The following is a 226,737-nucleotide window of genomic DNA, read 5'->3' as shown; positions in this document are numbered from 1 at the left end:
GACATGATGCAGGTCCACGAAATAGCGCTTCGGGATGGTCAGCAGGTTGCCCCAGCCATAAGCGCCCGCTGCGGTCGCGCGTCCTTCGCGCCAGTATGCTGCGCGCCTCATGACGGCGAAGGCGAGGCCCGCCACCGAGGCCCACAGCAAGACGGTGATGACAAACACGGGATTCATCGCGCAATGCCCCTTCAAAAGTCCTTGCAGAGACGCAGCGCGTCGTAGATCGCGCCGTGAATGTTGTGCATCGAGATACAGTCGCCGACCCGGAACAGCAGGAATCGCCCGTTGCCGAGCTCCTCCGACAGGCACGGTTGCGCCTCCGATGCGAAGAGCTTGTGCACGTCCACTTGCCCGCGATTGAGCGACTCGGGCTTGAGCTTCCAGTAGAGCGCATCGTTGGGCGTGCTGCCGTTCTCGATCACGACCTGGTCAACCACGCGTTCTTCCTGCTCTTCGGTGTACTCGTTGCGCAGCACGGCGACCTTCTTGCCGTCTTCCTCGTACACCTTGTCGAGCCAGTAATTCGGCGTGTGAATGACGCCTTGCGCATAGAGGCGCCGATAGAAAATGGGGAACGTGGTGCCGCCGACGTCATCGGCCACTTTCACATCGGGCGTGACGATCTCGACATTCGATCCGCGCGACGAGATGAAGTCCGCGACGCCTGCGCCTGCATGCGTGCTCACGCCGTCATAGACGAGCACGTTCTTGCCCGGCTCGACCTTGCCCGAGAGAACGTCCCATGCACTGACCGCGAGCCCCTGATCGACGCCCCATGCAGGCACCTGATCCGTGAACGATGAACCGCCCGTCGCCAGCACGATGATGTCCGGCTTCTCGGCCATGATCGCCTTGTCGTCCGCAGCGACGCCGAGACGGCGATCCACGCCGAGCCGCTTCGTTTCCATGTCGAACCAGCGCACGATGCCCGCCATCTGCTCGCGCTGCGGCGCTTTCGCAGCGAGCATGATCTGCCCGCCGACGTAGTCATTCTTCTCGAAGAGCACGACATCGTGACCGCGCGACCGCGCCACGCGCGCCGCTTCGAGTCCGGCCGGGCCCGCGCCCACGACGACGACCTTGCGCTTCTGCCCGCGCGATTTCTCGATGACATGCGGCATCGTCGCTTCACGCGATGTCGCCGCGTTCTGCACGCAGAGCACATCGAGCCCGTTGTACTGGCGGTCGATGCAATAGTTCGCGCCGACGCATTGCTTGATCTCGTCCTCGCGGCCATCGCGAACCTTGATGACCATGTGCGGGTCCGCGATCTGCGCGCGCGTCATGCCGACGAGATCGACCATGCCGTTCGCGAGCAGGCGCTCGGCCTGGCCCGCGTCGCGGATGCTTTGCGCATGCATGATCGGCAGCTTCACCACGGACTTGATGCCGGCCGCGAGATGCACGAACGGTTCGGGCGGGAGCGCCATCGGCGGCATGCAGTTGGCGAGCGTGTTGTGCGTATCCGCGCCCGAACCAATCACGCCGATGTAATCGATGAGACCCGTTTCGGCCATCGCCTGCGCGATTTCCTTCAGTTGCTCGTGGTTGAGACCGTCTTCATGGAACTCGTCGCCGCACATGCGCAGGCCCACGCAGAAGTCCGCGCCGACCGCTTCGCGCACGGCCTTCAACACTTCCACGCCGAAGCGCAGGCGGTTTTCGAGTGAACCGCCCCATTCGTCGGTACGAAAGTTCGTGCGCGGGCTCCAGAACTGATCGATCAGATGCTGGTGCGCCGCCGATATCTCGATGCCGTCCATGCCCGCATCCTTCACGCGCTTCGCGGCAGCCGCGAAGTCTTCGATGATGCGGCGAATCTCTTCGATCTCGATGATCTTCGCGTTGCCGCGATGCACGGGCTCGCGCACGCCCGACGGCGACATCAGATGCGGCCAGCTTTCGCCGTGCCATGCGGAGCGCCGGCCCATGTGCGTCGCCTGGATCATGATCTTCGCGCCATGACGATGCATCGCTTCGGCGAGGCGCGCGAGCGGATCGATGATCTTGTCGGTCAACAGGTTCACCGACTTCCACCAGCCCTGGGGGCTATCGATGGACACCGGGCTCGATCCGCCGCACACGGCGAGTCCCACGCCGCCCTTCGCCTTTTCCTCGTAATAGCGGATGTAGCGATCGCCGGGCAGGCCGCCCGGCTCGGCATAAACCTCCGCATGCGCGGTGCTGACGATGCGGTTACGCAAGGTCAGCTTGTTCAGCGTGAGTGGCTTGAAAAGGTTCGGGTAACGCATGACGGAGACCTCGATTTGAATGCGTTGATGCGTGCTATGCGTGAAGCTGGATCGGCGAGACTTCGAACACGCAGTGATCGTGGCCTTCCGCCGCGCATTGCGTTTCGATGGAACGCGAGCGCGGTCCCTTCTTCGTGCTGTCGGGTGCGGTGTCGTTCACCCAGTCCATCGCGCCCGCGAACCATCCGGCGAACATGTAGCAGAGCTTGCCCTGCTTGCCCGGCTGCGCGAGCACGAACGACGAATGATGCAGATGGATGCGCGCCATCGCGCTTTGCGGGTCGGACTCGACGATGTCGAAGAGACCCCAGCCTCGCTGTGAAAGACGCTTCAGGTAATGCTCGAACACCGCCATGCCGGCGATGCCGTGCTTCGCGGCTTCCTTGTCGCACCAGTGATAAGCGGACTTGTAGCCGGCCTTGTAGAGAATCTCGGCATAGGTCTCGCGGCCGAGCGCTTCTTCCACGGCTACGTGGTTGTTCGTGAAGAAATGGCGCGGCACGTAGAGCATCGGCAGCGCGTCGGTGGTCCAGACGCCGGTTTGCGCGTCCACGTCGATAGGCAGTTGCGGTTGCATCGCGGGTTCCCCTGATTTAGTTAGACATGCCACACTTCGCCGAACACGCGCAGCCAGTTCTCGCCCATCACCTTCTTGATGCGCGATTCGCTCCACCCTGCGCGCTGCATCGCGGCGGTCAGGTTCGGAAACTCGCCGATGGTGCGGATGCCTTCCGGATTCACGACCTTGCCGAAGTTCGTCAGCCGGCGATAACGGCCCTTGTCGTGCGTGATCCAGTCGAAGAACTCGGTGCTGTAGCCCTGCGTGAAGTCGGTGCCGATACCGACCTTGTCTTCGCCGATCACGTCGATCACGTATTCGATGGCTTCGAGATAGTCGTCAACATTCGCTTCCGCGCCGCGCTTGAGGAACGGCGCGAACATCGTCACGCCGACGAAGCCGTTGGCATCGGCGATTTCGCGAAGCTGCTCGTCGGTCTTGTTGCGCGGATGCTCCTTCAATCCCGACGGGCAGCAGTGGGAATACGTGACCGGCTTCTTCGAACACGCGATCGCATCGGATGACGTCTTCGCGCCGACGTGCGAGAGATCGACCAGGATGCCCACGCGGTTCATCTCCTGAATCACTTCGCGGCCATAGCCCGAGAGACCGCCATCGGCTTCATAGCAGCCGGTGCCGACGAGATTCTGCGTGTTGTAGCAAAGCTGAACGACGTTGACGCCCAGTTCCTTGAAGACTTCGATGTAGCCGAGGTTGTCCTCGAACGCATACGAGTTCTGGAAGCCGAAGATGATCCCGGTCTTGTTCTCCTTCTTCGCGCGCAGGATGTCGTCGGTCGTACGCACCAGCGTGAGAATTTCGCTGTATTCGCGGATCTGCTGCTTCATCTCCGCGATGTTGTCGATGGTCTTCTGGAAGTCTTCCCACACCGAGACCGTACAGTTGACGGCTGTGACGCCGCCCTTGCGCATGTCTTCGAACACGGAGCGTTCGAACTTCGAGATGTTGAGACCATCGATGATGATGCTGTCGTCGTGCAGAGTGCTCATCGCTTGTTGCTCCGTGCTCAGTAAATGGGGAAGCGCTCGCACAGCGCGAAGATTTCGCGGCGCACGCGTTGCTCGGTTTGCGGGTCGCCGTCGGGACGATCGCGCAGCGAATCGAATACTTCGAGAATGAGGCGGCCCGTTTCGCGGAACTCGTTCACGCCGAAACCGCGCGTCGTGCCGGCGGGCGTGCCCAGGCGAATGCCCGACGTCACCGTGGGCTTCTCGGTATCGAACGGAATGCCGTTCTTGTTGCAGGTGATGCCCGCACGCTCCAGCGCCTGCTCCACCTGATTGCCCTTCAGTCCCTTCGGACGAAGATCGACGAGCAGCAAGTGGTTGTCCGTGCCGCCCGTGACGAGATCGACGCCGCCGGCCTTCAGCACTTCACCGAGCGCCTGTGCATTCGCGAGCACATTGTCGATGTACGTCTTGAACTCCGGCTGCAGCGCTTCGCCGAACGCGACGGCCTTGCCCGCGATCACATGCATCAGCGGACCGCCCTGCAGCCCCGGAAACACCGCCGAATTGATCTTCTTCGCGATGTCCTCGTCGTTGGTCAGGACGAAGCCGCCGCGCGGGCCGCGCAGTGTCTTGTGCGTCGTAGACGTCACGACGTGCGCGTGATCGACCGGGTTGTCGTGACGGCCCGCCGCGATGATGCCCGCGATATGCGCCATGTCAACCATCAGCTTCGCGCCGGCTGCATCCGCGATGGCGCGCAGGCGCTTGAAATCCAGCTTGCGCGGATAGGCCGAGAAGCCGGCGATGATGAGCGACGGCTTGTGCTGCTGCGCAAGCTCCTCGATCTGCTCGTAGTCGATCAGCATGGTGTCGCGATTCACGCCGTACTGCACCGCGTTGAACCACTTTCCCGAGAGCGCCGGCTTCGCGCCGTGCGTGAGGTGGCCGCCCGCATCGAGCGACATGCCGAGCACGGTATCGCCCGGCTTGGTGAGCGCGAGCATCACCGCGCCGTTCGCCTGCGCGCCCGAATGGGGCTGCACGTTCGCGAACTTCGCGTTGAAGAGTTCCTTGATGCGCTCGATGGCAAGGGTCTCCACTTCATCGACGAATTCGCAGCCGCCGTAATAGCGCTTGCCCGGATACCCTTCCGCGTACTTGTTCGTGAGCACCGAACCTTGCGCTTCGAGCACGGCGCGCGAGACGATGTTTTCCGACGCGATCAGCTCGATTTGCGATTGCTGGCGTTCCAGCTCGCGAAGAATGGCGCCGCGCACCGAGGCATCGCGCGTGGCGAGCGGCGCTTCGAAGAAGGGATTCGAGTTCGACATTGGGGAGGTCCGTGGTCAGGAAAGAACGGTCACTGGATGAAGCCCGCTCAGCGCTCTTCTGGGCCGCTCGCGCTTGCATCGTTGCGTCTATTCTTGACCTTCGCCTGGCCGGTCAATTTACGAATTCAGACGTGTTCTTTTCCTTTTCCGACATGCGCGTCTGTTTTCGACAAGTGGCGAATTCGCTTTGGGTGTAATGCGTTTTCCTATCACTCCGCCGTGCACTGCGGCGGCACGGTCGTGCGCCTTGCGTGTGCTTTTGCACGACCGTTCGCGCCGTGTTTGTGCGTCGTTTAGCGGCAAGCGCACGCAGTGTCGCGCTATTCAGGGTTTAGCCCGATGGCATGCTAGTTGCACTCGTTATCACAATGCAGGAGTGGCACAACGCCGCAGCCACGGCGTTAAACAATAGATTCCAAGGAATCAATTCTCCCCATGTCTTCCGATCGCACGGCATCGCTGGCGCACTTCGCGTTCATGCCGCTTCCCAACTTCACGATGATGGCGTTCACGAACGCGATCGAAGTGCTTCGCATGGCGAACTATCTGACGGGGCAGCCGCTGTATCGATGGTCCATCGTCAGTCCCGACGGCGGGCCGGTTACGGCAAGCAACGGGCTGTCCGTCGATACCGGGCCGGTGGAATGCCTGGGACAGCCGGATATCGTGTTCGTGGTCGGCGGCATCGACGTGCAGCGTGCGACGACGCCCGCGCATCTGTCCGCATTGCGCCGCTTCGCGCGCACGGGCAGCGTGCTCGGCAGCCTGTGCACCGGGACGTATGCGCTTGCGCGCGCCGGCTTGCTGGCGGGCTATGCATGCGCGATTCACTGGGAGAACATGTCGGCGCTGAAGGAGGAGTTTCCGGACACGCGGTTTCTCAAGGAGTTGTTCGTCATCGACCGTGATCGCGTGACGTGTACGGGCGGCGTCGCTCCGCTCGACATGATGCTGAATCTGATTGCCGCGCGCGTGGGCACGGCGCGCGTGACGCAGATTGCCGAGCAGTTCATCGTCGAGCATGTGCGGGATACGAGCGCGCAGCAACGCATGCCGCTCGTCGCGCGGCTCGGATCGGCGAACAAGTCCTTGTTCGAAGTCATTTCGCTGATGGAGAACAACATTGAAGAGCCGCTGTCGCGTGAAGAACTCGCGAGACTGGCGGGCATGTCGCAACGGCAATTGCAGCGGCTTTTTCGCGAGCATCTCGGCATGACGCCGACGCATTACTATCTGACGTTGCGGCTGCGGCGCGCGCGCGAGTTGCTGCTGCAGACGGACATGTCGATCATGCACATCACGATGGCTTGCGGATTCCAGTCCGCTTGTCATTTCTCGAAGAGTTATCGCGATGCGTTCGGCACGGCGCCGACGCGTGAGCGCAGAAAGCAGGCGCCGTCCCTGAGCGCGGTTCCGGTGATGGCCGCCTGAGTACTTCTCCGGCTCAACAAAAAAGCGCCTCTTTTCAGAGGCGCTTTCGTTTTGTCAGGCCGCTTTGAGCAGGCCGTGCGGATCGATCACGAACTTGCGTGGCGCGCCGCCGTCGAACTTGCGGTATCCATCCGGCGCTTCATTGAGCGAAATCACCGACACGTTCACGATATCCGCGATCGGCAGGCGGTCCCACAAGATCGCCTGCATCAGGTTGCGGTTGTACTTCGTCACCGGCGTCTGGCCGGTGTGGAACGAGTGCGACTTGGCCCAGCCGAGACCGAAGCGGATGCTCAGGCTGCCTTTTCTGGCGGCGGCGTCGGTGGCGCCGGGGTCGTCGGTGACGTAGAGGCCCGGAATGCCGATCGCTCCTGCTGCCTGCGTGATTTCCATCAGGGAATTGAGGACGGTGGCGGGTGCTTCCTCGTTGTGCTCGTTGCCATGTCCGTGGGCTTCGAAGCCGACGCAATCGACGGCGCAATCCACTTCGGGCTTGCCGAGAATCTGCTCGATCTGTTGGGCGAGCGTTGCGTCTTTCGACAGGTCGATGGTCTCGAAGCCCATCTTGCGTGCGTGTGCGAGCCGTTCCTCGTTCATGTCGCCGACGATGGTGCATGCCGCGCCCAACAGACGCGCCGATGCAGCCGCCGCCATGCCGACCGGTCCCGCGCCCGCGATATAGACGGTTGCGCCCGGTTTCACGCCCGCCATGACTGCGCCGTGGTAGCCGGTCGGGAGGATGTCGGAGAGGCACGTGAGGTCGCGGATTCTGGACATCGCCTGCGCCTTGTCGGGGAACTTGAGCAGGTTGAAGTCGGCGTAGGGGACCATCACGTACTCGGCCTGTCCGCCGATCCAGCCGCCCATGTCAACATAGCCATATGCGCCGCCTGCGCGGGACGGATTGACGTTGAGGCACACGCCTGTGTGTTGCGCCTTGCAAGTGGGGCAGCGTCCGCATGCGACGTTGAACGGGACGGACACGAGGTCGCCGATGGACAGCGTCTCCACGTCCCGCCCGATTTCGATGACTTCGCCGGTGATTTCGTGTCCGAGCACGAGGCCGACTTCGGCGGTGGTGCGGCCGCGGACCATGTGCTGGTCGGAGCCGCAGATGTTGGTGCTGACGACTTTGAGAATGACGCCGTGGCCGATGTCGCGGCCGCGAGGATCGACCATTCTCGGGTAGTCGATGGACTGGACTTCGACTTTGCCCTGACCGAGATATACGACGCCGCGATTGGTGCTCATGGGTGATGTCTCCTTGGGTTTTGGACGGCGGGCGCGGGTGTGTCGCTCGATGCGAATGCTCGCGGCCTTGGGGGAGAGTAGGGGGTTTTGCGAGGCGTCGATGGGGGGAATGCGACGTGGGGTTGGTTGGGAGCGACTTTTTCCTGGGTACTGGGTTTCTTGTTGGCGGTGTGGGGGTGCGTGGGTCTAGCTCCGCGTGAACGGGGAGGCTTAGTGATGATGTTGTCGGTTCTCGTCTGCGGGGGGGTTCCGCGGAGGCGGAGGGACCGCATGAACGCGCGCGCCGGTGATCGTGACTGTGGGTCTATCTCCGCGCACGCGGAGGAACCTGCGCCGTCTTCAATCCACGAATAGCCGAACGGCGTCTATCTCCGCGCACGCGGAGGAACCGCCTGCGGGGACGTGCAGCGTCGTCTCCACATGGGTCTATCTCCGCGCACGCGGAGGAACCGCCTGCGCACGTCTCGCACCGTGTCTCGCGTCGGGTCTATCTCCGCGCACGCGGAGGAACCATTGCTGGGCTCGTCGAAGGCGCGAACGTCATGGGTCTATCTCCGCGCACGCGGAGGAACCTCTGAGATGGCCAAGATCTATGTGCACACGCCGGGTCCATCTCCGCGCACGCGGAGGAACCGCATTACCGCTAAAGAGGCGCTCGCCTGCTTGGGGTCTTTCTCCGCGCACGCGGAGGAACCCCAGCCATTCTTGACTTACCAGCGGTATCCGACGGTCTATCTCCGCGCACGCGGAGGAACCTGTTCCTTTACACTCGCGACTTGCTCGCGTGCGGGTCTATCTCCGCGCACGCGGAGGAACCACTCAACAAATTGATCAAAGCGAATACATTACGGGTCTATCTCCGCGCACGCGGAGGAACCCCTGGACAGAAGCCGAAGTCCTTCCGTGTCGCGGGTCTATCTCCGCGCACGCGGAGGAACCCACGCGAAGCAGCAGGGCGAAGTCGTGAATACGGGTCTATCTCCGCGCACGCGGAGGAACCCCGATCCGCTTCGTCGGTTGTTTGCCGATGTAGGGTCTATCTCCGCGCACGCGGAGGAACCGCTCGACCTTCGTCCAGATGCGAGCCAACTCAGGGTCTATCTCCGCGCACGCGGAGGAACCCCCTCGTTGCTATCCCGTGTAACCCCGAGGCGGGGTCTATCTCCGCGCACGCGGAGGAACCTTGTAGCTCGCAAAATTTGTCGAACCGTCGCTGGGTCTATCTCCGCGCACGCGGAGGAACCGCCTGCTCAGGAGGCTGCATGCCGAGGATCGCGGGTCTATCTCCGCGCACGCGGAGGAACCGCGCAGCGTGTCCTCAGGCGTCCAGTCTTCGAGGGTCTATCTCCGCGCACGCGGAGGAACCGGTACCGTAACACCAACTCCCTTACGTCCATAGGGTCTATCTCCGCGCACGCGGAGGAACCTGGGGCGATGGCGAGGACTGGGGCGGCGGTGAGGGTCTATCTCCGCGCACGCGGAGGAACCGCGAGTAAGTCGTCGCGGCTCACATTCTTAATGGGTCTATCTCCGCGCACGCGGAGGAACCGCCGATCCGTCCGGATTGCGCTGCTGCGCGATGGGTCTATCTCCGCGCACGCGGAGGAACCTTCGGGCGCGCGGTGATGATTCCGATCATCCTCGGTCTATCTCCGCGCACGCGGAGGAACCCGCAGGAGTCGGACCCGACGAAGAATGCCCTCGGGTCTATCTCCGCGCACGCGGAGGAACCCCAGATGACACGCGGTTAATGAGTTCGGCGTTGGGTCTATCTCCGCGCACGCGGAGGAACCGCAGGCCTCCTCGACGACGAGCAAACCGCGACGGGTCTATCTCCGCGCACGCGGAGGAACCGCCCAATGCTCACTTCTCGGGGACTCGGACGAGGGTCTATCTCCGCGCACGCGGAGGAACCCAAAATCGGTACATAACGATAGGACGCAGATAAGGTCTATCTCCGCGCACGCGGAGGAACCGCATATGGCGCGTTCGCCACGGCCAATGACGAGGGTCTATCTCCGCGCACGCGGAGGAACCCGACTGCAATGGCTTTGGCGCAACAGGCCGACGGGTCTATCTCCGCACACGCGGAGGAACCACACTGGGGAAAATCGGACAGCACCTTGGCATGGGTCTATCTCCGCGCACGCGGAGGAACCTTGGCAGCACCTTCCGCCACCTGAATCGCGGCGGGTCTATCTCCGCGCACGCGGAGGAACCTGGTCGGCGCGCTTGAGGAAGCTGTCCGTCCACGGTCTATCTCCGCGCACGCGGAGGAACCTCTCGCCGCGCGCTTTCGGTGCGCGGGCCGGCAGGTCTATCTCCGCGCACGCGGAGGAACCGGTAAGGCAGCGGGAGGTACCACGCGCCCCTCGGGTCTATCTCCGCGCACGCGGAGGAACCACAGCGAAGCGGCTCCGGCCTCTACTGCACCGGGGTCTATCTCCGCGCACGCGGAGGAACCTTCTTGTGGTCGGTGGGACGATCATCGGAGCGGGGTCTATCTCCGCGCACGCGGAGGAACCTTCGCGACTGACTGTCTGCTCGATGGCCGTCCGGGTCTATCTCCGCGCACGCGGAGGAACCATTTGCCTGTTTGTTCATCCACGGATTAAGACGGGTCTATCTCCGCGCACGCGGAGGAACCTACGAAGAGATGGAGGAAAGGGACGCGCACCTGGGTCTATCTCCGCGCACGCGGAGGAACCGCCGTTCCTGCTAAAAAACTATTCGACGCGGGAGGTCTATCTCCGCGCACGCGGAGGAACCCCCCATTCCCACCCACAGCCCTACCGCATCGAGGGTCTATCTCCGCGCACGCGGAGGAACCTACCGCTCGCGTGCCTGACACGGGAAACGATGGGGTCTATCTCCGCGCACGCGGAGGAACCGAGCTACGGTCCTACCTCCCCGAGGGCCTCCCGGGTCTATCTCCGCGCACGCGGAGGAACCGCGAAGGGCAGCGTGAGCTTTCGTGGCGACTGAGGTCTATCTCCGCGCACGCGGAGGAACCAACTGCGTCACGTGTGCGGGAAGCCCGGGGAGGGGTCTATCTCCGCGCACGCGGAGGAACCTTGGCTAGCTGCCCTTGAAAGATAAGGCGCGTGGGTCTATCTCCGCGCACGCGGAGGAACCATCATGAAATTCGTCGTGAACAGCGCCGATCCGGGTCTATCTCCGCGCACGCGGAGGAACCGAACCTTCGATCGGTCCTCGCCGGATATTACGCGGTCTATCTCCGCGCACGCGGAGGAACCTCTACCCTCTAACCCCATGATCCCAAACAAGAAACCGCCGAACCCATCCCACCAGGATCACCAAATTTTCAAAGAACACCAACCGCCTACGCCTGCCCCACCGCCCGCCTCACCAGATACATCCCATCAACGTCCACCAACTCCCTCACCGGCGCCCCCAACTGCGCGATCCCGATACCCCCGACCGCGTCCAGCTCCCGCCACACCATCGCGACGCTGCCCCTCGGCTCGCACCGGTGCCACTCAGCAAGCACCGACCACGTCCGCTCGCGCACGCCCTTGTTCATCCGCGGCGCGACATACACGCCCGTCGAGACCTCCAGCATCACCGACGCCAGGTACCCCCGGAACCTGTCGGCCACGTCACGCGTCACCACCACGACCAGCGCCATCCGCCTCCTCCAGCTTTTCGTCGAGCCGCAACACCTGCTTAATGCGATCGATCATCGCGGGAATCACCTGCTGTTTTCGAAATACGCGCGCCGCCTCACGCCGGACAAGCCGGTCGAGCGTTTCGTCGCTGCGCTGCGCCTCCTTGACTGCGGCGAAGGCAATCGAAAGTGTCACGTCATCGCGGAACAGATCGGCGATGTCGAGCACGAATGCCTGGCCGGAATCCTCGTGAATGAAGCCGAGCTGAGGCACGGCCGCAAGCGCGTGCACGGCGATCGCCGCCGCCGCTTGCACCGCCGTCGCCGCATGATTGATGGCTTGATTGGCGAGGTCGGCGGCCTCGGGGTTCGCGCGATCGTATCGGCGCCCCTGCCACTCGATGCCGAACTGCTGCGCCCGCAACCGATAGATCGCCTTGACACGCGACCCTTCGATGCCTCGCAGCGTGTCCAGATCGCGATGCGGCAACACTTCCCCGAGGCGCAGCGCATACATGTGCCGCGCGACGGCCACCCGGCGTCGCGCACTGCCCCACAGTTCGGCCTGCCGCCGGGCGACATCCGAACGATCCGGCATCAACGGCGGCGCGGTGTAACTGCGCACGCCGTCCGCGCCGACCGCGGCGAGCAAGGTGCCGTGCCGCGCGAGCAGCCGCAGCGCATCATGCGTCACGCTGCCGCCCGGGCCGAGCAGGATCATCGATACCGATTGATGCGGAATCTGATCGACGTACTGGCCGCTCGTGAAGTGCAGGCATCCGTCAACGACACTCAGTTCGCCACGTTCCAGCCACAGGAGACCATGACGATCCGCATGAGGCACGCGGGAAGTGTCGAGTCCCAGCCGCCCCTTGAGCACGCGCGCGCCCCGGCGATCAAGCGTCGATGGATGCGGGCTTCAGCAACAGCATGCCGAACCCGAACGCCCGATGCCTTCCGATTCCGCGCATGAGCAGCCGCGCGAACGCATCCGAATCTTCGACGCGCAGATGGCCGCTGAACACCGCGTCCGGGCCGTTGATCACACGCGACTGCCTCTTGTTGCCGTCATCCGAGCCAGCTTGCGTGCGGCGAATCACAGGTGTGAGTTGGAACCGCGTCATGCGCGCTTCGACCAGACTCGCCGCTCCGCTCCATCGAAGCCGCTCGTCGAGCCATTCGATATAGACGGCTTCGCGCCCTGGCGCATCGGCATCGGCTTCCTGCTCGATCGGAGGCTTGTAGGCATCCCGCTCGCGGCCGTATTTGTGGCCGGCGTCCTTGCTGCGGCGCATGGGCCGCACGCGTACGTCGAAACCCAGCACGCGCCCCGCCTGCCATTGCGCCGGGAACGGGCGAACGTTAAGACCGGGACTGTGCGGGCCTGCATCGAGACCGAGCGCATCCGCCAGGTCCGGCGCGGCGCAAAGCGCGCACGCCTCGCGCATCGCGTCGGCGGAGTGCGCCGTATAGGCAAGCAGTCCGGCGCGCTCGTCGCGATAGTAAAAAGGCTTCGGCGCGAGCGATCCGAACACCGCACTGAGCGCGGCGTGGAACGCGTAGCCGAGGTCGCCGCCGGGCGGCACCAGACCATGCCGCGACGCCCACGAAACGAACTTGTGCGGATCGGGCTGGCAGTGAATCAGATTAAGCGCGGTCATAGGGGAATTCCGGACAAGTCGATGGATACGCAAACGATGTCCGCTTCGCGCTCACTTCGAGAACAGGACGCGATCCGCCGTGCACGCCGCTCGTCCAGTTGCGCTCGTCGCAGATGTCGTGCGCCTGTGCGGTCGCATCCGGCATCGCGCCCTCGTTCGTTGGCCACTGCATGCTAAACGCGTCATCGTCCAGGCCTTCAGGCAACGGCGCGCGGCGCAACGCATCGAGAACGTCGCCGGCGTCGATGAAGCCGGCGAACACCCGCGCCGATGGCAGGCACGGCTTGCGTCCGATGAACAGCGGACGCATCGGGCGATCCAGCGCGCGCGCAATGTCATCGAGCGTCGGAGCTTCGTTTGCGGGGTCGAGCCGCAGAGCGATGAGCGCGTCGAGGCCGGCGTGATAGTCGCGGTAGCGCAGATGCGGGCTCTTGTACGTATCCGCGCCGCCTTGGCGCGACTCCGAATGCCCGAGCGTTGTCCAGCCGCTATCTTTCGCTCCGAGTTGCGCCGTCTGAAAGTCGGGAAGGCGCTCGCCGGAACGATCGAGCCGCGCGCCCATCACGAGACGCGCCTGCAGGCGGTCGTGCCGCTCGCTATCGCCGCGATCCCAGCCGAGCGCATTCGCGATAAGTCCGGTGATCATCGACATTGCCGGGAAATCGCGGATCACGCCGTAGTTATCGATTGACTCGCCGCCGAACGCGACGAGCGGCGCGCGCAGGCGCATCAGCAAGTGACGCCGCATGTCACGCGCCCTTGACGATGCGTGTCTGCACCCAGTTCGCGAGCTTGTCGAGCGAGAAGTGCTCCGCGTTCGGGATATCGGCTTGGTCGAGCGCCAGATAAGCGCGATCCAGCGCGCCATAGGCGGCGTCGTGCTTCTTCAGTTCGCCCGCGATACGCTTGATGGCTTCGCTGCGCATGCCACCATCCGCCGGCTTCAAGGCCGACTCGAAAGCGGCGCTGAGGCTGCGTGGCTGCCAGTCGCCCGATTCGACCAACATGAGACTCGCGTGGCCGAACGGCGCGGTGGAACCGCGCTTGGCGCCGGGACTGACCGTTGCGATCGGATGCAACAGGTGATGCACGACTTGAGCCGCGAGCTCCCGCCGTTCGGACGGCGCCTGGAAGCATTCCTCGGCCGCGATGCCTTCGAGATTCGCGACCAGTTGCGGCACGTCCACCACGACGTATCCGTAGTAGAGGCCCGAAGCGAGTTCGGTATCGAAGATGCCGGCGGAGCCATGCTCGCCCGCTTCGCGCAAGAGATCGTCGACGACGGTGAAGTAGTCGTTCTCGACCTGCGCCTCGTGCACCGTGAAGGCATGCGCGACATAGACGGCGGCATCGCGTTGCGCGAGCACATCCGACGTGACCATGCGCCCGAACAGCGCCGATTCGAGCCCGCTTCCGTGCTTGAGCGCCCGGATGTTGTCCGGCTCTTCCTTGAGGAACGCCGCGACTGCCGTCTTCAGCGCGTCTGCGTCCTTGTAGTCGCGGGCAAGCGCCGCACAGCGCTTCACGAGATAGTCGATCTCCGCCTTGCCCAGCAGCACCGCCTGACCCGTCTCGAGCGCTTCCTTACCCTTGCGATCCTTGCCCGCCTTGTCCAGCAATCCACCGTGACGCAGCGCTTCGACAGCCGCTTGCGCAAGCTCCTCGGAGACACCATGCCCGACGATCTCGTCGCGAATGCGGGCCAACGTGGTGCGGGAGCGAATTGCCATCGGCACGCCGAGCGTGGACAGCGCGTGATGATCCTCCGCAACGCGCCAGTGCCGCTTGAGACATTGCGATGAAATGCGCGTGCGCATGGCGTTGCCCATCGGCAAGCGCTTGGCCGAACCGGAGTCGTCGCGATTGAGCAGCGCCGCCGAGTAACTGTGCAGCGTATGAATCTGAATGAAACGCGGATGCGTCATGTTAAGCCTTCCTGATCTTTGTCGTGCTTTCTATTGCCGATGTAGCGTTCACTGTTCCCGCGATGCGCTCGCGTTCGCGTTCGCCGAGAAGAATCCATACGCGATGTCCAGACGCATCTTCTCCGCGATGTCCTGGCGTTTCCCTTCTCGTGCGCCTTCGTACAGCACCAGCCTGCCGAGCTGATTCCAACTGGGCGCGACGTTTCGGCTATTCATCAAGCGAAGCATGCGCCGCAGTAACTCGAAGAACGCAGCGCCTCGTGCATCGAGCAGCCGCGTCACGCGGGCCTCCGATACACCAGCCAGGTGCAGTTGCCGGCCCAGGGTGCTGCGGGTGTTGTCCGCGCGGTCATGTCCGGCCAGCGCGATGCCGTATGCGATGAACGCCCAGCGCCGCCATTCATCGGGAGTCCACTTCGCGCAATCGAGCCTGGCGCGGGCGGCGACGTTCATCAGGGCGGCAATCTGCGCGGTCGCGAGCGTCTGCGCGTCCGGATCGAGTCGCTTCAGCGCGACATAGTCGTTCTTCGAAGCCTTGATCCCCTCCTTCGCGTCTTTCAGAAAAGCAGCGATGGCTTCGATCTGGTAGCTGAAGCCTGAAACTCCGGATGGCGCTGGCGTGTCCGTCGTCGAGTTCATTCGGACCTCGTTGAGTGTTTTGTTAGATTGGAGGCGACATCACCTTGTACTTTCAGCACGCGCGCCAGTGTCTTAAGGTGGCCCTTGCCCGCATGGAGTCCACCGAACAATCGGGCGCGTGCCGCGCTCTGCGCGCGATATCGGCGCATACTTGCACGCGGGCCGGCCACGAAAGCGCGGTTCAGTACAAGCTCGGCGCGCCCGGCGAGTTCGGCAAGCCATGTCTCATGCGCGAGTTCCTTCGCATCTTTCGTCGGCGCTTCGATCTCTACGACCAGATCATTGAAGAAGCGCCGGTCCTCGTCGTGCTCGAACGGGCCAGCGAACCGGCTAGCCTTCTCTTTTATGTCGTCGGACGCCGTGTTCTCGCCGTTGCCGAACAAGCCGCACAGTGCGCTCCACAGGACCTTGCGTACGTCTCCGATGACGGCGATACGCCTTTCGGCAGCCTCTGCAAGTTCATCGGTATTGCCGCTGAGAAATTTCTCGCGCATCGCGCGGGATACCGGAATGCGTCTCTCGTGATAGCCCTCGGTCTTTCCCTTTCCACGCGTGATCGCTTGCGCGAGCAGCACGATGCCCTCGTCGCCATCGTCGTCGCCGATGTTGCGCGTAATCGTCGGGGAAAACTCGCCGGTGAACGCGAGCTTGGTCAGCAGCTTGTAGTCGAAACCTCCCGCCCTGATGGACAATGCGTTGCCGCCGGCCACGGCGACGGGGGTCCAGGCATCGCCGGTTGCGCCCAGACGTTCCTTCGCGGCGATGCGTGTGGTCTTGCTCGTGGTGGTGAGCGCCCGCAATTTTCCGTCGATGACGTCGAGCCGGACACGCCGGCAAATTTCGATATAGAACGGATCCAGTTCACTGAACGCGAGGCTGGTTGCGCCGTCCCACGGCCGCACCCAGACGAGCGCGACTCCGTCGTTCTCCTTGAACCCTTTGTCGTCAACGATTTGCTGACGATGCTGGAGCAGCCGCCGCGTATCTCTTTGCCAGCGTTTGCCCCACAGCCCTTTCGGCACTGCGCCGAACGCCGGCCGGCTGGCGAAGCCGCCGTTCATGCGGGAAACACCGTAGTTGCCGGCACCGAGAAAACCTTCTTGCGTCTGCAAACTGACGAGTGCGTATAGCCAGTCTTCCGGACGCGCGTTGATCATGCGTGCGGCCTTCAGATCATGATTCTTGGACGTGACCAGCATGTCGAGCGCATCCGGCGTGAGAACCGGTTTCTTGTTCGATGTCCGTGACTCGCCGCGCTCGGAAGGCGGTTGAAGCAGCGCAGGACGATCGTCAGGCGCGACGAGCGCGAACGCGGCGCCGTCGGGATCGTTCGGCGTCAGTGCGAGAAGCGCCGCGCGCCATTCATCGGCAGTTTCGAACGGTTCGGTGTGCTCGACAGCATGCAACGTTATCGCCGCGAGCTGCGTCAGGAACGCGTGCCACGAATGCCGCTGATGCGGCCTCAGCGCCGGGAAGTCGCGCACGACGTCACTGGTCAGAGCGGCGAACAATTCGGGCAACGTGGCATTGTGGGGCTGTCCAGCCGCGTCGCGATAGCGCAGTACCGGATCGTCCAGCAAGCGATAGTGGAGGCTCATGATCAGCCTGCTCCCTTGTCTGACGGTTTCCGCTTCTCTACGCCGTATCGGCCGTAATGGAAGCGGTCGCCATCGAGCGAAAATTCGAAGCCGTCCTCGTCGTGCGTGATGCAGGAAGGTTGCGCGTCGGCGCTGACGTCATTACCTAGCAGGTGGTGACGCATCGCGATCTGCCTGACATCGGCGCCGAACGGACCGGGCACGGGTGGATCGAACGTGACGAGGCGGTCAGCTGTACCGAGCCGAGTTGCGATACGTTGTTCCCCATCCGGGAACTGAAGCTCGAAGAACGGCTTGTTGCAATCCAGCGCCTGCATTCGCGCGAGAGACCGCTCCGCGCCTTGCCCGCCTTCGAGCGCCTGACCGAGCTTCTCCCATTCCGGCCCGAGTTCCGTCTGAATTGCGAGCAGGCAGTCGGGATGCGTCGCGCGTTCGACCAGCAGACGGTTATCGCGCGGAATCACGCGGGATGGCGCTTCGTCGATGAGTCGCCGCGTCGCTTCGATCATGCGCAGATCGGTGTAGACGCCGCCGCCGTTGCTGAACCGCCCGAGCCCGATGCGCGGCGCTTTGATGTATTCCGCGAGCGACTTGCCGACGGGCGTCAGCACCCAGGCGTGGGCATCGCGGAAGCCTTCCGGGCGCTCGCTCGCATCGCGCTTATGCCGATGCAAACGCCCGATGCGTTGCAAGAGCACGTCCATCGGGCAGAGGTCGGTGATCAGCAGATCGGCGTCGATATCGAGGCTCTGCTCCAGCGTCTGAGTGCCGACGACAATGCATCCCTCGAGCGCTTTACGGGTCTTGCCGAGCCGCGCCTCAACAGCGGCGTCCAGCAGCGGCCGATCCTGACGGCTGAAGCGACTGTGATGAAGTGCCGGGACGCCACCGACCTTGAACAGCAGCGTGCGGTTGCCAAGCTCGTCAATCAGGCGCTCGATTGCCTTCTGTGTGGCGACTGCTGTCGGAACGGTGTTGCGAACGATGAGCACGCGTGCGCCCTGGTTCGCCGCGTCGATTGCAAGGCGCGCGATGCGCTCGTGGTCGTTGATTGCATCGAGCGTCGACCAACGAATCATCTTTGACGCGCCGTTGTCAGGTAACGCGTGGATGACGGCGCCGTCCGTCAGCGCGGGATACGGCGACGCGCAAGCCTCCTCGACCGTGAGCGATACGATGGGCGCCGAAGGCTTCGGCGTGAGTCCCTGGAAACGCGTTCGCTGTCGCGAGCCGAGCGTCGCGGACAGCAGCAGCGCGTGGCCGCCCGTGTTGAGGTGCGCGCTCAACACCTGCTCCAGCAATTGCGACATGTAGGTATCCGACGCATGCACTTCGTCCACGACCAGCAGCGAACGGCTCAGCAACGCGTGGCGCATATGTGCATGGCGGACCTGCAAGCCTGCGAGCAGGACCTGATCGATGGTCCCGATCGCGATGGTTGCCGCGAGAAAGCGCTTCGGCGATTCGGCGGCCCAACGCGTAGCGGCTCTGGCGTCGTCGGGATTGTCGGACCACTGCACGTTGAAGCCGGGCATTGCGATCTTGTCGCTGCCATCGGCGCTTTCATAGCCAGGAAGCGCGCGAACGACCACCGGTGCATTCGACGGCCAAAGGCGGTCAACAAACTTTCGCACGCGTTCGTACACCTGTGCCGCTGCAACGCGCGTTGGCAGAGCGAAGTAGAGCGAATCTACCTTGCGCTGGCTGAACAGGCGCGCGAAGCGCCATAGCGCGGCCTCGGTCTTGCCGCTGCCCGTTTCTGCTTCAAGGATGAGTAAAGGTCCGAGTTCATCGTCGCCGAGCATGCGTTGCATGGGCCGGGGCGCTGCGACATTGAATGCGGCTTCGAAGGAGAACGGCCGTTGCGCGAGTTCCGTGCGCGCGGTGAAAGCATCGAGGTCAATGGTGGCGATGGCGCGCGCCGCCAGTTCGGCCGCCTGATGCCGGCTTCGATGTGTGCCGGGTTCGCTGAACGGAAAGTGCCGTCGATGCGATCCCAGCCAGTCCGCGAACTGGACGACGCCCGCAAATAGATGAACGAACGCAGGACTCGACGGGAGCGGTTCGCCGCCAGGCTCGAAGGCAAGCGGGAAGGCCTGCTGTAGCTGTTCGCCGATGTTTGCCAACGCATCTTTGGGGCTGTAGATGGCGGCGCCCTCACGGTCGCGCACCGGCTTCCAGATGATCGCGTCATGCCCAAGGGGCGCTGACAGCGGGCGGCCATGATGCGCGAGACTCGCTAACAGAAGCGCATCGACGCCATTGCCCCAGGTCTTGATGGACTCGAACGGCAAGCTGGATGCGATGTCATCGTCGCGAAACAGCAGGAGGGCTTCTGGACCGTGTCCCGCGCGAAGCGGCCAGCCTTCGGGGGCGGGGCCTTGCCAGCGCTTTCTCTGGAAGCCACTGTTTGCTTTGCCGAAGTCGTGGAGATAGGCGAGGACCGCGAGACGCTCGATGTCTTTCCCGCTCAACGTGCGACCGGCAAGCATGTGGAAGGCATTGCGCAAGCGCGTGTGTTCTTTGACAGCTTCGATGAAACAGGCGGCGACGTCCAGCATGTGGTCGCAGAGGGGATGCGTGCCGGGCTCGCTAACACCTTCGCCGGTGTCCAGCTTTCCCCAAGCCTGTAGTTGATGCGCTGCCGTTTTCATCGTTGCGTCTTGTGGTCTTGATGCCGTGTTCTTTGCCCGTGACATTTACTTCGTGATGCTTAGATTAGCACCGGGAGTCATCGTTATATAAGTGTTCAAATGTCAAAGTTGATCGGTGACAAGAAGCAGCTTGATGGCGCGCGGGGTATTGATGTTTGCTTTGCGATAGTTGCTTGCAGGCTGCGTTACCGTCGCTTCATCTTTTCGCTGTCAGACGGCAGCAGTTGACGAGGAAACATCCGCTCACCATACTCGCCACTTGCTCCGGATTCGCAACATCGAAACCGACGTTTGTTCTTTCACAACATGAAGTTAGGAGGTAGAGGTTCCTCCGCATGCGCGGAGATAGACCCTCGTGCACGCGATAGCCGCTGAAGATCGATGCGGTTCCTCCGCATGCGCGGAGATAGACCCACAGTCTTCGCACACGAAGGCGTGCGTGACGCGGTTCCTCCGCATGCGCGGAGATAGACCCCTTGAATCCGGCCAGCATCAGGAGTACGTTTTGGTTCCTCCGCATGCGCGGAGATAGACCCAGGCCCGTCCAGCCACGCAACACCGCTTCATCGGTTCCTCCGCATGCGCGGAGATAGACCCAGGAATCTCGGGATAAAGATCGGCGCGGCCGAGGTTCCTCCGCATGCGCGGAGATAGACCTTCTAGGCTACGTATTCGGCAAAAGCGAGGGTTCCTCCGCATGCGCGGAGATAGACCCCGGTGGTGTGGATCGACGCAAAGACGCTTCAAGGTTCCTCCGCATGCGCGGAGATAGACCCTCCACAGCAGATGCCTCGTCGATCGTCATCTCGGTTCCTCCGCATGCGCGGAGATAGACCCCTCAGTCAATTCGGATCAATGGGCGGCAGCGCGGTTCCTCCGCATGCGCGGAGATAGACCTCCCGAGGGATGCTACGGGACGGACCGCAGGACGGTTCCTCCGCATGCGCGGAGATAGACCGCGTCGGATGTCGACACCGAGGCTCTTCGAAAGGGTTCCTCCGCATGCGCGGAGATAGACCCGCGACCTTCCCGAACCGCCAAAGCTATGGCTAGGTTCCTCCGCATGCGCGGAGATAGACCGCTTCAGAATGCATGGCTCGATCTCCGCGACAAGGTTCCTCCGCATGCGCGGAGATGGACCCAGAGCACCCTCACCATCACCACCGAAGGCCGCGGTTCCTCCGCATGCGCGGAGATAGACCGCATGATGAATAGTGCCACCTTCCTCGACCTCAGGTTCCTCCGCATGCGCGGAGATAGACCGCCGTACAGCGCATGGCGCGAGCGGCAGGCAGAGGTTCCTCCGCATGCGCGGAGATAGACCGCTCACGGACGAACACCGCAAAATCATTGACGAGGTTCCTCCGCATGCGCGGAGATAGACCCCCGAATATCGGCATCTCGGTCTATCAGGACTAGGTTCCTCCGCATGCGCGGAGATAGACCGTACTCCAGGTGACGACCGGCGAGCCGTCACCGGGTTCCTCCGCATGCGCGGAGATAGACCTTACATTCGTGTCGCCGATCCTGCGCACGGCGCGGTTCCTCCGCATGCGCGGAGATAGACCGTACGCACAAGGTGGAACGGCGCTATCAACATGGTTCCTCCGCATGCGCGGAGATAGACCCGAGGCAGCATTTCCAAGGAACGCCCACATCCAGGTTCCTCCGCATGCGCGGAGATAGACCTTCTGCTGATTCTCGGCAAGCTCTACGCGTATCGGTTCCTCCGCATGCGCGGAGATAGACCCCCGTCCTCACGAAGCTGTCGCGCCAGTTCTCCGGTTCCTCCGCATGCGCGGAGATAGACACGCGGCAAGCGGCGCTTTGTTGCAGATCGTCGCGGTTCCTCCGCATGCGCGGAGATAGACCCGCTTGCTGCGGTCAGCGTGGCAGGGATGGCGAGGTTTCTCCGCATGCGCGGAGATAGACCCGGCACCGACGATCGACGAGAGCGGCATCAGTGGGTTCCTCCGCATGCGCGGAGATAGACCGTTTCATCGTTGCCCCCGAATGGGAAGTGCGGGTTCCTCGGCATGCGCGGAGATAGACCGTCGACGCGCTTCAGGCTCGAGAGAGGCATTTTGGTTCCTCCGCATGCGCGGAGATAGACCCGCGCCCCTCGACCACTTCATAGCATGGCTGGAGGTTCCTCCGCATGCGCGGAGATAGACCTTTGTGCCGCCCGAATACGCAGCATTGCCGATCGGTTCCTCCGCATGCGCGGAGATAGACCCCAACGGCAGATCTCTTCGACGTTGAACGCCTTGGTTCCTACGCATGCGCGGAGATAGACCCACTTGGAATCCGGGCGAAGGTTGGTCACTTAAGGTTCCTCCGCATGCGCGGAGATAGACCCGGTCGGATTTTGAAAATCCCCGCCGACGAGTTGGTTCCTCCGCATGCGCGGAGATAGACCCTCGCTCGCGCTGGCGTTGCTGCACGTCTTCACGGTTCCTCCGCATGCGCGGAGATAGACCCTCGATTTTGTTGTTTCTGTGGGCATGAATTCCGGTTCCTCCGCATGCGCGGAGATAGACCGCGTCGCTCGAAGCGCGACTAATGGTGTTGATCGGGTTCCTCCGCATGCGCGGAGATAGACCCAGACCTTGAATCGCTACTGGACGATGTTACGGGGTTCATCCGCATGCGCGGAGATAGACCCACGCCGCTGGGGCACGCGTATCTGATCCCCTTGGCTCCTCCGCATGCGCGGAGATAGACCCGAACTCATGGCGATATTTGATCGCTTCATGCGGGTTCCTCCGCATGCGCGGAGATAGACCCAGCGTTTGAAGGCCCATATACGCACGCTGCGCGGTTCCTCCGCGTGCGCGGAGATAGACCGAATCCGCAGCGTCTCGGGCCGCTGACCTTCGAGGTTCCTCCGCATGCGCGGAGATAGACCCATCGCGGCGGTTAAGCCAGGCAAGGCGGAGAAGGTTCCTCCGCATGCGCGGAGATAGACCCAATCGCAAGGTCCAAGCGTTCGGCACGACCAAGGTTCCTCCGCACACGCGGAGACTGCCCCCAACCGGCAAGACAAAGCACACACCTCAACAACGAATACCCCCCTCGAACCTCCCCCGCGCCGCCTGCGCCACCCTCATCAACGCATCGACACTCAACCTCGCTGCAATCCCCTTCACATACTCATGATGCCGCGCCTCCAGCGGCGCATCGAGATACTGCGCGTGCAAATACCGAATGAGCGCGATCCGCCTGTGCTTCAGCGCAATGCTCCGCTCCAGCAACGCAAGCGCAGCACGCGCGTCGCGGTCCCTGAATGCGCGCTCCGACAAACGCGCCGCCGTATCGCGCGATCCGTTCATGCCGTCACCGCATCCACAGCACGATGCGCCCGCCATGCATCGAAATCCGCCCGCCGCCAATCGAGTTCGAGGGCAAGCCGTCGCGTGCCTTCGCGAATCTTCGGCTTATGCAGCGTCAGCGTGAGCGCATCGAGCGCGGGCCATTCATCGAACGACAACGCGGCAATCTCCACCGCAAGCGTTTCGAGCAGGCGCGTATGCGGCTTGTCCTGCAGATACGCCGTGACGCGATTGCACCACGCCTCATAATCGATAAGCCCGTCCTCACGCGGCGTATCACGATACCGCAGGCTCGCATCGACACATAAGGCCTGCGGCGCACGATGCTCATGCTCGTGCAGCCCGATACGCGTCATCACCACAAGTTCATCGACGACGACGCGCCAGCCCTGCCCGCCCGCGTTCAAAGGCTCGAACGGCTTCACGACAACAACGGCTCGGCGGCATCGAGCATGATCTTCACGAAGTAATCCGCAAAGCTGCGACGCACGATGAGTTCGAAGCGATCGCCACCCAGCGGCGCCAGCGTCAGCGAGGCCTTGAAATAATGGCTCTGCGCACACTGTCCCTCGCCGAATACTTTGGGATGCAGATCGAGGGGACAGCCACGCGACAGCACATCGCGGGTACGCGGGCCATCGATGTCGAGCACCGTGTATCCGCTGCCGATATCCACCGCCGATGCAAACGCGCCGCCGAACGCCTCGCGCAATCGCGCTTCCAGCGGCGCCGCGCGCGATGCGTCGTGCGCCGCCTCCGATACCACGAGCCACTCGTCAGGACCGAGCCACAGCAAGTCATAGCCGTTGCCCTTCGCCACCGTGTTCGGCTTCTCCGGCGGCGCGCAGCCGATCACGCCCTGCACCGCGCGCACGAAGGCGGCGTCGCGCGTATCGCCACGCACGTTCACCAGCTGAAGGAACGGCCGCTCCGTCAAGCGAAACGCCTTCGATGCACCCGCCTGATGCGCCTTCAACAACGCATCGGCGCCCACGAGCGGCGACTCCTGCCACACGCCCTGCCCGACCGTCATGCGATCGACGACAGTCGAGGAACCCTTGATCTCATTCAACATGCTGACGTGCTCCTTCGCTGTCGTAAAACACAGAACTGGTGATCTTCGCGTTGATCTGCTTGCCGTTCGCAAGCGGGATCATGACCGATTCGCCGATCTTCTCGAGACCGCCCTTCACCACGGCCAACGCAATCGAACGCTTCAAAACAGGGCTGAAATAGCTCGATGTGACATGACCGAGCATCGGCGCCGTATCGCCCTGGAACGGACCCGCCACGATCTGCGCGCCTTCCGGCAGCACAACCGAAGGATCGTCCGTCAACAGTCCGACGAACTGCTTGCGCCCGACCTTCGCCGTATCCGAACGCGTCAGCGACCGCTTGCCGATAAAGTCCTTCGACTTCGCGACGAGCCCGCCCATGCCGAGGTCGTACGGCGTCATCGAGCCATCGGTATCCTGGCCGACGATGATGTAGCCCTTCTCCGCACGCAGCACGTGCATCGTCTCCGTGCCGTACGGCGTGATGTCGAACTCCGCGCCCGCTTCCATCAACGCTTCCCATACCGCGCGGCCCACGTTCGCCGGCACGTTCACTTCATAGGCGAGCTCGCCCGAGAAGCTGATACGCATCACGCGCGCCGATGCGCCCGCCACCGTGCCATCGCGATAGCTCATGAACGGGAACGCGGCGTTCGCGAAGTCGATGTCCTGACACACCTTCTGCAGCACCTTGCGGCTGTTCGGGCCGACGACCGCGAACGTCGCCCAGTGATCCGTCACCGATGCGAGCCGCACCCGCATGTCGGGCCATTCCGTCTGCAACCAGCGTTCGAGCCAAGTCAGCACGCGCGCCGCGCCGCCTGTCGTCGTCGTCATCATGTAGTGATGTTCGGCGAGGCGCACCGTCACGCCATCGTCGAAAATCATGCCGTTCTCGTCGAGCATGAGGCCATAGCGGCACTTGCCCACTTCCAGCTTGCTCCACGGATTCGTGTACATCCAGTTGAGCAGCTTCGCGCTGTCCGGGCCTTGAATGTCGATCTTGCCGAGCGTCGATGCATCGAGAATGCCGACGCTCTGACGCACCGCCAGCGATTCGCGCGCGACCGCCGCATGCATGTCCTCGTTGCCGCGCGGGTAATACCACGGGCGCTTCCAGTTGCCGACATCCTCGAACATTGCGCCGCTCTGCACATGCCATTCGTGAATCGCGGTCTTGCGCACCGGATCGAGAAATTCGCCAAGCTCACGGCCCGCGAACGTGCCGAACGTCACAGGCGTGTAATTCGGGCGGAACGTGGTCGTCCCGGTCTCGGGAATGGTCTTGCCGAGCGCCTGCGCCAGAATCGCCATGCCGTTGATGTTGCCGAGCTTGCCCTGATCCGTGCCGAAGCCCATCGCCGTATAACGCTTCACGTGCTCGACCGATTCGAAGCCCTCACGCGCCGCGAGATAGATGTCGGCGGCGGAGACGTCGTTCTGGAAGTCGATGAATTGCTTAGGACCCCGAGTCGCCAGTTCGCGCCCGCCGACGAGCCACAGCGGCATGAGCGGCGCTTCCGCGATTTCCGCGACCTTCACCGCAGGCGGCCGCGCCACGATATGACCGGCTGCGCGCGCCGCTTCCGCGCCCGCATCGAGACCGAAACGAATGCCGCGCGCCAGCGTGAATTCGCCCGCACATGCGCCGACGCTGCTTTCCGCCTGCATCGCCTTGCCGGGAACGAAGCACGCCTTCTCGTCGTGCCAGTGCGCCTTGCCGCCCGATTGCGCGAAAAGATGCAGCACCGGGCTCCAGCCGCCCGACATCGCGACCAGGTCGCAAGGCAGGTCGGTCTGCTTCGCGCCGACCTGTCCCTTCGCATACGCAGCGACTTCCACCGACGACACCCGCAGCTTGCCGTGCGCCGCCGTGATCACCGCGTCGTTCAGCACGCGCACGCCGTAGCGTCGCGCGGCGGCGGGCAACGCGCCTTTCGATTCCATCGGACGCGGATCCACGACCGTCACGTTCGCGCCCGCCGCCTTCAGGTCGAGCGCGCACTGATAGGCGTCGTCGTTGTTGGTGAAAACGACCGCGTTGCGGCCCGGCAGCACCGCATAGCGATGCAGATAAGTCGATACCGCCGACGCCAGCATCACGCCCGGCAGATCGTTGTTGCCGAACACGATGGGACGCTCGTGCGCGCCGGTCGCGAGCACCACGCGTTTCGCCCGCACCTTCCACATCAGTTCGCGCGTACCCTTGCGCATCGAAACGGGCAGATGTTCGGTCAGCCGCTGCGTCACGGTGACGAGGTTGTGATCCTGATAGCCGAACGCCGTGCTGCGCGACAAGATCTTCACGTCGGGCATCTTGCGGAGTTCGCCTTCGATCCGCTGAACCCATTGCGAGGCAGGCTTGCCGTCGATCTCTGCACGGCACGACAGCAGCGAGCCGCCGAGTTCGGGCTGATCGTCGATCAGAAACACGCGCGCACCGGACAAACCCGCTGCATAGGCCGCAGCAAGACCCGACGGTCCGCCGCCGACCACCAGCACGTCGCAATGCGCGAAGCACTTGTCGTAGCGATCGGCATCGCGTTCTTCGGGCGCTTTGCCGAGACCGGCTGCATCGCGAATCACTTCTTCGTACTTCGGCCACAGCTTGCGCGGCCACATGAACGTCTTGTAGTAGAAGCCCGCGGGAATGAAGCGCGCGATCTTCTGATTCACCGCCATGCGATCCTTCTCGATGTTCGGCTTCGCATTCACGCTCGATGCAACGAGGCCCTGATACAGCTCCACTTCTGTGGCGCGCGCGTTCGGCACCGTGTATGCGCCGGTTTCGAGTTGCACGACCGCATTCGGCTCCTCGACACCCGCCGTGACGATGCCGCGCGGGCGGTGATACTTCCAGCTACGCGCGACGAAGTGCTGTCCGTTCGCGAGCAGCGCGGAAGCTAGCGTATCGCCCTGATAGCCCTGGTACGTCCTGCCATTGAACGTGAACGTCAGCGCAATCGCGCGATTGATGCGCCCACCCGTGGCGAGTCGGTCTTTCTGGCTCATTTCGACGCTCCCTCCTTGTTGTCCATCGCAGCCAGCGGACGGTCGAACGTCTCGTAGCCCTGAATCTCGTATGTCACCGTGTCACGCTGCGCCTTGAACCAGCGGCGGCAGCCCTGCGCGTGCATCCATTGCTCGCGATGCACGCCGCGCGGATTGCGTCGCATGAAGAGGTAGTCGCCCCATTCCTTGTCGGAGAGCTTGTCGGTATCCAGCGGACGCGCGATATCCGCTTCGCCGCCGCAGGAGAATTCGGTTTCGGCGCGCGGCCCGCACCAGGGGCATTCGATCAGCAACATGTTTGCAACTCCCTTTAGTGCGCGACGGCGGCAGCGCCGTGTTCGTCGATCAGATGACCCGTATAGAAACGATCCAGCGAGAACGGCGCGTTCAGCGCATCCGGCTCGTCGTTCGCAATGGTGTGCGCGTACGCCCAGCCCGAACCGGGCGTCGCCTTGAAGCCGCCCGTGCCCCAGCCGCAGTTGAAGTAGAGGCCCTTGACGTCGGTCTTGCTGATGATCGGGCACGCATCCGGCGACACGTCCACGATGCCGCCCCACTGCCGGTTCATCCGAACGCGCGAGAACACGGGGAACATCTCGACGATCGCTTCCAGCGTGCCTTCGATGATGTGAAAACTGCCGCGCTGGCCGAAGCCCGTGTACTGATCGACACCCGCGCCGATCACGAGGTCGCCCTTGTCGGACTGGCTGATGTACGCGTGCACCGCGTTCGACATCACGACCGTGTTGACCACCGGCTTAATCGGCTCCGACACCAGCGCCTGCAAGGGATGGCTTTCGATCGGCAGACGCACGCCCGCCATGTCGGCGAGCGTCGTCGTGTTGCCCGCTGCGACGACCGCGACCTTCTTCGCCTTGATATGGCCTTTCGTCGTATCGACGCCCGTCACCCGATTGCCGTCGCGGCGGATGCCCACGACCTGACAGTTCTGAATGATGTCGACGCCCGCCTGATCCGCGCCGCGCGCATACCCCCACGCGACCGCATCGTGACGCGCAACGCCGCCGCGACGCTGGATCGACGCGCCCAGCACCGGATAACGGCTGTTGAGGTTGATCGTCGGCTCGATCTCCTTGATCTGCGCGGGCGTGAGGAACTCCGCATCGACGCCGTTGAGACGGTTTGCGTTCACGCGGCGCTCGGTATCGCGCACGTCTTGCAGCGTATGCGCGAGGTTCATCACGCCGCGCTGGCTGAACATCACGTTGTAATTGAGGTCCTGCGAGAGCCCTTCCCACAGCTTCATGGCTTTCTCGTACAGCGCAGCGGACTCGTCCCACAGATAATTCGAGCGGACGATGGTCGTGTTGCGCGCCGTGTTGCCGCCGCCGATCCATCCCTTCTCGAGGATCGCGACGTTCGTGATGCCGTGTTCCTTCGCGAGATAGTAGGCAGTCGCGAGACCGTGCCCGCCGCCGCCGACGATCACCACGTCGTATTCGCGCTTCGGCTCGGGACTGCGCCACTGACGCTCCCAGTTCTCGTGATACGACATGCCGTTGCGCAGCAGGCTGAATATCGAATAGCGGCTCATGGTGTTTCCCTTGTTTCGTAGCGGTGTTTCAGCACTCGATGACGTTCACGGCCAGCCCGCCGCGCGACGTCTCCTTGTATTTCGTCTTCATGTCGGCGCCGGTTTCGCGCATCGTCTTGATGACCGAATCGAGCGACACGTAATGCGTGCCGTCGCCCTTCATCGCCATGCGCGCGGCGTTGATCGCCTTGATCGCGCCCATTGCGTTGCGCTCGATGCACGGAATCTGCACGAGGCCGCCGACGGGATCGCACGTCATGCCGAGGTTGTGTTCCATGCCGATTTCAGCGGCGTTTTCGACTTGCGTGGGCGTGCCGCCCATCACGGCCGCGAGCGCGGCGGCGGCCATCGAGCACGCGACGCCCACTTCGCCCTGGCAGCCCACTTCCGCACCGGAAATGGACGCCGTCTCCTTGTAGATGATGCCGATGGCCGCGGCCGTCAGCAGAAAGCGCACGATGCCCTCATCGTTTGCGCCGTGCATGAACTTGACGTAGTAGTGCAGCACGGCGGGAATCACGCCGGCCGCGCCATTGGTCGGCGCAGTCACGACCCGCCCGCCCGATGCGTTCTCTTCGTTGACGGCCATCGCGTAAAGATTGACCCAGTCGAGCATCGAAAGCGGATCGCGCAGCGATTCTTCGGAGCGCGAACGAAGCTGCGCGCACAGATCGGCGGCGCGGCGCTTTACGTGCATCGGGCCGGGCAGTTCGCCGCGTTCCTTGCAGCCGCGCTCGACGCATGCGGCCATCACGCGCCACACCGCCAGCATCCCTTCGCGCACTTCGGTTTCGCTGCGATTCGCGCACTCGTTCTTCATCGCGATATCGGCGATAGACAGACCTGTCTCCCGGCAGATACGCATGATGTCGTCGCCGGTGCGAAACGGATAGGGCACGTTGCCGCCGGCGCGCACGCCGTTCACGCGATCGCCTTCGCGGTTCACCACGAAGCCGCCGCCGATCGAGTAATACTCCTTCTCGACGAGCAACTGGCCATGTTCGTCGAACGCCTGGAAGCGCATGCCGTTCGGATGCACGATGCTGGTGCCCGCCGCGCCCGGCATCAGCTTGCGATAAAAGCCGATGTGCTCGCGCTCCTCGAACGCGACGGCGTGCTTGCCGAGCAGCATCAGGCGCCGCGTTTCGCGAATCTCTTTCAGGCGGGGCGCGATCACGTCCGGATCGATCAGATCGGGCAGATTGCCCTCGAGGCCGAGCAGCACGGCCTTGTCCGTGCCGTGGCCCTTGCCGGTCGCGCCGAGCGAGCCGAACAACTCGGCCCGCACACGCGTGACGAAGCCCAGCAGGTTCGCGTCTTCGATATGCGATGCGAAGCGGCATGCCGCGATCATCGGGCCGACCGTATGCGAACTGGAAGGACCGATGCCGATCTTGAACAGATCGAAAACGCTGACATTCATGGCGTGCCCTCAGGGTTGGCGGTTCGGTTGCGTGGCCGGGCGATGACCCGTTCACGGCATGGGCACATTGCACCAAACCGCAATTGCGGCAGATAGAACAAAAACGGCATCGAAATGGGATGGCGGCGTCAGCGCTTTTCGGCGCGCGCCGAACGTGACGGATTTCCGATGCTTCGCGACGTTCCGACGAAAGTCGGCCCGTAACACGGCACTTCGCTCGCAACACGTTTCTGCGCGGTTTCGTTGCAAATCCGGATGTTTTTGAGATTGCTCTGAAAGGCTGGAAAGGCGTGCCTCGGTATATTCCCTAGGTCCCGGAGGCCGCCAGAACATGGCTCCCAAGCCTCTCTTCTTCGATCTTCCTCGTTCACCGGTTCACAGCAATGGAAAGTCACGCCCTTCCCGATCAGTTCTTCAAATCCTGGGTTCTCGCGTTCGTGATCGGCGCTGGTATCGTCGGCGCGCTTCAGGCAGTAGGCCTGCTCTCTCCGGATCGCATCCTCACGCGCTATGCGCCGCTCTGGGCCGCGCTCATGTTCGCCTGCTCCGTCGATCCCGTCCTGCGCTACTTCGGCATATTGAAGGCCGAAGTCGAGCAACGCTGGGGGGACTACACCATCGCCAGTCTTCTCGGCCGCTCCACCGGCGCGCTGATCGGCGGCGTCTTCGCGTGGGCCTTCGCGGTTCTCGGCGGCTGATATCCCCCGCGCCACGCGTCCTGCGTGGCGCTTTCCCGTTTCCGATCATGCGTGCACGGCGCGCGCCCGGTGTTATGCTCGCTGCATAACGTCCAGCCGCCGCACGTCACGCGCATGAACCCCGCTGAAGTCCTCCCGCCGCTCTCCATCGACGGCCAGTCGAAATCACGTATTCGCTTTGGCATCGTGCTGTTGCCGAACTTCACGCTGACTGCGTTCTCCGGTTTCGTCGACCTCCTGCGTCTCTCCGCCGACGAAGGCGATTTCAGCCGTCCTGTGCGCTGCTCGTGGAGCGTGATCGGCGAAACGCTCGCGCCCGTGCGCGCAAGCTGCGGCATTCAGATCACGCCGTGGGAAACGTTCGATAGCGCCGAGCGGTTCGACTACGTCGTCGTCGTCGGCGGCCTGCTGCACTCGGGGCCATCCGCGAGCGAAGCCACGCTGCAGTTCATCCGCCGCGCCGCCGCAGCGGAAGCGACGATCGTCGGCATGTGTACCGGCGTGTTCACGCTGATGCGCGCGGGCGTGCTCGACGGCCATCGCGTATGCGTGAGCTGGTTCCACTATTGGGACTTCGTCGAACGCTTTCCGCATGCGGACGAACAGATGCTGGTCGCGGACCGGCTTTTCGTCATCGACAGAAGGCGCATCACCTGTTCGGGCGGACGCGCGTCCATCGACGTCGCCGCCGCCATCCTGCTGCGTCACTTCGAGACCGCGACCGTGCAGAAGGCGCTGCGCATCCTGCTCGTCGACGACATGCAGAAGGGCAACGCGCCGCAACCGCATCCGCCGGGCCTCGCGCCCGCGACGCATCCGAAGGTCAAACGCGCCATTCTGCTGATGGAACAGCATGTCGGCCGCACGCTGACGCTCGACGAGCTCGCGCACAAGCTCGACATGTCCACGCGCCAGCTCGAGCGCCTCTTCAAGGCGGAGACCGGCAAGGCGCCGCAGGCATACGCGAAGCAGGTGCGGCTGCGCACGGCCGCGTGGCTGCTGACGAGTTCAGACAAGACCGTGGCCGATATCGCGTCGAGTTGCGGCTTCTCGGATGCATCGCATCTCGGCCGCGAGTTCCGCAAGCAATTCGGCCTTCCGCCGATGATGTATCGCGAGCAGCGCGGCGCACAGGACGCTGAGGAAACGACGCATCACGCAATGGACTACGACGAGACTTTCCCCGGCCGCGCGCAGGCGATCTAGCGCATCGATCGAAATGCTCCGCGGCCCTCAAACCCAGGAGAAGCGGCATGGAGACTCACGGTTATTCGCAGGAAGAATGGGCGTTGCGTTGCGATCTGGCGGCGCTGTATCGCGTGATTGCGCATTTCCGCTGGACCGACATGATCTTCACGCATATCAGCGCGCGCGTGCCGGGACCGGAGCATCACTTCCTCATCAACCGATACGGCGTGCTCTTCGATGAAATGCGCGCGTCGGATCTCGTACGCATCGACAGTGAAGGCCGGCCGGTGAATGCGGACGCCGCGCATCCCGAGCGATATCTCGTCAATCCTGCCGGCTTCACGATCCACTCGGCCATACACATGGCGCGGCCCGATGTGGTGTGCGTCGTGCATACGCATACGCCCGCCGGCGCGGCGGTGTCGGCGCAAAAGCACGGCCTGCTGCCGATCAGCCAGCACGCGCTCAAGTACTACGGGCATATCGCGTATCACGACTACGAGGGCATCGCGCTCGATCTCGCGGAGCGCGACCGTCTCGTCAACGATCTCGGGCCGCACAACGCGATGATCCTGCGCAATCACGGCCTGCTCGCGTGCGGCAACTCCGTTCCGACCGCCTTTCAGGAGATGTACTTTCTGGAGCGCGCATGTGAGATCCAGTTGCGGGCGCTCGCGGGCGGCGTCGAACTGAACATGCCGTCGGCCAGGGTCTGCGAGATCACCGCCGCGCAATATCGGAGCGATGAAATCGAAGGCGTGACCGCGCTGCAATGGCAGGCCGCGCTGCGCATGATCGAAGGCGGGAAGACGGACTATCGAACGTAGCGTTGAACGGGATGCCAGGCGTCACGCGGAAAGACGCCGCTCCATGCTCGGCGCATGGCCGTATTGCGCGCGATACGCCTTGCTGAAGTGGCAAGGCGAATGGAATCCGCAGATGCTCGTTACGCGCGCAATCGATGCGTCGGTGTTGCGCAACAGATCGCGGGCGCGTCGCAGGCGCAGCGTCAGGTAGTAGTGCGTCGGCGACACATTGAGGAACATCTTGAACATGCGCTGCAAGTGCCGTTGCGACAGATGCACGAGCCGCGCGAGTTCATCGAGCGATAGCGGTTCTTCGATGTTCGCTTCCATCAGCCGAACGACCTCGACCAGCTCGGCGCGGGAGAAACCGACGCGCGCATCGACGGGGATGTGCTGGTAGTCGCTCGAACCGCGTATGCGCTCGACGATGAATTGTTCGGATACCTGAGCAGCAACCGACTGACCGAGCCGCAAGCCGACGAGGTTGAGCATCAGGTCGAGCGGCGCGGTGCCGCCCGTGCACGTTACGCGATCGCGATCGATCACGAAAAGTTCATCTGCGAAACGGACGTGCGGGAAGCGCTTGTTGAGCGGCGACATGTCTTCCCAATGCACGGTGCAACGATAACCATCCAGCAGCTTGGCCGCGAGCAACGCATAAGGACCGGTGCAGATGCCGCCGAGCGGAACGCCCGCGTCATGCACGCGCTGCAGCAGGCTGATGACCGTATCGTCGACATAATCGGCGACGTGCCAGCCCGCGCAGACGATCAGCACATCGGGCATGCCGGTTTCATCGAGCGTGGCCGCCGGCTTGACGGTGATGCCGTTGCTCGCTCGCGCCGGCTCGCCGTCCGGCGTGATGACCGACCACGTGTAGTGCTGCGCGCGGCCCACGTAGTTGGCCATGCGCAGCACTTCGACCGCGCTCGTGAATGCGATCATCGAGAAGTTCGGCAGCGTCAGGAAGCCGAAGTGCGCGAGATTCGCAAGCGGCGATTCGGAAGCAGCCGGGACGATCGCATCGCGCTTCATGACCGCATCAACCCTGTTGCGCGGCCGGCGCGCGGCGCACGCGCATCACGTTGCGCAGGCCCGAGAACAGCGGAGCGCGCGCCATGCCGGGCGAACGGCCGAAGCTCTCCGTGATGCGATCCAGGATGATCGCCAGCAGCACCACGGACAAGCCGCTCTCGAAGCCGAGACCGATATCGAGCCGCTGAATGCTCGCGAGCACGTCGTTGCCGAGACCGCCTGCACCGACCATCGACGCGATGATGACCATCGACAGCGCCATCATGATCGTCTGGTTCACGCCCGTCATGATCGACGGCAGCGCGTTCGGAATCTGCACCTTGTAGAGCAACTGCCAAGGCGTGCAGCCGAACGCCTGACCCGCTTCCACGATCTCGCGATTCACGTGCTTGATGCCGAGCGACGTGAGGCGCACCGCGGGCGGCATCGCGAAGATCACGGTCGAGAGAATGCCCGGCACGCGGCCAAGACCGAACAGCATCGCGGCGGGAATGAGGTAGACGAAGGCGGGCATCGTCTGCATCAGGTCGAGCACGGGACGCACGATCATCTCGACAACCTTGCTCTTCGCGGTCCAGATGCCGAGCGGGATGCCGACCAGCAGGCTGATAAACGTTGAGGATAGCGTAAGACCCAGCGTAATGACCATCTGGTCGTAGAAGCCGGTCGCATAGATCAGCAGGAGCGACAACAGCGTGAACGCCGCGAAGCGCCAGCCGACCCGCCACAAGCCGATGCCGACGAAGAACGCCATGAGCGCCCACATCGGAACGGCCTGCAAGACATGTTCGATGACCGCGGCGAAACTCTCGATGACCTTGCCGATGGAATCGAACGTTTTCGCGTCGTGGTCGAGCAGATAGTGGACGCCCTGATCGACCCAGCTACCGAGCGGAATGATTTCAGACATGGGAACCTCGATGGCGCGTTAGAACCTGCAGCACGTTCGTCTTGTTGACCGAACCGCAATACGAACCGTCCGCATCGACGACGGGCAGCGGCGCCCGGCTCGCAACGACACGGTTCACGACGTCGTCGAGCGTCATGCTGCGCTCGATGCATTCGATGTGATTGATGTGCGGCGCGACGTTGCCGTTCGCATCGCGGCCGACGAAACCGCGAATGCGGCGCTGGGCGTCGAGCACGAACGCGTAGTCGGCGCTGCCGTTGAGCGTCGCCGCGACGCTCGATGCGTCGATCTGCGGGGAGTGCTTCATGAGCGGGACGGCGTCGGTCTGCATGAGATCGCCGGCCGTGAGATAGCGGCTCGTGTCGATGCCGTCGAAGAAGGCCTGCACGTAGTCGTCCGCCGGATTCGTGATGATTTCCTGCGGCGTGCCGATCTGCACGACGCGCCCGCCTTCCATGATCGCGATGCGCGTGCCGATGCGCATCGCTTCTTCGAGATCGTGCGAGACGAAGAGAATCGTGCGGCGCTGCTCGCGTTGCAGATCGAGCAGCACGTTTTGCATTTCCTTGCGCTTGAGCGGATCGAGCGCGGAGAACGCTTCGTCCATGATCATCAGCGAGGGATTGACGGCAAGCGCCCGCGCCAGTCCGACGCGCTGCTGCATGCCGCCCGACAATTGCGAGGGCAGCTTCTGCGCGAACGGCGCGAGACCGACCTGTTCGAGCACGGTCATCGCACGCTTCTCGCGTTCCTTGCGTCCGACGCCGGCGACTTCGAGCCCGAACGCGGCGTTCGAAAGCACGGTGCGTTGCGGCATCAGCGCGAACGACTGGAACACCATGCTCATGTCCTTGCGGCGCAGCGCGGTCAGTTCAGAGCGCGGCACGGCGGCGACATCGCGTCCGTCGATCAGCACCTTGCCGGCGGTCGGATCGACGAGCCGGTTAATGAGCCGGATCAGCGTCGACTTGCCCGAGCCGGACAGGCCCATCAGCACGAAAATCTCGCCTTCCTGGACATCGAACGAGACGTTGTGAACGCCGACGATCTGCCCGGTGCGCGCGAAGACTTCTTCCTTCGTCGCGCCGCCGGCCAGCATGTCGATCGCCTGTTTGGGGCTATTGCCGAACACCTTGCACAGCCCTTCGACTACCACCTTGGGGGAATTCATTGAAGTCTCCATGAAGCGTGGCGGACGCCGTCCGCGCTGTGCATACATAGTTGCCAGAAAAAAGTGCTCGGAGCCGACTATTTGCGACAGCTACATGAAGAAATACGACAAGGGAATAACGCGGAGCGGCGCGCGCGACGGCCGGACCCTTGCGGGACAAGGGTTTGCCGGAAGGAGGGAGAAAAGGCGGGAAGTTTGCGGCGTGTCGCACCGGGACAAGTCCCGGCGCGTTTTCCGATACTCAGGCGCCCGGGCGCAGCATTTGGAACATTTCGCCGATCTCCGCATAGTCGGCGCGATAGCCCGCGCGCATGACCGGCCGGGCGGCGGCGGTATCGAAGAGACCGTCTTTCAGGAATTCGCTGCGAATATGCACACCGACGACCTGCCCGAGCGCGAGCCAGTTGTTCATCGGCTGGCCGTCCAGATCGTGCAGGCGGACGACTTGCAGCAGCCGGCATTCGAGCGCCGCCGGCGATTCGGCGACGTGCGGGACGCCGACCTTGCGCCCCGGCGCTTTCGTCAGGCCCGCGAGTTCGAACTCGTCGACGCCGCGCGCGACCGGCGCCGACGTGCGGTTCATGCGCTCGGCGAGCGGGCGCGTGGACATGTTCCAGACGAATTCGCCGGTTGCCTCGATGTTGCTGATGCTGTCCTTGCGACCTTCGCTCGAAAATCCGATGACGTACGGAAAGGTCGCGAACGCGCCGAAGAAGCTGTACGGCGCGAGATTCACGCTGCCGTCGGCGTCACGGCTCGATATCCAGCCGATGACGCGTGGCGCGACGATCGCCTTGAACGGGTCGTGCGGGAGGCGGTGGCCTTCGTTGGGGTCGTAGAAATGGACGTCGCCGGTCATAGGGGCGCTCGATGCGTCGGAGTGGGAGAGACGAAAGAATACCGCGTCGGGTGACGGGGCACCGGGACGGGAGAAGCGGAAGTCTGACGCGCTGCGGAGCGCAGGGCGGGGTTCGTCGAATAACGACGAAGGATGGTGCTAGAAAAACTACAAATCCAGCAGAAGCTGGCGGGCGGGATAGTCGACGTCTTGCCGTCGGATTTTGCTAACTTGGTATGACCCGCGCCGCCCTCAACGACGCATTACAGACGGAAGCCGAATGCGGTGCCGCGTGCCTTGCGCTGACGCTCTGCTTCGCGGAAACGCGCTTGATACGAGTAATCCGAGTCCATCGGCAGGTGCGGCGATTCGAAGATCGAAGCAAATTTTTGCAGCAGGGCGAAGAGGTAGCTCATGTCTGACTCCGGTTGGTGATTGAGGGTTTTCCCTTAGCGATGATTATAGGGATACCCCCTCCGGATTTCTAGTGCAATGCAACATTTCCTGCCGAGAAATGTGGTAGTTTTTCTACATCGTCGGTCGAAACGACCTGTTCGACGGCATCGACGGGGCGCGCTCAGTGCTCGCGAGCGGGCGTTGCGTGCGGATCGGTATTGGACGGGAAGGCGGACGCCTCGTGGCCGGCACGCAGCAACACGACGGTCTGCGCGATGCCCGCTGCAAGCGTCGTAAGCATGGCGCAAAGCGTTAGGGTCAGCATCGTCTTCGTGTGGCGCGCGTGCGCTGCGGCCGTCGCGCGCTGCCCGTCGATCACCGTGCGCAGCGCATCGACGGAATGTGAAAAAGCGCTTGCACGAAACGGATCGGCTTCGTCGCTCAGGCGCGAAGGTGACAGCCAGCCGGCCGGCTCGGACGCGGCGATCCAGGCCACGCTCGCGCGCCGTGTGACCGCGGCTTTGCTTCGCGTCGACGACGCAGGTGTGAGCGCGTCCGCGATCAGGTCGCCCTGCCCGGGCGCGTCGTCCGCCTCGCGCGCGACTGCCACGGGCCGCGCCACGCGCCGCTTCGCCGACGACTCCACCGCAGCCAAGAACACTTCAGGCAACTCGAAACCCTCGAACGTGCCCTGACGGATATCCGTGTTCATCGCCTGAAGCGTGGCGCGTTCGGCGTCCTCGGCAAAGAGGTCGAGCGTCTCGCCGTAGCGCGGGGCATCGCTCGGCTCGCCGAGGCGTTGCGCCGGCCGCGCGGCGCGAGCGATTTTCTTCTGCGCATCGGCGTCTGCCTCGGCGCGTCGCCGGGCTTTAGCCGACGACGCGTTGACATCGGGCTTTCGAGGTACAGCGGGATCTGGCATAGGTCGAAAAGCTGCGGCGGCACTAAAGACGCGCGGCAGTCATGCGGTCTGGCGATATTTTTCGAGAGGCCGCATTGTCGCACGGCTGCGGGCCTTATCCAGCGGGCTTTGGCAAGAGATCGCCGCGCCGCCGCTCAATTCGCGTCTTCCTCGCGAAACTCACGCACGACCGGCAGTTGCCGCAGGCGCTCGCAGATGGCCCGGTATTCCTGCGACGACACGCGCGAAAGCTCGACCTGCACTTCGTCGAGTTCGGGCGTGTCCTCGCTTTGCTGCACGACGAATTGCTTGACGCGCACGCTGCCCGGACCGAGCGCTTCGTGCAGGCCGTGGAACGAAAGCGAGCCGCGATCGACCAGCATCGTGAGTTGCCGGCGCTGCCTGACGGCGATGAAGCGGCGTTCCAGCGGCTTCAGTCCCGCGAGAATGACGAGGATGATCGCCGTCGCCGCGATCGACGCCGTGTACAGACCGCCGCCGACCGCAAGCCCGATCGCCGCGACGGACCAGAGACTCGCGGCGGTCGTCAGGCCCCGCACGATTTCGCCGCGCAGCAGAATGGATCCCGCGCCCAGAAAGCCTATGCCCGACACGACCTGCGCCGCCACGCGCGACGGATCGAGAACGACGTGATCGCCTTTCAGCGCATCCGCGAAACCGAACGCGGACACCATCATGATGAGCGCCGATCCGACGCACACGAGCATATGCGTGCGCAGTCCCGCCGCCCAGGAAAGACGCTCGCGCTCGAAGCCGATCACACTGCCGAGCGCCGCGGCCATGACGAGCCGCGAAACGAGTTCGACGTTGCTCAACATCTTCTTCACCTCCTGTCGTTGTGAGTGAATGCGCGCCGGGCGGCGTTTGCTATGCTTCAGCGGCTACTGGTAGCTTTCCAGAACATTCTCACAGAGTTGTCGTATGCAAGATCGACCTACGCATGCCGCACCGGCGGCGCCATCGACGAATCCGGAATCCGGCGCGGCGCTGCGCGCGCATTACGCGAACGTCGTGCTGCCGATATGGCGCGGCCCCGGCTTCAACGCGGCGCTGCGGCTGCCCTTGGAAGCTGTCGCGCCCGACGACCACGCGCCGCTGCCGCCGAAGCGTTATCGCGCGATGGCGTGCGCGCGTCAGCTGTTCGTTTTCGCCGATGCGGGCGAACTCGAACACGCGAAGACGCTGTTCGAATCGTTGCGGCACTACTTTCGGGACACGCGGCACGGCGGTTGGTTCTACAGCGTCGATGCAAACGGCGCACCGCTCGAGCGACAGAAAGACTTGTACACGCACGCGTTCGTCGTTTTCGCGTGCGCGCACTACGCGCGGAAAAGCGGTTCGGCCGATGCACTGGCGCTGCTCGCCGAAACGTCGAATCTTGTCGAAACTCGCTTCGCGAAACCTGGCGCGGTTCTGAACGCCGCGTTATCCGACGATTTCACGGCGGCGCTTGAAGGACCGCTGCAAAATCCGCTGATGCATCTTGCGGAAGCGTGGCTCGCAGCGCGCGAGGCCACCGGCGACGCCGCCTACGACACGCGTCTCGCGACGCTCGCGGAATGGATCGCGCATACGTTCGTGCACGAGCCGACCGGCTGCATCGCCGAATTGCCGATCGGCGCTGCGAACAACCGGCTCGAGCCGGGGCATCAGTTCGAATGGTATTTTCTGGCGATCGGCAGCGGGCATGCGGCGTTCGCATCGGCGGGGCTCGACGAACGGCTCGAACGCGCGTTCCTGTTCGCGCAGAAGCACGGCATCGACGATGAAACGGGCGGCGTGTGCGCCGCACTGGACGAAACCGGCGCCGTGATCGACGGCACCCAGCGAATCTGGGCGCAGACCGAATACCTGCGCGCGCTGGCCACGCGCGGCGATCCGGTCGGCGAGCAGATCGGGCGCTTTCGCGCGCGGTTCTTGCACGAGCGGGGCTGGGTCGAATGCCGCGCGGCCGGCGGTGACATCAGCCGCGCGGACATGCCTTCGACCACGCCGTACCACCTGGCCACGGCGTACGCATCGTTGCCGCTCTAGGCGATCTGAAACACCGAAACGGCCGCCTTGAGTTGCCGCGTCTGCTCGTGCAATGACGAGGCGGCAGCCGCGGCCTGCTCGACGAGCGCCGCGTTCTGTTGCGTCATCTCGTCCATCTGCGTGACGGCCTGATTCACCTGCTCGATGCCGACGCTCTGCTCCAGCGACGACGCGCTGATTTCCGCCATCATCTGCGTGACGCGCGAAATCGAAGAGGACACGTCACGCATCGCCGCGCCGGCGCGTTCCACGAGCACGGAGCCGTCGCTGACCTGCGCGACCGATTCCCCGATCAATTCCTTGATTTCCTTTGCCGATTGCGCCGAGCGTTGCGCCAGTCCGCGCACTTCACCCGCGACGACCGCAAAGCCACGTCCTTGCTCGCCCGCGCGTGCGGCTTCGACGGCCGCGTTCAGCGCGAGAATGTTGGTCTGGAACGCGATGCCGTCGATCACCGAAATGATCTCCGCGATCTTGTCGGAGCTCTGCGCGATCCCGCGCATTTTCTCGACCACGTCGTCGACCACGCTGGAGCCGCGCGACGTGGCTTCGAGCGCATCGCCGGCGAGCGCGTTGGCTTCGCGTGCGTGATCGGCGTTCTGTCGCACGGTCGCCGTGAGTTCTTCCATGCTGGATGCAGTTTCTTCCAGCGATGCCGCCTGATTCTCCGTCCGCGCCGACAAATCGGCGTTGCCGCTCGCGATTTCATCCGCGCCGAAGTTGATCGACTCCGACGTTTCGCGCACCGTCTTCACCGTGCTGGCGACGCTCGCCTGCATCGCGGCGAGACCCGCGAAGAGACGGCCGATTTCGTTGGTGCCGCGCTCCGCGATGCGCTCGTCCAGACGCCCTTGCGCGATGCGTTCGAAGTGACGGCCCGCTTCCTCCAGCGGCGCGATCACGCCACGGCGCAACGTCAGATGGACGAGGACGACGCCCGCCAGAAGGGCCACGGCGATCGCGAAACCCACGGCGCGGAACAAGGCGTAGCGCGCATCGATCGATTCGAGATACGCATTGCTCGACGCATTGCCGAAATCGACGAACTTCTGCTGCTCGGCGAGATAGCGGTCCTGGAAGCCTTGCGTCGGCTGATCGAGGAACGCCTGGAGATTATTGGAATCGAGATATTGCACGAGCTCGGAGAGCGCCTTTGCGTACTCCGCGTATTTCGCCTTTAACGCGGTCATGCGCGCGACGTTCTCTTCGCCGGTCTTCGGCGCATCGAGGAACGCGGAAAACGACTTGTCGGCGAGCGCGATCTCTTCACGCGCATGCTGCACGATCTCGACCGGCTCGGTGCCGCCGCGCACCATGCGCGTTCCCGCGCGCGACAGGTTGATGCGCGCGTCCATCAGATGCTGCGTGGTCTTGTTGACCGCGTTGACCTGCTTGAGCGCGATATCGGACAGGCTGCCGACATCGCCGTGCGTGCGCGAAAGCGACCAGAACCCGAGCCCTTCGGTCACGAGCTGGAACAGGCAGAACACGACCAATACCGCGAGCAAACCCGATGACACCTTGATCTTTCCCAACATCACTCTCACCCGACTAACGAATTGAGCCGTTTCAACTCACGGCGATAGTGCGGGTTTACGGCAGCGGGCGCCGCAAGCTTGAATCGTTCGCCCGAAAGTCTGTCTATGCGACTGGATTGCACCGAAACGCACCATTGCACGAATTCCGCCGAACGTGCTTGCGCCGCACGCGTTCGCTGCCTATTGTCTTTGCAGGACGGCGCTGAACCCACCAAGGAGTGTCCGAATGGCCGAAATCGTCGATATCGCCCGCGGTGCGCTGAATGCGCAACCGTTCAGCGCCTTGCTCGGAACCAAGCTGATGCAGGTCGATTCAGCAAGCCTCACGCTGTGTCTGCCGATCCGCGACGAGCTGAGGCAGCAGCACGGCTTCGTACACGGCGGCGTGGTGAGCTATCTCGTCGACAACGCGCTGACCTTCGCGGGCGCGCTGCGGCTCGGTCCGAAGGTGGTCACGGGGGAATACAAGATCAATCATCTGCGCCCGGCGGTCAGTGGCACGCTGATGGCCCGCGCGCGCGTCGTCCACGCGGGGATGACGCAGGCGACGTGTCAGTGCGATGTCTTCGTCACCGATGGTAATGCCGAACGGCTCGTCGCGGTCGCGCAAGGGACGGTCGCGCGCATCGGCGACAGCGCGATCGAGGCGTTTTATCACGCCTGACGCGTTTTTCGTCGCTCCATACGTGCGAAAGCCTCGCCACGGCATGTGGCGAGGCTTTTCGTTCACCTGACGCTTACTGCGCGGCTACGGTCTTCTGCTGCTGCTCGCCGAGGCCCTCTATGCCGAGGCGCATCGTCTGGCCGGCTTTCAGATACACCGCGCTCGGCTTCACGCCCATGCCGACGCCCGGCGGCGTGCCGGTCGAGATGATGTCGCCGGGCTGCAGGCTCATCACTTTCGACAGGTACGCGACGAGTTGCGCGACGGTGAACACCATCGTCTTCGTGTTGCCGTTCTGATAGCGATGGCCGTCCACTTCCAGCCACAGATCGAGCTTCTGCGGATCGGCGACTTCGTCCTTCGTGACGAGCCACGGACCGATCGGGCCGAACGTGTCGAAGCCCTTGCCCTTGTCCCACTGCGTGCCGTGCTCGAGCTGCCACTCGCGCTCGGAGACGTCGTTGATCACGCAGTAGCCCGCGACGTAATCGAGCGCGCTGGCTTCATCGACGTACTTGGCTTCCTTGCCGATCACGACGCCCAGTTCGACTTCCCAGTCGGTCTTCTTCGACTCGCGCGGAATTTCGACGTCGTCGTTCGGGCCGCAAATCGCGCTCGTCCACTTGCCGAAGATCACCGGCTCGGTCGGCACCGGCAGGTTGGATTCGGCGGCGTGATCCGCATAGTTCAGGCCGATGCACACGAATTTGCCGACGCGTCCGACACACGGCCCGATGCGCGGATTGCCCTCGACCACCGGCAGCGACGCCGGATCGGCGGCACGCACTTTCGCCAGGCCCGCTTCGGTCAGCGTCGCGCCGGCGATGTCGTCCACGACTGCCGACAGGTCACGAATTTGCCCATCCGCGTCGAGAAGACCCGGCTTTTCCTGACCCTTCGGGCCGTAACGAAGCAGCTTCATCTGGTTTGATCCTCGTATTTCTGCAGCAAGTTGAAAAGGAATGCGCGGCGAGCCTGTTAGTTCGACCAGCCGCCATCGATGATGTGAATCTGACCCGTCGTGAACGACGACTCATCGGAACCGAGGTACAGCGCGAGCGCGGCGATTTCCTCGGCGCGGCCGACGCGGCCCATCGGCTGGCGCGCGACGAACGCGGCCTGCACCTGATCGACGCTCGCGCCTTGCGCCTGCGCCTGCTCCGCAATGCGCTCCTTGAGCGACGGCGATTCGACCGTGCCCGGACAGATTGCATTGCAGCGGATGCCGCGCGTGACGAAATCCGCCGCGACCGACTTCGTGAGTCCGATGACCGCCGCCTTCGACGCGCCGTACACGAAGCGGTTCGCGACACCCTTTACGCTCGACGCCGCCGACGACATGTTGATGATCGAGCCGCCGCCCTTCTCCAGCATCGCCGGCAAGAACGCGCGAATCGTGCGGTACATCGCCTTCGCGTTCAGGTCGAAGGCGAAGTCCCAGTCGGCTTCGCTCGCTTCGAGAATCGAGCCGGCGTGGACATAGCCCGCGCAGTTGAACAGCACGTCGACCGGGCCGACTTCCTTCGCGAGATCGTCGATGGCCTGGGTGTCGCGCACATCGAGCTTGCGCACTTCAAAAGGCTTGCCGTCCAGCGATTCGATGCGGATGTCCGTTGCGATCACGCGCGCGCCTTGCGCCGCGAACATTTCCGCCGTCGCGAGGCCGATGCCCTGTGCCGCCGCCGTGATCAACGCGGTCTTGCCTGCCAGTCTTTGTACCATCCACTGCTCCAGTCGAAATTGATTTTGAGACATGCCCGGTATAGAGGGATTTCAAAGGCGGTAGAACGCGCGGGCGTTTGCGCCGAAAATCGCCTCCTGGCCGGTTTTATCGAGATGCGCGGTGAGTCGCGTGGCGACGGCGTGCCAGTCAGTGTATCCGCCGTTGAGATTCAGCACCGGCCAATCGCTACCCCACATCAGCCGTTCGGGGCCGAAATGCGCGAGCAGATGCGCGATAAAGGGTTGAAGCGTCGCGTCGGTCCAGCCCTTGGCTGCTTCAGTGGCGAGGCCCGAGAGCTTGCAGGACGGTTTCTGCGGCAACGCGGCGAGCTGCGCGATGCCGTCGGCCCACGGTTGCCAGGCCGCATCGACGCCATCGCGAATCGGCGGCTTCGCCCCATGATCGATGACGATGCGCAACGCCGGGTAACGGCGCGCGAACTCGATCAGCGACGGGACATGCCGCGCGAAGATCAGCGCATCGAAGGCGAGATCGCGTTCGATGAGGCATTCGATCGCTTCGGCGCGCGGCGCGTGGGCGATCCACGTGTCGTCGGGCAAGTCCTGCAACATCGGGCGGACGCCTTTGAATTTCGGGTCGCGCGAAAATTCGTCGATGAAATCGACGGCGTCGACAGAATCAAGCGGAATCCAGCCGACGACGCCCGCGATGGAATCGTCGCCACGCGCGATATCGAGCAGATAACGCGTTTCTTCGACGGTCGGCGCGGCTTGCACCGTCACCGTGCGCGCAATGCCCGAAGCCACGCGGAGCGGTTCGAGATCTGACGGCCCGAACACCCGATATAACGGCTCTAGTGCCGGCGTGAGCCAGCCGTAGTCGCCGCGCGCCGGGTCCCAATAGTGCTGATGCGCGTCGATTCTCAGGGCCATGTTCACTCCGGCACGGGTGCGTTCGGGTGCAGCAAGCCTTCCGCCCGCAACGCTTTCCACAGCGACGAAGGAATCGGCGCTCCGAACGATGCAGCGTTCTCACGGACTTCACCGGGATTGCGCGCGCCCATGAGCACCGTCGCCACAACTTTGTGCGCATAAGGAAACTGGAGGGCGGCGCTCGATAGCGCGACGCCATGCTCGCGACACACGCGTTCGAGCTTGCCTACCCGTTCGATAATTTCCTTCGGTGCGTCGCCGTAGTTGAACTTGAGATCGCCATGCGCGTTCGTGTCGAGACCGCGTGCCAGAATCCCGGAGTTGAATGCGCCGCCGAGCAGGATGCTCACACCGCGCTTCTCGCATTGGGGCAATAGGTCGTCGAGCGGATTTTGTTCGAGCAGCGTGTAGCGACCGGCAAGCAGCGCGCAGTCGATCTCGTATTCGGCCATCGCTTCCATGACCGCCGCGCTTTCGTTCACGCCGAGGCCGACCGCTTTCACCCCGCGCGACTGCTTGAGTTCATCGAGCGCGCGGAAGCCGCCTTCGTCCGTGAGTTGCCGCCAGTACTGCGCGTTCATTTCGCAGTGCGTGTATCGACCGATATCGTGAATCAGCACGATATCGATGTCGATCATGCCGAGCCGCTGCTGGCTGTCCTCGAAGGATCGCAGGATGCCGCCGTAGGTGTAATCGTAGATGGCCTGGAAGGGCAGCGGATTCGCCCAGCCTTCGCTGCCATCGTCGGGCGTCGTTCTCGGGACGAAGCGGCGGCCGACCTTCGTCGAGATCACGAAGTCTTCGCGCGGATAACGCCGCAACGCATCGCCCAGACGATGCTCGGCCTTCGTGTGGCCGTAGTGCGGAGCGGTATCGAAAAAACGGATGCCCGCGCCCCACGCGGCGTCGACGGTGTCGCGCGCTTCTTCTTCCGTCAGCTCGTGGTAGAGACCGCCGAGCGGCGCCGTGCCGAGCGACAACGCCGTTACTTCTAGCGGCGTGCGTCCAATTGGGCGTCGGCGTAGGACGACATCCTGCGTTTCTGCGCTCATCTGCAAACCTCGATCAATCGATGCGGGTGGCTGCGGCGGAGCCGCTGATCGCGGCTGGCGGAATTTCAGGCGGGCAAGTTCGACGTCAGCAGCAAGGAAAAACCCTCGATGTGACGATTCACCAATGAACGTATTATTCATATTCGCACAACGCCAAGTCAAGAAATGCGGCCGGCAGCCTCGTCGGTGATTTCCCTTAGCGCTCCGGGACCCATGAATCGACGCACGCCATCTTCGCTGGACCTAGCCGACCTCGATGCTGACCGCTATCGAGCGCCCGCGCTCGACAAAGGGCTCGACATTCTCGAACTGCTGTCGGAACAAAAGTCGGGGCTTACGCGCGCTGAGATCACGAAGATGCTGGGGCGCAATGCGAGCGAGATGTATCGAATGCTCGAGCGCCTCGTTGCGCGGCAATATGTCGTGCGCTCTCCGGAAGGCGACCGTTACTCGCTGGGGCTGAAGTTGTATGCACTTGCGCATCGGCATCCGCCGACGCACCGGCTCATTGCGGAAGCGTTGCCTGTGATGCAGCGTTTCACCGATGCCGCCGAGCAATCGGTTCATCTGGCCGTCTACGATCGAGGTAATCTCCTCGTCATCGCTCAAGTAGACGGGCCGGGCACGTGGGGCATTTCCGTTCGGCTCGGCTCGCGCGTCGGCCTGATCGACACCGGATCGGGGCGCGTCATGCTCGCGTTTCAGACGGACGAACAGCGCGCGCACATGCTGGCCGAGCACACGAAAGTCAAAGGCGAACTCCCGGTCAACGACGCCGTGCTGGACGCCGAGCATCGACGCATCCGCGAACTCGGCTACTGGAAGAAGGACAGTCAGCAGACTTTCGGCGTCACCGACGTAGCGTTCCCGCTGCTCGGCCCCTCCGGTCAGGCGATCGCGGCGCTGACGTGTCCGTATATGCGGCGCATCGACGAATATGTGGCGCCCTCCGTCAACGATGTGACCGCACTTCTACACCACGCCGCGCGCGCCCTCTCGATGACGCGCGACTGAGCGGCGGCATCGCGCGTTAGAATGGCGGCCCTCTCAAAAAGGCGGCCTTCGTATCGACGGGCCGCTGACCTTCATCCAGCGCATTACTCATGGCGAAACTTCTCTCCGATTCAGAATTTCAGCGTTTTTCCGAACTACAGCAAAAGCAGGCGAGCTTCACGATCACAACGGATGAAGCGGACGAGTTGCGCGATATCGTCGCGCGCGCACAGAAGAAGCGTGACGACCGTGCCGCCGCGATGCAGTCCATCGAAACGCATATCGCGCAGTTCGACATCAGCCCTGACGAGCTTTTCTCGCCCGAGCAGATTGGCGAAGCGGCGCGCACCTACGGGCTCATTCCTGCTGCGAAGAAAGAGCGCACACTTCCGCCGCAACTGATCTACAACGGCAAGCCGTATCAGTGGACGTCGCGCGCGCTGCCGGATGAAATCCGCGAACCGCTTTTCGAAGCGTTCACTTCGGGGCAGTCGGTGAAAACGTTCATCGCGACGCCGAAGGACGCCGCGCGCTGCGCATTGACCATCGCCCGGCTGGAACGTGAAACGGGAAGTTCGTATGCCGAATCATTGCTGAGCGAGTTGTCGCTCACGCGCGCGCAAGTCAACGACGCGGTCGCCAGGCTCGCAGCCTAAGCTCGTATCGTTTCGGGCGGATGCGCCGGCGCGTCGCAAAGGCGCATCCTGAAACCCACGACGCCCGGATCCTCGGTCCTGATCAGTTCGAATCCCGCTTTTTGCGCCAGCGCGATCATGCCCGCGTTCTCGCGCAGCGCCTCGCCGATGATCCATCGCGTACCGCGCTTGCGCTCGTAGTCGATGATTCTCGATAGCAGCAACCACCCCAAGCCCTGCCCTTTCATGTCCGAGCGCGCGGCCAGCGCGAACTCGGCGGTTTCATTGTCGGGATCGGCAATCGCTCGCGCCACGCCGAGCGTCTCGTGCGCGCCGTCGTCTTTCTTGCGCGTCACGATGAGCGCCATCTCGCGGTCGTAATCGATCTGCGTCATTCGCGCGAGCTGCGAATGATCGAAGCTGCGCACTGCGCCGAAGAAGCGCAGGCGCAGATCTTCGGCAGTGTTCGCGGCGACGAACGCACGATGCGCGTCTTCGTCTTCCGGTCGAATCGGCCGCACCGTCAGGCGCATGCCGCGCCAGTCGAGCGTCTCTTCCATCGCGCGCGGATACGGCACGATCGCGAGCGGCTTCCGATGCGAACCGAGCGTCAGTTGCGGCTCAAGGACGGTTACGGAATCGCGCTTCACGCGAAACGTCAGCTTCAGCGCGACGATCTCCTCGAGATAGCAGACCAGTTGCGATAGCGCAGTCAGCGCGTTGAGAAGAAGCTCGGCGGGTAATTCACGCGCGCGCGGCGAGGTGGCGATCAGGTCGCGGGCGAGCACGGGATTGAGCGGCGGGAGCGCAAACTCGTGGAGCGAATCTGCCAGTCCCAGCGCGCCGGCAGCCCGGAATTCGAACGCCGGGCCGAATATACGGTGGTTGATGAGCCGCGTTTCGATATCGATGGCATCCGGCGGCGTCGGATCGGTCGCGCCCGGCTTCACAACGAAGCCGAAGCGTGCGCACATGCGGGCGGCCGGTTCGCCAGATAACTCCGCGACGCCGTTCGCCAACCCGGCGCGGACTTCGCGCTGTGCGTCGTCGATGTCTTTCGGGACGTCTGCGGGAACGCCGTCTGGCGTCTGCATCAGCAGCTCGCGCCCTTGCCGGAAATCCACGAGACGGGCGAAGCCGCGCGCGAGGCGATGCGGCGTCGTGTGCACCGGGATGCCGTTAGCGTGCAGTTCGTCGCGCGTTTCCGAATCGACGCAGCCGAAGAAGCACGCGAGCAGGCCACGATAAGCGTGCCGCCGTTGTGCAATTAAAGTGCGCGCTACATCGGCGACGGGCGCGCTGTGCGTCGGCGCATGAACGACGAACACGGTGCCGGTTTCGCGATGCGGCGCGAGCGCTTCGAGCGCGACGCCAAAGTCGGCGGGCGATGCGTCATCGCCGAGCAGTAGCGGATTGCCGGTTCGCGCTCGGGGCAGCGCGGCAGTTACCGCATCGCGAGCGGCAACTGGCCAAGGCGCGAGGTCACCGCCCGCACCGCCGAACGCGTCCATCGCCAAGGCGGCGACACCGCGGTCGCTGGTTATGACGGTCGCTGTGTCGCTCGTTGCCACCCTGCCGACGCCGAGCGTTTCGATTTCATCAAGCAGGTCGTCGAGCGAATCGACGCGGACAAGTCCGGCGCGACGGAAAGCGGCGTTGTAGAGGCGATCGAACGGATCGTCGCGACCCGTGCGTAACACCAGAACGGGTTTGTTTCGTGCTGCGGCGCGTGCCGCCGACATGAATTTGCGCGCCGAGCTGACGTGCTCGATCGCGAGCAGAATTGCGCGCGTCGATGGGTCGCTCGCCAAGAAGTCGAGCATATCGCCGGAGTCGACATCGGCTTCATCGCCGAGAGCGACAATTCGAGAGAAACCCAGGCCGCGCGCAAGTGCCCAGCCGAGGACGCCGTTCGTTAGCGCGTTCGAGCCCGAAACCCACGCGACACCGCCCGGCTTGACCGTACAGGCGGGCGCGCCGATGCATGCGCCCATCGACGGCGTCACGACACCGATGCTCGCTGGCCCGACGACGCGGATAAGAAAAGGCCGTGCAGCCGCCAGTGTTCGCGTGGTCCATTCGCTTGCCTCGTCGGACGCGATGCCCCCTGCGCGGTGCACGCTGTCCGAGCGCGGTCGTGTCTCGCCGACGATGACCACCGCTTTCGTTCCTCGCCGCCCCAATGCTTCGACAAGCGATGGCCAAGTCTGCGGACGCGTGCATAGAACAGCGACTGACGGCGCATCCGGCAAGTCTTGAACATCTTTGTACACCCGTACGCCGTTCAGCGACTCGTGCCGCGGATTCACCGGCCAGATCGGGCCTTCGAAACCGGCACATCGGGCCCGCTCCCAAACCATTTCGCCGATCGTCCCCACACGCGGCGACGCACCGATAACGGCAATGGACTTAGGCGCAAAGAGGATGTCGAGGTTGCGAACTGTCATGGGCGGCTCTCCGATGTGCGGCACGGATAAGCATAGGCGATGTTGATCGGTCGATCGCTGCCCGACGGTCGCGGCAGTGCTTTATGCGCATAAAGTTGCCCCGCGCGCCAACAGCGCTGGCTGCTTTATGCGCATAAACCTTGTCCGAATGGCTATCCGCTGCAACGTTTGACGAATCCGGCTGGAAAAACATTGACCACAATGTAGAATTCAAACGCGATCAAATTTCGGAGTTAATTGTGGCGGCGGAAATCATAGCGATCACGCAGCAGAAGGGCGGTGTGGGCAAGAGCACTATCGCCATGCACCTCGGCGCTGCTTTTCATGAAAAGAAGAAGCGGGTGCTCGTGGTTGACGCGGATGGCCAAAACACCTTGATCCATTGGTCCAGCGCCGCATCTGAAGACAATAGCGGCATCCCGTTCCCCGTCGTCAATCTCTCGGAAGCGGGCGGGCAGATTCATCGGGAAATCAAGAAGTTCGTCAACGACTACGACATCATCGTCGTGGATTGCCCACCCTCCATCACCGAGAAAGTTTCGGGCGTCGTGCTTCTGGCTGCGAGTATTGCGGTCATACCGACGTCGTCTTCGCCGGCCGACTATTGGTCGAGCGTGGGATTGGTGAAGCTCGTGCAGCAGGCACAGGTCATGAACGAGGACTTGCGCGCCGTCTTCCTGCTGAACAAGACCGAAGAGAAGCGGATGCTGACGCGCGAACTCAAGGTTGCGCTGGAAGAACTTGGCTTTCCCCTGTTGAAGACGCAGATACCCACGCGGGAGTGCTACAAGCAGGCGATGGCCCTCGGCCAGACGGTGCTTCAAATGAGCGATCGCGGGGCGCGCCTCGCCGCTGCCGAGATTCGCGCCTGTGCCGACGAGATCGTCGCCATGCTCCCCTGACTTTATGCGCATAAAGGACACTGAATGAAACCGTCGCAGTTTGCCAAGGGCTTCAAGGCTCGCCCGGACACGACCAGCAGCGAGAAACGAACCGCGCTCGACAGGCTGAATGCGATCGACGGCATCGTCGACATCCAGCACGTCTCACAGACCGCCGCCAATGGCCGCTCCAGCGCGTTCGTCGCGGATGAACAAATGGAAGCGGTTGCCGGCGCCGAATCGGATGAATATCGCGCGTGGCGCCGGGCGAATCGCTATACGGCAGGGCAGGTCATCGACTTGCCTTTGAAGGCGATAAAACCGAGCCCTTTCAATCCACGCCACTTCTATCTGAAGGCGTCGATTGCTGAACTGGCCGTGAATCTCGCCAAGCAGGGTCAGCAGCAGGCGATCCACGTCATTCCCGACTACGAGAATCCGGGCACCTTCTTCGTCAGCGATGGCGGCCGGCGCGTGCGTGCGCTCAAGGAAGCGAACAAAGAGACGGTGAAAGCGGTGGTCGTCGATCTGCCGATCGGCATCGAGAGCTACAAGCTGGGTTACGACCTCAACGTTCAGCGCGATTCGCAGACCGTCTTCGACAACGCTGTCGTCTGGAGGCGCTTCCTCGACGAGCAGCACTTCCAGAGTCAACGTGAGCTGGCGGATCATCTCGGACTCGACGAATCGACGATTGCCGTAGCTTTATCGATCGCCAAGCTACCCGAGAACGTGATGCAAGAGATGGTCGCACGGCCCGATCGATTTGGCTCGAACATGGCCTATCAGATCTCGCGGTATCACACGGCGCGTGGAAGCGATGCGACGCTGCGGCTCATCAACAAGATCACGTCGGACGATCTGAGCACGCGCCAGGTTGCGGATATCGTCAAGGGACGTGCAAGCCCGCAGGAGACGCCGAAGCCCGCAGGACGGCAGCGGTATGCGCAACGCCTGGAGATCAAACTCGACGGCGTTTCCGTGGGCGACCTCAAATCTTACGGCGAAGACCGGCTTGAATTGAGACTGCGCGGACTATCGCGGGAGCGACGCGACGAGTTGCTTCATCAAATCGAGGCGATGCTTCAGTCCGACCAGACCAAGGACTGAATGCTTGAGTGACGGCGCGGCTCAGGCCGCGCGCGACTGGCTCAGCGTGAAAGCCAGCAGGTCGCCATCGGTAGGCTCGCCCCAGGTCTCGCGGGCGAGCCAATCAAAGAACGACGTCTCCGCCAGCTTCGAATCGAGACCACGCTTGCGCCAGTCATCGCGCATGTGCGAGCCCAACTCCGGCAGGACTGTTTCCTCGAAGCTCTGGCGTGCGAGCTCCCGTTCTTTCTCACCTTGCTCGTCGTACAGCGCACGAGCCTCTTTTCGCCGATAAGCCGAGAACTCGCTCAGCAACCGAGCCTTGAGATCGTCGGCAGCGGACGCGCCCGCTGCACCACCGCGCGTCGGAGTTCCGTTTGCGGCGGTGGGCAACGCTTCGACGGGCGGCGCGTAGCCCTTCTTGAGCGCATCCTTGAACAAAGCGGCGGCGCTGCGCACCGGCGGCAGCGTCGTGCTGCGCATGCGCTGCTCGGTCATCTGCAGGGCCGCACGGATGCGGTTTTCCTCGCTATCGGCATACAGCGTCTGCGCTTCCTTTAGCGGAATGCCGATCTTCACCATGCGGTCGACGAGCGTGCTGTCAAAGACGTTCGGATGTTCATCGAGCGCGAGCATCGGCTGCTTGCGCTCCGTGACGCGAAACTGAATCTCAGCAACGCGACGCCCCTCTCGATGCTCCACGAGCTCAACGAAGATGTTCGTCACCGCATTCACTTCAGCGATGGCGGGACGCAAGTAGTCGCGCTTGAAGTATTTGTACTCGCGCTTCGCTTCGTCGCCTGCTTCGGTGTCCGGCGTGCCGGAAAGGATCGGCCGCCACCACTCCCACGTTTCGCGCATGGTCAGATGGCTGGGATTGGTCAAATACCGGACGCAAATCTCATAAAGCGCGAGGCCGGCACTGCTGCGCAATTGACTCTGGAACTGCAGGCTCAGCCGGGCATACTGCACCGGGTCGAGCAGCTTCTTCTTGATCTTCGGCGCGAACGAGAATTCAACCCATACACGCCGCGTCGTCGGGTCTTCGAGAATTTCCGCATCCGCGATCAGCGTCGAGATGCCCCACTTGCGCCCCGGCTTTTGACTCGATGTGCCGGTGCTCCACTCGACCTGCACGGACACCATCCGGCGCAAATGCTCCTTGACGAGGGCGGTGTCGTTGGAATCGAACGCCGAATTCGCAACGATGTCCGACAGCAGCGCGCGATAGGTATCGCCCGACTCGTCCGCCTGTTGCGCAACAGCAAGCAGCACGTTGAAGAGTTTGCGAGTCAGCAGCGTAATCTTCCCGCTCTTGGGCTGAATGGCGATGGCTTCGACAGCTTTGCGCAATTCGGCCGAGCTAGGGCTGACGACGTCGGTTTTCTTGGCGCGCTTGGTAGCCATGCGTCTGGGAGGAACGAGATTGCGAGAAAGGATACCGGGTGTGGTGAAGTGAGTAAACGGGCGCGGTTTCACCATGACAGGGTGACGGCAGCGACGGCGCCCAAACTCACTGCAGTGCGTTCCCGTAAAGCCTCACCACTCACCGAAACGTGCTGGCTGAAAGAGCTAGAAGCCATGGGGGTTAACGGTTGGCAACGTTTTCCGGGGCTTGTTTCTACGTGATCGGTAGCTCCCGAAAAGCCTCACCCGAAATTTTTTTGGCGGCAATACCGGTGTTGTCTGGCAAAGACACCGGCCCGCGCGCCATTTTTTGCCGGGACTGTGGCTATGAATGCGTGCTGCCACACATTTGGAGTGGCCTCAGAGAGATCGTCCGCCTTGTTAAGCTCCCGCAAAGTCTCACCCTTGCCTGCGTGGCTTATTGATAGCGCGTGCATACTGTCCTTGCGCCGACTAGATGCTACCGCGAAGGCCTCCCGCAAATGCTCACCTGCCATCAATAACGCGCCTTTCACGCTGCTCCTGAAACTGCTCACCCTACAGCCCCTGAAAATCCTCACCTTTAGCGACTCCAGCCAAAAAAGCTCCGTCCGTACAATCACTTACGTGCTTCGGATGGCCTTGCTGATCAATATTCGACTTCCCGAAAAGACTCACCGTTGGCGAACGGATGTCGTCCACCTCCCGTATTAGCTCACGTTTGGGTAGCCGGGCGCACTAAATGAAGCTTCCAAGGTGCCCGCCAACGGCCTGAGGGTAGCCACGCAATCGGCCGTCTTGGACGTACGCTCCCGAAAATCCTCACCGATCGCATGGAGCCAGAGCGGTTTGTCGCCCGTTGTCACAAACTAGCTCCCGCAAACACTCACCTTTGCGGTCGGAAAGGCGTTCAGCGACGGTCATCAACTCGAGTTCAGTCGATGCTCTCCCGAATAAGCTCACCGGACGCATTAAACGCTAGCGGAAACGCTCCAAATCCCGTACTAGCTCACCGCATGTTTGCTTCTTCGCCCGAAAAGCCTCACCTTATGGAAAAAATGGCTCCGACCTAGGGCCAATCGAGCGTTAATTGGCCATCCCGTAGAACCTCACCTTTCATTAACCAATTGCTTCGCAACGAGCCAGAACTGGCGAGGCGCCTTGCGCGATGTCTTCCTGCATGCCCTCACCGATCGACTCAGGCAGCGCCCCGAACCCGCTCACCATCTTTCCCGGTTGTCCTCACGCATTGTCCCGAAGGCCGCCACCGTTGCATCCCGTAACGCCTCACCATACATCCCGGAGCCTCTCACCCAATAGGCTGGAATCCCTTGTCGTATAAGGCTTTGGCGAGGCGTTAACGGTTTTAACTTGGTTCAAAGGTGTTAACTTTTACTACTCTCTAGAGCCCCGCGAGTAGCTCTCAGCAACGTCAACCAACATCCCGGAAAGAAGCGCAAGCCTCTATGTCACCGACGTGGAACACCAGGGGACACGCCCAGTGCTCAAAAAGCCTTGCGTTTTCAGTGCGTTACCGGCACAAGCTGAACACGTTTCACGACGTTAGCCTATAACTATCCCGGAGAAACCACTGCTTCGGCACAGTCGACGTCCAACTGCATTCTCCTCCCTTACAATCGAGCCACCTTGTTTCTCCCGAAACGTAAAGCGTTATGAACGTTACGCTTCACCACACCGACAGTCTATGGATACACAACTTCGCGACACGCTTCGCCAGGAACTCGACGCCATGCGCAGCACCGGCGCACGTCGGCAAGACCTCTCGCACCACGCCTGCAAGCGCTTGTTCTTTGATCTGGGCGTGCGTCCCTCGGTCACGACCGTCCGCGATTTGACGCAAACCGGCAGCGCAAGCGACATCCCCCGCGATATAGAGTCGTTTTGGGAAATGGTCCGCTCGACACTACGTGTTCGCGTCGAAGCGGGCGCAATTCCGGAACCGCTGCAACAGCGCGCCGGCGAATTGCTTGCGGAGCTTTTCGCCGAGGCGCGTCGACACGCCGATACCGCGTTGGCCGCGGACCGCGCCAAGGTCGACGCAAGCGTACTTTCCGCCCAAGCCGCCACCCGCGACGCCGAGGTGCGCTGCCAGGCCATCGAGCAGGCGCAACGGCGCGCCGAAATGCGAGCGGAAGCCGCTGCGGCACAGGTTGCGTCGCTGGAGGCGGAGTTAAGGGCGTCGCGCGCTCGCGAATCGCACGCGCAGAGCGATCTGCGCGACCTGGTCACGCGTCTCGAGGGGGAAAACAGGGCGCTTTCTGAACGCATCGCGCGCGAGCAGGCCGATGCCGCGCGCCTTCGTGATCGTATCGACGAGCTACAGAGCGAACTGCGCCACAACACCGAGCATTACGCGCAGCAGATCAAGGATGCAGTGAAGGACGCTGAACGACGAGTCAAGCCGATGCTCGTCGAACTCGACGCATTGCGCGGCATGGCGGCGACGTATCAGACCAAAGTACGCGAAGCCGGGCAGAAGGAATTCGATTTCCTTCAACAACTTAGCGCGGCGCGAACGCGCGCTGACCGGCTGGAATCGCAAGTGCGGGAGCAATCCGACGAAATCGATGCACTGACACGCGAACGCGACGCCCATCGCGTGCGGGCCGGCATGAGCGCCGAGGTGGGCGGGTTGATCGCATCGCTCGCGGCAGAGGGCCGCCTGACATCAGCCGAAATCGCCGCGCTCGGCACGCAAGTCGATGCGTACATCGCCGCGCCGGCAGACTGTCCGGCGTGCGAGAGCGCCGAACCGGAATTGCAGCGGCACGAAGACGAATTCGAACTGTCGTGCCCCCACTGCGAGCGTAGTTCGGGCGCGGTCGCGTCCAAGCTGGCGGCGGTGCAGGCGTTTCTCCGCCCCACTTCGGCGCGCGTGTGACAGCCGTTGCGGCGACGGTCAGTCCTAAAGGTGAGCGTTTTCGGGACCGGTGCTGTCGTCCGCGCCGGCGCGCGCTCGGGCGACATCGCGCTCCCGTATCTGCTCACCCATCCACTCCTGCCAGGCCCGATGCAGCCGATGAACCGAGATCGACTGCTGAAAGCCCAGCCATTGGCCGACGCGCTCGGGGTCGGTGCCATCGTCGAATAGTTCGGCTGCGTAGGTATTGCGCAGCGTCTGCGGACTCGCTCGCGCGGCCCGCGATGCCCCGATGCCGGACGCCGCGACGACGGCATCGATGGCGCGCAGCATCGTCGCCTTGTGCATCGGACGGCCGGACGGCGCCGCAGGAAACAGCAACGTACCCGCGAGCCCGACCGCCTTCCGTTCCGCGATCCAGCCGTCGAGCAACTCGACGGCGAACGGCGCAAGCCGCGCCTGCCGGATTTGCAGCGGATTCGATGCGTCGACGGTGACGTACGGCGCACCGGGCGCGTAGCAGTTGACGGTCAATTGCGCCGCCTCACCCGTCTTGACGCCCGCGCCGAGAAACGCGGCGACGAGCGCACGGTCGCGCCGCTCCCGCCAGCGCTGGCCCGTCGCAAGCTCGCCGAGCGGGGAAAAGAGATGCGTGATCAGCGCCGCCCGCTCGTCGTGGGTCAGGAATCCGGTCGGTTCGTTGTCGCGCGCCTTGCGCCAGGCGGCATCACCGTCCTGGGCGATGAACCGTGCGGGATTGGTCGCCGCCGATTCCACCTCGCGCACGTGATCGAGCACACGCTCGATCAGTCGCAGATAACGCATGCGTTGCGGCCGCCGGATATCGAGTTGAGAAATGAATTGCTCGATGACCGGCCGCTGCACCGTATGCAGCGTCGTCCGCTTGGCGGTCAGCCATTCGAGGAAGTTTCCCCATTGCGCGCGATACACATCGGCCGATGACGCCCGGAATTCCTGTTGGGCGAGCCAGGCGTCGAAGGCTGCGTGCGGGTCTGCCTGCCAGTCGGCGCGGTGTTGGTCGAAGAGATCGGAAGTGTTCGGCATGGTGTTCGAAAGGCGTCTGACAGCGCCATATTGCGTTCCGGAAAGAGTCAGGCTTGGAGCCGCTGACGTCAAGAGCACAGTGGCGCTCAAATGTGTCGAAGTGTCAGAAGGATTGTCTTGCCCCGTCCGCAGCCGATCGTCTACTGTCTTGTGCGAGGCCTTGCGTCCGACACGAGACGAAGGCAAGGAGGGGCGATCGATGGCGCAAACGCAGCGCGTGCAGTCGTGGCAGGAGCGGCGTGCCAACGGGCGGGCCGCACGGCAACGCACGTCCCGCGGCGCCCAAGCGATGATCGGAGACGTCGATCGGGACCCCATCCAATTGCTGCGCATTAGCAGCGAAAGACGCGTCGCGACGCTGGTGCCGCTGCGCTACGGCCGGATGCTCGCTTCGCCGTTCGCGTTCTATCGCGGCAGCGCGATCGTGCAGGCGCACGATCTGGCCGGCACGCCCGATAGCGGTATCCCGATCCAGATCTGCGGAGATTGTCACCTCGCGAACTTTGGCGGCTTTGCGACGCCCGAGCGCACGCTTATCTTCGATCTCAACGATTTCGACGAGACCGCGCGCGGACCGTGGGAGTGGGATCTTAAGCGCCTGACCGCGAGCTTCACCGTTGCGGGCCGGCATTTAGGCATGGGCGGTCTGGCTGCCGACGAGCTCGCGTATCGCACCGTTGAAAGCTATCAGCGACACATGCGCGAATACGCCGAGATGGGCGTGCTCGATCTATGGTACGAGCGAATCAGCTTCGCGCGACTGTACGATCTTGTTCAGACCGACGCTGCCCGGCGCCGCATCCGGCGAAGTTTCGAACGCGCGTCGCGGCGCACGCACGACACTGTGCTGCCGAAGCTCGCGGACAAGGACGGCGACGGCTGGCGCATCCGCGATGCCCCGCCCGCCGTGTTCCACATCCGCAGCGAGAGCACGCTCATCGATCAGGCGGACGAATGGATGACGCTGTCGGGCGATCGTGCAACGCTTCTGGGATCGCTGATGCAGGATTACACGAGATCGCTGACGCCGGAGCGGGCGGCGCTGCTCTTGCAGTTTCACCTCGAGGACGTCGCGTTCAAGGTGGTGGGCGTTGGAAGCGTGGGCACGCGCTGTGTCGTGCTGCTCTTCACCGACCATCACGGCAGGCCGTTGTTTCTACAACTGAAGGAGGCGTCGACGTCGGTCGTCGCGCGATACCTGCCCCAACACTCCGCGAAAAGCCAACACGAGGGTCAACGAGTCGTTCACGGACAACGCCTGATGCAGGCGGCGAGCGATCCGTTCCTCGGCTTCGCGACCGGTGCGCTCGGACGCACCTTCTACGTGCGCCAACTGCGCGACATGAAGATTTCCGTTCAGATCGAAACATTCGACGACGAAGCGCTCCGCAACTACGCCGCACTCTGCGGCTGGGCGCTCGCCCGGGCGCACGCGAAGGCTAGCGGCCTCGCGCTGGAGATATCGGGCTACATCGGCAGCGGCTCGCGGCTGGTCGACGCGCTCGTGAGCTATGGCCGCGCCTATGCCGACCAGGTCGAGAAAGACTATGAGCGATTTCGCCGCGCCTGCCGTAGCGGCGAGTTGCAGGCGCGCACCGACGCTGACATGGCCGCCGACTTCGCACTCTGATGGCGTCGACTTCTGCGGATGGTCGCGCGACCAGGTCCCACGACGTGTCAGTGGGCAGCGACGGAAAGTTGCGGCCTGCCTTGCCGGGCGGCGCACTCGTAGGCATCCACTACGAACGCAAACACGGCAGGCAACGCGTTGGACGATGCGAGGTCGACGACGTCATCGGTCTCCGGGAAATGAAAGCCGTCCGGGCGCGCGAACAATTCGCGCAACGCGGCTTCGTGGCGTCCGGCGAAACCGAGATCCGCAACGGCTTCGGCTTCGATCGCATGCAGCAGGCGCCAGGTAAGCGGCACACTTTTCTCGATATAACGCCCTGCGATTTGTCTCGTGATGCGTTCGAGGTCACGAACCGCGCGCTCGAACTGCTTTCTGCTGAGATGTTCGCCGTTCGACTCCATATTCACCTCCTCTAGCGGTCTCCAGTACTGTATAAATATACAGTACTCGCATCGATGAAAATAGCGTCGCGCTGTTCCGTTGCGCTGTATGTGCGATTCCGCCTACGTGCGATTCAGACATGCGCCGCTATGAGCTTGCGCTCGGGAAGCGCATCGTAGAGCCGTGCTTACGCGGCATCCCGCGTTGAACTCGCGGGCGTCACAACGAAGCATGCGCGCACTCTGAGCGCGAAACCAAAGGAGAGCCAGAATGAACAAGGACCAGATTGAAGGCGTTGGCAAGCAGGTGAAGGGGAAGGTCAACGAAGTGGTCGGTAACGCAACCGATGACCCGGCGCAGGAAGCCAAGGGCGACATGCAGCAAGCAGCCGGGAAGATTCAGAAGGGCGCGGGAGATGTCCGCGAAGACGTGAAGGACACTCTGAAGAAGCCGTAACACATACTGGCGGCGATGGCCGCTGGACTTTGAGCGGGACGCCGGGTCGGCGTCCCGTTTTTACTTGACGGCGGGCCGCTGCCCAACTTGATGCGCATAAAGTTCCGCTCGCACTGACGCCCGCAGCACGCCGGCTCATCCGTGAATCACCACCAGCAGTGCCTTCGCTTCCGATCTTCCTGCATTTCGAATGGAATGGCCATCGTCGGCAGCGTACCGGGCTGTCTCGCCCGCCTTCAGACGTCGCGTCGTGCCTGCCGCTTCTACCTGTATCGTTCCGTTGAGCACGGTCATGTGCTCCCGCGTCCCCGGCTCGTGCGCGTTCGATCGGAGCGCCGCCCCCGGCTGCAGCGTGAGTTCGTACCACTCGAACTTGCCTGCCAGTTCGATCGGCCCCCACACCCGCAGCTGATATCCACCGTTGTCACCGCTTAGCGTCGGTATCTCGTGCGGGCCGGCCACGCGAATCGCTTCGAGCGGCCGTTGCTGCGCGAACAATTGATCGAGGCTGATTCCGAGCGCGTTCGTCAGCCTCCATGCGACGGCTATCGTCGGATTCGCCTTGTCGCGCTCGATCTCCGACAACATCGACTTGGAAACCCCTGCTGCACGGGATAAGTCATCGAGCGTCAACTTTCTCTCGTTGCGCAACCGTTGAATCTGTTCCCCGACGCGCGGCGGCGACGATGCGGACGGTGCCGGTTCCCCGGCTGCCTGCGTGGAGCGAGCGCTTGCCATGACTTCTTCGATCCTTTACAGTGTTCGGCATATCGGAAGGTTGTTCGAAATATCGAACTCGTCCGATGCGATGCATGGACTATAACAGGGCTATGGGCCACGCGCCGAGCGCCCGCATTCACAGGATGCTGCTGATGAACGACCGATATTTGACCCATCTGCGCCAAACCATCGATGAAATTCGCGCGGCCGGTTTCTACAAGACCGAACGAGTCATCGCCAGTCCGCAGTCGTCGGATATTCGGCTCGACAGCGGGGCGGAAGTACTCAACTTCTGCGCGAACAACTATTTAGGCCTCGCCGACGACCCGCGTTTGATCGCCGCCGCGAAAGCGGGTCTCGATGCAGACGGCTTCGGCATGGCGTCGGTGCGTTTCATCTGCGGGACGCAGACCGTGCATAAGCAGTTGGAGCGTGCGATCGCGGAGTTCCTTCAGACCGATGACGCCATCCTCTATTCAAGCTGCTTCGACGCGAACGGTGGCCTGTTCGAAACGCTGTTGACCGATGAAGACGCGATCATCAGCGACGAACTGAACCATGCGAGCATCATCGACGGCGTGCGTCTGTCGAAGGCGCGACGACTGCGCTACAAGAACAACGACCTCGCCGACCTGGAAGCGCGTCTGAAAGAAGCCGATGAAGCCGGCGCGCGCTTCAAGCTGATCGCGACCGATGGCGTGTTTTCAATGGACGGCATTATCGCGGACCTCGCCGGCATCTGCGATCTTGCGGATCGCTACGACGCGCTGGTGATGGTCGACGACTCCCACGCCGTCGGTTTCATTGGCGAGCACGGACGGGGCACGCCGGAGCGTTGCGGCGTGCTGGACCGCGTTGACATCATTACCGGGACGCTTGGGAAAGCGCTCGGCGGTGCATCGGGAGGATATGTCGCCGCTCGCAAAGAGGTCGTCGAGTTGCTGCGGCAACGAAGCCGGCCGTATCTTTTTTCGAATACGCTTGCGCCGAGCATCGCTTCGGCTTCCTTGAAAGTGCTTGAGTTGCTTGCGAGCAACGAAGGCGCCGACTTGCGCGAGCGCGTCCGGCAAAACGGCGCACATTTCCGCCAAGCCATGACCGCGCTCGGCTTCGACCTCGTGCCCGGTGAACATCCGATCATTCCCGTCATGCTCGGCGATGCGCAACTCGCATCCCGAATGGCGGAAGCATTGCTCGGGGAAGGTGTGTACGTGATCGGCTTCTGTTACCCAGTCGTGCCGAAAGGCCGCGCACGCATTCGAACGCAAATGAGCGCGGCGCACACGCCGGAGCAGATCGATCGGGCGGTAGACGCGTTTGCCCGAGTGGGGCGGCGGCTGGGCGTCATCCGCTGAGCCTTTATGCGCATAAACTCGGCCGAGCATCGTGCGGCCACAGCACCCAAAGCAATCCACAGGACCAACGCATGAAAGCCCTTGCTAAACTCGAACGCGCTCCCGGTCTCACATTGACAGACGTCGAGCGTCCCGAGGTCGGTCACAACGATGTCCTCATCCGCATCCGGAAGACCGCCATCTGCGGCACCGACATTCATATCTGGAAGTGGGACGACTGGGCTCAAAAGACGATTCCCGTGCCGATGCATGTCGGGCATGAGTACGTTGGGGAGATCGTCGAGATCGGACAGGAAGTGCGCGGGTTCGCTGTCGGCGACCGCGTTTCCGGTGAAGGGCACATCACGTGCGGCTTCTGCCGCAATTGCCGCGCGGGCCGGCGGCATCTTTGCCGCAACACGGTCGGAGTCGGCGTGAATCGCGAAGGCGCTTTCGCCGAATACCTCGCAATCCCCGCCTTCAACGCGTTCAAGATTCCGCCCGATATCTCCGATGACCTCGCCGCAATCTTCGATCCCTTCGGCAATGCAACGCACACGGCGCTTTCATTCAATCTCGTCGGTGAGGACGTGCTCATTACCGGAGCGGGTCCGATCGGCGTGATGGCGGCGGCTATCGCGCGGCACGTGGGCGCGCGCAACGTTGTCATCACCGATGTCAACGATTATCGGCTGGACCTTGCTCACAAGATGGGCGCGACGCGCGCCGTCAACGTGACGCGCGAGGATCTGCGCGACGTCATGCATGAACTCGGCATGACCGAGGGCTTCGACGTCGGCCTCGAAATGTCGGGCGTTCCGAGCGCCTTCACTTCAATGCTGGAGTCGATGAATCATGGCGGCAAGGTTGCTTTACTGGGCATTCCGCCCGCGCAGACTGCCATCGACTGGAATCAGGTCATATTCAAGGGGCTCGAAATCAAAGGCATTTACGGCCGCGAAATGTTTGAGACCTGGTACAAAATGGTCGCCATGTTGCAGAGCGGTCTGGACCTGTCGCCGATCCTGACGCACACGTTCCCGGTCGATGACTATCAGCGCGCGTTCGAGACAATGCTCTCCGGTAACAGCGGCAAGGTCGTTCTCGACTGGACGGGCGCTTGACCATCCCTTTAGCATGATGCTCGGCGGTATCCCGCGCCAACAACGCTGATGCGCAGAGCATCTGACTGGCTCTCAAGTAGCGTCGTCAACGGCGAGCGCCCGCGCTAACAGTAGCGCTCCAACAGACGTGCAAAGCCGAGCTCAGCCTTCGGGATCGCCTTAATCACCCGTCTTCTCGAACTCCGCCTGAATCGCGACGTGAACATCGTCGCCGACGGCCGGATACCACGTCGCCAGACCGAACTGCGCGCGGCTGAAATGCCCATCGGCCGAAAAGCCCAACGTTTCCTGCTTGATGAGCGGGTTCACCGCGTGGCCGTTGAAGATCACATTCAACGTGACGGGATGCGTCGTGCCGCGAATCGTCAGATTGCCGGTGAGCGCCCCGCGATCGTTCCCGGTGCGCACGAACTCTGTGCTGACAAAATCGATGTCCGGATACCGGGCCACGTCGAACATATCCTGCCCTTTCAGCATCCGGTCCAGTAGAGGCACGTTCGTATTGACGCTTGCTGCATCGATCGTCGCGCGTACGGTGCTGTCTTCCATGCCGCGAGCGTTCCATTGGAGTTGCGCCGTCGCCCTGTCGAAGCGAATGACAAAGCGCGAATAATGCAAATGGTTGACGTCGAAACTGATGTGCCAGTGATGTGGATCGAGGGCATAGCGCCCGACCGGCACGGTCGATTCGCTGGCGGACACGCGATGGGTGACCACCTGCAACGGCGTGCAGCCTGCAAGAAGCAGCGCGACCGACGCCAGAAGACGCGCCCAATAGACATTCGATTTCATCGTGCAATACCCCAAGGAAATGCGACACATTGCCAGCCAATATGCGACGGTCACATCGTTTTCGTAAGCGCACACGAAAATGACGCGATCAGGTAGAGTTCGCCTCGACCTCCATCTCAAAAAAGGCGCCACGGCATTTGCGCGATGGCGGACAACACTATGCGCTTGTGGCCGTCCTTTTTCTCTCCCCGACCGCTTCGCCTCGCGTCCTTGGTGGCCGCGCTGCTCGTTTGCGGCGCCTTGTCGTGGGCGCCATCCGCCAGGGCCGCCTTGTGCGCCGATGGCCTATGGGTCGACGCGATGATCGGATCGCATCACTTTCACCCGGACAAGCATTTCGAGCAATTCAATCCGGGCATCGGCGCAGAATGCTGGGTCGCGCCCGAGTGGGCACTGACAGCGGGCTATTTCCGCAACTCATTGTCGAAGCCTTCGTTCTATGGGGGCGGCGTTTGGGCGCCCGAATTCCTCCATTGGGGCTTCTTCCGGCTTGCCGCGATGGGCGGACTCATCTCCGGTTATGACTATGGCCGCTGGGGCATCGGACACGACAACATGGTCGGCCCGGTGGCGGCGCCGCTCGTCATGTTCGAGTACAAGCGTGTCGGAGCCAACCTGATTTTGATTCCGCCGATTCCTTCAAGCGACCTTCCGTTCACGATCGGCTTTCAGGTCAAGATGAAGTTCTGAGAATTAGTTAGTAAGACGAACTGTAGCGTTCATGCACGCACGCGCTCACGCAACAGTTCGATGAACCGCTCCGCCATCGGTGACAGCACGCCGCTTCGTCGCGTCACGACGCCGAACGTCTGCGAAGGCGATCGAAGGCTTACCGGAAGTATGCGCAGCATCTTGTGTTGCGCGAACATATCGGCGATATCAGTCGGCAATAGCGATGCAAGGTCCTTGCTCTGGTTCAGCAACGCGACCGTAACGAAGGTCGAAGCCGTCGAAATGGTGTTGGGCGGCATGTTCATGCCCGCGAGGTCCATCTCGCGCTCGAGCAGTTCACGCAACGGCATCTGACTGGGATACGTCACCCATCGGCAATGAGCGAGGTCGCGCATCTCGATGGTGCCTTTCGACTTCGCCGAATGCCGATACCCCACAACCACCGAGAGCGGTTCGTCCGCGAGCGTCACATAACGATACTTCGAAGGCTGGGCGCTCACCGCGGATCTTCCGATCACGAGATCGAGATGACCGTCATCGAGTTGCAGCAGCATGCGTGCGCTCGTGTCCTCGACGATTTCGATCGATACGTTCGGCAGTTCCGCATGCAGTGATTCCAGCACGGGCACGACGACCGCCGGTATCGCACCCATGATCGCGCCGATTGCAAGACGGCCGCCGCGTCCCGACTGAATCTCGCTGATGTCCTGACAAAGCAGCGTCAGATCGGTTGTCAGCAGACGCGCATATTGAATGACGCGCCGGCCATACTGATTCGGGATCATGCCGCTAGCCGACCGCTCGAAAAGCTCGGCATCGAACATAGTCTCCAGTTCATGCAGCGCCTTGCTCGCCGCCGATTGCGTGACCGCCATGACCGCCGCCGCCTTGTGGAGCGACTTGTGCTCGTCGAGCGCGATCAGCAATTGCAGCTGCTTCATTCTGAGCCGCGACAGCAGCGTCTGGACGGTGTTCATCGGCGAGTAGAAAAAGTGATCGGGGGATGGAAACAATTCAATATACAGGCTGCGGACTGCAAACGTATAGTCGGCCTCGGAGACAACAAACGATCGGCCCGAACACGGGTGACAACATGCAGAACGCAAGCCAGATCAACACCGGCCAGCCCGACGCGGCGCGGCCACGCCCCTTGGTAATCCGCCTTCACCGCGACGACGACGTCGTCATTGCACGCGAGCAGCTCGTCGGGGGAACCACATTGCCCGATGAGGGCGTCACCGTATCCGGCCTTATCCCTCCTGGCCACAAGATCGCGACGCGAGCGATCGAACAGGGACAGGCGGTGCGGCGCTATGGCCAGATCATCGGCTTCGCAAACAAACAGATTGCGCCGGGCGAACACGTCCACATTCATAACATCGCGATGGGCGAGTTCGATCGCGATTACGCCTATTGCGAGAGCGCACGCCCCACGCAATACGCGGATACGCCCGCCACATTCGATGGAATCGTCCGCGCCGACGGCCGTGTCGCCACGCGCAATTACATCGGCATCCTAACGTCTGTGAACTGCTCGGCGACGGTGGCCCGTGCGATCGCCGATCACTTCCGACGCGACACGAACTCTTCGAGCCTCGAAGCGTATCCGAACGTCGACGGTGTCGTTGCATTGACGCACGGCGTCGGCTGCGCGGTCGATCCCGAAGGCGAAGGGCTCGCGCTGCTGCAACGCACGCTCGGCGGCTATGCGGTGCATCCGAATTTCGCGGGCGTGCTGGTCATCGGGCTCGGCTGCGAGACGAACCAGATCGCCCGCATGATGGAAACGCAAGGTCTCACGGAAGCATCGTTTCTGAAGACGTTCAACATCCAGGAGACGGGCGGCACGGCGAAGACGGTCGCGCACGGCATCGAACTGGTGAAGGGCATGCTGGCGGCGGCGAACCGCGTCGAGCGTCAGCCGGTGCCGGCTTCGCATCTGATCGTCGGACTGCAGTGCGGCGGCTCCGATGGCTACTCGGGCATCTCCGCCAACCCTGCGCTGGGCGCTGCCGTCGATCTGCTCGTGAAGCACGGCGGGACCGCGATTCTTTCCGAAACCCCTGAAATCTACGGTGCGGAACACCTGCTCACACGACGCGCGGTGAGCCGCGAAGTCGGCGAAAAGCTGGTCGCGCGCATTCACTGGTGGGAAGACTACTGCGCGCGCAACCGCGCTGCGATGAACAACAATCCGTCGGCGGGCAACAAGGCGGGCGGCTTGACGACCGTGCTCGAGAAATCGCTCGGCGGCATCGCGAAAGCGGGTAACAGCGATCTCGTCGAAGTGTACGAATATGCGCAACCGGTGACGGCCAAGGGCCTCGTCTTCATGGACACCCCCGGCTACGATCCGATCTCCGCCACCGGACAGGTAGCGGGCGGCGCGAATCTGATCTGCTTCACGACAGGGCGCGGATCGGCATACGGCTGCGCGCCGACGCCATCGCTCAAGATCGCCACTAACGACGCGCTGTGGAACCGCCAGCAGGAAGACATGGACCTCAACTGCGGTCCGATCCTGAGCGGGCAGCGGTCCATCGAAGAGATGGGCGCCGAGCTGTTCCAACTGATGCTCGACACGGCATCGGGCAAGCGCAGCCGCAGCGAAATTCACGGCTATGGGCAGAACGAGTTCGTGCCCTGGCAGATCGGCGCGATCACCTGAACCTGCGTCAGGCCTCGACGCTGCTTCGAACTCCCAACCATTGCGACCAACCATCATGCCAAACAGCGTCCCATATCGCGGCGTATTTCCCGTCGTGCCGACGATCTTCGATGAAGACGGCAAGCTCGATCTTGAAGGACAAAAACGCTGCGTCGACTTCATGATCGATGCAGGTTCCAACGGCCTCTGCATTCTCGCCAACTTCTCCGAGCAGTTCGCACTGTCCGACGAAGAACGCGATTCCGTCATGCATGTCGTGCTCGAACACGTCGCGGGCCGCGTGCCCGTCATCGTGACGACGACGCACTTCAGTTCGGAAGTCTGCGCACGCCGCAGCGCCGCCGCGCAAGCCGCCGGCGCCGCAATGGTGATGATCATGCCGCCGTATCACGGCGCGACCATTCGCGTGACGGAAAAGGGCATCTACGAGTTTTTCGGCAAGGTGTCGGATGCCATCGGCATTCCGATCATGATCCAGGATGCGCCCGTCGCCGGCACGCCGCTGTCCGCGCCATTCCTCGCCCGCATGGCGCGCGAGATCGAGAACGTCGCCTACTTCAAGATCGAGACGGCGCAGGCGGCATCGAAGCTGCGCGAGCTGATCGAACTGGGCGGCGAGAGCATCGTCGGTCCGTGGGACGGCGAAGAGGCGATCACGCTGTATCCCGATCTCGAAGCGGGCGCGACCGGCTCGATGACGGGCGGCGGCTATCCCGACGGCATCCGCAAGATCGTCGATGCCTACATGCGCGGCGACAAGGAAAGCGCGGCGTCGCTCTATCAGCAATGGCTTCCGCTCATCAACTATGAGAATCGCCAGTGCGGGCTCGCCGCGTGCAAGGTGCTAATGAAGGAAGGCGGCGTCATCGCATCCGATGCAGTGCGTCATCCGCTTGCGCCCGTGCATCCGAAAACCCGCGAAGGCCTGCTCGAAGTCGCGCGCCGACTCGACCCGCTCGTGCTGCGCTGGGGCCGATAAGCCTCGCATCGCGGATGGCGACATCCGCGCCTTTCATATAAAAGCATTTAGGAGACCGGACGATGAGTGTGTCCAGCGTGCAATCCGTACGAATGACCAACGTCCGATGGAAGACATTTCTTCTGTTGCTGGCGCTGGTCTCGATCAACTATATCGACCGCGCGGCGCTTTCCGTCGCCATGCCGGCCATCGCGCAGGAATTCGATCTGTCGCCGGAGCGCCAGGGGCTGATCCTGAGCTCATTTTTCTGGACGTATCTGTTCATGCAGGTGCCGTCAGGCATGCTGGCCGACAAGCTGAAACCGCGCGCACTCATCGCGATCGCGACGGTCGGCTGGGGCTTCTTTCAGGCGCTCGGCGCGTTCAGCACGGGCTGGGTCCTGCTGTTGCTGACGCGCCTCGGGCTCGGCGTCACCGAAGCGCCGATCTATCCGGGCGGCGGCAAGCTCAACGCGCTGTGGCTCACCAAGAACGAAAAGACGCGCGGCGCAGCACTGCTCGATGGCGGCAGCGCGCTCGGTTCGGGCGTGGGCGCGATCGTCGTCGCGACGCTGATGGCGGTGCTCGGCTCGTGGCGCGCCGCGTTCGTCGTCGCGGGTGTCGGCACGATTCTCTGCGGCATCTGGGCATGGTGGTACATCCGCAATACGCCGCGCGAGCATCCGGCGATCAACGAAGAGGAAATCGCGTACATCGAGCGTGCTCACGCAGAAGAAGACGCGGCTGAACCGACGGTCGCGCCGGGCGGATCGCTCTTTCGCTTCTTCTCGTTCCGCTCGGTGTGGGGCATGTGCCTGAGCCACACCTGCACGAACCTGATTTTCTTCGGCCTGATGACCTGGCTGCCGACGTACCTGTACAAGGTCCACGGCTTCGATCTGAAGTCGCTGGGCGGCGCGACGTTCCTGATCTTCTTCTGCGGATTCGTCGGCGAAGTGATCGGCGGCAATCTCGCCGACAAGTGGAAGTCGTCGGGCGCGGGTGCGAATGTCGTGTATCGCACGATGATGATCATCGGGGCAGTGGCGGTCGGTCTCTCGATGCTCGGTGTCGCCTACGTCCGCGCGCCGGTCATGGTGGTCGCCCTGCTGTGCGTCGCGCTGTTCTTCCTGCGCTGGTGCGGCGGCTGCAACTGGGCGACGCCGGCGATGCTGGCAACCCGTGCACGCACCGGCACGCTCAACGGCATCATGAACTTCGTCGGCAACATCGCGGGTATCTTCGTGCCTATCTTCATCGGTTACATCGTGCAGACGACGGGCTCGTACTTCCTCGCGCTGATGTTCTTCGTCGCGGTGGCGGGCTTCCAGGCGCTGTGCGTGCTTGGCATCGACTATCAACGCAAGCTGCCGGTCTGACCGGGCATGTGACCGGAGCGAAGTGTCGAAGGCTTCGTTCCGGTCGACAGGAGAAGTGAAGTGCAACGTCGTCTTTATACGGGTAACGATCCGCGCCGCGCTCACAGCATCGAGGAGCTTCGCGGGATGGCGCGGCGGCGCGTGCCCAATTTCTGTTTTGAGTACGTGGAAGGCGGTTCGGAGGATGAGTCCACGTTGCGCCGCAATCGCGATGTTTTTGCGGAAATCGCCTTTCGCCCGCGCTCGCTAGTCGATGTATCGAAGCGCGATATCGGCATCGATCTATTCGGACGACGAAGCAATGCGCCGTTCATGATCGGGCCGACGGGCTTCAGCGGATTGCTCTCCCACGAGGGCGATATTGCGCTCGCGAGCGCCGCGGCTGCGGCGGGCATCCCGTACATTCTCAGCAACGCGTCGACGGTTGCGCTGGAGCATGTCGTCGAGCGCGCGGGCGGGCGCATCTGGATGCAGGTCTACATGTATCGCACCCGGGACTTCGTCGCGAAGCTGGCTGAACGCGCGAAGAAGGCCGACGTGGAAGCGCTGGTCGTGACGACCGACAGCGCGATCTACGGCAAGCGCGAGTGGGACTTGCGCAACTACGCAAGGCCGCTGAAGCTCGATATGCGCAACACGTTCGACGTGCTGACGCATCCGCGCTGGATGATGGACGTGCTCTGGCCGCACGGCATGCCGCGCTTCGCCAATCTCGGCGATCTGCTGCCGCCGGGCCAGGACAGCGTGCGTGGCGCCGCGTCGGCGCTTGCGAAGGAACTCGATCCGTCGCTGTCGTGGGACGACATCCGCTGGCTGCGCGATCGCTGGCCGGGCAAGCTCATCGTCAAGGGACTGATTCACCCGGACGACGCGGCGCGCGCCGTGTCGCTCGGCGCCGACGGCATCGTGTTATCGAATCACGGCGGCCGGCAGCTCGACGGCTCGGTATCGGCGATGGAAGTCCTGCCCGAAGTCGTCGACGCCGTGAAGGGCCGTCTCGCCATCATGCTCGATGGCGGATTCCGCCGCGGCTCGGACATCGTCAAGGCGATGGCGCTCGGCGCCGATGCCGTGCTGCTCGGCCGCGCGACGACGTGGGGTCTGGGCGCGGGCGGCAGGGCCGGCGTGGATCGCGCGATCGAGATTCTCAAGACCGAGGTCGACCGCGTGATCGGACTATTGGGCGTCGGGAGCATCGCGGAACTGGACGCGCGATATATCGAGTGGTCGCGTATTGCGCCGCGCAGCGCAGCGCGGACTCGTCAGGATGCGCCGGTCGAACTCGAACTTCAATGAACGGGACAGGGGCCATGGAAAACAACAACGGAATACGCCTTCCGAAGCGCGTCGAACGCGTCGGCATGATCGGGCTCGGCCTCATGGGCAGCGCGATCGCAGGGCAATTGCTCAAGAAGGGCTTCGAGCTGCACGTGCTTGGCCATCGCAGCCGCGAGGCGCTGGAAGCGCTCGTATCGCACGGTGCAAAAGAGGTGAGCAGTGCGGCCGAACTCGCGCGTGACGTCGATGCCGTCATCATCTGCGTGACCGGGACGCCGCAAGTTCGCGATGTCGTCTTCAGAGAGAACGGCTTGCTGGCGGGGGCGCATGAAGGCCTGGTCGTCGTCGACAGTACGACCGCCGATCCCGAATTCGCCGACGAAGCGGCCAGCGCGTTGGCCGCAAAAGGCGCGGCGTTCCTCGATGCGCCAGTCAATCGGACTCCGAAGGAAGCGCGGGAAGGGCGGCTGAACGTGCTGGTCGGCGGCGATGCGCAAGTGCTCGAGTTGCTGCGTCCCGTGATGGCTGCGTACGCGGAGACGGTGCATCATCTCGGCGCGCACGGATCCGGGTATCGCGCCAAGCTGATCCACAACTTCATCGCGCAGGCTAACGGCGCGATTCTTGCCGAAGCGTTCGGCACGGCGGCGAAGGCGAAGCTCGATCTGCACGAGTTCGCGGCCGTCTGCCGTTTAAGCGGCGCGCATAGCAAGACGTTCGATCGGATCATCCCGTACCTTCTCGAAGGCGACGATAGCGGCCAGCAGTTCGCCATCCGCAACGCCGCGAAGGACATGCGGTCGTATGCGCAACTGGCGTCGGCGCAGTCGTCGACGGCCATCATCGCGGAAGCCGTGCGGCAGATTTACGTGCTGGCGACGAATCTCGGACATGGCGACAAATACGTGCCGCATATGTTCGATGCCGTCGCGCAGTTCAATGGCATGGCGCCGTCGCGCGAGCCAAAGGACGAACTCAGCTGATTGCGCAGCGCTTCCCTATAATCCGTCGCTTTGCTTCGCACTCGACGGAATCTCAATGGACGTATTGTGGAAGGGCATCGTCGGCGGGCTGGTCACTGCGTTGATCGTCACCGCTTCCAGGCGCGGCAACGTGCTGCCGGGCATCCTGCCGCTCGCGCCGACGTTCGCAATCATCGCGCTGCTGGCCGTCGGCGCGAAGGGTGAGCCGGGCGGCTTCAAGACCGCGTGCCTCTCCGGCGCGCGAACCATTCCCGCCTATCTCGTGTTTCTCGGCACGTGCTATGTGCTGATCCACTATGTCGATTACCGCGTCGCCATTCTCGGCGGACTGGCGGCGTGGCTGATCGCGGCGCTCGCGATCTTTCTGGCGCCGCGCTTCATGTAGTCACACTTTGCGCCGATGGCCGCGCGCAAGCCACATCGCACCGAGCACCGCGCCCGCGCCCAGCATCAGTCCGCGATGCGTCCCGAGCCAAAGCGACGGGCACGCATCCGACGCCTCGTCATCGAACCGCCCGTGCGTGCGATGCAACGCCGTCACCGGTTCCCACAAGTTGTCAGGACGGCCCGCGCCCGGAAGGCTTTCGTCCTGTTGCGCGTCGTAGCCGGTGCGGCCGAGATAGGCATCGAGCAGGCCGGGAAACAGATGGTTCGCCACAATGGCCTTCACCGACGACGACCCGACCCAAACCTCCCGCCGCCGATGCGTCGCCGCCCAGTAAATCGCGCGCGCCGCGACTTCCGGCTGGAATACCGGCGCAACCGGACGTGGCGCATAAGGCGTCGCGGTCTTCGCCCAGTCGAATTGCGGCGTGTTGATCGCGGGCATCTGCACCATCGTCACGTGAATGCGGCGCTTGTCGTGACGCAGTTCGCAACGCAACGAGTCGGTGAAGCCGCGTATCGCGTGCTTCGCGCCGCAATAGGCCGCCTGCAGCGGAATCGAGCGATACGCGAGCGCCGATCCCACTTGCACGATCACACCGCGATTGCGCGGCTTCATGCGTCGGAGCGCGGCCATCGAGCCCCATACATAGCCGAGATACGTGACTTCGGTGATGCGCGCGAAATCGCGTTCGGGCATGTCGGCGATCGCGGCGAGAGACGTGAGCATCGCGTTGTTGACCCAGACATCGATCGGGCCGAGCGTTGCTTCGATCTGCGATGCCGCCCGATCGACGGCATCGGCGTGACTCACGTCGAGCGCGATCGGCAACGCGCGCACGCCGTATGCGCGCACTTCGGCGGCGGTATCGGCGAGAGCGGCTTCGTCCCGGGCGATGAGCGCGATGTCCGCGCCGCGTCGCGCGAACTCGAGCGCCGCCGCACGTCCGACGCCCGCCGTCGCGCCGGTGATGACCACGATGCGAGGTTTCCTCATTGCGTACGATCGCTCCCGGTTGACTGTGCGAGCGTGACATGCAACCGTCGTGCCGCGCAAAGCGAAGTCCCGAAAACGCTCACCTTTAGGACGGTGCGAAGGCTTTGGCGGGGCGGGCGCAATGCGCAGGTCCCGAAAACGCTCACCTCAAGGGGTAAGATCGATGGTTCGCGGACCGACCGATGTTTCCCTCGATGAGCATCTTCGAAACGATTCGAACATGGGCAAGACGCATCAAGCGTGATGCGATGACGCTTTGGTTTGCGTATCGAAATCCGGCAACGCCGCTATTCGTCAAGCTGCTATGCGTGTTCGTGGTCGGTTATGCGCTGAGTCCTGTCAACCTGATTCCGGACTTCATACCGGTTCTGGGCTATCTCGACGATGCGCTGCTGCTGCCCGGCCTCATCTGGCTCGCGATCCGGCTACTGCCTGCGGGTATCGTTCAAGAGAGCCGGCTGCGCGCCGATGCGTGGATGGCCGAACGACGCGCGAAGCCGAAGAGCTACACGGGAGCCGCGGTCATCGTGATCGTCTGGCTGGCGGTGGCGTATGCGGCGTGGGCGTGGCTGGGACGCTGAAAAAAAGCCCGGCCGAAGCCGGGCCCAAACCGGACCGGGCGCGTTCCGAGTCACGCCCGACCGCGTGGATGCATCGCAGGAAGAAGCGGCGTTCATCACGACACGCTCGCCTCAACGCAAAGCAACGGCCTTGGCGGTATAGTGCGGCCTGAAAACTTATGCAACGCTTAAGCGCCCATGCAGCGGCACGCGAAACGAGGACGCGAAACGAGGACGCGAAACGTCGAACCCGATTCCGCGTTAAGCCGCGCTTAAGCAAGCGTCAAGGACAATCGGCGGCGACACGCAAGCCCTGGAGACGTGCATGCGCCTGCTTCTGGTAGAGGACGACGAGATGATCGCGGAGACCGTGCTGGCCGCGCTGCGTCGCGCGAGCTATACGGTGGACTGGGCGCAGGACGGCCGGGCCGCCGAGCTTTCGCTTGCGAACGGTGTGTACGATCTCGTGCTGCTCGATCTCACTTTGCCGAAGCGCGACGGCCTCGACGTGCTCGGCGTCTACCGCAAGAACGGCGGCGATGCGCCGGTGATGATTCTGACCGCGCGCGACGCCATCGACGATCGCATTCGCGGTCTCGATGCCGGCGCCGACGATTACCTGATGAAGCCCTTCGATCTCGATGAACTCGCCGCCCGCGTGCGCGCGCTGCTCAGACGTCGCACGGGCCACAAGCAACTCGTCTTTGCGCATGGCGAACTGACGCTCGATCCCGCCGCGCACGAAGCCGCCAAGAACGGCGCGCCGCTCAACCTCGTGCCCCGCGAATTTGCGTTGCTGCAGGCGCTGATCGAAGAACCGTCGCGCGTTTTTCGCCGCCGCGAGCTCGAAGAGAAACTCTATGGCTGGGGCGAAGAAGTCGGCAGCAACGCCATCGAAGTCCATGTGCACAGCTTGCGGCGCAAGATCGGCGCGGATGAGATCGTGACGGTGCGCGGCGTCGGTTACCGGCTGAAGAGGATCGGATGAACTCCATCCGCCGCTGGCTGCTCGGCTGGCTCATTTGCGGGCTTGCGCTGGCGTGCCTCATTGCGGGCTACGGCATCTTCCGCGCGGCGCGGCTCGAAGCGGGCGAGCTTTTCGATTACGAATTGCGCACGGTCGCGCTCTCGCTGCCCGACAACATCACCGCCGCCGATGCCGCCGAGGGACGCACACACGAACTGCACGGCATCGCGGACGATCAGCTTGTCATCGACATCTGGGACAAGTCGGGGCGCCTCGTCTATCACTCACCGCACGAACCCGCGTTGCCGCGCTTCGGCGACGGCTTCCAGTCGGCGGAACGCGAAGGCTATCGCTGGCGCGCGTTCGGCGTCGCGCTGCCGGACCGCTATGTGCAGGTCGCGCAGCCGTACTTCGTTCGCGACGACATGGCCGTCATGCTCGCGCTGCGCATCATCTGGCCGCTTGCCTTGCTCATACCGGTGATCGTCGTGATCGTGCTCGTGGTGGTGGCGCGTGGGCTCGCGCCGGTCCGGTGGCTCTCTTCGTCGATCGCCGCGCGCTCACCGGAATCGCGCGAACCGGTAGCGGTCGCCACGCCGATGCCCGATGAACTTCGTCCGCTCGTCGATGAACTGAACGGCCTGCTCGCGCGGCTCAACGATGCATCGGAGGCGCAGCGCATCTTCGTCGCCGATGCGGCGCACGAACTCCGCACGCCGCTGACCGCGCTGAAGCTGCAGATTCAAGGCGCAATCGGCGATGGATCGCTGAAGGTCGACAGCACGACGCTTGCGAAGATCGATGGCCGGCTGAACCGGCTGATCCATCTTGCGCAGCAGTTGCTCAGCATGGCGCGGGAGGATGCGGCGCGCGAGGCGGCCATCGCGCCGATGAGCCTGCGCACGCTGTGCGAAACGCGCGTCGCGGATTTCTCGCTGATCGCAGAGGCCAAGTCGATCGACCTCGGCCTCGTGCTCGAAGAAGCGCGCGACGAGCACGATGCATTCACGATATGCGGCGACATGCACGCGCTTGCCGTGCTCGTGAACAATCTGCTCGACAACGCTATTCGTCATACGCCGCATGGCGGACGCGTCGATGTGACGTTGCGACGCGAGAACGACGGCATCGCGCTGACGGTGCTCGATACCGGGCCCGGCATTCCGGCGGATGAAATCGATCGTGCGTGCGACCGGTTCTATCGATGCGTGGGTACGCAAGGGCAGGGCAGCGGGCTGGGACTTGCGATCGCGCTGCGTGTGGCGCAACGGCATCACGCAGCGTTTACGGTGACGAATCGCGATGCGGGCGGGCTCGCGGTTTCGCTGCGTGGATTGCGCGCGGTGGAGATGGAAGCGCAAGAAGCGGGAAGTGCGGTTGCGGCTATGCGGTGATGATCGATGCCATGAAACTCATTGTTTATTGTTTCGCCATCCTTACGTTATCGACAAATCCCGCACGAGCCGACGATGCCGCGAGCGCGCCGGCATTGTCGGAAGCGAAGACGCTGAAAGAGCGCCTGGGCGACAAGGCCAGCGACGAACAGCGCGTCGACAACTGCAAGGTGCCGCCGGATCGCCGGGGCGCGAAGGCGCGGCCCGACGCGTGCGCCCGCTAACGCAAGCGTTACCGCTCGCTGGTCAGCGCGATCACGAGATCGAGAAAAGCCCTTGTTTTAGCGGGCGGATGATGCCGCGACGGATGAAACGCATAGAGCGGAAAGCGTTCGTCCGGCCAGTCGGGGAAGAGATCGACGAGCTTTCCTTCGGCCATCAGATGCTCGTGACCGAGCGCGAGTATCTGCGCGACACCATAGCCGGACAGACACGCGCTCAGCAGCGTGCCGGGATCGTTCAGCGTGAGATGTCCGCGCGTCTCCACGGTCAGCCGCTTCTTCTTGCGATGAAACTCCCACGCGAACGGCCGTCCCGTCTCGGGATCGCGGAACTCGATGCAGGTGTGGGCATCGGTGGCGAGCGCCTGCGGCGTCGCGGGCCGGCCGCATCGCGCGATGTAGGACGGCGCGGCGACGGTGTGCACGGGCGTGTCGAGCAGCTTGCGCGCGACGAGGCTCGAACTGCGCGGCTCACCGAAGCGAACGGCGAGATCGAAGCCATCGGCGATCATGTCCCCGAGCCGGTCGCGCGTGATGAGTTCGAGATCGAGTTCCGGATGCGTCTGCATGAACGCTTCGAGCTGCGGGCCGAGCACGAGCCGCGAGAAGATGGGATCGACGTTGACGCGCAAGCGCCCGCGCACGGCGGTCGTGCTGCTGGAGGCGGTGGCGGCGGCTTCTTCAATGCCGAGCAGATGCGGCATGACCTGGTCGTAGAAGCGCCGTCCGTCGTCGGTGAGGGAAACGGTGCGCGTGGTTCGATCGAAGAGGCGGATTTTGAGCTTCGCCTCCAGACGCGTGATCGCGCGGCTCACGCCGGGCGCGGACATGCCGAGCTTGTCCGCGGCGGCGGAGAAGGCGCCGGTATCGACGATTGCGGTGAAGATGGTCAGCGCGGGAAGGAGAGGCGTGGTGGGGGCGGGCATGCGCGCCTTGTCGTCATCGATGGGATGACAGCGATGGTAGCCGCGAACCCCGATGTGTTGCAGCGGCCGGTGCGGTCGACGTTCGTGTTACAGCAAATGAAAGTCCGCTTCGGGAACGACGACCGCCACGGGAAACGGAACTTCGGTTCCCTCGGTTCGTACTGCGCCGCTTCCATCGAGGCCGACCACCCAGCCATCTTCCGTGCCGAACACCTGATCGCTCGAGATTATCGCGGCCCAGCCTGCGAGTTCAGCCAGCGACGACACTCTCAGTCCGGTTCTTTGCCCGCTCTGAAACTGAAGCACGACCAGGCCTTCGTTCTTCGACTGATTCCAGGCAATCTCACTCCTGACAAGTCTGACGGGCATGACGCGTCTCCCTGAGTTGAGCGCTGAAACACGAATTGCCGGCTATTTGCGGGACCGGCTGGATCATGAGTCGATATTAGTTCCTCGTCGAATATCGTCAATGCGAAGTTGATTCGATAACGGAGCGAGTGCATTGGGGATAGGCGCGTGACCTAAAAAAAACGGGCCCCGAAGGGCCCGTTCCTCGTGACGCCCGGTTATCGGCGCGCGTCACGCATGCGCCTTCGCTCCGCGGCTATCCGCCATCGAATTCGCGCGCATCCGCTCGTACTCCTGCTCGGTCATCGGCACTGCATCCTTCTTGCCGAGATCTTCCAGACGCACGCGATACGTTTCGCGCGCAGACCAGGCCGCAATCGCCGCGATGATGGTCACGCTGAAAGCCAGCGCCCCGATCGTCAGCGGAATATTCGTCGATCCCGGCGGCGCGACGGTGGCGAACAGCGCCGGCAGCAGAGCCGTGATCGTCGTGCCGATGTTCTGCGCAATCGCCATCGCCGAAACACGCGAGCGCGTCGGGAACAGCTCAGGGAAAAAGCTCGGGAAAATCGCGTTGTATCCCTGGTAGACCACGCCCCACATCAGCAGCGACATCACGATCGCGAGCGGCACGTTGCGAATGCTGATCGCGTAGAGATAGGCGAACGAGAGCAGACCCGCGAGCAGCGAACCGGTGATCATCGGAATGCGGCGTCCGATGCGATCGGACAGATTGCCGACAAACGGAATCACCAGCACCGCCAGAATGTTGCCGACGACCGGAATCCACAGATACACGCTCTTGTGAAAGCCGATGCCATACGAAGCCTGCACCGCATACGCCGCCCCGAAGATCGTCGCGACGACCGGAATCACGTTCATCAGCGCCATGCAGACCACGCGGATCATGTCCGGCGTGCTGTTGGCGAACGCTTCCTTGATCGGCGATTTCGGCAGTTCGCCCTGCGCGCCTTCGGCGGTGAACGCCGGCGTCTCATGCACTTCGCGACGGATGATGTAGCCCGCGACCAGCACGAACGCCGACAGCAGGAACGGCACGCGCCAGCCCCACGAATTGAACATGTCCTCGGGCATGAACGCCGCGAGCGGCAGGAACACGGCGGCGGCCAGAATCTGGCCGGCCTGCACGCCCTGCAGCGTGAAGCTGGCGTAATAGCCACGCCGGCCGGACGGTGCATGTTCGAGAATCATCGAGCTGGCGCCCGAGATTTCCCCCGCTACCGCGAAGCCCTGAATCAGACGCAGCACGACGAGCATCGCGGGCGCGGCCATGCCGATTTGATGGTACGTCGGCAGAAGACCGACCGCCATCGTCGAGAAGCCCATCAGGAACATGCAGATCAGCAGGACGTTCTTGCGGCCGTGCGTATCGCCGAGATGGCCGAGCACGAACGCGCCGATAGGACGCGCCACATAACCGACGCCATACGTGGCGAGCGACGCGACGATCGCCACCTTCGGATTGCCCGACGGGAAGAACAACTGTGGAAAGATCAGCGCGGCCGCCTGCGCGTAAATGAAGAAGTCGTAATACTCCAGCGCCGAGCCGATCCAGCCGCTCGCCGTTGCTTTCTTCGCCTGGCGGCCGCCGTGCGCTTCTTCCTTGAGGCTAGCCATGTGTGTCTCCGAACAATGGGTTTATCGATTGAACTCGCGTGCCGCCTGTCGTTCTTCTGATTCGTCGTCCCGCCGATGCATGACGCATGACAGCGGTGGCGAGCGCGTGGCTCCGGGTGATTGGAGAATAGGGGCGCGGACCTTTGGCGGCAACGATTTGTGATAGATTATGCGCGATTATCGCACGCGCGTGTCCGATAATCGACCGCTTTGGGGGTTAGCACTAGCAAATGCAAGGTTTGACGATGAACAAGCCCGCACTCGACAAGCGCGACTGGATCGCCGGGCTGGAAAAGGGCCTCGCGATCCTCGAAGCGTTCGACGATCAGCACGCGCGCATGACGCCGACGCAGGCGGCGGCGCGTACCGGCATGACGCGCACGGCGGCGCGTCGGTATTTGTTGACGCTCGCGCATCTCGGTTATGTGCAGACCGACGGCAAGCTCTTTAATCTGACGCCGCGCGTGCTGCGCGTCGGCTGGTCGTACTTCGATTCGGCGCGGCTGCCGCGCATCGTGCAGCCGTATCTCCAGCAACTGAGCGCCACGATTCACGAATCCGTCTATGTGAGCGTGCTGGATGACTGGGACCTCGTGATCATCGCGCGTAACGGCTCCACGCGTGTGATGACCACCGGGTTCGTGCTTGGCGCACGGGTGCCGGCTGCGCTGATGTCCGGCGGGCTCGTGATGCTCGCCTACAAGCCGGATGAAGATGCGGTCCGCCAGTGGCTCGATGCGACCGAGTTCAAGCCGTTCACGCCGCTGACGCTGACCAACAAGGAGAAGCTGTACGAGAAGATCCGCCAGGCGCGCGCAGATGGCTTCGTCGCGATCGAGCAGCAGTTGCAGGTAGGCGTGCGCGGCGTCGCGGTGCCGATCAAGAATCGGCATGGGCAAGTGGTCGCGGCGTTATCGGTGAACATGCCGATCGGAAAGGAAACGCACGAGGCGGCGCTTGCCCGCGTGCTGCAGCCCTTGCAGGAGACGGCGCTTGCGATGTTGAACGTGATATGAGGCGGACGGCGCGACGGTGAGGACTTTCGGGAGCGAGGCGAGGTGAGCGTTTTCGGGAGGCCGCCGTTCGGCGCTAACATGTATCGCAACTGCGATGCATCCGGAGGTAAGTATGAAAACGGCCACTATTCCTGCGCTGCGAGTCGAGCCGGAACTGCGTAAGGCTCTCGAGGACGTGCTGAACGAAGGGGAATCGCTGTCTTCATTCATGGAATCGGCGTTGCGCGCGAGTCTTGCACGGCGGCGCCTTCAGCGGGAATTCATTGCGCGGGGGCTGGCAGCGCGTCTTGAAGCGAGACGAACCGGCGAGTACTTCGATGCAGAGGACGTACACGCCGAACTCGAAACCATGCTGAAAGCGGCAAAGGCAAGACAGGCAGGTCATTGAGCTACGCAGTCCGATACACGCGAGGCGCACGCGATGACTTATTGCACCTATATCAGTTCCAGCTCGAACGGGACATCGACGTTGCCGAGCGCGCCCTCGAGGCGATTCGCGAAGGGACACGTGTGCTGAAATCGTTTCCCTTCACGTGCCGAAAGGCCGATGAGCAGGATCCTTTCCTGCGCGAGTTGCTGGTCTCGTTCGGCTCGTCAGGGTACGTCGTGCTGTTCGAAGTGGAAGACGACACCACGGTGAGCATTCTCGCCAGTCGACCTCAGATCGAAGAGGACTATCACTGAATATCACGCTACAACGGCAGTCGAGTTGGAATTGATTAGTCTCCCGAACTACCGCCAGCACGACAAGAAACGGACCGGCGCACGAGGCAGCCGGTCCGGTCACATCCTTCAGTGACAGGGCTGTCGGAAAGTGACGCTGTTACCCATGCAGCGACCATGCCAGCGAAACGCAAACGGCCAGACGAGCGCCGGCGCGGTCGATAGTCGGCGCAATGCCGACGCGAGGCGCCTATCTGTTCGCTCGGCCGATACAACCGCCATCACCCCGCGATCTTCACCGCAAGCTCCGCCACATGCTTGCCCTGATACCGCGCGATCTCCAGTTCGTTGTGCGTCGGCTGCCGCTTGCCGTCCGGACCGACGATCGTCGTCGCGCCGTAGGGCGTGCCGCCGGTGATCTCTTCCATGTTCGTGAGCGCCGGACACGCATACGGCACGCCGACGACCACCATCCCGTGATGCAGCAGCGTCGTATGAAACGACGTGATCGTGGTTTCCTGGCCACCGTGCTGCGATGCCGTCGACGTGAACACGCTGCCGATCTTGCCGATCAGCGCGCCTTTCACCCATAGCCCGCCAGTCTGATCGAGGAAGGTTCGCATCTGGCCCGCCATGTTGCCGAAGCGCGTCGGCGTGCCGAAGACGATGGCGTCGTAATCGGCGAGTTCGTCGATGCTCGCAACCTGCGCCTGCTGATCCAGCTTCACGCCGATGACCGCGGCCTGATCGGCGGCGATCGTTTCGGGCACGCGCTTCACCGTCACCTCGACGCCCGCCACGCCGCTTGCTCCTTCGGCGACGGCTTGCGCCATCGTCTCGACGTGGCCATACATCGAGTAGTAGAGAACCAGAACTTTCGCCATGAGATGTCCTTGTAGGTCGAACGATGCCGGGATCGGGCGGGAGCGCACACGATAGCATCGGTTCGGCAGTCGCGCAGACCGCGCCCCATGCGATTCTTTGCGTCATCGCCGATACGCGTCTACGCTCCGATGAGACGCACGACAACCGCACGCACGATGCCCGACGATCCATCCATCCATAGCAGCGCCCGACATGCCGTTGCCGGCTTTCATGCGCTCGCCGGCATTCTGCGCGATGCATTCGGCGCGCTCGGCCGCGAGCTCGTCGCGATCAGGCCGTCGTCGTCACGCGCGCGCTTCGGGACTCAGGCGATGCTGTCGGTCGCGCTTGCCGTCGCACTGGCGCATGTGTTCGATCTGACGCACGTCTGGTGGGCCGCGATCAGCGGATTCGCGGTGATGCATTCGAAGTTCTCGGCGTGCGCGCAACGCGGCGCGCATCGCGTGCTCGGGACGGTCGCGGGCGCGCTGCTCGGCGCGACGGCGGGGCCGCTCATCGGCGACATGCCGTGGCTCTTCGTGCCCTTGCTCGGCGCGATTGCGGGCGTTTCGGTGTATCGGGCGCTCGTGTCCGATGCGGGCTATGCGTGGGTGCTCGGCGCGGTCACATCGCTGATGGTGACGTTCGAGGCGCACCGGCTCGCGTCGGCATCGGCGACCGCATCGTTCGCGCTGCTGCGCGTGGCCGAAGTGATCGTCGGGACACTCGCGTGCGTGGCCGTCTCCGCGCTTTTTCACGCGGGCGTGCAGCACTATCGCAAGTCACGCGGCGTCACGCCGATGCCCGGTGCGCTGGCCGCATCGGCGGTGGATCGCGTGGACGGGGCAAGCGTCAGGACTGCGGCCGCGGCATCCGCAGAGGCGCGGCATAAGCGCATCGCGTGGCACGCGGCGTGGTCCGTCATGATCCTTTCTGCGATGGCCTACGCGTGGAACCTGCCGGGCTTCCCTCAGGCGATGGTGACGGCCATCGCCGTGTTGATTCTTCCGGCATCCGCGCTCGGTCAGCCGACGCACAGGCCGATCGCCGCGCGCATGGTCCAGCGCTTCGCCGGCTGCCTGCTCGCGGGCGCGGTCAGTCTCGCGGTCCTGCCGCTGATCGGCGACAACGCCCTCGCGTGCATGGTCGCGCTATGCGCGGGCGTGTGGATCGGCTGTCACGTGCAGACGGGCTCGCAAGGTGCGAGCTATGTCGGACGGCAGTTCACCATCGCGTTCATCATGGTGTTCGTGCAGGACCGCGACTGGTCATCCGACCCGATGCCTGCGCTGATGCGGCTTGCGGGCATCGTCGGCGGAATCGCGGTGCTGGCTGCGGTGATGGCGACCGGAACCGCGATAACCCGCCGGCGCGCGGCGCGCCGGACGTTGCAATAGGTCAGGCCTCTTCCGCCCAGGCGAGATTTTCCCGCGCCATGAGCGCCGACGAAGCCGCCGGCCCGAATGTGCCGGCTGTGTAACCACGCGGCTTGTCGCCCAGTTCCTTCCAGCCGTTCAGAATCGGCTCGACCCACGCCCACGCCGCTTCGAGTTCGTCGCGGCGCATGAAATGCGTGAGACGCCCGCGAATGACATCGATCAGCAGGCGCTCGTACGCTTCGGCGCGGCGCTGCGTCATCGCCTGCTGCAAGTCGAGGTTGAGGTTCACGGGCAGCATCTGCATGCCGCTGCCGGGTTCCTTCGCGAGCATCTGCAGCTGGATGGACTCTTCCGGCTGCAGCGTGATGATGAGACGGTTGCCATAGTTGCGCGGCCCGCTCGGGATGATCGAGAACGGCAGGTCCGCGAAGTCGATCACGATTTCCGACTTGCGCGTCTGCATGCGCTTGCCGGTGCGCAGGAAGAACGGCACGTTGGCCCAGCGCCAGTTGTTGATATGCGCGCGTAACGCGACGAAGGTCTCGGCCCGGCTGTCGGCGGGCACGTTGTCTTCCTGCAGATAGCCCTTCACCGGCTCGCCGCCGACCGCGCCGGCCGCGTACTGGCCGCGCACGGTATCGCGTGCGATGTCCGATACGGTCATCGGGCGCAGCGACTTCAGCACTTTCAGCTTTTCGTCGCGCACCGCGTCCGGGTCGAGCGAGACCGGCGGCTCCATCGCCACGATGCACAGCAGTTGCAGCAAGTGGTTCTGCACCATGTCGCGCAGCGCGCCGGTGTGATCGTAGAAGCCCGCGCGGCTGCCGACGCCCACCGTCTCCGACACCGTGATCTGCACGCTCTTGATGTACGGGGCCTGCCACAGCGGTCCGAAGATGGCGTTGCCGAAGCGCAGCACCATCAGGTTCTGCACCGTTTCCTTGCCGAGATAGTGGTCGATGCGATAAATCTGCTCTTCCCTGAAGCGCTTGCCGACCGCATCGTTGATGGCGCGCGCCGAGGCCAGATCGTGACCGAGCGGCTTCTCCAGCACGACGCGCGCATGATCGTCGACGATACCCGCCGCCGCGAGGTTGTCGCAGATGGTCGTGAAAAGCTCCGGCGAAGTAGACAGGTAGAACACGCGCTGCGCGCCGTCACGCGAGGCTTCCGCGAGCCTGCGGAAGTCCTCGGCGTTCTCGACATCGACGCGGACGTAGTCGAATAGCGCGAGAAACTTGTCCCACGACTGGGCATCGAAAGCCTTCTCGTCGATGAACGGACGCGACTGCTTTTCCATGAAGTTCTTCAGATAATCTTCGCGCGTCCAGTCCTTGCGGCCGATGGCGAGAATGCGCGTATCGGCGGGCAGGTTGCAGTGCGTGTGCGCCATGTAAAGCGCGGGCAGCAGCTTGCGTGCGGCCAGGTCTCCGCCGCCGCCGAAGATGATCATGTCGAGCGGGCGTTCGTTCGAAGGAGAAGTCGAATTCGTCATGGTGCGTGAGCCGTTGAGGTTCGAAGAGGCGGTTGCAACGAGCGGAAAATGGAACCCGCTGCAACGCTTAAGAGAGCTATGTTGCATGGTTTGCCGCCATTTTGCACGGCCCGCGGCCTAACGCCCGTTCGATTAGCGCAAAGATTCACGAAGCAACGCGCCGCTGCGTCTGTTTAGCGCGCTTTAGCGCAACGATTCATCCGCGCGCAGCGTCGCGACCGCGAGATCGAGGAACGCACGCACCTTCTGCGTGACGTGGCGTCCTTCGCGATGCACGAGATGAATCGGCAGCGGCGGCGGCTGATACTCGGGCAGCACCACGACGAGCCGTCCTTCGCTCAACTGCTGCGCGATCTGATACGACAGCAGTCGCGCGATGCCGAAGTCCGCGAGCGCGGCGTCGATGGCGGAATCGTTCGTCGTGGTCATGAAGCGCGGGTGGGTACGCACGAGAATCTGGCGATCGCCGTCGTGAAGCCGCCATTCGGGCGGCGTCGACGATCCGGTTGATGCGATGATCGTATGCCGTTCGAGATCATCCGGATGCGTCGGCGTGCCGTGGTGCGCGAGATAGCCGGGCGAGGCGCACAGCACGCGTCGCACGCGCCCGACCGGAATCGCCTGCAACGACGAGTCGGGCAGTTGCGCGATTCGCACAGCCACGTCGATGCCCTCGTCGACCAGATTCACCACGCGGTCGATGAACCAGCAATTCGCATCGGCTTCAGGATAGCGCGAGAGATAGTCGAGCACGATCGGCGTCACGTGCAGCCTGCCGAACAGCACGGGCGCGGTCAGCGAGAGCACGCCGCGCGGCGCCGCGTGCGTGCCGCGCGCGGCGAGTTCGGCGCCGTCCACTTCGCCGAGAATGCGCCGGCAGTCTTCGAAGAAGCCGTTGCCGGCATCGGTGAGACGGACGACGCGCGTCGTGCGCGTCAAGAGCCGCACGCCGAGCCGTTCCTCCAGCTCGGTGACGACGCGGCTCACGACCGAAGGCGATACATCGAGCTTGCGGGCGGCGGACGCGAAGCCGCCGGTTTCGACCACCGTGACGAAGGTCGACATTGCCTGAAAGCGGTCCATGTCGGATGCGGAAAGCGGGCGAATGAGTTGCCGTGCATTCTCGGGCATGCGGGCATCCGTCGCAATCGCGGACCGTGTTTCAGAGATCGAGTTCGAGTGCGTCGTTGGTGTCGGCGGCGGGAATCGCGCAGCAGATCAGCGCTTCGTTGCCGGCAGCATGGAACTCGGGCGCTTTCCCGTAACTCACTGCGCCCTTGACGATGCGCGTCCTGCATGTGCCGCACGTGCCGCCACGACAGTCCGATTCCGCCTCGACGCCCGATGCTTCCGCGAGTTCGAGCAGGCTGCCGCTTTCGGGCTTCCATTCGGCCGCGCGGTTCGACTTCGTGAAGCGCACCGCGACGGCTTGCGTTGCGGGCGGACGAGTCGGCCGTTGCCCGACATCGCGGTTCAGCGACGCCGGACCGAACGCTTCGGCGTGAATGCGTGCATCGGCCACGTTCAGCGCGCGCAGGCCGTCGTAGAGGGACTGCATGAACGCGCCCGGCCCGCACAGATAGAAGTCGTAGTCGTCGAAGGGCAGACGGCCCTTCAGCAGATCGATATCGATGCGCCCCGACACGTCGTAATCGCGCGCCGAGTCCGCGCCTTGCGTGTCGCTCAACACGCGGATCACGTGCACCGCGCCGCCCGCGCTTTGTGAGAGCGCGTCGATTTCGGCGGCGAACGCGCGGCTCGCGAGCGTGCGCGCCGATGCGATGAGCCATGTCGGACGGACGCGCCGCGTGCGCAGTCCCTCGTAGACGATGTGGCGCAGCATCGCGAGCATCGGCGTGATGCCGACGCCGGCCGCCAGCAGCACCGCCGGGCGCGCTTCGAACGGATCGATCGTGAAGCTGCCCGCAGGCGCGCGCGCCTCGATGATGTCGCCGACCTTCAGCGTATCGTGCAGATGCGCCGACACGCGGCCTTCACGCTTCACGCTGATCCGCACGACGCCATCGCCCGGCGCGACCGACAGCGTGTAGGTTCGCACCACCGGCTTCGCGATGCCCGGCAGCGTGACGCGCACCGGAAGATGCTGGCCGGCCGCGTGGGGCACGATGCCCGCGCCGTCGGCGGGTTCGAGCCAGAACGAGCGGATCACATCGCTTTCATCGACGATCCGGCTCACGCGGTACGGCCGCCACGCATCCGCGAGCGCCGCCGCCTTCGAGCGTTGCGCCGCCTGGTTCCAGTCGCCGGTCATGAGCGAGTTGGGCGACCAGCCTCCGTCGCGAAAGCTCCAGCGCAGCGGCAGCGCATCCTCGCGCAGCACGACACGGCGCGGCGTGAAGCGCCACAGGCGTTCCGCGCCCTGGAACGCGGCGGTTTCCGGCGACTCGGTCAGCACTTCAGCGTCGCCCGTGAGCTGCAGCACGTCGCCCGTCGCGAAGTCCGCGAACACGAGGCCCGCCTTGCCGTTCACCGCAATGTTGCCGAGCGTGTTGAAGAAGAGGTTGCCCGCGAAGTCGGGAATGGTGAGCGCGCCGTCATCGGATACGCGCACGAAGCCCGCCTTTCCTCCGCGATGCGACACATCCACCTGACGATGCCCGTCCTCGCGATCGAAGTACGAGGCGACGAAGAACGTATCGGCGCGCTCGATCATCGACCGCACGCGAGGCGAAGTTGCGTCGAGCGCGATGGGCTGCGCACGCAGCGGCTCGTCGCGCACGAAAACAAAGTCGCGCAGTTGAATGTACTGCGGGCAATTGCCGAAACTGTGTTCGACGCTCAACTCAAAGGCATCGCCGCGACGATGGACCACGCCATTGACGCGATTACGGCGGCGCGTATGCAGCTCGATGCCGAGCATGCCGATCGACGCGCCATCGCGCAGACCGGCATCGGCGGGATGGAGCGGGTCGCGGGTATGCGCGACGGAGAGCGTCGTTGCATCCGGCGTGCGCAGAAAGCCGGGGCGGCCGGTCAGGAATGTGGCCCAGGCGTCGCCGTGGTCATCGACCGTACCGGCGACGATGAACGGCAACTGCGCGAAGAACTGCCGGTGCTGCTCCGGCATGTAGTCGCGCACGACGCGCTGGCCGAGCGCGCGCATGCGGTCGTAAGCGCCCGCGGCTCTTTGCAGCGCGATTTCGCCGCGATGCCAGGGCGTCGCCGTGATCGTTGACGGTGCGGACATGATGGTGAGCTCCGGGCGCGGTTTCAGGCGGACAGTCCGGCGGCCGTTTTCTGGAACGGCACGAAGCCGGGCAACGCTTCGATGCGCCGCAGCCACGCGTTCACATTGCGATAGGACGACAGATCGACGTTGCCTTCCGGCGCGCTCGAGATGTAGCTGTAGAGCGCCACGTCCGCGATCGTCGGATGCGCGCCGCCGGTGTCCGCAATCCACTCGCGGTCCTGCAATTCGCTGTCGATGACCTTGAGCACCGCATGGGCGCGGGCGATCACTTCGTTCGCGTCGAACTTGCTGCCGAACACGGTGATCAGGCGCGCCGCAGCGGGGCCGAACGCAATCTGTCCGGCCGCGACCGACAGCCAGCGCTGCACGGCGGCGGCGCCTTCGGGCGTCTCGGGGAGCCATTGCGTCGCGCCGGCGCGCTTCGCGAGATAGACGAGGATCGCGTTCGAATCGGCGATGGAGCGATCGCCGTCGACCAGCACCGGCACCTGGCCGAAGCGGTTGATGCGCAGGAACTCGGGCGACTTGTGCGCGCCCGCGGCGAGGTCGACCGGTTCCTCGTCATGCTCGATGTTGAGCAGATGCAGGAAGAGGCGCGCGCGATGCGAATGCCCCGACAGCGGATGGTGATAGAGCTTCATGGCAATTCCCCGGATACGGCCGGGAGACGTCCCGGCCTCTGAGAATCAGTATCGGTTCTTGCCGTTAGAAGGTGAATGCCAGCGAAATTCAAATGACTGTTCTCGTTGCGAGAACAGTGCGGCGCGTTCAGTCACCGCGTGGCGGCACGTTCGCTTTGCTGCCCGCGAGCGGCGATCCGTATCCGCCGCTATTGGCGTTGTTCGGCAGGCCGTTGGACAACTGCGCGCGCGGATCGGACGGATTGAGATTCAGCTCGCCGGCTTGCGCGTTGCCGTGGGTCGGGTATTCGCTGCCGAGCGGGGCGTTGGGCATGAGACGCGTGCTGTTGTGCGGCGCGTTCATGTCCGTTTCCGGACTCGGATGCAACTGCGCATGAACCGGCGAGGCGGCTGCCAGTAATGCGCCGCATAGATAGGCCATTGCTCGCATGATCGACTCCTTCGATGGCTACTTCTTGTGCTTCTTCAGCTTCGCCTTGCGCGCCGGACGTTCATCGATGATCCGCACGCGATGCTTGTCCTTCATCTTCTTCCACTTCCTGCACTCTTCCTTCGTGCGCAGGCAGCCGATGCAAAAGCCGGTCTTTTCATCGAACTTGCAGATGCTGATGCACGGTGAATCGACGCCCATGTTTTTTCTTGCCTCGGCTTTGAACGAACGGGATGACTGTCCCACGCGGATGCGCGCGCATCCAACTGATTGTCTCGATGGCCGCGATAGACGCCGCTCGCTCCGGAGAAAGCTGACCGGCACGTGCCTTGCTTCCACGCATGACTACCTCGAAGAGCGCAATCTCCATGCCCCAGCTTCCCGGTCCGCGCCGGCCACCTGCCAAAGTCCTGCCGCCCGATGCGCCGGGCCTGCGCGCGCTGGCGTCGCTGGTGACGGGCGTGGTCGTCATTTGCGCGCTGTACTTCGGGCGCGCGGTGATGATTCCGATCATCCTCGCCATCCTGTTGAGCTTCCTGCTCGCGCCGTTCGTCGATTTCCTGCGACGCCTGCGCTTCGGCCAGGTGCCGTCCGTGATCGTCGCGGTCGTGGTCGCGCTCTCCGTGCTGACGGCGGTGGGCGCGCTGATCGGTGCGCAGGTCGCGCAGCTTGCAGGCGATCTGCCCAAGTATCAGGTGGCCGTCGAGCGCAAGGTCGACAACATCCAGCGTCTCACCGTGGGCCGCGCCGATGAGTTCCTCGGGCGCGCGTCGCGGGCGCTCAAGCGGCTGTCGCCCGCGCGCGAGCAGGAGGCGCGCACCGCCGAGAACAATCCCGCCGCGTCGCCCATCGACCAGCCGATGCCCGTCGAGGTCCACGAGCCGACGCCGACGCCGCTCGAGCTTGCGCAGCGTTTCCTGTCGCCGGTGATCAGTCCGCTTGAAACGACGGGCATCGTGCTCGTGGTCGCGGTGTTCATCCTGTTGCAGCGGGAGGATTTGCGCGACCGCCTGATTCGCCTGTTCGGCTCCCGCGACCTGCATCGCGCGACTACCGCGATGGACGAAGCCGCGCGCCGCCTTTCGCGCTATTTCCTCGCGCAACTGGGCATTAACGTGGGCGTGGGGACCGTCATTTCGATCGGGCTCGCGGTCATCGGCGTGCCGGGCGCGCTGCTCTTCGGCGTGATGACGACGCTGCTGCGCTTCGTGCCGTACGTCGGGACGTGGATCGCGGCGATCGTGGCGGTGGTGTTCGCGGCGGCCGTCGGCCCCGGATGGACGATGCTGATATGGACCGTCGTGCTCTTCGCCATCACCGACATCACGGCGGGGCAGATCGTCGAGCCGCTGCTGTACGGGCACAGCACCGGGCTGTCGCCGTTCGCGGTGATCGTCGCGGCGATTTTCTGGAGCTGGATCTGGGGGCCGATCGGCCTCGTGCTGTCGACGCCGCTGACGCTTTGCCTCGTGATTCTCGGGCGACATGTGGATCGCCTCGAATTTCTCGACGTGCTGTTCGGCGATCGACCCGCGCTCACGCCCGCCGAGAACTTCTATCAGCGCCTGCTGGCGAACGATCCCGACGAGGCGCTCGTTCAGGCGGAATCGCTGCTGAAGGAGCGGTCGCTGATCGCCTATTACGATGAAGTCGCGCTCGAGGGCTTGCGCCTCGCGCACAACGACGTGCAGCGCGGCGTGGTGACGGCGGATCAGTTGAAGCGCATCAACGAATCGGCGCTCGACATCATCGAGGGGCTGGAGGACACGGAGGATATCGCGCCGCCTGCGCCGCGCAAGGAAGAGCCGCCCGCGAGCCCGCTGTTGTCGGACGAGGCCGCCAAGATCACGTCGGAAACGCCGCCCGAGCGCTTCGATGCCGAAGCGGAAGGGCATACGGCGTCGGTGCTGTGCATCGCGGGAAGAAGCGAGCTCGACGATCTCGCCGCGACCATCGCCGTGCAGCTTTTTCGCAAGCACGGGCTGGGCGCCGATCTGGCGGGTTACGAGGGATTCTCGCGCGGACGCTTCGGCGAAGTCGACTTGTCGGGCGTGACGATCATTTGCGTCGTGTCGTTCGACGCCGCCGAGTCGCCGCCGTATCTGCGCAACCTGCTGCGCCGGCTGCATCAGCGGGCGCCGTCGGCGGAGCTGATCGTCGGGCTGGTGTTTCCGGAGAGTCCGCTGCAAGGCGAGGTGCTGGTACGCACGAGTTCGGCGGCGGTGTCGTTCAAGGAACTGGTCGATGCGTGCGTGGCCGCCGCGCGTCGGCAGTCCACGGACGCGGTATCGTGGTCGGCGGCGGCCGCGTTGCCCGCCGATGCCGCGCAGAGCGACGTGCGGGCGGATGTCGCGGCGTTGCGCAATGCGTGAGCGGCGCGCCGGACAACGCGCAGGAGAGAGCGCCGTTTAGCCGTGCGGTTTCATGGCCGGACTGACGCAGTAGCGAGAGCGGAAGCGCGGCGAACCCGGCTGATCCCGCCAGGAGCGTCGGAGTGTTCTCAACGATTTCCGTCGAAGAGATCGTTGAGCATGGTATCGAAGGCGGCCTGCGCGTCTTCGAGTTCCTGCAGCGCGGCGTCGAAGGTCTGCAGCGCCATCTGCGACGGGCGGCCGTCGCCTTCGGGCGGGAACTGCTTCTGCAAGCCGAGGAACGCGGTCTGCACCTGCTTCGTCGCATTGACGATACGTTCCATCGCTTGCGCTTCTTCCACGCGATTGTTTTCAGCGGTCATCGGGCGCTCCTCGTTGGCAAATGCTCCGATAGTACCAAGCGCCGCGCCGTTGCACGCTACGCCGTCGCCGGATCGCGCGCCGGCTCGACGGTGAAAAGCCGCACCGCTTCGTCCAGCACGACCGCGCGTTCGGCCAGCCGCTTGGCCGTGGCCGCCGCCTGCTCGACGAGCGCGGCGTTCTGCTGCGTCGAATCGTCCAGATGCGCGACCGCCTGATTCACCTGCGCGATGCCGTCGGCCTGTTCGCCGCTCGCCTTCGCCACTTCCATGATGATCGCCGATACGCGGTGCACCGCCTCGTCGATCGCACGCATCTGGCTCGTCGTGCGCGACACGAGGCTCGTGCCTTCCGCGATCTGCGCGACGCTCGTAGCGACCACGCTCTCGATTTCCTTCGCCGATGCCGCGCACCGCTGCGCCAGCCCGCGCACTTCGGTCGCGACGACCGCGAACGAGCGGCCCGCCTCGCCCGCGCGCGCCGCTTCCACGGCCGCGTTGAGCGCGAGGATGTTGGTCTGGAAAGCGATGCCGTCGATCACGTCGGTGATGTCCGCGATACGGCGTGACGCCGCCGTGATCCGCTCCATCGTCTGCTCGACCTGGCTCGCGATGCGGCCGCCGTCGTCGGCAGCGGCCTGCGCTTCCCTGACGAGTTCGAGCGCGCGCACGGTGGCGTCGGCGTTGCCCTGAACGGTCGTGGTGAGCTGGTCCATCGTCGCGGCTGTCTGTTCGAGCGATGCCGCCTGAAGCTCGGTGCGGCGCGAGAGATCCGTGTTGCCGCTGGAGATTTCGCGGGCGGCGTCGAGCATCCCGCCGATCTGGCCGCGCACGTCAAACACGATCGCCGCGAGATTCGCCTTGAGCTGGCCGAGCGCGCGCTGCACTTCGCCGAGATCGTCGTGGCGTGCGTCGGGCATGTCGACGGTGAGATCACCGGCGGCCATGCGTGCAGCGAAGCCGGACATCGTGCGCACGGGGGTATCGAGCTGACGCGACAGCGCGAGCCATCCCGCGATGCTCACCGCCGCGCCCGCGCCGAACGCGAACCAGAACGGCATCGGCGGCGCGCCTCGCCAGGCGGATAGCGCCACGACCAGCGTGACGGCGGGCATCGCGGCGAAGCCCATGGCGACGCGTGCGCTGACCGGCATGCGGGCGATGGCGGCGAGCTTGCCCGCGATGCCGCGCCGCACGAGCGCGCCGCGGACGAGACGATGCTGCGAGTTGCCGCTGCGCATGGTCGCGTAGAGGGCTTCGGCTTCGTCGATTTCGGCGCGGCTCGGCTTGACGCGCACGCTCAGATAGCCGACGGCCTTGCCGTGCTCCATCACGGGCGTGACGTTGGCGCGCACCCAGTAGTGATCGCCGTTCTTGCGGCGGTTCTTGACGAGCGCGGTCCAGGCGCGGCCGGCGCGGATGGTCGACCAGAGATCGGCGAATGCTTCGCGCGGCATGTCCGGATGGCGGATCGTGTTGTGCGGCTGGCCGATGAGTTCGTCGCGCGAAAAGCCCGAGACCGAGACGAAGGCCGGATTGCAGTATTGGATGTTGCCCGACAGATCGGTGGCGGAGACGAGCATCTCCGAGGCGGGGTAATCGAACTCGTGCTGGGTGACGGGCTGGTTGTTACGCATGATGTCCTTTCGCTTTTTGTTTCTTGCGCCGCTTGAGGGCGCGCTTTCGCTTTCAAGGACTTAACGGCAGATTCCCCTACGAGCTTTAGGGGCATGCGGCGGAACGACTCGGGGAACGTTGCCGTTCAGCGGTGGGTTTCGACGAATAGCAGTCAGCCGGCGATGGGTTACAGCGCCCTCCGTCCGCGATGTGCCTTCCAAGTTCGGGAGAATCGCGCTGCTATGATGTTCTTTTGCGCATTCTCGTTTCGTCTTTCATCAAACGTTGCTAGCATCGGACGGGTTTTCCGAACGATCGTGCTCGTCCGCATCATATTTATGCGACCCGCAAAAGCCTCTCTTCGACAAGACGTGGAGACTGCCGGACGTCGAAAAGTCATCAATGCAATAAGCAACGAGGGACAACATGAAAATAGCTGCACTTGCTGCCTTTACATTGCGTTCATCAGTATTGGTGCGCCGGCCCTGGCGAAAGACACCGTGCCCGTGACGGTCGACAACTTCGTTCGCGCGGAGACCGACATGTACTTCAACAACTCCGTGCAGGGAGGCGGTTTCGGCGGCTGGCACCACGTTCGCGAACTGTTGCCGATCGATCGTCAGAGCGTGATCCGAGGCAACCGGGATACGCTGTACTCCACGCGCGTCTTCGACCTCGACGCGGGGCCAGTCACCGTGACGCTACCGGATGCCGGAGCGCGATTCATGTCGCTTCAGATCATCAGCGAGGACCAGTACACGACGACTGAATACGGCGCGGGACCGCATACGCTCGACAAGGCGAAGGTCGGCACGCGCTACGTGCTTGCGGGCGTTCGTACGCTGATCGACCCCAATCAGCCCGGCGATCTCGAGCGTGTTCACGCGCTGCAGGACGCGATCGAGGTGTCGCAACCCGGCGGGCCGGAAAATTCGAAATTCCCGATTGGGACAAGGCCGGCCAGAAGAAGATTCGCGATGCTCTGTTGGTCCTCGCCAGCACGGTCACGGATACCCAGCGTGCATTCGGAAAGAAAGCGAAGTCGATCCCGTTCAATATCTGATCGGTGCAGCATCGGCATGGGGAGCGAACTCGCCGCGCGACGCAATCTACCTCAACGTCGTTCCGGAAAAAAACGACGGGAAGACGGTGTACTCGCTCAAGCTGAAGGACGTGCCTGTCGACGGCTTCTGGTCGATCAGCATCTATGACGAGAAGAACGCGTACAACGCCTATTCGTTGAACAGCGTCACGGCGAAACCGGACAGCGACGGCGGCATCACGGTCCGCTTCGGCGGCTGCGACGGACGTGTGCCCAATTGCCTGCCGACGATGGACGGATGGAACTACATGGTCCGGCTTTATCGTCCGCGCGCGAGCATACTCGACGGCACATGGACGTTTCCCGCCGCCGTAGTGGCGGGCCAGCAATAGCTGACGCGGTGATGGGCGAACGCCCGTCGGGATGCATCGTCTCGACGCGGACGTTCGCGTGTGAACTCTCGCAGCGGATTGGCAGAGCCCGAACGGCAGGCGCGCGACTCCATCCGCGCCCGCCTACGCTTCCTTACTGCGCGCTCCATCCCCCGTCGATCTGCAACGCCGAACCCCGCATCTCGCTCGCAGCATCCGAGCACAGGAACACGGCCATATCGCCGATCTGCTGCGGCGTCACGAACTGCGCCGACGGCTGCTTTTCCCCGAGTAACTTCGCCCGCGCCGCATCGGCTGAGAGCGATTCGCGCGCGGCCAGATCGTCGATCTGTTTCTGCACCAGCGGCGTCAGCACGAAGCCCGGACAAATCGCGTTGACCGTCACGCCGGTGCGCGCATTCTCCAGCGCGGCCACTTTCGTGAGCCCGAGGATGCCGTGTTTCGCCGCCACGTACGCCGACTTGCCCGCCGATCCCACCAGCCCGTGCACCGACGCGATATTGATGACGCGGCCCCAGTTGCGCGCACGCATCGCGGGGAGCGCGACACGCATCGTGTGAAACGCCGAACTCAGGTTGATCGCGATGATCGCGTCCCAGCGATCGACCGGGAACTCGTCGATGGTCGCAACGTGTTGAATGCCCGCGTTGTTCACGAGCACATCGAGCGCGCCGAAGCTCTCGTTGGCGAAGGCGATCATCGCTTCGATTTCGGCGGGCTTCGTCATGTCGGCGGGATGGTGAAGCGCCTTCGCGCCGGTCGCCTCGATCTGCGCGAGCGCGCCGCTCACGTCGCCGAAGCCGTTCAGCACGAGATTCGCGCCCGCGTTTGCAAGCGCGGTGGCGATTCCTAAGCCGATGCCGCTCGTCGAGCCAGTCACGAGCGCCGTCTTGCCGGCGAGCGTTTTCGATGCGGTTTGAGTCATGAGCGCTAATCCTTGATTGGGTTATCAGACGATGCCGGTCGCGTAGTACACGCCGATCACGAAGAACACAGCGAGCGTCTTGATGATCGTAACGGCGAAGATATCGCGATAAGACTCGCGATGCGTCAGCCCCGTCACCGCGAGCAGCGTAATCACCGCGCCGTTGTGCGGCAGGGTGTCCATGCCGCCGCTCGCCATCGCGACCACGCGATGCAGCACTTCCAGCGGAATATGCGCCGCTTCCGCGCCTTTGATGAAGAGATCCGACATCGCCGCGAGCGCGATGCTCATGCCGCCCGACGCCGATCCCGTGATGCCCGCCAGCGAGCTGACCGAAATCGCCGCATTGACGAGCGGATTCGGAATGCTCTTCAGCGCATCCGACACGACGAGAAAGCCCGGCAGCGCCGCGATCACGCCGCCGAAACCGTACTCGGATGCCGTGTTCATCGCGGCGAGCAGCGCACCTGCGACCGCCGCACGCGTGCCCGCGGCGAAACGCTCTTTCACGCGCGAAAACGCCGTCACCAGCACGAGCAGGATGCCGAGCAGCAGCGCGCCTTCGACCGCCCAGATGGCGATGACCGGCTTGATCGCCGTCGTGACCGGCGTATGGACGCCCGGCAGCGCATCGGGCGCGACGGTGTAGCTCGCGCCGTACCACAGCGGAATCCAGCGCGTCAGCGCGAAGTTCGCCACACCGACGAGCACGAGCGGCGCGATGGCGAGCAGCGGATTCGGCAGGTTCGTCGATTGAACGCGCTCCGGCTCGTTCACGAGCGATGTGCCATAGCCTTCGCCCTTCGCCATCGCCGAGCGGCGACGCCACTCGAGGAAGCTCAGGCCCACGACGATGATGAACGCCGAGCCGATCACGCCCAGCCAAGGCGCGGCCCAGCCGGTCGTCTTGAAGAACGTCGTCGGAATGATGTTCTGGATTTGCGGCGTGCCGGGAAGCGAATCCATCGTGAACGAGAACGCGCCGAGCGCGATCGCACCGGGCATCAGCCGCTTCGGGATATTGCTTTGCCGATACATCTCCGCCGCGAACGGATAAACGGCGAACACGACGACGAACAGCGACACGCCGCCATAAGTGAGCAGCGCGCACACCGCGACGATCACCGCATTCACCCGCGACTTGCCGATGTAACGGATGGCGGCCGCGACGATCGACTCGGAGAATCCCGACAGTTCGATCACCTTGCCGAACACCGCGCCGAGCAGGAACACGGGGAAGTAGAGCTTCACGAAGCCGACCATCTTCTCCATGAAGATGCCCGAGAAAACCGGCGCGACGGCGGCGGGATCGGTGAGGAGGACGGCCGCGAGCGCGGCTATCGGCGCGAAGAGAATGACGCTGTATCCGCGATAGGCGGCCAGCATCAGGAACGCCAGGGCGGCGAGCACGATGAGGAACGACATTGAGTCTCCGTGATGGTTGTTTTTTGCAATGATTCCGCGCGCCTTGTCAGAGCGCTTTCGGCGAGCCGCGTGATGCAGGTTCCGTGCCAATGGCCGTCCTTGCTCACGGCGAGGGCGTCGGCAAGATGAACGCGAGTCTCGATACCGCGAAAGTGTCCACAAAACGAGACGTCCCCGCTAGCCGGAGCCGATCTGCCGCGCAGCCGCTAGTCTCCGAAATGAGATACCCTGTCGCCGATACGAGAAAAACGGAGACATGCGCTCATGCGCAACGACTGGATCAACGTGCCGCCGGACTACAGCGACGTCCTGCGCCGCGCGATGGAATCGCTATTCAAGACCTTCGAAAATCTGAGCGAAGGCACGTTCATCGTCGATGCGGACTCTCGCGTCGTGTGGATCAACAAGCGCTATGCCGCGCGCTTCGGCTTCTCCGATCCGAACGACGCCATCGGCCTCGATTGCGAAGCCGTTATCCCGAATAGCCTGATGCGCGAAGTCGTCGCGACGGGCAAGCCGATCCTGCTCGACGTGCTCGAGACGGACCGCGAGCCGCTCGTCGTCACCCGGCTGCCGCTCAAGGACGATCAGGGCGCGACGGTCGGCGCGATCGGCTTTGCGCTCTTCGACGAGATGAAGGCGCTCACGCCGCTGTTCGCACATTATTCGCGCGTGCAGCAGGAACTGATCGCGACGCGTCAGTCGCTCGCGCAGGCGCGGCGCGCCAAGTACACGTTCGCGAGCTTCGTCGGCACGAGTCCGGCGAGTCTCGAAGTCAAGCGCCAGGCGCGGCGCGCGGCCCTCGTCGATTCGCCGGTGCTGCTGCTCGGCGAAACCGGCACCGGCAAGGAACTGCTCGCCCACGCGATCCACGGCGCATCGACGCGCGCCGCGAAGCCGCTCGTCACCGTGAACGTCGCGGCGATCCCGGACACGCTGCTTGAAGTGGAATTCTTCGGCGCGGCGCCGGGCGCGTACACCGGCGCGGAGCGCAAGGGGCGCGTCGGCAAGTTCGAACTGGCGCACGGCGGCACGCTCTTTCTCGATGAAATCGGCGACATGCCGCTGCCGCTGCAGGGCAAGCTGCTGCGCGTGCTCCAGGACAAGGAGTTCGAGCCGCTCGGGTCGAATCGCATCGTGCGCGCCGATGTGCGGATCATCGCGGCAACCTCGGCGGACTTGCCGACGCTCGTTGCGTCGGGGCGGTTCCGCGCGGATCTGTTTTACCGGCTGAACGTGCTGACGATTCACGCGCCGCCCTTGCGCGAACGTCTCGGCGATATCGAGGCGCTCGCCTATGCGATCCTCGAAGAGCTGTCGGGCGAAGCGCGCACCGGTCACATCAGCCAGTTCGTGCTGCATGACGACGCATTGCGTCTGCTCACCGCCTGTGCGTGGCCCGGCAACGTCCGCGAGCTGCGCAATACGCTCGAACGGGCGCTGATGCTGTCGGAAAGCGAGCATATCGATGCGCGCGCGCTTGCGCCGTTCATCGACTCGAAGCCCGCGACGCTGCCCATGTTGGATGAAGGCGTGTCCTCCGTGTCACCGATGCCGTACACCGAAGCGATGAACGACTTCGAACGGCGCTTTCTGACCGATGCGCTGCGCGCAAGCGGCGGGCGTGTCGCGGATGCGGCGCAGCGCATCGGCATCGGACGCGCGACGCTTTACAAGAAAATCGCGGCGCTCGGCATCGCGGTGTGATGCGAAAGCATCGCGTGGCATACTCGCGCAATTCATCGGAATCAAGAATAACGAACCGGAAACAAGGGGTGCGCAATGCAAATCGGCAAGGGAATCGGCCTGTTCGTCATGTTCGCGGCGGGCGCGCTGGCGCTCGGCGGGTGCAGCAGCTCGCCGCCGCTTTTCTCCGCCGATGGCCGGCCCACCCAACTCGTCACGTGCCCGGCTTATGGCGGCTGGCGTCTTTGTACCGATAACGCGAAGGTCGCGTGCCCCGGCGGCTACGACGTGCTCGATCAATCCAGCGAGAACAACCAGAACGCGCTGCTGCTGGCGTGCAAGGCAAATTGACGCGGCACGGCCGGTAAGCGGCGCGCTTCAGTCGTGCTGCGTTTCCCGCAACATCGTCACGTCGTAGCCGAGCGCGCTGGCGCGTGCGAGCAGCGTGCGGCGCAGTTCCGCCGAAGGACGCGCCTCACGCGTGAGAATCCAGAGATAGCGGCCCGTCGGTTCGCCGACGATCGACCACGTGTAGTCGTCGGCGTGATCGAGAATCCAGTAGTCGCCGACATAGAACGGACCGAAGAACGACACCTTCAGCTTCGCGCCATTCGAGCCGGCGACGACTTTCGCGCGTCCTTCCGCTGCGCGATATCGCCCAGATAGTCCGCCCTCGCGGCACGCATTGATGACCGAAATGAGTCCGTCATCGCGGCGCGCATAGTTCGCCGTGACGGCTTCGCAATTGCGCTCGAAGCGGTTCTCGTAACGCGCGAATTCGAACCAGTGGCCGAGGTATCGATCGAGATCGACGGCCTTCGACGGTTCCGGCACGTTGTCGTTACCGCTCGGTGTCGCTCCCTGCACCGCACACGCGGCCAGTGCGCCGATGCCCCCGATCAAGACGAGCACTGCCGCACCGTACGTCCAAGGTCTTTTGATTTTCATTGCTGTTCGAATCCGAGTGGGACCCCGAGGCAAGCAAGGCCCGTTCCGGCTCTCCCGCAAACGCTCACCTTTGCGGTGGCGAGCGTGTCGGCGGGGCGCAGCGGATACGTCCGCTCCCGTGCGCGACGCACCCGGATTCAGCGTAGCCGAGGCGGCTCCCGAATCTTCTCACCGAAGGACCAAAGGACGGCTCTACAGCGGCAGGCCGACATTTCGCAGCAATACGGCACCGGCTCCTGGAAACGTTGTGCGTCAAGCACTTGCACAACCTGGCGATGCCGATGAACGGTCCATCCGTGAGCCGATGCCGTCGCTGCCGTCTCACCGTTGCCCGGCTCCCGAACTCTCTCACCTCTGCGATGAAGGGTATGCTTTGGCTCCTTTCCATCGCGTCGCGCAAGCGCCTCCCATGTCATCGCTGGTTTCCACGCTGCCCGCGCTTCTCGCCCCGCTTTTCTCGATCATCCTGCCGGTCTTCGGCCTCATCTTCGCCGGCTTCGCATGCCGCAAGCTCGACAAGCTGGGCCCGGCGGCGGCATCGGAACTGAACCGGTTCGTCGTCTATCTGGCGTTGCCCGCGCTGCTTTTCGACACGATGGCGAAAACGCCGCTCGCCATGCTCGATCAGCCCGCGTTCATCGCGGTGTTCGGCATCGGATCGGCGGTCGTGTTCGCGGTGACGCTCGGCGTGCGGCTGATGCAGTCGCGTCCGCTCGCCGACGCCAGCATCGACGGACTGAACGCCGCCTATCCGAATACCGGCTTCGTCGGCTTGCCGCTTTGCCTGCTCGCGTTCGGCAAGGAGAGCCTGGCGCCGGCCGTCATCGCGACGATCATGACGGTGTGCGTGCTGTTCGGCGTGGCGATCGTGCTGATCGAACTCGGCTTGCAGACGCAGCGGCACATCGGCGCGACGCTGTGGCGAGTGGGGAAATCGCTCGGCAAGAATCCGTTGCTGATCGCACCGGTCGCGGGCGCATTGCTGAACGCATCGGGACTGGCCGTGCCGCAAGGCGGCGAAGCGCTGATCAAATTGCTCGGCGGCGCGGCGAGTCCCTGCGCGCTTGTTGCGCTCGGACTTTTTCTCGGCGGCAAGAGCGAGGCGCACCGCGTCAGGACGACGGGCACGCTCGTCGCGCTCAAGCTGATCGCGCAGCCGCTTCTGACGTGGTGGCTCGCGGTTCAAGTCTTCGCGCTGCCGGGCTTGTGGGCGAAGACCGCGGTCATCCTGAGCGCGCTGCCGACCGGTACCGGCCCGTTCATGCTCGCGGAATTCTATCGGCGCGATGGAAGCGTGACGTCGAGCACGATACTTTTCTCGACCGTGGTGTCGCTCGTGACCGTCACGCTGTGTCTTGCCGTCATGCTGTGAGCCCCCGGCGATTATTACGCTGGCGACAAGAATTACTTCAGGGGAATGCGCTTTTTCGGCAGACGCGGCCTCGCTAAAGTTCGCTCATCGATCGAGTCCGATCGGCAAACGAAACTTGGAGGTGTCTCATGAAGCGCATTCTTGCCCTTATCGCTGCATCCGTTGCTCTTCTCACCGCTGCGGGCGCGGCACAAGCAGCCGACGCGCAACAGGCCTCGTCCTGCCAGGGCCCGGCGTCGCAGTGCAACGTTTTCTTCGGGCAGTAAGGCCGGCGAAAAGCGATCGTTCGAAGCAACGACCGCGCGCGTTGTTTCATCCTTGAATCGAAACTCGCTGCCGCTCGTCCGTCATGCCGACTTATCCACAGATTCTGTGGATAAACTTGGGGATAGCTGGGCGCAAACCGAGTGTTGACGCGGCACGAACTGGACTGCGCGATTCATCACAAAAATGGATTCAATCGCAGCGGCAACCGGCTTGCGTGACGCATCGCCGTCGATCCGAATATGATGTGTCCTCGCGCCCGGCGGAAGCTCGCCGGCTCACTCACTTTCATCGACGGGGGATCAGGTCATGGCCTACAAGATCGCGGTGGTCGTAGGAAGCCTTCGACGCGATTCGTTCAACAGGCAACTCGCGCACGCACTCGAAACACTCGCACCGGACGATTTCACGTTCGAGCACGTCGATATCGGCAGCCTTCCGCTGTACAGCCAGGAATACGACAGCGACTTTCCGGAGTCCGCGCGTACGCTCAAGCAGAAGGTCTCCGAAGCCGACGGCCTGCTGTTCGTCACGCCGGAATACAACCGGTCGATTCCAGGCGTGTTGAAAAACGCGCTCGACTGGGGCTCGCGTCCGTGGGGGCATAGCGCCTGGGGCGGCAAGCCTGGCGCGGTCATCGGCACGTCGCCGGGTGCGATCGGCACCGCCATTGCCCAGTCGCATTTGCGGGGTGTCTGCGCCTATCTCGATATCGCGCTGCTCGGCCAGCCGGAGATGTACATCAAGCACGACGAGAAGCGGATCGACGCGAACGGGAACATCGTGAGCGAAGACACGCGGAAGTATCTGCAGAACTTCATGGACAAGTACGTCGCCTGGGTGCGGGACCACGCCGCCGCCTGACGCGATGAAAACGGCCCGCGCAGGCGGGCCGTGTCTCGCTAGCGAACAACCAGGCGTCAGATGTGATGCTGCCCCGTCACGCGATCCCAGCCGTGGCGGATCGCCGCCTTGAAGCGGTCCCACGTATCGCCTTCCGGATGCCGCGTCTCCCAGTCGCGGCGCATTTCATACTCCATCTGATCGTCCCACGCGCGGCTGCGGAAGCGGTCGTCGTTGCCGAGCGTCGCGCCGTAGCGATACGCGCCCTGGTAGTCCTCGTACGGCTCGCCGGTCGCCGCATACTTCGCGTCGTAATCCGCGCGGAAGTCCTCCTCGTACTCCATGTACTCGTTCGGCGTCGTGCGCGGGCCGAGCGGCACGGCCGCCTGCGACGCCGCCGAGGTGCCGATGGGATCGCCCGACGCGCCCATCGCCGGCATCGATTGCGATTGCGCCTGATTCTGCATATTCAGTTGCTGCGGCCTGGCAGGTTCGTCGAGCGTGCTGAGCGGTTCGATCGAATCGATCGAACGCCAGTCCGTGTCCGGATCGACACGCACGCCCGGCAACGGATCGCGCTTCGCTGCCCCCGGCAACTCGCCCACATCCGCGCCGACTTCCGAACCTGACGCGAGCGGATCGGCGGGCGTGCCGGCGAGCGGATCGACGCCCGTGGTCGCGAGCGGATCGCGGCCGGTGACGGGATCCCGCCCCGCAAGCGGGTCACTGGCGCTGGCGCTGCGGGCGGCCGTCTTCGTTTCGACCTGCTCGTACTGCACACTCGACGGCTCGGCGACGTCGCGCTGCGGGCGCGTGTCAGGCATCAGCGCATCGTCGGCAGGATCGCTCACGTAATCGCGGGAGGTGAGCGTCGCGGGATCGGTGCGGGCGGGCACGTCGACCCGCGGCGCGCCGACCGGATCGACCAGCGGATCGGAAAGCGGCGTCACGGCCGGATCGCCGACATCCGCACGCGGATACGCCCGCGCGCGCGGCGCCGTGTCGACGCGCGGTTCGTTCACCGGCGCCTTGCCCGGCACGCCGCTGCCTAGTCCGAGACCCAGTTCGTCGAGGATCGAATGATCGCGGCTGTCGCTTGCGGCGGGCGTCGCGCTTGCGCCCTGAGAGAGCGTCGACCAGCTCGCCGCGCGTTCGTCGATATCGATCGCGCCCCGGTCCGACAGCGTCACGCGGGCGATTTCCGCCTGCTCCTGGCTCGATGTATCGACGGCGACCAGCACCGCGCCGCGCCGCACGGCTTCGGAATAATGCGCGACTTCGGGCGGATGGTCGCGCCCGCCGAACAGCATGCTGAAGAAGCGCTCGATGTTCGCGAGCACGCCCGGCTCCGCGTGCGTCTGGGCGTCGGGGATATCGGACGGCACGGCGGCGTCGTCGCGCTTCGGGTTCGCCTGCAACTCGATGTCGGTGCGCGCGAAGCCTGCGGTGATCAGCGCCGAGCGCGCATCTTCGGCCTGGGCGTAAGTGTCGAAAACTCCGATGACGGTATGTCGCATGGTCGCCTCCTCGCTTCTCGCGGATTTCCGGGGATCGGCAACCCTCGGTCGCCGCACGTGCGGTTGATGCACGCAACAGACGTGCCGGATCGCCAGTGGTCCGAAAGCGGCCGCAAGACCGCGCTCAGCGATCGACCGAGCGCGCCGCCTGCCCTTCGCGGACGCCGCGCAGCAGGGAATCGAGCAGGGCGATGTCGAACGGTTTCGACAGCACGCGCGCATCGACCTGTCGCGCGCGGTCCAGTTCTTCCGCGTAACCGGTGACGAGAATCACCGGGATGCGTGGCTCGAACCGCTGCATGCGTTCGGCAAGGTCGATGCCGTTCGATTGTCCCGGCATGTGAATGTCGGAGAGGATCACGTCGAACGGAAAACCCGATGGCGAAGCGGCATCGCGCGCGCTTTCGAGCACCGTGATGGCGGTGTCGGCGTTAAAGACGTAGGTGACCTGGTGACCCATCATCGTGAGGAGCGCCTCGGTGCCCGCCGCGACCTCCTCGTTGTCTTCGACGAGCAGCACGCGCAGGCCGTCCGCTTCGGGGACGGCGGCGGCGGCCGGGTCCGCGCTGCTGTCGGCGGTGCCGGCCGCGCTCGCCCGCGGCAGATAGAGGCGCACGGCGGTGCCTGCGCCGACGGCGCTGTCGATGGTCGCCAGCCCGCCCGCGCGCTCGCAGAACGCGAAGACTTGCGGCAGGCCGAGGCCGGTGCCCATGCCTTTCGGCTTCGTCGTGAAAAGCGGCTCGAACGCGCGCCCGAGCACATCGGGACGCATGCCGACGCCGGTGTCTTCGAGCGTGATCTGCACGAAATCGCCGGTGAGCGGAAAGCCGTCTTCGTGACGGAAGCGCACGTTGTCGGCGCGCACGGTGAAGGTCCCGCCGTTGGGCATCGCGTCGCGCGCATTGACCGCGACGTTGATGAGCGCGAGCTCGAGTTCGGCGGGATCGACGCGAACCGTCCCGACATCGGCCGATACCTCGACGTTCAGCGCGACCTTCGCGCCCAGCGACGCGCGCAGCAGTTCGCGCACGGCCGACACCCACTGGCCGAACGCGATGACCTCGCTCCTCAATGGCTGCTTGCGCGCGACGCCGAGCAACTGGCGCGTCAGCGACTGACCGCTCTTGAGCGCGCGTTCCATCGCGGACAGTTCGCGGTCGAGGCCCGTCCCGCCGCGCCGTCGCGCGATCTGCACGTTGGTCGAGACGATCATCAGCAGGTTGTTGAAGTCGTGCGCGACGCTGCCGACCAGATTGCCGAGCGCTTCCATCTTGCGCGCCTGCCGGTAAGCGGACTCGATCGAGCGGCGCATCGACGCTTCCGCCTGCCAGCGCTCCCACGCTTCCTCTTCGATCGCGAGCCGCCGCAGCGACTGGCCGATCACGCCCCACAGCACGACGCACGGCGCAAGAATCGAGAGTGCGAGCACGCTCAGGTGCCGATACCACTGATCCCAGATCGTCGAAATGGGAAAGCCGCTCGATACATAGACCGGATAGCCGCCGACCCGCCGGAACGCGACGATCTTCAGTTCGTCGTCGAATCCCGACACCATCTTGACGACCCCGCTGCGCGCGCCCGACTTGTATGCCGCGCGTAGCGGCGAGTTCGCGGTCAGTGCGGTACGGGCCGCGGGGCGGTCGGGATACCACGCGAGCACTTCGCCGTCGGCGCGGGCCAGGCCGAGCGAGACCGTCGGGCTGTCGCCGAGCAATTCGCGATAGAACGCGTTGAAGTACGGCGGCCGCAGCGCGATCGTGACCATTCCCATGAACCGGCCGTCGGTCGCCCGACGCGCGATCGCCGTGTTGAACACGCGCTCCTTCACGACGCTGCCGACCATCACGCGCGAAATCTGCTCGAGGTTCTTGCTGTTGCGCAGCCCCTTGAAATCCTCACGATCGCCGACGGACACATCGGGCGTGGGCCACGCACGGCTCGTCGCGAGCAGTTTGCCGTCGGGGCCGAACACCGATGCGGCCGCGACCTGCGGATAGCTGCCGATCATCTCGGCGAGGCGTTCGTGAATGATGACGTCCTGCTGATGGATCGCGTTGGCTTCGAGATCGTCGAGCAGATCGACGATGCGCTCGTTCAGCGTCACGTTCAGATCGAAGACTTTGAGCGCGTGCTCTTCGGCCACGCGCGCATTGCGCGCGACGAGCTCCGATGCGCTCGCTTCGCGGGCGCGGTAGTCGGAGATCGCGGTGATCGCAACATAGACGCACGGCAGCACGACGGCTGCGATGAGCAGCGCATAAAGCGTCAGGCGTTGCGCCGCGAAGTTCCTCTCCGGGACGACCGGGAAGGGCGGCTCTTCCTGCCGGTGATCGGAGGCGGGATCGCCGTGGGGTTCCTCACCTTGCAGCGTCATTTTGGCAGCGAAGTGGAAAACTTTACTTATGAGGTGTGTCGTTTCTTCTTCGCAACGAGGCGGGACAGGGCCGCGCGGAGCGAATGTTTGTGGCACGCACGAAGTGTACCGAGCGGCGGCTCTTGCACGCAGGTTCATCGGACGAATGTGCGTGCGACCGAGTTAGCGAGTTTATCGGAAGCGCAAACGTACACAAAAGGATGTACTTGAAACCGTGGCGAACCTGCTGGGCGGCATTTTCCGAAACATTGCCGTAAACGAGATTATTTCTCCTACTTTCACACTTTGGCGAGTTGCCTTGGCAACACCTTCAGCCCACAATGCAATCCTCTGATTTATGCCCGGCGAGTGCATCCACCGCGAATCCGCAAAGCAAGCCCGGCTTTATGCCCATCGCGAGTCTCGATGTTCAAGGCCCGGCGGGTCGCCGCGCCCGCCGTTACGTTGACCGGCAACTCACCGCGCAGCGAAGAACTTAAGAATTCCGCGGCAACGCCGTAAACACATGCGAGAGCATGCCGTGTCTGTCGTGACGGCGCCTGGCTCGAAACGCTCATTGACCCGACCGACCATGCCTTTCCCGATTGTCATTGCCGATGATTCCCTGCTCGCCCGCAAGGTCCTGACGCGCGCGCTGCCCGAGGACTGGAACGTCGAGATTTCCTACGCGACGAACGGACGCGAGGCGCTCGAGCTTTATCGCGCGGGCCGCGCCTCGGTGATGTTCCTGGACCTGACGATGCCCGACATGACCGGCTATCAGGTGCTCGATGCGCTTCAGCACGAGGACCTGAACACGTTCGTAATCGTGGTTTCCGCCGATGTCCAGCCGATGGCTCAGGAACGCGTGCGGGCGCTCGGCGCGATCGCCTTCCTGCCGAAGCCCGTCACCTCCGAAGCGCTGCGTCCCGTTCTGAAGGAGTACGGACTCCATGGTTGACCCAGCCCTCAACGAAGATCAGCGCGATGCGCTGCAGGAAGTCGCCAACATGGCGATGGGCCAGGCCGCGACGCGCCTGTCGAAGCTGCTCGGCACGTTCATCGAGTTGTCGGTGCCGCGCGTGCGCGTCGTCGGGGTGGCGCAGGCGTCGCAGGCGCTGCGCGAGATGACCGGCATCACCGATGCCGTCACCGCCGTGCGCCAGGGATTCCGCTCGGACATCAAGGGCGAAGCGATCGTGTTGTGCAAGAGCGGCAGCGTGGATCAGCTTTGCGCGCTCGTCGACGATCCGTACACCAAGTCCACTTACGAGACCACCACGCGCACGGAACTCATCTTCGACGTGGCGACGGTGCTGATGGGCGCATGCGTGTCGTGCATTCTCGAGCAGCTCGGGCGGGCGCCCATTTTTTCGCCGCCGGGCATGCTCGGACTGGAACTCGCGCTGGACGATGTATTCCAGCCGGCGATGCTCGCCTGGAAGTCGGCGCTTTTGCTCGAAGTGAACTTCGCGCTGGAGGATCACAGCTTTCGCGCGCATCTGGTCATGTTGATGGCCGAGGATGCGATCCAGCATCTGCGCGACGCGCTCGATGCACTGCTTTCGAGTCTCTGAGCCGCATCGACATGGAAGAACTGCGGCATGTGTTGAGCGAACTGGTGATCGAGCGTGTGGGCTTCGGCATTTTCGTGCTCGATCGCGATCTCAACGTGCTGATGTGGAATCGCTTCATGGCGGATCACAGCGGCAAGACGGCCGAGCAGGTCACGGGCGAGTCCATTTTTGCGAGCTTTCCCGAACTGCCGCGCGTGTGGCTGACGCGCAAGGTCGAGAGCGTGTTTCAGCTTGGCAGCTTCGCGTTCAGTTCGTGGGAGCAGCGGCCGTATCTCTTCAAGTTCGATCATGACCGGCCGATCACGGGCGGTGTCGATTTCATGCAGCAGGATTGCACGTTCATGCCGCTCGCGCACGATCGCGAGGTGCGCGCGGTGTGCGTGACGATCTGCGATGCGACGCACGCGAGCATGATGCAGCGCGCTCGCGATGAGGCCGTGGCGAAACTGCAGGAGTTCGCGGATCGCGACGGGTTGACGGGCATTGCGAACCGGCGCTATTTCGAACTGCGCCTGAGCGATGAGTTCTCGCGCTGGCAGCGATATGACGGCGATCTGTCGATGCTGCTTTTCGATCTGGATCACTTCAAGCGGATCAATGACGAGCTCGGGCATCTCGTGGGCGATACGGTGCTGCGCGTGATGGCGGCGCGCGTCGCCGCGGCGGTGCGGGTGCAGGATGTGTTCGGGCGCTTCGGCGGCGAGGAGTTCGCGCTGCTGCTGCCATGCACGGGTTTCGACGATGCGATGATCGTCGCCGAGAAAGTGCGATGCGCTATTTGCGAGACGCCTATCGATGTGCAGGGGGCGCGGGTGCCCGTTACGGCTAGCGTCGGCGCCGCGTGTGCCAGGCGAGGTGTCACTACTTCATACGAAGCGCTTATCAACGAGGCCGATGCGGCGCTTTATGCCGCGAAGCGTGGGGGGAGAAATCGGGCTGTGGGCTTTGCTTAGGGTTGTGGTCGCATGCAAAGGAAGTGACTAAAGAAAGCAGATTTTTTCTGAACCGCCCGATGCACTGATTAGTTTAGTCACTCCGTAGAACACCCTCAGCCTGACAAAGCCTTGAATCACCTTCCACGCCCACTGATGTCTTACGTCCTCTGAGCTCCTTGGGTCGATAAAACCAATGAGCACATAAATACCTCGCACATAATCGACGTTGAGCGGCACGCTACCCTTTCAGACTAGGGTAACGTACTCACCCCTATCGCAATTCTCGACCTAGCGCGCCGCGCCTTCAGGGAATTGAGAGTCTTGTTATGACTTAATAATTCCGTCGGTTTCATCGTGCCATGATGCACGAGCGTCGACGGCGTTAGTCGTCAGCCGCGGGAAAGTGTGTGAATTCGCTGTTCTGTGCGAGTGCCGCTGAATTAGCCTGGCAAGTCCGTTCTTCGCATCCGAAAGCACAATACTTCCGACGAGTATTGCTGTGCAAAGGTTATCTGATTGTCCACTCCACAACGACTCCGCCGTTGCTCGCATCTCCCCATTGCTCGATCAAGCATGATCTTTCCTCTGAGGACCCATAGAACGTTTCGAGCAATTGAAGCATAGCGGCGCGGAAGTTGGACGTTTGCCCCTCACCTGAGCGGCTCGTCTCCGCTTTCCCAGGCTTGTGCTTTGTTCGAGCCGGAAATTTCCACTGATAGAGCCTGCTGGCTCGATCAACTGCGCGAGCTACTGCGTTCGCCGCAGTCCTGTATCGCTTGTATTCGCTTTTTTCTTTTCGGTAGGCTTTAGCCCCTGCCGCGCCGAAGCGCTCAAAAATGTATCGCTCAATGGCGTTCCGCCTTGCTTCCCGCAACTGCTGCGGGTTTCTGACGTGAGCGAACCATTCGATAGGCACGGCGTGTTGGTTCAAATACCCATGTCCAAATGACGATTCCGTTCGTACTCGTGCTCGAACGTTGACTTGTAAGCTCTTGACTTGTTGGAACATGCGTGTGGACGGTTGGGGTCAGTAGGTGCGGTCGAGCGCAATCGAAAAGAAGCGCCCCGCCTTCAGGCAGAGCGCGGTTCGCTGCTGTCCTTGTACGATGTGCCGCCATCACAGGTCAATTAGCGCTTCCAAGAATAACAATCGAATGCCGAGAGCCCGCCGGTGCAGACTACCTCTTGCTGCTGTGACGCCGCCGCCCAACAATTGATATACTCTGTGCCGCTTCCGGCGCGCTATTGCCGCCGGCGCATCGGTGATTCTCGCCGGTCCGTTCCTTACAGCGCCAAGCGTTTCCGCGCGCTCCGCGGAACTGCTGCAAACTCATAATCCAGCCCTTGGGGGCGCCACAGCGGAGTCCGTCTTGGCCGTTTCCAACATCATCGCTGACGAATCCACCACCGACGCCGCAAAGGCATCGTCGGGAAGTTCGTTCTATCTTGCGATGCGCATCCTCCCGGCGGCGCAGCGAGACGCGATGTACCAGATCTACGCCTTCTGCCGCGCTGTCGACGACATCGCGGACGAAGGCTCGCTGCCGCGACGCGAACGCGCGCTCGCACTCGAACGCTGGCGCGAAGACATCGACGCCTGCTATCGCGGCGCGCCCAGACGCTCGATCGAACCGCTCACCCGCCACATCCACGCATTCCAGCTCTCGCGCGACGACTTCCACGCCGTCATCGACGGCATGGCAATGGACGCCGCGTGCGACATCGTCGCGCCCGACGAAGCCACGCTCGACCTGTATTGCGACCGTGTCGCCAGCGCAGTCGGACGGCTATCGGTGAGAATCTTCGGGATGCACGAAGACGCCGGCCGCCGGCTCGCGCATCATCTGGGGCGCGCGTTGCAACTGACCAACATCCTGCGCGATATCGACGAAGACGCCGCCATCGGCCGCGTCTACCTGCCGCGCGAATTGCTCACGCGCGAAGGCATCTCGACGACCGATCCGGCAAGCATCGTGGGCGATGCGCGCCTGCCGCGCGTCTGCGCCGTGCTCGCCGAACGCGCGAAAGGGCACTACGCGCAGTCCGACACCATCATGGCCGCTTCACCACGCCACGAAGTGCGCGCGCCGCGCATCATGTCGGCGGCCTACCGGACCGTGCTCGACGCCAATCTCAAACGCGGCTTCGACCTGCCGCGCACGCGCGTGCGCACGCCGCGTGCGCGTCTGCTGTGGATCGTGGCGCGCAACCTTCTCTAATGTCCCGGCGGGTGTTCGTGGTCGGCGCCGGCGTCGCCGGGCTCGCCGCCGCAGTGCAGGCGCAACGGCGCGGCGCGCGCGTCGTGCTCATCGAGGCCGCACCCAACGCCGGAGGCCGCAGCCGCTCCTATTTCGACGCAAGGCTCGGCGCCACCGTCGATAACGGCAGTCATCTGCTGCTGTCCGGCAATCATTCGACGCTCGCCTACCTGCGCACGATCGGTTCGGCAGACAATCTCGCCGGCCCGACGCAGCCCGACTATCCATTCTTCGACGCCCATGCCGGCGACGCGTGGACCATCCGCATTTCTCCGGGACGCTTGCCGCGCTGGATCTTCGACGCCGATGCCCGCGTGCCCGCCACGCAGCCCGCCGACTACCTTCAGCTTCTGCCGCTATTCTTCGCGAAACCCGGGCGGACGATCGAGCAATCGATGCGCGCGAGCGGTCGCGTCTGGGACCGCCTCGCGCGACCGCTGCTGCGCGCGCTGCTGAACGCCGATCCCTCGCGAGCCAGCGCGACACTGGCCGCAAACATGTTGCGGGAGACGCTTGTGGCCGGCGGGCAGGCGTGCCGGCCGCTCGTTGCGAGAAACGGCCTTGCGCACGCGTTTGTGGAACCCGCGCTGCGGCTCTTGCAATATGGCGGCGCGGAGATTCGGCTCGGCGCGCGCGTCGCGGCGATCGGCTTGTCGGGCACGGATTCCAGGGAACGGGTAAGCTCCCTCGCTTTCGACAACGCGGGCGAGCCCGTATCGATCGAGCCGGGCGATGGCGTCGTGCTCGCCGTCACGCCGGACGCCGCGCGGCGGCTCGTGCCGGATGTCGCCGCGCCCGACGAATTCCGCGCGATCGCGACCGTGCATTTCGCGGTCGACGTGCCGATCGCCTTTGCCGGCTCCGGGCGGCTGACGTTCTTCGTGAGCGGCGCCTCGGACTGGCTCCATGCGAGCGAGGGCCGGCTCACGGCCACGATCGCCGATGCCGACCGCCTCCTTGCGACGCCTCACGAAGATATCGCGGCGAGTGTCTGGCGGGATGTGGCGAAGGCGGCGCGCATGCCGGAAGCGCCGATGCCGCCGTGGCAGGTCGTCGTCGAAGAGCAGGCGACGTTCGCCGCCGTGCCGTCGCAGGAAGGCTTGCGGGCCGCGACGCGCACGCGCTGGCAAAATCTCACGCTCGCGGGCGACTGGACGGCGACCGGCCTGCCCGCGACGATCGAAGGCGCTGTCCGCTCGGGCCAGAAGGCCGCGGATGTGCTGATGAACCCATCGATGGAATACTGATGAACGATTTATCCCCGTCGGCCGTGGGCGCGCCGGTATCGAACGCCGCGCTGGACCACGCCGTCACCGAAGCCACCGACGCGCTGCTCGCGGCGCAACATCCCGAAGGCTACTGGCTGTACGAACTCGAGGCCGACGCCACGATTCCCGCGGAATACGTGCTGCTCGTCCACTATCTGGGCGAAACCGCCGATGTCGCGCTCGAAGCGAAGATCGGCCGCTATCTGCGCCGGATCCAGCTCGCCGACGGCGGCTGGCCGCTCTTCACCGACGGCGCGATGGACGTTTCCGCGTCCGTGAAGGCGTACTTCGCATTGAAGATGATCGGCGATTCTCCCGAGGCCGAGCACATGCAGCGCGCCCGCCGCGCAATTCTGGCCGCTGGCGGCGCGGAGAAGGCGAACGTCTTCACGCGCATCCTGCTCGCGCTGTTCGGCGTGGTGTCCTGGCGCGCGGTGCCGATGATGCCGGTCGAAATCATGCGCCTGCCGGTGTGGTTCCCGTTCCACTTGTCGAAGGTGTCGTACTGGGCGCGCACGGTGATCGTGCCGCTGCTCGTGCTCAACGCGAAGCGCCCGATGGCGCGTAATCCGCGTGGCGTGCGCATCGACGAAGTGTTCCGCGATTCGCCCGTGAACACCGGCATGCCCGAGCGCGCGGGGCATCAAAAACGCGGCTGGTTCGCGTTTTTCCGCGTGGTCGATTCGATCCTGCGCGCCACCGACGGCGCTTTTCCCAAGGCGGGCCGTGAACGTGCAATCGCGGAAGCGGTGCGTTTCGTCGATGAGCGCCTCAACGGGGAAGACGGCCTCGGCGCGATTTTCCCGGCGATGGCCAACTCCGTCATGATGTACGACGTGCTCGGCTATCCGCCGGAGCATCCGAACCGCGCGGTTGCGCGCAAGTCCATCGACAAGCTGCTCGTCATCGACGAATCGGACGCCGGCGAAGCGTATTGCCAGCCGTGCCTCTCGCCGGTGTGGGACACGTCGCTCGCTTCGCACGCACTGCTCGAAACGGGCATGCCGAAGGCGCGCGCGGCGGTGGCGCGCGGTCTCGAATGGCTGCGGCCGCTGCAGATTCTCGACGTGCGCGGCGACTGGTTCCTGCGCCGCCCGAACGTGCGGCCCGGCGGCTGGGCATTCCAGTTCGCCAATCCGCATTACCCGGATGTTGACGATACCGCCGTCGTCGCGATGGCGATGGAGCGCGCCGATCGCGAAAACGGCACCGCAATGTACGGCGAGGCGATTTCGCGGGCGCGCGAATGGGTGGTCGGCATGCAAAGCAGTGACGGCGGCTGGGGGGCGTTCGAGCCGGAGAACACGCAGTTCTACCTGAACAACATCCCGTTCTCGGATCACGGCGCGCTGCTCGACCCGCCGACCGTCGATGTCTCCGCCCGTTGCCTCTCGATGCTCGCGCAACTCGGCGAAACGCCGTCCAACAGCGAGCCCGCGCGCCGCGCGCTCGAATACGTCGTGAAGGACCAGGAGCGCGACGGAAGCTGGTACGGGCGCTGGGGCATGAACTACATCTACGGCACGTGGTCGGCGCTGTGCGCGCTGAACGCGGCCGGCGTCGCGCCGACGGATGCCCGCGTCAGGCGAGGCGCGGAGTGGCTCATCGGCATTCAGAATGCGGACGGCGGATGGGGCGAGGACGGCGACAGCTACAAGCTCGACTATCGCGGATACGAGCAGGCGTCGAGCACCGCATCGCAGACGGCGTGGGCGCTGCTCGGGCTGATGGCGGCGGGGCTGGTCGAGCATCCGGCAGTCGCGCGGGGCATCGCGTACCTGGTGCGGACACAGGCCAAAGACGGCCTGTGGGACGAAGCCCGCTTCACCGCCACCGGCTTTCCGCGCGTCTTCTATCTTCGATACCACGGCTATCGCAAGTTCTTCCCGCTGTGGGCGCTGGCGCGGTATCGCAATCTGACGCGCGAAGGCCAGACGCGCGTGACGGTGGGCGTGTGAACACGCCGCGCGGCCAGCGGCCGGAGGGCGTGCCCGTCGTCGCGGTGACGGGCATGGCATTCGAGGCGAAGATCGTGCGCGGACGCGGCGTCGATGTCGTCTTCGCCGCACGGTCGGACTGGCTGGAGCGCGCGTTGTCGGATGCGGTCGCGCGCGGCTGCTGCGGCATCATCAGCTTCGGGACGGCGGGCGGCCTCGCGCCGGATCTCGAACCGGGCGCGCTCGTCGTCGCGCAAAGCGTCTGCAGTTCGTTCGGCACGCTGCCGGTGGACGACGCGTGGAGCGCGCGCATCGTCGAAGCAATCGCCGCCACGCCGCTCGGGCGCGTCACGCGGCGCGGCCCGATGGCCGGCGTCGCGGAGCCGGTCAAGAGCGAGGCGGAGAAGCGGTCGCTGTATTCGTCGACGGGCGCGCTCGCCGTCGATATGGAATCGCATATCGCCGGGGCCATCGCGACGGCGCGCGGGCTGCCCTTCGCGGTGTGCCGCGCGATCGTCGATCCCGCCTGGCGCACGCTGCCGCCCGCCGCGACCGCCGGCCTGCGCGACGATGGCACCACGGCCATCGGCCCGATTCTGCGCGAGCTTGCGCGCCAGCCGTCGCAATTGGGCGCGATGCTCAAGCTCGCAGCCGATGCGCGCGCCGCCCGGACAACGCTCGTGCAGGCGCGGCAGGCGCTCGAGAACGCGCGGGCGCTGGCCTTCGCCTGAAGCCCTTGTCTTCTGCGGGTTAACCCTCATCTCGGTATAATCAGGGAAAACCCTAGGCGACGACGCGCTCAGTGCGCCGCCGCAGGAACGCAAGGAAGCGCAAGTGAATTTTCATACTCGCAAGTGGGTCAAGCCGGAAGACCTCAATCCCAACGGCACCTTGTTCGGCGGCAGCCTGCTGCGCTGGATCGACGAGGAAGCCGCCATCTACGCCATCTCGCAACTGGGCAACCAGCGCGTCGTCACGAAGTTCATGTCGGAAATCAACTTCGTCAGTTCGGCGCGGCAGGGCGACATCATCGAACTGGGCATCACCGCGACGCACTTCGGCCGCACGTCGATCACCCTGCGCGCGGAAGTGCGCAACAAGATCACGCGCAGAAGCATTCTGACGGTCGAGAAGATGGTGTTCGTCAATCTGAACGAACGCGGCGAGCCGGAGCCGCACGGCCGCACGCAGATTCGCTATGCCGACGAGCTCTTCGAGGCCTATCGGCGCGATCAGCGCGCAGTGGAAGCGCCGACCGCATCGCGCGATGACGTAGCCCGCGAAGAGACGGCGGAAGCGCATTGAGAAACGAAAACGGGCGCATGAGCGCCCGTTTCTTCGAGCGACTTACTTGCTCTCCGCCGGGTCTTCGTACTTCGGCAATCCCTGCCCCTCGCTGGAACCTGGCGATACCGCGCCTTCGTCACCGGGCGCAGGCTGCTTCGTGCTTTCCGCCGCCGCGGGCGCCGGCGATTTCGGCCCGATGCCCCCGGCCGGCGACGCTGCCGCGCCCGGATCGACGTAAGTCGGCAAGCCCTGCTCGCTGCTGCCTCCGCCCGTCGCGCCGGGCGCACTCGCGCCGTCTGGCGCGCTGACGCCTTCGTCGCCGTAATCGGGCAGCGTCGCGGACGACCCGCCGCCCGTCAGCAGATACTGGCGGCGCTGCGTGTACGCATCGCGCACGAATGCGTACTTGTCGAGCGCGGCTTGTGAGAGCAGGTCCGTGGCGCCGAGCAGGTCGGCCCGCGCGCTGACGAAATTCACGCCATAAAGCGGCCAGCGAATCTCCGAGCCGGCATAGCTCACCGGATTCACGCGCCAGTCGACGAGCCACGTCGTCGAATCGCGGACGGAGCTGGGGCCGAGCAGCGGCAGCACCAGATACGGCCCCGAGGGCATGCCGTAATGCCCGAGCGTCAGCCCGAAGTCCTGATGATGCTTCGGCAAGCCGGCCGGCGATGCAATGTCGATCAGGCCGCCGATGCCGAACACCGAGTTCATCGCGATACGCATCAGGTCTTGCGTCGCATCGGTGATCTTCAGTTGCAGCAGGTTGTTGGCGAAGTTGCTGAAGTCGCCGATATTCGAGAAGAAGTTGCTGACGGCCGTGCGGAACGGGCTCGGTGTCCAGTTGACGTAAAACTGCGCGACGGGCCGCGCGACGTAGGTATCCAGCCCGTCGTTGAACTTGAAGATGGTGCGGTTCATCGGTTCCAGCGGATCGCGCGGATTGCGATCGGGGCCGGTTGCGCATCCCGCCATCAAAAGCGCGCCTGCGATGACGGCGCCGGTAGTCACCCGGCGCACTGCGGCAGCGGCAGGCGCCGCTGAAGCCATTCTCATTCTTCAATTCCTCTTAGATTGTCATGACGCTGGCTCGCGCGCAGCTTCGCCCGGTCCGCCGCCCGCACCTTGCGCGGCTTGCCCATCAGCACAGGCTGGAACACCACCGCGCCGATCAGCGTGCAGAAAAGCGACAGCGCGAGCAGCCGTCCCATGCTGGATGTGCCGGGGTGATGCGAGAACCAGAGACTGCCGAACGCCGTTGCGGTGGTCGCCGCGCTGAACATCACGGCGTGCGTGAGGCTCGATTGCAGCAGGCGGGTCTGCCCCGACCGCCACGCCATGACGAAGTAGATCTTGAACGCGACGCCCACGCCCAGCATTAGCGGCAACGCGATGATGTTGGCGAAGTTGAGCGGCATCCGGAACACGACACACAGCTCCAGCGTCACGACGGCCGAGACGAGCAACGGTACCAAAGTTCGCAGGACATCGCCGAAACGGCGAAGCGCGAGCCATAGGAGTACGGTGATGGCGATCAGCGAGTAGAGCGCGGCGTGCAGGAAAGCCTGGATGATGACCTCCGCCGAATGACGGACGGAAATCGGCCCGCCGATCGCGTTAGGCTCGGCCTTGACGACGGCATCGGCGAAGCGGGCGAGCAGCGTGTCGTCGTTCGGATCGACGCCCGGCGGAATCTTCGGCGAGACGTTGACGAGCGCCTGGCCGTTCGCGGTGACCCACGTCTCGGCCATCGATGGCGGCAGCGTCGCGCGCGTGATTTGCGTCGGCTGCAGCAGCGCGCGCAGTTGCGCGAGCGCGAGGCGCAGCGGCTCGGCCATCGCGTGCTCGGCGCGATCGCGGGCGGCGGCATCGGCGGCGGCGAGCCTGGCAAGCGTCTGCGACAGATGCTTCGCTTCGGCAGCGCCCGCGCCGGGGTGTTCGTCGGCGGCGAGCGAGAGCTGGTTCGACACGCGCTTCAGGGTCGCGACGCGCACCGTGTCCGTCACCGGCGACGCCACCGGCTGATCGAGCGCGGGCAGCAGCTGATCGGCGGCGGCCTTGATCAGTTCGAGCTTCTTCGGCTGTTCGGCCGGGATCAGCGACGACAGCGTCGTCGCGCGCTCGACTTCCGGCAGCTTGTCCAGCTTCGCCGCGATGCGATCCGCCTCCGCGAGCGAAGGCGCGAGCACGGCGACATCGTTGACCGCGGCTTCGGGCGAGCTTTCGAGCGAGATGAGCGTCGCCATCGATTCCGTATGCGGGTCTTTCAGGTGCAGCGGATTGAAGTCGAAACGCAGGTACGCGAGCAACGGCAGCGCGCCGATCACGACGACGAGCGTGCCGATCAGCACCGGCTTGCGATGCCGGTCGAGGAATTCATCGACGGGGGCGAGCAGCGGAAAACCGGGCGCCTGCGCTTCGCCCGGCGGCGCGAACACTCTGATCAGCGCGGGCAAGAGCGTCATGTTGGTCAGATACGCGACGAACATGCCGACGCCCGCGATCAGCCCCAGTTCCGATACGCCGCGATACGCGGTCGGCAGGAACGAGAAGAAGCTCGCGGCGGTGGCGGCGGCGGCGAGCGTCAGCGGCACCGCGACGTGCCGCGCCGTCTCGGCGAGGGAGACATCGAGCCGCTTGTGCCTGTGCCGTTCCTCGCGATACTTCACGCCGAACTGAATTCCGAAGTCCACGCCCAGGCCCACGAACAGCACCATGAACGCGACCGAGATCATGTTGAGCGCGTGGACCATCATGAGGCCGAGCGCGGCGGTGATCGACAGGCCGACGAAGAGCGTGATGAACACCGCGAGAATCATGCGCTTCGAGCGCAGCGCGACCCACAGGATCATCAGCACGACGAGAAACGTCAGCACGCCGTTGAGCACCGCGCCGTCCTGCACGGAGGCGAATTCCTCGTCCGCGAGCGGCTGCGCGCCGGTGAGATGCAGCATCGCGCCGTATTTCCTTTCGATGCCGATCTTCGCGGCCACCGCGCGTATTTCATCGGACGTGCCGGCTGCGGCCTTCAGTGCGTTGAAGTCCAGTTCGGGCAGCACGGTGACGAACGCGCGCCCGGGCCCGCTCTTCTTCGACGCATCGGCGACATCGCGCCATGAAAAGGCCGTCGGCTGATTCGCGAGCACGCGGTCGAGCACGTCGGCGCTGCGACCGAGCAGGCCGGCCATCTGGCCGAGATTGACCTGGCCCAGCATCAGCGGCACATTCAGCGTGGTGTTCAGCGTCTGCGCGAGGCCGGTGAGCGTCGGGTCGTGGGCGAGCGTGTTGATGAGCGGCCGCGCCTGCACGAGTTGCTTCGTGACTTCATCGACCTTGTTCGCGGGCAGATAAAGCAAGCCGTTGTGCGCGAAGAACGCGCCGCCTTCCGGTTGCGATACCGACTTGAACCGCGCCGGTTCCTTTGCGAGCGCGGCGGCGAGTTCGCTTGCGGCGGCATCGGCGAACTCGGGGGCGGGCGCTTCGACGACGATCAGCAGCGTGGCGCCGCGCTGCGGGAATGCGGTCTCGATTGCCTTGCTGCGCGCAGCCCACTCGGGCTCGGTTTCGATCAACTGGCTGACATCGGTGCTGATGCGAAAGTGATGAACGACATAAATGGTGCTCAGAACGCCGAGCAGCAGTGAAACGGCGATAATCCACGCCGGCCGGCGGATCGCGAGTGTGACGAAGCGGGTGATGTTGGACGTCAGCATGAAGACGCTACCTGGTGTGTCCTGTTATTTTTTCGGGCGACGCATGAAGCGGGCCGCGTGAAACGCGCTGCCGGGCCGGTGCGCCGCTTGTTGCTTCGGCGACCGAACCACGAGTCCAACGACGACGATCGATGCCGCGCAAGTATACCGGTCGGGGCGGCGGTGAACTGTCGGCCCGCCGGTGTGTCGATATACTGGCTCGACGCCCTGACGAATCCGCGCCAACACACACTGAAATTAGAGAACGGGTGCCATGAAACGCTATCTGTCTGTCTGCTTCGCTTTCCTCGTCGCTGTCCTGTCGTTTTCGAACGCGGCGCTGGCGCAATCCAATCCCGACGCCGTCGTCAAGAGCGCCGTCGAGGGCACTGTCAACGCGATGAAGGCCGACCCGCAAGCGCGCGGCGGCGACATGGCGAAAATCACTCAGCTCGTGGAGACGCGCTTCCTGCCCGCCACGGACTTTCAGCGCACCACGCGCATCGCGCTGGGCAAGGCCTGGGCCACCGCCACGCCGGAACAGCAAAAGCAGCTCTACGACCAGTTCCAGACGCTGCTCGTCAGGACCTATGCGGCGTCGCTGTCGCAGTTGCGCGATCAGGACGTCAAGTTCCGCTTCGATTCCCCGAACATCGACGCCAGCGCGAAAGACGCCGTCGTCGAGTCGCATGTGATTTCCACGGGCGGCGACAACCCCGTGCGGTATCGCCTCGGCAAGACCGCGCAGGGCTGGAAAATCTACGACATCGACATGATGGGCGCGTGGCTCATCCAGGTCTACCAGCAGCAGTTCGCCGGCCAGCTTCAGAAAGGCGGCGTGGACGGACTCATCAAGTACCTGTCGGAGCACAACGCCCGCTCGGCGGGGTGATGCAACGCGTCACGTCAGGTCACGTCAGGCGCGCCGGTGCTCGACGGCGTATTTGATCAGTTCGGCCTGACCGTCGATCGAGAGCTTGCGCTTCAGATTCAGCCGGTGCGTCTCCACCGTGCGCACCGATAGCCCGTGCTGCTGCGCAATCTGCTTGCTCGACAAGCCCTGCGCGAGTGCATCGAGCACGTCGCGTTCGCGGGGCGTCAGGCGGTCTTGCGGCGTCTGCATCGCCTGTGCCTGGATCATCCGCGCGGCGAGACCCGCCGAGAAGAACGTCTTGCCGGCGAGCACGGCGTCGATCGCGTGGATGATCTCGGCGGCGGGCGAATCCTTCAGCACGTAGCCGCTCGCGCCGGCCCGCACCGCCTGCGTCACGTATTCGACGTTGTCGTGCATCGACAGCATCAGCACGCGGATCGCCGGGAAGCGCTCGTGAAAGCACGCCGCCAGTTCGATTCCGCTCATCCCCGCCATCCCCACATCCATCAGCACGAGATCGGGCCGGCTCGCTTCGTCGGCGGCGAGCGCGAGCGCTTCGGCGCCGTTGGCCGCTTCGCCGGTCACGCGAACATGCGATACGGCGTCGAGCCGGGCGCGCAGGCCGTCGCGCACGAGCGGATGATCGTCGACGATGACGATGCGGGCAGGTTCAAAGTTCATCGGAAAGTCCTGACAGGTTGGGGGCGGCGAGCGGCAGCGGGACGGTCGCCGCGATCGCCGTGCGGCCGAGTTCCGACTGGATGGCGAGCGTGCCGCCGAGCGCGTCGAGCCGTTCGCGCATGTTGCGCAAGCCGAGGCCGCTCGCCGGGCCGTAGAGCGCGGCTTCGGCGTCGAAGCCGCGTCCGTTGTCGCTGACGACGAGGCGCACCGCATTCGCCGCGATATCGAGTGCGACGCTCGCGCGCGTCGCCTGCGCGTGACGCGCGATGTTGTTCAGCGCTTCCTGCGCGATGCGAAACAGCACTGTGTTGACCGGATCGGGCAGCGTCGGGCGCGGCGCGGGGCTGGCCTTGCCGCCCGCCGTCGATTCGAAACGCACTTCGATGCCGTCCTGCCCGTCGAGTTCGCGCGCGAGCTGCTCGAGCGCGGCGGCGAGGCCGAGGTCGTCGAGCATCGCGGGGCGCAGCGCGTGGGAGATGCGGCGCACTTCGCGCAGCGTTCCGGACAAACGCCCGAGCCCGGTCGCGAGCGCGGCTTCCGCAGCCGGCTCGCGCGCCTGGCCGCGTTCGAAACGCGTCAGCGCCGATTCGAGCAGCAGCTTCACGGAAACGAGCATCTGACTGATGCCGTCGTGCAACTCGCGCGACAGCCGCGCGCGTTCCTGTTCCTGCGACTCCACCACGCGCCGCGCGAGGCGCTTCAGCTTCGCGTCCGCGCTGCGATGCTCGCTGATGTTGAGCACGGCCCCGCACAACGCGATGGCCCCGAGCGCCGCCAGCGCGATGCCGCCGATCCACATCACCGTCCGGTCGATGTTCGCCGCCGCCTGCGCATCGATGCGCCCGAGCGTCGCTTCCACATCCTCCAGATAGATGCCGGTGCCGATCATCCAGCCCCAGCGTTCGAGCGGCACGACGTAGCCGAGCTTCGGTGCGAGATGTCCGGTCGATGGCCGCTGCCACACGTAGCGCACATAGCCGCCGCCCTTCGACGCCTCCCGAATCAGCTTCTGGATGGTGAGCGCGCCGGCGGGGTCGCGCATCGTCCACAGATCGCGGCCGACGAGATCCGGCTGGCGCGGATGCATCAGCGACGTGCCCTGCATCGTGTAGACGAAAAAGTAGCCGTCGGGGCCGAAGTCCAGCCGATGCAGCGCGTCGAGCGCGAGGCGGCGGCGCGCGTCGTCGGTGAGCGGATCGGCTGCGGGGGCGTCGTAGTACGGGGCGATGGCGCTGCGCGCAAGCTCGACGTAGTGCCGCAGTTCGATTTCCTTGCTCGACATGTACGCCGATTGCAGGGTCGCGTGCTGCGCGTGCGCGAGCGTCGTCGCCTGATGGCGCACGCCATATTCGATGCCGCCGATCGCCAGCGCAAACGGCACGATCGCCAGCAGGAAGATCTTCGCTTTCAGTTTCATGAAGCTGGAACGCTTGGTGCTCTACGTAATTTCACGTAGGCGGCATACGTAGTTGTCCGGTTGTAAGCGCCCGGACGAAGGCGAATACTACACGCCCGAAGCGTCCGACGGCTCATGCCGCGCGCGCGGACATCGAAGGGCAACTAAAACAGGAGACACCATGAATCGGGCTTCCGGATTCCTGGTCTGGATCGCGCTCGCGCTGCTGGGCGCGTTCGCATTCGGCACCATCGCGCTCGCGCACGGCGAGCGAATCAGCGCACTCTGGATCGTCATCGCGGCGGTCTGCGTGTATCTCATCGCGTACCGCTTCTACTCGCGTTTCATCGCGGGCACCGTCCTCAAGCTCGACGGCTTGCGCATGACGCCCGCCGTTCGTCACAACGACGGACTCGACTACGTACCCACTAACAAATACGTGCTGTTCGGCCATCACTTCGCGGCGATTGCGGGCGCGGGTCCGCTCGTCGGGCCTGTGCTGGCCGCGCAGATGGGCTACACGCCCGGCATGTTATGGATTCTCGCGGGCGTGGTGTTCGCGGGCGCGGTGCAGGATTTCATCATCCTGTTCATCTCGACGCGCCGCGACGGCCGCTCGCTCGGCGATCTCATCAAGATGGAGCTGGGCACGGTGCCTGGCGTGATCGCGCTGTTCGGCGCGTTCCTCATCATGGTGATCATTCTCGCGGTGCTGGCGCTGATCGTCGTCAAGGCGCTGACGGGCTCGCCGTGGGGCACGTTCACCGTCGCGGCGACCATCCCGATCGCGATCTTCATGGGCGTGTACACGCGCTACATCCGCCCCGGGCGTATCGGCGAAGTGTCGATCATCGGCTTCATCGGCCTGATGCTGGCGATCGTCTATGGCCAGCACGTCGCCGAATCGCCGACGCTCGCGCCGCTCTTCACCTTCACCGGCGTCCAGCTCACCTGGATTCTGATCGGCTACGGCTTCGTGGCGTCGGTGCTGCCGGTGTGGCTGCTGCTCGCGCCGCGCGATTATCTTTCGACGTTCCTGAAGATCGGCACGATCCTCGGCCTCGCGATCGGCATTCTGATCGTCGCGCCGGAACTCAAGATGCCTGCGTTCACGAAGTTCGTGGACGGCACCGGGCCGGTCTGGGCGGGCAACCTGTTCCCGTTCCTCTTCATCACGATCGCGTGCGGCGCGGTGTCGGGATTCCACGCGCTGATTTCCTCGGGCACGACGCCCAAGATGATCGACAACGAAGTCAACATGCGCCTGATTGGCTATGGCGCCATGCTGATGGAATCGTTCGTCGCGATCATGGCGCTGGTTGCCGCGTGCGTGATCGAACCGGGCGTCTACTTCGCGATGAACAGCCCGGCTGCGGTGCTCGGCACGACGCCCGAAGCGGTGGCGCAGACGGTGACGTCGTGGGGCTTCACGCTCACGCCCGACATGCTGACGTCGACGGCGAAGGCGGTCGGCGAGACGACGATCATCGCGCGTGCGGGCGGTGCGCCGACGCTGGCTGTCGGGATGGCGCAGATTCTCCATCAGGTGATCGGCGGGCCGACGATGATGGCCTTCTGGTATCACTTCGCCATTCTCTTCGAGGCGCTCTTCATCCTGACCGCCGTCGATGCAGGCACGCGCGCCGGCCGCTTCATGCTGCAGGACCTGCTCGGCACGTTCCATCCGGCGTTGCGCCGCACCGAGTCGCTTCCGGCGAACCTCGTCGCGACCGCGCTGTGCGTCGCTGCCTGGGGCTACTTCCTGTATCAGGGCGTGGTCGATCCGTTCGGCGGCATCAACACGCTGTGGCCGCTTTTCGGCATCTCGAACCAGATGCTCGCGGGCATTGCGCTGATGCTCGGGACAGTCGTGCTGTTCAAGATGAAGCGCGAGCGTTTCGCGTGGGTGACGGTGGTGCCGACGGTGTGGCTGCTGATCTGCACGCTGACGGCCGGCTGGCAGAAGATTTTCGATGCGAATCCGAAGGTCAGCTTCCTTGCGCACGCGGCAAAGCTGCGCGAGGCCGCCGATGCAGGCAAGGTGATGGCGCCGGCGAAGTCGCTGGCGGAGATGCAGCGCATCATCGTGAACGACTATATCGATGCGGCGCTCGCCGGGCTGTTCATCTTCGTGGTGGTGAGCATTGCGGTGTATGGCGTGTTGTCGGTGCTGCGCGCGCGTCGCGAGGCGCGTCCGACGGTGCGCGAGACGCCCTTCGAGCCGATGCCGACGGGCGGCGCGGCGGCCGTGCGCTCCGGCCATTGATACTGCGCGAGGCTAGGAGGCGGCGATGTTCAGCGATCTTCGACAAGCGGGACGATATCTCGGCCAGGCGATGCGCCTGATGGTCGGCATGCCCGACTATGACGCCTACGTCACGCATATGCAGAACACGCACCCGGATCAGCCGGTGATGACGTATGCGGAGTTCTTCCGCGAACGTCAGGAAGCGCGGTATGGGTCGGGGGCGGGGAAGTGTTGTTGATGTAGCCTGCTGCGAGGCATGAGCGATGAAACGCGACGGTGACGAACCGTCGCGTTTTTTTTGCATTCCGCCTATACCGTTCGGACGGGGGTAAAATGACTAGTTCCATGTGACTAGGAACGATATCATGGCTGTCAGGCGAGTTTCAAAATCGGAGTTCAAGGCCAAGGCGCTCGAATACTTCCGGCTCGTGGAATCGACAGGAGAACATATGATCGTGACAGACCACGGAAAGCCGGTGCTAGAAGTCCGGCGTTACGAGCAAACGGCGCTTACGCCTTTGGAGGAACTGCGCGGGAGCGTGTTGTTCTACGAGGACCCTCTCGAACCGGTAGGGTTGGAGGATTGGGAGACGCTCCCATGATCGTCCTGGACACGCACGCGCTTCTGTGGTGGATCGAAGGAAAGGGGCTGAGCAAGCCGGCGCGGGTCGCGATCGATCGGGAAATGAAGGAAGAGGGCGAGATCGCCGTCTCGACGATGACAGCATGGGAGATCATGCTCCTCATCAAAAAGGGACGACTCCGGCTGGCCACGGATGTTGCAATCTGGCTCGACAAGGTCAGCAGAATCGAAGCCGTGCGCTTCGTGCCGGTCGATCGCCACATTGCAATCGCATCGGCCGATCTCCCCGGTAACTTTCATCAGGATCCGGCGGATCGAATGATTGTCGCAACGGCACGCTTTCTATCCGCCCCCTTGCTCACGAAGGACGAGCAAATCAGGACTTATGAGCACGTCAGGACGATCTGGTAGCGGCCAATAGAAAGGGCGGATGCCCAAAGCCATCCGCCCTTCATCATCTGCAACCCAAAGCAAAACTCAATGCGCCGCAGCCGCCGTCTTGGCACCCTTGCCATTCTTCTGCGCGCGCCCGATCTCTTCCAGCTTGATCTCGACGTGCTTCGAGAACACATACTCAGCCGGACGCTGCTTGTCGATCGGCAGTTCCTTCGCATACGCGCCTTCGGTGCGCGGGCCGCGCATCGATACAGCCAGCGCCTTCAGCGGATGCGCGACGGTATCCATCACCGCCGTCGCCTCGAAGCCGCTATGCACCATGCAGTCCGCGCACTTCTCGTAGTTGCCGGTGCCGTACTTGTCCCAATCGGTGGTTTCCATCAGTTCCTTGAAGGTCTTCGCATAGCCTTCGCCGAGCAGATAACACGGGCGCTGCCAGCCGAACACCGTGCGCGCCGGATTGCCCCACGGCGTGCACTGATACGTCTGATTGCCCGCGAGGAAGTCGAGGAACATCGCGGACTGGCTGAACGACCAGTTCTTGCCATTGTTGCCGCGCTTGAAAATTTCCCGGAACAGCGTCTTCGTCTTGTCGCGGTTCAGGAAGTGCTGCTGGTCCGGCGCGCGCTCGTAAGCATAGCCCGGCGATACCGTGATGCCATCGACGCCCATCGGGCCGAGCGTATCGAAGAACTTCGCAACGCGTTCGGGGTTCGCATCGTTGAACAGCGTGCAATTGATGTTCACGCGGAAGCCACGGCGCTTCGCCTCGCGAATGGCCTTGGTCGCCTTGTCGTACACGCCTTCCTGCGACACCGAATGGTCGTGCATTGCTTCGTCGCCGTCGAGGTGGACGGACCAGACGAAGTACGGGCTCGGCTGGTAATCGTCCATCTTCTTTTCCATCAGAAGCGCGTTCGTGCAGAGATACACGAACTTCTTGCGCTCGATGATGCCCCGCACGATCTGCGGCATTTCCTTGTGCAGCAGCGGCTCGCCGCCCGCAATGGATACGACCGGCGCGCCGCACTCGTCGACCGCGCCGAGGCATTCTTCGAGCGACAGGCGCTGATTCAGGATCGGGTCCGGATAGTCGATCTTGCCGCAGCCGTTACACGCCAGATTGCAGCGGAACAGCGGCTCGAGCATCAGCGCGAGCGGATAGCGCTTGTTGCGCGTCAGGTGCTGCTTGAAGATATAGGCGCCTACGCGGGCCTTTTGAAGCATCGGAATAGACACTGATGTCCTCTCCTTATTCTTCGCGAATCGCCGTCGTTGCCGACAATGCGGCAAGCGGCTGCAAGAGCTTCGCGGGGAGTTTGAATTCGACCTTTTCCTCGCGGCCGTTCATCGTCGTGACTTCGACGTGGCCGATCGCGCGCAGGGCATCGATCACATGTTCGACCATTTCTTCGGGCGCCGAAGCGCCGGCCGTGATGCCGACCGTCTGCGCATGCGCAAACCATTCGGCCTTGATCTCGGAACCGTCGGCGACGAGATAGCTCGGCACGCCGCTCTCCGCGCCGATTTCGCGCAGACGGTTCGAATTGGAACTGTTGGTGGCGCCGACCACGAGAAGCACGTCCACCTGCGTGGACAGCTCGCGCACGGCGGCTTGCCGGTTCTGCGTCGCGTAGCAGATGTCCCGCGTGTCGGGGCCGACGATATCGGTGAAGCGGCGCTGCAGGGCATCGATAATGCCGCGCGTGTCGTCCACGGAAAGCGTCGTCTGCGTGACATAGGCGACGGGCGTATTGGCGGGCAGGGCCATGTTCTGCACTTCGGCTTCGCTTTGCACGAGCACGACCTTGCCCGGAATCTGACCGATCGTGCCTTCCACTTCAGGATGTCCCGCATGGCCGATCAGAATCAGCGTGCGGCCCTGCGATACATACTGCCGCCCCTGCACATGCACCTTGGTGACGAGCGGGCAGGTGGCGTCGAGCACGTCGAGGCCGCGGGCGTCGGCATCGCGTTCGACGCTCCGGGCGACGCCATGCGCGCTGAAAATTGCGACTGCGCCGTGCGGCACTTCTTCGAGTTCCTCGACGAAACGCGCGCCCTTGCCTCGCAGGTTATCGACGACGTGCCGGTTATGCACGATCTCGTGACGCACGTACACGGGCGCGCCGTGCCGTTCGAGCGCCCGATCGACGATTTCGATCGCACGGACCACGCCCGCACAAAAGCCGCGGGGTTGAGCAAGGATGATACGCATGTTCGAACGAACTCCGACTGGCGCGGGTTTCGGGTAATCGGGCGGGCCACACATGCTTTCGCTGTCGGGACGCTTCACGCTAACGAGCGCAACGCCCCGGAAAACAACCGGAAAATGAAGGTCCGGTAAGTTTGTCTGCTCGCCGAAGTTGACCGCGTATTCTAACGCGTTCCCTTTTTTAACGCTTGCAGTCGCACGCCTTTGCCTGACGCTGCCGCGCGGTCAAATACGGCGATCGGCGGAAGTCATTACACTATCGGACGCTCGAAGGCGCGCCGGCTGCTTCGTCCGCATTCTTTCATGCGATAGCGTTCGCCCGCCCGCTGCCGTCGCGCATGCCGTCCTCGTTCGTCACCCCTCGTCACCACTGACCGCCCAAGTCTGTCCATGCTACTGATCGCCTGGTTGTCCCTGCTCATCTGGATCGTGCTGCTCTTCGCGCGTGGCGGCTTCTGGCGCGCGCTGCCCGCGCCCGCCTTGTCGCCGGCGACCGTCCATGCCGTCGGCAACGCCGAGATCGCGCGGCGTGGCGCGTGGCCCGCGCTGGTCGCCGTCGTGCCGGCGCGCAACGAAGCCGATGTCATCGGCCGCGCGGTCGGCTCGCTGCTCAGGCAGGACTATGCGGGCGCGTTTCACGTGATCGTCGTCGACGATCACAGCACCGACGGCACCGCCGCCGCTGCGCTCGCCGCCGCCCGCGACCTGGGTCTCGACGACCGCCTGACCGTGCTGACCGGCAAGCCGCTGCCGCCGGGATGGTCGGGCAAGGTGTGGGCGCAGTCGCAGGGCATCGAGGCAATCGACAAGCTCGGCTTGCCCGCCGAATTCCTGCTGCTCACCGACGCGGATATCTACCATCCGGCCGATGCCGCCACGCAACTCGTCACCCGCACGATCCTGGAAGACCGCGATCTGGTCTCGCTGATGGTCCGTCTGCGCTGCGACTCGCTGTGGGAAAAGGCGCTGGTTCCCGCTTTCGTGTTCTTCTTCGCGAAGCTGTATCCGTTCGCGTGGGTCAACGACGCCAGAAAGATGACGGCGGGCGCGGCGGGCGGCTGCATGCTCGTGCGCCGCTCGGCGCTCGCGGAAGCAGGCGGCATCGAATCGATCCGACGCGAACTCATCGACGATTGCAGTCTCGCGCTGCGCATCAAGCATCGCGCGGGCAAGGCCGATGCACGGCCGATCCGGCTCGATCTCGCACAAAGCAGCGAATCGCTGCGTCCATACGACGACTGGCGTGAAATCTGGAACATGATCGCGCGCACGGCGTTCACGCAGTTGCGCTATTCGCCGCTGCTGCTCGCGGGCACGGTGCTCGGCATGGCGGTGATTTATCTGGCGCCGCCGGTGTTGTCGCTCGCGTGGGGCACGCGCGCCTGGCCGGCTTGCGCCGCATGGGCGATGATGTGCATCGCCTATGGTCCGATGCTTCGCTATTACCGCAGGTCGTTGCTGTGGGCGCCGCTCTTGCCGCTCGTCGCGCTGTTTTATGTCTCGGCGACGATCGGTTCGGCTGTGCGTTACTGGCGCGGCAAGGGCGGGCAGTGGAAGGCGCGCGTTCAGGCGCCGACGCAGGAGAATCTGTGACGATGCGGGCCGGCTCAGCGCTTCGTCAGCATCGCGTATAGCTCGACGACCATATCCGGCGAAAACGTGAACGGCACCCAGCCGTGACCCGTGTGACGCATGAGGAGCAGGCGGTCGCCATTGGCCTGCTTCTGTACCGCCATCACCGGATTCTTCGTCGATGCGAAACGCCAGCCGGGCGCAACGCCCATCGGCTGTTCGGCCGACATCGACGCCCGCACGTTCGACAACTCCTGGATCAACTCCGAAACGCCCTCGGGATTCAGCAACACGGACTGGCCCGCGATGGTCATCTGGATCGCATCGCGGTCGGGCCGCGACACCGTGAGCGTGGGGGGTGTCGCTGCTTCGGGCTCGCTCGCCGTTTTCAGCGCGCCGGGCTCCGCCGGCACGCCGACCTGCTCGTCATCGAGAGCATGAACGGGCAGCGGCGCGGGTGCATCGCTGGCGGTTTCGTCGGATGATGAGACAGCGGGCGCAACGGAAGCGGGAAGGGTGGCGGCCCGGAGGAGCGTATCGAGGCTCGACTCCAGCGCGCCGAGCTGGTCATGTAGATTCATGCGAGTGTGTATGTCTTGCGAAGCTGGCAGCGAGGCAACGATTCTACCCGCTCGCTTACGCGCGAGCCGGCACACGTTGTAACCAAATGCGTGAGAACGCGAAGCGGACGGCGTACATGCGTCCGCGTGCTGACGGAAAACAGCGAGGAGGGTGCGCGGCGGCGTCGCTCGAAACGAACCGAACGACGCCGCGCGAGAGGCGCGAGCCAAAGCGCCCGCGCCAATACGGCGTTACTTGACCTGCGCTTGCGACAGCACGGCGTTGAACGTCTTGCTCGGACGCATGACCGCTTCGAGCTTCGCGTCTTCCGGCTTGTAGTAGCCGCCGATATCCGCTTCGCTGCCCTGTACGACGGTCAGTTCCTCGACGATCTTCTGCTCGTTCTCGGCCAGGCTCTTTGCCAGCGGCTTGAAGAACTCGGCGATGTCGCGGTCTTCCGACTGGCCCGCGAGCTCCTGCGCCCAGTACATCGCGAGATAGAACTGGCTGCCGCGATTGTCGAGCTGGCCGGCCTTCGGCGACGGGCCCTTGTTGTTGTCGAGCAGCTTGCCGGTCGCGGCGTCGAGCGCCTTCGCAACGAGCTTCGCCTTCGCGTTATTGCTCTTGATGCCGAGCTCTTCCAGCGATACCGCCAGCGCGAGGAACTCGCCGAGCGAATCCCAGCGCAGGTGATTTTCCTGCACGAGCTGCTGCACATGCTTCGGCGCCGAGCCGCCCGCGCCGGTTTCGTAGAGGCCGCCGCCCGCCATCAGCGGAACGATGGACAGCATCTTCGCGCTCGTGCCCAGTTCCATGATCGGGAACAGGTCGGTCAGGTAGTCGCGCAGGATGTTGCCGGTGGCCGAGATGGTGTCGAGACCGCGAATCACGCGTTCGAGCGTGTAACGCATCGCGCGGACTTGCGACATGATCTGGATGTCCAGGCCTTCGGTGTCGTGATCCTTCAGGTACGTCTCGACCTTCTTGATGAGCTCGTTCTCGTGCGGACGATACGGGTCGAGCCAGAACACCGCCGGCATGCCGGAGTTGCGCACGCGCGTGACGGCGAGCTTGACCCAGTCGCGGATGGGCGCGTCTTTCACGAGGCACATGCGCCAGATGTCGCCTTGCTCGACCTGCTGCGTGAGCGATTCGAGGACTTCGTTCGTCGCGTTGTCGACGATGCGCGCCGTGCCGTCCTGCGGAATCTCGAAGGTCTTGTCGTGCGAGCCGTATTCTTCGGCCTTCTGCGCCATCAGGCCGACGTTCGGCACGGTGCCCATCGTGCGCGGATCGAATGCGCCGTTGGTCTTGCAGAAGTTGATGATTTCCTGATAGATGCGCGCGAACGTGCTTTCCGGAATCAGGCACTTCGTGTCTTGCGGGCGGCCATCGGCGCCCCACATCTTGCCGCCGGCGCGGATCATCGCGGGCATGGAGGCATCGACGATCACGTCGTTCGGTGCGTGCAGGTTCGAGATGCCCTTTGCGGAATCGACCATTGCCAGCGACGGACGGTTTTCATGGCACGCGTGCATGTCGCGGATGACTTCATCGCGCTGGGAATCGGGCAGCGCCTCGATCTTCGAGTACAGATCGACGAGGCCGTTGTTCACGTTCACGCCGAGTTCTTCGAAGAGCTTAGCGTGCTTGGCGAACGCATCCTTGTAGAACACCTTGACGGCGTGGCCGAACACGATGGGGTGCGAGACCTTCATCATGGTCGCCTTCACGTGCAGCGACAACATGACGCCGGTCTTGCGCGCGTCTTCCATCTGGTCTTCGTAGAACGCGACGAGCGCTTTCTTGCTCATGAACATGCTGTCCACGATCTCGCCGTCCTGCAACTTGACCTTCGGCTTCAGCACGATGGTTTCGCCGCTCTTGGTGACGAGTTCCATGCGCACTTCACGGGCCTTGTCGTTCGTGATGGACTTTTCGCCGTGATAGAAGTCGCCATGCTTCATGTGCGCGACGTGCGTGCGCGAAGCCATGCTCCATTCGCCCATGCTGTGCGGATGCTTCTTCGCGTAGTTCTTGACGGCGAGCGGCGCGCGGCGGTCGGAGTTGCCTTCGCGCAGGACCGGGTTCACCGCGCTGCCGAGGCACTTCGAGTAGCGTTGCGCGATGGCCTTTTCTTCGTCGTTCTTCGGCTCTTCCGGATAGTTGGGCACCTTGTAGCCCTTGCCCTGCAGTTCCTTGATGGCCGCGACGAGCTGCGGCACCGACGCGCTGATGTTCGGCAGCTTGATGATGTTGGTGTCGGGCAACTGCGTGAGGCGGCCGAGTTCCGCGAGGTTGTCCGGAACGCGCTGTTCTTCGGTCAGAAACTCGGGAAATTCGCCGAGGATGCGGCCTGCGAGGGAGATGTCGCTTGTTGCGACGTTGACGCCGGCCGGCGTCGTGAAGGTGCGGATGATCGGCAGAAAGGCGCTGGTCGCGAGCAGCGGAGCTTCGTCGGTCAGGGTGTAGATGATGGTGGGTTGCTGATTACTCATCGCTAGTCTCGACATCCAGAAACAGGTTGGGAAGAAATCCGCCGGTCGCACCACCCCGGCATCAATCCGCTATTTTGCCTCATTTCAGGCGCGAGGCGTGTGAAAGCCGGTGCGCCATCGGGTATGAAACGGCAGTTTTTCCTTTCCGATCAGCGACTTAATAATTTTTGGGTCTTATAGAAGAGTTGGTTCTAAAGCTTCCTTGCTGCCTAGTTTTCCTCCATCCTATGTCGCTCTTTGATGGAGTTCGACGCCCCAGCGTCTCACGTGTGCGGTAAGGCCGCAGCCGGGTAAAAGCGGTTAGTCGGAATTAACCGTTGCTCCGTCTGCCGAATTCATCTCGAAAATTGCATTCGTCTCTAATTTCAATTAAAAGACGCCTTTCGCTAACCGAGGTAGAAGAGCCGGAACTCCCGCGACAATCGGACTTCGCTCTGAAACGTAACGTAACAAGTCGGTATCGGCGAACGGCATCTGAGGAGTCGGACATTAATGAGCGTGTGAGCACTTCACGAATCTAGAGTTTCGCTAAGCATGTCCACAAGTTGGTTCGCCGAGAATCAACAGCAGATATTGATATAAACATCCGACAATGATCATTACGTTTCCATTTGAAGACGATCCGTATTACAGTGCGCCGCCACCAGCGTCCTACGCGACATCGGCTGCGGCGGCACTCACTACGCCCGGCCTGGTTAAGAAGTACTCCGATTTGGCGCGCGGCGCTAATGGCGGCAATTTTCCCGTCGGCAAAAATCGCTTCTGGCACGGAGGGGTGCATCTCCAGGGAACAAGGCCGATCCGTGCGGTTGCCGATGGGACGGTCGTTGCATACAGACTGGATAGTGATTACACGGACAGTGCGCTCGATGTCCAGACTCAAGAGGAAAGCCAAGGAAATGCGAAGCAAATTCGCCCTCGGCAATTCAGCGCTAGCTTCCTTTTAATTCGGCACGAATGCGAGAAGAACGACGGCGGGAACGCGCTGAATCGCTACACAGGGGCACACTTCTATTCCTTGTACGCGAACCTGATGCCAAAGCGCGCTCTCAACGACAAGCCTGCGTTGCCGCCATTCCTAACGACTGGAGAAGACGTTCTGTTCGTCAGCGGACTCCGTGGCGACAAAGTGACGGTACTGGAGGTCAACAGCGACTTGCACCGCATGACGAAGGTGCGAGTGACCGATATCAATACGAATGCAGCCGTGGAGGGGTGGCTTGACCACATCTATCTGGACCTCGATCCTGCCAGGCCCCCTAGGGTTTCTGACCTTGTTCGGCTTAGCTATCCCATCTGCGCGCTTTACGCTTGCCATCCGTCGGAGAGAAGATGGCGGCCCTTGGACGCCGTGAGAACGATCTCGCATCCGGTGCGTGTCGGAGAGATCATCGGTTATGCCGGAAAAACCGACGGACCATCGGGTGTGCTCGAAGACTCGTTCCACTTCGAGATATTCACCGCAGAGAATACGTTGGTAAGGCAGATGATGCCGCTCGAGCCTGGGAGAATCGCGGATCCTTACGCAGCACATCAGGAATATGCAGATGCGCGAGACGGCCGAAGCGATGGCATGGGAAAGGTCTGGTTGACCAGAAATGCCAACCTGGTAAAGGACAAATTCCCAGCGACCGTCGTCGCTCCGACAGACCTGGTTTTGTTTCCAGCGGGATCGTGCTTCGTCACTGCTGTTCCCTGCAGCGCGGAAGGTCGGTCGGGAATCGTTCCGTCGGAACTCAACGCTTACAAGCTGTTTGACCTCAACCGCGATATCTATTACGCGTACGCTTCGGAAGACCATGCCACGGCAGATGGCCGCGAGCTCTTGAAAGATGCCTGGGTTACGTTGACGACGGACGCCGACTGGAGTTCACGTGGATGGCACACTTACAAGGACAAAGAACTCAAGGCTACGGAAGATGCTTTCGTAGAGGACGACGATGCAGTCATGCAAGCGATACTGAACGCGGCGCACAGCTCTACATCAACTTTCAGTCTCACTGACTTGCAAACCGAAGGTATGGAAGTACTGCTGCGTAGAACCGCTGTCCATTTCCACACCGAATGGGACAGCGATGACAATGCGAGGCGCTACGACAGGCTCAGGACCGGCGAAGATCATCCGTTACCTGGACTCACGGAAAAGCAATTTGGTGCGTACTTGCGCGATATGGAACAGCAGCAATTTTGGTCCAAGGCAGCGGTCGCGTCTGATGGCGTGAGCGGTTCCAAACTCGAGCTCTTGACTGTTCCGATGAATGCAAAGAATTGGCATTTTCATCCCATCGGTTTTCTGGCAGACATCCGGGAGTGTTTGACCACCAATGCGGCGCTTTCGGAAGAGTCTTTCGAAATCGAGATCCGTGCCAATTGGTATATCGCACTGAAGCTCATAGAGAAGCGGCTTGAGCAACTGAACCCGTGGAAGGATGCGGACGCGCTTCTTCCGCCGCCGCCTCCGCCGAACAAGCACATCTCACAAACAAGCCCGAATCATCAAGAAGCCGGGAAGCAGTCCGATCGAGTACTCTGGGAGAAGTTTATCTATTGGTTCGGCGTCGATCCGAACACCATCACGATGCCCGAAACGTTACACGGCCAACTTCCGGCAGCGCCGGCAGGTCATCATGTGTGCTCTTACCTCCAGGGCATGCGCCAGTTCTTTCGTCATCTCTCGATGCACCGTGTGACCAAGGGCTCGCATGGACTTGAGGCTGGCGCTTGGGTATTCCCTGCGCACTACCCATGCCGACCGCTCGTGCCGGCCGAAGCGAACTTCGAGATGGAGTTCATCAACATCGGGCCTCAATACGGTCTTCGCTTTGCTCCCTTTCGGCAAACAATGCTTTTCATCGATCAAAATCGATTGCAAGTGCAACTGCATGAGGTCGCGCATCTTCGAAACACCGCTCATGCAAAAGACCAGAAGGTCTCGCTTCCCGCCGGAGTGGACGATCCCGATCGGATCAACGGTACCACCGCTTATCATCACATGACGGCGCGGATTCTTGCTGAATATTGTCCCGAGCGAGCATTAGCTAACGCTGAAAACATTTCCTTCTTCATCGAGAGCGTAAAAGATGAACTGTAATCCCGTGCGCGTGCGCGGCAGTTCTCGTTGCGCATATGCAATCGCGTGTCTCATTTTTTTTATGGGGTACGCTTGTTCTGAACCAACGCCCGCGGCAACCGTAGACGACGGCGAGAGAAACAGTAGTATGGTAAGCAAACAACCAACGGCTGATTCAGCAAATCAAACAATGATCCCCGACAATAAGATCAACTGGATCAAGAATCGGCTTGTAGCCACGATATCTTTCATAGATGGTACTGTTCGGAGCGACAGCGTAAAGGTAAGAATCAATGTGATGATTACCAATCCGACCGACGATGATATCCGTGCGACGTGGATGCCTACGCCAGATGATTATCCTATTCGACTGTACTGCAACGGCAAACAGATAAATCCTTTTCCTGCAGAACCCGTCGACCGGCCCTTATCGACTGTTATGCCACCGTCTGACGAACAACTTCTGGCCAATCGGTATGTGATCAAGGCGAAAGAACATATGAAAAGCCCGATTCCCTTGGGCCTCGCCATCGAGAATAGTCGATTGCTGACTGGAACACATACCTACGAGATAGTTTATTGGCAGACCCAACTCGACTGGATCGACGTGCGCGATGTGCTCGAGCGCACGGACGCGCAGGGCAGGGGCCGCATGCGGTATCCGATCACCGACAACGCGCCATCCAATCGCCTTTACTTCAAGGTGTACAAGCCGACCGAAGAGGATGCGGCGCGGGGGCGCAAGATCGAGTTTCTCGGCGAGGTGGATGCGAAGACGCAAGTGCCGCCTCCGCCCCGCGCGCGTCCCGGCGATTTTGCCCCGCAAACGGGCTATTGGTCTGCTGTCGGCGATTCCATCAGAGCGATTGGGGGTTACCACGAGGTGTTCGTTAAGGGCGGTGACTCAATGCCCAATCTTCCCGGCAATCTAGGCGTTGATCCTTTCAGCTTTGAATGGCAGTACGTCGGCGACGCCTCAGCAAAGCAAGGCGAAAGCGGCCAATAGACCGACTCGGCCAGTACAGCCGTGACCGGCTACAAGCCGTCAACAGTCCAAATCCAGGTGCGCCCGTTGAACCGGCGAGGCGCGCCGGGCCATTTCACCCCCCCAAATACCCATTCTCCCGAAACCACTCCAGCGCGTCCCGCAGCCCTTCGCGGTACGGCCTCGCCCGATACCCCAGCTCCCGCTCGGCCTTCGCCGACGTGAAGTACATCTTGTTCTTCGACATCTTCAGGCCGTCGACGGTCACGAACGGCTCCTTGCCGCTGACCTTCGCGTACAGTTCCGCGCCGATCGCGAGCGGATACAGCGGGCCGCGCGGCAGGCGGATCGTCGGCGGCTTGCGGCCGACCAGGCCCGCGATATCCCCGAGCATCTGCTGCAACGGCAGGTTCTCGCCACCGAGGATGTATCGCTCGCCGATGACGCCGCGCTCCAGCGCGAGGAAGTGACCATGCGCGACATCGTCGACATGCACGAGATTGAGGCCCGTATCGACGAACGCGGGAATCTTGCCCGTCGCCGCCTCGACGATGATGCGCCCGGTCGGCGTCGGCCGCACGTCGCGCGGGCCGATCGGCGTCGACGGGTTCACGATCACGGCGGGCAGGCCGTCGTTCGCGACCATGCGCTCGACCGCGCGCTCGGCCAGCACCTTGCTGCGCTTGTACGCGCCGATGGTGCTTGCCGCATCCGAGGGCTTCGTCTCGTCGACGATCGCGCCGGAACTCGTCACCTTCAGGGTCGCGACGCTGCTCGTGTACACGATCCGCTCGACGCCCGCCGCGAGCGCCGCGCGCATCGTGGCTTCCGTGCCCTGCAGGTTCGCGCGCTCGATTTCGCCGGGATCGGGCGCCCAGATGCGATAGTCGGCGGCGACGTGGATGAGATAGCGCACGCCTTCGAGCGCCGCGCGCATCGACGCTTCGTCGCGCATGTCGCCCACGACGATCTCCGCATCGAGCGATTCCACGTTCTTGCGCGGACTCGTCGCGCGCACCAGCATGCGCACGTCGAAACCGCGTTCGATGGCGAGCCGCGCAACCGCGGACCCGACGAACCCCGAAGCGCCGGTGACGAGCACGCGTGAGCCGGAATAATCAGTCATTGTTACCTCTTCGATGCGCCTCGCGCGCGGGGCTTCGGAACAAGTTCCGCGCGGAAATCGCCGTTTCAATCGGCCGCTCAAGCCCATGTGACAAGGCGTTGCGGCTCGTGCTATGGTCCGTGCCTGCTGCGGGGCGCGCGGCCTCGCAAACGTCACTACCGGTCAACGATGCAAGAAGACAATCGCCACCACGCTCTGTGGATCTACATCGCCATCACGCTTTCGCTCGCGGTGGTGTTCGCCGTCGACGTCCTCACGCCGATGCGCTCCGCAATCTGGGTGTTTTACGTGCTGCCCGTCGTGCTCTGCATGTGGGTGGACCGGCCGGGCGTGCCGCTCGTCACGGCGGGCGCCGGGTCGGTGCTGATGATCCTCGGCTACGTGCTCGCCACCGGCGATGCGCCCACTTCGCACGAAGTGCTCCAGCTCAATCGCGCGATGGGCATTTTCGTGCTGCTCGTGCTGGCCGTGGTGGCGCATCTATATATCAAATCGCGGCTCGCCATACAACGCACCGCCTGGCTGCAGCAGGGCATCATGCAGATGAGCCTGCAATTGCGCGGCGAACAGTCTCCCGCTTCGATCGGCGTCAGCATCCTTCGTTCGCTCGTGCCCTACGTGGACGCGAAGGTCGGCGTCGTCTATTCGCTGGATGGCGACGCGCTCGTCCGCATCGCGGCCTGGGCGCTTCCCGATGAAAACGGCGCGCCGCGCAGAATCGCCATCGGCGAAGGGCTCGTCGGCCAGGCCGTGCAGGACAAGCGCCTGCTCGCACTCGGCGATGCCTCCGCGCATTATCTCAAGGCCGGTTCCGCGCTCGGCTCGGCGGCGGCGTCGCGCGTGGTGATCGCGCCGCTTTTCGCCGATGGCGATATCGCCGGCGCGGTCGAAATCGGTTTCGTCGGCAAGGAAGGCCGTTTCGACGATGCCCGCACGCTGCTCGAAATGGCCGCCGAAGCGATGGGCATGGCCATGCGGTCGGCGCGGTATCGCACGCGGCTCGTCGAATTGCTGGAGGAAACGCAGCGGCAAAGCGAAGAGCTTCAGGTGCAGCAGGAAGAACTGCGCGTCTCGAACGAGGAACTGGAAGAGCGCGGCCGCGCGCTGCAGGATTCGCAGGCGCGCCTCGAGCAGCAGCAAGCCGAACTCGAGCAGACCAACGTGCAGCTCGAGGAGCATGCGCAGCATCTGGAGCGCCAGAAGACCGAACTGCTCCACGCGCAGCAGGAGCTGACCGCGAATGCGCTCGAAATGGAGCGCGCGAGCCAGTACAAGTCGGAGTTCCTCGCGAACATGTCGCACGAACTGCGCACGCCGCTCAATAGCTCGCTGATTCTCGCGAAGCTGCTGGAGGACAACCGGCAGGGCAATCTCACCGAAGAGCAGGTGCGCTACGCCGCGACGATCCATTCGTCCAACAGCGACCTGCTTTCGCTCATCAACGACATTCTCGATCTGTCGAAGGTGGAAGCCGGTCAGATGGACGTGCAGTTCGCTCCGGCCGCCGTCGAATCGCTGATGCAGGCGCTCCGGCAATCGTTCGCGCCGGTCGCGGAAACGAAGGGGCTGCAGTTCGTCACCGAAGTGGCCGGCGATGTCCCGCAATACTTCGTCACCGACAGCCAGCGGCTCTTGCAGGTGCTGCGCAATCTGCTCGCGAATGCGTTCAAGTTCACCGAGCGCGGCAGCGTGACGGTCGCGGTGCAGCGCGCCGGCGACGACGCGGTGCGCTTCGAGGTGCGCGATACCGGCATCGGTATTCCGCGCGACAAGCAGGACCTCATCTTCCAGGCGTTCCAGCAGGCCGACGGCACCACGAGCCGCAAGTACGGCGGCAGCGGTCTGGGGCTCTCGATTTCGCGCGAGTTCACGCGTCTTCTGGGCGGCTCGGTCGGCGTATCGAGCGAAGTGGGCCGTGGCAGCGTGTTTTCGGTGACGCTGCCGATTACCGCGCGCGAAGGCACCGTCACCGCGAAGCTGGATACGATCGGCCACATGAGCGAGCCGGAGCCCGCCGCGGTCAAGCCGCCGCCCCCGCCGATGCCCGCGCCCGTGCAGCCGCCAGCGCCACCGCAGCCGCAGCCGGAACTGCAGACGCCGAGGCCCGAGCCGCAAGGCATTGCCGATGACCGCGCGAACCGGCAGCGGCCGGACCGCGTGATTCTCGTCATCGAGGACGACCGGCGCTTCGCGAATATCCTCTACGATCTCGCGCACGAACTGGACTTCGATTGCGTGCACGCCGCCACCGCGACGCAAGGCGTCGAGCTCGCGCGCTCGCTGCAGCCCAATGGCATCCTGCTCGACGTCGGCTTGCCGGATCAGTCCGGCCTCACGGTGCTCGAATGGCTCAAGCACGATCCGCTCACGCGTCATATCCCGATCCATATCGTGTCCGCGACCGATCATGCCGATGTCGCGCTGCATCTCGGCGCAATCGGCTACACGCTCAAGCCGAGCGCGCGCGACGAACTCGCGCAGGCCATCCGCAAGCTCGAAGCGCGGTCGTCGCAAGGCATGCGGCGCGTGCTCGTCGTGGAAGACGACCTCGTGTTGCGGCAGAGCATTCACGCGTTGCTTGCAAGCGAGACCGTGGGCATCGTGGAGGCGGGATCGATCGCGCAGGCGCTCGAAGAACTGCAGCGCGCGAGCTTCGATTGCGTCGTCATGGACCTGGCGCTACCCGATGGCTCGGGCTATGAACTGCTCGAGAAAGTATCGACGAGCAGCGAGTTTTCGTCGCCGCCGGTCATCGTCTATACGGGGCGGCAGATTTCGCAGGAAGAAGAGCAGCGGCTGCGCCGTTACTCGAAATCGATCATCATCAAGGGCGCGAAGTCGCCGGAACGCCTGCTCGACGAAGTCACGCTTTTCCTGCATAGCGTCGAGAGCGCGTTGCCGCCGGAACAGCAGCGCATGCTGCGCGCGGCGCGTCAGCGCGACGACGTCTTCGAGGGCCGCACGATCCTGCTCGCGGAAGACGACGTGCGTAACATCTTCGCGTTGTCACGCGTGATCGAGCCGCTTGGCGCGAAGCTCGAAATCGCGCGCAACGGACGCGAGGCGCTCGAGGCGCTGGCGCGCCATGAGGACATCGATCTCGTGCTCATGGACGTGATGATGCCCGAGATGGACGGGCTTACCGCGATGACCGAAATCCGCAAGCGGCCGGAGCACGCGCGCCTGCCGATCATCGCGCTGACCGCGAAGGCGATGCAGAGCGATCGCGAAAAATGTCTCGAGGCGGGTGCGGACGATTACATATCGAAGCCCATCGATGTGGATAAGCTCGTTTCTCTGTGCCGCGTGTGGTTGCGGCAGCGATGAATCAAAGACCGACGCAACGACCGACGCGATGAACGACAGCAAGCACGATGAAGAAGCCACGTTCGACATCGAACTGAAGCTGATTCTCGAAGCCATCTATCTGAGGTATCAGCACGACTTCCGGCACTACTCGGTGAGTTCGCTGCGGCGCAGGCTCGCGCAGGCGGTGCACGATCTCGACTGCGCGACGCTCTCGCAATTGCAGGAGCGCATACTGCGCGAGCCGGCGCTGTTCGCGCGGCTCTTTCAATACCTGACGGTGCAGGTCAGCGAGATGTTTCGCGATCCCTCGTATTTCCGTGCGATCCGCGAGCAGGTCGTGCCCGTGCTGCAGACTTATCCGTCGATCAAGGTGTGGGTGGCGGGCTGCAGCAGCGGCGAGGAACTATGGTCGCTCGCCGTGCTGTTCGCGGAAGAAAAGATCGCGGACCGCACCGTGTTCTATGCAACCGACATCAACGCCGAGGCGCTGCGTCAGGCCGAAAGCGGCATCTATCCGCTGGAACGGCTCGCGGGCTTCAGCCAGAACTATCTCGCGGCAGGCGGCAAACGTTCGCTTTCCGATTACTACCATGCGGCCTACGGCGCGGCGAAGTTCTCGCAAACGCTCAAGTCGCGCGTGGTGTTCGCCGACCATAGCCTCGCCACCGACAGCGTGTTTCTCGAAGCGCAGCTCGTGTCGTGCCGCAACGTGCTGATCTATTTCGATCGCGCATTGCAGGACCGCGCGCTCGGTCTGTTCAGCGATTCGCTCGTGAGGCGGGGCTTTCTCGGGCTCGGCAGCAAGGAGAGCCTGCGATTCTCGAAGCACGCCGACAGCTTCGCGGACTTCAATCCGCGCGAACGGCTTTATCAAAAGGTATAGCGATGAGCACCATCGACGCCATCGTGATCGGCGCTTCGGCGGGTGGCGTCGAAGCGCTCAATCTGCTGCTGCCCGCGTTGCCGCGCGACTTCGCACTGCCGGTGCTGATCGTCGTGCATGTGCGGCAGGGGCAGCCGAGCCTGTTGCCGGGGCTTTTCGCCGAGCGGTGCAACATCGCCGTGCAGGAGCCGTTCGACAAGGACGTGATCGCGCCCGGCGTCATCTATTTCGCGCCGCCCGGCTATCACATGATGGTGGAGGCCGAAGACGGCGCGCCGCCCGCGATTGCGTTATCCGTCGATCCGCCCGTGCGCTTCTCGCGGCCTTCCGTGGACGTGCTCTTCGAATCGGCGGCGCATGCGTATGGCGAGCGGCTGCTCGGCGTCGTGTTGTCGGGTGCGAACGATGACGGCGGGCGCGGCGCACGCGCCATTCGCGATGCAGGCGGCGTGTGCTGGGCGCAGGACCCGAAGACGGCCTCGGCGCCGGCGATGCCGCAGGCGGCTATCGCGCAAGGCGCGGTCAGCGACATCCTGACGCTGGACGACATGGCCTCGCGCCTCGCCGCGCATACACGCCGGACGCAAAGATGAACGCTATGAACGAAGGCATGGCCCAAGCAAGGAGTCACCAGATGACGCAACCCATCCACGTGCTGATCGTCGATGACATCCGCAACAACATCACCGCGCTAGAAGCATCGCTCGCGCGGCCGGATCTGTCGGTGCTGAAGGCCGAATCCGGGCCGGCGGCGCTCGAACTGCTGCTCAAACACGAAGTCGCGCTCGCGATCCTCGATGTCAACATGCCCGGCATGGACGGCTTCGAGCTCGCCGAACTGATGCGCGGCAGCCCGCGCACCGCGCACGTGCCGATCATCTTTCTCACTGCGACCGCACAAGACACGAACCGCACCTTTCGCGGCTATGAAGCCGGCGCGGTCGATTTCCTCTACAAGCCATTCGATTCGCGCATCCTCAATTCGAAGGTGGATGTGTTCATCCAGATGGAGCGGCAGAAGCAGCAACTCGCGACGCAGCTCGCGACGATGCAGCAACTGCTCGACGCGAACGAAATGCTGATGGCCGTGCTCGGCCACGATCTGCGCACGCCGCTGTCGGCGGTGATCGCATCGGCGGAATATCTGTCGCGCTTCGTGAAGGACGAGAACGTCGCGAATATCGGCACGCGCATCAAGTCGAGCGGCATGCGCATGGTCCGCATGGTCGATCAGCTGCTGAACCTCGCGCGTCTGCGTGGCGGGCGTGTCACGTTGCAGCCGCGCGCCGTCGAACTGGCGACGCTCGCGAAGAATATCGTCGAGGAATACGAGGCGCGCGTCGGCAAGGGGCGCATCTTCGTGCTGCGTCAGGGCGATACCTTGCTGCAAGGCGATGGCGACCTGCTTTCGCAAGTGTTTTCGAATCTGATCGGCAATGCGCTGCAACACGGGCTCGAAGGATCGTCGATACAGGTCAGGCTCGAGGGCGGCGCGAACGACGTGAAGATCGTCGTGCAGAACGCGGGCGAGATTCCGGCAGAGATCCTGCCGACCGTCTTCGCGCCGTATCGCTCGGGGCGGCGTCAGAACGAATCGAGCGGCCTCGGGCTCGGGCTCTACATCACGCGCGAGATCGCGGAGATGCACGGCGGCGAAGTGAAGGTGCGCTCTTCCGCCGAAGCCGGCACCGCGTTCGAAGTGACGCTGCCGCGCATCGTGCGTCCGCATGCGGGCGATCGCGCGGATATGGCACAGCCGTTCAGGCTGAGTTGAGCCGGCTCATACGCGCAGTCCCAAGCGTGTCTACAATGCGGCCATGTGTAAGACACGGAGGGAATGCGCGATGCCGGGCCCCGATCTGGATACGAGAATCGAAACTTACTATGTGCGTGCGAAAGGCGTGGTGCAGGGCGTGGGCTTCCGTCATCACACGGTGAGGCGCGCGCATTCTCTCGGCGTGCGCGGCTGGGTGGCCAATCTCGATGACGGCTCGGTCGAAGCCGTCATTCAGGGCGCGGCCAATCAGGTCGACCTGATGCTCGAATGGCTGCGCCGTGGACCGCCCCATGCGCGCGTCACCGAGTTCTTCAGCGAGGAACGCTACGTCGAAAAGCGTTATGAACGCTTCGAGCAGCACTGAGCCCTAGCGCGCAACGAGCAGGCTTTCCGCGAAGGGCCACTCGTCGTCGCGCCATTGATGCGTGCATTCGAAGCCCGCATCGGCGGCGATCGGCGCGACTTCTTCGGCCGCATACTTGTGGCTGCTTTCCGACCAGATCGTTTCGCCCTCTTCAAACTCGACGTGCAGGTCCGCGTCGCGCACACGCACGGACAACGCGCGCTTCGCCCGCAAGTGCATTTCGATGCTGCGTGCATCGGGATTGAAACGCGCCACGTGCTCGAAGGCATCGAGCGGAAAGTCGCCGCCAAGCTCGCGATTGATTCGCGCGAGCAGGTTCAGGTTGAAGGCGGCCGTCACGCCGATGGCATCGTCGTAAGCCGCGATCAACGTGGGCAGCGGCTTGATGAGGTCCGTGCCGAGCAGGAGGGCATCGCCGGGTTCGAGCATGCTGCGGATCGAGCGAAGGAACCTGGTCGCGGCAAGACGCGCGAAGTTGCCGATGGTGCTGCCGAGAAACAGCACGAGCAAATGCTCGCCCTTGTTCCGCTTCGCGCTCACTTCGGCGAGGCCCGCAAGATAATCGCGTTCGTATCCGACGATCGACACGCGCTCGATATCGCCGAGTTCGCGATGACACAGCTGCAAAGCGGTCCGCGATATCTCGATCGGGTAATACGCGGTGGGCTGCCTGGTGCAAAGCGCTTCCAGGATGCGCCGCGTCTTGCGCCCGCTGCCGCTGCCGAGTTCCGCGACTTTCACGTTCGCGGGCAACGCATTCACGATATCCACCGCATGCGCCTTGAGCACGCGTTCTTCGGCGCGCGTGACGCCGTATTCGGGCAAGGCGGTGATGACTTCGAAGAGAGCGGAGCCGACTTCGTCATACAGATACATCGACGGCAGCTCTTTCTGCGGCCGTCTGGAAAGACCGGCGTGGACGGCTTCTGCGAAGGCGCTGGAAAAACGGGGCGACAGGGCGGGCTGAGTCATGACGTCTCCATCGATGCGGCGTTTTCTTCGCGTGCCTCTTCGTAACGAGGCACAGCGCTCGGATGCTGCGGATGCAATGACGCTTTCGGGAGATTGCGATTCGGCGGTCAAGCAAAAAGCACGCTAGACGCGGGTCACGCGGATGCTGCGTTTAGAATGCCGTTCAACGCATTCTGGCGATGGAGCGCGAAATATCGATGAATCAGCACGTCATGGGCCGCGGCATTGCATTGTCCGTTGCCGCTTCCGCGTTGTTCGCGCTCATGTCCGCCTATACGAAGTGGCTCGCCCCGCTCGATGGTCTCGACATCTTCGCGTGGCGCATGGTCTGGACATTGCCCGGCGCGTTGCTGCTGGTGGCCGTGCGCAATCGATGGCCGCAATTATGCGCGCTCGTCGTGAAGCTTGCCGGAAATGTGCGCATGCTTGCCGCATTCGCCGTGTCCGCCGCGCTGCTCGGCCTGCAATTGTGGATATTTCTCTGGGCGCCGCTGCACGGCCGCGCGCTCGAGGTGTCGCTCGGCTATTTCCTGCTTCCGCTCGTAATGGTGCTGCTCGGGCGCTTCTATTATCACGAGCGGCTCAATGCGCTGCAGTGGGCCGGTGTCGCGGCGGCGGCGATCGGTGTCGCGCATGAGTTCATCGTCACGCAGGCGTTCGCCTGGCCGACGCTCGTCGTCATGCTGGGCTATCCGCCCTATTTCGTATTGAGGCGGCGGCTCGACGCGGACCCGCTCGTTGCGTTCGCGGTCGAGATCCTGTTGATAGCGCCTTTTGCGCTCATCACGCTGTTCGCTCGCGGCTCCTTCGCGGTGGTCGCCGGCGCGCCGCTTCTGTCGATGGTGCTGCTGCCCGGTCTCGGCGCGCTCAGCACGATCGCGCTCGCTTCCTACCTTCGTGCGAGCCGTTATCTGCCGCTCGCGCTGTTCGGGATACTCGGTTACGTCGAACCGGTGTTGCTCGTCGGCGTCGCGGTCATGTTACTAGGCGAGCCGTTCTCGGCGAACAAGCTCGGCACGTATGCTCCGATCTGGCTGGCGGTTGCGCTCACCGCCGTCCATAGCGGACGACTGCTCATGCATGAACGCGCGCGAAATCGCGTATCGCCGATGAGCGAGCATCATGCGAGCGCCGAGCATGAGGTCGGTGCGGCGGAGACCGAACGTATCGATTGAATCGATGCGATGAAAAAAGCGAGCCCGAAGGCTCGCTTCCCGTGAACGCACTGGACCGGACGACTCGACTGAGCGACGACTCGACGGCCCGCATGCGCGATGCGATGGTCGGTTGAATCCGCCGGCTTCCCTTACTTCTTCGCGGCGTCGACCTTCGCATCGGCGGCCGCCTTGTTAGCGTCGCTTTGCGCCTCGACTTTTTCCTTGTCGGCCTTGGCTTGCGCCACGTTGGCATCCTTCGCTGCGTCGTGCTTCTTTTCATCGGCCTTGGCCTGTGCAGCGTGCTTCTTCTTGTTGGCTTTCGCCTGTGCCTTCGTGGCATCACCGCGCGCGTCGGAGGCTTGCTCCGGCGTGGTCGCCCGCGCTACCTTCGCGGCTTCCTTGTTGGCGTCGGCTTGCGCCGATGCCTTGTCCTCATTCGCCGATGCCTGTGCCTTCGCGGCGTCGTGTTGAGCATCGGCCTTCTTCTTGTTCGCCGTGGACTGCGCCTCGGCCTTTTCGTGATTCGCCTTCACTTGCGCCTTGTCCGCGTCGGTCGTGACGGTCTGCGCGAATACGGTGGTAACCAGCAGCGTGGATGCGAGAGCAGCGACGATTTTCTTCATGATTGTTCGACTCCTGAGATCCTGCGTTTTACAAGGACGCATGCCAATGCGCGGCATGTGACGATGAAAACGCGGCGTCGTCGCATGTCGTTGACCGCCTTCTGGTGACAAACAGTAACGAGTCGCTAGCAAATGAAACTACGCGTCTTTGCGTCACGCCGGCGCAAAAGGCAAGCTGGCCAGTGTTACGGAAACGTGAATTCTGCCGAAGGTGTAACGTCGGCAAATTGATTCGGTATCCGAATGACGTATTTGTAATCCTCGAAATGTACCGTTACCAACTGCATCAGTTATTTCTTTTGCGCCTGCTTAAGATGCTCCTCACAAACCCGGACAACGGGATCAGGAGAAAAGCCATGAAGCGCGCAGCACTTGTCTTAGTGATGATCAGTAGTCTGTCGATGGCCGGCCAGGCGTCGGCGCACGGACGCGGCGGTGGATACGGCGGCGGACACGGCGGTGATGGCGGTGCGATCGTCGGCGCGTTGATCGGCGGTGCGGTGCTGGGCGCGCTCGTGACGTCCGTCGTCAATGCTCAGCCGGCCTATGCCCAGCCCGCTTATGCCGAACCCGCCTATGCGCAGCCCGTGTATGCGCAACCGTCACCGCCTGCGGGTTATTGCTACGACGGCTATCGGCGCGCGTATGTCCCCTGCGCGCCGACAGGTTACGGTTACTGACGCGTCATCGAACGCGGCATGCTGCTTGCGCTTGAAGGGAGCGGCTGCGCCAGCCTATTCGCGCAGCCGGTACGCTAACTTTGGGAGATTCGCAATGAAAGCGATCACGATGAAACTAGTGGCATCCGCGCTCGTCCTCGGCTTGTCGGGCGGCGTCTATGCGCAAGCAGGCGGCGGGGGCGGCGGTGCAGGTGGTGGCGGCAGCGCGGGTGGCGGCGCGGGCGCGGCAGGCATGGGTGGCGGCATGGGCGCGGGCGGCAACGGCGCGGCGGGCGCCGGCACGGGCGCAGCGGGCAAGGGCGGCGGTGTCGGCATGGGCGGCAGCGGCATGAGCGGCAGCGGCGTGGGCGGCTCGAGCGACGGCACCAGCGGCACCGGGACCGGGACCGGGACCGGCGCCAAGAGTGGCATGGGCAACAACGGCGTGAACAACGGCATGGGGCAGGGCACGATGCAACGCAGCGGCCCGGGAAGCACCGGCAGTGCAAGTCCGGGCGGGATGTCGCACGGCAGCGGGCAGCAACAAGGCTATTGATGCAACGAGTGCGCAGCGGGTGCGATCGTCGCGAGCCTCGAATGGCTATGCGGCATCCGCCACGCGGCGGCGCGCCAATAGAAAACCAGAAGAGCGGTCTTACTGAGCGGGTGCGGTGACCGGCTCAAACGTTTTCGCGCGAAGGCTGACTTTCTGCGCGTATGCGCTCGATCCGCCGTAGTTCTTCAGCGCGGCATCGACATCGCCTTTTGCGGACTTCAGATAGCCATGCAGGATGGCCGAGCCGACCTCGATATTGGCTTCCGGCTCCGTCAGGTCGACGTCGCGCACGAGCTTCTTGTGCGCCGAAGGCACGACCTGCATCAGCCCCGTGGCGTTATTTGCGCCTTTGGCCGTTTCTTTGAAGCGCGATTCGATCGAAATGATGGCGAGCAGAAGCGCCGGGGGAAGCGAATATTTCGATGCCGACGACATGACCGCCGTCGCGATGGCCTGCGCCTTCTCGCGCGCCACGCCGAAGCGGCGCGTGATGGTTTCCGTGACCTTGTGACGCGCTTCGTCGATTCGCGAATCCTGCTGAACGGCTTCCTGCACGGCCGCATCGGAGGCGACCGGCGCGCTTTCCTGCGCGAAGGCGGCCTGGGCGCAAATCAGCAAGAGGGCGGTTGAGAGGATCTTTCGGCGCATCGGACTCGGATCGAAAAGTGGAGCCGCATTATAGCCCGAAGAATTTCCCCTCCAGATCATGGACTTGTCCTAGATCTGAAGAATTGTTTCGGCAAGGTGGCAGAACTTACTGGATTCCGCTGCCAAACCCTATGTCCGCCCCGCACGCTTGGCCGACGAAGCGGAAATGCCTTCGCCCGCGTCGTGCGGCAGGCGCGCGAACATCGGCAAGGAAGCCAGCACGAGAAGGGCGGTTGCGGCGAATCCGCACGCGAGTTGCCATCGTTCCGTCTGCGTGTTGCCCGATACGAGCATCGTGGCCTGGATCGTCCCGGCGGCGACCGTGACGCCGAACGCCTTCATCAACTGCTGCGCGGTGCCCTGAAACGAGGTGGCGGCGGCAAGGCGCGGTTTCGGCACGTCGGCGAATGCGAGCGCGCCCATCGTGGCGAAACTGAGCGAACGGCCGAGGCCGCCGACGAGCAGCAACAGAAAGATGGCGCTCGCGGGCCACGCTTGCGACATCGTCGAGCAGACAGCCAGCACAGCGGCGAAGCAGACGCTGCCCGCACATAGCACCGAGCGCACGGAGAATCGGCGCAGCGCGAGCGCGGTCATCGGCCTCATGCAAAACGAGCCGAGTGCGCTTGCGAACGTGATGAGGCCGCTCGCCGACGCGCTGTAACCGAAGCCCGCCTGCAACGTCAGCGGCACGAGAAAGGGAAGCGCGCCGGCGCCCGCGCGAAACAGGCTCCCCGCGATAGTTGCCGCATGGAAAGTCGGAATCGACAGCAAGGAGAAATCGATGGCCGGATTCGGCGTCTTCCGGCAATGCAGTATCGTCGCGCGAAACAACAGCAAGCCGGCCGCGACGCAGATCCACGGCACGCCAGCGGGCAACACGCCGCGCCCGGCGCTCTCGATGCCGATCATGAACAGACTGAGCGATGCGCCCGACAGCAGCATCCCGCGCAGGTCGGGCGGCGTGCGGCTTTCCGGTGGCGATGGCGGCAACAGCTTCCACGTCAGCCACATCCCGATGACGCCGACCGGCACATTGACCCAAAAGATGCTGCGCCACGACAGCGCATCGGTGAGAAAGCCGCCGAGCGGCGGGCCGAGCAAAGGGCCGACGAGCGCGGGCATCGTGAGCCACGTCGTGGCTTGCAGCAACTCTTCGCGCTTGACGCCGCGAAACAGGATGAGCCGGCCGACGGGCACCATCATCGCGCCGCCCAGGCCTTGCACGATGCGCGCGGCAATCAGTTGCGGCAGATTCATCGCGGCGGCGCACGCGATCGAGGCGAGCGTGAAGGTGGCGATGGCCCACATGAACACGCGGCGTGCGCCGAAGCGGTCGGCGACCCATCCGCTCGCGGGAATGAACACCGTCAATGCGACGAGATACGCAGTGATCGCGCTGCTCAGATGGACCGGATCGACACGGAGATCGCGGGCCATCGTGGGGATGGCGGTCGCGACGATGGTCCCGTCCATGTTCTGCATGAAGAGCGCACTGGCGACGACCGCCGCCGTGATCCGAAAGTTGCCGCCCTTCATGACGCGTGGCTCGCGGATGCCCTCACGAGCAGCGGCCACGCGATTCCGGTTCGATTAACGTACATGCGTACCGGTCTACTCGATGCATCCGAACGCCGTCGGCGCGTTATGCTTGATGCATCCTCAAGCGCCGATGGTGCAGCTTCATACGTCATGCCATTCGCTTTTCGCGGACGCCCCGAACTCGCCGGCCTCGATCGCAGCGCAAGACGCGACGTGCGACGGCTCGCCTGGCATTTTGCGCAGCGGCACTGGAGCCTGCATGCGCCGGCGTTCGCCTGGCTGCTCTTCGTGCTGCTGCATACGCGCTATGGCGTCGTCGCCGGGCGCAGCGAATATCTTTGGGCGACGCTCGGCTTCTTCATCGTCGCGGTGATCGTGATCCGGCTGCACATCGCGCATTACCTGAAGCCGGCGCGCGCCATCTACGATCTGACGGGCGCAGCCGGCGTTCGCGTCATCACGCGGCGCTAGCCCTGAGAGGCGCGTTTTTGCGTGTTAGGATGCCTGGACACCCATTCAACGAACGCTGAAGAACGCTGATGGCAACGCTATACGAAACGCTGGGCGTGCAAGAGCACGCCACCGAAGACGAGATCAAGCGGGCGTATCGCAAGGCTGCGATGCGTTGCCATCCTGACCGCAACGTCGGCAACGAAGAAGCGGCGCATGCGAAGTTTCACGAGATAAAAGAGGCTTACGCGATATTGTCCGACCCCGCGCAACGCGAGGTGTACGACCGTATCTTTGCGGAAGAAGTGGCGCGCCGCGAAGCGCAGTTGCGTGAAGAAGAAGCGGCGCGCGAGGCGCTTTATGCGAAGCGTGTATCGCTTGCCATGCGCTTCGCATCGCAAGGACATAACGGAGACGTCGTGTTCGGCGTGTTGCTCGGTCACGATTGCGATGAAGCGACCGCGCGGCATATTGCTGAGAGCGTCGTCGCGCTGCATGCATCGCGGGAAGCCAAGACAAAGACCGAACCCGCGCCTGATACCAGAGAAGAGCCGGCTCAGGCCGCTGATCAAAGCGCCAGTGGGATGAATCCTCTCGGCGCGATGTGGTTTCAGTTCTTCAACAACATGCGTCTTTGACTATCACCATCAGGCCGCGAGCCGCTCTCGCCTCTTGTTCGTCCGCTGCGGCGCTGGCGGATAAACGCACCACTGTCCGTCATCGTGACGAAAGAAGAACAACGCTCTCGATGCCGCGCCCTGCAATGTCTCGACACACACATACCGCGTGTGATCCGCGCGCGTGCGGCTGAACTTCGTGACATGCACCGGCACGCTTGCCGGCGCGAGCCATTTCTCCACTTGATGACGTAGGGATCGTTCCTTGATGCTTTTCATCTGAAGTCTCCTGCACGCGGCGTTTCATGACTGGATATCGGCTAAACGCGCAAAAGGCTTTAAGCCGCATGAATACGCCTGCCGCAACGCACCACACTCGTGACAAAGCACTTTAACTCTACGCCGCGATTCCGGTGGCCGTATGCCCTTTTGCGAAATAGCAACAGCACATGATCGAGCTTTCACGTAGGCGGATGTGTGCTTATATCTTCGACGCGTGCGGTGTGCGGGTATGTACGCGAACGGCCATATCATCGAGCCGGTGCGTTCGTTGCCCGTCATAAGCTGATTAGCGAAAGGCATGCCCGGCCGAGTGAGTTATAGCGGGCGTGCGAAGCTGAGTTCGTGACCGTCGGGATCGGTGAGATGGAAATATCGCTCGTTCCACGGCGCATCGCGCGGCTCGAATTGCGGTTCGATGCCGTTTGCGCGCGCCTTGCGATAGAACGCGTCCACGTCGGACACGTAGATGATGACGCGGCCCCACCACTGAACGGGACCGTGCGTCTCGCGGGTGATGTTGAGAAACGAGCTCCCCAGCGCGAAAGAGGTGAATGCCTGGTCAGCGCCGCCGTGAACGATGCGAAAGCCGAGCGCTTCATAGAAACGCACCGCGCGCGGCATGTCGCAGGTCGCAAGCGTGATGGCGCTGAGACTTTCGACGCGCGCATCGTCGTGATCGGAAGGCGTCATGTGTGGCGATGTCATTCCGGATGATGATGCGAAACGATCGATAGCACCGATAAATCCGGATGCGTGCCGTCGACGATGCTCTTGCCGATATGCCGCGCATCGTTCACGGCGTCTTGTGGCGTCTTGTATTCGTCGTCGCCATCGGCGTGGAAATAAACGGCTTCGGCGGGCGTATCGGCATTCGTTCCATGGCGGCATACGCGGCCGATGAACACGTATCGCTCGGTCGCGCGCGGCGGCGCATGTTCCGGCGTCGGCTTGACTTGCGGCAGCACGTGTATGTCGAAGCCTTCGTACTCGAAGACCTGCCAGTGTGAAGCGGGTTCGCCGGACATCATTGCCTCCCTGTCGTTGCCAGGCTCGCATCAGCAACGTTACTCCACTTCGGGAAACGAATCCATCGGGAAGCACGGCTTGAGAGACAGCGGCCCGCACGCGGCCGGCACGAGCCGCTGACGCCCGCATCACACGATATAAGGCCCGCTAATGCGCCCTTCGAAGATGGCGATGTTGATGTCCCAGTCATCGACTGTTCCGGGCGTGCGGCCGTCGACGACGGCGGACACGGCTCGTCCGCCTGTGATGCGCTGCATCTGTTGATGCGAGAGCGTGGCTTCGTTGCCGGCCTGCGTGTCGAGCGGCAAGTCTTTGATGGCGAGAGTGCGTTTCATGATGGTTCTCCTGGCGGGTAGCTTGAGGTGAATCGAGCATGTCAATGCTCGCCAGAAGTTTTGCAAGCGCTATGCCAATTTCTCACCGCTTGCGGCGGGCAAGGCGCACCGTGCGACAGCGGCGCTTGATCGAGTCCGCACGCGGCGGTATGTTGGAGTCGCGCGAACAGATGAGCACCATGGTGTTGGCGCATCTATCGAGACTGGAACATGACGATCATCGTTCGAGCAATGAGTTTTATCCTCGCGGGCGCAATGTTGCTGTGCGGCTCGGTTCTCGCGCAAGACGCGCGGCAATCGATTGCACTGCTCGACTGCACGCTCATCGACGATAACGCCGTCTATAACGATGCCGAGATCAACCGCATTCAGAGCCAGCGGCTTCAGATGATCGGCCACGCATTGCGCGACGATATGCAGGAACGCGCGCTCTTTCGCGTCACGGACAACGCGCCTGCGAGCGGTCTCATCGCCTCGCTGCAAAGTGATCAGGACCTGAGCGCCTGCAACGGATGCGAATTGCGCGTTGCGCGGGAACTGGGCGTGTCGCGGGTCGGCGTGTGTTGGGTACAGAAAATCAGCAACCTGATACTCAACATGAATCTGCGCGTGGAAGACGCGCACAGCGGCGCAATACTCTTTCAGCGTTCGGTCGATATTCGCGGCAATACGGATCAGTCATGGCGACGTGGCGCAAAGGCGTTGGTTGATCTTCTCGCTAACGATGCGTCCGCCCTGCATTGATTATTCGCCCAGGAATTTCGGGAATTTTTCCCGTCCGGCGAGATTGCCTGTGCGGTGTTTCGTGCGCTAAGTTATTCGCTGGGCCAGGCTTCCTGCAAACGGCCCGCGATTGAACGAACAAGAGCCAACAAAGAACGTTTAGCCGGAGACGCTCATGCAAGTCAGCTTCAAGGCCGCGCGCCTGACGTGCGCGTCGTTTCTCGCGCCCATGGCGTTTCTCTCCGCGATCAGCGCGCACGCCACGGCGCAAACGGCGTATGTGACGAGCGAGACCGGCGGTGTCGGCGTGATCGATCTGGCGAATCTCTCGCTTGCGAGAACCATCGATGTGGGCAAGGACGGCCCGCGCGGTTTGAGCCTCAATGAGGACGGCACGCGCCTCTACGTCGCGAATAAATCGACGGGCGATCTATCAGAAATCGATACGTCTTCGGGGAAGGTCGTGCGGCGCGTGAAGATCGGCAAGAACCCGGAATTCGTGCGGGTCTACGGCGGCTATGCTTATGTCACGTATGAGCCGGGCGAGTCCGGCGGACCGCCCAAGCCCGGCGAGCCGGAGAAGGATGACGACGACGCGAACTCGCCGCCCGCCGAAATCGCCATCGTCGATTTGAAGCCGTTGAAGGTCACGCATTCGGTCAAGAGCGGCCATGAAACGGAAGGCGTCGAGTTTTCGCCGGACGGCAAACTCATTCTCGTCACGAACGAAGGCGACGACACGGTGTCGGTTTATCGCGCGCGCACGGGCAAGCCAGTGCGCACGGTGGAATTGCAAAAGGGCTCGCGCCCGCGCGGCATCAAGCGGTCGCCCGATGGAAAGCAATACGTCGTCACGCTGGAGAACGCGAACAAGTTCATCGTGCTGGACGGCAAGGACCTGAAGATCGTCAAGACCGTCGACACGAAAACCGGCCCGTATGGCGTATCGTTCGATCCGTCGGGCAAGCGCCTGATCGTGGCTGCATCGCGTGACAAGACACTGCAAGTCTTCGACGGCGCCACCTACGCGCACATGAGCGACATACCCGTTGGCCAACGCTGCTGGCATTTCAGCTTCACGCCCGATGGCTCGCGGCTTCTGCTTGCATGCGGCCGTTCGAACGCGGTGTATGTGCTCGATGCGTCGAACTTCCAGACCATCAGGCAGATTGGCGACTTGCCGCTTGCATGGGGCATCGTCACGTATCCGCCGAGCGCGGGGTCGATAGCCGGCCGCTGATCGCGCGGCGTACGGCCGTTTCACTTTGCACCGGCCGTCGTTGCCCGATCCATCTCGCACCTCGCCGGAAGCGGCTGCTAGTATCAGATAGGCTCTCCGGCGAGGACAATCATGCTCACTTTAGCGGAGGCGTTCGATGCAATATCCGATACTCCGGTACGCAAGCGCGTTCTGATCGCGGCTCAGGGCAGCACGGGAAATTGCCGATGGGTGCCCGCCTATATCGGCAAGCGCGGCGAGCTTCGTCACGAACAGTGCATGAAAGACGACATCGAACTGGACGACGCCGCCGCCGATGCCGTTCGCCGCTTCGACGCCGGTTCGCTATCCTCGTGCGCGCTCGTCGTGCATCTTGGGTCACTTGGCGTTGGCGCGCTGGTGATAGGACCGGAATCGCCCAGCGATGCAATGCGGATGCTCGAGCAACTCAAGGCCAATGCACTGGGCCGCTTCGTCGAAGATTATCTGGCCGAGTTGCGGCAACGGCGGCCCGCAAGGATATATCCGTTCAGACCGCGTTGATGACGGCACTCAGTTCCACGCATAGCGCAAGCCGACCCACACGCCACGCGGCGCACCGATGCCCAGGAACTGCTCGTTGGTCGTGTCCGCGCCGTTGAACGTATGGTTCGGGCCGTTGAAGAAGTTCTCGCCCAGAATCGCGAAGTTCGCATAGCGCTTGTTGAGCAGGTTCTTGACCGTTGCATAGACCTGCAACTGCTTCGTGACGTTATAAGTCGTGTCGAGATCGATCAGGAAATAGCCGGCGATGCTGCCGTTCACGTCCTGATTGTTCTCATCGCCGCGCGCAAGGATATTGCTGCGATACGTGAGATTCGTGCCGATGTTCCATCGCGAGAGCGGGTTGTAGTCCACGCGCAATTTCACCGTGTTGGCCGGAATGCCCGGAATGCGGTCTCCCGAATGCACGGTGATGTTGCCGTCGGCGTCGGCGCTCGAATTGCTTGCACTGTTCTCGGTCCATGTCGAGCGATACGTCGCGTTGACATAGCTATAGCTCGCCGCGAGTCCGAGCGGTCCCCACTGCGTGCGCCCGGCAAGTTCGAAACCCTGGCGGCGTGTCTTGCCGACGTTCTGGAAATAGCCGAGCGTGCTCGTCGCGCCTTCGCTGCTGACGAACTGGATGTCGTCCGTGAGTGTGGTGCTGTATAGCGCGGCGCTCCACGTCGTCGCCTTGCCGATACGTCCTCGCGCGCCTATTTCGAAAGTCTTCGAGATGACGGGCTTTAGTTCGGGGTCCGCAATGAAATCGTTCGGCAGCGAGCACGGCGCATTCGGGTCGGCGCATGCAAGTTCGATGGCGGTCGGCGAGCGCATGCCTTCGTTGTAGGTCGCATAAGCCGTGAGCCACGGCGTCGGGTTCCAGTTGAAGCCGATCGCCGGATTGAAACGCGAGAACGTGTGCCGTCCATCGAGCAAGGGCTGCACGCCGCTTTCATCGCCGATGACGGCCTTCGCCCAGTTATAGCGGCCCGCAAGCGTCATCGACCATTGCTCCGTGAACGACAGCGTATTCTCGAAGTAGATTCCCCAGTTTTCGTTACGCGTCCGCGCGTTCGTCGTCGGCACGAACGGGCCTGAGCCGATGGTCGCGCGACTATCGGTGAACTCGGCGGGCTGCGACGATTGCGTGAAATGCGAATTGGCGAAGTCGCCTGCTGCGCCCAGAACCAGCTGGTTATCCATGCCGGCGAGCTTGTTGAGCAGCGTCAGTTGCAGGCTGGCGCCGTAGCTGTCCGTCACGATCACCGATTGATCGTTGGTCGCCTGTGTTAGATCGATTGCGCCGTCGTCGTCGGCTTCGCCATAATTGTCGTTGACGTTGCTGCTCACGTTACGGTTGCGGTAGTGCCGGTAATACAGGTTGCCGCTCAACTCGACGTTCGGCGAGAAATAGTGCTCGCCCGACAGCGTGACGTAGCCCACCTGGTTTTGATTGGTGTCGGGAAACGTGTATGCCTGCTTGTAGTTGTCGAGAAACGAGCGAGGAATCGTTTGCGATCCATTGAGTGTGTTGTCCGCGCCGCCCATCGATAACGCAATGGTGGTGTCGACGTCCGTATAGCGAAGTTTGGCGAATGCTTGTCTCAGGCGGCTCGAATTCTGTGCAGCCCAGCCATTGTCATTCGAGACGTTGGCCGTGAAGTAGTAGTCGAGGTTGCTGCCGATCACGCCGCCCTGTTCGATCTGTGCTGTCTTCCTTCCCCATGATCCGCCGCTTACATCGATATTCCCGCCGGGGTTCGAGCGGCCGTTCTTGGTCGTCACGACGATTGCACCGCCGAGCGTGTTGAGCCCGAACGTCGGATTCGAGCCTGGAATGAGTTGCATCGTATTGATGGCAGCCTGAGGAATGAGGTCCCAGTTCACGACATCGCCGAAGGGCTCGTTGATCCGCACGCCATCGAGAAAGGCCGAAAGACCCTGCGGCGTGCCGAGTACGGGCGACGCCGTGAAGCCGCGATAGTTGATGTCGGTTTGAGACGGATTACCTTGTGCATCGTTGACGTCGACGCTCACTACGTTCTTCTGCAGGTAATCGGTGACGGTCGCGGAGTGTTGCGCTTCGATGTCGTGGCCCTTGATAGTCTGCACATTCGCAGGCACTTTTTCTAGCGGCGTGCCTACGCCGAGCAGCGGGGTCGTGCCGACAACGACGATGGTCGGTAATTCGGTAGTCGGCGGCGCAGTCACCGCTTGCCCCCATGCGCCGACGGTGACGCTCGCGAACGCGCCGCCGAACGCGAGCCTGAGTCCTGCTCGGGGTTTGAACCGATGCGCGAAGCCGGACTGGCGCGGCATGCTCCTCATTGTCGTCTCCGGTTATTTTTCTTTGGGCGTCTTCTAAACGATGAGCCTTTGATAGAAAGAGTCGCACAACACTCCGCGCGCGCACCGGGAGCTTTTCCCGATCGGGCAGGGAAGGGTTCCCAAACGTCATGTGCATGCGCCATCGCGCGAGCCGGGCGTGCTTAAAATGGATTCCGCGATGCCATCCGAATCCTTGTCCTCTCTCGCCGAAGATGCTTCACGCCGCGCCACGCAATCCACTGCGTCGCGCGATCTCGCCTGCGTGCTCGCGATGACCATCATCGCGGGCGCCGGCTTTGCGCTGATCGACTTCAGCGAATTCACCTATCGCTGGACGCGCAGTGCGGAGCGTTTCCAACTCGATGAACTTCCTGCGACTCTCTTCGTGCTCGCGCTAGGCTTTGCATGGTTCGCATGGCGGCGCTATAAGGACGCGCGCCGCGAAGTGCGCCGAAGCCGGGCGCTCGAAAAGGAAGCGGAACATCTGCTCGCGGAAAACCGGCGGCTTGCCAATCAGGCCATTACCGCGCAGGAAGCAGAACGCCGTCATTTAGCCCGCGAATTGCACGATGAACTGGGTCAGTACCTCAACGCGATATCGCTCGATGCAGCACGCATCCGTGATCTGTCCGCTGAACGCGAGCCCGAAGTACATCGGCTCGCTTTAGCACTGATGCAGAGCGCAACGCACGTGTACCGCGAAATCGGTGGCTTGATTCGCAAGCTAAGACCCATCGGCCTCGATGAATTCGGCTTGCCCACAGCCCTGGAGCATTGCATCGAAGGCTGGCGCGAGCGCTTGCCGCAAGCGGAATTCACGCTGACGGTAGAGGGCGATTTCGAACATCTGAGCGATGTGCTCAACATCGCGCTTTATCGGCTCGTGCAGGAAGGGCTGACGAACGTGTCGAAGTTCGCGCGTGCATCACGCGTCGAAATCTATCTGGTGCGTACGCCGCAAACGAACCAAGGCTCGGGCGAGGTCGTCGTGACGATCGCGGACGATGGTCCCGGCATCGATCTGTCGATCCCGCGCAAGGGGCTCGGACTCGTCGGCATGCGCGAGCGCGTGGAAGCGCTGGGCGGCGAGTTTCATATCGCGAGCAGTCCGGGTCACGGCTTTCTGGTCTGCGCGCGCGTACCCGTTCAGGCGGGACGGCCGCTGCCGAGCGCGCCGAACGAAGGGGCATCCGGTGCGCCGGTGAAGTCGGAGAAATGAAGCCCCAGGCGGTTGGCAATCTGCGCGAGCTGCACGCCGTTATCCGCGCCGAATTTCTGCCGTATCACCGATTGATGATTAGCCACGGTCTTCTGACTCAGGCCGAGTTTCTCTGCGATGCTCGGCAGCGTATAGCCTTGCACGAGCAAACGCAGCACTTCGAACTCACGCGCCGATAATTGTCTTCCGGGCGGCCCTTTCTGAATGGTCGCGCGCAATGCAAGCGCTTGGGAAATGTCCGGGCTGAGATAACGAGCGCGACGCGCAACCGAGCGCACCGCTTCGACGAGCACATCGGGCGCGCTCGCCTTCGTGACATAACCGCGCGCGCCGGCATCGAGCGCACGGCGCACGAATATCGCTTCCTCGTGCACGCTGAAGATCAGCACGCTTGCATGCGGTTCGCGCGAGAGCATGCGACGCATCGCTTCAATGCCGCTTGCGCCCGGCAACGCAAGGTCCATGACGACGACATCCGGCTGCAACGCGCAAAACTTCTGATAAGCCTGCGCGGCATCCGCCGCTTCACCCGCGACGCTGACATCGGGGCTCAGTTCGAGCAGACGCTTGTAGCCTTCACGCACAACGGCGTGATCGTCTACGAGCAGCACGGAGATATCGGCGTTCATGGGTATCACTCTGCGCCTTCCGATCCATCGGTTCGATGCAGTGACGCAAAACGCCGCGCGTTCGCATCGTTACGAAAGACGATGGGCTGTTCCTGCGGTTCCTGTCGCGTCGAGGCCGCACGCACCACTTCGATGACTCGCTCATGATGCGCGGACTTGTCGCAGACAGGGTCCGCGTTCGCCGGATCTTGTGTCAGCAGATAAGCCTGACAGCGGCATCCGCCGAGGTCGATCGCTTTCTCATCGCAACTGCGGCATGGCTCTTTCATCCAGCCGAAACCGCGAAAGCGGTTGAACGCATCGCTCTCGTACCAGATGTCCCTGAGCGGCGTATCGGTGACATTGGGAAACGTAAGGCCCGGAAGCGAGCGCGCGGTATGGCAAGGCAACGCCGCGCCGTCGGGCGCGATTCCGAGAAACACCGAACCCCATCCGTTCATGCAGCGCTTGGGCCGGCGCTCGTAATAGTCAGGCACGACGAAGAATATCTTGCACTTGTCGCCGATTTCCTTGCGATAGCGTTCGACTACGGCTTCCGCTTCCTGCAACTGCTCGGCGGTCGGCATGAGTTGCGCGCGGTTCGCATGTGCCCAGCCGTAATACTGCGTGTTCGCGAGTTCCAGATATTCAGCGCCCATCGCAAGCGCCATGTCGATGATGCGTCCGATATGCGGCAGGTTATAGCGGTGCAGGACGCAATTGAGCACCATCGGAAAGTCGTGCGCCTTGATGAGATTCGCGACGCGCTTCTTGAGATCGAACGTCTTCGTGCTCGACAAGAAGTCGTTGAGCTCCTGCGTGGAGTCCTGAAACGAGAGCTGGATGTGATCTAGGCCGGCTTCCTTGAGCGCGCCAAGGCGCTTGTCCGTCAGCCCGATGCCTGACGTAATGAGGTTCGTATAGAAGCCGAGCTTCCGCGCTTCACCGACGAGGGTTTCGAGATCGTCGCGCAAGAGCGGCTCGCCGCCGGAAAAGCCCAGTTGCGCGGCTCCCAACTCACGCGCCTGACGCAATACGTCGAGCCATTGCGCGGTATCGAGTTCGCGCGAGTGGTCCGTGTAATTCACCGGGTTGTAGCAGAACACGCAATGCAGCGGACAGCGATACGTCAGTTCCGCGAGCAGCCACAAGGGCGGCGCAATGGGCGTTCCTTCGTGCTCGGTCTTCGCGATGGGTTCGGAGAGATCGGTCATGCTCGCACCTTTTCACTCTAGCCAGCCACGCGCACGCGCACCGGCGATGAACGCGCGCACATCGTCGCCGATGCCCGATGCGCTGAACGCCTGTTCCAGATCGGCGACGAGCGCGGGGATGTCCCGCGTGCCATCGCAACGAAGCAGAATTTGCGCAGCGCTTTGATTGAGCTTCACCATGCCTTCAGGGTACAGCAGCACATGCGCGTCTTGCGCCGGTTCCCATTGCAGCCGAAAGAGACGCTTGAGCTTCGGACGCAAGGCATCGTCCGGTGCTTCGACGGCTTCGTTCATGCGCTGAGTCGGATTCGTGTCGCTCATGCCGGGAACGCCTTTTCGATTGAATCGAGCATGGTCCAGAGGATATCCAGCTTGAATTGCAGAATGTCGAGCGCGCGTTGCTGTTGTTCGCGCGTCGTGAAATGCGCGAGTGTGACTTCGAGACCATGTTCGACATCCCGCTGCGCAAGCGAAACGCGCGAGCGGAAATAAGCGAGTCCTTCGGGTTCGATCCACGTGTAATGCGCAGGCCACGTGGAGAGCCGGTCCTTGTGAATCTGCGGCGCGAACATTTCCGTTAGCGACGAGCAAACCGATTCCTGCCACGGCGCGCGCCGAGCGAAATTCACGTACGCATCCACGGCGAAGCGCACGCCCGGCGTCACGAACCGGAGCGACCAGAGATCGTCGCGAGAAAGGCCGACAGCATCGCCGAGACGCGCCCATGCTTCGATGCCGCCCGGCTGATCGTCGTAACCATCGTGATCGAGAATGCGCAGCACCCAGCGGCGGCGCGTTTCGCGGTCGGGGCAATTGGACATGACCGCAGCGTCTTTCAGCGGAATGTTGATCTGATAGTAGAAGCGGTTCGCGACCCAGCCGCGTATCTGCTCGCGCGAGCATCCGCCGCTATTCATCTTCACGTTGAACGGATGATGAATGTGATACGCCGTGCCCTTCGCGCGCAGTTGTTCCTCGAACTCCGCGCGCGTCCACGCGGGGCCGGGCTCTTTTAGTGCAGTGAACACCGGGCCGGTCGTGGGGTTCAGCATCGGCGTGAAAGCGTTGCCACTCATTCAATGATTCTCCGCGATGTCATAGCTCGAAACTCATTCCGTCGTGCGCGACTTCGATGCCATGCTCCGACAGCATGCGCCTTTCGGGTCCGTCTTCGATCAGGATAGGGTTCGTGTTGTTGATATGAATGAGCACCTTGCGCACGTCCGCGCGGCCGATCGAATCCAGCACTTCGATCATGCCGCCCGGCCCGCTTTGCGCGAGATGTCCCATATCGGCGCCGGTCTTCTTGGTCAGGCCGAGACGGATCATTTCGTCGTCGGTCCATACCGTGCCATCGACGAGCAACAGGTCGGCCTTCTGCATTGCCTCGACGACATGCGGTTCGAGTGCGCCGAGGCCCGGCGCATAGAACGCGCGCTTGCCGGTTGCATCGTTCGTGAACATGAGGCCGATGTTGTCGCCCACTTCCGGCGCTTCGCGATGCGGCGAATAGGGCGGCGCCTTGCTGGAAAGCGGCAGCGCATGGATGCTTACGCGCGGCAATTCAGGCACGCTGAACGCGGCGCCATCGAGCGCGATGCGGCGGTGCTCGACACCGCAGTAATGCGAGAGGATCGATGTAATCGGAAAGCCTGTCAACAAGTCCTGCCATACCGCATCGGTCGTATAAAGCGGTAGCGGCGTGCCGCGTTCGCGCAGCATCAAGAGACCCGTGACGTGATCGATCTGCGCGTCCATCGTGATGACGGCGGCGATGCCCGTATCGCGCACACGGCGCGCGGGCTGCAATTCCGGGTTCGCCGCGATCTGCGCGAGTATGTCGGGCGATGCGTTGACGAGCAGCCAGTCTTCGCCATTGTCACTGACCGCAATCGACGACTGCGTTCTCGCACGCGCGGCAATGACACCGCGGCGCACGCCGTCGCAATTGCGGCAGTTGCAGTTCCATTGCGGAAATCCGCCGCCTGCCGATGAGCCCAGCACGCGAATTTTCATCGCGGGGTCTCGCACGAATACGTCATGGCCACATTCTCCTCAAGAGCCCGTCTTTGTCGATGAGCTGATGCTTCATTGCGCCAAGGAAGTGAAGCGCGATCAACGCAACGAGCGTCCAGGCGATGAAGCCATGAATTCCGAAGAACAGCTCGCGCATTGCTTTGTCGTCCGATCCCCATTGTGGCAGAAGCACGCCCCAGAAGCGCGTGCCGTACTTGTTGAACGACGAACCGAGATAGCCGGTCAGCGGCATCGCGATCATGCCCACATATAAAAGACCCTGCGTGGTGCTCGCGGCGGCGCGTTGCCACGCTCCCATCGGCGGCAGAGGCGGCCGGCCATAGGCCAGGCGTACCAGGATGCGGATCAGCACCAGCAGGAAAATTGTCAAGCCGAGTGATTTATGGAAGTTGATGACGGTCAACTTGAACGGCAGCCCGCGCGGCAGGCCTACCATATAGAAGCCGATGCACAGCATCGCGATGATCGCGATACCGATGATCCAGTGCAGCGCGATGAGCGGCCGGGCGAAGCGCTCGTTGGCCACCGTCGAACGGTCGGGCGTCGCGGGCCGGGTGCCCACTGCGGTCATGGCATGCCTCCTTCGCGAAAGGGCATCTTTGCGCCGGATAGAGAGTCCATTGTTATCGTCGTTTCATGAATTGGCGATCAGCAATTCCCCCCGTCCGTCTACGGCAAGATCGCCGGCGTAGCGCCTGGGCAAAGCCCTTTGCTCAAGCGTTGAAAAAGGGCCGAATTCTTTAGCGAGCATCCGTGCAAGCAAAAGCCAGAAGACATCGAAGCCTTGTCCGCCTTGCGTGAATGTCGGCCCGATGCGTGACGGGTTCCTCAATAGTACGACCGTGCCGCGCCGCATGCCATAGCCGAGGTGTGCGCCCGTTTGTCCCGCGACGCAGACCGTGCCCGCCACGATGCGTGATGCGGCGAAATCTCCCGCGTTTCCGCCGATCAATATGGTGCCGCGTCGCATGCGGTCTGCAAGGCGCGCGCCCGCATCGCCGCGAACGGCGAGCACGCCGCCGCTCATGCCTTCCATGTTGCCGGGCAGCGCGCTGGCCGCGAAGTCGCCGACATGACCGGATACGTCGATACGTCCGCCTTGCATTTCACATGCGGTGAAGCGGCCCGCGTTGCCTTCGATCGACAGTTTGCCGCCTGTCATGCCGATGCCCGCGTAGTCGCCCGCGTTTCCGCGAACCGTAAGCGTGCCTGCCGTTAGCGATGCGCCAAGGCGATCGAGCCATGCGGCATCGCCTTCGATGGCAAGCGAGACATCGGCTGCATCGGTTTGTGCGATATCGAAGAGATCGCTTAGCGCGCACATGTCGCCGTCGCCCTGCAAAGACATCCGGTCCAGTTCCGCAGGCGACATTTGCGCTAACGTCTGAGGGAGTAATTTGGACGCATCAACGCGAAAGCCGGGCGCATTTTTTACGCGCAACGTAATGGCATTCATACGCGTGCTCCCGCAACATCCGCCGACAATTCATGCAGCCTGAAGTGATAAGGCCCGAGTTTGCCGCCATAGTTTCCTGCCGAAATGCGCAACACGCCGCCGGTGCGTCCGATTGCCGTTGCCGCCGCGATTCCCGCTGTCATTGCGGCGCCGACGTCGGCATCGGTGAGACCGTCGATCACGATTTCGAGCACGCACGCCACTTCCGGAGTGAGTTCGCTTTTCCTCGACAAGCCGACGAGCGTGGGACAAAACGCATCGTTCGTGGATGCGGTCGCGCCTTTGTATTTCGATCCGATTTTCGATCCCGACCGAACGACGCCGCCCGGAAATGGCGTGATGACGTTGGGCAGCTTGTGCATCGCGGCAACGGCGGCTTCGGCCGCCTGTAGCGCACTGTCGATATCGCGCGCAAGAAACAACAGGTTGCCGCCGCCCACTGCCTTGACGGTCGCCGTGAATTCTTCGCAAAGGAATTCGCCGTCCATCACAGGCACACGCCAATAGCGTGTCGGACCAAGCACTTTAGATATCTGAAAGCCATCGCCGAAGAAACGCAGGCCCGCGCCGAGCGGTGCATTGTCGGAGAGCGGCGCGCGACTGTTGAATGGATCAATGCCGCCATAGACGGCCGTCGTCGGGCATGTCAACACGCATTGCCCGACGCGCCGCGCAATTTGCCTGGCGAGTTCTTTAGACGACACGGCGAAGATCAGCACCGATATGCCCGGTCTTCCATCGGGCGTTTCATCGCCGTCCAGATCGCGTTCGATGCCGGCCTCGCATCCGCAATCGATGACGGACGTGGCGAAGCCTGTCAGCGAATTGGCGGCATGACGCGCCCATGTCGGGGTATGCGCGGTGATGATCAGACGCGTCGCCTTCATCGGGAAGGCTTCGGCGAAGGTGTCGTCGATCTCGGTGTCGTTGATGCGCATGGTGGTCATTGTCGTTCGCATGCGACGGGCAACAGCTTGCCGCCGTTGCAGACCGCGCATAGCTCGTCATCGCCGATAGCGATGTTCTCGAACCTTCCCGCGAGGTTGGCATGCGTGTAGTCGCGCACGCGCTGTTCGATTGCGCGGTCGTAGTCGGGCTTCACGTAGTGAATGCCGCCCGTCGGCGTCTTGACCAGGACGCCGTCGCGCGCAATGAGTTCGCCGTCTTTGAACACGAATGCGGGCGATGTGAACATGCGCTCGCGATCCGCGCCTTCGCGATACACCGCGATATCCGCCGCCGCGCCCGCGCCGAGGTGTCCGCGATCGGCGAGACCGAGCAGACGTGCGGGACCCGCGCGCGTGATGATGGCAATTTCAAAAAGAGAGAGTTCGCGCGTGATCTCGCCCAGCACGCTTGCGGTTCTTGCATCGGCGTGCAGCTTGCCGAGTTGTTCGTCGCGAAACGACTTGTCCATCAGCAGGCGTATCAGATGCGGATAACTGGTGAATGGCCCGCCATTCGGATGATCCGTCGTCATCGATACGCGCCAGGGATCATCGACCAGCAGAAAGATTTCGAGTCCGATGATCCACTGCAGCGCATTGACGAAGCTCTGCTCGCGATAGCGAAACGGCACGACGCCGCATCCGCCGTCGCATTCGATATCGCCGAGAATCCATTTGCGCGGGCGTGCCAGTGGCGCGTTGCGGAACTGCATCATCGTGTCGCCGGATGCGGAGACGGTCTGGCCGAAGATGATCTGCCCGACATCGATCGTCACGTTGGGCCGCGCGTTCACCGCTTCCGCAATCGCGCGTGCGCCGGATGAGAACTTGAGCGGGCCTTCGGTCCCATAGCTATGAAACTGAATATGCGTGAGATGGATAGGCAGCCCGTCGGATGCGTCCATCGTCGCTATGGTCGATTGCACATTGCCCGGCACGCCGAGATTGCTTGCATGGACATGCAACGGATGCGGCACGCGCAGCTCGTTTAGCGCGCGCGTCAAGGTTCGTAGCACGTCGCGCGGCGTGATGCCGTAATGCACGTGTGCTTCGTCGAGGTCGAGCGAACGCTGATTGAACTTGAATGCGGAGATGCCGCCAGGATTCACGACTTTGACGCCGAGCGCCTTGTTGGCGTCGATGGTCCAGCCGACGTAATCGCGCATGCGCTCGAAGTCTTCCCTGGCTGCGAGCATTTGCAGGAAGAGTTCGTCGTTGCCCATCATCACGTAGGCGCCGTGATCGATGATCGGCGTGTCGCCCATTTCGAGGTGTGTATGGCGTGCGTTCGATGCCACCATCGCCGGTTCGAACGCGGCGGTGTAGCCCATTTCGGCATAGCGATAGCCGGTGGCAAGCGTGCCGGGCGCGCATGTTCCGCAAGAAGGCAGACGCATATAGCGGCCTTCGTCGGGCTTGCTCGTCTCGGCGCGCGTGTCGTTGCGATGATCTTCCGGCAACAGCAGGCGCGACAGATTGGTCTTGCCGCCGCCGATGTGCGAATGCAGATCGATGCCGCCCGCCATCACGATCATCCCGTTCGCGTCGAAGTCGCGTTCAGGCGGAATGCGTTCGCTTTGCGCGTCGTCAACGATGCGGCCATCGCGAATCGTGATATCGCGCCGGACGCCATCGATGCCGTTAGTCGGATCGTAGACGGTACCGCCTCTGATGCGCGTCAGGGTCATCACGGCCTCCTTGCGCGAATCAATTCGCTTGCGATCGAAGCCACGGTGGGCAACGCCGTGTCGCGTGCAGCGGCGAGCGGCACCACAACGGATGCATCGACGCGAAACAGGTGGCCGTTGCTATCGATGCCGGGCGTTGCGACGGGGATGAACACGGTGGTTGCTTTACGTGCATCGACTGTCGTCCCCGGATGGCCGAGGACGATGGCGGGCACGTCGTCGGTGAGCGATGGAGGCAGCGGTTCGGGGCCGAAGCTGGAAATCCATAGCAATGCATCGGTTTCCTTGCGGCGCAATAAATCCTCGGTGCGATAGCGGTGCGGATCGTGGTCGAGCGGCAGGCCGTATGCGATACGGGTTCTCAACGGAAAGCCCGATAGCCATGTGACGGCCTGGTTGACTGACAGTGCGCCGTCGTCCCCGGTCAGCGCGAGTGCGCCTGCGCGCGCGGTGTGGTTGATTGTCTTGACGATGCGGTTGATTGCTTCGATTGCGAGGGCTGCGTGTGGAGCGGGCAACGTGGCGGGTTCGTAGATGAAGGCGGTGTAGTGGGCGGTCTGGATGCGTTCGTGCAGCGTCTGGAGTGCTTGAGCGGTTGGTGTGTGGGCGTTGCGGCGTTCCGTCAGCGCTGACCAGAGCGCGAGGATGTCGAATGTATCGGCGTCCTGGAGTATTGCTTTCGCGTGGGCGCTTGCGGCTGGATCGGGGTTGCATCCTACGAAGACGATATCGGTGTTGTGCCTGAGGTTCAGTACGCGCTCGTAGAAGCGCGGATAGCGGCGAGATGGTTCGCACGCGATGATCACGATGAGATCGGCGCGCGAGCGGATTTCCGAGAGCGTCGTGAAGAATGCGCCTCGGTCTTGAAGCGCGAGCGTGCTGGCGGCGAGCGCATCGCCGTGCATGTGGTCGAGGATGGCGCCGGTGTGTGCGGCGAGTTCATAGAGCGCGCGTGCGCCGGTGATGTCGGTCGCCATGCCGGCGAAGAGTGGACGTCGCGATTGTTCCAGGATTCTCGAGGCTTCTGACAGGGCTGTTGGCAGATCGGTGCTTTTGCCATTGATCTGCGGTTTGGTTCCTTCGTCGTCGATGTTGAATGCGGCGAGGGATTGCGCTAGACGCGGACATGTCGTGTTCGGTGCTTCCAGACTTGCAGTCAGCACGATGTCTTCGCATAGCAGTGGGCAGAAGGGGCACGTCTTTTGTGCTGGCGCTTCGAGAGGTGGCGTGGGCATAGTGAGCTACGTTCGAGCAAGGTCTATGCCGTTTGGGGTTTTCGCTCGCGCTTGGGGCGGTGTTGTTTTTCTGGGAGCTTGTATTCGTGTCGGTCTATTAGTGCGCCCCTCCCCGGGGCGGGGGTCACTTTCTTGGCTGTCGAACCAGAGTTGGCGCTTTAGCGCCTTACTCTGGTCCCATGCAAAGAAAGTAACCAAAGAAAGCAGCTTTTCTTTCGAACCGCACAATGCACTAACTTGCGTGGCCACTTCGTAGAACATCGGTGGCTCTCAGCTTGACAAAGCCCTGAATCACCCTCCACGCCCACTGACTATTCACGTCCTCCGAGCCCCTTGGCTCGTTAACACCCAACGCGCACTACGCGCTACACACCACCCCGCAGGACCGAACGACAAAGGCAAAGGCAAAGGCAAAGGCAAAGGCAAAGGCAAAGGCAGCGGAGAGCGACGAGACAGCGATGCGCTTGCAACGTGGGTGACCCGATCGCGCAAAGCTTATTGATGTCATTCGTCGATTGGCGCTGGGGGTCATGGCGAACGATTGGTTTTGTCGAGCCAAGGGGCTCGGAGGACGTAAGTAGTCAGTGGGCGTGGAAGGTGATTCAAGGCTTTGTCAAGCTGAGAGCCACCGATGTTCTACGAAGTGGCCGCGCAAGTTAGTGCATTGTGCGGTTCGAAAGAAAAGCTGCTTTCTTTGGTTACTTTCTTTGCAGCGGCAAAGAAAGTGACCCCCGCCCCGGGGAGGGGCGCGCTAATAGACCGACACGAATACAAGCTCCCCGCAAGCAAGCAAGCAAGCAAGAAAGCAAGCCAGCGAGCAAGCCAGCAAGCCAGCAAACAAACAAATGCTCCCGAAACGCAACACACTGTCACCTGCTGCAACAGTAGAACCGCGGCAACGAGCGCACCAAGCAACCCCAGACTGATGGCATAGATATTGAGTTCAGGCGAAGGAAGAAAGCCCAAGCGCCAGCTCATGAACTGCCGACCCAACAAGCCACCCGTGCGCGCCCGCACGACAAGCCTGCGCGAGATCATCGCGATGCCTGACGCCGCCTGCGCCGAAGAGGAGCCGCTGACCTGCCATCGTCCGCACGGCGCGGAGCGTATCGAGGTCCGGCCCCGCACGAGCCCCAACGTGATCCAGCGTCATGACGATGACACGCGCCGGCCAGCAAGCGCTATCGCCATGAAGCGCGCCCAGCGGCCGCCCGCCGTGATAATCGAGCGAAAGCACAGGCTCATATCCCAACGCCGCAGCATCGAGAAAGGCCCCGGCATCGACAAGACTCTCAGTGCCGAACACCGGCACCAGCGATGCGCCCGAATCGCAAACCCCGAACATCGCCCGCACCGATGCGAAGTCGCTGAACCCTGCATCGAGCCAGATCGAAACATCCCGGCCCAGTGCAGCACGAAGCGCAGCAAGCGCACCGAAGTGCGCACCGCGCCCAAGGATCGCGCCGAGATCCGCCACATACAACGTGCGAGAACCCGTCGCGCGAAGCAACGCGCGCGCAACATCGACCGGCTCGCTCGTCGCACACAGCGAAGACCGGATGGGCCGGTAGCGCGAACGCTCGCCGCGCTCCGCACGCACCACCTGACCGTCGAGCAGATCGAGAACCGGTATCACCTGCATGGATGGCCTTCCTTTGATCAAACTATTCGTTTTCGAGTATCTCACCGGAGGCGGCATCGATCCGGATGTCGCCAGCCCAGGCAGTCTCGCCGACCTGAGCGCACTGATCGTCGAAGGCCGCGTGATGCGCGATGCCATCGCATCCGATCTGCGCGCGCTGCCCGGCATCGACGTGACCATCGCCAGTTCGAGCTTCGAACAGATCGATGATCGCTATTCGCATCGACGCGCGCAAGAAGGAGAAGCCATCACCCAGTTCGTATCCCGCATGGCGCGAGAGCACGATTACGCACTCGTCGTCGCACCGGAATGCGACGGCCTGCTGTTGCGCCTCTACGATGCCGTCGGCGCAACACGCTGGCTCGGCTGCGCAAAAGAAGCCATACGCGTGGCGTCCAGCAAGAGCGCGACAGCGGCGTGCCTCGAATCGCACGGCATCGCGACGACGCCCGCCCTCGAACCGGAACAGGCCGCCTTGCCCGATGCAGACCAGTGGGTCGTCAAGCCCGACGACGGCGCAGGCGGTCTCGATACGTACGTCTATCGCAACCTCGACGCCGCGCTGAAAGAATACGAAGCGCGCGCGGCTGCGGGACGCAATCCTGTTCTGCAGCAATGGATCGATGGCGAACCGCTCAGCCTGTCCATCATCTGCGACGATGCAGGCGCACGACTCGTGTCGATCAACCGGCAGCGCATCGGCATGAGCGGCGACACGCAATCGAATCGCAGCGAACGCATCGTTGAATTCGATGGCGTCGATGCCGACTACATCGACCGCGCCAGCATCCAGGGGCGCACGCTCGAGCGGCTTGCCACGCGCGTCGCAGATGCATTGCCGGGGCTGCGCGGTTTCGCGGGCATCGATGTCGTCTGGAATGACGCGCGCGGTCCCGTGGTGATCGAAGTCAATCCGCGCCTCACCGTGGCCTACGCGGCGATCAGCAAGAAGCGCAATCTGGCGGCGCAATTGCTCGCGGCGCATGGTGTGTCAGCCTTCGCACACGATGACACGCGCGTTCGCGCAGTCGGAGCATCGACGTGACGGCGCAGAGCGGCAATGCGCCGGTATTCGGCTGGGACGTGGGCGGCGCGCACGTGAAGGTGTCGATGGCGAGCAGGGGCGCGCTCGTCGATGTCGCGCAATGGGCGTGTCCGTTGTGGCAAGGCATCCCGCATCTGGAACGCGTGATCGAATGTGCGTTCGAACGCTGGCCCTCTGCAGCCCATGCATCCGCGCGCCACGCCGTCACCATGACCGGCGAGATGGTCAACCTCTTTGCGGACCGCGCAGAAGGCGTGCGAACACTCGCACGCACGCTCGCGCAGCGGCTCGGCCCGCGCACGATGTTCTACGGCGGCGAATCGAACTGGCTCGCGCGATCCGCATGTGCCGATGGCTGGCGCAAGGTCGCATCGGCGAACTGGCTCGCAACGGCGCAATGGGTCGCGACGCGCGTGCCTCATGCGCTGCTCGTCGATATCGGCAGCACGACCACCGACATCATTCCGATCATCGATGGCCGCATCGCCGCACGCGGCATGAACGATGCGCAGCGTCTCGCAAGCGGTGAACTCGTGTATCAGGGCGTCGTGCGAACGCCGCTATGCGGCGTCGCGCATCGCATTGTGTTTCGTGGCGAAAGCACCGGCGTGATGAACGAGTGGTTCGCAACGACAGCGGATGTCTATCGTCTGACAGGCGAGTTGTGGGACGCCCACGACCAGCATCCGAGCGCCGACAACGGACCCAAGACCGAAGTTGCAAGCCGTGCGCGCATCGCGAGAATGATCGGACGCGATGCCGGGGATGCAAGCGCCGACGAATGGCGGCGCTTCGCGCTTGCGTGGCGGCATGAGCAATTGCGCACGCTCGAAGCGAGCCTTGTGCGTGTATGCGCGCAGCATGCATCGCTGACGGCTGCGCCCATCGTCGGCGCGGGATGCGGACGCTTTCTCGCGGAAGCGCTTGCTCGGCAGGAAGCGCGCGGCTACATCGACTTCGCGCGCCTGGCGGGCATATCGAATGCGGATGACGAGCGCGCCGAATGGGTTTCGACGTGTGCGCCGAGCGTGGCGGTCGCGTTGCTCGCATCGTCGCCGTCGATCGCGACAACAACGAATCTCGAACGAGGATAAGACCATGTGGGTGGTCAAGATCGGGGGAAGCCTGAGTCACGATCCGGCGCTGCGCGAATGGCTGATGCGGCTATGGGAAGTGGGCGGCGGGCGCGTGGTGATCGTGCCGGGCGGCGGCGATTTCGCGGATGCGGTGCGGCAGTATCAGCGCGAATGGCGCTTCGATGATCTCGCGGCCCACAACATGTGCCTGCTCGCAATGGCGCAATACGCGATCCTCATGCAAGGCATCGTGCCCGATCTCGTGCTGGCGTCGAATGAGGAGCGCATCCGGCGCGCATTGCGCGATGGCCGCGTGGCCGTGTGGGTACCCACCGACCTCATGCGTACGACATCCGATTCGATGACCAACTGGGACACCACGTCCGACAGTCTCGCTGCATGGCTATCCACGACGCTCAACGCCGAGCGTCTCATGCTCGTGAAATCATGCGACGTGGAAGCACAAGCGCCCCTCGACATGCTTGCGGCGAGTGGCGTCGTCAACAGGCGTTTTACTTCTTACGTGCGCGACGCGAACTATCTCGTCGAAGTGTTCAGCAAGGGCGATGCATCGCGCATGAGGGACAGGCTGCTCGCGTTTCAGGCGTGATTTCAGGCATGAACTGCAACGCGCTCGCCGTGCAGGGCGCGCGCCCACCTCTGCACGCGCGAGGGATCGAGCCGGCCGGTGCGCCCGTCGCGTTCATCGCATAGCGCGCCTCTGAAGCCTGCAATGTCCGGTGCGAGCGCGCGAATCTTCTCGAGATCGGACCAGCCGAGCGAACCGGCAAGCGCCGTCATTGCGCCGCGAGAGCGCGCTTGCGCCATGCAGTCCGAAAGCGCCGCCATGTCAACGCAATCGAACAGCGTGCGGCCGTCCTTGTTCGCCGTATCGAACACGATGCCGACGAAGCCGAGTTGCGCAGCGAGCGCGGCAAGCTCGCGGTCCACGCCTTCATCCGACAGCAACACCGGCACGACAGCCGCCGGCAGCCCGGCAAGATGACGCAGGCAATCGGCCGCGTGCTCGCCCGGCGCGACGCCGACCTTTACATAATCGACGCCCGTCGCCGCGACGTCGAGCACGCGATGCGTCATTTCATCGAGGGCATCGTTCGGCAGATCGCCGATCGTCGCGCTGATCGGCCGGACCGCGTACCGCGCGCGCAACGCACGCACGATGAACGCGATGTCCTTCAATGCAACGCCGCCGAGCGCGCCCGCATGCGGTTCCTTCAGATCGATCAGTTCGGCGCCTGCGTGCACGGCATCGAATGCCTCATCGGCCGAGCGGACACTCGCGAGCAATGCGGTCATCGTCGAACTCCAGGGAGATGTGTTACGGATGAAGCGCCTTGGCGCGATGTGCTTCGATGGCTTGCAAGAGCCAGTTCCATGCAGTGCGTTCGTCGTCGCCCGCTGTCTTGTCAACCGCGATGCGCAGATAGGCAATCTCGCTATCCACTTTCTCGGGCGGCAACATGAACAGGCGGCTCACGAGAATCGCGCCCTCGACGATGGCCGCCTGCGCGCGATTGAAGCCGGGAAACGGCGCATGCGTTTCACGATGCACGCATTCCATATGCAATACGGGACGCGTTTCATCGTCGCGGATATCGGCGAGGCGCAGTTCGATATGAGCGAGCGCATTCGCCAGACGCACGCTCGGAACCATCGTGGCCGGGAGCGTGGGCCAGTCGCGCTGAACGCCGGTCACGCAGCCTGCAAAGACGCGCACGTCCGTCGTGAGATTGATGACGGCGCTTTTTGTCGCGACGATGTTGTCGAGCGTCGTGGAAGGGCGAAACGGCGCGAGAATCGCGCGCTCATCTTCGAAGCGCACACCCATCGGCGCGATATGCGGACGCCCGTCGCGGGCCGCGGTCGTCACGATGGTCTCGTAGATCATGATCGAATTCGATGCCGCACGAAGACTTTCATCGATGCATCTTCGTGCGGGCTTATCCGCTTTAGCGTGTGGCGATATACATCGTGATTTCAAAGCCGAAACGCATGTCGGTAAAGCTCGGCGTGGTCCATTGCATGGCTTGTTTCTCCTTGACGAGGTTCGTGCGGCAGCGCCGCCCGTCATACGGACGGCGTTCGCCGCGCAAGCGTTGCAAGCCGCATGCCAAAGGCCGCGAAACGTTCGGCGCTTTCGCATTGTGACGGAAACGCAGCAAAGTGTCCCGTCCGTGCGCGTGACGTTCGATAAGGGATCGCTTAGCCCCTCGCAAGAAATTCGTGAATTCCCAAGCGCCGGGCGCGCGCCTACTCTGCATTCACAGCAAGGCGCAACACCAACGCGACGGTCGCCGATGTTTCAGACGCGTCGTTCCTATCTTCCCCTCGTAAAGGAAACGGAATGAACGACTTCAGCAAGGCTGCCGTCGAGGCGGCGCGCAATCCCGCCGATCCCCGATCACGCTATGCGGCCGGCGTGATGAAGTATCGCGAGATGGGTTACTGGCAGCCCGATTACACGCCGAAAGAGACGGACATCATCGCGCTATTCCGCATCACGCCACAAGCGGGCGTCGAGCCGGAGGAAGCGGCGGCGGCTGTCGCGGGCGAGTCGTCAACTGCGACGTGGACCGTCGTCTGGACCGACCGCCTCACCGCATGCGACATGTATCGCGCGAAGGCGTATCGCGTCGATCCGGTGCCGAATGCGCGCGCCGACGAGCCGCAATACTTCGCTTATATCGCCTATGAGCTGGATCTCTTCGAGGAAGGGTCGGTGGCGAACCTGACGGCATCGATCATCGGCAATGTGTTCGGCTTCAAGCCGCTCAAGGCGCTGAGGCTCGAGGACATGCGTATTCCGGTGGCCTATCTGAAGACGTTTCAGGGGCCGCCCACCGGCATCGTCGTGGAGCGTGAAAGGCTCGACAAGTACGGCAGGCCGCTGCTCGGCGCCACGGTCAAGCCGAAGCTCGGGTTGTCCGGAAAGAACTATGGACGCGTGGTTTATGAAGGGCTCAAGGGCGGCCTCGATTTTCTGAAGGACGACGAGAACATCAATTCGCAGGCGTTCATGCACTGGCGCGACCGCTATCTGTTTGCGATGGAAGGCGTGCATCGCGCGGAAGCGGAGACCGGCGAAGTGAAGGGCCACTATCTGAACGTGACCGCCGGCACGATGGAAGACATGTATGAACGTGCCGAATTTGCGAAGGAACTCGGCTCGTGCATCGTGATGATCGACCTCGTGATCGGCTGGACGGCGATTCAGTCGATGTCACGCTGGGCCCGCAAGAACGACATGATCCTGCATCTGCATCGCGCGGGCCACGGCACGTACACGCGGCAACGCAATCACGGCATCTCGTTTCGCGTGATCGCCAAGTGGCTGCGCATGGCGGGCGTGGATCACGCGCATGCGGGAACGGCGGTCGGCAAGCTCGAGGGCGATCCGCTCGCCGTGCAGGGCTATTACAACGTATGCCGCGAGCCGCGCAACGACGTGGACCTGCCACGCGGCATCTTCTTCGATCAACCGTGGGCGGGCTTGCGCAAGGTGATGCCGGTCGCATCGGGCGGCATTCACGCAGGGCAGATGCATCAGTTGCTCGACCTCTTCGGCGACGATGCGATCCTGCAGTTCGGCGGCGGCACCATCGGGCACCCGCAAGGCATACAGGCGGGCGCAACGGCGAATCGCGTCGCGCTCGAAACGATGGTGAAGGCGCGCAACGAAGGACGCGACATCGTGAACGAGGGCATCGACATTCTCGAAGCCGCCGCGCGCTGGTGCACGCCGCTCAAGCTCGCGCTCGACACCTGGCGCGACGTGACCTTCAACTATGCCTCCACGGATACGCCCGATTTCGCGGTGACGCCGTCCGTGGCCTGACGTTCGACGACAAGCAAGGGAGCCGACATGCATATCACGCAAGGAACGTTTTCATTCCTGCCCGCGTTGAGCGACGAAGAGATCGCCGCGCAAATCGACCACGCACTGAATCAGGGTTGGGCGTGCTCTGTCGAATATACCGACGATCCGCACCCGCGCAATACGTACTGGGATATGTGGGGCCTGCCGATGTTCGACCTGCACGATGCCGCCGGCGTCATGATGGAAGTGAACGCATGCCGCAAGACGTTTCCGCGGCACTACGTCAAGGTGAATGCGTTCGATTCGGTGCGCGGCTTCGAAACGATGCGGCTGTCGTTCATCGTCAACCGGCCCGCTGAAGAGCACGGTTTCCGGCTCGAACGGCAGGACAATCGCAGCCGCGTGCAGCGTTATTCGATCCGCACGTATGCAACGGACCGTCCCTCGGGCGAGCGGTATCGATAAGGAGAACGCTCATGCAGGCCGACGACATCATCGAAGAAGAGCCGCAAACGCGCGCCGATCTGATGGCGCTTTACCGTGAGTCGCGCATCGGCGAAGTGCTCGCGGAGCTGGACCGCGATCTCGTGGGCCTCGCTCCCGTGAAGACGCGCATTCGCGAGATCGCGGCGCATCTGCTCGTGGAGCGGGCGCGGGAAACGCTCGGCATCGCGAGCGGCGCGCCGACGCTGCATATGTGCTTCTCGGGCAATCCCGGCACAGGCAAGACCACGGTTGCGCTGCGCATGGCGCAAGTGCTGCACAGGCTCGGCTATATCCGCCGCAATCAGCTCGTATCCGTGACGCGCGACGATCTCGTCGGCCAGTACATCGGCCATACCGCGCCTAAGACGCGCGAAGTGCTGAAGCGCGCGATGGGCGGCGTGCTGTTCATCGACGAGGCGTATTACCTGTATCGGCCGGAGAACGAACGCGATTACGGGCAAGAGGCCATTGAAATCCTGCTGCAGACGATGGAAAACCAGCGCGACGATCTGGTCGTGATCCTGGCGGGCTACGAATCGCGGATGGAGACGTTCTTTCAAAGCAACCCGGGCTTTCGCTCGCGCATTGCACATCACATCGTCTTTCCGGATTACGAGCCTGACGAATTGGTCAGGATCGCTGAGAGAATGCTCGACGGGATGCATTATCGCTTCGACGACGATGCCCGCCGTGCCTTCGAAGAGTATCTCGCGCGGCGCATCCGTCAGCCGAACTTCGCCAATGCGCGCTCGGTGCGCAATGCACTGGACCGCGCGCGGCTGCGTCAGGCCAACCGCCTTTTTGCAGCAGCGGAACGAGGCAGCGGTCCCGCCGATGCGAACGCGCTGATGCGGCTCGACTCATGCGACATACGCGCCAGCCGCGTGTTCGACGAATCGCCATCCTGAAAGGAGCACGCCATGCAGGACGGACGCACGACGTTGTCGAAATTCCTGATCGATACGCTCGATCGCAAGCCCGGCCCGCATGCGGCCATCGGACTCTCTGCATTGCTGGTGGACGTGGCCGCATCGATCAAGACCATCGCCGCGGCGCTCACGCGCGGTGCGCTCGGCGGGCAGCATGGTTCGGCACAGAGCATCAACACGCACGGCGAAGAGCAAAAGAAACTCGACCTCTTGACCAACGATATCTTCCTGCAGCATTGCGAATGGGACGGCTTGCTGGCGGGCATGGTGTCGGAAGAAATGGACGGCGTCTATGCGGTGCCGGAGCCGTATCCACGCGGCGAGTATCTGCTTGCATTCGACCCGCTCGACGGCTCCTCGAACATCGATATCAACGGCGTCGTCGGCTCCATCTTTTCCGTGCTGAGGAGAAGCGCGTCGCGGCACGACGCACTGAACGAAGCGGACTTTCTTCGGCCGGGAAGCGAACAGGTGGCGGCCGGCTATGCGATCTACGGGCCATCGACGATGCTCGTCATATCCGTCGGCAACGGCACGCATGGCTTCACGCTGGAGCGCGATGTCGGCAATTTCGTGCTCACGCATTCGGACATCTGCATCCCCGACGATTCGTGCGAGTTTGCGATCAACGTATCGAATGAACGCTTCTGGGAGCCGCCCGTGCGACGCTATGTGAAGGAGTGCAAGGACGGTCGCACCGGATGCCGCGCGCAGGACTTCAACATGCGATGGATTGCGTCGATGGTCGCGGAGGTTCATCGCATTCTGATGCGCGGCGGCGTCTTCATGTATCCGCGCGACTTCAAGACGCCGGAGATGGAAGGGCGCCTGCGGCTGCTGTATGAAGCGAATCCGATGAGCTTCCTTGTGGAGCAGGCGGGCGGGCTGTCGATCACCGGCCGCGAACGCATTCTCGATGTGACGCCGCGCGGACTGCATCAGCGCGTGCCCGTCATTCTCGGCTCGCGCAACGAGGTGGCGCGCATTCAGCGCTATCACGGCGAGTATGACCGCGGCGAGGACAAGCCCTTCACATCGCCGCTGTTCAACGAGCGATCCTTGTTTCTGCCCGAGACGCCGATGTGAAACGCATCGAAAAGACATAGGGAGACAGGCGCATGTCAATCAGGCATCCGATCATCGCGGTGACGGGCTCGAGCGGCGCGGGCACCACCACGGTCATGAAGAGTTTCACGCACATTTTTAGGCGCGAGCGCATCAACGCGCAGATCGTCGAAGGCGATGCCTTTCATCGCTATGACCGCCTCGGGATGCGAGAAGCGATGAAAGAAAGCGAGCGCGACGGCATCCTCAACTTCAGCCACTTCGGGCCCGAAGCGAACCTGCTCGAAGAACTCGAACGCCTCTTCCGTGCGTACGGCGAAAGCGGAGGCGGTCAGTACCGGCGCTACATTCACGATGAAGTCGAAGCCGCGCATTTCGGCCAGGACTCAGGCACGTTCACGCCGTGGGAAGACATCGCGCCCGATACCGACATGATGTTCTATGAAGGCCTGCATGGCGCAGCCGTCACGGACAAGGTCAACATCGCGCGCCATGCCGATCTGCTCGTCGGCGTGGTGCCGATCATCAATCTCGAATGGATTCAGAAGCTGCATCGCGATCAGACCATGCGCGGCTATTCGCACGAAGCGGTCGTCGATACGATCCTGCGCCGCATGCCCGACTACGTGAACTACATCTGCCCGCAATTCTCGCGCACGCACGTGAACTTTCAGCGCGTGCCCACGGTGGATACATCGAATCCGTTCACCGCACGCGAAATTCCGCAGCCGGACGAGAGCTTCGTCGTCATTCGCTTTGCGAAGCCCAGAGGCATCGATTTTCCGTATCTGCTCACGATGCTGCACGACTCGTTCATGTCGCGCCCGAACGTGATCGTCGTGCCGGGCGGAAAGATGGGACTGGCGATGCAACTCATCTTCACGCCGATGATTCTTCAGTTGCGCGACCGCCGCGCGCGCGCCTGAGCCGCTTTTTCCCTGCAAATATGGAGGCATTCATGAATGCCGTCGCCGAGGCTTTACCCAGAGCTTTTCGATCTCCCGATACGCGCCAGATGGCGAATGCGCTTCGCATGCTCGCCGTCAACGCGGTGCAGCAGGCGAATTCGGGTCATCCCGGCATGCCGATGGGCATGGCCGAGATCGCCGTCGCATTGTGGAGCCGTCATCTGAAGCACAATCCCGCCGATCCGGACTGGCCCGACCGCGACCGCTTCGTGTTGTCGAATGGTCATGGCTCGATGCTGCTTTACGCGCTCCTGCATCTCACCGGCTATGACTTGCCGATGAACGAACTGAGGCGCTTCCGGCAGATGGGCAGCAAGACGCCGGGGCATCCTGAAGTCGGCGTCACGCCCGGCGTGGAAACGACTACAGGCCCGCTCGGGCAGGGCTTCGCGAACGCGGTCGGAATGGCGCTCGCGGAGACGCTGCTTGCGCGGGAGTTCAATCGGCCGGGGCATGAGATCGTCGATCATCGGACGTATGTGTTCGTCGGCGACGGATGTCTGATGGAAGGCGTGTCGCATGAGGCGGCGTCGCTCGCGGGGACGTTGCGGCTCGACAAGCTCACGGTGCTTTACGACGATAACGGCATTTCCATCGACGGTCGGGTGCAAGGCTGGTTCAGCGACGACACGCCGCAACGGTTCGCGGCTTGCGGATGGCATGTGATCGCTGACGTGGATGGTCAGGATGTCGAAGCAGTCTCGCGGGCAATCGACGAAGCGCGCACATCGGATCGTCCCACGCTGATCTGCTGCAAGACGACGATCGGTCATGGCGCGCCGTCGATGGCCGGCACGCACGATGTACACGGCGCGCCGCTCGGCGCGAACGAAGTGGAAGCCACGCGTCTCGCGCTCGACTGGCCACATGATCCGTTCGAGATACCGGCATCGATTCGCGAGCGATGGGACGCGCGCGATGAAGGTGCGGCTGCGCAACGGGACTGGAAGCGTCGCATGGACGCGTATCGCCACACGTATCCCGAGCACGCCGCTGAATTCGAGCGACGCACGCGTGGCGCGTTACCCGCGAACTGGCGCGATGCCGCGCATGCGCTCGTGCGCGACGCCGGCCGCGCGCGTCAGAGCATCGCGACGCGCAAGGCATCGCAGCATGCCATCGAAGGACTTGCGCGTGTGTTGCCCGAGTTGCTTGGCGGATCGGCGGACCTGACCGGATCGAACCTCACGCGATGGAAGGAGGCGATCGACGTGACCGCATCGCCGGGACGCGGCAATTACATCCACTTCGGCGTACGCGAGTTCGGCATGAGCGCGATTATGAACGGCATCGCGCTGCATCGCGGCTACCTGCCGTTCGGCGGCACGTTCCTCACGTTCTCCGATTATTCGCGCAACGCGCTGCGCATGGCCGCCTTGATGAAGACGCGAACGGTGTTCGTCTTCACGCACGATTCGATCGGCCTCGGCGAAGACGGACCGACGCATCAGCCGATCGAGCATGCCGCGACCTTGCGGCTGATTCCCGGGCTCGACGTGTGGCGTCCGTGCGATGCCGTCGAGACCGCGCAGGCGTGGGTCGGCGCGGTGGAGCGCGACCGTCCGTCGTGCCTGTTGCTGTCGCGTCAGAGCGTGCCTTTCGTGCCGCGCGACGAAGCGCAGATCGACGCGATCGAGCGCGGCGGATACGTGCTCGCCGACTGGCCGGGCTCCTGTGAGCGCGATGCCCGGCGCGTGGTGCTGATCGCGACGGGATCGGAAGTGGCACTGGCGCTGGCGGCCATCGAACCGTTGAAGCGTGAAGGCATACTCGCGCGCGTCGTATCGATGCCGTCCACGACCGTCTTCGATCGGCAATGCCACGCCTGGCGCGAGCGCGTGTTGCCCGATGGCGTGCCGCGCGTTGCCGTCGAAGCGGGCGTGACCGCGTTCTGGCGGCAATACGTCGGCTTGCATGGCGGCGTGGTGGGCATCGACCGTTTCGGCGAGTCCGCGCCGGCGAGCGAACTGTACGCGCATTTCGGCGTGACGACGGAGGCCGTGATCGAACAGGCGCGCCGTGTGGCGGCCTGAACCTGGAGAACGACGATGGCTTTCATCGCCTTGAGGCAGTTGCTGGACCACGCGGCGGAGCACGGCTACGGCGTCCCCGCGTTCAACGTCAACAACATGGAGCAGATCCACGCGATCATGCAGGCGGCTGAAGCCACGAAGGGTCCCGTGATCCTGCAGGCATCCGCGGGCGCGCGCAAATATGCAGGAGAGCCGTATCTGCGGCATCTGGTGCTCGCGGCGGTCGAGGCGCATCCGGACATACCGGTCGTGCTGCATCAGGATCACGGCGCGAGCCCGGCCGTTTGCCAGCAGGCGATCCGCTCGGGCTTCACGTCGGTGATGATGGATGGCTCGCTCATGCCCGACCAGAAGACGCCCGCCGACTATGTCTACAACGTCGAGGTCAGCCGCCGCGTGGTCGATGCGGCGCATTCGGTGGGCGTCTCGGTCGAAGGCGAGCTCGGCTGCCTGGGTTCGCTCGAAACGGGACGCGCGGGCGAGGAGGATGGTGTCGGTGCGCGGGGCGCGCTCGGTCATGACCGGCTGCTGACCGACCCCGATGAAGCCCGCGATTTCGTCGATGCCACCGGCGTCGATGCGCTCGCCATTGCGATCGGCACGTCGCACGGCGCATACAAGTTCAGTCGCGAGCCGACGGGCGATATCCTCGCGATCGACCGTATCGCCGACATACACGCGCGCATTCCGAATACGCATCTGGTGATGCACGGGTCGTCTTCGGTGCCGCAGGAATGGCTCGATGTGATACGCGAGCACGGAGGTGAGATTCCGTCAACTTATGGCGTGCCGGTGGAGGAAATCCGGCGCGGAATTGCGAATGGCGTGCGGAAGGTGAACATCGATACCGACATACGCCTTGCGATGACCGGTGCCATGCGGCGCGCGATGGCGTCGAGCAAGTCGGAGTTCGATCCGCGACATGCGCTGAAAGCGGCGACGGCGGCGGCGCGCGATCTTTGCATCGACCGGTTTCGCGCGTTCGGATGCGAGGGGCAGGCGCAGCGGATCAGGCCGCTGGCGATGGAGGCGATGGCCAAGCGGTATGGGTGATCAGACCGGCACCGGTTCGTTGACATATTCGGCAAGTTCGCCATCGACTGTCAGAAACTTGAGCTGTTCGGTACGCGCCTGAGCGACCAGGAGCCGATCGAACGGGTCGCGGTGCAGGTGGGGCAACGCACGCACGGCTCTTGCGTGCGCGAGTCGAACCGTCAGTTCGATGAAGCGATGCGCTTCGAACTCGTGGATGCTTCGTGCGGCGTTCGGCTCGAGCTTGCCGCGCGCCGCCTTGATCGACAACTCCCAGATACTCGCCGTGCTGACATAGACCTGCTTCGCTTCGGCAATCTCTTCGCGCATGTCGACCGGCAGCTTGCGATTCCTCGTCACGCTGCAGATGTAGATGTGGGTGTCGAGCAACAGGCGCATCATCGGCCCTCGAGCGCGGAAACGATGTCGTCCGGCAACGGTTTGTAGAACTCGTCGATGATGTCGTCCGGCAGAGGCTTCACGACTTCATCTTCGAGCACGCTGTCGTCCACGTAACCTACGACGATCGAACCGCAGGTTTCGGGGTCGTCGCCGAGGTTGCCGACCGCCCGTACGCGGTGAAGCAGGACGGGATGCTCGCCGCCGATCGCGACGTCTTTTCCTTGCGCCACCATTTCGAGAATCTTCGGCAAATCCTTCTGCGCCTCTTCGACGTTGAAAATGTACATGGATACTCCGTATAACTAACAAGAAATCCCATCCTAACCGACTCCTCCACACCCGCCAATATGCCGCACGGCCAATTGGGAGCTATCTCATGCCTACCGCATCCCCGACAGCGGACCGCGGCGCAATCGCGCCCGCATTCACGCTTCGCGCCACCGATGGCAGCACCCATACGCTCGACTCCGTGCGCGGACGTGACGGCCTGGTGCTTGTCTTCATCTGCAACCATTGCCCGTACGTGAAGGCGGCGCTGCCTCACCTGATCCGCGATGCGATCGATCTGGCGGCAATCGGCATCGGCATGGCGGGCATCAATTCGAACGATGCAAGCATTCACACTGACGACGCCTTTGATCGCATGATCGAAGTGGCGAGCGAATGGCGGCTGCCGTTCCCCTATCTCCACGATGAAACGCAGAACGTTGCGCGAGCGTACGGCGCGGTCTGCACGCCCGAATGTTTCGGCTTCGATAGCGCGCTGCGCTTGCGCTATCGCGGACGCATCGATGCATCGCGAAAGGAACCGTTACCTGACGCTCGAAGAGACCTGTACGAAGCAATGCGCGCCATCGCCGATGGCCGCGAACCCGATGAGCAATATCCGGCACTGGGCTGCTCGATCAAATGGAAGGGCTGACTAACGCTTCTTCATCGTCGGGCCGGGCGCATGCCACGCGGTGAGATCCTCTTGCGGCCGATCCACCTGGCATCCCCAGTCGAGCGGCTGATCCTGGTCGAAGCGCTTGCCGAGCTGCCACGCGATCTCCGCCCGCGCAAGCTGCACGCCCATGTAAAACGCATGGCCGCCATCCGATTCCAGCTGCAATTGCGGATAGAGCGCGAACGGATCGATATCGAGCCGATGTCCGTCGCGGTTATAGACGTGGATGCCTTCCTCCGAAACCTGAACGCGAAAGTTAGGATCACGAACGGCGGATGCGAGCGCGTCGATTTCATCGGCGCCATACGGAAACGGCCGCTTTGCATGCAGCGCCGACAGGTCGCCGGTGATGCCCTTCGGCAATGTCTGTGTTTCGCGCGCGGCATGCATCACACGGCGTGCGACGTCGGCTTCGCGCACCGCGCGGCGCGCATGGAGGCTGACCGATGTCGTCAGCACTGCCGCCACGCGCAACTCGGCGGCCATGCCCATCAGCACCGCATTGATGCCGCTCGTATCCGCTTCGGTCAGTTCGGTGACGTTGCCGATGCCCATCATGATCGCGACATCGGGATGACGCTCGCGAAGGTTGACATAGCGCGCGATGGAAGCGGCGAGCCCGAACGGAATCGGATCGAGAATGGGATCGGCGAGGAAGGGGCGATTGCGCTTCTGCATCGCGTCGATGGCCGCGTCGAGCGATGCCGTGTCGTGCGGCTCGCGCGGGACGAGTATCGGTGTGGACGCAGTTTGATCAGCTATCCATAACGTGTCGATGTTCAGGCTCATCAGATAGTCCGCGCCCGCCCGCGCACCGCGCAACAGCTCGTCGGCGACCATGGAATCGACGCTCACGCGATAGCCCTGTTCCCTGAGCATCGCCACTGCATCTTCGAGATGGGGAAACGGCGTCTCGGGCAGGCAGCCGATATCGATCACATTCGCGCCCTGTTTCGCATACTCGCGCGCGCGAGTTGCGATGCCGTCGAGGGCGAGGCGCGGCGCATCCACGATCTCCGCGAAAATCTCCGTCTCGTAACGGGACAAGTCCACATGCCGCGCCTCGCGTCCGAAGAACTGCGGCAGGTCCTTCACTTCCTCGGGACCGCGCTCGACGTTCACGCCGAAGTGCGCGCTGAGCGCATTGAGGTCGCCACGGCATCGGCCCGGCACGATCATGCGGCTGGTGCCGTCGGTGAGCGGCAGGGTTACTCGTCGAACGGATCATGTCGGCCGTCATCAAGCCCGCCACCTGCAGGCCGATCTCGCGCACCTCCCATGTGAACGGCGATGCCGCATCCGCAGGCGCGATGCCCTCCAGCACGCGATACAGGCTCTGCTCGGCGAGCCGGCCGGTCAGGAAGACGATGTGTTCCATGCGAGGCTGAGTTGCGTGAGCCGCCGATCGAGCGCGGCGCGCAGGTCATCGAGCGTATAGGCGACGGTCGTATGTTCGATGCGCGCAAGCCGCTCGACGTTCTCGAACTCGATCGCACGCGGGCGCACTTCGACCCATTCGCGCGGCGTCTGCGTGATGACGCTCGGCGCGGTATCGCATGCCAACACGATGCCCGGCACGCATTGCTTGCCCGCTTGTGCGAAGAGGTTCGTGGGCAACGTATCGGAGATGCCGAACGCGCACTTCGCGACCGTATTGCTGGTCGCGGGCGCGATCACGACGGTGTGGTAGTCGCCGTTGTAGAGCATCCCGACGGGCACGCTGCTCGCGCTGTTGTCGCGAAAGACCTTGAAGTGCTCGCGCAGTCTCTTGAGCGGCCAGCCATACAGCGGCAGCACTTCCTCGCCTGCCGACGAGAGAAAGAGATCGCAGCGCGGCAGGCGCAATGCAAGATCGATCGACTCTTCGATCATGTGACCGGACCCCGTCACGCACCACGCGAAGTGGGCATCGGGCTTGAATTCGTCGAGCCGGCGGGCGGGCGTCGGCTGCGTCATGCGTCGTGCGGCGCGGGTGAATCATGCGACAGCCGAATGTGCAGCCGATGCATCTTGCGATAAAGCGTATTGCGGCTGATGCCCAGCACCTTCGCGACATTGCTCACGTTCCAGCGATGTTCCTCGAGCAACAGCAGCACGGTCTCGCGCTCCTTCACCTGGATCGCGTTTAGCGCGCTCATTTGCGCATCGTCGGTGAGATGCGCGGGCGCAGGCGATGGTGCCGGACTCGCGGCCCGCGCGGATACGCCGCTCACGATCTCCGGCGGCAGATGCGCGCAGCGAATCTCGTTGCCATCGCAGAGGGCGATCGCCATTTGCAGCACATGCCGCAATTGCCGGATGTTGCCGGGCCACGGATAGTCGAGCAGCGCCTGGCGCGCTTCGGCGCTCAACGCCGGCGGATCTTCGGATTCGGTCTCGAGAATATGGGCGATGAGCGCCGCCGCATCGGCACGTTCGCGTAATGGCGGCAGATTGATTTCGATCCCGTTGAGCCGGTAGTACAAGTCCTCGCGAAACATGCCGTTCTGCACGAGCTCGATGAGATTGCGGTGGCTCGCGCTGATCAACTGGAAATCGACCTTGACGGTGGTTTCCGCGCCGAGCGGCGTCACCTCGTGTTCTTCGAGCACGCGCAAGAGGCGCGCTTGCAACGCGAGCGGCATGTCGCCGATCTCATCGAGGAAAAGCGTTCCGCCGTTTGCCTGCACGATCTTGCCGCGCCGGCCTTCACGCTGCGCGCCGGTGAATGCGCCCGCGCGATAACCGAACAATTCGCTCTCGATGAGATTCTCCGGCAGCGATGCGCAATTCACCGCGACGAAAGCGCCGCTCCCGTTCGGGCTGATGCTGTGCAGCGCATTCGCGAACACTTCCTTGCCGGTGCCCGTCTGCCCGCGCAGGATGATCGGAATCTTGCGTTGAATCACGCGCGCGGCAAGCTGAATTTGCGAGGCCATGCGCGGATCGCCGAATTCCAGATGCGAGAGCTTGTCGAGACGGCCTGTGTCCGCGGCATCGCGTGCGTCTTTGCGCGCCGGTTTCGCGCGGGTGTCGTTCATCAGAATGCGCGTTGCGCTCTTTGCGGCTTCGCGCGGTGTTTGCGCCGTGAGAAAGAAACGGCTGTTCGCTTTTGCGCTATAGACCGTGACCGGGTGAAACGAGCCGCGAATGCTGCGCGCGATCATGTCTTCCAATGTTGCGTTGAACGCTTCTTCGATGCGCTTGCCGCATAGCTCCGCCGGCGAGCGCAAGTCGAGCTGAAACAGCGCGCTGCGGCTTGCCGCCAGCACGATGCCCTCGTCGCTGACGGCGAGCTTGCCCGCGTGCAGCGTGCCGACGAACTCCGGCCTGCTATGGAAGTGGATCATGTTCGCGTGCCGGTAGCGCGCATCGATCAGACGATTTTCGATCATCTGCCGCGACATGCCGACGAGCACCAGCGAATGCTGCTGCAAGAGTTTCGAGCGGCTCGTGACATCGAGCACGCCGACCACCGCGCCGCGTTCGTCGAAGATCGGCGCGGCGGAGCAGGTAAGCGACGTATAGCGCGGATAAAAATGCTCGTGCTGGCACACGGCGATACAGTCGCGCTCGATGAGGCACGTGCCCATGCCGTTCGTGCCGGCTTCGCGCTCGCTCCATAGCGCGCCGACGCGCAGGCCATCGGCGGCGACGGCTTCGCCGAACGGCACCGACGACACCTGATGCACGATCACGCCATCGGCATCGACGAGCACGACCGCGAGTTCGGGGTCCGCGAGTTGCTGATAGAGCGTGGTCATCTCGAGCTTCGAGCACGCGATGAGATCGCTCGCGGCTTCGCGACGTTCGGTGAGTTCGCGCTGCGTGAGGACGGGCGGCATCACGAAACGGCCGGGATCGAGGTGGAATTCGGTGAGGCAGCGCATCCACGATTGCGCGACGGAATCGCTCGCGCGCCGTGAAGCCAGCGGGTTATTGACGATGTTCAGCACTTCCCGGACATGCGTATCTACGTCAGCAAGCGACGACATGGGGGCGTGTCTCCGTGGCGCCGCGTTCCGCCGCGCGCTCGCCGCGCGGCTTACCGACGCCGTATCCGTTGTGATTTCCGCTGGCGCTGCGGCTCGTTCTCCATTGCCGTCGTGCTGTTCGCCGCACGCGTGCGCGCCTCGTAGCCGGGCTGATGCTGTCGTTCGGACTCCCGGTTCTCAAAAACTGTACATCCTATGACGCATGTGTTCAATCGGTAGTCGCATGGGAAAGGCCTTTTGCGCCCGGTTTTTGCTTGGCCGTTACGGATTCCTTCGGCGTCGAGGCGCCGCAATCTCACGCGAGGCACCCCCACATGGGCCGATTCGATCCGATCCGCGAAGCCACAGGTAACGCCTTCGCCGAACAGCACGACGCCGCGATGGATATCGTTTATATCGACGGATTGACGGGGCAGACGGTCATCGGCATCGACAAGAGCGAGCTGCACGACGCGCAGCCCGTCCGCATGAGTCTCATGATCGGCGTGCCGTCGATTCGTGCATGCACCACCGATCACATCGCCGACACGATCAACTATGCAGCCGTGCGCGACGCCATTCATGCGCTGCTCGCATCGCATCGGCTGCAATTGCTCGAGGCGCTGGCGGAACGGATCGCGCAGATGGTGATTGCGGATTTCGGCGCGCACTGGGTGAAGATATCGCTGGCGAAACCCGCGAAATTCGATGACGTCGATGCGGTCGGCGTCGTGATCGAGCGCCGGCGCGCGTGGTCGGCGACGACGGGTCTCGGCTGGATCGGGCGCGGATACGTCCCGCAGTAACGCAGCTTATTTGTTGGCCGACGCGCGCTGCACGATGCCGCAAGCCTTGAACGCATCGCGCTGCAGCTCGCGGAATTTCTTCGTCTGCGCCTTTGCGCGATCCACGCGGAATTCTGCGCCGCCTTCGCCGCCTAGCGTCGCATACTTGGAGAAGGTGGACTGCTCGACGAAGTCGTCATAGTTGAGCACTTTTGCGATCCTGTCGATCGCGCAGGAGCACTTGTAGACGTTCACGAAGTCGTGCCCGTTGTCGTCCATGCAGCTCAACACGTATTCGACGCGGCCCTCGGTCGGATAGTCGTGTCCTTGCGCGCCCGCGCCGTACGAATGCGGCGAGAACACGGAGACTAGCGAGAGCGTGACGAGCATCGTCAGCGTGCGGCAACGTGAAATCATTCGATGAGCCTCGCTTTATCGTCGATGATGAACGGCCGGTGCCGCACGACGCGCACCGGCCGCGAGACAGGTCACATCGCTCAGGACGCCGCGAACGGATGCGCGACCGAGCTCTTCTTCGCTACGACATCGGCCGCTTTCGGTTCGCCCGCGACGGCGCGCTGAATCGATTCCCGCGTCGCGCGATAGTTGAACTCCTGAATCTTCTTGTCGTCGGACGCTTCCCAGTGGATGAACACGCCGACGCAAATGAACAGGTCGTCGGCTTCGTCCGCGGGAATGGTGCCGTCCTCCACGCTGTCGGCAACGGCGAGCGCCACCGCATGCTGTGCGGGTCCGAACATCTGCACGGCCTGCTTCGCGCCCTTGATGGTCACCTTGTTGAAGAGAATCGTGTTCGGCTTCGTGATGAGATTCGGTGCGACCACGGCCAGCAGCGATGTGAAGCCATCCTTGTTGTTCGTGAGCGCGTGGCAGAACGCCGTTTCCGCAGCGGAACCTCGCGGTCCGATGATCAAGTCGATGTGTGCGACCTCGTTGCCTTCGCCGACCAGCGACTCTCCTATCAGGACGCGGTTGATCTTGGCCATGCTGTTCCTCCAGTGATGAGTGGTTCTTGGGACGACCGACTTGCTCTCTTCGCTCGCGAGGGCATGAGTGACCGCGCAAGGCTCGTTGAAAAACGGGGCTGCATAACCGCGCACTTCCTAAACATGATCCGTGCCACTTTTTGCGGGGTACGTGTCGCGTCTTTTCCATCACGCGGTCATCAGCGCGACGAACATCGTCGCCACGGCAAGGTCCGCGCTCGTGCCCGGATTGATGCCGCGCGCCTTGAGCTCGGCGTCCCATGCAGCGAGTTTTGGATCGTCCATCGGCGCTCCGGCAGCCAGCCAGCGCGCGCGATGCGCGGCGGCATCGCGCGTGACACTTTGCGCCATCGCCGCGCCTTGCCTGCGCACTATGTGCGAGTCGGGCAGCGCGGCAAGGAAGCTAAGGAAGATCCCTAGTATTGCGGTGTTTTCTTCGATGTTCGCCCGTTGCGCTGCATCGAAGACGTCCGCGAAGCCGTTGGCGTACTGTCTCGCGATGCTGTCGCGATCCGCGGCAAGGGACATCGCTGTGCGCAGATCGATGGTCGGCGCTTCATGCACCGATTGCTCGGGCGCGTCGCCGAGACCGCCTGGATTCGCGATGGCGATCGCGCGATAGGCGAGCCGCGCATCGTCGATATCGAGCGATGCAAGCACATGCTCCGTCTGTGCGCGCCATTGGCCGGTGCCGATGTCCGCATCGCACGGCAGGCGTTCGAGCGCGGCGCACAGCGGCGCGGCAAGCAGCACGATGCCGAGATTCGTATTGCAGGCGACCGCATCGAAGGTGCGGCGCACGGCATCGAGAATGCGCGCGCCGACGCTTGCGCCCGGCGTGAACAGGCCGGCTGCGGCCGTGCCTGCGCTGATGATGAATTGCGCCGACGTCATGCCGTGTCCCGCGCTCGCGATGCTCACGTTGCCCGGTTTCGCCGTCTCGACATCGAGCCGGCATGCCTGCAAGAATGCTGCACGTGCGCGTCGTTCTCCCGATGACTCAGGCGCGTTCATGGCCGCTCGCAAGGGTCAGCGCGGTCAGCGCCCGTTGCGATGCGGCGAGCTTGCCGTCGAGCAGGTCATCGGCGAGCAGCGTCGCGATATCGAACGACGTCACCGATTGCAGCCCGCGCCACGCCGCCACGCCGTTCACTTCGAGCACGAGCGGCCTGTCGCCGGATGCCGCGGAAGCAATCAGATCGACGCCCGCATAATCGAGCCCCAGCGCCGTGCTTGCGCGCACCGCGATATCGGCAAGCGAAGGCGTGAGTTCGGCGGCCTCACACTTCGCCCCGCGCGCGAAGTTGTGAATCCAGCCGTCGCCGCCGACGCGCTTCATCGCCGCGACCGCCCGCGTGCCGATCACGAGCACGCGCCAGTCGAAGCCGTCGAAGCCCGATGCGCCGCCATCGACATAACGCTGAAGATAAGCCACTTCGTTGAACGCCCGGAGCGACGGCAGCGGTTCGCAGGCGTCGTCGCCGAGTAACTGAAGGCCCTTGCCTTGCGATCCGAACAGCGGCTTCATCACGACCTTGCGGCCCGCCGCACGTTCGCGCATCAGCACACGCTGCGCGAATGCGGTCGATTCACCGGCCCACGTCGCGGGCATCGGCACGCCATAGCGGTTCAGCAGAAAGCTCGTCATCGACTTGTCGACGCTGCGTTCGATGGCGCGCGCATCGTTATAGACCGGTACGCCGCATTCACGCAGCGCATGCAGGACGCCGAGCCGCAGCGTGACCTGCTCGAACGTGCCGCCCGCGATGCCGCGCACGAAGACCGCATCCGGCAGCGTGCGGCCGAAGCCGGGAATGGCGAGACCATGCGGTTTCCATGTCGTGTCGATGCGGCAATCCGCGAGATCGACGCAACGCGCGTCCACGCCGCGCGCGCGGAACGCTTGTCTGAGACGGCTCGTGTGCCAGCCCCTCTCGTCGGTCATGATCGCGATGCGTGTCATCGTGCCTGCCATTGCGCGTCGAGCAGCGCCTTGTTCAACTTGCCGCCGTGATACGTCGCGCCGCTTTCGAGGCTGGAGACCCACGCTTCGGCAGGCGCAAAGAGCGCCGCATCGATCTGATAGAAGTCGTAGTTGAAGGACTTGAAGATTTCCGCGAACGGCTCGCCATAGTCGCGCGCATTCGACGATGGCAACTCGGCCGCGAGCTTCTTCGCAACCGCATCGCGCTTCACGGTGAGATGCACGCGGCCGCCGTAGAGAATCGCGTCGTTGGTGCGGCCCATTGCCTGCGCGCCATCGGGCGCGGGCGGCGGCAAGGGCGCATTGCCGCTCGCTGCGACGATCTCCTTCAGATCGACGCCGAGCACATGCGTCTTGTGCAACGCAACTTCGACGACGCGTGCAACGACCTGCACCGTCCCCGCGACAGATTGCGTCGGTGTCACCGCGACGACGAGGTTCGCCGGTGCGAGTCCGCAATCGTTGAGCACCTTGTCGATGACCACTTGCGGCGGCACGCGATCCACTTCCATGACGAGCGCGCCGCGATCGTGACGATCGCGATAGCCGAGCTCATCGAATAGCGGCTCCTTGCACGCGAGCGCGCGCGCGGGACCGGAGCCCAGCGAGAAGAACTTCTTGCCGCCCGTTTGCTCCTTCGTCGCTGAAAGGCTCCAGCCCGCGTATTGACTCGCGAGGCAAGCGAGCACCGGATTCGACGCGTGCACTTCGATGAAGCTGGGCCAGAGCGGCGCCGCATCGAGGGCGATGCGCTGCGTCACGTCTCCCAGTCCGCCCATGCAGATGCGCGCGATCAGGAGGCCTGCTTCGACGCTGCCTGCCGCGTTCACGCCGGCATCCACGATGACGGTCCCGGCCGGCGTGCGAGTGATGCCTACCTGAAGGCGTTCCGCATGATCGATGAGCTGTTTGACGAGCGGCTCGCTGAGTGCGTTGACGCTGAGTGCGGATGTCGAGGTCATGAGCTAGTTGGCATTGATGCGTTGCAGAAGACGCGCACGTTGACGATCCAGTTCGATGCGCAAGGCATCGAGCGTGGATGCCGTCGCGGTGATGGTGCAGACCGGCATGCCCGCCTCGATGCGCGCGCCCGGCGATGGTACGTCGTGACACGCGGAATCGGCGAAACAGGCGTCGCTGAAAGCGGTCGATACGGTGAAGCCGTGCGACGCGAAGACCACGCGTTGTCCCGCGATCATCGGCGGGGGATGCTTCCATGTGGCCGTATGCGGCAAGTCGCCGTCGAGACACGCCTCGACGTGCGCGCCGATCAGGCCGCGCGGCCACGCATCGGGCCATGCGGTTTCATACAGCGCCATCGTCGATGAAGGGCGCGTGTTGATTTCGAGCACCTGGAACGTATCGTCGTCGAGCAGAAAGTCGATGCTGTTCAGTCCCGTGAGGTCCGTTTTCCAAACGATGGTTTCGATTGCCTGAACGATGCGTTCGGCGATATCGCGCGGCAACATGATGGGCCCGAGCGATCCCGCATGCACGAACGGCAGGTTGCCCGCCGCGACCGTAAGTTGCTCCGCGAAGCCGATCACCGTCGCTTCGCGGTGCGCGGCGACGAAGAGCGCCGACATGGAACGGCCACGCGAAAAGCGCTGAAAATAGGCGTCGGCGTGAAGATGATCGACGTGCTCCGCCCACGCGATATGCGTCCCGCCGCAGCCATCCGAACGTTTGACGAGCCATCCGCGCGCATCTTCCGGCGGTGTGAAGCGCACTTCCGGATGCGGAACGTGCGCTTCATTCAACAGCGCGAAGAAGCGCCGCGGATCGCGCACGGTCTGCGCCTGCGCGCCATTGCCGATGAAGCGCGGCACACGCGGCGCGCGGCTCAGTTCCATCGCGAGCGGTTCGAGTCCGCTCGTCACGATGAGGCCGAGCATGCGCGGCAGGCGTGCGGCGCATTCGAGCGCGTCGTAGAGGCGCGTGCGATCGATCGACAAGCCGTCGCCGCCGATATCGAGCCACATGTCGGCGTGCGCGCGCGTGTCGCGATCGCCGAAGATATCGAGCGCGACCACGTCGAGTCCCGCACGCTCGGCCGATTGTGCGAGCAGGCGCGCGGACAGACCCGCCACCGCAACGCGTGGCGCACGCGAGGCCATCACGCGTCCTGTCCCGCGACGATGACGCGCGCTTCGTCGAACGCTTCGGGAAAGCCCAGATAGACCGGCTTTCCACCGGTTCGCATGCGCAAGAAGAGCCGATGCTCCGCCTGGTACTTCACGTTGCCGATCGCGAGCGCGCCGATGCCGATCGCATCCGCACGCGCCGCGCCTGCGAGCGGCTTGCCGTCGTCCATCACATGAACGCCGGCGATGCCTTCGGGCGGCACGGCGTTGACATCGGCGGCGATCAGCAGGTGTTTCGCATGGGCCAGATCGGCGGCGGTCATCACTTGCACGCCGGCTACGGCTGTTGCAAAGACGATCTCCGCGCGCGCAAGTTCGCGGTGCAGGTGCTCGGGCGTCCCCGTGGCGACACCCGATGTGGCGATGTCGAAGCGCCGGTTGATCTCGTCACTGACTTGCGTCGCGCGTGACTGGCTTGAATGGCTTGCGACCGCGACATCCGCGCCGAGCGATGCGGCCATCGCCGCGGCCACGCGCCCGACCGCGCCGGTGCCGCCGAGTATCAGCAGGCGCTTGCCGTCGAATCCGACGTTATGCACGGCCTTGAGATGCTTCTCCGCGAGTGCGACGAGCGCGGCGGCTGTCGTATAGGCGCCGCTCGGATCGGCGAAGACGGAGACTTCGAACGGCGGCACCATGGCGTTGCGCGCGCGTTCGAGCATGTCGGCGGCGAGCATGACATCGCGTCCGCCGAGGAAGATGCCAGTGCGCGATACGCCCTTCGGTCCACGCGAGAAGATGGCGTCCTGGGTGAGTTGCACGACGCTGTCGATATCGACGTTGCAATATGGCACGACGATCTGATAGCCGGCATCGGCCGCCATGTTGACATCGAACGGACTCATCTGCGGCGTGCTCGTGAACATGTGCAGGACGTAGGGTCTTTCGGTGGCTTCGGGCATGGTCATGGACTCGTATCGATGGGGGGAGTGCGTGTGCGTCGCGGTCAGGCGGCATCGGCGCCGCGGTGTCGATGGTCGGCGGCGCGCCATGTTGCACCGCGATTGCGGGCGGTCGTGATGGAGCACGCGAGCGGTGCGTTGCGCGCAGCCTGTCGCGCCGTCACGAGGGCGCGTTCGGCGTCTTCGGCGCTTGCAAGAAACGCGAAGCCGACTGGTCCCCATGACGTCTGGCCGATACCGGCTTTCTGTTCGGCGGCGACGGCTTCGAGTGCGTGCGCGACGGCGGGGCTGGCGAAGAGGCCGCCTTGCACGGGCGCGAAGTATTCGCCGATGGTCTGCTGCATGATCGTGATGGCGCTGGCGAAGGTATCGAAATCGCTTTCCGCTACGGCGGGCAGGATTTGCATCAGCACGAGATGCGAGAGGTGTGCGGCGAGCGCTGCGGGAAAGGGCGCGAGTGCGGCGAGCCCGCGTTTTTCCGCGTCGCCGTGGAGTCCTTCGCGCGACGTGTCGTCGATGAGCAGGATGCGCCATGCATCGGGGAACGATTGCCGTGCGATGAGGGGCGGTAGTGTCGAGGCGTTGTTGCGTCCGCCGTCGACGATGAGTCCGCCGTGATCGAAGCCGTGAATGCCGATGCCGGAGCGCGCGCCACGGTGCAGGATGCGTGCGATTTCGGCCGTATCGACGTGATGGCCCGTAATGCGGGCGAAGGCTGTTCCTACTGCGAGCGCGAGCTGCGTGCCGGAGCCCAGGCCGGTGTGGGGACGCGGTGTTTCGTGGACTTCTATGTCGACGTGGCGCGATTCGTTCAGCGCTGCCTTCAGTTGTTCGACGTGTTCCCTGATGCGGTCGTGCTGGGCTTGGGTTGTTGTACCTTGTATTCGGGTTGCTTGCTGCGATGGCTTTGCGGTGATCCTCGTATCGTGGCCTTCGATGGTCAGGCCGACGCTGCCGAACGAACGCCCCAACGATCCGTTTGGATCGATGAAGCCCAAGTGCAGCCGGGCCGAGGATGAGACCGTGATCGCACGGCGCGGCGATAGGCGAGGGTTTTTGAGTTCCACAGATTCGGTCGGGGTTCTTTTACTGGCGCCGGGGTCGAGGGTTTGGGGTTTAGGCAAGAGATGTACCAATTTTTCTGCGGTGCGGTTGGTTTCTTTTGCGTTGCGCTTCGATGCACTGACTCGGGTGATCACTTCGTAGAACACCGGTGGCACTCAGCTTGACAAAGCCTTGAATCACCTTCCACGCCCACTGACTACTTGCGTCCTCCGAGTCCCTTGGCTCGTGAGCACCAAACGAACGCCACACGCTACGCATCATCGACACTCAACTAGAAGCCAAAGCCAAGGCTAAAGCCAAGGTCAAGGTCAAGGCCACGGCCAAGGGCGAGGCCGAGACGGAGACAAAAGCAAAAACGGGAACGGAGGCAAACTCGAACGCTGCGATGAGTTCGCAAGGCGCTGAAAGTTGATGATGCAGAGAACTCGTTCACCTTGTTTGCCAGGGTGGCGCCGTGAGCCTTTGCAGACTGGTGGTGTTGTCGAGCCAAGGGGCTCGGAGGACGTGAGTAGTCAGTGGGCGTGGAAGGTGATTCAGGGCTTTGTCAAGCTGAGAGCCACCGGTGTTCTACGAAGTGGCCACGCAAGTTAGTGCATTGTGCGGTTCGAAAGAAAAGTTGCTTTCTTTGGTTACTTTCTTTGCATGGGACCAGAGTAAGGCGCTAAAGCGCCAACTCTGGTCGACAGCAAAGAAAGTGACCCCCGCCCCGGGGAGGGGCGCGCCAATAGACCGACACGAATACAAGCTCACCGAAAGAGACCTTAATCGTACTTGATATAACGAAACCGCTGATCCCCGGAGGGAGTCCCTTCGAGCGGCCCGCCGTCCCGCGCCGGCTGCCACTGCACGACCTCCTCGATCTTGGCAGCAAGTGCAAAATCCTTATCGGTGATCCCTTTAGCAGAATGAGTCTTGAGCTTAACGACAACAAATGCATAGGACACGGTCAGATCCGGATGATGCCAGGCTGCTTCCGCGAGATGCCCGACGGTATTCACGACCATGAGCGTGCCTTTCCACCCTTCGGTTCTGAACTTGCGTCTAAGCCATCCATCCTCGAAATACCAGTGAGAAAGCGGTCCGGTGAGCCGCTCTTGCACTTCATCGTCGGAATAGACCTTCTCGGCTGAAGTCATGGCGATGCCTCGCTAAGCAGGAGAAACATACGCGTCCAGTATGCACGCGCGCCGCAGGCGAAGGCAAAGAAAACCCTGCTGCAACGCGTCAAGAACACAAAGGCGCCCAGCACAGAACAAAGCAAAGAAATTCGCGTATTTGACACAGTATGTCTCACCGTGACCCGCGTGCACGCGCATAAAACAACTACGACTCGGTAACACCGAGACCGCAACAGACCGGCATGGAATATGCAAACGGCCCCGATACGCAAGCGTCCGGCAATGAATCGGGCAAAGCGCAACGCGTTACCTGCATCCAGAAGGCGCGCACGATGCAAGCCGGTAGCGTGGTCATCCCTGGGTCGGAGGCATCATCATTCTGGAGGAGACATGAACTTACGCACCCTGGTTCTTGGACTGGCGGTGGTCGCGACGGCAAGCCTGAATTCCTATGTGGCCCAGGCCGATCCGCAACTCGACAGCCTCATCAAGAATCCCTCGAATTGGGCGGCGCAAGCGGGCGATTACTCGAATCACCGCTACAGCACGCTCAAGCAGATCAACGAAAGCAACGTCGGCAAACTACAGGTCGCCTGGACCATGTCCACCGGCGTGCTGCGCGGTCACGAAGGCTCACCGCTCGTCATCGGCGAAACGATGTATATTCACTCGCCGTTCCCGAACAAGGTCATCGCCATCAACCTGAAAGACCAGACCTTCATCTGGCAATACCAGCCCAAGCAGGATCAGCAGGTCATCTCGGTGATGTGTTGCGATACCGTCAACCGCGGTCTCGCCTATGGCGACGGCAAGATCTTCCTCCAGCAGGCCGACACCAAACTCGTCGCACTCGACGCAAAGACCGGCGACGTCGTATGGACCGCTCAGAACGGTGACGCCAAGAAAGGCGAAACCAATACGAACGCACCACACGTATTCGGCGACAAGGTCCTGACCGGCATCTCCGGCGGCGAGTTCGGCGTGCGCGGCCGGCTCATCGCATACAACATCAAGGACGGCAAGGAAGTCTGGAAAGCCTATAGCACCGGTCCAGACGATGAAATGCTGCTCGACCCCCAGCAAACCATGACCTGGTCCGACGGAAAGATGACGCCGGTCGGAGCGGACTCTTCGCTCAAAAGCTGGCAAGGAGATCAGTGGAAATACGGCGGCGGCACCACGTGGGGCTGGTATGCATGGGACCCGAAACTCAACCTTGTCTACTACGGCACCGGCAATCCGGGCACCTGGAATCCGACTCAGCGCCCCGGCGACAACAAGTGGTCCATGTCGATCTTCGCTCGCGACCTGAACACGGGCAAGGCGAAGTGGGTTTATCAAATGACGCCGCACGACGAATGGGACTATGACGGCGTCAACGAAATGATCCTGTCGGACCTGAACATCGGCGGCAAGAAGGTGCCCGCCATCGTTCACTTCGATCGCAATGGCTTCGGCTATACGTTGAATCGGGAAAGCGGTGAACTGCTCGTCGCGCAGAAGTACGACCCCGCAGTGAACTGGGCCGACAGCGTCGATCTGAAAAGCGGTCTGCCGATTCGCAATGCAACCTACTCGACCCAAAAGGCCGGTCCCGATGTCAACGTGAAAGGCATCTGTCCCGCAGCCCTCGGTTCAAAGGACCAGCAGCCCGCCGCATTCGATCCGAACACGAGCCTCTTCCTCGTGCCGACCAACCACGTCTGCATGGATTACGAGCCGTTCCAGGTCGATTACGTGTCGGGTCAGCCGTTCGTCGGCGCAACGCTTTCGATGTATCCCGGCCCGAACGAAAACGGTTCGATGGGCAACTTCATCGCGTGGGACGCGGCCAAGGGCAAGATCACCTGGTCCAAGCCGGAACGGTTCTCGGTGTGGTCCGGTGCGCTCGCAACGGCAGGCGGCATCGTGTTCTACGGCACGCTCGAAGGCTACATCAAGGCGGTTCGCATCAAGGACGGCAAGGAGCTGTGGAAGTTCAAGACGCCGTCGGGGATCATCGGCAACGTGTTCACCTACCAGTACCAGGGCAAGCAATACGTCGGCGTGTATTCGGGCATTGGCGGCTGGGCCGGCATCGGCATGGCGGCAGGTCTCGAGAAGTCGACCGAAGGCCTCGGCGCGGTCGGCGGCTATAAGGAACTGGCCAAGTACACGGCGCTCGGCGGCACGCTGTTCGTGTTCGCCATCCCCGGAGGCTGAGGCCACGTAGGAAGCGCAAGAGTGGTAAAGCGCGGCGGCAAGACGCGCCGCCGCGCACAAATCATATTCAAGGAGACAAGCGCATGAAAGGCCGATCACTTTTGTTGCTTTCGATGGCGCTCGCTGCGTCGTCCGTTTCGTCTGCCGAGACCGATCCGGGGCAGGTGAAGCCGGTGGCGTACAAGGTCGTCGACGGCAACAAGGTCGACAACGATACGCTGCAAGGCTGGCGTACATGGCGCGCGCTTGCATGCGAACGCTGTCACGGCGCAAAGCAGGAAGGCATGGTCGGCCCCTCACTGGTCGATGCATTGAAGACGCTCGACAAGAATGAATTTCATCGAACCGTATTCGGCGGGCGCGTGGATAAGGGTATGCCCGACTTCAGCGCAAGCCAGATGATGCAAAAGAATTGGGAGAACCTGTACGCGTATCTGAAGGGACGTTCAGACGGCAAGATCAATCCGGGCGACTTGCATGCGATAGATGCGAAGTAAGCACGTCGACGTTCGATGACCGCGTTCACTCCCGGAGGCTTCATGCATCACCGTCATGCCAGCGGCGCATTGTTCCGATCGTTGCGGTTAGTGACCGCATGTTTTGCGGCGCTTGCCGCACATGCCGCGCTTGCACAGGGCGCGGGCGCTCCGCCGCCCGATCTGCCGAACAACGACGGCGCCGATGGTGTCTTGCGCGTATGCGCCGATCCCAACAACATGCCGCTCTCGAATGACAAGGGCGAGGGCTACGAGAACAAGATCGCGAGCCAGATGGCGAGTGACTTCGGCTACAAGCTCGAATACACGTACTTTCCGCAACGCATGGGTTTCGTGCGCAATACGCTGCGCCAGAAGGTGCCCGATACGGAACGCTTCAAGTGCGATCTGATCATCGGCGTGCCCAAGGGCTATGAGCTTACCGCGACGACGCGGCCCTATCTCCATTCCACCTACGCGATGGTGCTTCCGAACCGGCCCGAGTACGAAAGCATCAAGACGCCCGCGGACCTCGTCAACTTGCCGCCCGATCAACTCAGGAAAATGAAGCTCGGGATATTCGTCAAGAGCCCGGCAGTGGACTGGCTGCTAAGAAATAACCTCATCGATCAGGCTGTGTCGTATCAGGGGCAAAGCGGCGATCCCGAGGCTTTTCCCGGCGAGATGATCGAGCGCGATCTCACTCGCGGCAATGTCGATGCCGCCTTCGTCTGGGGCCCCATCGCAGGCTATTTCGTGAATCGCTCGGACAACAAGGTGCGGCTCGTGGCCTTTCCGCCGCAGCCGGGCATTCGTTTCGATTTCGAAATTTCAATGGGCGTGCGCTATGGCGAAAAAGCCTGGCGCGATAAGGTCGATAACTGGATCGCTTCCAATCAACCGAAGATCGATCAGATACTGACGGGCTACCAGGTCCCCTTGCTGCCGCTGCAGCCGATGCAACCGGCACAAGTGCAATGAAGGGCGCGCATGCAACACTTCGCGCGCTGCTCGCGGCGTGGGCCGTGGCTGCCGGTGCGGCGACGAATGCACTCGCCGCCGATGCGCCGCCCGCGTCCGCGCCAAGTCCCGATATCGCGCCGGCCGAGCGCATGCTTTTCATGCAGCCGCATATGACCGGCGTCGATGCGATGACGGAGCTCGATTACGCCGTCGACTATTCCGGTCCGCCTGCGAAGGTCAGCGACACGGTGCGCGTGCTCGTGATGAGCCCCGGCAATGCAAAGAACGATGCGCGGCTGACGGATCGCACGGGCAATGTCAACGTGCCGGGCGGCCTGCCATGCAATCCGGTCATCATCTATTTTCTCGAGCACGACATCGCGGAGATGCAGCAATTGACGGGCGGACAGAAGCGCTATTTTCAGCAGCGCGTACGCCTCGCGCTCGCCGCTGGCCCCGCGATCATGCCAGTCTCCGGCGAGACGCTCGGCCTCAAGAACGGCAAGAACGTGAACGCGCGGCAGATCGTGATTCAGCCTTACCTCAACGATCCGAATGCTGACCGCTTTGCGCAATACATCGGCAAGCGCTACACGTTCGTCGTTTCGGATGACGTGCCCGGCAGCGTGGTTCTCATTCGAACGGAAGTGCCCGGCGCGGGCAACGATTTCGCGCATCCGTTGCAGAAGGAGACCATCGCGTTTCAGGGTGCGCTCAAGAACATCTCTCCGCCGCCTGCAGGTGCGCCCGTCAAGACGGGAAACGCGCCGCGCGCGAGCCGCTGACCGGTTCGATGCAGCGACCCGCGCATGAACTTCGTCCGTTCCCTCACGCTGCGTCAGCTTCAGATCTTCGTGATCACGACGCGCTGCCCGAGCTTCGCGCGTGCCGCCGAAGAACTGCATCTGACGCAGCCGGCCGTATCGATGCAGATCAAGCAACTCGAGGACGTCGTGGGCTTGCCGTTATTCGAGCGCGTTGCGCGCAGGCTCGCGCTGACCGAATCGGGCGAGAGGCTGCAGCATCATGCGAGCCGCATCCTCGGTGAAATCAAGGACGCGGATGACGCGATGATGTCGCTCAGGCAAGCCGATAGCGGATCGATCGCGGTGAGCATCGTCAGTTCGGCTACGTATTTCGCGCCGAAGCTGCTCGCGCTCTATTCACGGGAATACCCGAATGTCGATGTGCATTTTTCGGTCGGCAACCGTGAGACATTGCTCAGGCTTCTGCAAGACAACGCGACCGATCTTGCCATCATGGGGCGGCCGCCGCCCGAACTCGGGACGACGGCGGAGCCGCTTGCATGGCATCCGCATGTAATCGTCGCGCCGCTCTCGCATCCGTTGCGGCATGCGCGACGCTTCGACCTGCAGGAACTCGCCAGCGATACCTTTCTGCTGCGCGAACCGGGGTCCGGCACGCGCGCCGTTGCCGAGCATGTGTTTCGGCAGAATCTGTTCGTGCCGACGCGCAGCGTGACGCTCGGAAGCAACGAGACCATCAAACAGGCTGTCATGGCGGGCATGGGCGTGAGCCTGATTTCGCTGCACACGCTGGCGCTCGAACTGCGCACGGGCGAAATTGCGGTGCTCGATGTGAACGGCACGCCGGTCGAGAGAACATGGCAACTCGTGCATTCGCGTTCGAAGCAATTGTCGCCGACGTGTCTCGCGTTTCGACGTTTCCTGCTCGAACATGCGGAGTCGTTTCTCGAGCGCGAGTATGCGGAGTTCGGCCTTATGCGTCCAAAGCGTCTTGCCGATGCGGAAAGCATTCGATGACCGTATCGCCGACAGTGCGCGCCCTTGTTTTGTTCGCGCTATGCATGTCGATGAAGACGTATGCCGCTCCGCCATTCGCGGTGCAGCCGATCGCACCGGGGAATTATGTGCATCGCGGTGACGACGATGTGGCGACCCCCGCTAATGGCGGCGATATCGCCAACGTGGGATTCATCGTCGGTGCACGTTGTGTCGCGGTGGTGGACACGGGCGGCACGCTTGCCGAAGGCCGCCAGCTTCGCGCCGCGATTCGCGCGGTCACGCCGCTGCCCGTTTGCTATGTCATCAATACGCACATGCATCCGGACCACATCTTCGGCAATGCGGCGTTCAAAGACGATCATCCGCAATTCGTCGGCAGCGCAAAGCTCGCGCAAGCAGAGGCGGCGCGCGCGGACAATTATCTCCGTGCGCTAAAGCGCGAACTCGGGGCGGCGGCCGACGGCAGCGAGATCATCGCGCCGACGCTGACGGTCGATACCGGCATCACGCTCGATCTCGGCGACCGCACGTTGACGCTGCAAACATGGAAAACAGCGCATACCAACAACGACATCACGGTATACGATGAGAGGAGCGGAACGCTATGGCTCGGCGATCTGCTTTTCGTCCGATGCATACCGGTGGTGGATGGCAGCGTCACCGGCTGGCTCGACGATATCGCCCGCATTAAGCAGATGAATCCGCGCCATGTGGTGCCGGGACATGGTCCGCTGGATGCGCCGTGGCCCGAGTCCATCGAAGCGCAAGAGCAGTACCTCGCGGAACTGGCGCGCGATGTGCGCGCTGCCATTAAACGAGGCAACACCATTCAGCAGGCCGTGGACACGGTAGGCGTCGATCAGCGCGACAAGTGGCTGCTGTACGAGGTCTATCATCGCCGCAACGTGACGGCGGCCTATGCGGAGCTCGAGTGGGAGAAGTAGCGGCACAGGAGGACATCATGATGAAGCGCATCGCAGTGTCCACGGCTTTGCTGGCATCGCTCGCGCCGTGCGTATCGCAAGCTGCATCGCCCGACGACGATCCCGACAAGGTCGCGCGCTGGCTCGACTTCAGGGAGGGCGCCTTCAAGGGCCGCACGATCGATTCGCGTGGCGACGCGGTCATCAAGCTGGATGCACCGGCGCGCGCAGCAGACGCGGCTGTCGTGCCCATTGCGATCAACGCGCAGTTCCCGCAGACACCGGCGCGTTACATCAGCAAGGTCTATCTCTTCATCGACGAGAATCCGGAGCCGTATGCGGGCTCGTTCGAATTCACGCCCGAGTCGGGTCTCGCGAGCATCGAAACGCGTGTTCGCGTCGAAGACTACACGTTCATGCGCGCGATAGCCGAAACCAACGACGGCCATCTCTATAGCGCCGTGCGTTTCGTGAAGGCATCGGGTGGCTGCTCCGCCCCCGCCGACAAAGACGACGACGCCGCCGAACGCGCAGCGGGCGCCGTGCGTCTTCAAGCCGAAGGCAAGCCCGCAGGCGGAAAGCCCGAGCTTGCGCAAGTGATGGTTCGGCACCCTAATCGAACCGGCATGGCGATGAACCAGATCACGCGAAACTACGCGACCGCCTATTTCATACGCAAGGTGGCTATCACGTATGCCGGCAAGCCGGTGATGACCGCGAACGTCAACTTCTCGATCAGCGAGAACCCGAATTTCCGCTTCTATTTCCTGCCGGAAGGAAATGGCGAATTGAAGGCGCATATCGAGGATACAAAAAACAAGACGTTCGAGAGCGCCGTCGCAATCGATGCGCAATCGGGTCCTCAAACGTCGGCCATGAAATGAGGGCCGCGATTGCTCTGGTGCTGTTTGCGTTCGCTCATCTGGCGATGGCCGCGCTGGCCGGCATGCCCGCGCCGGTGGCCATTGCACCGGGCGTGTACGCGTTCATCGGTACGGGCGATGCGGTTGCGCCTGCGAATCATGGCGTCGTTGCAAACAACGGCTTCATCGTGGGAACGAACGGCGTAACGGTGATCGATACCGGGCCGTCGTATCGCTATGGCCGCGCGATGATCGAAGCCATCCGCAAAGTCACGCCCTTGCCGGTCAGGCTCGTCATCATCACGCATCAGGCGCCGGAGTTCGTGTTCGGCGCGGCGGCGTTTCGCGACCGGGGCGTGCCCATACTCTCTCACGTTCGCACGGCGCAATTGATTCGCGAGCGATGCGCCATCTGTCTTGCGAACTTGCGCAAGACGCTTGGCGAAGACGAGATGGCCGGCTCTCGCGTGACGGTGCCCGACCGCACAATCGATGGCACGACGGAGATGGAAAGCGGCGGACGCAAGCTGCAATTGCTGCATTTCGGCCCAGCAAGCACGCCGGGCGATCTCGCGGTGCTCGATACGCAGACGGGCGTGTTGTTCGCGGGCAGTCTCGTCTCCAATGGACGCATCCCTGAACTGCGCAACGAGCAGATTCCGGGCTGGCTCGGCGCACTCGAGAATGTACGCGCGCTCGATCTCAGGACTGTCGTGCCCGCATTCGGGCCTCCGCTCGGAGGCGACGACATCATGCAAACAGGGGTCTATCTGCGTCAACTGGATGCGTCGGTGAAGCGCGCCTATAAGGACGGCGTCGGTCTCACCGATGCAATGCATTCGATACAGACGCCGGATTTCAGCGGCTATAAGCTCTATGCGATAGCGCAGCCGCAGAACGTGCAACGCCTTTATCTGCAGTTGGAAAAGCAATGAACATCAACGTGAGGAGACAACGATGGCCCAGCTCGTAGCCCTGTACAAGACCCCGTCCGACAACGAAGCCTTCGACGCCTATTACACGTCGACGCACGCGCCGCTTGCTAAAAAAATGCCTGGGCTAAGAAGCTATCAGGTGAGTAACGGGCCGATTGCGTTGCCGCAAGGCGAATCGCCGTATCACCTCGTCGCGCTGCTCGAATTCGATTCGCTCGATGCGATCCGGTCCGCGCTTGCATCGCCCGAAGGCCAGGCGACCGCTGCGGACCTCGGGAATTTCGCACAGGCCGGCGTCGACTTGCTGATGTTCGATACGAAAGACGCCTGAGCAAATCATCGCTGTGCGCCCGAGTCGGCCATGTCGTCGGATTCCGCCTCCGGGTCGGGCACGCTCAAGTCCTCACGCCGGTGATTGATGACGAGAAACACGCTCATCAACACGAGGAAGGCGACGACAAGCAGCGTCGCATTAAAGAAGACGCGTTCGTAGCCCAGCTCTGCAACGTTGATGAACCAGTACGGATAGAACGCCGACGAACTGCCGCGCCATAGTGTGATGAACAGATAACACAGCGGATAAACGAGCCACAGCGCGCATCGCCGCCATGAAAGATGGAAGCGCGGCACGAACAGGAACCAGTAAAGCGCGGCAAGCAAGGGCACGACCGTATGCAGCGTCTCGTTCACGAGCGCGCGATACCCCGACGGCGTCCACCAGAAACGCAGCAGGGTGTTATAGGCGATGCCGACGAACACGATATACACGACGACCGCAGTCACAACGGGCGGCTGACGAAAGAAGCGCGCGATGGGCGCATTCGCACGCGTCGCGACGCATGTGAAGCACAGTGCCGTGAGCAGCACGGTCAGATTCGTCAGATAGCTGCTCATGCGCGCGAGGCCGCCGATCACGGTCAGGCCGCGACCGAGCGAACGCGCGATGCTCAAATCCGTCTGCGCTGCGATGGCGAGCCAGGCGATCATCGCGATGGCGGCCGCCGTGGCGAGCGATGCGGTACTGGGCGTATGAAGCGGCAAGGCGTGCTCGTGCCGCGGCGAGTTCATGGGTGGCTTGGGCATTCGCCCATTCTATCGGCGCGTGAGATGCCGTGCCGGGCGCTGCCGTGCGGCTTCTTCGACGACGCCCAAGAAACGAGAGCCGGCCTCCGCAAGCAGGCCCGAATTGTCGATGCGTACGATGCGCGCCTCGGCAGGCAACTCGAGTGAGGGCTTGCGCAGAAGGCGTGCTTCGATCTGTCGCGCGTCTTCACGTCCGCGTCGCGCGAGCCGCGCCGCCAGCCGGCGGGGGCGGCATCGATATGAACGAAGCGCGCATCGGGATAACGTGCAAGTGCCGCAAGCGCATGCTGTCGCGAGCCGTTCACGACGACCGGCACCCCGCGTGCGAGCCACGCATCGAGTTCGATGCCGACGCCATAGCGCAAGCCGAGGCTTTCCCAATGCATCGCGAAGAGGCCGTGTTCCGCGCGCGATGCGAATTCATCGTGGGTCAGCGCGATGTGATTCTCGCCATCGCCGAAAGCACGCGTGATATAGCGGTGCGCGAACATCGCGCTTGCACCGACGCGCTCGCGCGCAAATGCGAGCAACGCGTCCTTGCCCGCGCCCGATGGGCCCATCACATAGATCAGTCCTGCGCTGTCGAGCTGTCTCATGCTTCGTCCTGTGCGGTCTTAAAGGGCACGCGCTGCCACAGCATGAACGGCGCGCCCGGTTCCCGTTCGATGAACAACGCCGCGCCTCGAACGGGAAGCGGCCCGAGTTGCCCGATGCGCTGCGCCCAGTGCGACTCGATCGACGCGCGCGCGTTCGTATCGTCGAGGGAATCGGAGAGGGTCATGTGGAAGCGGTATTCATCGAGCACATAGGGATAGCCCCATTCCCGCAGCAGCGCAATCTGACGAGCGCTCATGCCCGTGTGAATGCGCCGCTCGATGCTTTCGACCGAGGGCTCCGCCCGCAACGATGCAAACGCTTGCAGCGCGCTGGCCGCAATGGCTCTCGTGCGTGCGTCGTCTTCGTCGTTCGCGGCGCGCAGCGCCATGAAGCCATTCATCTGCGCGACGCGCACCGGCATATCGAAGCCACGAACCTCGCTGGCCCACGCACGCGCAGCCGCAAGCACGTCCGCCCATGCAACACCCGCAGCCGGATGAAACGGCGCCACGATGGTCGCGTGCCAGCCATAGCGACGCGGCGAATGCGTCCACGCGTGGCTGCTCGCTGGATTCTCGCGCCCGCTTTCGGCATCTCGGCCGAGCCATTCGCAGCCTTCACGCCACCATGCCGACGATGCAGGCGGCGAGTAATACAGCGCGACGCGTGCAATGCGCTCCGCCGCTTTATCATTCGATTCAGATGTGACTGTCATATGCGTCGCCTGACTATGCTGGTCCGATTGTAATGCTCAGGCGGCCGCCATTCACTCACGCCGAACAACAATGCAAGCGCAACGGAACTCTACGGACATGCTGATCAGGAACGCGCGGATCGTCACACGCGATGAAGCTTTCACGGGCGTCATGCGCATCGAAGACGGATGTATCGCCGACATTGCGACGGGCAACACGGCGGCGCGCGATGCGATCGACTGGAACGGCGACTATCTGCTGCCGGGGCTGGTCGAACTGCATACGGACAACATCGAAAAGCATCTCGCGCCGCGTCCCGGCGTGCTATGGAATCACGAAGCGGCCATCATCGTGCATGACGCGCAGGTGGCGTCGGCGGGCATTACGACCGTATTCGATGCGCTCGGCGTGGGCTCGCGTCCCGACGACGCGTTGCGCGGCCGCGCGGTGCAGGTCGAGTGCGCGCAAGCCATCGGCAAGCTGGCCGAAAGCGGACTCTTGCGTGCGGAACATCTGCTGCACCTGCGCTGCGAAGTCGGCACGACGGATGTCGTCGAAGTATTCGATTCGCTCAGCGCGCACCCGCTTTTCAGGCTCGCGTCGGTGATGGACCACACACCGGGTCAGCGTCAGTGGCAGGACCACGAGAAGTGGCGCGCGTTTCAGGAGCGTCATGGCAAGTGGAGCGACGCGCACGCGCAAGCCGCGCTCGAGCAGTGGTCCGCACAACAGGTGCGCTATGCAGCGGAGCATCGCAGGCAGATCGTCGCGCGGTGCAATCGGCTGAACATACCGCTCGCGAGCCACGACGATACGCTCGTCGAGCACGTCGAAGAAGCCGTGCGCGACGGCATCGCGCTCGCCGAATTCCCGACGACGCTCGAAGCGGCGCGCGCGGCACGCGCTCACGGCATCGCGACGATCATGGGTGCGCCGAATATCGTGCGCGGCGGATCGCACTCGGGCAACGTATCGGCGATGGAACTCGCGCGCGAAGGGCTGCTCGACATTCTGTCTTCCGATTACGTGCCGTCGAGCTTGCTCATCGCAGTGTTCGATCTCGTCGATGACGCGGGCTGGACTCTGCCGCGCGCGGTATCGGCTGTTTCATGGGCGCCTGCGCACGCAGCGGGGCTTCGCGACCGCGGCGCCATTGCAATGGGCCTGCGTGCGGATTTCGTGCGCGTCGCACGGGCGCAAGGACTCGTCGTGCCGCGTGAGACCTATCGCGCCGGCTCGCGCATCTGCTGAAGATCATTGTCATTTCCGGGTATCCCCGCGTTGCGGATGCATTCGTTGTTGCGTACTCTCACGCGAATCGCATAGTTCGCTATGTGAATCGCTGTTCGCGTAACGAACATCTTGGCGAACATCTATTGCCTCTCTACGTAAAGGGAATGAAGTGAGCAGAAGTCCTAGCGTGAACGTCCAGACGTTCATCAACGAGCATCCGTTCTCGCCGTTTCAGTGGCTCATCTTCGGGATGTGCTTCGTGATCGTCCTCCTGGATGGCTTCGATACGGCCGCGATCGGCTTTATCGCACCGTCGCTCGTGACGGAATGGCATATCAGCCGGCCCGCGCTCGCGCCGGTGCTGAGCGCGGCGCTATTCGGCCTCGCAGCGGGCGCGCTGCTTTCCGGGCCGCTATCGGATCGGCTCGGTCGCCGGCTGATGCTGCTTTCATCGGTCATTCTCTTCGGCGTCGCGTGCTTTGCGTCGGCCTATTCGGCGGACATCACGCAACTCACGGTGCTGCGCTTCGTCACGGGCCTCGGCCTTGGCGCTGCAATGCCCAACGCGGTCACGATGATGAGTGAGTTTTGCCCCGACAACAGGCGCGCCACGCTCATCAATCTGATGTTCTGCGGCTTTCCTTTGGGCGCGGCTTTCGGCGGCTTCCTCGCGGCATGGATGATCCCGCACTTCGGCTGGCGCAGCGTGCTGTTCCTCGGCGGCGTCGCTCCGCTGGTGCTGTCGGTGCTGTTGCTGCTCGCGCTGCCCGAATCGGTGCGTTACATGGTGGCGAAGGCCAGGCCCGTCGAAAAAATCCGCGCGACGCTTGCACGCATTTCCCAGGATGCGCGCAACGCCGGCTCGTTCTTCATGACCGAAGCCGCACCGACGGTGCAAGGGCAAAGCGGCATGAGCGTCGTGCTGTCGCGTTCGTATATCGTCGGCTCGGTCATGCTCTGGCTCGCCTATTTCATGGGCCTCGTGATCTTCTATGCATCGATCAACTGGATGCCGATTCTCCTCAAGGAATCCGGTCTGAACCCGCAACGCGCGACGCTGATCTCCGCATTGTTTCCGCTCGGCGGCGTGGGCGCGGTGTTGCTCGGCGTGCTGATGGACAAGTTCAATGCGAACCGCATCATCGCGGCCTGCTATGCGTTGACCGCAGTGAGCGTGTATTGCATCGGACAGGCGGCGGGCAATGTCGGCTTGCTGGTGCTGGTCGTCTTCCTTGCGGGCGTGCTCATGAACACGGCGCAATCGTCGATGCCCGCGTTGGCTGCAGCGTTCTACCCGACGCAAGGCCGCGGCACGGGCGTCGCATGGATGCTGGGCATCGGCCGCTTCGGCGGTATCGCGGGATCGTTCCTCGTCGCGGAACTGACGCGCCTGCACTTCACGTTCGGCGGCATTTTCGCTGTGATTGCAGTGGCGGGCCTCATTTCGGCGGTGGCGCTGCTGATCAAGCAGGCGGCGCATCCGCAAGCAAAGACCTCGGGCGATCTCAAGGCCACGGGGCCAGTCGGACACTAAGTTTTTTCAGCCGATGATGTGACGACGCCTCGCGTGGCAAGACCACACGAGGCGTTTTCTTTTTAGCCGTCATCGATTCGTCAGACCGTGGCACGTCCCGTGCTCCTGACCGGAATGCGACGAGCCGCCGTGTGTCATGCGCGCGGCTCAGCATGCAGAACAATGCACGAATCGCATTTGCAACCGCTAACAGGAGTCATTGGACATGAAACGTATCGCTCTCTCGTGCGCTGCTGGCGCATTCGCTCTCGTCTGTGCATCGGCATTCGCACAGGACAACCCGCCGAGTTCCGCTACGGGCCTGCAAGCCGGCGACAATGCGCAAACCACGACGCAAGGCTGGGGCGGCTCGCACAAGTCGACGCATTCGAAGAAGTCGCACAGCGGCAGTCATTCGTCATCGATGAAGACCGGCCCTTCCACCGCGCCTGGCGGCACCGCAACGCCTAGCGGCCCGGGCGCACCGGTCAGCGCGAGCGGCTCCGGTCAGTAAGCCTTGGCGCAGCTGATGTAAAAAGCGGGACGCTTCCAGGCGTCCCGTTCTTTTTCCTGGCGCGTTCATGCAACGTCGCAAGCGTTCATTTCGCAAACAGCGATGCCATGTTCGCAAAGGCCTTGACCTCGACAGCATTGCCCGAGGGGTCGAGAAAGAACATCGTCGCCTGCTCGCCGACTTCGCCCTTGAAGCGAACATGGGGCTCGATGATGAAGCGCGTACCCGCAGCCTTCAGCTTTTCAGCAAGCGCTTCCCACTGAGGAATCGACAGCACGACGCCGAAATGGCGCACCGGAACGGCATCGCCATCGACGGCGCTGGTCGCGCGATGTCCCACTTCGTCAGGCGCGAGATGCGCGACGATCTGATGCCCATAGAAGTTGAAATCGACCCAATCATCCGAACTGCGTCCTTCGGGGCAGCCGAGCAGATCGCCATAGAACTCGCGCGCGGCGGCGAGGCTATGAACCGGAAACGCGAGATGAAACGGCGGCATGACGTCTTGCGGGGTGCTCATGTTATTGATCCTTGTCCTGGCTTGGGAGAAAGAGGGCTCCGATTCTATTGATAAAAAATCGTGCTGAAAAACGATATATTCCGGGAGTCAGCTCAAAGAAAATCGATCAATCGGACATGCTGCGCGAACTCAGGACTTTCATCGCGGTGGCGCGCCACGGCACCTTTGCGGGGGCGGGCGCGCATATCGGTCTGACTCAATCGGCGGTCAGCGCGCAGATGCAGCGGCTGGAAGCGCATCTCGGCTTCGCGCTATTCGATCGCACCGGCCGTTCCGCCACGCTCAACAATGCGGGCCGTCGAACGCTTGAACTTGCCGATGAACTCATTGCGCTCTACGCGCGGCTTGCAGAACCCGAAGGCGACGATGGACGCGGAGGAACGCTCGGCGTGGGCGCGATCGCATCGGCGCATGCGGTCCTCTTGCCCGATGCGATCGCCATGTTCCGTCGCACGTTGCCTGCATGGCGCATTCGCATCGTGCCGGGTGTATCGCTCAATCTGCTCGCGCAGGTCGATGCCGGCGAAACGGACATGGCCGTGATCATTCGTCCGCCTTTCTCTTTGCCGTCCGAGTTGCAATGGCGCACGCTCGTTGCGGAGCCATTTGTCCTGCTCGCGCCGAGTGCGTATAAAAAGAAGTCCTGGCGCGAGCTGATCGAAACTCAGTCGTTCATTCGCTATGACCGTCGCTCGTTCGGCGGGCGGCAGGTGGAACTGTTTCTGCGCAAGAAGCGCATCGATGTGCATGATGCAATCGAGGTCGACGAACTGCAGGGGATTGCGCAGCTCGTCGCGCGCGGAATGGGCGTGGCGTTGGCGCCGAAATCCGCAGGCATCGGCGCATGGCCGCGCGGCGTGGTTGCCCTCGATCTCGGCGACGATACGTTCTATCGCGAGATCGGCCTCGTCGAGCGTACGCGGCGCCTTCGCGACGATGCGGCGACGCGCCTCGCCGACTGCATCGTGCAAGCGGCGGCGCAGGGTGCGCGCGCTTCTTCATCGACCGGAAACATACGCAGGACCCGCAAAAAGACCGCCTAGAATGCGATGCAGGCCGGTTCCTATCCGAGGTGAATTGCAATGAACGACGGGCAACTGCGGGGCGTGCGTCTTATCACTGCTATGAGCACCTGGCTCGACGGTATCGACCCCGGTACGCATCGACGCATCAAAGGCTTGCGTCTCGTGACGGCCTACGGTCTCGCGGCGGCCATCGGCGCATTGCATGACGTCACGCGCGAGGTGCCGGCGAGCGTATCGGTCGGCACGCTTGCGGCAACGTTCGCGCTTTGGGCAAGCGTGTCCGAAGCGCGAACGTCGCGCGCGAAATCGAGCCGCGACCTGACGATACTTTGCGCAGCCGCCGCACTCGGTGCGCTGACATTCGCGTTACTTGTCGCGCTGTTTCGCGATCCCGGGGGCGGCGGCGCGGAGTGGATTCTGGTGACGGGCGCGTTCTGCGTGGGCTATTTCAAGCGCTTCGGCATAACAGGTGCGGGCATCGGATCGCAAATCTATATCGGCCAGCTCGTGGCCTTCGCGATGAATCTGGCGCTTACGGATGCCTGGGCCATCGCGCTTGCATTGTTCATCGCGATGATCGCCGCTATCGTGCCGCGCCTTCTTAGTGGACCGGCCGAGCGGCCCGTTGTCTTGCCGGCGCTCGCTTCGGAGACGGCCTACGGCGAACGCGTGATATCGCCTGCCTTCGCAATGGGCCTGCAAGCCGCAAGCGGCGCGCTTGCCGTGGTGCTGCTCAATGCTGCGTTCGGGCTGACGGAATCCGCATGGGCGATCACTGCATGCGTGTATGTGGTCGCGACATCGGCCGTGGGCACGACAGAACGTGTGCGGCGGCGCATCTATGGAACGTTGATCGGCGTGCCCATTGGCCTCGTCTGCTTGCCGCTCGCCGAGCACGCTCCACTCGTCGTCTGGACGATGGCCGCGCTTGCAATGATCGTCTATGCAATGGCCTTGCCGGACCGCTATGACATCGCTTGCGGCGCATTCGCGTTTGCGCTCATCGTGACGCTTGCGGCGAGCGGCGTGCATTCGGTGCCGCTGCTCGCAGCGCGCGCGTGGGAGACGCTGCTCGGCGGCGCCTTAGGACTTATATCCGCGCGGCTCGTATTTCCTCTAAGAACGTTGCATTAGCGTGCTTCGGCCTCAAGGCGCCGCAACGTGCAAAGGACTTCATTCAAGGCCCGCCCGCCCATTCTTATCCACGCTTCTGTGGGGATTTCAACGGGAAAGCACGCACGTAGACTGCGTGCACATTTCGGAAGGTCGCTTGCTGAACCCGTGCAATGAGGCCGATGAAGTGGATCTGCGAAACCCTCAGGAGCACGATCATGACGAGCAAACTCAGTGGCGTTGTCTTTGTTGCAGCTTCGCTTGCCGCGACTTATGCGCTTGCAAGCGGCTATGGTCCCGCACCGCATTACAAGCCCTCGACCGGCGCGCCGGCGTCGCAGCAGGGCATGAACATGCAAACCATTGCCGCCGATGAAGCCGCGCCACAGCGCAATAACGATGAAACCGCGTCGAAAGACAAGCAGGACAGCCCGCTCATTCAGGCGCAGGATTGAGCGGTCGAAAGCTCAAGAGGCATCGGCGCCAGAGTGATGTCATGCGTCGATGCCGATATGTCTTTCCGCACGCTTGCCTTCCTCAGCGCCGACCGTTTCGACAGTCTCGCGCGCACGGCCGATTTCGACGGCCGGCATTAAGAGCATCGATATCACGGCGCCGATCGCAATGATCAACATCGACATGAAAGTCAGATGGAGCGCGTGATGCAGCGCAAGGCGAATCTCCGTATTCGTTGCGAAACTGCCCGGCACGGCCGTCAGCAATTGCTTCAATTGATCCGCGCTGACTGACGGCAAGCCGCTCGCGTGCGTCAGCCCGTAGTTTTGCACCGCGCCGAATATAGCGGCGCCGAGCGTATTGCCGAGATTGCGCGCGAACAGGTTCGATGCAGTCGCGCTGCCGCGTTCCGACAGCGTGACGATTTCCTGAATGAGGATCAGGCACGACACGCTCAACACGCCCATGCCGAAGCCCATGACTGCGGAGCCGAGACCAGCCAGAACCGGACTCGCTTGTGGCGTCAGCAAGACGAACGGAATCGCGCCGAGCGGAATGAACACCGTGCCGCCGACAAGCAGACGCCGCAGCCCGATGCGAGTGAACGTGCGCGATGTGAACGTCGCGCCACTCGGCCATCCGACCATCATCATCGTCAGCGTGAGGCCCGCCTCGACCGGCGAGCGATGCATCACGCCTTGCACGTACATCGGCAGGAACGTGGTGAGGCCCATCAACGCCATGCCGGCGAGGAGGGTCGCTGCATTACCGGCTGCAATCGGGCGATGCGCCCAGAGGCCGAACGAGATCATCGGATCGGCGGCGCGTCGCTCCTGCAGCACGAATAGCACGCTGGCGACGATGAACACCGCGACTTCCACGCCGACACGCGCATGATCTGCACTGCCCGCATCGGTAAGCGCCATCATCAGCGAAGCCACGGCCGCCGTGAAAAGACATGCGCCCGCGAGATCGATGGCGGGACGCTCGTGGCGTTGCGCTTCGTGCAGGAACATAACGAAGAGCAAGGCTGCGAGCAGACCGATCGGCACGTTGATCCAGAAGATCCACGCCCACGAGAAGTGACGAATGAGCAGCCCGCCGACCATTGGACCGAGCACGGCGGACACGGCCCAGACGCTGGCGAGATAACCTTGCACCTTGCCGCGCTCTCGCGCCGGATAGAGATCGCCGACGACGGTGAGCGCGACCGGCAGGATCGCGCCCGCACCGACGCCCTGTATGAGACGGAAGACGATCATCGCGGGCATCGACGATGCAAAGCCCGCGAGCACCGAGCCGATCAGAAAAATGGCGATGCCGGCGAGTATTGCGGGCTTGCGGCCATAAAGATCCGCCAGCTTGCCAAAGACGACAGTCAGCGCCGTCTGTGTGAGAAGAAACGACGAGAACACCCAGCTATACAGATTGAGTCCGCCGAGTTGCGTGGCGATCTGCGGCATGGCGGTGGAGACGATGGTCGCTTCGATAGCGACCATCGCCATCGACGCCATGACGGCGGCAATGACGAGAGGGCGAGTGGTTTGCTTGGGCGGCGGCATGTGTCGGTCGATCGAGATGCAGCGGCATTGCGCGAGATTCGCCGCTAAGGGAAGCGTCATGGTATCCCGGCGGGCGAAACGCTGCTTTAGTGTATTGATCGACGAACCCACTCAATCGCGCAGTGCAAGGACATGATCAAATCGCTAAGAAATCAATTGGTCGTCGCGCTCGGCTTGCTCGTCACCGCGATCGGCATCGTGCAGGGCGTGAGTTCATATCACCTGAGCAAGGCCGGCATCAACGCGCTGCTCGATCTGCGCCTCGAACAAGTAGCCGCGCGCATGCGCGACGGCTTTGCGGAAAGCCTTCCGAAGAATCCCGCGCGCGGATCGCAGGATGATCGCGATGTCGTCGTCGTGCTCTGGAAGCCGGGTCGGGATGCGCCGTTTCGCACGACGGATCCATCGCTACGCTTCTCGCCCGACGCGCAGCCGGGTTTCTCCGACGCCACCTTCAACGGCGAAGACTGGCGCATCTTTACGCGTGCAGAACCGACCATGACGATCCAGGTCGCGCAGCGCTCGGCGGTGCGCCGCGCGCTGGCGGAAGAGAACGCCACCCGAACGCTGTGGCCCATTGCCGTGCTGTTGCCGCTGATGTGGATAGCCGTCGTGCTCGTGGTGCAGCGCTCGTTACGCGAACTCAATCGCCTCGGCGGCGAAGTGCGGGGCATCGACGCGGGGCATCTCGCTCCGCTGCCGACCGTCGGCGTGCCTGCCGAAATCGCGCCGTTCATCCGGTCCATCAATACGATGATCGAGCGGCTCGCGAAGTCGATCGAAAGCGAACGCAAATTTATCGCGGACGCCGCGCATGAATTGCGCACGCCGCTTACCGCGCTGCAGCTGCAGGCAGACAATCTCGCGCCGCATATCGCACCCGGCAATCAGGAGCGGTTCCGCGAATTGAGGCGCGGCATTGCGCGCAGCGGCAGTCTCATCGCGCAACTGTTGAGGCTCGCACGCGCGGATGCGCCCTTGAACGACGACGCATTGGCGCGCGTGGATCTTTCTACCGTCATCAAGGACGCCATCGCGGATGTGCTGCCGATTGCGTTTGAGCGCAGCCTCGATGTGGGCGCGGAAGAAGTGGTGAGTACCTACGTGCGCGCAGTCGAAGCGGATGTTTGCATCGCGGTGATGAATCTCTTGTCCAATGCCGTGCGCTATACGCCCGATGGCGGGACCATCGATGTGCGCATGCGTCGCGATGAAGGCAAGGTGTGGGTCGAGGTTGTCGACACGGGTCCGGGCATCGTGGAGGATTTATTGCCGCGGGTATTCGACCGATTTTTCCGCGCGAATGCGGATGTCGAGGGCAGCGGGCTGGGGCTTTCCATCGTCAAGGCCATCGCGCTTCGTTACGGCGGCGAAGTCACTTTGCGCAATCGCGACGACGGGCGGTCGGGCATTGTCGCGGCAATCGCTTTTGCCGTCGATGAAAGCGCCGGCGATTTGCCTAAGCAAAGCAATGCCGCAAGCGCCTGAGCGCCGACTACAATTCATTCGCCACCCGCCGCGATGAGCGCCCACGACCGGTCGTGCTTTTGCATCGCCTCGCGCCTCGACGTTTGCCCACTGCATCATGCAAGGTGCAACATGCGAATTCTTCTGATCGAAGACGACGTGCAGATCGGCACGAGTCTGATGCGCGCGTTGAAAGACGCGGATTACGCAGTCGACTGGGTGCGCGACGGCAACGCGGGCCGCAAGGCGATGGACGCCGCCGAGTACACCGTGGCGCTGCTCGATCTCGGCTTGCCGGGCATGACCGGGATTGAATTGCTGCGACAGGCGCGCACGGCCGGCAACGCAACGCCTGTGCTGATTCTCACGGCACGCGACGATCTCGACACGCGCGTGCAAGGTCTCGACCTCGGCGCGGACGACTATCTGCTCAAGCCCTTCGACATGCCCGAACTGCTCGCGCGAATTCGTGCGGTATTGCGCAGGAAAGCGGGCTACGCAGTCTCGCGTCTGGGCGACGATTCCATCAATCTCAATCTCGACCAGCGAACGCTGACCTGCGGCGAGACATCCGGCGTGTTGTCGGCGCGTGAATTCGCGTTGATGCACGCGTTGATGGAACGCCCCGGCACCATCTTTTCGCGCGATCAGCTCGAAGATCGTCTCTACGGCTGGGGCAAGGAAGTCGAGAGCAACGCGGTGGACGTGCTCATTCATTCCGTGCGCAAGAAATTTGGCGCAGGCGTCATTCGCAACGTGCGCGGTCTTGGCTGGACCGTCATGCTCGGCCAAAGCGGCCGCGACGTCGCCAAATAGCGCGCGTTAAAAGGAAGCCGCATCGTCACGCGATCTCACTGAGCCGCAAAAAAAGGCAGTGTGTAGCTGGGCGCTTCCTGCTCGACATGACGCATGCGGCGCTCCAACTCCGCGATATCGATCGATGAAGCGAAATAGGTGTCTGTCCCGGCGTCGCGGCGACTGCACATGAAATCGCCGAGGGACTTGTAGAGGCGTTGGAACATGATGAACTCCGTTATCTTTGAGCCACTAAGGACACGACGCTCCTCCTAGGCGAGCCTGGAAGCAGTCGTCGATGCAAGGCGGCTTAGGCTTCACGAATTAGCCGTTAATGAGGCAGACGAAAGCGTTCGTCAGCGCACGATGTCGTTTTATCGGAGCACTGCCGCGGCGCACCATCACGTGCTATCTTGTTTCAATACGGAACGTAAGCGCGTGCTTCAGCGCCTCTCGTCGAAACGTCTTTCGTGAACTGCCGCCATGAACGATGTCCCTCGTACTCTTAGTGCCCGCGATCGCGTCGAACTGCTTTGCTGGCTCACGTGCGGCAGCCTGGGCGCGTTTTATCTGAATGGCGACTGGCCGGCGGCGTCATTCCACGTGCAGGCGGCTCATAAGTGGCTCGACCGGCATCAGCGGTTCGCGGACTGGCTGACCGTCGCGAAACTTGCGGCCATTGCCCGCGATCTTGCGACGCGTCATTGCGCGATGCTCGAAGCCGACTGGGCGCGCGACGCCGTCGAAGAAATCCTCGATAGCGAAGACCTCAACTATCAGTCGGACGTCGTGAGGCAGGTCTTCGACGACTGCCGCCGCGCGCTCGCGGAAAAGCGCACGCCGGAATAGGCCCAATCGACGCACTGGCGAAAATCACTGTATGAATGTACAGTAGGCCATTTTCTGTCCGGCCTTTCAGCCTTTGAGTCTTCTCGCCGTCGATGAACGCTACGCATGATCCGGTCAAGCGCATTGCGCATCTCGACATGGACGCGTTCTTTGCGTCCGTGGAGTTGCTTCGCTACCCGGAGTTGCGCGGGCAGCCGGTCGTCGTGGGCGGCGGTCGCAATGCAATGCCGGAAACGCTTCCGGACGGCACGCGCCGCTTCGCGCGGCTGCGCGATTACGCGGGCCGCGGCGTCGTAACCACATCGACTTACGAGGCGCGAAACTTCGGCGTGTTCTCCGCAATGGGCATGATGAAGGCGGCGCAACTCGCGCCGGACGCCATTCTGCTGCCAACGGATTTTGAGTCGTATCGTCACTATTCGCGCCTGTTCAAAGCGGCAATCGCGAGCTTTACGACGCAAATAGAGAATCGCGGTATCGACGAGATTTATATCGACGTAAGCGATCTTCCGGGAGATTCCGCCGATATCGGCAAGCGCATGAAGAATGCGGTGTTCGATGCGACCGGACTGACGTGCTCCATCTGCATCGCGCCGAACAAGCTGCTTGCAAAGATCGGCTCGGAGCTCGACAAGCCCGATGGCCTCACCATCCTCACGATGGAAGACCTGCCTACGCGCATCTGGCCGCTCGCTGCGCGCAAGGTGAATGGCATCGGCCCGAAGGCGAACGAAAAACTCGCGGCGCTCGGTCTGCTGACCGTGGGCGATATCGCCGCCGCTGATCCCGGCTTGCTTCAGACGCATTTCGGCCCCACGTACGCGGCGTGGCTTGCGCGGATCGCTCAGGGACAGGACGATCGGCCTGTCGTGGTCAGTTCCACGCCGAAGTCGATGAGTCGGGAAACCACCTTTGAGCGCGACCTGCATCCGAAGCACGACCGCGCGACCTTGTCGGCCAAGTTCACCGACCTGTGCAAGCGCGTCGCCGAAGATTTGCAGCGCAAGGGCTACGTGGGCCGCACGGTCGGCATCAAGCTGCGCTTCGACGACTTCCGCACCGTCACGCGCGATCTGACGATTCCCATCGCAACCGCCGATGCCGCGGAAATTCGCCGTGCGGCGACGGAATGCCTCAAGCGCATTCCGCTAGAGAAACGACTGCGCTTGCTTGGCGTGCGAATGAGTGCGCTAAGCGTGCCTGGAGAAGGGAGTGTGTTCATCGCGCCGGTGCAGGTCGAATTGCCTTTCGATACGGCCGACGAGTGAATAAGTCTTTAGCGCGCCGGCGAATAAGGAAATCGCGTATCGTTGTTTGCTCATGCGATGCGCGCGGCGTAGATTGGTCGTCTATTCGCCGTTTAGAAAGCAACCGTGACGACTCTCTCTCCGACTCGCGAGGCTTCCGAAGAAGCCGTCGATCAAGGCATTACCATTCGTCCGTTCGAAGGACCGCTAGGCGCGGAAGTCATCGGTCTCGATCTGGCAAGGCCGCTTTCGCAAGCGGATCTCACACGCATTCATCGCGCGCATCTGGACCATCACGTGATCGTGTTTCGCGACCAGCGCATCACGCCTGAGCAGCAAGTCGCATTCAGCAAGCGCTTCGGTCCGTTGCAGAAGCACGTGCTGCATCAGTTCGCGCTGAGCGGGCATCCCGAAGTGCTGATCGTGTCGAACATCGTCGAAAACGGCAAGCCGATCGGCCTCGGCGATGCAGGCCATTTCTGGCATTCGGACCTTTCATACAAGGAGAAGCCGAGCCTCGGCTCGATGCTGCATGCCCAGGAATTGCCGGCGACGGGCGGCGATACGCTCTTCGCCAATCAGCATCTCGCGTGGGACACGCTGCCCGCGCATCTGAGGCAAGCGGTCGAGGGGCGCACGGCAGAACATACGTATCTCGCCAAATATGCGGAGCTGCAAAAGCGCAGTCCGTGGCGGCCGAATCTCACTACCGAACAGATCGCCGAAGTGAAGCCTGTCGTGCAACCCATCGTGCGCACGCATCCCGAGACCGGGCGCAAGGCGCTCTTCGTCAGCGAGCACTTCACGACGCGCATCATCGGCATGCCGGAGGATGAAAGCCGCGCGCTGCTCGATGAAATCTTCGCGCATAGCGTGCAGCCTGCCTTCGTCTATCGTCACGCCTGGCGCGAGCATGACATGGTGTTCTGGGACAACCGCTCGGTCATGCATCTCGCGGCGGGCACGCCGGACGATCAGCGCCGCAAGCTGTATCGCACGACGATCGAAGGCGACACGCCTTTCTGACATCACACCGAATAGTCCATAAAACACGGGGTTTTCGATGCATTCTCGACAAGGGAAGGGCGCATGGCGCGCGCTCGCCGCCGCACTGGCGCTGTCGATCGGAGGAGGCGCGTCCAACGCCTATGCCGAAGGGACGTTGCGCATAGCCGAACAATATGGCGTGGTGTATCTGCTGCTCAATGTGGCGCGCGACCAGAAGTTCATCGAGCAGGAAGGCAAGAAGCAGGGCATCGATATCAAGGTCGACTGGGCGAAGCTTTCGGGCGGCGCGAGCATCAACGATGCGCTGCTTTCCGGTTCCATCGATATCGCCGCTGCAGGCGTCGGACCTTTGCTGACCATCTGGGATCGCACGCATGGCCGGCAAAACGTGAAGGGCGTTGCATCGCTCGGCAATCTGCCGTACTACCTCGTGTCGAACGATCCGCGCGTGAAGACCATCGCCGATTTCACGGAAAAAGACCGCATCGCGGTGCCGGCGGTAGGGGTATCGGTGCAATCGCGGGTGCTGCAATATGCAGCCGCCAAGCAATGGGGCGACAAGCAATACGATCGCCTCGACAAGCTCACGCAAGCGGTGCCGCATCCGGATGCGGCGGCGGCGATCATCGCGGGCGGCACGGAAATCAACGCGCACTTCGGTAATCCGCCGTTCCAGCAGCAAGAACTGGCGGGCAATCCCAAGGCGCATATCGTGTTGAACTCATACGACGTGCTCGGCGGCCCCAGTTCGGCGACCGTGCTCTACGCAACCGAAAAATTCCGCAACGCGAATCCGAAGACGTATCGCGCTTTCGTCGATGGCCTCGCCGACGCCGCGCGCTTCGTCACGCAACATCCGGAAGAAGCCGCTGACATTTACTTGCGTGTCAATCAGGCGAAGATCGACCGCGGTCTGCTGGTGAAGGTCATCAAGGACCCGGCGGTTCAGTTCAAGGTCGCGCCTCAGAACACGTTCGCCCTTGCGCAGTTCATGCACCGCGTCGGTGTCATCAAGAACGAACCGAAGTCATGGCAAGACTATTTCTTCAGCGATCCCGCCACCAAGGACGGAAGCTGAAATTCATCCGCTTATCGACGATGCTGCATTGGATATGCGCAATGATTGTTTAGCGCGCGAAGCGCACGCCGGTATCTTGGTGGTTTGCTTATAAGCGTTGCAATGATGGCTGCAAATCCCCATTTGCTGTATCCGGTCGAAGGCGGTCGAGCCGCTGCAACGAGCGGAAAACTGCTGTCCGCGCGTAACGTGACACTCGAATACCGCACGCCGGAGCGTCTCGTGCGCGCGACGCACGACGTGAGCTTCGACGTCTACGGCGCGGACCGTTTCGTATTGCTCGGCCCGTCGGGTTGCGGCAAGTCAACCTTGCTCAAGGCGGTTGCGGGCTTCATCGAGCCGGTGACGGGAAGCATCGAGATCGATGGCGAACGCGTGACAGGACCGGGCGCGGATCGCATCGTCGTGTTTCAGGAATTCGATCAACTGCCGCCGTGGAAGACGGTGCTGCAGAATGTCGCGTTTCCCTTGCGCGTGGCTCGCAAGCTGAGCCGCGCCGAAGCACGCGAACGCGCGCTTCACTTCCTCGACAAGGTCGGACTCGCGCGGTTCGCCGATGCTTATCCGCACACCTTGTCGGGCGGCATGAAACAGCGCGTCGCCATTGCGCGTGCGCTCGCGATGCAGCCACGCGTCCTGCTGATGGACGAGCCGTTCGCCGCACTCGATGCGCTGACGCGCCGCCGCATGCAGGAGGAGCTGCTGCGCCTGTGGAGCGATGAGCGCTTCACGCTGCTGTTCGTGACGCATTCGATCGAAGAGGCGCTCATCGTCGGCAATCGTATTCTGCTTCTCACTCCGCATCCGGGACGCGTGCGTGCCGAGCTGAACAGTCATCAGTATTCGCAGGAAAGCGTGGGGCGTGGCGAGTTTCAGCAAAGCGTCGCGCGCATTCATCGCCTTCTGTTCGAAGAGGAGGCCACGCGATGAGCACGCCGCAATTCATGGAGCCGCCCGTTCGGCCCGAGTTCGAAGCCGTTCCGTCAGCGCCCGCTCAGACGCCACATGAAGCGCCGCTGCCGCTTGCCACGCGCCTCACCGATCGCGCATGGCTGCGCAAGACGCTGATCGCGCTGGTATTGATCGGCATATGGGAAATCGCAGCGCGCTTCGTCGATAACGATCTGCTGTTGCCGACCTTCAGCGCGACATGCGCGGCCTTCGTGCAGGGCGTTCTCTCCGGCGAACTGATCGAGAAGGTCGCGATATCGATGTCGGTGCTGCTGCGCGGCTATTTTCTCGGCGCGGCGCTCGCGTTCGTGCTGACATCGCTTGCGGTTTCAACGCGCATCGGCCGCGACATTCTTTCGATGCTCACCGCGATGTTCAATCCCTTGCCGTCGATCGCGCTATTGCCGCTCGCCTTGCTTTGGTTCGGGCTGGGCACGGGCAGCCTGCTGTTCGTGCTCGTGCATTCGGTGTTGTGGCCGCTCGCGCTCAATACCTATGCGGGCTTTCAGGCGGTCCCTTCCACCTTGCGCATGACGGGGCGCAACTACGGGCTCACCGGACTACGGCATGTCGTGCTCATTCTCGTGCCGGCTGCATTGCCTTCCATTCTCGCCGGTTTGCGCGTGGGCTGGGCGTTCGCGTGGCGCACGCTGATCGCGGCGGAACTCGTGTTCGGCGCGAGCTCGGGCAAGGGCGGTCTCGGCTGGTACATCTTCCAGAATCGCAACGAGCTATATACGGATCGCGTGTTCGCGGGACTGGCCGCGGTCATCGTGATCGGGCTCGCGGTGGAGCATCTCGTATTCGATACGGTCGAGCGCGTCACGGTTCGGCGTTGGGGCGTTCACTCGTAAGTTCAGCGGTGCGACGATACCTGCGGCACGCATCGTGCGTCGCGCGTAGGATCGTCAAACACGCCATCGACCGATGGACACCGCCGAATGAAGATCGCGACCTTCAACATCAATGGCATTCGCTCGCGTCTCGATGCGTTGCTGACATGGCTCGAGCGAGAAGCGCCGGAAGTCGTGTGCCTGCAGGAACTGAAAGCAACCGATGCGCAATTTCCCGCTGCGGCCATTGAAAAAGCGGGCTATGGCGCGCTTTGGCATGGGCAGGCGTCGTGGAATGGCGTCGCCATTCTGGCGAAGGACACGCAACCGATTCTGAGCCGGCGCGGCCTGCCGGGCTTCGAGGACGATACGCACAGCCGCTATATCGAAGCGGCCGTGCATGGCATCCTCATCGGCTGTCTTTATCTTCCTAACGGCAATCCGCAGCCCGGCCCCAAGTTCGATTACAAGCTCGACTGGTTCCAGCGATTCAACGCGCATGCAGCGTCGTTGTTCGAAAGCGGACATCCTGTCGTCCTCGCCGGTGATTACAACGTCGTGCCGACCGACGACGACATCTACAACACGCGCTCATGGAAGAAAGACGCGCTATTGCAGCCGGAAAGCCGCGCCGCATATGCAGAACTTCTCGCGCAAGGGTGGACCGATGCCTTGCGCGAGAAGCATCCTGACGAGCGCATCTATACGTTCTGGGATTATTTCCGTCAGCACTGGCAGACGAATTCGGGGCTTCGCATCGATCACATTCTGCTGAGCAAAGACCTCGCTCCGAAGCTCCAGGATGCGGGTGTCAACAAATGGGTGCGCGGCGAACCGCACGCGAGCGATCATGCGCCCGCGTGGGTCGTGTTGAAGGAATCGCGCAGCAGAAAGAAGGCTTCTGCTTAGCTTTGACGTCTCGACGATGCGCGCGATGCCTTGGCGATCGGCGTTTCGACGGTTTCGCCCAATTGCTGGGGCGCGTTCGCTATCTCGCTGGCAATGTCGCCGCTTGCATCGAGAATGACGCCGCTCGTCTCCTGAGCCGCTTGCGTTGCTTCGCTTGCGGTTTCGGCGAGATTCGTAATGACCACGCCGGTTTCCTGAGCCGCGGATTGGGCGGTTTCCTGCGCTTCGTTCGTGGCCGTATCGAACAGGCCCTTCAGCGTGATCCCGTTGCGCTCGTATTGATTGCGCACTTCGCCGAGAATGTCCGCCTCTGTCAACGTGATGATGGACCACACGTTCTGTCCATACGAAGCCGCCTTGAGCGGAATCTGCGCGAACAGCGCGGATTGCCAGCCGAGCACGCTCGAGCCCGCGTCTTCGCCGGGCTTCAGCAGGTTATTGCTTTCCTCGATCACCGTGCGGACCGTTTGAACGTTGAGTTCGGTCAGTTCCTGCAAGCCGCTCGCAAAGCGGCCGCTTGCATTGAGAAACGCCTGCAGATTGGCGCGTGCGATCGAAGGAATTTGATAAGCGATATTGCCGGGATACTGAAACATTGACCGCTCCTCTCAGGTATGGAATAAAAATCGGTAAATGGAGCGCGCCGCGCGGCGCATGGCTCATCGAATACGAGTTGGTTCTGACGAAGCGCACCGGCAGCGGTTCCCATCCGGGGACTGAATTTTTAAAGCACGGTCGTCAGTCGGGGTCGTGAACTTCTTGCTTCTCGCGCGTTTTGATGAACGCCAGAAATTGCATCACCTGCGTGCGTCCGCCCTTGCGCCAGACATCGACATGATCGGCGCCTTCTATGAACGCGAGATGTTTGTCGCCTCGGGCGGCATCGAAAAGACGCTGGAAATGCACGGGTGGAATCACGAAATCCCGCGTGCCGCCATAGATCAAGATCGGCGCGTGAATCGATCCGATCTTGGCGAGATTGTCGTAGCGGTCGCGGGCCAGATATCGCACGGGAAAGAGTCTGAAGCGTGCAGCGGCGACATCGACGATGCTCGTGAACGGTGCTTCGAGTATCAGCGCATCGATGCGGCGCTCGCTTGCCAGCTGCACCGCTACGCCCGAGCCCAAAGAATAACCGTGCAGCACGATCGAGCGCGAACGCGCGGCGGCATAGGCGTAAGCGGCGCGCGCATCGGCATACAGGCCGGCTTCGTGCGGCTTGCCGGGATTGCCGCCATAGCCGCGATATTCCGCAAGCAACACGCCATAACCGGCTTCGATCAATTCCAGCGCGATATGCGCGCGCTGCGTCAGGTCTTCACCGTTGCCATGAAAAAGCAGCACCGTCGGCGATACCGCATCCGGTGGCGGGCTGAAGCGCGCGATCAGATCCAGACCGTCCTCGGTTCTTACGATGATCGGTTGCGTGTGAGCGTCGAGCGTCGCGTCAACGACCGTTTGCGTCTGCTCCAACGGATAGACGAGCCGGCCTTGCAGCCAGTAAAGCGCCGCCAGTGCGGCGAGATACGCCAGCACGATGGCGGCAAGCAGAATCCCCAGCAATTGCATCATCGAGCGCGGCCGATTACGTGGCGATAGCCGCATGATAGAGCGTCACGCGTTGTCATCGCCCTGGCGCAGGCTCAGGGGCATGTCCGCTGCGATTTCGCGCTGCACGTCGTCGGTCGGCCGGCCTTGATTGAACAGCGCGTTCAGCAGGATCGCCACGACCGCGGTCAGCGTGATGCCGCTGTGCGTGAGCGGTCCCGCCCAGGCGGGCATCTGGCCGAAGAACGTGGGAGCGGTCAGCGGGATGACGCCCACGCCGAGACTGATCGCGACGATGAGCAGATTGTTCTTCCTGTCGAAATCGACCTTGCTGAGAATTTTCACGCCGGTTGCCGCGACCATGCCGAACATCGCGATGCCCGCGCCGCCGAGCACGACCACTGGTATCGATGCGATCAGATTCGACAGCTTCGGCAGGAGCCCGAGCAGCATCAGGATGACGCCCGATACCGCGACCACCCAGCGGCTTTTCACGCCCGTGATGCCCACGAGCCCGATGTTCTGCGAAAACGACGAATGCGGGAACGTGTTGAAAATTCCGCCGATGACCGTTCCCAGACCGTCCGTGCGCAGGCCGCGTGTGGCGTCGCCGCGCGAGACGGGCCGCAGCGCGAGATCGCCGAGCGCGAGGAACATGCCGAGCGACTCGACCATGATCACGACCATCACGAGGCACAGCGACGCGATCGCCGCGAGATCGAAGGTCGGCATGCCGAACGCGAACGGCCTCACGGGCGCGAACCAGGCCGCCCGCCCGATGCCGGAGAAATCGACGAGGCCGAGCGGCAGCGCAATCGCAAAGCCGACCGCCATGCCGAGCAGCACCGAAATATTGCCGATGAAGCCGCGCAGATACTTGTTGATGAGCAGGATCACGAGCAGCACGATACCCGCGATCATCAGGTTGCGCGGATCGCCGAAATGCTGTGCGCCGCGTCCCCCGCCGGCCCAGTTGATCGCGACCGGAAAGAGCGTCATGCCGATGGTGAGGATGATCGTGCCGGTGACGATCGGCGGAAAAAACCGCATCAGCCGCCCGAAGAACGGTGCTATCACGATGGCGAACACGCCCGCCGCGATGGTCGCGCCGAAGATCGCGGGCAGGCCGGCGCCCGATGACGCCATCGCGACCATCGGCCCGACGGGCGCGAAGCTCACGCCCATGATGACCGGCAGGCGAATGCCGAACTTCCAGATGCCGATGCACTGCACGAGCGTCACGACGCCGCACGCGAAGAGGTCCGAGCTGATGAGGAACGCCACCTGGTCCTTCGGCAGCCTGAGCGCCGCGCCGATGATGAGCGGCACCGCGATTGCTCCGGCATACATGACGAGCACGTGCTGGATGCCGACTGCGAGCATCTGACCGAAAGGCAGCACTTCGTCGACAGGATGAGTCGTGTAGGACATCGGCGCTCCGGCGTGGCGTTTTAAGGATGCCGTTTCAGTATTGCACCGCCGG

At 63.1% G+C, this 226,737-nt stretch carries 215 protein-coding genes, 4 pseudogenes and 2 CRISPR repeat arrays (1 of these 221 only partly in view); of the genes and pseudogenes, 106 read left to right on the top strand and 113 right to left on the bottom strand.

The window, feature by feature from the left end:
- The 5 genes in view from P9255_RS04075 to P9255_RS04055 are tightly spaced (at most 34 nt apart) and all read right to left on the bottom strand, a layout consistent with a single transcriptional unit that may run on beyond the window.
- Positions 1-177, bottom strand: the start of a protein-coding gene (locus P9255_RS04075) for a (Fe-S)-binding protein (RefSeq protein WP_309765642.1). The gene continues 1,737 nt to the left of window position 1, outside the view; only the first 177 of its 1,914 coding nucleotides appear in the window; it begins with the start codon at positions 175-177; its stop codon lies off the left edge, out of view.
- 14 nt (positions 178-191) lie between these two features.
- Positions 192-2,255, bottom strand: a complete 2,064-nt coding sequence (locus P9255_RS04070; RefSeq protein WP_309789180.1) for an NADH:flavin oxidoreductase — start codon at positions 2,253-2,255, stop codon at positions 192-194.
- A 34-nt stretch (positions 2,256-2,289) separates the two neighbouring features.
- Complete coding sequence (locus P9255_RS04065; protein ID WP_309765640.1) at positions 2,290-2,832, bottom strand: DUF5943 domain-containing protein; 543 nt, start codon at positions 2,830-2,832, stop codon at positions 2,290-2,292.
- Positions 2,833-2,852: 20 nt separating this feature from the next.
- Positions 2,853-3,824, bottom strand: coding sequence for a dipeptidase (locus tag P9255_RS04060; protein WP_309765639.1), 972 nt, complete (start codon positions 3,822-3,824; stop codon positions 2,853-2,855).
- A gap of 17 nt (positions 3,825-3,841) precedes the next feature.
- Positions 3,842-5,116, bottom strand: a complete 1,275-nt coding sequence (locus P9255_RS04055) for a serine hydroxymethyltransferase (RefSeq protein WP_309765638.1) — start codon at positions 5,114-5,116, stop codon at positions 3,842-3,844.
- A gap of 435 nt (positions 5,117-5,551) precedes the next feature.
- Here P9255_RS04055 and P9255_RS04050 point away from each other — a divergent pair, with 435 nt between their 5' ends.
- Complete coding sequence (locus P9255_RS04050) at positions 5,552-6,547, top strand: GlxA family transcriptional regulator (protein ID WP_309765637.1); 996 nt, start codon at positions 5,552-5,554, stop codon at positions 6,545-6,547.
- Between the two features lie 54 nt (positions 6,548-6,601).
- Here the strand turns inward: P9255_RS04050 and fdhA are convergent, their stop codons facing one another.
- From fdhA to P9255_RS04010, 8 genes are all read right to left on the bottom strand, one after another.
- Entirely contained in the window at positions 6,602-7,798 is a 1,197-nt protein-coding gene (gene fdhA / locus P9255_RS04045) for a formaldehyde dehydrogenase, glutathione-independent (protein ID WP_309765636.1), read from the bottom strand.
- A 300-nt stretch (positions 7,799-8,098) separates the two neighbouring features.
- Positions 8,099-11,055: a CRISPR direct-repeat array (repeat unit 29 nt; unit sequence GGGTCTATCTCCGCGCACGCGGAGGAACC).
- An 86-nt stretch (positions 11,056-11,141) separates the two neighbouring features.
- Positions 11,142-11,447: a type I-E CRISPR-associated endoribonuclease Cas2e gene (cas2e, locus tag P9255_RS04040; RefSeq protein WP_309789179.1), complete on the bottom strand. Its 306-nt coding sequence runs from the start codon at positions 11,445-11,447 to the stop codon at positions 11,142-11,144.
- Entirely contained in the window at positions 11,419-12,270 is an 852-nt protein-coding gene (gene cas1e, locus P9255_RS04035; protein WP_309765634.1) for a type I-E CRISPR-associated endonuclease Cas1e, read from the bottom strand. The genes cas2e and cas1e overlap by 29 nt, the downstream gene beginning before the upstream one ends.
- 52 nt (positions 12,271-12,322) lie before the next feature.
- A complete protein-coding gene (cas6e, locus tag P9255_RS04030; protein ID WP_309765633.1) occupies positions 12,323-13,087 on the bottom strand; it encodes a type I-E CRISPR-associated protein Cas6/Cse3/CasE in 765 nt (254 codons plus the stop codon).
- Entirely contained in the window at positions 13,074-13,835 is a 762-nt protein-coding gene (cas5e, locus tag P9255_RS04025; protein ID WP_309765632.1) for a type I-E CRISPR-associated protein Cas5/CasD, read from the bottom strand. The genes cas6e and cas5e overlap by 14 nt, the downstream gene beginning before the upstream one ends.
- Position 13,836: 1 nt before the next feature.
- Positions 13,837-15,012 (bottom strand): type I-E CRISPR-associated protein Cas7/Cse4/CasC, encoded by a 1,176-nt coding sequence (gene cas7e / locus P9255_RS04020; protein ID WP_309789178.1) that lies wholly within the window; start codon positions 15,010-15,012, stop codon positions 13,837-13,839.
- Positions 15,013-15,060: 48 nt separating this feature from the next.
- The gene (gene casB, locus P9255_RS04015; RefSeq protein WP_309789177.1) at positions 15,061-15,651 is read right to left on the bottom strand and encodes a type I-E CRISPR-associated protein Cse2/CasB; all 591 of its coding nucleotides are present in this window, start codon (positions 15,649-15,651) and stop codon (positions 15,061-15,063) included.
- The gene (locus P9255_RS04010) at positions 15,648-16,850 is read right to left on the bottom strand and encodes a type I-E CRISPR-associated protein Cse1/CasA (protein WP_309765629.1); all 1,203 of its coding nucleotides are present in this window, start codon (positions 16,848-16,850) and stop codon (positions 15,648-15,650) included. Before P9255_RS04010 ends, casB begins: the two co-directional genes overlap by 4 nt.
- A 69-nt stretch (positions 16,851-16,919) precedes the next feature.
- On the opposite strand from P9255_RS04010, the gene P9255_RS04005 reads away from it, so the two are divergent.
- Positions 16,920-17,306, top strand: coding sequence for a hypothetical protein (locus P9255_RS04005; RefSeq protein ID WP_309765628.1), 387 nt, complete (start codon positions 16,920-16,922; stop codon positions 17,304-17,306).
- Here P9255_RS04005 and cas3 read toward each other — a convergent pair.
- The 8 genes from cas3 to P9255_RS03965 all read right to left on the bottom strand — a co-directional run bounded on the left by cas3 (position 17,252) and on the right by P9255_RS03965 (position 30,280).
- Positions 17,252-19,903, bottom strand: coding sequence for a CRISPR-associated helicase Cas3' (gene cas3, locus P9255_RS04000; protein ID WP_309789176.1), 2,652 nt, complete (start codon positions 19,901-19,903; stop codon positions 17,252-17,254). The genes P9255_RS04005 and cas3 overlap by 55 nt on opposite strands.
- Positions 19,904-20,227: 324 nt before the next feature.
- Positions 20,228-22,933: a CRISPR direct-repeat array (repeat unit 28 nt; unit sequence GGTTCCTCCGCATGCGCGGAGATAGACC).
- A 26-nt stretch (positions 22,934-22,959) separates the two neighbouring features.
- The gene (locus P9255_RS03995) at positions 22,960-23,235 is read right to left on the bottom strand and encodes a hypothetical protein (RefSeq protein ID WP_309765626.1); all 276 of its coding nucleotides are present in this window, start codon (positions 23,233-23,235) and stop codon (positions 22,960-22,962) included.
- A complete protein-coding gene (locus P9255_RS03990; protein ID WP_309765625.1) occupies positions 23,232-23,660 on the bottom strand; it encodes a dihydroneopterin aldolase in 429 nt (142 codons plus the stop codon). The genes P9255_RS03995 and P9255_RS03990 overlap by 4 nt, the downstream gene beginning before the upstream one ends.
- Entirely contained in the window at positions 23,657-24,310 is a 654-nt protein-coding gene (locus P9255_RS03985; RefSeq protein WP_309765624.1) for a sarcosine oxidase subunit gamma, read from the bottom strand. Before P9255_RS03985 ends, P9255_RS03990 begins: the two co-directional genes overlap by 4 nt.
- Positions 24,300-27,302 (bottom strand): sarcosine oxidase subunit alpha family protein, encoded by a 3,003-nt coding sequence (locus P9255_RS03980; protein WP_309765622.1) that lies wholly within the window; start codon positions 27,300-27,302, stop codon positions 24,300-24,302. The genes P9255_RS03985 and P9255_RS03980 overlap by 11 nt, the downstream gene beginning before the upstream one ends.
- Entirely contained in the window at positions 27,299-27,598 is a 300-nt protein-coding gene (locus tag P9255_RS03975; RefSeq protein WP_309765620.1) for a sarcosine oxidase subunit delta, read from the bottom strand. Before P9255_RS03975 ends, P9255_RS03980 begins: the two co-directional genes overlap by 4 nt.
- A gap of 14 nt (positions 27,599-27,612) precedes the next feature.
- Positions 27,613-28,857, bottom strand: coding sequence for a sarcosine oxidase subunit beta family protein (locus P9255_RS03970; protein ID WP_309789175.1), 1,245 nt, complete (start codon positions 28,855-28,857; stop codon positions 27,613-27,615).
- Positions 28,858-28,885: 28 nt separating this feature from the next.
- Complete coding sequence (locus tag P9255_RS03965; RefSeq protein ID WP_309765616.1) at positions 28,886-30,280, bottom strand: L-serine ammonia-lyase; 1,395 nt, start codon at positions 30,278-30,280, stop codon at positions 28,886-28,888.
- A gap of 383 nt (positions 30,281-30,663) precedes the next feature.
- Between P9255_RS03965 and P9255_RS03960 the strand changes: the two genes are divergently transcribed.
- The 3 genes from P9255_RS03960 to P9255_RS03950 all read left to right on the top strand — a co-directional run bounded on the left by P9255_RS03960 (position 30,664) and on the right by P9255_RS03950 (position 32,993).
- On the top strand, positions 30,664-30,978 hold the full coding sequence (locus tag P9255_RS03960) for a hypothetical protein (protein ID WP_309765615.1): 315 nt from the start codon (positions 30,664-30,666) through the stop codon (positions 30,976-30,978).
- Positions 30,979-31,092: 114 nt separating this feature from the next.
- A complete protein-coding gene (locus tag P9255_RS03955; RefSeq protein WP_309765614.1) occupies positions 31,093-32,184 on the top strand; it encodes a GlxA family transcriptional regulator in 1,092 nt (363 codons plus the stop codon).
- Between the two features lie 47 nt (positions 32,185-32,231).
- Entirely contained in the window at positions 32,232-32,993 is a 762-nt protein-coding gene (locus P9255_RS03950) for a class II aldolase/adducin family protein (protein WP_309765613.1), read from the top strand.
- Positions 32,994-33,014: 21 nt separating this feature from the next.
- On the opposite strand, the gene P9255_RS03945 is transcribed toward P9255_RS03950, so the two are convergent.
- The 7 genes from P9255_RS03945 to P9255_RS03915 all read right to left on the bottom strand — a co-directional run bounded on the left by P9255_RS03945 (position 33,015) and on the right by P9255_RS03915 (position 39,062).
- On the bottom strand, positions 33,015-34,007 hold the full coding sequence (locus P9255_RS03945; protein ID WP_309765612.1) for a GlxA family transcriptional regulator: 993 nt from the start codon (positions 34,005-34,007) through the stop codon (positions 33,015-33,017).
- A gap of 7 nt (positions 34,008-34,014) precedes the next feature.
- A complete protein-coding gene (gene choW / locus P9255_RS03940; protein WP_309765611.1) occupies positions 34,015-34,917 on the bottom strand; it encodes a choline ABC transporter permease subunit in 903 nt (300 codons plus the stop codon).
- Complete coding sequence (locus tag P9255_RS03935; protein WP_309765610.1) at positions 34,910-36,088, bottom strand: glycine betaine/L-proline ABC transporter ATP-binding protein; 1,179 nt, start codon at positions 36,086-36,088, stop codon at positions 34,910-34,912. Before P9255_RS03935 ends, choW begins: the two co-directional genes overlap by 8 nt.
- 241 nt (positions 36,089-36,329) lie before the next feature.
- Complete coding sequence (locus P9255_RS03930; RefSeq protein ID WP_309765609.1) at positions 36,330-36,947, bottom strand: flavin reductase family protein; 618 nt, start codon at positions 36,945-36,947, stop codon at positions 36,330-36,332.
- Positions 36,948-37,189: 242 nt separating this feature from the next.
- Positions 37,190-37,342 (bottom strand): hypothetical protein, encoded by a 153-nt coding sequence (locus P9255_RS03925; RefSeq protein WP_309765608.1) that lies wholly within the window; start codon positions 37,340-37,342, stop codon positions 37,190-37,192.
- Between the two features lie 161 nt (positions 37,343-37,503).
- Entirely contained in the window at positions 37,504-38,244 is a 741-nt protein-coding gene (locus P9255_RS03920; protein WP_309789174.1) for a hypothetical protein, read from the bottom strand.
- Positions 38,245-38,378: 134 nt separating this feature from the next.
- Positions 38,379-39,062: an MgtC/SapB family protein gene (locus tag P9255_RS03915; RefSeq protein WP_309765606.1), complete on the bottom strand. Its 684-nt coding sequence runs from the start codon at positions 39,060-39,062 to the stop codon at positions 38,379-38,381.
- 103 nt (positions 39,063-39,165) lie between these two features.
- Here P9255_RS03915 and P9255_RS03910 point away from each other — a divergent pair, with 103 nt between their 5' ends.
- A complete protein-coding gene (locus P9255_RS03910) occupies positions 39,166-40,278 on the top strand; it encodes an AGE family epimerase/isomerase (protein WP_309765605.1) in 1,113 nt (370 codons plus the stop codon).
- Here P9255_RS03910 and P9255_RS03905 read toward each other — a convergent pair.
- Positions 40,275-41,816, bottom strand: coding sequence for a methyl-accepting chemotaxis protein (locus tag P9255_RS03905; protein ID WP_309789173.1), 1,542 nt, complete (start codon positions 41,814-41,816; stop codon positions 40,275-40,277). The two genes, P9255_RS03910 and P9255_RS03905, sit on opposite strands and share 4 nt — an antisense overlap.
- A gap of 226 nt (positions 41,817-42,042) precedes the next feature.
- Between P9255_RS03905 and P9255_RS03900 the strand changes: the two genes are divergently transcribed.
- Entirely contained in the window at positions 42,043-42,480 is a 438-nt protein-coding gene (locus tag P9255_RS03900) for a PaaI family thioesterase (RefSeq protein ID WP_309765603.1), read from the top strand.
- 73 nt (positions 42,481-42,553) lie between these two features.
- Here P9255_RS03900 and P9255_RS03895 read toward each other — a convergent pair whose 3' ends face one another.
- Genes P9255_RS03895 through P9255_RS03880 form a run of 4 tightly spaced genes read right to left on the bottom strand, consistent with a single transcriptional unit; the run spans position 42,554 to position 46,148 of the window.
- On the bottom strand, positions 42,554-43,402 hold the full coding sequence (locus tag P9255_RS03895; RefSeq protein WP_309765602.1) for an ureidoglycolate lyase: 849 nt from the start codon (positions 43,400-43,402) through the stop codon (positions 42,554-42,556).
- Between the two features lie 56 nt (positions 43,403-43,458).
- On the bottom strand, positions 43,459-44,202 hold the full coding sequence (locus tag P9255_RS03890) for an SDR family oxidoreductase (RefSeq protein ID WP_309765601.1): 744 nt from the start codon (positions 44,200-44,202) through the stop codon (positions 43,459-43,461).
- 51 nt (positions 44,203-44,253) lie between these two features.
- Positions 44,254-45,090 (bottom strand): amidohydrolase family protein, encoded by an 837-nt coding sequence (locus P9255_RS03885; RefSeq protein ID WP_309766750.1) that lies wholly within the window; start codon positions 45,088-45,090, stop codon positions 44,254-44,256.
- A gap of 8 nt (positions 45,091-45,098) precedes the next feature.
- Positions 45,099-46,148 carry an aldo/keto reductase gene (locus P9255_RS03880; protein WP_309765600.1) on the bottom strand — a complete coding sequence of 350 codons (1,050 nt, stop codon included), beginning with the start codon at positions 46,146-46,148 and terminating at the stop codon, positions 45,099-45,101.
- Positions 46,149-46,361: 213 nt separating this feature from the next.
- Here P9255_RS03880 and P9255_RS03875 point away from each other — a divergent pair, with 213 nt between their 5' ends.
- Positions 46,362-47,162: an IclR family transcriptional regulator gene (locus tag P9255_RS03875; protein ID WP_309789172.1), complete on the top strand. Its 801-nt coding sequence runs from the start codon at positions 46,362-46,364 to the stop codon at positions 47,160-47,162.
- A gap of 89 nt (positions 47,163-47,251) precedes the next feature.
- Positions 47,252-47,797: a hypothetical protein gene (locus P9255_RS03870; RefSeq protein WP_309789171.1), complete on the top strand. Its 546-nt coding sequence runs from the start codon at positions 47,252-47,254 to the stop codon at positions 47,795-47,797.
- Here P9255_RS03870 and P9255_RS03865 read toward each other — a convergent pair.
- Positions 47,794-50,223, bottom strand: a complete 2,430-nt coding sequence (locus tag P9255_RS03865) for a GNAT family N-acetyltransferase (RefSeq protein ID WP_309789170.1) — start codon at positions 50,221-50,223, stop codon at positions 47,794-47,796. The genes P9255_RS03870 and P9255_RS03865 overlap by 4 nt on opposite strands.
- A gap of 239 nt (positions 50,224-50,462) precedes the next feature.
- Between P9255_RS03865 and parA the strand changes: the two genes are divergently transcribed.
- The 3 genes and pseudogenes from parA to P9255_RS03855 form a co-directional block, all read left to right on the top strand.
- Positions 50,463-51,125 carry a ParA family partition ATPase gene (gene parA, locus P9255_RS03860; RefSeq protein WP_309766748.1) on the top strand — a complete coding sequence of 221 codons (663 nt, stop codon included), beginning with the start codon at positions 50,463-50,465 and terminating at the stop codon, positions 51,123-51,125.
- A gap of 24 nt (positions 51,126-51,149) precedes the next feature.
- A pseudogene (locus P9255_RS27265) lies at positions 51,150-51,255 on the top strand (chromosome partitioning protein ParB); the annotation flags it as partial.
- 77 nt (positions 51,256-51,332) lie between these two features.
- A pseudogene (locus tag P9255_RS03855) lies at positions 51,333-52,214 on the top strand (ParB/RepB/Spo0J family partition protein); the annotation flags it as partial.
- Between the two features lie 21 nt (positions 52,215-52,235).
- Here the strand turns inward: P9255_RS03855 and P9255_RS03850 are convergent.
- On the bottom strand, positions 52,236-53,600 hold the full coding sequence (locus P9255_RS03850) for a replication initiation protein (protein ID WP_309765595.1): 1,365 nt from the start codon (positions 53,598-53,600) through the stop codon (positions 52,236-52,238).
- 1,684 nt (positions 53,601-55,284) lie between these two features.
- Here P9255_RS03850 and P9255_RS03845 point away from each other — a divergent pair.
- Positions 55,285-56,481, top strand: a complete 1,197-nt coding sequence (locus P9255_RS03845) for a DNA-binding protein (protein WP_309765594.1) — start codon at positions 55,285-55,287, stop codon at positions 56,479-56,481.
- A 24-nt stretch (positions 56,482-56,505) separates the two neighbouring features.
- Here P9255_RS03845 and P9255_RS03840 read toward each other — a convergent pair whose 3' ends face one another.
- Positions 56,506-57,525, bottom strand: coding sequence for a tyrosine-type recombinase/integrase (locus P9255_RS03840; protein ID WP_309789169.1), 1,020 nt, complete (start codon positions 57,523-57,525; stop codon positions 56,506-56,508).
- Positions 57,526-57,724: 199 nt separating this feature from the next.
- Here P9255_RS03840 and P9255_RS03835 point away from each other — a divergent pair, with 199 nt between their 5' ends.
- Entirely contained in the window at positions 57,725-59,155 is a 1,431-nt protein-coding gene (locus P9255_RS03835) for a DUF2252 domain-containing protein (RefSeq protein WP_309765592.1), read from the top strand.
- Between the two features lie 47 nt (positions 59,156-59,202).
- Here the strand turns inward: P9255_RS03835 and P9255_RS03830 are convergent, their stop codons facing one another.
- Entirely contained in the window at positions 59,203-59,559 is a 357-nt protein-coding gene (locus tag P9255_RS03830; RefSeq protein ID WP_309765591.1) for a DUF2471 family protein, read from the bottom strand.
- 250 nt (positions 59,560-59,809) lie between these two features.
- Here P9255_RS03830 and P9255_RS03825 point away from each other — a divergent pair, with 250 nt between their 5' ends.
- The gene (locus P9255_RS03825; protein ID WP_309765590.1) at positions 59,810-59,995 is read left to right on the top strand and encodes a CsbD family protein; all 186 of its coding nucleotides are present in this window, start codon (positions 59,810-59,812) and stop codon (positions 59,993-59,995) included.
- A gap of 135 nt (positions 59,996-60,130) precedes the next feature.
- Here the strand turns inward: P9255_RS03825 and P9255_RS03820 are convergent, their stop codons facing one another.
- The gene (locus P9255_RS03820) at positions 60,131-60,733 is read right to left on the bottom strand and encodes an XRE family transcriptional regulator (RefSeq protein WP_309765589.1); all 603 of its coding nucleotides are present in this window, start codon (positions 60,731-60,733) and stop codon (positions 60,131-60,133) included.
- A gap of 134 nt (positions 60,734-60,867) precedes the next feature.
- Between P9255_RS03820 and P9255_RS03815 the strand changes: the two genes are divergently transcribed.
- Together P9255_RS03815 and tdh are read left to right on the top strand one after the other, a co-directional pair.
- Positions 60,868-62,070: a glycine C-acetyltransferase gene (locus P9255_RS03815; protein WP_309765588.1), complete on the top strand. Its 1,203-nt coding sequence runs from the start codon at positions 60,868-60,870 to the stop codon at positions 62,068-62,070.
- 71 nt (positions 62,071-62,141) lie between these two features.
- On the top strand, positions 62,142-63,173 hold the full coding sequence (tdh, locus tag P9255_RS03810) for an L-threonine 3-dehydrogenase (RefSeq protein ID WP_309765586.1): 1,032 nt from the start codon (positions 62,142-62,144) through the stop codon (positions 63,171-63,173).
- Between the two features lie 159 nt (positions 63,174-63,332).
- On the opposite strand, the gene P9255_RS03805 is transcribed toward tdh, so the two are convergent.
- Positions 63,333-63,965 carry a YceI family protein gene (locus P9255_RS03805; protein ID WP_309789168.1) on the bottom strand — a complete coding sequence of 211 codons (633 nt, stop codon included), beginning with the start codon at positions 63,963-63,965 and terminating at the stop codon, positions 63,333-63,335.
- A gap of 159 nt (positions 63,966-64,124) precedes the next feature.
- Here P9255_RS03805 and P9255_RS03800 point away from each other — a divergent pair, with 159 nt between their 5' ends.
- Complete coding sequence (locus P9255_RS03800) at positions 64,125-64,655, top strand: hypothetical protein (RefSeq protein ID WP_404980288.1); 531 nt, start codon at positions 64,125-64,127, stop codon at positions 64,653-64,655.
- 29 nt (positions 64,656-64,684) lie between these two features.
- Here the strand turns inward: P9255_RS03800 and P9255_RS03795 are convergent, their stop codons facing one another.
- Entirely contained in the window at positions 64,685-65,614 is a 930-nt protein-coding gene (locus P9255_RS03795; protein WP_309765582.1) for a LysR family transcriptional regulator, read from the bottom strand.
- A gap of 116 nt (positions 65,615-65,730) precedes the next feature.
- Here P9255_RS03795 and P9255_RS03790 point away from each other — a divergent pair, with 116 nt between their 5' ends.
- The 6 genes from P9255_RS03790 (at position 65,731) to P9255_RS03765 (ending at position 72,288) form a co-directional block, all read left to right on the top strand.
- Entirely contained in the window at positions 65,731-67,305 is a 1,575-nt protein-coding gene (locus P9255_RS03790) for an altronate dehydratase family protein (protein ID WP_309765581.1), read from the top strand.
- A 55-nt stretch (positions 67,306-67,360) separates the two neighbouring features.
- Positions 67,361-68,284: a dihydrodipicolinate synthase family protein gene (locus P9255_RS03785; RefSeq protein WP_309765580.1), complete on the top strand. Its 924-nt coding sequence runs from the start codon at positions 67,361-67,363 to the stop codon at positions 68,282-68,284.
- A 62-nt stretch (positions 68,285-68,346) separates the two neighbouring features.
- Positions 68,347-69,642 (top strand): MFS transporter, encoded by a 1,296-nt coding sequence (locus P9255_RS03780; protein WP_309765579.1) that lies wholly within the window; start codon positions 68,347-68,349, stop codon positions 69,640-69,642.
- Between the two features lie 60 nt (positions 69,643-69,702).
- Complete coding sequence (locus P9255_RS03775) at positions 69,703-70,938, top strand: alpha-hydroxy acid oxidase (RefSeq protein ID WP_309765578.1); 1,236 nt, start codon at positions 69,703-69,705, stop codon at positions 70,936-70,938.
- Between the two features lie 14 nt (positions 70,939-70,952).
- Positions 70,953-71,903 (top strand): NAD(P)-dependent oxidoreductase, encoded by a 951-nt coding sequence (locus tag P9255_RS03770; protein WP_309765577.1) that lies wholly within the window; start codon positions 70,953-70,955, stop codon positions 71,901-71,903.
- Positions 71,904-71,958: 55 nt separating this feature from the next.
- Positions 71,959-72,288, top strand: coding sequence for a GlpM family protein (locus P9255_RS03765; protein ID WP_309765576.1), 330 nt, complete (start codon positions 71,959-71,961; stop codon positions 72,286-72,288).
- Here the strand turns inward: P9255_RS03765 and P9255_RS03760 are convergent, their stop codons facing one another.
- A complete protein-coding gene (locus tag P9255_RS03760; protein ID WP_309765575.1) occupies positions 72,289-73,284 on the bottom strand; it encodes an SDR family oxidoreductase in 996 nt (331 codons plus the stop codon).
- Between the two features lie 194 nt (positions 73,285-73,478).
- On the opposite strand from P9255_RS03760, the gene P9255_RS03755 reads away from it, so the two are divergent.
- The 4 genes from P9255_RS03755 (at position 73,479) to P9255_RS03740 (ending at position 76,429) form a co-directional block, all read left to right on the top strand.
- Positions 73,479-73,865: a YkvA family protein gene (locus tag P9255_RS03755; protein WP_309789167.1), complete on the top strand. Its 387-nt coding sequence runs from the start codon at positions 73,479-73,481 to the stop codon at positions 73,863-73,865.
- A gap of 304 nt (positions 73,866-74,169) precedes the next feature.
- Positions 74,170-74,832 carry a response regulator gene (locus tag P9255_RS03750; RefSeq protein ID WP_309789166.1) on the top strand — a complete coding sequence of 221 codons (663 nt, stop codon included), beginning with the start codon at positions 74,170-74,172 and terminating at the stop codon, positions 74,830-74,832.
- Positions 74,829-76,205, top strand: coding sequence for an ATP-binding protein (locus P9255_RS03745; protein ID WP_309765572.1), 1,377 nt, complete (start codon positions 74,829-74,831; stop codon positions 76,203-76,205). Before P9255_RS03750 ends, P9255_RS03745 begins: the two co-directional genes overlap by 4 nt.
- A gap of 11 nt (positions 76,206-76,216) precedes the next feature.
- On the top strand, positions 76,217-76,429 hold the full coding sequence (locus P9255_RS03740) for a hypothetical protein (protein ID WP_309765571.1): 213 nt from the start codon (positions 76,217-76,219) through the stop codon (positions 76,427-76,429).
- Between the two features lie 8 nt (positions 76,430-76,437).
- Here P9255_RS03740 and P9255_RS03735 read toward each other — a convergent pair whose 3' ends face one another.
- The 3 genes from P9255_RS03735 to P9255_RS03725 all read right to left on the bottom strand — a co-directional run bounded on the left by P9255_RS03735 (position 76,438) and on the right by P9255_RS03725 (position 79,338).
- Entirely contained in the window at positions 76,438-77,352 is a 915-nt protein-coding gene (locus tag P9255_RS03735) for a LysR substrate-binding domain-containing protein (RefSeq protein ID WP_309765570.1), read from the bottom strand.
- An 87-nt stretch (positions 77,353-77,439) separates the two neighbouring features.
- A complete protein-coding gene (locus P9255_RS03730) occupies positions 77,440-77,721 on the bottom strand; it encodes a hypothetical protein (protein WP_309765569.1) in 282 nt (93 codons plus the stop codon).
- A gap of 210 nt (positions 77,722-77,931) precedes the next feature.
- A complete protein-coding gene (locus P9255_RS03725) occupies positions 77,932-79,338 on the bottom strand; it encodes an MFS transporter (protein WP_309765568.1) in 1,407 nt (468 codons plus the stop codon).
- Positions 79,339-79,583: 245 nt separating this feature from the next.
- Between P9255_RS03725 and P9255_RS03720 the strand changes: the two genes are divergently transcribed.
- From P9255_RS03720 to P9255_RS03710, 3 genes are all read left to right on the top strand, one after another.
- Positions 79,584-80,354, top strand: a complete 771-nt coding sequence (locus P9255_RS03720; protein ID WP_309765567.1) for an IclR family transcriptional regulator C-terminal domain-containing protein — start codon at positions 79,584-79,586, stop codon at positions 80,352-80,354.
- 112 nt (positions 80,355-80,466) lie between these two features.
- On the top strand, positions 80,467-80,742 hold the full coding sequence (locus tag P9255_RS03715) for a YlcI/YnfO family protein (RefSeq protein WP_309765566.1): 276 nt from the start codon (positions 80,467-80,469) through the stop codon (positions 80,740-80,742).
- Complete coding sequence (locus tag P9255_RS03710) at positions 80,739-81,038, top strand: type II toxin-antitoxin system RelE/ParE family toxin (protein WP_309765565.1); 300 nt, start codon at positions 80,739-80,741, stop codon at positions 81,036-81,038. The genes P9255_RS03715 and P9255_RS03710 overlap by 4 nt, the downstream gene beginning before the upstream one ends.
- Before the next feature lie 260 nt (positions 81,039-81,298).
- Here P9255_RS03710 and wrbA read toward each other — a convergent pair whose 3' ends face one another.
- Positions 81,299-81,901, bottom strand: a complete 603-nt coding sequence (gene wrbA, locus P9255_RS03705; protein WP_309765564.1) for an NAD(P)H:quinone oxidoreductase — start codon at positions 81,899-81,901, stop codon at positions 81,299-81,301.
- Between the two features lie 156 nt (positions 81,902-82,057).
- Between wrbA and P9255_RS03700 the strand changes: the two genes are divergently transcribed.
- Positions 82,058-83,278 (top strand): FUSC family protein, encoded by a 1,221-nt coding sequence (locus tag P9255_RS03700; RefSeq protein WP_404980287.1) that lies wholly within the window; start codon positions 82,058-82,060, stop codon positions 83,276-83,278.
- A gap of 1 nt (position 83,279) precedes the next feature.
- Here P9255_RS03700 and zwf read toward each other — a convergent pair whose 3' ends face one another.
- From zwf to P9255_RS03670, 6 genes are all read right to left on the bottom strand, one after another.
- On the bottom strand, positions 83,280-84,755 hold the full coding sequence (zwf, locus tag P9255_RS03695) for a glucose-6-phosphate dehydrogenase (RefSeq protein WP_309765562.1): 1,476 nt from the start codon (positions 84,753-84,755) through the stop codon (positions 83,280-83,282).
- A 183-nt stretch (positions 84,756-84,938) separates the two neighbouring features.
- A complete protein-coding gene (locus P9255_RS03690; RefSeq protein WP_309766745.1) occupies positions 84,939-85,838 on the bottom strand; it encodes a LysR family transcriptional regulator in 900 nt (299 codons plus the stop codon).
- A 79-nt stretch (positions 85,839-85,917) separates the two neighbouring features.
- Positions 85,918-87,963 (bottom strand): pyridoxamine 5'-phosphate oxidase family protein, encoded by a 2,046-nt coding sequence (locus P9255_RS03685; protein WP_309789164.1) that lies wholly within the window; start codon positions 87,961-87,963, stop codon positions 85,918-85,920.
- 23 nt (positions 87,964-87,986) lie between these two features.
- Positions 87,987-88,607: a glutathione S-transferase gene (locus P9255_RS03680; RefSeq protein ID WP_309765560.1), complete on the bottom strand. Its 621-nt coding sequence runs from the start codon at positions 88,605-88,607 to the stop codon at positions 87,987-87,989.
- A gap of 127 nt (positions 88,608-88,734) precedes the next feature.
- Entirely contained in the window at positions 88,735-89,037 is a 303-nt protein-coding gene (locus P9255_RS03675; protein WP_404980251.1) for a hypothetical protein, read from the bottom strand.
- A gap of 18 nt (positions 89,038-89,055) precedes the next feature.
- Positions 89,056-89,238, bottom strand: a complete 183-nt coding sequence (locus tag P9255_RS03670) for a DUF1289 domain-containing protein (RefSeq protein ID WP_309765559.1) — start codon at positions 89,236-89,238, stop codon at positions 89,056-89,058.
- 167 nt (positions 89,239-89,405) lie between these two features.
- Here P9255_RS03670 and P9255_RS03665 point away from each other — a divergent pair, with 167 nt between their 5' ends.
- Positions 89,406-91,409, top strand: coding sequence for an AI-2E family transporter (locus tag P9255_RS03665; protein ID WP_309765558.1), 2,004 nt, complete (start codon positions 89,406-89,408; stop codon positions 91,407-91,409).
- 128 nt (positions 91,410-91,537) lie between these two features.
- Here the strand turns inward: P9255_RS03665 and P9255_RS03660 are convergent, their stop codons facing one another.
- Positions 91,538-91,771, bottom strand: coding sequence for a hypothetical protein (locus tag P9255_RS03660; RefSeq protein WP_309765557.1), 234 nt, complete (start codon positions 91,769-91,771; stop codon positions 91,538-91,540).
- 56 nt (positions 91,772-91,827) lie between these two features.
- Positions 91,828-93,405, bottom strand: coding sequence for a methyl-accepting chemotaxis protein (locus P9255_RS03655; protein ID WP_309765556.1), 1,578 nt, complete (start codon positions 93,403-93,405; stop codon positions 91,828-91,830).
- 297 nt (positions 93,406-93,702) lie between these two features.
- Between P9255_RS03655 and P9255_RS03650 the strand changes: the two genes are divergently transcribed.
- Positions 93,703-94,596 carry a DUF1254 domain-containing protein gene (locus P9255_RS03650; RefSeq protein ID WP_309789163.1) on the top strand — a complete coding sequence of 298 codons (894 nt, stop codon included), beginning with the start codon at positions 93,703-93,705 and terminating at the stop codon, positions 94,594-94,596.
- Positions 94,535-94,819 carry a DUF1214 domain-containing protein gene (locus tag P9255_RS03645; protein ID WP_309765554.1) on the top strand — a complete coding sequence of 95 codons (285 nt, stop codon included), beginning with the start codon at positions 94,535-94,537 and terminating at the stop codon, positions 94,817-94,819. Before P9255_RS03650 ends, P9255_RS03645 begins: the two co-directional genes overlap by 62 nt.
- 133 nt (positions 94,820-94,952) lie before the next feature.
- Here P9255_RS03645 and P9255_RS03640 read toward each other — a convergent pair whose 3' ends face one another.
- Together P9255_RS03640 and P9255_RS03635 are read right to left on the bottom strand one after the other, a co-directional pair.
- A complete protein-coding gene (locus P9255_RS03640) occupies positions 94,953-95,744 on the bottom strand; it encodes a 3-hydroxybutyrate dehydrogenase (RefSeq protein WP_309765553.1) in 792 nt (263 codons plus the stop codon).
- Positions 95,745-95,768: 24 nt separating this feature from the next.
- Entirely contained in the window at positions 95,769-97,169 is a 1,401-nt protein-coding gene (locus P9255_RS03635; RefSeq protein ID WP_309765552.1) for a GntP family permease, read from the bottom strand.
- A gap of 264 nt (positions 97,170-97,433) precedes the next feature.
- Here P9255_RS03635 and P9255_RS03630 point away from each other — a divergent pair, with 264 nt between their 5' ends.
- Positions 97,434-98,876, top strand: a complete 1,443-nt coding sequence (locus P9255_RS03630; RefSeq protein ID WP_309765551.1) for a sigma 54-interacting transcriptional regulator — start codon at positions 97,434-97,436, stop codon at positions 98,874-98,876.
- Between the two features lie 75 nt (positions 98,877-98,951).
- Complete coding sequence (locus P9255_RS03625) at positions 98,952-99,206, top strand: hypothetical protein (protein WP_309765550.1); 255 nt, start codon at positions 98,952-98,954, stop codon at positions 99,204-99,206.
- Positions 99,207-99,233: 27 nt separating this feature from the next.
- On the opposite strand, the gene P9255_RS03620 is transcribed toward P9255_RS03625, so the two are convergent.
- A complete protein-coding gene (locus P9255_RS03620; protein WP_309765549.1) occupies positions 99,234-99,803 on the bottom strand; it encodes a lipocalin family protein in 570 nt (189 codons plus the stop codon).
- 409 nt (positions 99,804-100,212) lie between these two features.
- Here P9255_RS03620 and P9255_RS03615 point away from each other — a divergent pair, with 409 nt between their 5' ends.
- From P9255_RS03615 to P9255_RS03605, 3 genes are all read left to right on the top strand, one after another.
- Positions 100,213-101,175: an AEC family transporter gene (locus tag P9255_RS03615; protein ID WP_309765548.1), complete on the top strand. Its 963-nt coding sequence runs from the start codon at positions 100,213-100,215 to the stop codon at positions 101,173-101,175.
- Positions 101,176-101,303: 128 nt separating this feature from the next.
- Entirely contained in the window at positions 101,304-101,441 is a 138-nt protein-coding gene (locus P9255_RS03610; protein WP_309765547.1) for a hypothetical protein, read from the top strand.
- A gap of 307 nt (positions 101,442-101,748) precedes the next feature.
- Positions 101,749-102,303 carry an NADPH-dependent FMN reductase gene (locus P9255_RS03605; protein ID WP_309765546.1) on the top strand — a complete coding sequence of 185 codons (555 nt, stop codon included), beginning with the start codon at positions 101,749-101,751 and terminating at the stop codon, positions 102,301-102,303.
- A 56-nt stretch (positions 102,304-102,359) separates the two neighbouring features.
- On the opposite strand, the gene P9255_RS03600 is transcribed toward P9255_RS03605, so the two are convergent.
- Positions 102,360-103,799, bottom strand: coding sequence for a hypothetical protein (locus tag P9255_RS03600; RefSeq protein WP_309765545.1), 1,440 nt, complete (start codon positions 103,797-103,799; stop codon positions 102,360-102,362).
- A gap of 124 nt (positions 103,800-103,923) precedes the next feature.
- Positions 103,924-106,173 carry an ATP-binding protein gene (locus tag P9255_RS03595; protein ID WP_309789162.1) on the bottom strand — a complete coding sequence of 750 codons (2,250 nt, stop codon included), beginning with the start codon at positions 106,171-106,173 and terminating at the stop codon, positions 103,924-103,926.
- Between the two features lie 571 nt (positions 106,174-106,744).
- On the opposite strand from P9255_RS03595, the gene P9255_RS03590 reads away from it, so the two are divergent.
- The 8 genes from P9255_RS03590 (at position 106,745) to P9255_RS03555 (ending at position 115,432) form a co-directional block, all read left to right on the top strand.
- Positions 106,745-107,113: a response regulator gene (locus P9255_RS03590; protein ID WP_309765543.1), complete on the top strand. Its 369-nt coding sequence runs from the start codon at positions 106,745-106,747 to the stop codon at positions 107,111-107,113.
- Positions 107,106-107,729, top strand: coding sequence for a chemotaxis protein CheC (locus P9255_RS03585; RefSeq protein WP_309765542.1), 624 nt, complete (start codon positions 107,106-107,108; stop codon positions 107,727-107,729). The genes P9255_RS03590 and P9255_RS03585 overlap by 8 nt, the downstream gene beginning before the upstream one ends.
- 11 nt (positions 107,730-107,740) lie before the next feature.
- On the top strand, positions 107,741-108,682 hold the full coding sequence (locus P9255_RS03580; protein ID WP_309765541.1) for a diguanylate cyclase: 942 nt from the start codon (positions 107,741-107,743) through the stop codon (positions 108,680-108,682).
- Between the two features lie 1,352 nt (positions 108,683-110,034).
- Entirely contained in the window at positions 110,035-110,883 is an 849-nt protein-coding gene (hpnD, locus tag P9255_RS03575; protein WP_309765540.1) for a presqualene diphosphate synthase HpnD, read from the top strand.
- Entirely contained in the window at positions 110,883-112,169 is a 1,287-nt protein-coding gene (hpnE, locus tag P9255_RS03570) for a hydroxysqualene dehydroxylase HpnE (RefSeq protein ID WP_309765539.1), read from the top strand. Before hpnD ends, hpnE begins: the two co-directional genes overlap by 1 nt.
- Complete coding sequence (shc, locus tag P9255_RS03565) at positions 112,169-114,148, top strand: squalene--hopene cyclase (protein ID WP_309765538.1); 1,980 nt, start codon at positions 112,169-112,171, stop codon at positions 114,146-114,148. Before hpnE ends, shc begins: the two co-directional genes overlap by 1 nt.
- Before the next feature lie 53 nt (positions 114,149-114,201).
- Positions 114,202-114,858: a phosphorylase gene (locus P9255_RS03560; RefSeq protein ID WP_309766741.1), complete on the top strand. Its 657-nt coding sequence runs from the start codon at positions 114,202-114,204 to the stop codon at positions 114,856-114,858.
- Positions 114,859-114,961: 103 nt separating this feature from the next.
- A complete protein-coding gene (locus tag P9255_RS03555; protein WP_309765537.1) occupies positions 114,962-115,432 on the top strand; it encodes a hotdog domain-containing protein in 471 nt (156 codons plus the stop codon).
- 42 nt (positions 115,433-115,474) lie between these two features.
- Here P9255_RS03555 and P9255_RS03550 read toward each other — a convergent pair whose 3' ends face one another.
- On the bottom strand, positions 115,475-116,470 hold the full coding sequence (locus tag P9255_RS03550) for an MlaA family lipoprotein (RefSeq protein WP_404980250.1): 996 nt from the start codon (positions 116,468-116,470) through the stop codon (positions 115,475-115,477).
- Positions 116,467-119,127, bottom strand: coding sequence for an MMPL family transporter (locus P9255_RS03545; protein ID WP_309789161.1), 2,661 nt, complete (start codon positions 119,125-119,127; stop codon positions 116,467-116,469). The genes P9255_RS03550 and P9255_RS03545 overlap by 4 nt, the downstream gene beginning before the upstream one ends.
- Positions 119,128-119,380: 253 nt before the next feature.
- Between P9255_RS03545 and P9255_RS03540 the strand changes: the two genes are divergently transcribed.
- Positions 119,381-119,998, top strand: coding sequence for an ABC transporter substrate-binding protein (locus P9255_RS03540; protein ID WP_309765535.1), 618 nt, complete (start codon positions 119,381-119,383; stop codon positions 119,996-119,998).
- A gap of 24 nt (positions 119,999-120,022) precedes the next feature.
- Here P9255_RS03540 and P9255_RS03535 read toward each other — a convergent pair whose 3' ends face one another.
- Together P9255_RS03535 and P9255_RS03530 are read right to left on the bottom strand one after the other, a co-directional pair.
- On the bottom strand, positions 120,023-120,661 hold the full coding sequence (locus tag P9255_RS03535; RefSeq protein WP_309765534.1) for a response regulator transcription factor: 639 nt from the start codon (positions 120,659-120,661) through the stop codon (positions 120,023-120,025).
- Complete coding sequence (locus P9255_RS03530; protein ID WP_309765533.1) at positions 120,651-122,078, bottom strand: cache domain-containing protein; 1,428 nt, start codon at positions 122,076-122,078, stop codon at positions 120,651-120,653. Before P9255_RS03530 ends, P9255_RS03535 begins: the two co-directional genes overlap by 11 nt.
- 160 nt (positions 122,079-122,238) lie before the next feature.
- Between P9255_RS03530 and P9255_RS03525 the strand changes: the two genes are divergently transcribed.
- From P9255_RS03525 to P9255_RS03510, 4 genes are all read left to right on the top strand, one after another.
- Entirely contained in the window at positions 122,239-124,323 is a 2,085-nt protein-coding gene (locus P9255_RS03525; RefSeq protein ID WP_309765532.1) for a carbon starvation CstA family protein, read from the top strand.
- Between the two features lie 25 nt (positions 124,324-124,348).
- Positions 124,349-124,543, top strand: a complete 195-nt coding sequence (locus tag P9255_RS03520) for a YbdD/YjiX family protein (protein WP_035962904.1) — start codon at positions 124,349-124,351, stop codon at positions 124,541-124,543.
- Between the two features lie 127 nt (positions 124,544-124,670).
- The gene (locus P9255_RS03515) at positions 124,671-124,907 is read left to right on the top strand and encodes a type II toxin-antitoxin system Phd/YefM family antitoxin (protein ID WP_309765531.1); all 237 of its coding nucleotides are present in this window, start codon (positions 124,671-124,673) and stop codon (positions 124,905-124,907) included.
- Positions 124,904-125,299 carry a type II toxin-antitoxin system VapC family toxin gene (locus P9255_RS03510; RefSeq protein WP_309765530.1) on the top strand — a complete coding sequence of 132 codons (396 nt, stop codon included), beginning with the start codon at positions 124,904-124,906 and terminating at the stop codon, positions 125,297-125,299. Before P9255_RS03515 ends, P9255_RS03510 begins: the two co-directional genes overlap by 4 nt.
- A gap of 66 nt (positions 125,300-125,365) precedes the next feature.
- Here P9255_RS03510 and hpnH read toward each other — a convergent pair whose 3' ends face one another.
- Together hpnH and ispH are read right to left on the bottom strand one after the other, a co-directional pair.
- Positions 125,366-126,523 carry an adenosyl-hopene transferase HpnH gene (gene hpnH, locus P9255_RS03505; protein ID WP_309765529.1) on the bottom strand — a complete coding sequence of 386 codons (1,158 nt, stop codon included), beginning with the start codon at positions 126,521-126,523 and terminating at the stop codon, positions 125,366-125,368.
- A gap of 13 nt (positions 126,524-126,536) precedes the next feature.
- Positions 126,537-127,502: a 4-hydroxy-3-methylbut-2-enyl diphosphate reductase gene (ispH, locus tag P9255_RS03500; RefSeq protein WP_309765528.1), complete on the bottom strand. Its 966-nt coding sequence runs from the start codon at positions 127,500-127,502 to the stop codon at positions 126,537-126,539.
- 387 nt (positions 127,503-127,889) lie between these two features.
- Between ispH and P9255_RS03495 the strand changes: the two genes are divergently transcribed.
- Positions 127,890-129,092, top strand: coding sequence for a glycosyltransferase (locus P9255_RS03495; RefSeq protein WP_309765527.1), 1,203 nt, complete (start codon positions 127,890-127,892; stop codon positions 129,090-129,092).
- Between the two features lie 14 nt (positions 129,093-129,106).
- Here the strand turns inward: P9255_RS03495 and P9255_RS03490 are convergent, their stop codons facing one another.
- Positions 129,107-129,652 (bottom strand): hypothetical protein, encoded by a 546-nt coding sequence (locus tag P9255_RS03490; RefSeq protein ID WP_309765526.1) that lies wholly within the window; start codon positions 129,650-129,652, stop codon positions 129,107-129,109.
- Positions 129,653-129,883: 231 nt separating this feature from the next.
- Positions 129,884-132,130 (bottom strand): NADP-dependent isocitrate dehydrogenase, encoded by a 2,247-nt coding sequence (locus P9255_RS03485; RefSeq protein WP_309765525.1) that lies wholly within the window; start codon positions 132,128-132,130, stop codon positions 129,884-129,886.
- A gap of 592 nt (positions 132,131-132,722) precedes the next feature.
- Here P9255_RS03485 and P9255_RS03480 point away from each other — a divergent pair.
- Complete coding sequence (locus P9255_RS03480) at positions 132,723-135,221, top strand: hypothetical protein (protein ID WP_309789160.1); 2,499 nt, start codon at positions 132,723-132,725, stop codon at positions 135,219-135,221.
- 127 nt (positions 135,222-135,348) lie between these two features.
- Positions 135,349-136,206, top strand: coding sequence for a hypothetical protein (locus P9255_RS03475; RefSeq protein ID WP_309765523.1), 858 nt, complete (start codon positions 135,349-135,351; stop codon positions 136,204-136,206).
- Positions 136,207-136,300: 94 nt separating this feature from the next.
- Here the strand turns inward: P9255_RS03475 and hpnA are convergent, their stop codons facing one another.
- Positions 136,301-137,311, bottom strand: a complete 1,011-nt coding sequence (gene hpnA / locus P9255_RS03470) for a hopanoid-associated sugar epimerase (RefSeq protein WP_309765522.1) — start codon at positions 137,309-137,311, stop codon at positions 136,301-136,303.
- A gap of 168 nt (positions 137,312-137,479) precedes the next feature.
- Here hpnA and P9255_RS03465 point away from each other — a divergent pair, with 168 nt between their 5' ends.
- The 5 genes from P9255_RS03465 (at position 137,480) to P9255_RS03445 (ending at position 143,644) form a co-directional block, all read left to right on the top strand.
- Positions 137,480-140,638, top strand: a complete 3,159-nt coding sequence (locus tag P9255_RS03465; RefSeq protein ID WP_309789159.1) for a response regulator — start codon at positions 137,480-137,482, stop codon at positions 140,636-140,638.
- A 28-nt stretch (positions 140,639-140,666) separates the two neighbouring features.
- The gene (locus P9255_RS03460) at positions 140,667-141,503 is read left to right on the top strand and encodes a CheR family methyltransferase (protein WP_309765520.1); all 837 of its coding nucleotides are present in this window, start codon (positions 140,667-140,669) and stop codon (positions 141,501-141,503) included.
- 2 nt (positions 141,504-141,505) lie between these two features.
- Positions 141,506-142,096, top strand: a complete 591-nt coding sequence (locus P9255_RS03455) for a chemotaxis protein CheB (protein WP_309765519.1) — start codon at positions 141,506-141,508, stop codon at positions 142,094-142,096.
- Between the two features lie 41 nt (positions 142,097-142,137).
- A complete protein-coding gene (locus P9255_RS03450; RefSeq protein WP_309765518.1) occupies positions 142,138-143,277 on the top strand; it encodes a hybrid sensor histidine kinase/response regulator in 1,140 nt (379 codons plus the stop codon).
- 70 nt (positions 143,278-143,347) lie between these two features.
- A complete protein-coding gene (locus P9255_RS03445) occupies positions 143,348-143,644 on the top strand; it encodes an acylphosphatase (RefSeq protein WP_309789158.1) in 297 nt (98 codons plus the stop codon).
- 3 nt (positions 143,645-143,647) lie between these two features.
- Here P9255_RS03445 and egtD read toward each other — a convergent pair whose 3' ends face one another.
- Positions 143,648-144,616, bottom strand: coding sequence for an L-histidine N(alpha)-methyltransferase (egtD, locus tag P9255_RS03440; protein ID WP_309765516.1), 969 nt, complete (start codon positions 144,614-144,616; stop codon positions 143,648-143,650).
- A gap of 197 nt (positions 144,617-144,813) precedes the next feature.
- Here egtD and rarD point away from each other — a divergent pair, with 197 nt between their 5' ends.
- Entirely contained in the window at positions 144,814-145,791 is a 978-nt protein-coding gene (gene rarD / locus P9255_RS03435) for an EamA family transporter RarD (RefSeq protein ID WP_309765515.1), read from the top strand.
- A gap of 131 nt (positions 145,792-145,922) precedes the next feature.
- On the opposite strand, the gene P9255_RS03430 is transcribed toward rarD, so the two are convergent.
- The gene (locus P9255_RS03430) at positions 145,923-146,396 is read right to left on the bottom strand and encodes a hypothetical protein (protein ID WP_309765514.1); all 474 of its coding nucleotides are present in this window, start codon (positions 146,394-146,396) and stop codon (positions 145,923-145,925) included.
- Positions 146,397-146,752: 356 nt separating this feature from the next.
- Between P9255_RS03430 and P9255_RS03425 the strand changes: the two genes are divergently transcribed.
- Both P9255_RS03425 and P9255_RS03420 read left to right on the top strand, forming a co-directional pair.
- Positions 146,753-147,076 (top strand): hypothetical protein, encoded by a 324-nt coding sequence (locus P9255_RS03425; RefSeq protein WP_309765513.1) that lies wholly within the window; start codon positions 146,753-146,755, stop codon positions 147,074-147,076.
- A gap of 94 nt (positions 147,077-147,170) precedes the next feature.
- Positions 147,171-147,611: a hypothetical protein gene (locus P9255_RS03420; RefSeq protein ID WP_309789157.1), complete on the top strand. Its 441-nt coding sequence runs from the start codon at positions 147,171-147,173 to the stop codon at positions 147,609-147,611.
- Positions 147,612-147,710: 99 nt separating this feature from the next.
- Here the strand turns inward: P9255_RS03420 and P9255_RS03415 are convergent, their stop codons facing one another.
- The gene (locus P9255_RS03415) at positions 147,711-148,319 is read right to left on the bottom strand and encodes a transglycosylase SLT domain-containing protein (RefSeq protein WP_404980249.1); all 609 of its coding nucleotides are present in this window, start codon (positions 148,317-148,319) and stop codon (positions 147,711-147,713) included.
- A 69-nt stretch (positions 148,320-148,388) separates the two neighbouring features.
- A complete protein-coding gene (locus P9255_RS03410; protein WP_309766738.1) occupies positions 148,389-149,798 on the bottom strand; it encodes an MFS transporter in 1,410 nt (469 codons plus the stop codon).
- A gap of 153 nt (positions 149,799-149,951) precedes the next feature.
- Here P9255_RS03410 and P9255_RS03405 point away from each other — a divergent pair, with 153 nt between their 5' ends.
- On the top strand, positions 149,952-150,272 hold the full coding sequence (locus P9255_RS03405; RefSeq protein WP_309765510.1) for a hypothetical protein: 321 nt from the start codon (positions 149,952-149,954) through the stop codon (positions 150,270-150,272).
- Between the two features lie 68 nt (positions 150,273-150,340).
- The gene (locus P9255_RS03400; protein WP_309765508.1) at positions 150,341-150,889 is read left to right on the top strand and encodes a DnaJ domain-containing protein; all 549 of its coding nucleotides are present in this window, start codon (positions 150,341-150,343) and stop codon (positions 150,887-150,889) included.
- 9 nt (positions 150,890-150,898) lie between these two features.
- On the opposite strand, the gene P9255_RS03395 is transcribed toward P9255_RS03400, so the two are convergent.
- From P9255_RS03395 to P9255_RS03380, 4 genes are all read right to left on the bottom strand, one after another.
- On the bottom strand, positions 150,899-151,147 hold the full coding sequence (locus P9255_RS03395) for a hypothetical protein (protein ID WP_309765507.1): 249 nt from the start codon (positions 151,145-151,147) through the stop codon (positions 150,899-150,901).
- Between the two features lie 318 nt (positions 151,148-151,465).
- Positions 151,466-151,840, bottom strand: coding sequence for a VOC family protein (locus P9255_RS03390; RefSeq protein WP_309765506.1), 375 nt, complete (start codon positions 151,838-151,840; stop codon positions 151,466-151,468).
- An 11-nt stretch (positions 151,841-151,851) separates the two neighbouring features.
- Positions 151,852-152,175 (bottom strand): hypothetical protein, encoded by a 324-nt coding sequence (locus P9255_RS03385; protein ID WP_309765505.1) that lies wholly within the window; start codon positions 152,173-152,175, stop codon positions 151,852-151,854.
- A 129-nt stretch (positions 152,176-152,304) separates the two neighbouring features.
- Positions 152,305-152,511, bottom strand: coding sequence for a hypothetical protein (locus tag P9255_RS03380; RefSeq protein ID WP_309765504.1), 207 nt, complete (start codon positions 152,509-152,511; stop codon positions 152,305-152,307).
- Positions 152,512-152,721: 210 nt separating this feature from the next.
- Between P9255_RS03380 and P9255_RS03375 the strand changes: the two genes are divergently transcribed.
- The 3 genes from P9255_RS03375 to P9255_RS03365 all read left to right on the top strand — a co-directional run bounded on the left by P9255_RS03375 (position 152,722) and on the right by P9255_RS03365 (position 154,996).
- Complete coding sequence (locus P9255_RS03375) at positions 152,722-153,255, top strand: DUF3280 domain-containing protein (protein ID WP_309789156.1); 534 nt, start codon at positions 152,722-152,724, stop codon at positions 153,253-153,255.
- Positions 153,256-153,409: 154 nt separating this feature from the next.
- Complete coding sequence (locus P9255_RS03370; RefSeq protein ID WP_404980248.1) at positions 153,410-154,474, top strand: beta-propeller fold lactonase family protein; 1,065 nt, start codon at positions 153,410-153,412, stop codon at positions 154,472-154,474.
- Positions 154,475-154,585: 111 nt separating this feature from the next.
- Positions 154,586-154,996: a hypothetical protein gene (locus P9255_RS03365; RefSeq protein ID WP_309766736.1), complete on the top strand. Its 411-nt coding sequence runs from the start codon at positions 154,586-154,588 to the stop codon at positions 154,994-154,996.
- A 9-nt stretch (positions 154,997-155,005) separates the two neighbouring features.
- Here the strand turns inward: P9255_RS03365 and P9255_RS03360 are convergent, their stop codons facing one another.
- Positions 155,006-157,306 carry a TonB-dependent receptor gene (locus P9255_RS03360; protein ID WP_309789155.1) on the bottom strand — a complete coding sequence of 767 codons (2,301 nt, stop codon included), beginning with the start codon at positions 157,304-157,306 and terminating at the stop codon, positions 155,006-155,008.
- Positions 157,307-157,484: 178 nt separating this feature from the next.
- Between P9255_RS03360 and P9255_RS03355 the strand changes: the two genes are divergently transcribed.
- On the top strand, positions 157,485-158,525 hold the full coding sequence (locus tag P9255_RS03355; RefSeq protein WP_309766731.1) for an ATP-binding protein: 1,041 nt from the start codon (positions 157,485-157,487) through the stop codon (positions 158,523-158,525).
- Here the strand turns inward: P9255_RS03355 and P9255_RS03350 are convergent.
- The 11 genes from P9255_RS03350 to P9255_RS03300 all read right to left on the bottom strand — a co-directional run bounded on the left by P9255_RS03350 (position 158,453) and on the right by P9255_RS03300 (position 169,352).
- Positions 158,453-159,154: a response regulator transcription factor gene (locus P9255_RS03350; protein ID WP_309766730.1), complete on the bottom strand. Its 702-nt coding sequence runs from the start codon at positions 159,152-159,154 to the stop codon at positions 158,453-158,455. The two genes, P9255_RS03355 and P9255_RS03350, sit on opposite strands and share 73 nt — an antisense overlap.
- 5 nt (positions 159,155-159,159) lie before the next feature.
- Positions 159,160-160,347: a pyrroloquinoline quinone biosynthesis protein PqqE gene (gene pqqE / locus P9255_RS03345; RefSeq protein ID WP_309789154.1), complete on the bottom strand. Its 1,188-nt coding sequence runs from the start codon at positions 160,345-160,347 to the stop codon at positions 159,160-159,162.
- 12 nt (positions 160,348-160,359) lie between these two features.
- A complete protein-coding gene (gene pqqD, locus P9255_RS03340; protein ID WP_309766847.1) occupies positions 160,360-160,641 on the bottom strand; it encodes a pyrroloquinoline quinone biosynthesis peptide chaperone PqqD in 282 nt (93 codons plus the stop codon).
- Positions 160,642-160,664: 23 nt separating this feature from the next.
- Positions 160,665-161,399, bottom strand: coding sequence for a pyrroloquinoline-quinone synthase PqqC (gene pqqC, locus P9255_RS03335; protein WP_309766845.1), 735 nt, complete (start codon positions 161,397-161,399; stop codon positions 160,665-160,667).
- Between the two features lie 43 nt (positions 161,400-161,442).
- On the bottom strand, positions 161,443-162,363 hold the full coding sequence (gene pqqB / locus P9255_RS03330) for a pyrroloquinoline quinone biosynthesis protein PqqB (protein ID WP_309789153.1): 921 nt from the start codon (positions 162,361-162,363) through the stop codon (positions 161,443-161,445).
- Positions 162,364-162,385: 22 nt separating this feature from the next.
- Positions 162,386-162,955, bottom strand: a complete 570-nt coding sequence (locus tag P9255_RS03325; RefSeq protein ID WP_309789152.1) for a cytochrome b — start codon at positions 162,953-162,955, stop codon at positions 162,386-162,388.
- A 63-nt stretch (positions 162,956-163,018) separates the two neighbouring features.
- Positions 163,019-163,840, bottom strand: coding sequence for a formylmethanofuran dehydrogenase subunit C (locus tag P9255_RS03320; RefSeq protein ID WP_309766723.1), 822 nt, complete (start codon positions 163,838-163,840; stop codon positions 163,019-163,021).
- Entirely contained in the window at positions 163,837-164,778 is a 942-nt protein-coding gene (fhcD, locus tag P9255_RS03315; RefSeq protein WP_309766844.1) for a formylmethanofuran--tetrahydromethanopterin N-formyltransferase, read from the bottom strand. The genes P9255_RS03320 and fhcD overlap by 4 nt, the downstream gene beginning before the upstream one ends.
- A gap of 5 nt (positions 164,779-164,783) precedes the next feature.
- On the bottom strand, positions 164,784-166,475 hold the full coding sequence (locus tag P9255_RS03310) for a formylmethanofuran dehydrogenase subunit A (RefSeq protein WP_309789151.1): 1,692 nt from the start codon (positions 166,473-166,475) through the stop codon (positions 164,784-164,786).
- Positions 166,475-167,710, bottom strand: coding sequence for a formylmethanofuran dehydrogenase (locus P9255_RS03305; RefSeq protein ID WP_309789150.1), 1,236 nt, complete (start codon positions 167,708-167,710; stop codon positions 166,475-166,477). Before P9255_RS03305 ends, P9255_RS03310 begins: the two co-directional genes overlap by 1 nt.
- A gap of 943 nt (positions 167,711-168,653) precedes the next feature.
- Complete coding sequence (locus tag P9255_RS03300; RefSeq protein WP_309766718.1) at positions 168,654-169,352, bottom strand: HisA/HisF-related TIM barrel protein; 699 nt, start codon at positions 169,350-169,352, stop codon at positions 168,654-168,656.
- A 13-nt stretch (positions 169,353-169,365) separates the two neighbouring features.
- Between P9255_RS03300 and P9255_RS03295 the strand changes: the two genes are divergently transcribed.
- The 3 genes from P9255_RS03295 to P9255_RS03285 are packed head-to-tail and all read left to right on the top strand — an operon-like array spanning position 169,366 to position 172,083.
- Positions 169,366-170,397, top strand: coding sequence for an ATP-grasp domain-containing protein (locus P9255_RS03295; RefSeq protein ID WP_309766717.1), 1,032 nt, complete (start codon positions 169,366-169,368; stop codon positions 170,395-170,397).
- The gene (locus P9255_RS03290; protein WP_309789149.1) at positions 170,394-171,491 is read left to right on the top strand and encodes a hydantoinase/oxoprolinase family protein; all 1,098 of its coding nucleotides are present in this window, start codon (positions 170,394-170,396) and stop codon (positions 171,489-171,491) included. Before P9255_RS03295 ends, P9255_RS03290 begins: the two co-directional genes overlap by 4 nt.
- 4 nt (positions 171,492-171,495) lie before the next feature.
- Positions 171,496-172,083, top strand: a complete 588-nt coding sequence (locus P9255_RS03285) for an aspartate kinase (RefSeq protein ID WP_309789148.1) — start codon at positions 171,496-171,498, stop codon at positions 172,081-172,083.
- A 2-nt stretch (positions 172,084-172,085) separates the two neighbouring features.
- Here P9255_RS03285 and P9255_RS03280 read toward each other — a convergent pair whose 3' ends face one another.
- The 3 genes from P9255_RS03280 to pqqA all read right to left on the bottom strand — a co-directional run bounded on the left by P9255_RS03280 (position 172,086) and on the right by pqqA (position 173,518).
- Entirely contained in the window at positions 172,086-172,790 is a 705-nt protein-coding gene (locus tag P9255_RS03280; RefSeq protein ID WP_309766712.1) for a (5-formylfuran-3-yl)methyl phosphate synthase, read from the bottom strand.
- Between the two features lie 22 nt (positions 172,791-172,812).
- On the bottom strand, positions 172,813-173,382 hold the full coding sequence (locus tag P9255_RS03275) for a DUF447 domain-containing protein (protein WP_309766711.1): 570 nt from the start codon (positions 173,380-173,382) through the stop codon (positions 172,813-172,815).
- Positions 173,383-173,443: 61 nt separating this feature from the next.
- Positions 173,444-173,518, bottom strand: a complete 75-nt coding sequence (gene pqqA, locus P9255_RS03270) for a pyrroloquinoline quinone precursor peptide PqqA (RefSeq protein ID WP_008354335.1) — start codon at positions 173,516-173,518, stop codon at positions 173,444-173,446.
- A gap of 320 nt (positions 173,519-173,838) precedes the next feature.
- Between pqqA and P9255_RS03265 the strand changes: the two genes are divergently transcribed.
- The 7 genes from P9255_RS03265 to fba are packed head-to-tail and all read left to right on the top strand — an operon-like array spanning position 173,839 to position 181,845.
- Positions 173,839-175,329 carry a form I ribulose bisphosphate carboxylase large subunit gene (locus P9255_RS03265; protein WP_309766710.1) on the top strand — a complete coding sequence of 497 codons (1,491 nt, stop codon included), beginning with the start codon at positions 173,839-173,841 and terminating at the stop codon, positions 175,327-175,329.
- Positions 175,330-175,356: 27 nt separating this feature from the next.
- Positions 175,357-175,776: a ribulose bisphosphate carboxylase small subunit gene (locus P9255_RS03260; protein WP_309766708.1), complete on the top strand. Its 420-nt coding sequence runs from the start codon at positions 175,357-175,359 to the stop codon at positions 175,774-175,776.
- 11 nt (positions 175,777-175,787) lie between these two features.
- Positions 175,788-176,705, top strand: a complete 918-nt coding sequence (gene cbbX / locus P9255_RS03255) for a CbbX protein (RefSeq protein WP_309766706.1) — start codon at positions 175,788-175,790, stop codon at positions 176,703-176,705.
- Between the two features lie 12 nt (positions 176,706-176,717).
- The gene (locus P9255_RS03250; RefSeq protein ID WP_309766704.1) at positions 176,718-177,812 is read left to right on the top strand and encodes a class 1 fructose-bisphosphatase; all 1,095 of its coding nucleotides are present in this window, start codon (positions 176,718-176,720) and stop codon (positions 177,810-177,812) included.
- Positions 177,813-177,844: 32 nt separating this feature from the next.
- Complete coding sequence (locus tag P9255_RS03245) at positions 177,845-178,717, top strand: phosphoribulokinase (RefSeq protein ID WP_309789147.1); 873 nt, start codon at positions 177,845-177,847, stop codon at positions 178,715-178,717.
- 32 nt (positions 178,718-178,749) lie between these two features.
- Positions 178,750-180,792, top strand: coding sequence for a transketolase (tkt, locus tag P9255_RS03240; protein ID WP_309789146.1), 2,043 nt, complete (start codon positions 178,750-178,752; stop codon positions 180,790-180,792).
- Between the two features lie 15 nt (positions 180,793-180,807).
- On the top strand, positions 180,808-181,845 hold the full coding sequence (gene fba, locus P9255_RS03235) for a class II fructose-bisphosphate aldolase (RefSeq protein ID WP_309789145.1): 1,038 nt from the start codon (positions 180,808-180,810) through the stop codon (positions 181,843-181,845).
- Here fba and P9255_RS03230 read toward each other — a convergent pair whose 3' ends face one another.
- Both P9255_RS03230 and P9255_RS03225 read right to left on the bottom strand, forming a co-directional pair.
- On the bottom strand, positions 181,846-182,223 hold the full coding sequence (locus P9255_RS03230) for a type II toxin-antitoxin system VapC family toxin (protein ID WP_309766842.1): 378 nt from the start codon (positions 182,221-182,223) through the stop codon (positions 181,846-181,848).
- The gene (locus P9255_RS03225; RefSeq protein ID WP_309766695.1) at positions 182,223-182,513 is read right to left on the bottom strand and encodes a hypothetical protein; all 291 of its coding nucleotides are present in this window, start codon (positions 182,511-182,513) and stop codon (positions 182,223-182,225) included. The genes P9255_RS03230 and P9255_RS03225 overlap by 1 nt, the downstream gene beginning before the upstream one ends.
- Before the next feature lie 89 nt (positions 182,514-182,602).
- On the opposite strand from P9255_RS03225, the gene P9255_RS03220 reads away from it, so the two are divergent.
- Positions 182,603-183,148 carry a thioredoxin family protein gene (locus tag P9255_RS03220; RefSeq protein ID WP_309766692.1) on the top strand — a complete coding sequence of 182 codons (546 nt, stop codon included), beginning with the start codon at positions 182,603-182,605 and terminating at the stop codon, positions 183,146-183,148.
- Here the strand turns inward: P9255_RS03220 and P9255_RS03215 are convergent.
- From P9255_RS03215 to P9255_RS03205, 3 genes and pseudogenes are all read right to left on the bottom strand, one after another.
- Positions 183,149-184,550: pseudogene (locus P9255_RS03215) on the bottom strand (DUF6513 domain-containing protein).
- Entirely contained in the window at positions 184,529-185,128 is a 600-nt protein-coding gene (locus tag P9255_RS03210) for a flavoprotein (protein WP_309766688.1), read from the bottom strand. The pseudogene P9255_RS03215 and the gene P9255_RS03210 overlap by 22 nt, the downstream one beginning before the upstream one ends.
- Positions 185,125-187,146, bottom strand: coding sequence for a sigma-54-dependent Fis family transcriptional regulator (locus P9255_RS03205; protein WP_309789144.1), 2,022 nt, complete (start codon positions 187,144-187,146; stop codon positions 185,125-185,127). The genes P9255_RS03210 and P9255_RS03205 overlap by 4 nt, the downstream gene beginning before the upstream one ends.
- Positions 187,147-187,460: 314 nt before the next feature.
- Between P9255_RS03205 and P9255_RS03200 the strand changes: the two genes are divergently transcribed.
- Positions 187,461-187,931, top strand: coding sequence for a dihydroneopterin aldolase (locus tag P9255_RS03200; RefSeq protein ID WP_404980247.1), 471 nt, complete (start codon positions 187,461-187,463; stop codon positions 187,929-187,931).
- Between the two features lie 6 nt (positions 187,932-187,937).
- On the opposite strand, the gene P9255_RS03195 is transcribed toward P9255_RS03200, so the two are convergent.
- From P9255_RS03195 to P9255_RS03155, 9 genes are all read right to left on the bottom strand, one after another.
- A complete protein-coding gene (locus P9255_RS03195) occupies positions 187,938-188,327 on the bottom strand; it encodes a hypothetical protein (protein WP_404980246.1) in 390 nt (129 codons plus the stop codon).
- 80 nt (positions 188,328-188,407) lie between these two features.
- The gene (gene fae, locus P9255_RS03190; RefSeq protein WP_309766685.1) at positions 188,408-188,917 is read right to left on the bottom strand and encodes a formaldehyde-activating enzyme; all 510 of its coding nucleotides are present in this window, start codon (positions 188,915-188,917) and stop codon (positions 188,408-188,410) included.
- A 168-nt stretch (positions 188,918-189,085) separates the two neighbouring features.
- Positions 189,086-189,931 (bottom strand): triphosphoribosyl-dephospho-CoA synthase, encoded by an 846-nt coding sequence (locus P9255_RS03185; RefSeq protein ID WP_309766683.1) that lies wholly within the window; start codon positions 189,929-189,931, stop codon positions 189,086-189,088.
- Positions 189,918-190,892, bottom strand: coding sequence for a RimK family alpha-L-glutamate ligase (locus tag P9255_RS03180; protein ID WP_309789143.1), 975 nt, complete (start codon positions 190,890-190,892; stop codon positions 189,918-189,920). Before P9255_RS03180 ends, P9255_RS03185 begins: the two co-directional genes overlap by 14 nt.
- The gene (gene mch, locus P9255_RS03175) at positions 190,877-191,863 is read right to left on the bottom strand and encodes a methenyltetrahydromethanopterin cyclohydrolase (protein ID WP_309766680.1); all 987 of its coding nucleotides are present in this window, start codon (positions 191,861-191,863) and stop codon (positions 190,877-190,879) included. The genes P9255_RS03180 and mch overlap by 16 nt, the downstream gene beginning before the upstream one ends.
- A gap of 3 nt (positions 191,864-191,866) precedes the next feature.
- A complete protein-coding gene (locus P9255_RS03170) occupies positions 191,867-193,018 on the bottom strand; it encodes an ATP-grasp domain-containing protein (RefSeq protein ID WP_309766679.1) in 1,152 nt (383 codons plus the stop codon).
- Positions 193,018-193,947, bottom strand: a complete 930-nt coding sequence (locus P9255_RS03165) for a methylenetetrahydromethanopterin dehydrogenase (RefSeq protein ID WP_309766839.1) — start codon at positions 193,945-193,947, stop codon at positions 193,018-193,020. Before P9255_RS03165 ends, P9255_RS03170 begins: the two co-directional genes overlap by 1 nt.
- A gap of 44 nt (positions 193,948-193,991) precedes the next feature.
- A complete protein-coding gene (locus tag P9255_RS03160) occupies positions 193,992-195,014 on the bottom strand; it encodes a beta-ribofuranosylaminobenzene 5'-phosphate synthase family protein (RefSeq protein WP_309766837.1) in 1,023 nt (340 codons plus the stop codon).
- A 759-nt stretch (positions 195,015-195,773) separates the two neighbouring features.
- On the bottom strand, positions 195,774-196,148 hold the full coding sequence (locus tag P9255_RS03155; RefSeq protein ID WP_309766678.1) for a 4a-hydroxytetrahydrobiopterin dehydratase: 375 nt from the start codon (positions 196,146-196,148) through the stop codon (positions 195,774-195,776).
- 372 nt (positions 196,149-196,520) lie between these two features.
- Between P9255_RS03155 and P9255_RS03150 the strand changes: the two genes are divergently transcribed.
- The 9 genes from P9255_RS03150 (at position 196,521) to P9255_RS03110 (ending at position 204,589) form a co-directional block, all read left to right on the top strand.
- The gene (locus P9255_RS03150; protein ID WP_309789142.1) at positions 196,521-198,332 is read left to right on the top strand and encodes a methanol/ethanol family PQQ-dependent dehydrogenase; all 1,812 of its coding nucleotides are present in this window, start codon (positions 196,521-196,523) and stop codon (positions 198,330-198,332) included.
- A gap of 113 nt (positions 198,333-198,445) precedes the next feature.
- Entirely contained in the window at positions 198,446-198,829 is a 384-nt protein-coding gene (locus P9255_RS03145; RefSeq protein ID WP_404980286.1) for a c-type cytochrome, read from the top strand.
- Between the two features lie 42 nt (positions 198,830-198,871).
- Positions 198,872-199,789: a substrate-binding domain-containing protein gene (locus P9255_RS03140; protein WP_309766674.1), complete on the top strand. Its 918-nt coding sequence runs from the start codon at positions 198,872-198,874 to the stop codon at positions 199,787-199,789.
- Positions 199,786-200,556 (top strand): hypothetical protein, encoded by a 771-nt coding sequence (locus P9255_RS03135; protein ID WP_309789141.1) that lies wholly within the window; start codon positions 199,786-199,788, stop codon positions 200,554-200,556. Before P9255_RS03140 ends, P9255_RS03135 begins: the two co-directional genes overlap by 4 nt.
- Before the next feature lie 24 nt (positions 200,557-200,580).
- Complete coding sequence (locus tag P9255_RS03130) at positions 200,581-201,555, top strand: LysR substrate-binding domain-containing protein (protein ID WP_309789140.1); 975 nt, start codon at positions 200,581-200,583, stop codon at positions 201,553-201,555.
- A 44-nt stretch (positions 201,556-201,599) separates the two neighbouring features.
- Complete coding sequence (locus P9255_RS03125; protein ID WP_309766669.1) at positions 201,600-202,481, top strand: quinoprotein relay system zinc metallohydrolase 2; 882 nt, start codon at positions 201,600-201,602, stop codon at positions 202,479-202,481.
- Positions 202,482-202,498: 17 nt separating this feature from the next.
- Positions 202,499-203,344, top strand: coding sequence for a quinoprotein dehydrogenase-associated SoxYZ-like carrier (locus P9255_RS03120; protein ID WP_309789139.1), 846 nt, complete (start codon positions 202,499-202,501; stop codon positions 203,342-203,344).
- Positions 203,341-204,258 (top strand): MBL fold metallo-hydrolase, encoded by a 918-nt coding sequence (locus P9255_RS03115; RefSeq protein WP_309766667.1) that lies wholly within the window; start codon positions 203,341-203,343, stop codon positions 204,256-204,258. Before P9255_RS03120 ends, P9255_RS03115 begins: the two co-directional genes overlap by 4 nt.
- Positions 204,259-204,280: 22 nt before the next feature.
- Complete coding sequence (locus P9255_RS03110) at positions 204,281-204,589, top strand: EthD family reductase (protein ID WP_309766666.1); 309 nt, start codon at positions 204,281-204,283, stop codon at positions 204,587-204,589.
- Between the two features lie 5 nt (positions 204,590-204,594).
- Here P9255_RS03110 and P9255_RS03105 read toward each other — a convergent pair whose 3' ends face one another.
- From P9255_RS03105 to P9255_RS03095, 3 genes and pseudogenes are all read right to left on the bottom strand, one after another.
- Positions 204,595-205,341: a Pr6Pr family membrane protein gene (locus P9255_RS03105; RefSeq protein WP_309789138.1), complete on the bottom strand. Its 747-nt coding sequence runs from the start codon at positions 205,339-205,341 to the stop codon at positions 204,595-204,597.
- 9 nt (positions 205,342-205,350) lie between these two features.
- A pseudogene (gene phnN, locus P9255_RS03100) lies at positions 205,351-205,937 on the bottom strand (phosphonate metabolism protein/1,5-bisphosphokinase (PRPP-forming) PhnN).
- On the bottom strand, positions 205,934-206,653 hold the full coding sequence (locus P9255_RS03095) for a DUF1045 domain-containing protein (RefSeq protein ID WP_309766661.1): 720 nt from the start codon (positions 206,651-206,653) through the stop codon (positions 205,934-205,936). Before P9255_RS03095 ends, phnN begins: the two are co-directional and overlap by 4 nt.
- 70 nt (positions 206,654-206,723) lie before the next feature.
- Between P9255_RS03095 and P9255_RS03090 the strand changes: the two genes are divergently transcribed.
- From P9255_RS03090 to P9255_RS03080, 3 genes are all read left to right on the top strand, one after another.
- Positions 206,724-207,884: an alpha-D-ribose 1-methylphosphonate 5-triphosphate diphosphatase gene (locus tag P9255_RS03090; protein WP_309766659.1), complete on the top strand. Its 1,161-nt coding sequence runs from the start codon at positions 206,724-206,726 to the stop codon at positions 207,882-207,884.
- Between the two features lie 151 nt (positions 207,885-208,035).
- On the top strand, positions 208,036-209,400 hold the full coding sequence (locus P9255_RS03085; protein WP_309766657.1) for an MFS transporter: 1,365 nt from the start codon (positions 208,036-208,038) through the stop codon (positions 209,398-209,400).
- Positions 209,401-209,605: 205 nt separating this feature from the next.
- Positions 209,606-209,893 carry a hypothetical protein gene (locus P9255_RS03080; protein WP_309789137.1) on the top strand — a complete coding sequence of 96 codons (288 nt, stop codon included), beginning with the start codon at positions 209,606-209,608 and terminating at the stop codon, positions 209,891-209,893.
- A gap of 85 nt (positions 209,894-209,978) precedes the next feature.
- On the opposite strand, the gene P9255_RS03075 is transcribed toward P9255_RS03080, so the two are convergent.
- Entirely contained in the window at positions 209,979-210,413 is a 435-nt protein-coding gene (locus P9255_RS03075; protein WP_309766655.1) for a VOC family protein, read from the bottom strand.
- A 116-nt stretch (positions 210,414-210,529) separates the two neighbouring features.
- Between P9255_RS03075 and P9255_RS03070 the strand changes: the two genes are divergently transcribed.
- The 3 genes from P9255_RS03070 to P9255_RS03060 all read left to right on the top strand — a co-directional run bounded on the left by P9255_RS03070 (position 210,530) and on the right by P9255_RS03060 (position 213,006).
- Positions 210,530-211,456 carry a LysR family transcriptional regulator gene (locus tag P9255_RS03070; protein WP_309789136.1) on the top strand — a complete coding sequence of 309 codons (927 nt, stop codon included), beginning with the start codon at positions 210,530-210,532 and terminating at the stop codon, positions 211,454-211,456.
- 39 nt (positions 211,457-211,495) lie between these two features.
- Entirely contained in the window at positions 211,496-212,572 is a 1,077-nt protein-coding gene (locus P9255_RS03065) for an FUSC family protein (protein WP_309766653.1), read from the top strand.
- Positions 212,573-212,769: 197 nt separating this feature from the next.
- Entirely contained in the window at positions 212,770-213,006 is a 237-nt protein-coding gene (locus P9255_RS03060; protein WP_309766652.1) for a hypothetical protein, read from the top strand.
- A 39-nt stretch (positions 213,007-213,045) separates the two neighbouring features.
- Here the strand turns inward: P9255_RS03060 and P9255_RS03055 are convergent, their stop codons facing one another.
- Positions 213,046-214,569, bottom strand: coding sequence for an MDR family MFS transporter (locus tag P9255_RS03055; RefSeq protein ID WP_309789135.1), 1,524 nt, complete (start codon positions 214,567-214,569; stop codon positions 213,046-213,048).
- Positions 214,570-214,701: 132 nt separating this feature from the next.
- Between P9255_RS03055 and P9255_RS03050 the strand changes: the two genes are divergently transcribed.
- Both P9255_RS03050 and P9255_RS03045 read left to right on the top strand, forming a co-directional pair.
- Entirely contained in the window at positions 214,702-216,057 is a 1,356-nt protein-coding gene (locus P9255_RS03050) for an ATP-binding protein (protein WP_309766651.1), read from the top strand.
- Positions 216,058-216,168: 111 nt separating this feature from the next.
- Positions 216,169-216,852 carry a response regulator transcription factor gene (locus P9255_RS03045; protein WP_309789134.1) on the top strand — a complete coding sequence of 228 codons (684 nt, stop codon included), beginning with the start codon at positions 216,169-216,171 and terminating at the stop codon, positions 216,850-216,852.
- A 35-nt stretch (positions 216,853-216,887) separates the two neighbouring features.
- Here P9255_RS03045 and P9255_RS03040 read toward each other — a convergent pair whose 3' ends face one another.
- The gene (locus P9255_RS03040) at positions 216,888-217,058 is read right to left on the bottom strand and encodes a DUF3563 family protein (RefSeq protein ID WP_309766648.1); all 171 of its coding nucleotides are present in this window, start codon (positions 217,056-217,058) and stop codon (positions 216,888-216,890) included.
- Between the two features lie 256 nt (positions 217,059-217,314).
- Between P9255_RS03040 and P9255_RS03035 the strand changes: the two genes are divergently transcribed.
- From P9255_RS03035 to P9255_RS03005, 7 genes are all read left to right on the top strand, one after another.
- A complete protein-coding gene (locus P9255_RS03035) occupies positions 217,315-217,680 on the top strand; it encodes a hypothetical protein (protein ID WP_309766647.1) in 366 nt (121 codons plus the stop codon).
- A gap of 92 nt (positions 217,681-217,772) precedes the next feature.
- Complete coding sequence (gene dinB, locus P9255_RS03030) at positions 217,773-218,948, top strand: DNA polymerase IV (RefSeq protein ID WP_309766646.1); 1,176 nt, start codon at positions 217,773-217,775, stop codon at positions 218,946-218,948.
- A gap of 105 nt (positions 218,949-219,053) precedes the next feature.
- Positions 219,054-219,953 (top strand): TauD/TfdA family dioxygenase, encoded by a 900-nt coding sequence (locus tag P9255_RS03025; protein ID WP_309766645.1) that lies wholly within the window; start codon positions 219,054-219,056, stop codon positions 219,951-219,953.
- A 37-nt stretch (positions 219,954-219,990) separates the two neighbouring features.
- Entirely contained in the window at positions 219,991-221,013 is a 1,023-nt protein-coding gene (locus P9255_RS03020) for an ABC transporter substrate-binding protein (RefSeq protein ID WP_309766643.1), read from the top strand.
- A gap of 105 nt (positions 221,014-221,118) precedes the next feature.
- Positions 221,119-221,943 (top strand): ABC transporter ATP-binding protein, encoded by an 825-nt coding sequence (locus tag P9255_RS03015; protein ID WP_309766834.1) that lies wholly within the window; start codon positions 221,119-221,121, stop codon positions 221,941-221,943.
- Complete coding sequence (locus tag P9255_RS03010) at positions 221,940-222,818, top strand: ABC transporter permease (RefSeq protein WP_309766641.1); 879 nt, start codon at positions 221,940-221,942, stop codon at positions 222,816-222,818. The genes P9255_RS03015 and P9255_RS03010 overlap by 4 nt, the downstream gene beginning before the upstream one ends.
- Before the next feature lie 87 nt (positions 222,819-222,905).
- Positions 222,906-223,706, top strand: a complete 801-nt coding sequence (locus tag P9255_RS03005) for an exodeoxyribonuclease III (protein WP_309789133.1) — start codon at positions 222,906-222,908, stop codon at positions 223,704-223,706.
- Here P9255_RS03005 and P9255_RS03000 read toward each other — a convergent pair.
- The 3 genes from P9255_RS03000 to P9255_RS02990 all read right to left on the bottom strand — a co-directional run bounded on the left by P9255_RS03000 (position 223,703) and on the right by P9255_RS02990 (position 226,685).
- On the bottom strand, positions 223,703-224,302 hold the full coding sequence (locus P9255_RS03000) for a phasin family protein (RefSeq protein ID WP_309789132.1): 600 nt from the start codon (positions 224,300-224,302) through the stop codon (positions 223,703-223,705). The two genes, P9255_RS03005 and P9255_RS03000, sit on opposite strands and share 4 nt — an antisense overlap.
- 142 nt (positions 224,303-224,444) lie before the next feature.
- On the bottom strand, positions 224,445-225,278 hold the full coding sequence (locus P9255_RS02995; RefSeq protein ID WP_309766638.1) for an alpha/beta hydrolase: 834 nt from the start codon (positions 225,276-225,278) through the stop codon (positions 224,445-224,447).
- Positions 225,279-225,320: 42 nt separating this feature from the next.
- Positions 225,321-226,685 carry a nucleobase:cation symporter-2 family protein gene (locus P9255_RS02990; protein WP_309789131.1) on the bottom strand — a complete coding sequence of 455 codons (1,365 nt, stop codon included), beginning with the start codon at positions 226,683-226,685 and terminating at the stop codon, positions 225,321-225,323.
- Positions 226,686-226,737: the final 52 nt, after the last annotated feature.

It is taken from the genome of Caballeronia sp. LZ019, assembly GCF_031450825.1.
In the GTDB taxonomy this organism is placed as follows: domain Bacteria; phylum Pseudomonadota; class Gammaproteobacteria; order Burkholderiales; family Burkholderiaceae; genus Caballeronia.
The sequence above is the reverse complement of the archived record's forward strand: the minus strand, read 5'-3'. Positions and strand labels throughout refer to the sequence as shown.

Coding starts and splice junctions, on each gene's coding strand:
- P9255_RS04070 (WP_309789180.1), bottom strand. CDS start 2,255: ATGCGTTACCCGAACCTTTTCAAGCCACTCACGCTGAACAAGCTGACC.
- P9255_RS04065 (WP_309765640.1), bottom strand. CDS start 2,832: ATGCAACCGCAACTGCCTATCGACGTGGACGCGCAAACCGGCGTCTGG.
- P9255_RS04060 (WP_309765639.1), bottom strand. CDS start 3,824: ATGAGCACTCTGCACGACGACAGCATCATCATCGATGGTCTCAACATC.
- P9255_RS04055 (WP_309765638.1), bottom strand. CDS start 5,116: ATGTCGAACTCGAATCCCTTCTTCGAAGCGCCGCTCGCCACGCGCGAT.
- P9255_RS04050 (WP_309765637.1), top strand. CDS start 5,552: ATGTCTTCCGATCGCACGGCATCGCTGGCGCACTTCGCGTTCATGCCG.
- fdhA (WP_309765636.1), bottom strand. CDS start 7,798: ATGAGCACCAATCGCGGCGTCGTATATCTCGGTCAGGGCAAAGTCGAA.
- cas2e (WP_309789179.1), bottom strand. CDS start 11,447: ATGGCGCTGGTCGTGGTGGTGACGCGTGACGTGGCCGACAGGTTCCGG.
- cas6e (WP_309765633.1), bottom strand. CDS start 13,087: ATGACCGCGCTTAATCTGATTCACTGCCAGCCCGATCCGCACAAGTTC.
- cas5e (WP_309765632.1), bottom strand. CDS start 13,835: ATGCGGCGTCACTTGCTGATGCGCCTGCGCGCGCCGCTCGTCGCGTTC.
- cas7e (WP_309789178.1), bottom strand. CDS start 15,012: ATGACGCATCCGCGTTTCATTCAGATTCATACGCTGCACAGTTACTCG.
- casB (WP_309789177.1), bottom strand. CDS start 15,651: ATGAACTCGACGACGGACACGCCAGCGCCATCCGGAGTTTCAGGCTTC.
- P9255_RS04010 (WP_309765629.1), bottom strand. CDS start 16,850: ATGCTGGTCACGTCCAAGAATCATGATCTGAAGGCCGCACGCATGATC.
- cas3 (WP_309789176.1), bottom strand. CDS start 19,903: ATGAAAACGGCAGCGCATCAACTACAGGCTTGGGGAAAGCTGGACACC.
- P9255_RS03995 (WP_309765626.1), bottom strand. CDS start 23,235: ATGAACGGATCGCGCGATACGGCGGCGCGTTTGTCGGAGCGCGCATTC.
- P9255_RS03985 (WP_309765624.1), bottom strand. CDS start 24,310: ATGTTGAATGAGATCAAGGGTTCCTCGACTGTCGTCGATCGCATGACG.
- P9255_RS03980 (WP_309765622.1), bottom strand. CDS start 27,302: ATGAGCCAGAAAGACCGACTCGCCACGGGTGGGCGCATCAATCGCGCG.
- P9255_RS03975 (WP_309765620.1), bottom strand. CDS start 27,598: ATGTTGCTGATCGAATGCCCCTGGTGCGGGCCGCGCGCCGAAACCGAA.
- P9255_RS03970 (WP_309789175.1), bottom strand. CDS start 28,857: ATGAGCCGCTATTCGATATTCAGCCTGCTGCGCAACGGCATGTCGTAT.
- P9255_RS03965 (WP_309765616.1), bottom strand. CDS start 30,280: ATGAATGTCAGCGTTTTCGATCTGTTCAAGATCGGCATCGGTCCTTCC.
- P9255_RS03960 (WP_309765615.1), top strand. CDS start 30,664: ATGGAAAGTCACGCCCTTCCCGATCAGTTCTTCAAATCCTGGGTTCTC.
- P9255_RS03955 (WP_309765614.1), top strand. CDS start 31,093: ATGAACCCCGCTGAAGTCCTCCCGCCGCTCTCCATCGACGGCCAGTCG.
- P9255_RS03950 (WP_309765613.1), top strand. CDS start 32,232: ATGGAGACTCACGGTTATTCGCAGGAAGAATGGGCGTTGCGTTGCGAT.
- P9255_RS03945 (WP_309765612.1), bottom strand. CDS start 34,007: ATGAAGCGCGATGCGATCGTCCCGGCTGCTTCCGAATCGCCGCTTGCG.
- choW (WP_309765611.1), bottom strand. CDS start 34,917: ATGTCTGAAATCATTCCGCTCGGTAGCTGGGTCGATCAGGGCGTCCAC.
- P9255_RS03935 (WP_309765610.1), bottom strand. CDS start 36,088: ATGAATTCCCCCAAGGTGGTAGTCGAAGGGCTGTGCAAGGTGTTCGGC.
- P9255_RS03930 (WP_309765609.1), bottom strand. CDS start 36,947: ATGACCGGCGACGTCCATTTCTACGACCCCAACGAAGGCCACCGCCTC.
- P9255_RS03925 (WP_309765608.1), bottom strand. CDS start 37,342: ATGAGCTACCTCTTCGCCCTGCTGCAAAAATTTGCTTCGATCTTCGAA.
- P9255_RS03920 (WP_309789174.1), bottom strand. CDS start 38,244: ATGCCAGATCCCGCTGTACCTCGAAAGCCCGATGTCAACGCGTCGTCG.
- P9255_RS03915 (WP_309765606.1), bottom strand. CDS start 39,062: ATGTTGAGCAACGTCGAACTCGTTTCGCGGCTCGTCATGGCCGCGGCG.
- P9255_RS03910 (WP_309765605.1), top strand. CDS start 39,166: ATGCAAGATCGACCTACGCATGCCGCACCGGCGGCGCCATCGACGAAT.
- P9255_RS03905 (WP_309789173.1), bottom strand. CDS start 41,816: ATGTTGGGAAAGATCAAGGTGTCATCGGGTTTGCTCGCGGTATTGGTC.
- P9255_RS03900 (WP_309765603.1), top strand. CDS start 42,043: ATGGCCGAAATCGTCGATATCGCCCGCGGTGCGCTGAATGCGCAACCG.
- P9255_RS03895 (WP_309765602.1), bottom strand. CDS start 43,402: ATGAAGCTGCTTCGTTACGGCCCGAAGGGTCAGGAAAAGCCGGGTCTT.
- P9255_RS03890 (WP_309765601.1), bottom strand. CDS start 44,202: ATGGTACAAAGACTGGCAGGCAAGACCGCGTTGATCACGGCGGCGGCA.
- P9255_RS03880 (WP_309765600.1), bottom strand. CDS start 46,148: ATGAGCGCAGAAACGCAGGATGTCGTCCTACGCCGACGCCCAATTGGA.
- P9255_RS03875 (WP_309789172.1), top strand. CDS start 46,362: ATGAATCGACGCACGCCATCTTCGCTGGACCTAGCCGACCTCGATGCT.
- P9255_RS03870 (WP_309789171.1), top strand. CDS start 47,252: ATGGCGAAACTTCTCTCCGATTCAGAATTTCAGCGTTTTTCCGAACTA.
- P9255_RS03865 (WP_309789170.1), bottom strand. CDS start 50,223: ATGACAGTTCGCAACCTCGACATCCTCTTTGCGCCTAAGTCCATTGCC.
- P9255_RS03850 (WP_309765595.1), bottom strand. CDS start 53,600: ATGGCTACCAAGCGCGCCAAGAAAACCGACGTCGTCAGCCCTAGCTCG.
- P9255_RS03845 (WP_309765594.1), top strand. CDS start 55,285: ATGGATACACAACTTCGCGACACGCTTCGCCAGGAACTCGACGCCATG.
- P9255_RS03840 (WP_309789169.1), bottom strand. CDS start 57,525: ATGCCGAACACTTCCGATCTCTTCGACCAACACCGCGCCGACTGGCAG.
- P9255_RS03835 (WP_309765592.1), top strand. CDS start 57,725: ATGGCGCAAACGCAGCGCGTGCAGTCGTGGCAGGAGCGGCGTGCCAAC.
- P9255_RS03830 (WP_309765591.1), bottom strand. CDS start 59,559: ATGGAGTCGAACGGCGAACATCTCAGCAGAAAGCAGTTCGAGCGCGCG.
- P9255_RS03825 (WP_309765590.1), top strand. CDS start 59,810: ATGAACAAGGACCAGATTGAAGGCGTTGGCAAGCAGGTGAAGGGGAAG.
- P9255_RS03820 (WP_309765589.1), bottom strand. CDS start 60,733: ATGGCAAGCGCTCGCTCCACGCAGGCAGCCGGGGAACCGGCACCGTCC.
- P9255_RS03815 (WP_309765588.1), top strand. CDS start 60,868: ATGAACGACCGATATTTGACCCATCTGCGCCAAACCATCGATGAAATT.
- tdh (WP_309765586.1), top strand. CDS start 62,142: ATGAAAGCCCTTGCTAAACTCGAACGCGCTCCCGGTCTCACATTGACA.
- P9255_RS03805 (WP_309789168.1), bottom strand. CDS start 63,965: ATGAAATCGAATGTCTATTGGGCGCGTCTTCTGGCGTCGGTCGCGCTG.
- P9255_RS03800 (WP_404980288.1), top strand. CDS start 64,125: ATGCGCTTGTGGCCGTCCTTTTTCTCTCCCCGACCGCTTCGCCTCGCG.
- P9255_RS03795 (WP_309765582.1), bottom strand. CDS start 65,614: ATGAACACCGTCCAGACGCTGCTGTCGCGGCTCAGAATGAAGCAGCTG.
- P9255_RS03790 (WP_309765581.1), top strand. CDS start 65,731: ATGCAGAACGCAAGCCAGATCAACACCGGCCAGCCCGACGCGGCGCGG.
- P9255_RS03785 (WP_309765580.1), top strand. CDS start 67,361: ATGCCAAACAGCGTCCCATATCGCGGCGTATTTCCCGTCGTGCCGACG.
- P9255_RS03780 (WP_309765579.1), top strand. CDS start 68,347: ATGAGTGTGTCCAGCGTGCAATCCGTACGAATGACCAACGTCCGATGG.
- P9255_RS03770 (WP_309765577.1), top strand. CDS start 70,953: ATGGAAAACAACAACGGAATACGCCTTCCGAAGCGCGTCGAACGCGTC.
- P9255_RS03765 (WP_309765576.1), top strand. CDS start 71,959: ATGGACGTATTGTGGAAGGGCATCGTCGGCGGGCTGGTCACTGCGTTG.
- P9255_RS03760 (WP_309765575.1), bottom strand. CDS start 73,284: ATGAGGAAACCTCGCATCGTGGTCATCACCGGCGCGACGGCGGGCGTC.
- P9255_RS03755 (WP_309789167.1), top strand. CDS start 73,479: ATGAGCATCTTCGAAACGATTCGAACATGGGCAAGACGCATCAAGCGT.
- P9255_RS03750 (WP_309789166.1), top strand. CDS start 74,170: ATGCGCCTGCTTCTGGTAGAGGACGACGAGATGATCGCGGAGACCGTG.
- P9255_RS03745 (WP_309765572.1), top strand. CDS start 74,829: ATGAACTCCATCCGCCGCTGGCTGCTCGGCTGGCTCATTTGCGGGCTT.
- P9255_RS03740 (WP_309765571.1), top strand. CDS start 76,217: ATGAAACTCATTGTTTATTGTTTCGCCATCCTTACGTTATCGACAAAT.
- P9255_RS03735 (WP_309765570.1), bottom strand. CDS start 77,352: ATGCCCGCCCCCACCACGCCTCTCCTTCCCGCGCTGACCATCTTCACC.
- P9255_RS03730 (WP_309765569.1), bottom strand. CDS start 77,721: ATGCCCGTCAGACTTGTCAGGAGTGAGATTGCCTGGAATCAGTCGAAG.
- P9255_RS03725 (WP_309765568.1), bottom strand. CDS start 79,338: ATGGCTAGCCTCAAGGAAGAAGCGCACGGCGGCCGCCAGGCGAAGAAA.
- P9255_RS03720 (WP_309765567.1), top strand. CDS start 79,584: ATGAACAAGCCCGCACTCGACAAGCGCGACTGGATCGCCGGGCTGGAA.
- P9255_RS03715 (WP_309765566.1), top strand. CDS start 80,467: ATGAAAACGGCCACTATTCCTGCGCTGCGAGTCGAGCCGGAACTGCGT.
- wrbA (WP_309765564.1), bottom strand. CDS start 81,901: ATGGCGAAAGTTCTGGTTCTCTACTACTCGATGTATGGCCACGTCGAG.
- P9255_RS03700 (WP_404980287.1), top strand. CDS start 82,058: ATGCCCGACGATCCATCCATCCATAGCAGCGCCCGACATGCCGTTGCC.
- zwf (WP_309765562.1), bottom strand. CDS start 84,755: ATGACGAATTCGACTTCTCCTTCGAACGAACGCCCGCTCGACATGATC.
- P9255_RS03690 (WP_309766745.1), bottom strand. CDS start 85,838: ATGGACCGCTTTCAGGCAATGTCGACCTTCGTCACGGTGGTCGAAACC.
- P9255_RS03685 (WP_309789164.1), bottom strand. CDS start 87,963: ATGTCCGCACCGTCAACGATCACGGCGACGCCCTGGCATCGCGGCGAA.
- P9255_RS03680 (WP_309765560.1), bottom strand. CDS start 88,607: ATGAAGCTCTATCACCATCCGCTGTCGGGGCATTCGCATCGCGCGCGC.
- P9255_RS03675 (WP_404980251.1), bottom strand. CDS start 89,037: ATGCGAGCAATGGCCTATCTATGCGGCGCATTACTGGCAGCCGCCTCG.
- P9255_RS03670 (WP_309765559.1), bottom strand. CDS start 89,238: ATGGGCGTCGATTCACCGTGCATCAGCATCTGCAAGTTCGATGAAAAG.
- P9255_RS03665 (WP_309765558.1), top strand. CDS start 89,406: ATGCCCCAGCTTCCCGGTCCGCGCCGGCCACCTGCCAAAGTCCTGCCG.
- P9255_RS03660 (WP_309765557.1), bottom strand. CDS start 91,771: ATGACCGCTGAAAACAATCGCGTGGAAGAAGCGCAAGCGATGGAACGT.
- P9255_RS03655 (WP_309765556.1), bottom strand. CDS start 93,405: ATGCGTAACAACCAGCCCGTCACCCAGCACGAGTTCGATTACCCCGCC.
- P9255_RS03640 (WP_309765553.1), bottom strand. CDS start 95,744: ATGACTCAAACCGCATCGAAAACGCTCGCCGGCAAGACGGCGCTCGTG.
- P9255_RS03635 (WP_309765552.1), bottom strand. CDS start 97,169: ATGTCGTTCCTCATCGTGCTCGCCGCCCTGGCGTTCCTGATGCTGGCC.
- P9255_RS03630 (WP_309765551.1), top strand. CDS start 97,434: ATGCGCAACGACTGGATCAACGTGCCGCCGGACTACAGCGACGTCCTG.
- P9255_RS03625 (WP_309765550.1), top strand. CDS start 98,952: ATGCAAATCGGCAAGGGAATCGGCCTGTTCGTCATGTTCGCGGCGGGC.
- P9255_RS03620 (WP_309765549.1), bottom strand. CDS start 99,803: ATGAAAATCAAAAGACCTTGGACGTACGGTGCGGCAGTGCTCGTCTTG.
- P9255_RS03615 (WP_309765548.1), top strand. CDS start 100,213: ATGTCATCGCTGGTTTCCACGCTGCCCGCGCTTCTCGCCCCGCTTTTC.
- P9255_RS03610 (WP_309765547.1), top strand. CDS start 101,304: ATGAAGCGCATTCTTGCCCTTATCGCTGCATCCGTTGCTCTTCTCACC.
- P9255_RS03605 (WP_309765546.1), top strand. CDS start 101,749: ATGGCCTACAAGATCGCGGTGGTCGTAGGAAGCCTTCGACGCGATTCG.
- P9255_RS03600 (WP_309765545.1), bottom strand. CDS start 103,799: ATGCGACATACCGTCATCGGAGTTTTCGACACTTACGCCCAGGCCGAA.
- P9255_RS03595 (WP_309789162.1), bottom strand. CDS start 106,173: ATGACGCTGCAAGGTGAGGAACCCCACGGCGATCCCGCCTCCGATCAC.
- P9255_RS03590 (WP_309765543.1), top strand. CDS start 106,745: ATGCCTTTCCCGATTGTCATTGCCGATGATTCCCTGCTCGCCCGCAAG.
- P9255_RS03585 (WP_309765542.1), top strand. CDS start 107,106: ATGGTTGACCCAGCCCTCAACGAAGATCAGCGCGATGCGCTGCAGGAA.
- P9255_RS03580 (WP_309765541.1), top strand. CDS start 107,741: ATGGAAGAACTGCGGCATGTGTTGAGCGAACTGGTGATCGAGCGTGTG.
- hpnE (WP_309765539.1), top strand. CDS start 110,883: ATGTCCCGGCGGGTGTTCGTGGTCGGCGCCGGCGTCGCCGGGCTCGCC.
- shc (WP_309765538.1), top strand. CDS start 112,169: ATGAACGATTTATCCCCGTCGGCCGTGGGCGCGCCGGTATCGAACGCC.
- P9255_RS03560 (WP_309766741.1), top strand. CDS start 114,202: ATGGCATTCGAGGCGAAGATCGTGCGCGGACGCGGCGTCGATGTCGTC.
- P9255_RS03550 (WP_404980250.1), bottom strand. CDS start 116,470: ATGAGAATGGCTTCAGCGGCGCCTGCCGCTGCCGCAGTGCGCCGGGTG.
- P9255_RS03545 (WP_309789161.1), bottom strand. CDS start 119,127: ATGCTGACGTCCAACATCACCCGCTTCGTCACACTCGCGATCCGCCGG.
- P9255_RS03540 (WP_309765535.1), top strand. CDS start 119,381: ATGAAACGCTATCTGTCTGTCTGCTTCGCTTTCCTCGTCGCTGTCCTG.
- P9255_RS03535 (WP_309765534.1), bottom strand. CDS start 120,661: ATGAACTTTGAACCTGCCCGCATCGTCATCGTCGACGATCATCCGCTC.
- P9255_RS03530 (WP_309765533.1), bottom strand. CDS start 122,078: ATGAAACTGAAAGCGAAGATCTTCCTGCTGGCGATCGTGCCGTTTGCG.
- P9255_RS03525 (WP_309765532.1), top strand. CDS start 122,239: ATGAATCGGGCTTCCGGATTCCTGGTCTGGATCGCGCTCGCGCTGCTG.
- P9255_RS03520 (WP_035962904.1), top strand. CDS start 124,349: ATGTTCAGCGATCTTCGACAAGCGGGACGATATCTCGGCCAGGCGATG.
- P9255_RS03515 (WP_309765531.1), top strand. CDS start 124,671: ATGGCTGTCAGGCGAGTTTCAAAATCGGAGTTCAAGGCCAAGGCGCTC.
- P9255_RS03510 (WP_309765530.1), top strand. CDS start 124,904: ATGATCGTCCTGGACACGCACGCGCTTCTGTGGTGGATCGAAGGAAAG.
- ispH (WP_309765528.1), bottom strand. CDS start 127,502: ATGCGTATCATCCTTGCTCAACCCCGCGGCTTTTGTGCGGGCGTGGTC.
- P9255_RS03495 (WP_309765527.1), top strand. CDS start 127,890: ATGCTACTGATCGCCTGGTTGTCCCTGCTCATCTGGATCGTGCTGCTC.
- P9255_RS03490 (WP_309765526.1), bottom strand. CDS start 129,652: ATGAATCTACATGACCAGCTCGGCGCGCTGGAGTCGAGCCTCGATACG.
- P9255_RS03485 (WP_309765525.1), bottom strand. CDS start 132,130: ATGAGTAATCAGCAACCCACCATCATCTACACCCTGACCGACGAAGCT.
- P9255_RS03480 (WP_309789160.1), top strand. CDS start 132,723: ATGATCATTACGTTTCCATTTGAAGACGATCCGTATTACAGTGCGCCG.
- P9255_RS03475 (WP_309765523.1), top strand. CDS start 135,349: ATGGTAAGCAAACAACCAACGGCTGATTCAGCAAATCAAACAATGATC.
- hpnA (WP_309765522.1), bottom strand. CDS start 137,311: ATGACTGATTATTCCGGCTCACGCGTGCTCGTCACCGGCGCTTCGGGG.
- P9255_RS03465 (WP_309789159.1), top strand. CDS start 137,480: ATGCAAGAAGACAATCGCCACCACGCTCTGTGGATCTACATCGCCATC.
- P9255_RS03460 (WP_309765520.1), top strand. CDS start 140,667: ATGAACGACAGCAAGCACGATGAAGAAGCCACGTTCGACATCGAACTG.
- P9255_RS03455 (WP_309765519.1), top strand. CDS start 141,506: ATGAGCACCATCGACGCCATCGTGATCGGCGCTTCGGCGGGTGGCGTC.
- P9255_RS03450 (WP_309765518.1), top strand. CDS start 142,138: ATGACGCAACCCATCCACGTGCTGATCGTCGATGACATCCGCAACAAC.
- P9255_RS03445 (WP_309789158.1), top strand. CDS start 143,348: ATGCCGGGCCCCGATCTGGATACGAGAATCGAAACTTACTATGTGCGT.
- egtD (WP_309765516.1), bottom strand. CDS start 144,616: ATGACTCAGCCCGCCCTGTCGCCCCGTTTTTCCAGCGCCTTCGCAGAA.
- rarD (WP_309765515.1), top strand. CDS start 144,814: ATGAATCAGCACGTCATGGGCCGCGGCATTGCATTGTCCGTTGCCGCT.
- P9255_RS03430 (WP_309765514.1), bottom strand. CDS start 146,396: ATGAAGAAAATCGTCGCTGCTCTCGCATCCACGCTGCTGGTTACCACC.
- P9255_RS03425 (WP_309765513.1), top strand. CDS start 146,753: ATGAAGCGCGCAGCACTTGTCTTAGTGATGATCAGTAGTCTGTCGATG.
- P9255_RS03420 (WP_309789157.1), top strand. CDS start 147,171: ATGAAAGCGATCACGATGAAACTAGTGGCATCCGCGCTCGTCCTCGGC.
- P9255_RS03415 (WP_404980249.1), bottom strand. CDS start 148,319: ATGATCTGGAGGGGAAATTCTTCGGGCTATAATGCGGCTCCACTTTTC.
- P9255_RS03410 (WP_309766738.1), bottom strand. CDS start 149,798: ATGAAGGGCGGCAACTTTCGGATCACGGCGGCGGTCGTCGCCAGTGCG.
- P9255_RS03405 (WP_309765510.1), top strand. CDS start 149,952: ATGCCATTCGCTTTTCGCGGACGCCCCGAACTCGCCGGCCTCGATCGC.
- P9255_RS03400 (WP_309765508.1), top strand. CDS start 150,341: ATGGCAACGCTATACGAAACGCTGGGCGTGCAAGAGCACGCCACCGAA.
- P9255_RS03395 (WP_309765507.1), bottom strand. CDS start 151,147: ATGAAAAGCATCAAGGAACGATCCCTACGTCATCAAGTGGAGAAATGG.
- P9255_RS03390 (WP_309765506.1), bottom strand. CDS start 151,840: ATGACGCCTTCCGATCACGACGATGCGCGCGTCGAAAGTCTCAGCGCC.
- P9255_RS03385 (WP_309765505.1), bottom strand. CDS start 152,175: ATGTCCGGCGAACCCGCTTCACACTGGCAGGTCTTCGAGTACGAAGGC.
- P9255_RS03380 (WP_309765504.1), bottom strand. CDS start 152,511: ATGAAACGCACTCTCGCCATCAAAGACTTGCCGCTCGACACGCAGGCC.
- P9255_RS03375 (WP_309789156.1), top strand. CDS start 152,722: ATGACGATCATCGTTCGAGCAATGAGTTTTATCCTCGCGGGCGCAATG.
- P9255_RS03370 (WP_404980248.1), top strand. CDS start 153,410: ATGCAAGTCAGCTTCAAGGCCGCGCGCCTGACGTGCGCGTCGTTTCTC.
- P9255_RS03365 (WP_309766736.1), top strand. CDS start 154,586: ATGCTCACTTTAGCGGAGGCGTTCGATGCAATATCCGATACTCCGGTA.
- P9255_RS03360 (WP_309789155.1), bottom strand. CDS start 157,306: ATGAGGAGCATGCCGCGCCAGTCCGGCTTCGCGCATCGGTTCAAACCC.
- P9255_RS03355 (WP_309766731.1), top strand. CDS start 157,485: ATGCCATCCGAATCCTTGTCCTCTCTCGCCGAAGATGCTTCACGCCGC.
- P9255_RS03350 (WP_309766730.1), bottom strand. CDS start 159,154: ATGAACGCCGATATCTCCGTGCTGCTCGTAGACGATCACGCCGTTGTG.
- pqqE (WP_309789154.1), bottom strand. CDS start 160,347: ATGACCGATCTCTCCGAACCCATCGCGAAGACCGAGCACGAAGGAACG.
- pqqD (WP_309766847.1), bottom strand. CDS start 160,641: ATGAACGAAGCCGTCGAAGCACCGGACGATGCCTTGCGTCCGAAGCTC.
- pqqC (WP_309766845.1), bottom strand. CDS start 161,399: ATGCTGAACCCCACGACCGGCCCGGTGTTCACTGCACTAAAAGAGCCC.
- pqqB (WP_309789153.1), bottom strand. CDS start 162,363: ATGAAAATTCGCGTGCTGGGCTCATCGGCAGGCGGCGGATTTCCGCAA.
- P9255_RS03325 (WP_309789152.1), bottom strand. CDS start 162,955: ATGACCGCAGTGGGCACCCGGCCCGCGACGCCCGACCGTTCGACGGTG.
- P9255_RS03320 (WP_309766723.1), bottom strand. CDS start 163,840: ATGAATGCCATTACGTTGCGCGTAAAAAATGCGCCCGGCTTTCGCGTT.
- fhcD (WP_309766844.1), bottom strand. CDS start 164,778: ATGCGCATCAACGACACCGAGATCGACGACACCTTCGCCGAAGCCTTC.
- P9255_RS03310 (WP_309789151.1), bottom strand. CDS start 166,475: ATGACCCTGACGCGCATCAGAGGCGGTACCGTCTACGATCCGACTAAC.
- P9255_RS03305 (WP_309789150.1), bottom strand. CDS start 167,710: ATGCCCACGCCACCTCTCGAAGCGCCAGCACAAAAGACGTGCCCCTTC.
- P9255_RS03300 (WP_309766718.1), bottom strand. CDS start 169,352: ATGCAGGTGATACCGGTTCTCGATCTGCTCGACGGTCAGGTGGTGCGT.
- P9255_RS03285 (WP_309789148.1), top strand. CDS start 171,496: ATGTGGGTGGTCAAGATCGGGGGAAGCCTGAGTCACGATCCGGCGCTG.
- P9255_RS03280 (WP_309766712.1), bottom strand. CDS start 172,790: ATGACCGCATTGCTCGCGAGTGTCCGCTCGGCCGATGAGGCATTCGAT.
- P9255_RS03275 (WP_309766711.1), bottom strand. CDS start 173,382: ATGATCTACGAGACCATCGTGACGACCGCGGCCCGCGACGGGCGTCCG.
- P9255_RS03265 (WP_309766710.1), top strand. CDS start 173,839: ATGAACGACTTCAGCAAGGCTGCCGTCGAGGCGGCGCGCAATCCCGCC.
- P9255_RS03260 (WP_309766708.1), top strand. CDS start 175,357: ATGCATATCACGCAAGGAACGTTTTCATTCCTGCCCGCGTTGAGCGAC.
- cbbX (WP_309766706.1), top strand. CDS start 175,788: ATGCAGGCCGACGACATCATCGAAGAAGAGCCGCAAACGCGCGCCGAT.
- P9255_RS03250 (WP_309766704.1), top strand. CDS start 176,718: ATGCAGGACGGACGCACGACGTTGTCGAAATTCCTGATCGATACGCTC.
- P9255_RS03245 (WP_309789147.1), top strand. CDS start 177,845: ATGTCAATCAGGCATCCGATCATCGCGGTGACGGGCTCGAGCGGCGCG.
- tkt (WP_309789146.1), top strand. CDS start 178,750: ATGAATGCCGTCGCCGAGGCTTTACCCAGAGCTTTTCGATCTCCCGAT.
- fba (WP_309789145.1), top strand. CDS start 180,808: ATGGCTTTCATCGCCTTGAGGCAGTTGCTGGACCACGCGGCGGAGCAC.
- P9255_RS03230 (WP_309766842.1), bottom strand. CDS start 182,223: ATGCGCCTGTTGCTCGACACCCACATCTACATCTGCAGCGTGACGAGG.
- P9255_RS03225 (WP_309766695.1), bottom strand. CDS start 182,513: ATGTACATTTTCAACGTCGAAGAGGCGCAGAAGGATTTGCCGAAGATT.
- P9255_RS03220 (WP_309766692.1), top strand. CDS start 182,603: ATGCCTACCGCATCCCCGACAGCGGACCGCGGCGCAATCGCGCCCGCA.
- P9255_RS03210 (WP_309766688.1), bottom strand. CDS start 185,128: ATGACGCAGCCGACGCCCGCCCGCCGGCTCGACGAATTCAAGCCCGAT.
- P9255_RS03205 (WP_309789144.1), bottom strand. CDS start 187,146: ATGTCGTCGCTTGCTGACGTAGATACGCATGTCCGGGAAGTGCTGAAC.
- P9255_RS03200 (WP_404980247.1), top strand. CDS start 187,461: ATGGGCCGATTCGATCCGATCCGCGAAGCCACAGGTAACGCCTTCGCC.
- P9255_RS03195 (WP_404980246.1), bottom strand. CDS start 188,327: ATGATTTCACGTTGCCGCACGCTGACGATGCTCGTCACGCTCTCGCTA.
- fae (WP_309766685.1), bottom strand. CDS start 188,917: ATGGCCAAGATCAACCGCGTCCTGATAGGAGAGTCGCTGGTCGGCGAA.
- P9255_RS03185 (WP_309766683.1), bottom strand. CDS start 189,931: ATGAACGCGCCTGAGTCATCGGGAGAACGACGCGCACGTGCAGCATTC.
- P9255_RS03180 (WP_309789143.1), bottom strand. CDS start 190,892: ATGGCAGGCACGATGACACGCATCGCGATCATGACCGACGAGAGGGGC.
- mch (WP_309766680.1), bottom strand. CDS start 191,863: ATGACCTCGACATCCGCACTCAGCGTCAACGCACTCAGCGAGCCGCTC.
- P9255_RS03170 (WP_309766679.1), bottom strand. CDS start 193,018: ATGGCCTCGCGTGCGCCACGCGTTGCGGTGGCGGGTCTGTCCGCGCGC.
- P9255_RS03165 (WP_309766839.1), bottom strand. CDS start 193,947: ATGCCCGAAGCCACCGAAAGACCCTACGTCCTGCACATGTTCACGAGC.
- P9255_RS03155 (WP_309766678.1), bottom strand. CDS start 196,148: ATGACTTCAGCCGAGAAGGTCTATTCCGACGATGAAGTGCAAGAGCGG.
- P9255_RS03150 (WP_309789142.1), top strand. CDS start 196,521: ATGAACTTACGCACCCTGGTTCTTGGACTGGCGGTGGTCGCGACGGCA.
- P9255_RS03145 (WP_404980286.1), top strand. CDS start 198,446: ATGGCGCTCGCTGCGTCGTCCGTTTCGTCTGCCGAGACCGATCCGGGG.
- P9255_RS03140 (WP_309766674.1), top strand. CDS start 198,872: ATGCATCACCGTCATGCCAGCGGCGCATTGTTCCGATCGTTGCGGTTA.
- P9255_RS03135 (WP_309789141.1), top strand. CDS start 199,786: ATGAAGGGCGCGCATGCAACACTTCGCGCGCTGCTCGCGGCGTGGGCC.
- P9255_RS03130 (WP_309789140.1), top strand. CDS start 200,581: ATGAACTTCGTCCGTTCCCTCACGCTGCGTCAGCTTCAGATCTTCGTG.
- P9255_RS03125 (WP_309766669.1), top strand. CDS start 201,600: ATGTCGATGAAGACGTATGCCGCTCCGCCATTCGCGGTGCAGCCGATC.
- P9255_RS03120 (WP_309789139.1), top strand. CDS start 202,499: ATGATGAAGCGCATCGCAGTGTCCACGGCTTTGCTGGCATCGCTCGCG.
- P9255_RS03115 (WP_309766667.1), top strand. CDS start 203,341: ATGAGGGCCGCGATTGCTCTGGTGCTGTTTGCGTTCGCTCATCTGGCG.
- P9255_RS03110 (WP_309766666.1), top strand. CDS start 204,281: ATGGCCCAGCTCGTAGCCCTGTACAAGACCCCGTCCGACAACGAAGCC.
- P9255_RS03105 (WP_309789138.1), bottom strand. CDS start 205,341: ATGCCCAAGCCACCCATGAACTCGCCGCGGCACGAGCACGCCTTGCCG.
- P9255_RS03095 (WP_309766661.1), bottom strand. CDS start 206,653: ATGACAGTCACATCTGAATCGAATGATAAAGCGGCGGAGCGCATTGCA.
- P9255_RS03090 (WP_309766659.1), top strand. CDS start 206,724: ATGCAAGCGCAACGGAACTCTACGGACATGCTGATCAGGAACGCGCGG.
- P9255_RS03080 (WP_309789137.1), top strand. CDS start 209,606: ATGAAACGTATCGCTCTCTCGTGCGCTGCTGGCGCATTCGCTCTCGTC.
- P9255_RS03075 (WP_309766655.1), bottom strand. CDS start 210,413: ATGAGCACCCCGCAAGACGTCATGCCGCCGTTTCATCTCGCGTTTCCG.
- P9255_RS03070 (WP_309789136.1), top strand. CDS start 210,530: ATGCTGCGCGAACTCAGGACTTTCATCGCGGTGGCGCGCCACGGCACC.
- P9255_RS03065 (WP_309766653.1), top strand. CDS start 211,496: ATGAACGACGGGCAACTGCGGGGCGTGCGTCTTATCACTGCTATGAGC.
- P9255_RS03060 (WP_309766652.1), top strand. CDS start 212,770: ATGACGAGCAAACTCAGTGGCGTTGTCTTTGTTGCAGCTTCGCTTGCC.
- P9255_RS03055 (WP_309789135.1), bottom strand. CDS start 214,569: ATGCCGCCGCCCAAGCAAACCACTCGCCCTCTCGTCATTGCCGCCGTC.
- P9255_RS03050 (WP_309766651.1), top strand. CDS start 214,702: ATGATCAAATCGCTAAGAAATCAATTGGTCGTCGCGCTCGGCTTGCTC.
- P9255_RS03045 (WP_309789134.1), top strand. CDS start 216,169: ATGCGAATTCTTCTGATCGAAGACGACGTGCAGATCGGCACGAGTCTG.
- P9255_RS03040 (WP_309766648.1), bottom strand. CDS start 217,058: ATGTTCCAACGCCTCTACAAGTCCCTCGGCGATTTCATGTGCAGTCGC.
- P9255_RS03035 (WP_309766647.1), top strand. CDS start 217,315: ATGAACGATGTCCCTCGTACTCTTAGTGCCCGCGATCGCGTCGAACTG.
- dinB (WP_309766646.1), top strand. CDS start 217,773: ATGAACGCTACGCATGATCCGGTCAAGCGCATTGCGCATCTCGACATG.
- P9255_RS03020 (WP_309766643.1), top strand. CDS start 219,991: ATGCATTCTCGACAAGGGAAGGGCGCATGGCGCGCGCTCGCCGCCGCA.
- P9255_RS03015 (WP_309766834.1), top strand. CDS start 221,119: ATGGCTGCAAATCCCCATTTGCTGTATCCGGTCGAAGGCGGTCGAGCC.
- P9255_RS03010 (WP_309766641.1), top strand. CDS start 221,940: ATGAGCACGCCGCAATTCATGGAGCCGCCCGTTCGGCCCGAGTTCGAA.
- P9255_RS03005 (WP_309789133.1), top strand. CDS start 222,906: ATGAAGATCGCGACCTTCAACATCAATGGCATTCGCTCGCGTCTCGAT.
- P9255_RS03000 (WP_309789132.1), bottom strand. CDS start 224,302: ATGTTTCAGTATCCCGGCAATATCGCTTATCAAATTCCTTCGATCGCA.
- P9255_RS02995 (WP_309766638.1), bottom strand. CDS start 225,278: ATGATGCAATTGCTGGGGATTCTGCTTGCCGCCATCGTGCTGGCGTAT.
- P9255_RS02990 (WP_309789131.1), bottom strand. CDS start 226,685: ATGTCCTACACGACTCATCCTGTCGACGAAGTGCTGCCTTTCGGTCAG.